This window comes from Streptomyces sp. NPDC039736, from assembly GCF_055596485.1.
Genome location: NZ_JBVIUQ010000004.1, coordinates 109610 through 338644, shown reverse-complemented (window position 1 = coordinate 338644; position 229035 = coordinate 109610). Strand labels below are relative to the sequence as shown.

General features: G+C 71.2%; 198 protein-coding genes, 7 tRNA genes and 4 pseudogenes (2 of these 209 only partly in view). 136 read left to right on the top strand and 73 right to left on the bottom strand.

The window, feature by feature from the left end; all coding sequences use genetic code 11:
* On the bottom strand, nt 1–1110 hold the start of the coding sequence (gene pepN / locus ACZ56L_RS14820; RefSeq protein WP_471064242.1) for an aminopeptidase N. 1458 nt of this gene lie to the left of the window's left edge; only the first 1110 of its 2568 coding nucleotides appear in the window; its start codon is at nt 1108–1110; its stop codon lies off the left edge, out of view.
* A 161-nt stretch (nt 1111–1271) separates the two neighbouring features.
* Between pepN and ACZ56L_RS14815 the strand changes: the two genes are divergently transcribed.
* Entirely contained in the window at nt 1272–1916 is a 645-nt protein-coding gene (locus ACZ56L_RS14815; protein ID WP_345222947.1) for a mycothiol-dependent nitroreductase Rv2466c family protein, read from the top strand.
* Between the two features lie 142 nt (nt 1917–2058).
* Nucleotides 2059–2667, top strand: a complete 609-nt coding sequence (locus ACZ56L_RS14810) for a hypothetical protein (RefSeq protein WP_471064239.1) — start codon at nt 2059–2061, stop codon at nt 2665–2667.
* A 178-nt stretch (nt 2668–2845) separates the two neighbouring features.
* Here the strand turns inward: ACZ56L_RS14810 and ACZ56L_RS14805 are convergent, their stop codons facing one another.
* The 3 genes from ACZ56L_RS14805 to ACZ56L_RS14795 form a co-directional block, all read right to left on the bottom strand.
* A complete protein-coding gene (locus ACZ56L_RS14805) occupies nt 2846–3490 on the bottom strand; it encodes a superoxide dismutase (protein ID WP_345222950.1) in 645 nt (214 codons plus the stop codon).
* 157 nt (nt 3491–3647) lie between these two features.
* Nucleotides 3648–5066 (bottom strand): amino acid permease, encoded by a 1419-nt coding sequence (locus ACZ56L_RS14800; protein ID WP_345222952.1) that lies wholly within the window; start codon nt 5064–5066, stop codon nt 3648–3650.
* 126 nt (nt 5067–5192) lie between these two features.
* Nucleotides 5193–6596 (bottom strand): amino acid permease, encoded by a 1404-nt coding sequence (locus ACZ56L_RS14795; RefSeq protein ID WP_471064237.1) that lies wholly within the window; start codon nt 6594–6596, stop codon nt 5193–5195.
* Nucleotides 6597–6917: 321 nt separating this feature from the next.
* Here ACZ56L_RS14795 and ACZ56L_RS14790 point away from each other — a divergent pair, with 321 nt between their 5' ends.
* Nucleotides 6918–7502, top strand: coding sequence for a biotin transporter BioY (locus ACZ56L_RS14790; protein ID WP_471064235.1), 585 nt, complete (start codon nt 6918–6920; stop codon nt 7500–7502).
* A 140-nt stretch (nt 7503–7642) separates the two neighbouring features.
* Here the strand turns inward: ACZ56L_RS14790 and ACZ56L_RS14785 are convergent, their stop codons facing one another.
* Complete coding sequence (locus ACZ56L_RS14785; RefSeq protein ID WP_471064233.1) at nt 7643–9145, bottom strand: amino acid permease; 1503 nt, start codon at nt 9143–9145, stop codon at nt 7643–7645.
* Nucleotides 9146–9380: 235 nt separating this feature from the next.
* Here ACZ56L_RS14785 and ACZ56L_RS14780 point away from each other — a divergent pair, with 235 nt between their 5' ends.
* Both ACZ56L_RS14780 and ACZ56L_RS14775 read left to right on the top strand, forming a co-directional pair.
* Entirely contained in the window at nt 9381–9869 is a 489-nt protein-coding gene (locus ACZ56L_RS14780) for a ribose-5-phosphate isomerase (protein ID WP_471064231.1), read from the top strand.
* Nucleotides 9870–10113: 244 nt separating this feature from the next.
* The gene (locus tag ACZ56L_RS14775) at nt 10114–10935 is read left to right on the top strand and encodes an Fpg/Nei family DNA glycosylase (RefSeq protein WP_468686156.1); all 822 of its coding nucleotides are present in this window, start codon (nt 10114–10116) and stop codon (nt 10933–10935) included.
* Between the two features lie 24 nt (nt 10936–10959).
* On the opposite strand, the gene ACZ56L_RS14770 is transcribed toward ACZ56L_RS14775, so the two are convergent.
* On the bottom strand, nt 10960–12204 hold the full coding sequence (locus tag ACZ56L_RS14770) for a GNAT family N-acetyltransferase (protein WP_345222963.1): 1245 nt from the start codon (nt 12202–12204) through the stop codon (nt 10960–10962).
* Between the two features lie 106 nt (nt 12205–12310).
* On the opposite strand from ACZ56L_RS14770, the gene ACZ56L_RS14765 reads away from it, so the two are divergent.
* Nucleotides 12311–13453, top strand: coding sequence for a PP2C family protein-serine/threonine phosphatase (locus ACZ56L_RS14765; RefSeq protein WP_401761332.1), 1143 nt, complete (start codon nt 12311–12313; stop codon nt 13451–13453).
* Nucleotides 13454–13510: 57 nt separating this feature from the next.
* Here the strand turns inward: ACZ56L_RS14765 and ACZ56L_RS14760 are convergent, their stop codons facing one another.
* Nucleotides 13511–14710 (bottom strand): cation:proton antiporter, encoded by a 1200-nt coding sequence (locus tag ACZ56L_RS14760; RefSeq protein WP_345222966.1) that lies wholly within the window; start codon nt 14708–14710, stop codon nt 13511–13513.
* Nucleotides 14711–14899: 189 nt separating this feature from the next.
* On the bottom strand, nt 14900–16045 hold the full coding sequence (locus ACZ56L_RS14755; RefSeq protein WP_471064228.1) for an acyltransferase family protein: 1146 nt from the start codon (nt 16043–16045) through the stop codon (nt 14900–14902).
* Nucleotides 16046–16281: 236 nt separating this feature from the next.
* On the opposite strand from ACZ56L_RS14755, the gene ACZ56L_RS14750 reads away from it, so the two are divergent.
* Entirely contained in the window at nt 16282–16476 is a 195-nt protein-coding gene (locus ACZ56L_RS14750) for a hypothetical protein (protein ID WP_345222971.1), read from the top strand.
* Nucleotides 16477–16542: 66 nt separating this feature from the next.
* Here the strand turns inward: ACZ56L_RS14750 and ACZ56L_RS14745 are convergent.
* Nucleotides 16543–16613, bottom strand: a tRNA-Gly gene (locus ACZ56L_RS14745).
* Nucleotides 16614–16755: 142 nt separating this feature from the next.
* Here ACZ56L_RS14745 and ACZ56L_RS14740 point away from each other — a divergent pair.
* From ACZ56L_RS14740 to clpX, 5 genes are all read left to right on the top strand, one after another.
* A tRNA-Pro gene (locus ACZ56L_RS14740) sits at nt 16756–16832 on the top strand.
* Between the two features lie 226 nt (nt 16833–17058).
* The gene (tig, locus tag ACZ56L_RS14735) at nt 17059–18462 is read left to right on the top strand and encodes a trigger factor (RefSeq protein WP_471064226.1); all 1404 of its coding nucleotides are present in this window, start codon (nt 17059–17061) and stop codon (nt 18460–18462) included.
* A 266-nt stretch (nt 18463–18728) separates the two neighbouring features.
* Nucleotides 18729–19346 (top strand): ATP-dependent Clp protease proteolytic subunit, encoded by a 618-nt coding sequence (locus tag ACZ56L_RS14730; RefSeq protein WP_380837040.1) that lies wholly within the window; start codon nt 18729–18731, stop codon nt 19344–19346.
* A gap of 48 nt (nt 19347–19394) precedes the next feature.
* Nucleotides 19395–20075: an ATP-dependent Clp protease proteolytic subunit gene (locus ACZ56L_RS14725; protein ID WP_345226465.1), complete on the top strand. Its 681-nt coding sequence runs from the start codon at nt 19395–19397 to the stop codon at nt 20073–20075.
* A gap of 179 nt (nt 20076–20254) precedes the next feature.
* Nucleotides 20255–21550, top strand: a complete 1296-nt coding sequence (clpX, locus tag ACZ56L_RS14720; RefSeq protein ID WP_345222976.1) for an ATP-dependent Clp protease ATP-binding subunit ClpX — start codon at nt 20255–20257, stop codon at nt 21548–21550.
* 75 nt (nt 21551–21625) lie between these two features.
* Here clpX and ACZ56L_RS14715 read toward each other — a convergent pair whose 3' ends face one another.
* Nucleotides 21626–22582: a hypothetical protein gene (locus tag ACZ56L_RS14715; protein WP_345222978.1), complete on the bottom strand. Its 957-nt coding sequence runs from the start codon at nt 22580–22582 to the stop codon at nt 21626–21628.
* Nucleotides 22583–22720: 138 nt separating this feature from the next.
* On the opposite strand from ACZ56L_RS14715, the gene ACZ56L_RS14710 reads away from it, so the two are divergent.
* Nucleotides 22721–25342: a valine--tRNA ligase gene (locus ACZ56L_RS14710; RefSeq protein ID WP_471064223.1), complete on the top strand. Its 2622-nt coding sequence runs from the start codon at nt 22721–22723 to the stop codon at nt 25340–25342.
* A gap of 206 nt (nt 25343–25548) precedes the next feature.
* Complete coding sequence (locus tag ACZ56L_RS14705) at nt 25549–26715, top strand: sensor histidine kinase (RefSeq protein WP_401761342.1); 1167 nt, start codon at nt 25549–25551, stop codon at nt 26713–26715.
* A gap of 58 nt (nt 26716–26773) precedes the next feature.
* Here the strand turns inward: ACZ56L_RS14705 and ACZ56L_RS14700 are convergent, their stop codons facing one another.
* Nucleotides 26774–27802, bottom strand: a complete 1029-nt coding sequence (locus tag ACZ56L_RS14700) for a rod shape-determining protein (protein ID WP_471064686.1) — start codon at nt 27800–27802, stop codon at nt 26774–26776.
* A 215-nt stretch (nt 27803–28017) separates the two neighbouring features.
* Here ACZ56L_RS14700 and folC point away from each other — a divergent pair, with 215 nt between their 5' ends.
* The 20 genes from folC to ACZ56L_RS14600 all read left to right on the top strand — a co-directional run bounded on the left by folC (nt 28018) and on the right by ACZ56L_RS14600 (nt 55841).
* Entirely contained in the window at nt 28018–29532 is a 1515-nt protein-coding gene (gene folC, locus ACZ56L_RS14695; RefSeq protein ID WP_345222989.1) for a bifunctional tetrahydrofolate synthase/dihydrofolate synthase, read from the top strand.
* A gap of 9 nt (nt 29533–29541) precedes the next feature.
* Nucleotides 29542–29886 carry a DUF4233 domain-containing protein gene (locus ACZ56L_RS14690; RefSeq protein WP_471064220.1) on the top strand — a complete coding sequence of 115 codons (345 nt, stop codon included), beginning with the start codon at nt 29542–29544 and terminating at the stop codon, nt 29884–29886.
* 101 nt (nt 29887–29987) lie between these two features.
* Complete coding sequence (ndk, locus tag ACZ56L_RS14685) at nt 29988–30401, top strand: nucleoside-diphosphate kinase (RefSeq protein WP_345222994.1); 414 nt, start codon at nt 29988–29990, stop codon at nt 30399–30401.
* A gap of 342 nt (nt 30402–30743) precedes the next feature.
* Nucleotides 30744–31763 (top strand): rod shape-determining protein, encoded by a 1020-nt coding sequence (locus ACZ56L_RS14680; RefSeq protein ID WP_345222996.1) that lies wholly within the window; start codon nt 30744–30746, stop codon nt 31761–31763.
* A 145-nt stretch (nt 31764–31908) separates the two neighbouring features.
* Entirely contained in the window at nt 31909–33006 is a 1098-nt protein-coding gene (gene mreC, locus ACZ56L_RS14675) for a rod shape-determining protein MreC (protein WP_468686148.1), read from the top strand.
* Nucleotides 33007–33025: 19 nt separating this feature from the next.
* On the top strand, nt 33026–33691 hold the full coding sequence (gene mreD, locus ACZ56L_RS14670) for a rod shape-determining protein MreD (RefSeq protein WP_345223000.1): 666 nt from the start codon (nt 33026–33028) through the stop codon (nt 33689–33691).
* Nucleotides 33688–35910, top strand: coding sequence for a penicillin-binding protein 2 (gene mrdA, locus ACZ56L_RS14665; protein ID WP_345223002.1), 2223 nt, complete (start codon nt 33688–33690; stop codon nt 35908–35910). The genes mreD and mrdA overlap by 4 nt, the downstream gene beginning before the upstream one ends.
* A 2-nt stretch (nt 35911–35912) precedes the next feature.
* Nucleotides 35913–37115: a rod shape-determining protein RodA gene (gene rodA / locus ACZ56L_RS14660; protein WP_471064216.1), complete on the top strand. Its 1203-nt coding sequence runs from the start codon at nt 35913–35915 to the stop codon at nt 37113–37115.
* A 46-nt stretch (nt 37116–37161) separates the two neighbouring features.
* Nucleotides 37162–38673, top strand: a complete 1512-nt coding sequence (locus tag ACZ56L_RS14655; RefSeq protein ID WP_471064214.1) for a CYTH and CHAD domain-containing protein — start codon at nt 37162–37164, stop codon at nt 38671–38673.
* Nucleotides 38674–38775: 102 nt separating this feature from the next.
* Complete coding sequence (locus tag ACZ56L_RS14650; protein WP_468686145.1) at nt 38776–40701, top strand: TIGR03960 family B12-binding radical SAM protein; 1926 nt, start codon at nt 38776–38778, stop codon at nt 40699–40701.
* Between the two features lie 124 nt (nt 40702–40825).
* The gene (locus ACZ56L_RS14645; protein WP_471064212.1) at nt 40826–42073 is read left to right on the top strand and encodes a hypothetical protein; all 1248 of its coding nucleotides are present in this window, start codon (nt 40826–40828) and stop codon (nt 42071–42073) included.
* Between the two features lie 290 nt (nt 42074–42363).
* Nucleotides 42364–43176 (top strand): TIGR03936 family radical SAM-associated protein, encoded by an 813-nt coding sequence (locus ACZ56L_RS14640; RefSeq protein ID WP_468686143.1) that lies wholly within the window; start codon nt 42364–42366, stop codon nt 43174–43176.
* A gap of 226 nt (nt 43177–43402) precedes the next feature.
* Entirely contained in the window at nt 43403–48061 is a 4659-nt protein-coding gene (locus ACZ56L_RS14635) for an Rne/Rng family ribonuclease (protein WP_471064209.1), read from the top strand.
* A 251-nt stretch (nt 48062–48312) separates the two neighbouring features.
* Nucleotides 48313–49221, top strand: coding sequence for a UTP--glucose-1-phosphate uridylyltransferase GalU (galU, locus tag ACZ56L_RS14630; protein ID WP_401761355.1), 909 nt, complete (start codon nt 48313–48315; stop codon nt 49219–49221).
* 190 nt (nt 49222–49411) lie between these two features.
* Nucleotides 49412–50149 carry a phosphocholine cytidylyltransferase family protein gene (locus ACZ56L_RS14625; RefSeq protein WP_471064207.1) on the top strand — a complete coding sequence of 246 codons (738 nt, stop codon included), beginning with the start codon at nt 49412–49414 and terminating at the stop codon, nt 50147–50149.
* Complete coding sequence (locus tag ACZ56L_RS14620; RefSeq protein WP_471064205.1) at nt 50137–51216, top strand: iron-containing alcohol dehydrogenase family protein; 1080 nt, start codon at nt 50137–50139, stop codon at nt 51214–51216. The genes ACZ56L_RS14625 and ACZ56L_RS14620 overlap by 13 nt, the downstream gene beginning before the upstream one ends.
* Nucleotides 51217–51411: 195 nt before the next feature.
* Nucleotides 51412–51732 carry a 50S ribosomal protein L21 gene (gene rplU, locus ACZ56L_RS14615; RefSeq protein ID WP_189824244.1) on the top strand — a complete coding sequence of 107 codons (321 nt, stop codon included), beginning with the start codon at nt 51412–51414 and terminating at the stop codon, nt 51730–51732.
* Between the two features lie 11 nt (nt 51733–51743).
* Entirely contained in the window at nt 51744–52001 is a 258-nt protein-coding gene (rpmA, locus tag ACZ56L_RS14610) for a 50S ribosomal protein L27 (protein ID WP_018103204.1), read from the top strand.
* 180 nt (nt 52002–52181) lie between these two features.
* Nucleotides 52182–53621, top strand: a complete 1440-nt coding sequence (obgE, locus tag ACZ56L_RS14605; protein WP_345223027.1) for a GTPase ObgE — start codon at nt 52182–52184, stop codon at nt 53619–53621.
* Between the two features lie 615 nt (nt 53622–54236).
* Nucleotides 54237–55841: a glycosyltransferase family 2 protein gene (locus tag ACZ56L_RS14600; RefSeq protein ID WP_471064202.1), complete on the top strand. Its 1605-nt coding sequence runs from the start codon at nt 54237–54239 to the stop codon at nt 55839–55841.
* A 187-nt stretch (nt 55842–56028) separates the two neighbouring features.
* On the opposite strand, the gene ACZ56L_RS14595 is transcribed toward ACZ56L_RS14600, so the two are convergent.
* Together ACZ56L_RS14595 and ACZ56L_RS14590 are read right to left on the bottom strand one after the other, a co-directional pair.
* A complete protein-coding gene (locus ACZ56L_RS14595; protein ID WP_471064200.1) occupies nt 56029–57174 on the bottom strand; it encodes a glycosyltransferase family 4 protein in 1146 nt (381 codons plus the stop codon).
* The gene (locus ACZ56L_RS14590; protein WP_471064198.1) at nt 57171–60029 is read right to left on the bottom strand and encodes a bifunctional glycosyltransferase/CDP-glycerol:glycerophosphate glycerophosphotransferase; all 2859 of its coding nucleotides are present in this window, start codon (nt 60027–60029) and stop codon (nt 57171–57173) included. Before ACZ56L_RS14590 ends, ACZ56L_RS14595 begins: the two co-directional genes overlap by 4 nt.
* A gap of 251 nt (nt 60030–60280) precedes the next feature.
* Here ACZ56L_RS14590 and galE point away from each other — a divergent pair, with 251 nt between their 5' ends.
* The 6 genes from galE (at nt 60281) to ACZ56L_RS14560 (ending at nt 67051) form a co-directional block, all read left to right on the top strand.
* Nucleotides 60281–61255: a UDP-glucose 4-epimerase GalE gene (gene galE, locus ACZ56L_RS14585; RefSeq protein WP_471064196.1), complete on the top strand. Its 975-nt coding sequence runs from the start codon at nt 60281–60283 to the stop codon at nt 61253–61255.
* Nucleotides 61256–61517: 262 nt separating this feature from the next.
* On the top strand, nt 61518–62669 hold the full coding sequence (proB, locus tag ACZ56L_RS14580; RefSeq protein WP_471064194.1) for a glutamate 5-kinase: 1152 nt from the start codon (nt 61518–61520) through the stop codon (nt 62667–62669).
* 171 nt (nt 62670–62840) lie between these two features.
* A complete protein-coding gene (locus ACZ56L_RS14575) occupies nt 62841–63344 on the top strand; it encodes a hypothetical protein (protein WP_345223041.1) in 504 nt (167 codons plus the stop codon).
* Between the two features lie 352 nt (nt 63345–63696).
* The gene (locus tag ACZ56L_RS14570) at nt 63697–64980 is read left to right on the top strand and encodes a glutamate-5-semialdehyde dehydrogenase (RefSeq protein ID WP_471064191.1); all 1284 of its coding nucleotides are present in this window, start codon (nt 63697–63699) and stop codon (nt 64978–64980) included.
* Between the two features lie 135 nt (nt 64981–65115).
* Complete coding sequence (locus ACZ56L_RS14565) at nt 65116–65709, top strand: SCO2584 family spore wall biosynthesis protein (RefSeq protein WP_471064189.1); 594 nt, start codon at nt 65116–65118, stop codon at nt 65707–65709.
* A gap of 166 nt (nt 65710–65875) precedes the next feature.
* Nucleotides 65876–67051 (top strand): SCO2583 family membrane protein, encoded by a 1176-nt coding sequence (locus ACZ56L_RS14560; protein ID WP_471064183.1) that lies wholly within the window; start codon nt 65876–65878, stop codon nt 67049–67051.
* A 2-nt stretch (nt 67052–67053) separates the two neighbouring features.
* Here the strand turns inward: ACZ56L_RS14560 and ACZ56L_RS14555 are convergent, their stop codons facing one another.
* Nucleotides 67054–68157: a M48 family metallopeptidase gene (locus tag ACZ56L_RS14555; protein WP_471064181.1), complete on the bottom strand. Its 1104-nt coding sequence runs from the start codon at nt 68155–68157 to the stop codon at nt 67054–67056.
* Nucleotides 68158–68378: 221 nt separating this feature from the next.
* On the opposite strand from ACZ56L_RS14555, the gene ACZ56L_RS14550 reads away from it, so the two are divergent.
* The 7 genes from ACZ56L_RS14550 to ACZ56L_RS14520 all read left to right on the top strand — a co-directional run bounded on the left by ACZ56L_RS14550 (nt 68379) and on the right by ACZ56L_RS14520 (nt 72809).
* The gene (locus ACZ56L_RS14550) at nt 68379–68546 is read left to right on the top strand and encodes a hypothetical protein (RefSeq protein WP_345223051.1); all 168 of its coding nucleotides are present in this window, start codon (nt 68379–68381) and stop codon (nt 68544–68546) included.
* A gap of 50 nt (nt 68547–68596) precedes the next feature.
* On the top strand, nt 68597–69253 hold the full coding sequence (nadD, locus tag ACZ56L_RS14545) for a nicotinate-nucleotide adenylyltransferase (RefSeq protein ID WP_345223053.1): 657 nt from the start codon (nt 68597–68599) through the stop codon (nt 69251–69253).
* Nucleotides 69254–69294: 41 nt separating this feature from the next.
* The gene (locus ACZ56L_RS14540) at nt 69295–71040 is read left to right on the top strand and encodes a LytR C-terminal domain-containing protein (RefSeq protein ID WP_471064179.1); all 1746 of its coding nucleotides are present in this window, start codon (nt 69295–69297) and stop codon (nt 71038–71040) included.
* A 101-nt stretch (nt 71041–71141) separates the two neighbouring features.
* The gene (gene rsfS, locus ACZ56L_RS14535) at nt 71142–71591 is read left to right on the top strand and encodes a ribosome silencing factor (RefSeq protein ID WP_345223056.1); all 450 of its coding nucleotides are present in this window, start codon (nt 71142–71144) and stop codon (nt 71589–71591) included.
* Nucleotides 71588–72262 (top strand): histidine phosphatase family protein, encoded by a 675-nt coding sequence (locus ACZ56L_RS14530; RefSeq protein WP_471064684.1) that lies wholly within the window; start codon nt 71588–71590, stop codon nt 72260–72262. The genes rsfS and ACZ56L_RS14530 overlap by 4 nt, the downstream gene beginning before the upstream one ends.
* 133 nt (nt 72263–72395) lie before the next feature.
* A tRNA-Ala gene (locus ACZ56L_RS14525) sits at nt 72396–72468 on the top strand.
* A 167-nt stretch (nt 72469–72635) separates the two neighbouring features.
* Nucleotides 72636–72809, top strand: coding sequence for a hypothetical protein (locus tag ACZ56L_RS14520; protein WP_345223059.1), 174 nt, complete (start codon nt 72636–72638; stop codon nt 72807–72809).
* Here the strand turns inward: ACZ56L_RS14520 and ACZ56L_RS14515 are convergent.
* Complete coding sequence (locus tag ACZ56L_RS14515) at nt 72778–74019, bottom strand: glycosyltransferase 87 family protein (RefSeq protein WP_471064176.1); 1242 nt, start codon at nt 74017–74019, stop codon at nt 72778–72780. The two genes, ACZ56L_RS14520 and ACZ56L_RS14515, sit on opposite strands and share 32 nt — an antisense overlap.
* A gap of 233 nt (nt 74020–74252) precedes the next feature.
* Here ACZ56L_RS14515 and ACZ56L_RS14510 point away from each other — a divergent pair.
* Nucleotides 74253–74325: transfer RNA gene (locus ACZ56L_RS14510), tRNA-Ala, on the top strand.
* Between the two features lie 70 nt (nt 74326–74395).
* Here ACZ56L_RS14510 and ACZ56L_RS14505 read toward each other — a convergent pair.
* Complete coding sequence (locus tag ACZ56L_RS14505) at nt 74396–75985, bottom strand: NADH-ubiquinone oxidoreductase-F iron-sulfur binding region domain-containing protein (RefSeq protein ID WP_471064174.1); 1590 nt, start codon at nt 75983–75985, stop codon at nt 74396–74398.
* Entirely contained in the window at nt 75982–76704 is a 723-nt protein-coding gene (locus tag ACZ56L_RS14500) for a hypothetical protein (RefSeq protein ID WP_471064172.1), read from the bottom strand. The genes ACZ56L_RS14505 and ACZ56L_RS14500 overlap by 4 nt, the downstream gene beginning before the upstream one ends.
* Before the next feature lie 495 nt (nt 76705–77199).
* On the opposite strand from ACZ56L_RS14500, the gene leuS reads away from it, so the two are divergent.
* From leuS to ACZ56L_RS14485, 3 genes are all read left to right on the top strand, one after another.
* The gene (leuS, locus tag ACZ56L_RS14495; protein WP_471064170.1) at nt 77200–80085 is read left to right on the top strand and encodes a leucine--tRNA ligase; all 2886 of its coding nucleotides are present in this window, start codon (nt 77200–77202) and stop codon (nt 80083–80085) included.
* 211 nt (nt 80086–80296) lie between these two features.
* On the top strand, nt 80297–81067 hold the full coding sequence (locus ACZ56L_RS14490; protein WP_471064168.1) for a hypothetical protein: 771 nt from the start codon (nt 80297–80299) through the stop codon (nt 81065–81067).
* Between the two features lie 175 nt (nt 81068–81242).
* On the top strand, nt 81243–82088 hold the full coding sequence (locus ACZ56L_RS14485) for a DegV family protein (RefSeq protein ID WP_468686126.1): 846 nt from the start codon (nt 81243–81245) through the stop codon (nt 82086–82088).
* A 186-nt stretch (nt 82089–82274) separates the two neighbouring features.
* Here ACZ56L_RS14485 and ACZ56L_RS14480 read toward each other — a convergent pair whose 3' ends face one another.
* On the bottom strand, nt 82275–82913 hold the full coding sequence (locus ACZ56L_RS14480; protein WP_471064166.1) for a hypothetical protein: 639 nt from the start codon (nt 82911–82913) through the stop codon (nt 82275–82277).
* Here ACZ56L_RS14480 and ACZ56L_RS14475 point away from each other — a divergent pair.
* The 5 genes from ACZ56L_RS14475 to holA all read left to right on the top strand — a co-directional run bounded on the left by ACZ56L_RS14475 (nt 82912) and on the right by holA (nt 88792).
* On the top strand, nt 82912–83589 hold the full coding sequence (locus tag ACZ56L_RS14475; protein WP_471064164.1) for a ComEA family DNA-binding protein: 678 nt from the start codon (nt 82912–82914) through the stop codon (nt 83587–83589). The genes ACZ56L_RS14480 and ACZ56L_RS14475 overlap by 2 nt on opposite strands.
* Nucleotides 83586–86198, top strand: coding sequence for a ComEC/Rec2 family competence protein (locus ACZ56L_RS14470; RefSeq protein WP_471064162.1), 2613 nt, complete (start codon nt 83586–83588; stop codon nt 86196–86198). Before ACZ56L_RS14475 ends, ACZ56L_RS14470 begins: the two co-directional genes overlap by 4 nt.
* Nucleotides 86199–86531: 333 nt before the next feature.
* Nucleotides 86532–87431 (top strand): YceI family protein, encoded by a 900-nt coding sequence (locus ACZ56L_RS14465; protein ID WP_345223076.1) that lies wholly within the window; start codon nt 86532–86534, stop codon nt 87429–87431.
* 71 nt (nt 87432–87502) lie between these two features.
* On the top strand, nt 87503–87748 hold the full coding sequence (locus ACZ56L_RS14460; protein ID WP_401757057.1) for a hypothetical protein: 246 nt from the start codon (nt 87503–87505) through the stop codon (nt 87746–87748).
* A gap of 48 nt (nt 87749–87796) precedes the next feature.
* Nucleotides 87797–88792 (top strand): DNA polymerase III subunit delta, encoded by a 996-nt coding sequence (gene holA, locus ACZ56L_RS14455; RefSeq protein WP_345223079.1) that lies wholly within the window; start codon nt 87797–87799, stop codon nt 88790–88792.
* A gap of 285 nt (nt 88793–89077) precedes the next feature.
* Here the strand turns inward: holA and rpsT are convergent, their stop codons facing one another.
* Nucleotides 89078–89344, bottom strand: coding sequence for a 30S ribosomal protein S20 (gene rpsT, locus ACZ56L_RS14450; protein ID WP_345223083.1), 267 nt, complete (start codon nt 89342–89344; stop codon nt 89078–89080).
* 249 nt (nt 89345–89593) lie between these two features.
* Here rpsT and lepA point away from each other — a divergent pair, with 249 nt between their 5' ends.
* Together lepA and ACZ56L_RS14440 are read left to right on the top strand one after the other, a co-directional pair.
* Nucleotides 89594–91462: a translation elongation factor 4 gene (gene lepA / locus ACZ56L_RS14445; RefSeq protein WP_345223085.1), complete on the top strand. Its 1869-nt coding sequence runs from the start codon at nt 89594–89596 to the stop codon at nt 91460–91462.
* 463 nt (nt 91463–91925) lie between these two features.
* Nucleotides 91926–93815 carry an AMP-dependent synthetase/ligase gene (locus tag ACZ56L_RS14440; protein ID WP_345223087.1) on the top strand — a complete coding sequence of 630 codons (1890 nt, stop codon included), beginning with the start codon at nt 91926–91928 and terminating at the stop codon, nt 93813–93815.
* Between the two features lie 31 nt (nt 93816–93846).
* Here ACZ56L_RS14440 and ACZ56L_RS14435 read toward each other — a convergent pair whose 3' ends face one another.
* Nucleotides 93847–94431 (bottom strand): response regulator, encoded by a 585-nt coding sequence (locus ACZ56L_RS14435; RefSeq protein ID WP_471064158.1) that lies wholly within the window; start codon nt 94429–94431, stop codon nt 93847–93849.
* Nucleotides 94432–94934: 503 nt separating this feature from the next.
* Here ACZ56L_RS14435 and ACZ56L_RS14430 point away from each other — a divergent pair.
* Together ACZ56L_RS14430 and hemW are read left to right on the top strand one after the other, a co-directional pair.
* On the top strand, nt 94935–96881 hold the full coding sequence (locus tag ACZ56L_RS14430; RefSeq protein WP_471064156.1) for a SpoIIE family protein phosphatase: 1947 nt from the start codon (nt 94935–94937) through the stop codon (nt 96879–96881).
* Between the two features lie 53 nt (nt 96882–96934).
* Entirely contained in the window at nt 96935–98167 is a 1233-nt protein-coding gene (gene hemW / locus ACZ56L_RS14425; protein ID WP_471064154.1) for a radical SAM family heme chaperone HemW, read from the top strand.
* A gap of 68 nt (nt 98168–98235) precedes the next feature.
* Here the strand turns inward: hemW and ACZ56L_RS14420 are convergent, their stop codons facing one another.
* Nucleotides 98236–99063 (bottom strand): DUF3097 domain-containing protein, encoded by an 828-nt coding sequence (locus tag ACZ56L_RS14420; protein ID WP_468686118.1) that lies wholly within the window; start codon nt 99061–99063, stop codon nt 98236–98238.
* 34 nt (nt 99064–99097) lie between these two features.
* Nucleotides 99098–99829 (bottom strand): MBL fold metallo-hydrolase, encoded by a 732-nt coding sequence (locus tag ACZ56L_RS14415; protein ID WP_471064151.1) that lies wholly within the window; start codon nt 99827–99829, stop codon nt 99098–99100.
* A 172-nt stretch (nt 99830–100001) separates the two neighbouring features.
* Here ACZ56L_RS14415 and hrcA point away from each other — a divergent pair, with 172 nt between their 5' ends.
* The 9 genes from hrcA (at nt 100002) to ACZ56L_RS14370 (ending at nt 108070) form a co-directional block, all read left to right on the top strand.
* Nucleotides 100002–101018, top strand: a complete 1017-nt coding sequence (gene hrcA / locus ACZ56L_RS14410) for a heat-inducible transcriptional repressor HrcA (RefSeq protein ID WP_189827661.1) — start codon at nt 100002–100004, stop codon at nt 101016–101018.
* On the top strand, nt 101019–102158 hold the full coding sequence (dnaJ, locus tag ACZ56L_RS14405; RefSeq protein WP_401757070.1) for a molecular chaperone DnaJ: 1140 nt from the start codon (nt 101019–101021) through the stop codon (nt 102156–102158). It begins immediately after the preceding gene.
* Nucleotides 102159–102250: 92 nt separating this feature from the next.
* Nucleotides 102251–103348, top strand: coding sequence for a nitronate monooxygenase (locus ACZ56L_RS14400; RefSeq protein ID WP_380837028.1), 1098 nt, complete (start codon nt 102251–102253; stop codon nt 103346–103348).
* Nucleotides 103345–104088, top strand: a complete 744-nt coding sequence (locus ACZ56L_RS14395) for a 16S rRNA (uracil(1498)-N(3))-methyltransferase (RefSeq protein ID WP_345223101.1) — start codon at nt 103345–103347, stop codon at nt 104086–104088. The genes ACZ56L_RS14400 and ACZ56L_RS14395 overlap by 4 nt, the downstream gene beginning before the upstream one ends.
* A gap of 109 nt (nt 104089–104197) precedes the next feature.
* Nucleotides 104198–104590, top strand: a complete 393-nt coding sequence (locus ACZ56L_RS14390; protein WP_471064148.1) for a VOC family protein — start codon at nt 104198–104200, stop codon at nt 104588–104590.
* A gap of 44 nt (nt 104591–104634) precedes the next feature.
* Entirely contained in the window at nt 104635–105297 is a 663-nt protein-coding gene (locus ACZ56L_RS14385; RefSeq protein WP_471064146.1) for a hypothetical protein, read from the top strand.
* 212 nt (nt 105298–105509) lie between these two features.
* A complete protein-coding gene (locus ACZ56L_RS14380) occupies nt 105510–106466 on the top strand; it encodes an ATP-binding protein (protein ID WP_345223107.1) in 957 nt (318 codons plus the stop codon).
* A gap of 333 nt (nt 106467–106799) precedes the next feature.
* Complete coding sequence (locus tag ACZ56L_RS14375; RefSeq protein WP_345223109.1) at nt 106800–107159, top strand: histidine triad nucleotide-binding protein; 360 nt, start codon at nt 106800–106802, stop codon at nt 107157–107159.
* A gap of 5 nt (nt 107160–107164) precedes the next feature.
* Nucleotides 107165–108070 (top strand): ribonuclease Z, encoded by a 906-nt coding sequence (locus ACZ56L_RS14370; protein WP_345223110.1) that lies wholly within the window; start codon nt 107165–107167, stop codon nt 108068–108070.
* A gap of 152 nt (nt 108071–108222) precedes the next feature.
* Here the strand turns inward: ACZ56L_RS14370 and ACZ56L_RS14365 are convergent, their stop codons facing one another.
* Entirely contained in the window at nt 108223–109605 is a 1383-nt protein-coding gene (locus tag ACZ56L_RS14365) for an MFS transporter (protein WP_471064682.1), read from the bottom strand.
* 406 nt (nt 109606–110011) lie between these two features.
* Between ACZ56L_RS14365 and ACZ56L_RS14360 the strand changes: the two genes are divergently transcribed.
* The 5 genes from ACZ56L_RS14360 (at nt 110012) to ACZ56L_RS14340 (ending at nt 114544) form a co-directional block, all read left to right on the top strand.
* Nucleotides 110012–111127 carry a carbohydrate kinase family protein gene (locus ACZ56L_RS14360; RefSeq protein WP_380837026.1) on the top strand — a complete coding sequence of 372 codons (1116 nt, stop codon included), beginning with the start codon at nt 110012–110014 and terminating at the stop codon, nt 111125–111127.
* Nucleotides 111128–111267: 140 nt separating this feature from the next.
* Nucleotides 111268–112332 (top strand): PhoH family protein, encoded by a 1065-nt coding sequence (locus ACZ56L_RS14355; protein ID WP_345223111.1) that lies wholly within the window; start codon nt 111268–111270, stop codon nt 112330–112332.
* A gap of 14 nt (nt 112333–112346) precedes the next feature.
* Nucleotides 112347–112844, top strand: a complete 498-nt coding sequence (gene ybeY / locus ACZ56L_RS14350) for an rRNA maturation RNase YbeY (protein WP_345223112.1) — start codon at nt 112347–112349, stop codon at nt 112842–112844.
* Nucleotides 112841–114130 (top strand): hemolysin family protein, encoded by a 1290-nt coding sequence (locus ACZ56L_RS14345; RefSeq protein WP_345223113.1) that lies wholly within the window; start codon nt 112841–112843, stop codon nt 114128–114130. The genes ybeY and ACZ56L_RS14345 overlap by 4 nt, the downstream gene beginning before the upstream one ends.
* A 57-nt stretch (nt 114131–114187) precedes the next feature.
* A complete protein-coding gene (locus ACZ56L_RS14340) occupies nt 114188–114544 on the top strand; it encodes an MmcQ/YjbR family DNA-binding protein (RefSeq protein WP_345223114.1) in 357 nt (118 codons plus the stop codon).
* 25 nt (nt 114545–114569) lie between these two features.
* Here the strand turns inward: ACZ56L_RS14340 and ACZ56L_RS14335 are convergent, their stop codons facing one another.
* Complete coding sequence (locus ACZ56L_RS14335; RefSeq protein WP_468686115.1) at nt 114570–115976, bottom strand: MFS transporter; 1407 nt, start codon at nt 115974–115976, stop codon at nt 114570–114572.
* 96 nt (nt 115977–116072) lie between these two features.
* Between ACZ56L_RS14335 and ACZ56L_RS14330 the strand changes: the two genes are divergently transcribed.
* The 5 genes and pseudogenes from ACZ56L_RS14330 to era all read left to right on the top strand — a co-directional run bounded on the left by ACZ56L_RS14330 (nt 116073) and on the right by era (nt 120089).
* Entirely contained in the window at nt 116073–116969 is an 897-nt protein-coding gene (locus ACZ56L_RS14330) for a helix-turn-helix transcriptional regulator (protein ID WP_471064141.1), read from the top strand.
* A 98-nt stretch (nt 116970–117067) separates the two neighbouring features.
* Nucleotides 117068–117901: a hypothetical protein gene (locus ACZ56L_RS14325; protein ID WP_471064139.1), complete on the top strand. Its 834-nt coding sequence runs from the start codon at nt 117068–117070 to the stop codon at nt 117899–117901.
* Nucleotides 117902–117987: 86 nt separating this feature from the next.
* On the top strand, nt 117988–118359 hold the full coding sequence (locus tag ACZ56L_RS14320) for a cytidine deaminase (RefSeq protein ID WP_380837023.1): 372 nt from the start codon (nt 117988–117990) through the stop codon (nt 118357–118359).
* A 332-nt stretch (nt 118360–118691) separates the two neighbouring features.
* Nucleotides 118692–119033 (top strand): annotated as a pseudogene (locus tag ACZ56L_RS14315) (transglycosylase family protein); the annotation flags it as partial.
* A 102-nt stretch (nt 119034–119135) separates the two neighbouring features.
* Nucleotides 119136–120089 carry a GTPase Era gene (era, locus tag ACZ56L_RS14310; RefSeq protein ID WP_345223119.1) on the top strand — a complete coding sequence of 318 codons (954 nt, stop codon included), beginning with the start codon at nt 119136–119138 and terminating at the stop codon, nt 120087–120089.
* 115 nt (nt 120090–120204) lie between these two features.
* Here era and ACZ56L_RS14305 read toward each other — a convergent pair whose 3' ends face one another.
* From ACZ56L_RS14305 to ACZ56L_RS14290, 4 genes are all read right to left on the bottom strand, one after another.
* Complete coding sequence (locus ACZ56L_RS14305; RefSeq protein ID WP_471064137.1) at nt 120205–121455, bottom strand: MFS transporter; 1251 nt, start codon at nt 121453–121455, stop codon at nt 120205–120207.
* The gene (locus ACZ56L_RS14300; protein ID WP_345223121.1) at nt 121452–122816 is read right to left on the bottom strand and encodes a GH1 family beta-glucosidase; all 1365 of its coding nucleotides are present in this window, start codon (nt 122814–122816) and stop codon (nt 121452–121454) included. The genes ACZ56L_RS14305 and ACZ56L_RS14300 overlap by 4 nt, the downstream gene beginning before the upstream one ends.
* 58 nt (nt 122817–122874) lie before the next feature.
* The gene (locus tag ACZ56L_RS14295; protein WP_345223122.1) at nt 122875–123147 is read right to left on the bottom strand and encodes a protealysin inhibitor emfourin; all 273 of its coding nucleotides are present in this window, start codon (nt 123145–123147) and stop codon (nt 122875–122877) included.
* Between the two features lie 105 nt (nt 123148–123252).
* On the bottom strand, nt 123253–124329 hold the full coding sequence (locus ACZ56L_RS14290) for a M4 family metallopeptidase (protein WP_471064134.1): 1077 nt from the start codon (nt 124327–124329) through the stop codon (nt 123253–123255).
* 307 nt (nt 124330–124636) lie between these two features.
* Here ACZ56L_RS14290 and leuA point away from each other — a divergent pair, with 307 nt between their 5' ends.
* From leuA to ACZ56L_RS14275, 3 genes are all read left to right on the top strand, one after another.
* Complete coding sequence (gene leuA / locus ACZ56L_RS14285) at nt 124637–126418, top strand: 2-isopropylmalate synthase (RefSeq protein ID WP_468686109.1); 1782 nt, start codon at nt 124637–124639, stop codon at nt 126416–126418.
* Between the two features lie 154 nt (nt 126419–126572).
* Complete coding sequence (locus ACZ56L_RS14280; RefSeq protein WP_401757090.1) at nt 126573–127274, top strand: TerB family tellurite resistance protein; 702 nt, start codon at nt 126573–126575, stop codon at nt 127272–127274.
* A gap of 67 nt (nt 127275–127341) precedes the next feature.
* Nucleotides 127342–128097, top strand: a complete 756-nt coding sequence (locus ACZ56L_RS14275; RefSeq protein WP_471064131.1) for a hypothetical protein — start codon at nt 127342–127344, stop codon at nt 128095–128097.
* Between the two features lie 22 nt (nt 128098–128119).
* On the opposite strand, the gene ACZ56L_RS14270 is transcribed toward ACZ56L_RS14275, so the two are convergent.
* From ACZ56L_RS14270 to ACZ56L_RS14260, 3 genes are all read right to left on the bottom strand, one after another.
* Entirely contained in the window at nt 128120–128431 is a 312-nt protein-coding gene (locus tag ACZ56L_RS14270; protein ID WP_468686107.1) for a hypothetical protein, read from the bottom strand.
* Nucleotides 128428–129093 carry an RNA polymerase sigma factor gene (locus ACZ56L_RS14265; protein ID WP_345223127.1) on the bottom strand — a complete coding sequence of 222 codons (666 nt, stop codon included), beginning with the start codon at nt 129091–129093 and terminating at the stop codon, nt 128428–128430. Before ACZ56L_RS14265 ends, ACZ56L_RS14270 begins: the two co-directional genes overlap by 4 nt.
* Nucleotides 129094–129170: 77 nt before the next feature.
* Entirely contained in the window at nt 129171–129572 is a 402-nt protein-coding gene (locus tag ACZ56L_RS14260) for a hypothetical protein (RefSeq protein WP_471064128.1), read from the bottom strand.
* A gap of 411 nt (nt 129573–129983) precedes the next feature.
* Here ACZ56L_RS14260 and ACZ56L_RS14255 point away from each other — a divergent pair, with 411 nt between their 5' ends.
* From ACZ56L_RS14255 to ACZ56L_RS14245, 3 genes are all read left to right on the top strand, one after another.
* Nucleotides 129984–130172, top strand: a complete 189-nt coding sequence (locus tag ACZ56L_RS14255; RefSeq protein ID WP_345226479.1) for a hypothetical protein — start codon at nt 129984–129986, stop codon at nt 130170–130172.
* Nucleotides 130173–130252: 80 nt separating this feature from the next.
* The gene (gene recO / locus ACZ56L_RS14250; RefSeq protein WP_345223129.1) at nt 130253–131002 is read left to right on the top strand and encodes a DNA repair protein RecO; all 750 of its coding nucleotides are present in this window, start codon (nt 130253–130255) and stop codon (nt 131000–131002) included.
* 62 nt (nt 131003–131064) lie between these two features.
* Entirely contained in the window at nt 131065–131916 is an 852-nt protein-coding gene (locus ACZ56L_RS14245) for an isoprenyl transferase (RefSeq protein WP_345223130.1), read from the top strand.
* 65 nt (nt 131917–131981) lie between these two features.
* On the opposite strand, the gene ACZ56L_RS14240 is transcribed toward ACZ56L_RS14245, so the two are convergent.
* The 5 genes from ACZ56L_RS14240 to ACZ56L_RS14220 form a co-directional block, all read right to left on the bottom strand.
* Entirely contained in the window at nt 131982–132929 is a 948-nt protein-coding gene (locus tag ACZ56L_RS14240; RefSeq protein WP_471064125.1) for a trypsin-like serine peptidase, read from the bottom strand.
* A gap of 173 nt (nt 132930–133102) precedes the next feature.
* The gene (locus ACZ56L_RS14235; protein WP_345223132.1) at nt 133103–133540 is read right to left on the bottom strand and encodes a Fur family transcriptional regulator; all 438 of its coding nucleotides are present in this window, start codon (nt 133538–133540) and stop codon (nt 133103–133105) included.
* 76 nt (nt 133541–133616) lie between these two features.
* Complete coding sequence (locus ACZ56L_RS14230; RefSeq protein WP_345223133.1) at nt 133617–134495, bottom strand: metal ABC transporter permease; 879 nt, start codon at nt 134493–134495, stop codon at nt 133617–133619.
* Entirely contained in the window at nt 134495–135313 is an 819-nt protein-coding gene (locus ACZ56L_RS14225) for a metal ABC transporter ATP-binding protein (protein WP_471064123.1), read from the bottom strand. Before ACZ56L_RS14225 ends, ACZ56L_RS14230 begins: the two co-directional genes overlap by 1 nt.
* Nucleotides 135313–136305 (bottom strand): metal ABC transporter substrate-binding protein, encoded by a 993-nt coding sequence (locus tag ACZ56L_RS14220; protein ID WP_471064121.1) that lies wholly within the window; start codon nt 136303–136305, stop codon nt 135313–135315. The genes ACZ56L_RS14225 and ACZ56L_RS14220 overlap by 1 nt, the downstream gene beginning before the upstream one ends.
* Before the next feature lie 211 nt (nt 136306–136516).
* Between ACZ56L_RS14220 and ACZ56L_RS14215 the strand changes: the two genes are divergently transcribed.
* Nucleotides 136517–137902, top strand: coding sequence for a glycine--tRNA ligase (locus ACZ56L_RS14215; protein WP_345223136.1), 1386 nt, complete (start codon nt 136517–136519; stop codon nt 137900–137902).
* Nucleotides 137903–138307: 405 nt separating this feature from the next.
* On the top strand, nt 138308–138523 hold the full coding sequence (locus ACZ56L_RS14210; protein ID WP_345223137.1) for a DUF6243 family protein: 216 nt from the start codon (nt 138308–138310) through the stop codon (nt 138521–138523).
* 163 nt (nt 138524–138686) lie between these two features.
* Here ACZ56L_RS14210 and ACZ56L_RS14205 read toward each other — a convergent pair whose 3' ends face one another.
* Nucleotides 138687–140153 carry an MFS transporter gene (locus ACZ56L_RS14205; protein WP_471064118.1) on the bottom strand — a complete coding sequence of 489 codons (1467 nt, stop codon included), beginning with the start codon at nt 140151–140153 and terminating at the stop codon, nt 138687–138689.
* 67 nt (nt 140154–140220) lie between these two features.
* On the opposite strand from ACZ56L_RS14205, the gene dusB reads away from it, so the two are divergent.
* From dusB to ACZ56L_RS14190, 3 genes are all read left to right on the top strand, one after another.
* Nucleotides 140221–141348 (top strand): tRNA dihydrouridine synthase DusB, encoded by a 1128-nt coding sequence (gene dusB / locus ACZ56L_RS14200; RefSeq protein ID WP_471064116.1) that lies wholly within the window; start codon nt 140221–140223, stop codon nt 141346–141348.
* Between the two features lie 376 nt (nt 141349–141724).
* Nucleotides 141725–144463: a pyruvate, phosphate dikinase gene (gene ppdK / locus ACZ56L_RS14195; protein ID WP_471064114.1), complete on the top strand. Its 2739-nt coding sequence runs from the start codon at nt 141725–141727 to the stop codon at nt 144461–144463.
* Nucleotides 144464–145481: 1018 nt separating this feature from the next.
* A complete protein-coding gene (locus ACZ56L_RS14190) occupies nt 145482–146411 on the top strand; it encodes an ArsR/SmtB family transcription factor (protein WP_345226484.1) in 930 nt (309 codons plus the stop codon).
* A 121-nt stretch (nt 146412–146532) separates the two neighbouring features.
* On the opposite strand, the gene ACZ56L_RS14185 is transcribed toward ACZ56L_RS14190, so the two are convergent.
* The 3 genes from ACZ56L_RS14185 to ACZ56L_RS14175 are packed head-to-tail and all read right to left on the bottom strand — an operon-like array spanning nt 146533 to nt 149594.
* Nucleotides 146533–147369, bottom strand: coding sequence for a carbohydrate ABC transporter permease (locus ACZ56L_RS14185; protein ID WP_345223140.1), 837 nt, complete (start codon nt 147367–147369; stop codon nt 146533–146535).
* Between the two features lie 6 nt (nt 147370–147375).
* Entirely contained in the window at nt 147376–148314 is a 939-nt protein-coding gene (locus tag ACZ56L_RS14180) for a carbohydrate ABC transporter permease (RefSeq protein ID WP_471064112.1), read from the bottom strand.
* Nucleotides 148311–149594: an ABC transporter substrate-binding protein gene (locus ACZ56L_RS14175; RefSeq protein ID WP_471064110.1), complete on the bottom strand. Its 1284-nt coding sequence runs from the start codon at nt 149592–149594 to the stop codon at nt 148311–148313. The genes ACZ56L_RS14180 and ACZ56L_RS14175 overlap by 4 nt, the downstream gene beginning before the upstream one ends.
* 462 nt (nt 149595–150056) lie before the next feature.
* Between ACZ56L_RS14175 and ACZ56L_RS14170 the strand changes: the two genes are divergently transcribed.
* The 4 genes from ACZ56L_RS14170 (at nt 150057) to ACZ56L_RS14155 (ending at nt 153170) form a co-directional block, all read left to right on the top strand.
* Nucleotides 150057–150470 (top strand): VOC family protein, encoded by a 414-nt coding sequence (locus ACZ56L_RS14170; RefSeq protein WP_345223143.1) that lies wholly within the window; start codon nt 150057–150059, stop codon nt 150468–150470.
* A gap of 99 nt (nt 150471–150569) precedes the next feature.
* The gene (locus ACZ56L_RS14165) at nt 150570–151187 is read left to right on the top strand and encodes a hypothetical protein (RefSeq protein ID WP_471064108.1); all 618 of its coding nucleotides are present in this window, start codon (nt 150570–150572) and stop codon (nt 151185–151187) included.
* Between the two features lie 9 nt (nt 151188–151196).
* Nucleotides 151197–152453, top strand: coding sequence for a sensor histidine kinase (locus tag ACZ56L_RS14160; protein ID WP_468686099.1), 1257 nt, complete (start codon nt 151197–151199; stop codon nt 152451–152453).
* Between the two features lie 72 nt (nt 152454–152525).
* Nucleotides 152526–153170 (top strand): response regulator transcription factor, encoded by a 645-nt coding sequence (locus ACZ56L_RS14155; RefSeq protein ID WP_345223146.1) that lies wholly within the window; start codon nt 152526–152528, stop codon nt 153168–153170.
* A gap of 117 nt (nt 153171–153287) precedes the next feature.
* Here the strand turns inward: ACZ56L_RS14155 and ACZ56L_RS14150 are convergent, their stop codons facing one another.
* Nucleotides 153288–153608, bottom strand: coding sequence for a putative quinol monooxygenase (locus ACZ56L_RS14150; protein WP_401757126.1), 321 nt, complete (start codon nt 153606–153608; stop codon nt 153288–153290).
* 111 nt (nt 153609–153719) lie between these two features.
* On the opposite strand from ACZ56L_RS14150, the gene ACZ56L_RS14145 reads away from it, so the two are divergent.
* Genes ACZ56L_RS14145 through ACZ56L_RS14135 form a run of 3 tightly spaced genes read left to right on the top strand, consistent with a single transcriptional unit; the run spans nt 153720 to nt 156295 of the window.
* Entirely contained in the window at nt 153720–155192 is a 1473-nt protein-coding gene (locus ACZ56L_RS14145) for a ferredoxin reductase family protein (protein ID WP_471064105.1), read from the top strand.
* A gap of 34 nt (nt 155193–155226) precedes the next feature.
* Complete coding sequence (locus ACZ56L_RS14140; RefSeq protein WP_468686097.1) at nt 155227–155475, top strand: hypothetical protein; 249 nt, start codon at nt 155227–155229, stop codon at nt 155473–155475.
* Between the two features lie 37 nt (nt 155476–155512).
* A complete protein-coding gene (locus ACZ56L_RS14135; RefSeq protein ID WP_471064103.1) occupies nt 155513–156295 on the top strand; it encodes a TSUP family transporter in 783 nt (260 codons plus the stop codon).
* Nucleotides 156296–156416: 121 nt separating this feature from the next.
* Here ACZ56L_RS14135 and ACZ56L_RS14130 read toward each other — a convergent pair.
* Both ACZ56L_RS14130 and ACZ56L_RS14125 read right to left on the bottom strand, forming a co-directional pair.
* Nucleotides 156417–157022 (bottom strand): annotated as a pseudogene (locus tag ACZ56L_RS14130) (class F sortase); the annotation flags it as partial.
* Nucleotides 157023–157281: 259 nt separating this feature from the next.
* Nucleotides 157282–158124, bottom strand: coding sequence for a hypothetical protein (locus ACZ56L_RS14125; RefSeq protein ID WP_471064101.1), 843 nt, complete (start codon nt 158122–158124; stop codon nt 157282–157284).
* Nucleotides 158125–159010: 886 nt separating this feature from the next.
* Here ACZ56L_RS14125 and ACZ56L_RS14120 point away from each other — a divergent pair.
* Nucleotides 159011–159601 carry an NADPH-dependent FMN reductase gene (locus ACZ56L_RS14120; RefSeq protein WP_401757134.1) on the top strand — a complete coding sequence of 197 codons (591 nt, stop codon included), beginning with the start codon at nt 159011–159013 and terminating at the stop codon, nt 159599–159601.
* Between the two features lie 169 nt (nt 159602–159770).
* Here ACZ56L_RS14120 and ACZ56L_RS14115 read toward each other — a convergent pair whose 3' ends face one another.
* Nucleotides 159771–161057, bottom strand: coding sequence for a HAMP domain-containing sensor histidine kinase (locus ACZ56L_RS14115; protein ID WP_471064099.1), 1287 nt, complete (start codon nt 161055–161057; stop codon nt 159771–159773).
* Nucleotides 161054–161800, bottom strand: a complete 747-nt coding sequence (locus ACZ56L_RS14110; protein ID WP_471064097.1) for a hypothetical protein — start codon at nt 161798–161800, stop codon at nt 161054–161056. The genes ACZ56L_RS14115 and ACZ56L_RS14110 overlap by 4 nt, the downstream gene beginning before the upstream one ends.
* Before the next feature lie 204 nt (nt 161801–162004).
* On the opposite strand from ACZ56L_RS14110, the gene ACZ56L_RS14105 reads away from it, so the two are divergent.
* Nucleotides 162005–162352 (top strand): I78 family peptidase inhibitor, encoded by a 348-nt coding sequence (locus ACZ56L_RS14105; RefSeq protein WP_471064095.1) that lies wholly within the window; start codon nt 162005–162007, stop codon nt 162350–162352.
* Here the strand turns inward: ACZ56L_RS14105 and ACZ56L_RS14100 are convergent.
* Together ACZ56L_RS14100 and ACZ56L_RS14095 are read right to left on the bottom strand one after the other, a co-directional pair.
* Nucleotides 162339–163193: a glucose 1-dehydrogenase gene (locus tag ACZ56L_RS14100; protein WP_471064093.1), complete on the bottom strand. Its 855-nt coding sequence runs from the start codon at nt 163191–163193 to the stop codon at nt 162339–162341. The genes ACZ56L_RS14105 and ACZ56L_RS14100 overlap by 14 nt on opposite strands.
* Nucleotides 163194–163274: 81 nt before the next feature.
* A complete protein-coding gene (locus ACZ56L_RS14095) occupies nt 163275–164003 on the bottom strand; it encodes a SanA/YdcF family protein (protein WP_471064092.1) in 729 nt (242 codons plus the stop codon).
* A 157-nt stretch (nt 164004–164160) separates the two neighbouring features.
* Here ACZ56L_RS14095 and ACZ56L_RS14090 point away from each other — a divergent pair, with 157 nt between their 5' ends.
* From ACZ56L_RS14090 to ACZ56L_RS14065, 6 genes are all read left to right on the top strand, one after another.
* On the top strand, nt 164161–164328 hold the full coding sequence (locus ACZ56L_RS14090) for a hydrophobic protein (RefSeq protein ID WP_345223159.1): 168 nt from the start codon (nt 164161–164163) through the stop codon (nt 164326–164328).
* Between the two features lie 48 nt (nt 164329–164376).
* A complete protein-coding gene (locus ACZ56L_RS14085) occupies nt 164377–164805 on the top strand; it encodes a GNAT family N-acetyltransferase (protein WP_345223160.1) in 429 nt (142 codons plus the stop codon).
* A gap of 158 nt (nt 164806–164963) precedes the next feature.
* Nucleotides 164964–166247, top strand: a complete 1284-nt coding sequence (locus ACZ56L_RS14080) for a deoxyguanosinetriphosphate triphosphohydrolase (RefSeq protein WP_471064089.1) — start codon at nt 164964–164966, stop codon at nt 166245–166247.
* Nucleotides 166248–166354: 107 nt separating this feature from the next.
* Entirely contained in the window at nt 166355–167635 is a 1281-nt protein-coding gene (locus tag ACZ56L_RS14075; RefSeq protein WP_345223162.1) for an NAD(P)/FAD-dependent oxidoreductase, read from the top strand.
* 42 nt (nt 167636–167677) lie between these two features.
* Nucleotides 167678–169573: a DNA primase gene (gene dnaG / locus ACZ56L_RS14070; protein WP_468686074.1), complete on the top strand. Its 1896-nt coding sequence runs from the start codon at nt 167678–167680 to the stop codon at nt 169571–169573.
* Nucleotides 169574–169682: 109 nt separating this feature from the next.
* On the top strand, nt 169683–170891 hold the full coding sequence (locus ACZ56L_RS14065) for an RNA polymerase sigma factor (RefSeq protein ID WP_468686071.1): 1209 nt from the start codon (nt 169683–169685) through the stop codon (nt 170889–170891).
* 156 nt (nt 170892–171047) lie between these two features.
* Here the strand turns inward: ACZ56L_RS14065 and ACZ56L_RS14060 are convergent, their stop codons facing one another.
* From ACZ56L_RS14060 to ACZ56L_RS14045, 4 genes are all read right to left on the bottom strand, one after another.
* The gene (locus tag ACZ56L_RS14060) at nt 171048–172985 is read right to left on the bottom strand and encodes an ABC transporter ATP-binding protein (protein ID WP_471064086.1); all 1938 of its coding nucleotides are present in this window, start codon (nt 172983–172985) and stop codon (nt 171048–171050) included.
* Nucleotides 172982–174715 carry an ABC transporter ATP-binding protein gene (locus ACZ56L_RS14055; RefSeq protein ID WP_345223166.1) on the bottom strand — a complete coding sequence of 578 codons (1734 nt, stop codon included), beginning with the start codon at nt 174713–174715 and terminating at the stop codon, nt 172982–172984. The genes ACZ56L_RS14060 and ACZ56L_RS14055 overlap by 4 nt, the downstream gene beginning before the upstream one ends.
* 132 nt (nt 174716–174847) lie before the next feature.
* On the bottom strand, nt 174848–176302 hold the full coding sequence (locus ACZ56L_RS14050) for an FGGY family carbohydrate kinase (protein ID WP_345223167.1): 1455 nt from the start codon (nt 176300–176302) through the stop codon (nt 174848–174850).
* Nucleotides 176303–176440: 138 nt separating this feature from the next.
* On the bottom strand, nt 176441–176752 hold the full coding sequence (locus ACZ56L_RS14045) for a YtxH domain-containing protein (protein ID WP_345226486.1): 312 nt from the start codon (nt 176750–176752) through the stop codon (nt 176441–176443).
* A gap of 181 nt (nt 176753–176933) precedes the next feature.
* Here ACZ56L_RS14045 and ACZ56L_RS14040 point away from each other — a divergent pair.
* From ACZ56L_RS14040 to ACZ56L_RS14030, 3 genes are all read left to right on the top strand, one after another.
* Nucleotides 176934–177006 (top strand) — tRNA-Asn (locus tag ACZ56L_RS14040).
* Nucleotides 177007–177011: 5 nt separating this feature from the next.
* A tRNA-Asn gene (locus ACZ56L_RS14035) sits at nt 177012–177084 on the top strand.
* 214 nt (nt 177085–177298) lie between these two features.
* Nucleotides 177299–177372 (top strand) — tRNA-Ile (locus ACZ56L_RS14030).
* A gap of 134 nt (nt 177373–177506) precedes the next feature.
* Here the strand turns inward: ACZ56L_RS14030 and ACZ56L_RS14025 are convergent.
* A pseudogene (locus ACZ56L_RS14025) lies at nt 177507–179012 on the bottom strand (tyrosine-type recombinase/integrase); the annotation flags it as partial.
* Nucleotides 179013–179446: 434 nt separating this feature from the next.
* Here ACZ56L_RS14025 and ACZ56L_RS14020 point away from each other — a divergent pair.
* The 4 genes from ACZ56L_RS14020 to ACZ56L_RS14005 all read left to right on the top strand — a co-directional run bounded on the left by ACZ56L_RS14020 (nt 179447) and on the right by ACZ56L_RS14005 (nt 181403).
* Entirely contained in the window at nt 179447–179692 is a 246-nt protein-coding gene (locus tag ACZ56L_RS14020; protein ID WP_471064083.1) for a helix-turn-helix domain-containing protein, read from the top strand.
* Nucleotides 179689–179925: a hypothetical protein gene (locus tag ACZ56L_RS14015; protein WP_469137547.1), complete on the top strand. Its 237-nt coding sequence runs from the start codon at nt 179689–179691 to the stop codon at nt 179923–179925. Before ACZ56L_RS14020 ends, ACZ56L_RS14015 begins: the two co-directional genes overlap by 4 nt.
* A 122-nt stretch (nt 179926–180047) precedes the next feature.
* Entirely contained in the window at nt 180048–180863 is an 816-nt protein-coding gene (locus tag ACZ56L_RS14010) for a hypothetical protein (protein ID WP_471064081.1), read from the top strand.
* Nucleotides 180864–181403 carry a zinc finger domain-containing protein gene (locus ACZ56L_RS14005; RefSeq protein WP_471064079.1) on the top strand — a complete coding sequence of 180 codons (540 nt, stop codon included), beginning with the start codon at nt 180864–180866 and terminating at the stop codon, nt 181401–181403.
* Nucleotides 181404–181492: 89 nt separating this feature from the next.
* Here the strand turns inward: ACZ56L_RS14005 and ACZ56L_RS14000 are convergent, their stop codons facing one another.
* The 6 genes from ACZ56L_RS14000 to ACZ56L_RS13975 all read right to left on the bottom strand — a co-directional run bounded on the left by ACZ56L_RS14000 (nt 181493) and on the right by ACZ56L_RS13975 (nt 186086).
* Nucleotides 181493–182236, bottom strand: coding sequence for a class I SAM-dependent methyltransferase (locus ACZ56L_RS14000; protein ID WP_471064077.1), 744 nt, complete (start codon nt 182234–182236; stop codon nt 181493–181495).
* A gap of 20 nt (nt 182237–182256) precedes the next feature.
* Entirely contained in the window at nt 182257–183654 is a 1398-nt protein-coding gene (locus ACZ56L_RS13995; RefSeq protein ID WP_471064075.1) for a hypothetical protein, read from the bottom strand.
* On the bottom strand, nt 183654–184424 hold the full coding sequence (locus ACZ56L_RS13990) for a hypothetical protein (RefSeq protein ID WP_471064073.1): 771 nt from the start codon (nt 184422–184424) through the stop codon (nt 183654–183656). Before ACZ56L_RS13990 ends, ACZ56L_RS13995 begins: the two co-directional genes overlap by 1 nt.
* A gap of 39 nt (nt 184425–184463) precedes the next feature.
* Nucleotides 184464–185054, bottom strand: coding sequence for a hypothetical protein (locus tag ACZ56L_RS13985; RefSeq protein ID WP_468961055.1), 591 nt, complete (start codon nt 185052–185054; stop codon nt 184464–184466).
* Nucleotides 185055–185202: 148 nt separating this feature from the next.
* Entirely contained in the window at nt 185203–185502 is a 300-nt protein-coding gene (locus tag ACZ56L_RS13980) for a hypothetical protein (protein ID WP_468961058.1), read from the bottom strand.
* Between the two features lie 74 nt (nt 185503–185576).
* Nucleotides 185577–186086, bottom strand: coding sequence for a nucleoside-diphosphate kinase (locus ACZ56L_RS13975; protein ID WP_471064070.1), 510 nt, complete (start codon nt 186084–186086; stop codon nt 185577–185579).
* 156 nt (nt 186087–186242) lie between these two features.
* Here ACZ56L_RS13975 and ACZ56L_RS13970 point away from each other — a divergent pair, with 156 nt between their 5' ends.
* The 6 genes from ACZ56L_RS13970 to ACZ56L_RS13945 all read left to right on the top strand — a co-directional run bounded on the left by ACZ56L_RS13970 (nt 186243) and on the right by ACZ56L_RS13945 (nt 192549).
* A complete protein-coding gene (locus ACZ56L_RS13970; protein ID WP_471064068.1) occupies nt 186243–186518 on the top strand; it encodes a hypothetical protein in 276 nt (91 codons plus the stop codon).
* 372 nt (nt 186519–186890) lie between these two features.
* Nucleotides 186891–188123 (top strand): helix-turn-helix domain-containing protein, encoded by a 1233-nt coding sequence (locus tag ACZ56L_RS13965; protein ID WP_471064066.1) that lies wholly within the window; start codon nt 186891–186893, stop codon nt 188121–188123.
* A 10-nt stretch (nt 188124–188133) separates the two neighbouring features.
* On the top strand, nt 188134–188616 hold the full coding sequence (locus tag ACZ56L_RS13960; protein WP_471064064.1) for an NUDIX domain-containing protein: 483 nt from the start codon (nt 188134–188136) through the stop codon (nt 188614–188616).
* A 93-nt stretch (nt 188617–188709) separates the two neighbouring features.
* On the top strand, nt 188710–189177 hold the full coding sequence (locus ACZ56L_RS13955) for an NUDIX hydrolase (protein WP_471064062.1): 468 nt from the start codon (nt 188710–188712) through the stop codon (nt 189175–189177).
* Nucleotides 189178–189361: 184 nt separating this feature from the next.
* Nucleotides 189362–191212 carry an AAA family ATPase gene (locus ACZ56L_RS13950; protein ID WP_471064060.1) on the top strand — a complete coding sequence of 617 codons (1851 nt, stop codon included), beginning with the start codon at nt 189362–189364 and terminating at the stop codon, nt 191210–191212.
* Between the two features lie 461 nt (nt 191213–191673).
* Complete coding sequence (locus tag ACZ56L_RS13945; RefSeq protein WP_471064058.1) at nt 191674–192549, top strand: hypothetical protein; 876 nt, start codon at nt 191674–191676, stop codon at nt 192547–192549.
* 62 nt (nt 192550–192611) lie between these two features.
* Here ACZ56L_RS13945 and ACZ56L_RS13940 read toward each other — a convergent pair whose 3' ends face one another.
* The gene (locus ACZ56L_RS13940; RefSeq protein ID WP_471064056.1) at nt 192612–193628 is read right to left on the bottom strand and encodes a DNA-methyltransferase; all 1017 of its coding nucleotides are present in this window, start codon (nt 193626–193628) and stop codon (nt 192612–192614) included.
* A 453-nt stretch (nt 193629–194081) separates the two neighbouring features.
* Complete coding sequence (locus tag ACZ56L_RS13935) at nt 194082–195035, bottom strand: amino acid--tRNA ligase-related protein (RefSeq protein WP_471064054.1); 954 nt, start codon at nt 195033–195035, stop codon at nt 194082–194084.
* 405 nt (nt 195036–195440) lie between these two features.
* Here ACZ56L_RS13935 and ACZ56L_RS13930 point away from each other — a divergent pair, with 405 nt between their 5' ends.
* The 3 genes from ACZ56L_RS13930 to ACZ56L_RS13920 all read left to right on the top strand — a co-directional run bounded on the left by ACZ56L_RS13930 (nt 195441) and on the right by ACZ56L_RS13920 (nt 199431).
* Entirely contained in the window at nt 195441–196469 is a 1029-nt protein-coding gene (locus ACZ56L_RS13930; RefSeq protein WP_471064052.1) for a DUF4231 domain-containing protein, read from the top strand.
* 591 nt (nt 196470–197060) lie between these two features.
* Nucleotides 197061–197978 carry an exonuclease domain-containing protein gene (locus ACZ56L_RS13925; RefSeq protein WP_471064049.1) on the top strand — a complete coding sequence of 306 codons (918 nt, stop codon included), beginning with the start codon at nt 197061–197063 and terminating at the stop codon, nt 197976–197978.
* Between the two features lie 538 nt (nt 197979–198516).
* Nucleotides 198517–199431, top strand: coding sequence for a YceI family protein (locus tag ACZ56L_RS13920; protein ID WP_471064047.1), 915 nt, complete (start codon nt 198517–198519; stop codon nt 199429–199431).
* A 34-nt stretch (nt 199432–199465) separates the two neighbouring features.
* On the opposite strand, the gene ACZ56L_RS13915 is transcribed toward ACZ56L_RS13920, so the two are convergent.
* The 3 genes from ACZ56L_RS13915 to ACZ56L_RS13905 form a co-directional block, all read right to left on the bottom strand.
* A complete protein-coding gene (locus ACZ56L_RS13915; protein WP_471064045.1) occupies nt 199466–199993 on the bottom strand; it encodes a GNAT family N-acetyltransferase in 528 nt (175 codons plus the stop codon).
* 65 nt (nt 199994–200058) lie between these two features.
* Nucleotides 200059–200757 carry a hypothetical protein gene (locus ACZ56L_RS13910; protein WP_471064043.1) on the bottom strand — a complete coding sequence of 233 codons (699 nt, stop codon included), beginning with the start codon at nt 200755–200757 and terminating at the stop codon, nt 200059–200061.
* Nucleotides 200758–200810: 53 nt separating this feature from the next.
* Entirely contained in the window at nt 200811–201317 is a 507-nt protein-coding gene (locus ACZ56L_RS13905; RefSeq protein ID WP_345223171.1) for a DinB family protein, read from the bottom strand.
* A 155-nt stretch (nt 201318–201472) separates the two neighbouring features.
* On the opposite strand from ACZ56L_RS13905, the gene ACZ56L_RS13900 reads away from it, so the two are divergent.
* Nucleotides 201473–202021: a DinB family protein gene (locus ACZ56L_RS13900; protein ID WP_468686057.1), complete on the top strand. Its 549-nt coding sequence runs from the start codon at nt 201473–201475 to the stop codon at nt 202019–202021.
* A 22-nt stretch (nt 202022–202043) separates the two neighbouring features.
* Here ACZ56L_RS13900 and ACZ56L_RS13895 read toward each other — a convergent pair whose 3' ends face one another.
* Nucleotides 202044–202790, bottom strand: coding sequence for a GbsR/MarR family transcriptional regulator (locus ACZ56L_RS13895; RefSeq protein WP_345223173.1), 747 nt, complete (start codon nt 202788–202790; stop codon nt 202044–202046).
* 286 nt (nt 202791–203076) lie between these two features.
* Between ACZ56L_RS13895 and ACZ56L_RS13890 the strand changes: the two genes are divergently transcribed.
* Together ACZ56L_RS13890 and ACZ56L_RS13885 are read left to right on the top strand one after the other, a co-directional pair.
* Nucleotides 203077–203742, top strand: a complete 666-nt coding sequence (locus ACZ56L_RS13890) for a DUF4097 family beta strand repeat-containing protein (protein WP_471064040.1) — start codon at nt 203077–203079, stop codon at nt 203740–203742.
* A 108-nt stretch (nt 203743–203850) separates the two neighbouring features.
* Nucleotides 203851–204957: a serine hydrolase domain-containing protein gene (locus ACZ56L_RS13885; RefSeq protein WP_471064038.1), complete on the top strand. Its 1107-nt coding sequence runs from the start codon at nt 203851–203853 to the stop codon at nt 204955–204957.
* 37 nt (nt 204958–204994) lie between these two features.
* Here ACZ56L_RS13885 and ACZ56L_RS13880 read toward each other — a convergent pair whose 3' ends face one another.
* Entirely contained in the window at nt 204995–205735 is a 741-nt protein-coding gene (locus ACZ56L_RS13880) for a FadR/GntR family transcriptional regulator (RefSeq protein ID WP_471064036.1), read from the bottom strand.
* Nucleotides 205736–205957: 222 nt separating this feature from the next.
* Here ACZ56L_RS13880 and ACZ56L_RS13875 point away from each other — a divergent pair, with 222 nt between their 5' ends.
* The 8 genes from ACZ56L_RS13875 to ACZ56L_RS13840 all read left to right on the top strand — a co-directional run bounded on the left by ACZ56L_RS13875 (nt 205958) and on the right by ACZ56L_RS13840 (nt 214791).
* The gene (locus tag ACZ56L_RS13875) at nt 205958–207067 is read left to right on the top strand and encodes a sugar ABC transporter substrate-binding protein (protein WP_380837015.1); all 1110 of its coding nucleotides are present in this window, start codon (nt 205958–205960) and stop codon (nt 207065–207067) included.
* Nucleotides 207064–208590: a sugar ABC transporter ATP-binding protein gene (locus tag ACZ56L_RS13870; RefSeq protein WP_471064034.1), complete on the top strand. Its 1527-nt coding sequence runs from the start codon at nt 207064–207066 to the stop codon at nt 208588–208590. Before ACZ56L_RS13875 ends, ACZ56L_RS13870 begins: the two co-directional genes overlap by 4 nt.
* On the top strand, nt 208583–209620 hold the full coding sequence (locus ACZ56L_RS13865; protein ID WP_468686043.1) for an ABC transporter permease: 1038 nt from the start codon (nt 208583–208585) through the stop codon (nt 209618–209620). The genes ACZ56L_RS13870 and ACZ56L_RS13865 overlap by 8 nt, the downstream gene beginning before the upstream one ends.
* Nucleotides 209621–209911: 291 nt before the next feature.
* Nucleotides 209912–210766: a fumarylacetoacetate hydrolase family protein gene (locus ACZ56L_RS13860; protein ID WP_471064032.1), complete on the top strand. Its 855-nt coding sequence runs from the start codon at nt 209912–209914 to the stop codon at nt 210764–210766.
* Between the two features lie 12 nt (nt 210767–210778).
* Nucleotides 210779–212137: an L-fuconate dehydratase gene (locus ACZ56L_RS13855; RefSeq protein WP_401757172.1), complete on the top strand. Its 1359-nt coding sequence runs from the start codon at nt 210779–210781 to the stop codon at nt 212135–212137.
* Nucleotides 212134–212889 carry an SDR family NAD(P)-dependent oxidoreductase gene (locus tag ACZ56L_RS13850; protein ID WP_468686036.1) on the top strand — a complete coding sequence of 252 codons (756 nt, stop codon included), beginning with the start codon at nt 212134–212136 and terminating at the stop codon, nt 212887–212889. Before ACZ56L_RS13855 ends, ACZ56L_RS13850 begins: the two co-directional genes overlap by 4 nt.
* Entirely contained in the window at nt 212886–213863 is a 978-nt protein-coding gene (locus ACZ56L_RS13845) for an aldo/keto reductase (RefSeq protein ID WP_345223181.1), read from the top strand. Before ACZ56L_RS13850 ends, ACZ56L_RS13845 begins: the two co-directional genes overlap by 4 nt.
* A gap of 79 nt (nt 213864–213942) precedes the next feature.
* Entirely contained in the window at nt 213943–214791 is an 849-nt protein-coding gene (locus ACZ56L_RS13840) for an amidohydrolase family protein (protein WP_471064029.1), read from the top strand.
* A 178-nt stretch (nt 214792–214969) separates the two neighbouring features.
* Here ACZ56L_RS13840 and ACZ56L_RS13835 read toward each other — a convergent pair whose 3' ends face one another.
* From ACZ56L_RS13835 to ACZ56L_RS13825, 3 genes and pseudogenes are all read right to left on the bottom strand, one after another.
* Nucleotides 214970–216592, bottom strand: coding sequence for a sensor histidine kinase (locus tag ACZ56L_RS13835; RefSeq protein ID WP_471064027.1), 1623 nt, complete (start codon nt 216590–216592; stop codon nt 214970–214972).
* A gap of 311 nt (nt 216593–216903) precedes the next feature.
* Nucleotides 216904–217932, bottom strand: a pseudogene (locus ACZ56L_RS13830) (rod shape-determining protein); the annotation flags it as partial.
* A 138-nt stretch (nt 217933–218070) separates the two neighbouring features.
* A complete protein-coding gene (locus ACZ56L_RS13825; RefSeq protein ID WP_471064025.1) occupies nt 218071–218664 on the bottom strand; it encodes a hypothetical protein in 594 nt (197 codons plus the stop codon).
* Between the two features lie 96 nt (nt 218665–218760).
* Between ACZ56L_RS13825 and ACZ56L_RS13820 the strand changes: the two genes are divergently transcribed.
* Together ACZ56L_RS13820 and ACZ56L_RS13815 are read left to right on the top strand one after the other, a co-directional pair.
* A complete protein-coding gene (locus ACZ56L_RS13820; RefSeq protein WP_471064023.1) occupies nt 218761–219780 on the top strand; it encodes an NADP-dependent oxidoreductase in 1020 nt (339 codons plus the stop codon).
* A gap of 91 nt (nt 219781–219871) precedes the next feature.
* Nucleotides 219872–220300, top strand: coding sequence for an organic hydroperoxide resistance protein (locus ACZ56L_RS13815; protein WP_345223185.1), 429 nt, complete (start codon nt 219872–219874; stop codon nt 220298–220300).
* A gap of 524 nt (nt 220301–220824) precedes the next feature.
* On the opposite strand, the gene ACZ56L_RS13810 is transcribed toward ACZ56L_RS13815, so the two are convergent.
* The 3 genes from ACZ56L_RS13810 to ACZ56L_RS13800 all read right to left on the bottom strand — a co-directional run bounded on the left by ACZ56L_RS13810 (nt 220825) and on the right by ACZ56L_RS13800 (nt 225899).
* Entirely contained in the window at nt 220825–221985 is a 1161-nt protein-coding gene (locus ACZ56L_RS13810; protein ID WP_471064679.1) for a serine hydrolase domain-containing protein, read from the bottom strand.
* Nucleotides 221986–222128: 143 nt separating this feature from the next.
* Nucleotides 222129–224714, bottom strand: coding sequence for a M14 family zinc carboxypeptidase (locus ACZ56L_RS13805; protein ID WP_471064021.1), 2586 nt, complete (start codon nt 224712–224714; stop codon nt 222129–222131).
* Nucleotides 224715–224813: 99 nt separating this feature from the next.
* Nucleotides 224814–225899 carry a hypothetical protein gene (locus tag ACZ56L_RS13800; RefSeq protein WP_471064019.1) on the bottom strand — a complete coding sequence of 362 codons (1086 nt, stop codon included), beginning with the start codon at nt 225897–225899 and terminating at the stop codon, nt 224814–224816.
* Between the two features lie 136 nt (nt 225900–226035).
* Here ACZ56L_RS13800 and ACZ56L_RS13795 point away from each other — a divergent pair, with 136 nt between their 5' ends.
* On the top strand, nt 226036–226782 hold the full coding sequence (locus ACZ56L_RS13795; protein WP_471064017.1) for a DUF4253 domain-containing protein: 747 nt from the start codon (nt 226036–226038) through the stop codon (nt 226780–226782).
* 180 nt (nt 226783–226962) lie between these two features.
* Here ACZ56L_RS13795 and ACZ56L_RS13790 read toward each other — a convergent pair whose 3' ends face one another.
* The gene (locus tag ACZ56L_RS13790; protein WP_471064015.1) at nt 226963–227274 is read right to left on the bottom strand and encodes a GNAT family N-acetyltransferase; all 312 of its coding nucleotides are present in this window, start codon (nt 227272–227274) and stop codon (nt 226963–226965) included.
* Between the two features lie 60 nt (nt 227275–227334).
* Nucleotides 227335–228192 (bottom strand): DUF3626 domain-containing protein, encoded by an 858-nt coding sequence (locus ACZ56L_RS13785; protein ID WP_471064013.1) that lies wholly within the window; start codon nt 228190–228192, stop codon nt 227335–227337.
* A gap of 87 nt (nt 228193–228279) precedes the next feature.
* Here ACZ56L_RS13785 and ACZ56L_RS13780 point away from each other — a divergent pair, with 87 nt between their 5' ends.
* Nucleotides 228280–229035, top strand: partial view of an EI24 domain-containing protein gene (locus ACZ56L_RS13780; protein WP_471064011.1) — the 5' portion only. Its footprint extends 51 nt past the window's final position; the window shows 756 of its 807 coding nt (coding positions 1–756); its start codon is at nt 228280–228282; its stop codon lies beyond the right edge, outside the window.

Genomic DNA, 229035 nt, shown 5'->3' with positions numbered 1-229035 from the left:
GGACGGCAGTTGGTCGGCGCGGTACGCCCACGCCTTGCGGCGGTTGGTGAAGGTGATCCAGCCGTCGGTGAAGCGGGTGGCCTCCACCATCGAGAAGGAGCCCATGAAGTCCGCGAACGACTCCTTCAGCCACAGGTCGTCCCACCACTGCATGGTGACCAGGTCGCCGAACCACATGTGCGCCATCTCGTGCAGGATGACGTTCGCGCGGCCCTCGTACGCCGAGTCCGTGGTCCTCCCGCGGAAGATGAGCTCCTCGCGGAAGGTCACCAGGCCCGGGTTCTCCATCGCGCCCAGGTTGTACTCCGGGACGAAGGCCTGGTCGTACTTCCCGAAGGGGTACGGGAAGTCGAAGTTGTCGTGGAAGAAGTCGAGTCCCTGCTTGGTGACCAGGAAGACGTCGTCCGCGTCGAAGTGCTTCGCGAGCCCCTTGCGGCACATCGCGCCGAGCGGGATCTCCAGCGTCGTGCCGTCGGCCAGGGCGCGCGTGTAGGTGTCGGTGACGCAGTGGTACGGACCGGCCACCACGGCGGTGATGTACGTCGAGATCGGCTTGGTCCCGGCGAACGTCCAGACGCCGTCCACGAGGTCGCCCGCGCCGTTGCTCCACACCGTCCAGCCCTCCGGGGCCCGCACCGAGAAGCGGTAGGGGGCCTTCAGGTCGGGCTGCTCGAAGTTGGCGTACACCCGGCGGGCGTCGGCCGGCTCGTACTGCGTGTAGAGGTAGACCTCGCCGTCCTCCGGGTCGACGAAGCGGTGCATGCCCTCGCCGGTGCGGCTGTAGGCGCAGTCGGCGTCGACCACCAGGACGTTCTCGGCCGCCAGGCCGTCCAGGGCCACCCGGGCGCCGTCGAAGACCTTCGCGGGGTCCAGCCGCGTGCCGTTGAGCGTCACCGCGTTCACCGAAGGGGCGACGAGGTCCGCGAACGTGGAGGCGCCGGGCGTGGCGGCCCGGAAGCGGATCGTCGTCACCGAACGGAATGTGCGCGGCCCTTCCCCCTCGTGGTCGCCGACCGCCGACCGCAGGTCGAGCGCGACCTCGTAACCGTCGACGGACAGCAGCTCTGCCCGCTTCCGGGCTTCGTCGCGGGACAGGTTCTCACCGGGCACGGGCACTCCTTCGTGACACGTCGGACATGGTTCGACGGCTTCTCGAAACAGGTCCGATCCTCCCATGTGCTCCTTACCCGGCGTGCACGGGAATGCGGGCAGTGCCCGCGTGGTTGTGTGGCGCACAGCGCGCGACTCTTGAAACATTCACGAGGAGAGACATGTCCGAGAACGCGAAGACGAACGAGAAGACCACGGCCGACTTCTGGTTCGATCCGCTGTGCCCGTGGGCCTGGATGACCTCGCGCTGGATGCTGGAGGTCGAGAAGGTGCGCCCCGTGCGGGTCCAGTGGCACGTGATGAGCCTGGCCGTGCTCAACGAGGGCCGCGACGACCTGCCGGAGCGGTACCGCGAGGCCATGAAGACGGGCTGGGGCCCGGTGCGCGTCGTCATCGCCGCGCAGCAGCAGCACGGCGAGGAGATCACCGGGGCGCTCTACACCGCGCTCGGCACCCGCATCCACAACGAGGGGCGCGGCATCACCGACGAGGTCGTCGCGGAGGCCCTCGCGGAGGTCGGCCTCCCCGCCGAACTGCTCTCGTACGCCACCTCGGACGCGTACGACAAGGAATTGCGCGCCTCGCACCAGTCGGGCATCTCGCTGGTCGGCGAGGACGTCGGCACGCCCGTCATCGCGGTGCCCGGGGCGGACGGCGAGAAGGTCGCCTTCTTCGGCCCGGTCGTCACGCCCGCCCCGAAGGGCGAGGACGCGGCCCGCCTCTGGGACGGCACCCTGCTGGTCGCCGGGACCCCCGGTTTCTACGAGCTGAAGCGCACCCGCACCCAGGACCCGGTCTTCGACTGACCGCCGCCCCGGCCGTCCCGCGCTCCGGCGGCCACCGCCGCGCGCGGGCGCCTCGCGCCGACACCGGTGCCCGGCGGGGCGTGGGTGCCCCGTGTGCGCCGCCCAGCAGGCGCCACGCGCCCTCCCCGCTTAGCGTCTCTCCATGGAGACAGGCGCGATACACGGCGACAGCCACATAGGCGGCACGGGTACGGCCCACCCCGGGGCCGCCGTCATGGCCGGCGGCCCCGCAGCCGCCCCGTACCTGCCGAACGACAACGCCCCCCATGCCACCCTGCCCGTCCGCCCGACCGACCGGGCGGTGCGGGCAGGGTGCCTCGTCCTCGCCCGCCTCTGGCGGCTGACCGGCCTGCGGAACGCCTCCGGCGCCCTGCGCCACTACCTCGGCGGCACCGGTGAGACGTACCGCATCGACGCCAGCACCCTCGTCGCGCTCCCGCCGATCCGGGCCGCCGTGAACACCCGCCTCATGGAGGCCGAGGCGGGGCGGTGGTCGCACCGCGACACCTGGCACGGCGTCACCGTCACCCCCGCCACCAGCCTGGACTGGTGGCTCGCCGTCCGCGGCGTGCAGTTCCGCGTCGAGCGCCCGAACCCGGACTTCTACCGGGTGGAGTTCCACAAGACCTGGAACTTCGACCGGGGCGAGTCCGCGTTCGGCATCCCCTTCACCCTCTTCGCCCGCCTCCACGAGACGGGCCTGGCCCGGGAGTTCGTCGCCGTCGGCCGCACCGGGTACCTCCCCAGGTGACGCCCGTACCGGCACAGAAGAGCCCCCGCGAGTCATGTCCTCGCGGGGGCTCTTCGTCATTCCACCCGCCCGGTGAAAGTTGAGAAGACGATCACGAGCAGGGTGCTGAGGGGTCCCGCCGCGGGGCTGCGGCACACGGCGGGGCGTCGCGCACCGCGGTCGCGGGGCGCGCCGGACTTCACGGCGTGATGAGCGGCGTCCGGTTCTTCGCGTCGGCGTAGCGCTTCGCGACGTCCTGCCAGTTGACGACGGCCCACATGGCGTCGATGAAGTCGACCTTCTGGTTCTTGTACTGCAGGTAGAAGGCGTGCTCCCAGGCGTCGAAGACCAGGACCGGCACGGAACCCTGGCCGACGTTGCCCTGGTGGTCGTAGACCTGCTCGACGATGAGGCGGCCCGAGACCGGCTCGTACGCCAGGACGCCCCAGCCGGAGCCCTGCGTCGTGGCGGCGGCCTTCGTCAGCTGCGTCTTGAACTTGGCGAAGGAGCCGAAGGACTCGGTGATGGCGTCCGCCAGGTCGCCGACGCCGTCCGCGGCCGTCGGCTCGCCGCCGCCGCTGTCCTTGGGGGAGGCCATGTTGTGCCAGTAGATGCTGTGCAGGATGTGGCCGGACAGGTGGAACGCGAGGCTCTTCTCCAGCCCGTTGATCGCACCCCAGGCGTCCTTGTCGCGGGCCTCTTCGAGCTGCTCCAGGGTGTCGTTGGCACCCTTCACGTACGCCGCGTGGTGCTTGTCGTGGTGCAGCTCGATGATCTGCGGGTTGATCACGGGCTCAAGGGCCGCGTAGTCGTACGGAAGTTCAGGAAGCGTGTAGATGGCCATGTCGTCCGACCCCTCCGATTGCTTATTGCAAGTCTTATGCATCTGCACGCTACCAGCACTTATGTGGGGGAGCAGCTTAGGTCTGCCTCAGTAAAAAGCCCTAGGTCCGCAAGCCGGGGGCTTGCGGACCTAGGGCCGACGAGGGGTGCGCGCGGGTCTAGTCGCGGGCCTTGGCCAGCTTCTGGCGGACGACGCCCACCACGATCAGGAAGAGCGTCAGGCCGCCCGTCCCGGCGAGCTGGAGACGGGTGTCGGGCTGGCGCAGCATCAGGAAGAAGATGACCGCCATCCCCGCCAGCGCCACCCAGGTGAGCACCGGGAACAGCCACATCCGGACGACCAGCTTCTCGGGCGTCTCCCGCTCGGTGCGGCGGCGCAGGATCAGCTGGGAGACCGCGATGAAGATCCAGACCACCAGGATCAGCGCGCCGATCATGTTCAGCAGCCACGGGAAGACCTTGTCCGGGCTGATCCAGCTCAGCGCCACGCACACGAAGCCGAACACCGAGGAGCACAGCACCGCGACCCGCGGCACGCCGCTGGACAGCCTGCCCAGGAAGGCCGGGCCCTGTCCGCGTCGGACCAGCGAGTACGCCATGCGGGACGAGCCGTAGATGTTGGCGTTCATCGCCGACAGCAGCGCCGCCAGCACGATCACGTTCATGATCTGGCCGGCCGCCGGGATGCCCAGGTGGTCGAGGGTGGCGACGTAGGGGCCGATCGCGGCGACCTTCGGGTCGTCCCACGGCACCAGGGTGACCACGACGGCCATCGAGCCGATGTAGAAGACCGCGATGCGCCACATCGCGGTGCGCACCGCCTTGGCGACGCCCTGCACCGGGTGCTCGGACTCGGCGGCGGCGATCGTCACCGTCTCCAGGCCGCCGTACGCGAAGACCGAGGCGAGCAGGCCGATGATCAGGCCCTCGCTGCCGTGGGGGAAGAAACCGCCCTCGCCGGTGAGGTTGGTGAGGCCCGGGGCGCCGGTGTCGCTGCCCGGCAGCACGCCGAAGATGGCCAGCAGGCCGATCACCAGGAACAGCGAGATCGCGCCGACCTTGAGCGCGGCGAACCAGAACTCGAACTCCCCGAAGTTCTTCACCGCCGCCAGGTTCGTGGCCAGGAAGATCACCATGAACAGCGCCACCCAGGCCCACTGTGGGGAGCCCGGGAACCAGCCCTGCATGATCTTCGCCGCGCCGATGCCCTCCAGGCCGACCGCCACGCACAGCAGGAACCAGAACGCCCAGCCCGCCGTGAAGCCCGCCCACGGCCCGATCGCCCGCTCGGCGTGCGCGGAGAACGAGCCCGAACTCGGGTTCGCCGCCGACATCTCGCCCAGCATCCGCATCACCAGCATGACGAGCAGGCCGGATATCGCGTACGCGATCACGATGGAGGGACCCGCGGCGGCGATGCCCGCGCCCGAGCCCACGAAGAGCCCGGCGCCGATCACCCCGCCGAGGGCGATCATGGAGAGGTGGCGCTGCTTGAGGCCATGCCCGAGCGAGGCGTCGGCGTCGGCCGGTGCGGCGGGCGTCCGTGAAGGCGGCGGGGGCGCGGAGGTCCGGGACATGAGCGTGCCCTGTTCACTAGCTGAGACGGGGGAGCGAGCCAAGAGTGGCCCTCAGTCTCGGTACGGCACCGCTCAGAGGGAACCGTCGACCGCTATACGGACACGACGCTCACACACTGTGAAGGTTCAGGCACGCCTCGCGCGCAATTCCCGCACGAGTGACACCAGCAGCACCACCGCTGTCGCGCCCGCCGACCACAGCAACTGCGGCCGGGCCGAGGCGTCCAGCAGCATCAGCACCAGGACGACGGCCATCGCGGCCAGCGCCGCCCACGTCAGATAGGGGAACGCCCACATCCGCAGCGTGAGCCGCTCCGGCATCTCGCGCTCGATGCGCGGACGCAGCTTGAGCTGCGACACCGCGATCAGCCCCCACACGAACAGAAGCACCGCGCCGACCGCGTTGAGCATGTACAGGAACACCGTGTCCGGCCACAGCAGGTTGAGCACCACCGACCCGAACCCGAAGGCCACCGACGCCAGCACCGCCCGCCGCGGCACCCCGCCCGGGGAGACCCGCAGCAGGCCCCGGGGCGCCTCGCCGCGCTCGGCCAGCGAGAAGACCATGCGCGAGGAGCCGTACAGATTGGCGTTCAGCGCCGAGAGCAGCGCCACGAACACCACGATGTTCATGATCGTCCCGGCCGCCGGAATCCCGATCCGGTCGAGCACGGCGACATAGGGACTCAGCCCCGGCGTCATCGAGTCCCACGGCAGCAGCGTCACGACGACCAGCATCGAGCCGACGTAGAAGAACAGGATGCGGAACACCGCGCTGCGCACCGCCCGCCCGACCGCGCGGGCCGGATCGTCGGTCTCCGCGGCGGCGATCGTCACGACCTCCAGGCCCCCGAAGGCGAAGACGACCGCGAGGACGCCCGAGATCACCCCCGACGCCCCGTTCGGGAAGAAGCCGCCGTCCCCGGTCAGGTGCGCCGTGCCGACCGGATCGGTGTCGGGCAGCACGCCGAAGACCGCGAGGGCGCCGAGCGCCAGGAACAGCACGATCGCCCCCACCTTGAGCGCGGCGAACCAGAACTCGAACTCCCCGAAGTTCTTCACCGCCGCCAGGTTGGCGGCCGTGAAGACCACCATGAACACCAGCACCCAGGCCCACTGCGGCACCCCGGGCGCCCAGCCGTTGGCGATCTTCGCCGCACCCGTGGCCTCCACCGCCAGCACCACGACCAGCAGGAACCAGTACAGCCAGCCCACGCTGAACCCGGCCCACCGCCCCAGCGCCCGCTCCGCGTGCACCGAGAACGAGCCCGAGGCCGGCATCGCCGCCGACAGCTCCCCGAGCATCCGCATCACGAGCATCGCGATGGCGCCCGCGATCAGGTACGACAGCACGATGCCGGGACCGGCCACCGCGATGCCCGCGCCCGAGCCCACGAACAGCCCGGCGCCGATCACCCCGCCGAGGCCGAGCATCGTCAGATGGCGCTGCTTGAGCCCTCCGGACAGGGGCTCCTGCGAGCCCTTCGGGTTCTGCGGCTCTTGCGGCTGCTGTACGGCCTGGTCGTGCATGGCGCTCGTGCTCTCGAAGGACCGTGGAGCGGAACTCGACGGCCGTGGGGGCGGAAAGGGGGACGGGACCGCGGGACGGCCACCCGATTTGGCGGGACCCCACAGTGTCCCCTCACCCGGCCCCGCCGCGCAAAAGGGATCTATCTGCTTTCGCCGCCAGTGACGCGCGTCACGCCGCCCCGGGTCGGCTCCTGGCCCTTTGTACGAAGTCCACCAAGCCCCTGTTCGCGGCTTTGTCGGCGCTCTAGGGTGATCGGGCGACGGCCCCCGGGTTAACGTCGCCATGTCCCTGACTGCCCCCCTCTTCACCGCGGAGTCCCGATGAGCACTGCTGCCGTAACCGCCCGCCCCGGCGCGGTCCTTGCCGACCTGCTTCCCGCCACGCGCGTACGCGACCTCGCGCTCGTCGTCGGCGGCGCGGCGCTCACCGGCATCGCCGCCCAGATAGCCGTCCCGGTGCCGGGCTCCCCGGTCCCGGTCACCGGCCAGACCTTCGCCGCGCTCCTGGTCGGCACCGCCTTCGGCGCACGCCGGGGCTTCCTCTCGCTGGCGCTGTACGCGCTGGTGGGCATGGCCGGGGCGCCGGTCTTCCAGGCGGGCACCTCGGGCCCGGGCGGCGCGTCCTTCGGTTACGTCGTCGGGATGCTGCTCGCGGCCACCGCGGTCGGCGCACTGGCCCGGCGCGGCGGCGACCGCTCGGTGCTGCGCACGGCGGGCACCATGGCCGTCGGCTCGGCGGTCATCTACGCCGTCGGCGTCCCGTACCTGATGGCCGCCACCGGCATGGACCTCTCCGCCGCCCTCGCCGCGGGCGTCGTCCCCTTCCTCATCGGTGACGCCCTGAAGGCGGCCCTGGCGATGGGCGCGCTGCCCACCGCGTGGAAGCTCGTGGGCCGCAAGGGCTGAAGTCCGTCGCCCGTACGTCGAAGGGGGCTCCCGGCATCGGCCGGGAGCCCCCTTCTTCCATGGGCGCCCACAAGCTCCCCGTCGCGGCGGCGGACGGTGTCCGAGTGCGCGCCGCCCGCCCGCGCCGGGGCGCTCCGGGACTACGGGCGGGCCACCGGCTTCTCCGCACCGCTCCCAGCGGCCGGCGGCAGGGTGCCGTTGCGCTTCTGCACGACCTCGCGGACCAGCGCGAAACCGACCACCAGCGCGGCGACCAGCAGCGACAGCAGCACCTGGGTGCGGCCCGCGTCGTCGGTGAGCATGTAGACGAGCACGAAGGAGATCATCGCGATCGTCGCCCACGTCAGATACGGGAACAGCCACATCTTCACGACGAGCTTGGACGGGTCCTCGCGCAGGATCATGCCGCGCATCCGCAGTTGCGTGAAACAGATGACCAGCCACACGAAGAGCGCGACCGCGCCGGAGGAGTTCAGCAGGAACTGGAAGACCGTGTCCGGCCACTTGTAGTTGAAGAAGACGGCGACGAAACCGAAGACGACCGACGACAGGATCGCGACCTGCGGCACACCGCTCTTGTTGACGCGCGTGAACGCCTTCGGCGCGTCCTTGCGCCGGCCCAGCGAGTAGGCCATGCGGGAGGCGGTGTAGAGACCGGAGTTCAGGCAGGACAGCACGGCCGTCAGGACGATCACGTTCATGATCTGACCGGCGTGCGGGATGCCGATGGAGTTCAGCGCGGCGACGTACGAGCCGCCCTCGGCGACGATCGACTTGTCGTTCCACGGCAGCAGCGTCAGCACGACGAAGATCGAGCCGAGGTAGAAGATGCCGATGCGCCAGATGACGCTGTTGGTCGCCTTGGTGACGGCGCGCTGCGGGTCCTGGGACTCGCCGGCGGCCAGCGTGACGATCTCGGAGCCCATGAAGGAGAACACGACCATCAGGACACCGGTCAGGATCGCTCCGTACCCCTTGGGGAAGAAGCCTCCGGTGTCGGTGAGGTGCGCGAATCCGGCGCCGGGGTTGTCCGAGCCCGGCAGGACGCCGAAGACGGCCAGCAGGCCGATCACCACGAACGCGCCGATCGCGACGACCTTGATGCCCGCGAACCAGAACTCGAACTCGCCGTACGACGACACCGAAGCGAGGTTGGTGGCCGTCAGCACCAGCATGACGATCAGGGCCCAGCCCCACTGCGGCACCGCCGGTATCCAGCCCTCCAGGATCTTCGCACCGGCCGTCGCCTCGACGGCGAGCACCACGACCCAGAAGAACCAGTAGAGCCAGCCGATCGAGAACCCGGCCCACCGGCCGAGCGCCTGGTCGGCGTAGGCGGAGAACGACCCGGACGAGGGCCGCGCGGCGGCCATCTCGCCGAGCATCCGCATCACGAACACCACCATCACGCCCACCAGGGCGTACGACAGCAGGATCGCCGGGCCCGCCGCGGCGATGCCCGCGCCGGAGCCCACGAAGAGCCCGGCGCCGATGACGCCACCGATCGCGATCATGGACAGATGACGGTTCTTGAGACCGGCCTGGAGGCCGCCGCTGTCACCGGTGGCGGAGGCGGCAGCGGGCACACCGGGGTCGCCGGGCCCTCTGTCCTGCTTCTCCGTCGGGGTCGGGTGCGCACTCATGCACAAACCTCATTCGTTCTTCGGGCACGTCGTCGGGCCGCAGGGTCATGACACTCGGGGCAGACGGTCGGTCTGCCGAGCCCCCGCATTCAAGCCGAGCCGGAAGCGATCCGGAAGACCTGATTCCGGATCGTTGTGTCGGGCAGAAGTCCCGGACGTACGTCCCGAGCCGCGAGGGACCAAGGTCCTTACCCCGATGCGCCCTACCCCGCGCGGCGCATGCCACACTCGACCCATGCGCGTGTACCTCGGTTCCGACCATGCCGGATACGAACTCAAGAACCACCTCGTGGAGTGGCTCACGGCCCACGGCCACGAGCCCGTCGACTGTGGTCCCCACATCTACGACGCCCAGGACGACTACCCGCCGTTCTGCCTCCGCGCCGCCGAGCGGACGGCCGCGGACCCGGACTCCCTCGGCATCGTGATCGGCGGCTCCGGCAACGGGGAGCAGATCGCCGCCAACAAGGTCAAGGGCGTACGGGCCGCCCTTGCCTGGAGCGAGCAGACGGCGGCGCTGGGCCGCGAGCACAACAACGCGAACGTCATCTCCATCGGCGGCCGCATGCACACCGAGGCCGAGGCGACGAAGTTCGTGGAGATCTTCCTCTCCACCCCGTACTCGAACGAGGCCCGCCACAGCCGCCGCATCGACATGCTCTCGACGTACGAGACCACGGGCGTCCTCCCCCCCATCCCCCCGCACCACCCCCACCAGGACTGACCCCCTCACCGAAGCCCCTCGCCCCCTTGGGCCTCCCCCCGTCCCCTTGGGGGGCGGGGCCGCCCCCGGGGGGCGGAACGGGCGGGCAAGGGGGCGGCCCCGCCCGCTCCGGGCCCACCCCGGAACGCCCCCGCCCAGCCCCGCTTGCCGGCCGCCCGCCCCCGCCGAGGCCCCGGCCCGCCCCGCGCCGGCCGTACGCCCCGCGAGGGCCCGCCCACCCCCGCACCCCCTCCGGAGGAGCCCCGTGCCCGAGGGCCACACCATCCACCGCCTCGCGCACGAGTACGCCACCCGCTTCACCCCCCATCCCCGCCTCCGCGCCACCAGCCCCCAGGGCGCCTTCGCCGCCTCCGCCGCCCTCCTCGACGGCCACCGCCTCACCGCCACCGAGGCCCACGGCAAACACCTCTTCCTCGGCTTCGGCCCCCTCGGCTGGGTCCACATCCACCTGGGCCTCTTCGGCAAGGTCGCCTTCGAGGGCGCCCAGGGCCCCGGCGCCAAGCCGGACACCGTACGCCTGCACCTCGCCACCCCCGCCGGCGACGCCCGCGCCGACCTCCGCGGCCCGACCGTCTGCGCCCTCGTCACCGACGCCGAGAAGCAGGCGGTGCACGCCCGGCTCGGCCCCGACCCCCTGCGCGAGGACGCCGACCCCGACCGGGCCCGCGCCCGCGTCCGCGCGTCCCGCACCACGATCGCCGCGCTCCTGATGGACCAGAAGGTCGTTGCCGGCGTCGGCAACGTCTACCGCGCCGAAGTCCTCTTCCGGCACGGCATCGACCCGTACACCCCGGGCAGGGAGATCACCGACGCCCAGTGGGACGCGATCTGGCAGGACCTCGTCGACCTCATGCGGGAGGGCGTGCGCCTCAACCGCATCGACACCGTCCGCCCCGAGCACACCCCCGAGGCGATGGGCCGCCCGCCCCGCAAGGACGACCACGGCGGCGAGGTGTACGTCTACCGGCGCGCCGCGCTGCCCTGCCACCTGTGCGGCGACGAGATCAGCACCGCCGGCCTCGCCGCCCGCAACCTCTTCTGGTGCCCCACCTGCCAGAAGGCCTGACCGCGCACCGCGGCCGGCGCCCCGCTAGAACCCGTGCGGCAGCCACGGCGCCACGTCCGACCCGAACGCCGCCGCGGCCTGCGCCACCGCTCCCTCGCGCAGCTCCCGCACCCGTCCCGCCGCCGCCAGCGCCGCCAGCGAGAACCCGCCCAGATAGGCCGCGCCCAACTCCCGTACCGACAGCGCGACGTCCGCCGGGTCCGTGGTCCGCTCGCACACCGCGCCCTTCGCGTCCCCGGTCAGCCGCCACCGCCCCTCGTTCCACGGGCAGAACGCGTCCTCGACCTCGAAGACCACGTCCACGGCCGTGCGGTAGGTCCGGGCCTCCAGCGCCGCCCCCACGTCCACCAGACGCACGTGCAGCGCGTCCCGCAGCACCAGCGCGCTGCGCCGGGTGTCGGAGACCAGGTGCAGCCAGGTGTCGTCGCAGGGCCGGTTCACGGAGACCAGCTTCGAGGTGAGGTCCAGGTCGAACAGGAACCGCCACAGCGCGGCCGCCGCCTGCGGCGCGCGCGGTCCGACCGCCTCCAGGTCCTCCAGGACCACCACCCCGTCCGCCCCCGCCGCGCTCCACTGCGGCTTCACGCGGAACCGGGCGAAACCCAGCACCGTGCCGTCGGGGTCCTCGGCCAGGACGCACTGGAGCGCCGTCGCCCCCTCCCGGTCCTTCTCCGGGTCCAGCACCTGCAGCCGGTCCCAGCCGGGCTGCCGCGCCATCATCCCGGGCCGGCCGGGTACCGCGGCGGCGTAGATCTCCTCGCACGTCCGGTGGACGTCCGCGTCGGTCACCTGCGCATAACGCAGCCGTACGTCGTCGGTGCCGTCCGGCACCGAGAGCCGCACCCGCGCGGTGTCGATCTCGGCCCGCATCTCGCAGGTGGCCACGCCGTACCCGAACCGGCCGTAGATCACCGGCTCCGACGCCACCAGCACCGCGACGGCCTCGCCGCGCGCCCGCACGTCGTCCAACTGCCGGCGCATCATCGTCGTCAGCACCCCGCGGCGGCGGTGCGTGGCGGCCACGCTCACCATGGTCACCGCGGCGACCGGCAGCGACGCCCCGCCGGGCACCGTCATACGGAAGCTGAAGGCGCCCGCGGTGCCGACGCAGCCCGCGCCGTCCCAGACGCCGATCGTGCGGTCGAACTCGGTCAGGTCGCGGAAGAGCTCCCGCTCCTCCTGGGACTCCGTGACCCCGAAGGCCCTCTCCAGCGACGCGTAGAAGGTGTCCCACTCGGCAGGCGTGAGCACGCGCAGTTCCGTCGTCATGTGCCCATGCCTACCAGCGGCCGCCCCCGCCGAGCCACCCATTTCGAACGCGATGTCATGGGGTCCCCCTGCGGAGCAGCCGTGCGGGTGGATAAGGTCCACGGCAATGGGCGCGGCACGGAGAGTCGATTCGTACACGGCCCGGTGGCGCAAGTCCGCGCACCGGGTCCGCAACGGGCTGCGCCGCTCCGGCGTCGACTACTTCCGCGGCGACGGCTCCGACTGGATCGCCCTCGCCGCCCTGCTGCTCACCGTTCCGGCGATCGCCCTCGGCACGATCCTGATGCCGGTGTGGTGCGCGCCGGCCCTGCTCGTCCTGCCGATCGTGGCGGGCGGGCTGCTGCTGCGCCCGGCGAGCCTGCTGGGCCTGTACGCGGCCGCCGCCACCGCGCTGATCGTCGAGTCCGTCGTCCTCGGCCCCTACACCCAGGGCCCGGCGCGGGTCACTCCCGGCACCGTGCTGACCGTCGCCGCGTGCGGCTTCTTCGGGCTGGTCGTCGCGCAGTTCAGGGCGCGCGTCGGCGTGCCGTGGAGACGCGGCGGCACCATGCTCTTCGACCTGCGCGAACGCATCCGGGTGCAGAGCGCCCTGCCGCAGCTTCCCAAGGGCTGGCACCGGGAGATGGCCCTGCGCCCGGCCGGCGGCCAGTCCTTCTCCGGTGACTTCGTCGTCGCCGCGCGCACCAACGGCGGGCGCACCCTCGAAGTCGTCCTCACCGACGTCTCCGGCAAGGGCATGGACGCGGGCTCCCGCGCCCTGCTGCTCTCGGGGGCCTTCGGCGGCCTCCTCGGCTCGCTGCCGCCGCACGACTTCCTGCCCGCCGCCAACGGATACCTGCTGCGCCAGAACTGGGACGAGGGCTTCGCCACCTCCATCCACCTGGTGCTCGACCTGGAGACGGGCGAGTACGAACTCCTCTCCGCGGGACACCTGCCCGCCCTGCAACTGCACGCGGGCAGCGGCCGCTGGGAGGAGAAGTCGGGGGAGGGGCCCCTGCTGGGCGTCTACGACGGCGCCGAGTTCGACCCCGGCAAGGGCGTGCTGGCCCCCGGCGACGTCCTGATGCTCTTCACGGACGGCCTGGTGGAGGCTCCGGGCCGCGACATCAGCGAGGGCGTCGACCGCCTCACCGGCGAGGCCGACCGCTATGTCGCCGCGGGCTTCGAGGGCGCCGCCTGGCACCTCATCGAAGCGGTCGCCAAGGACGTCAACGACGACCGGGCGCTGCTGCTCCTGTGCCGCGACTGACACCGGCGCCGGCCTCCCCGGCGCCGGTGCCGGGCACTGTCGTACGGCCTGCGGGCATCACCGCGCGGCCGACGGCTCCTTCGTCGGCGACACGTCCGTCACCTGCGGCGGTACGTCCTTGTCCCGGCCCGGCAGGACCTTCGCCAGCCAGTGCGACTGCCCGGCCGCCAGCGGCCCCAGCACGGCCAGCAGCAGCACGTACCCGGCGATGAACGGCGACAGCCGCTCGTCCAGCCCGGCGCCGGCCGCCATCGTGGCGAGGATCAGCGCGAACTCGCCGCGGGCGAGCAGCGTGGTGGAGATGTTCGCGGCCGGCTGGGCCCCGAAACCGTGGATCCTCGCGGCGCTCACCCCTGCGATCACGTTCATGACCAGTGTCACCGCGACGGCCGCCAGCACCGGCCACAGCACGACCGGCAGGTCGCCGGGGTCGATGGACAGCCCGAACGCGAAGAAGAAGATCGCCCCGAACGCGTCCCGCAGCGGGTGCACCAGCTTCATGATCCGCGGCCCGGAGGACGTGCTGCCGAGCATCAGACCGACCATGAACGCGCCGATGGCGTCCGCCACCCCGAACCACTCGGAGACACCCGCCACGAAGACGGCGGCCCCGAGGAAGGAGATGACCAGCAGTTCGTTGTCCTCGGTCCCGATCAGCCTGCCGACGGCCCTCGTGCCGAACCGGGCGGCCAGGGCGAGCAGCAGCAGGAAACCGAAGGCCTTGCCCGCGTCCACGGACGCCGCCGCGAGGCTGTCCGCGCCGGACAGGATGGGCTGGAGGGCGGCCAGGTACAGCGCCAGGAAGATGTCCTCGACGACGATGATGCCGAGGATCGGCTTGGTCTCCGCGTTGCCGATGCGGCGCAGGTCGACCAGGACCTTGGTGACGATCGCCGAGGAGGAGATGCCGAGCACACCGGCCAGGACGAGGGCCTCCGGCGTCCCCCAGCCGAGCGCGAGACCGAAGCCGAGCCCGGCGCCGACGTTCAGGACGAGGTAGGCGGCCCCGGCGAACGCCATTCTGCGCCCGCCCGCCTTGAGGTCGTCCAGGTGGAATTCGAGACCGAGGTAGAAGAGCAGCAGGACCAGGCCCAGCGCGGAGAGCATCTCCAGCTCGTGCGGGTCCTTCAGCAGGACCCAGCCGGGCGTGTGCGGGCCGAGCAGGATCCCGGCCAGGATGAACAGGGGGATGGTCGGCAAACCGATCCGGCCGCCGAGCCGGGCGAGGACAGCGGCGGCGAGGAAGGCGCCGCCCATGGCTATGAGGGTGTCTGCGTGTCCGATGGGACCGTTCCTCCTGTGGCGTCGGGGGATCGTCAGAGGGGTGAGGTCAAGCGCGCGTCAAGAAACCGTCAGTAATTAGTTTACCGAACCTTTTGTGCCGCAAGGAATGCCCCGGGAAGAACACCCCGGCGGCCCGGTCCCCGGACGGCCGCCCGCCCGCCCTCAGCGCACCCCGCCCGCCGCCTTCCGGAACGCCCACCCCAGATCCGGTTCCGTCACCGGCTTCAACGCCCGCCGCACCACCGGAGCGCACAGCACCGTCACCAGTGCCACCGCGCACACCGTCACCACCACTCGCCCCACCGGGGTCTCCAGGTGGTACGTCCGCGCCCACCCCGCGTACTCCGCGTACCGGACCACGAAGCCGTGCAGCAGATACCCGCCGATGGTCCCCGCGCCCAGCGATGTGAACCACATCCGCCGCCGGGGCACCCACGCGAGGAAGCACGCGGTCAGCGCCAGCGCCGCCCCGGACAGCGCGACGGTCGTCAGCACCCCCACCCACCACGGCTGGCCCATCTCCTGCGCCCCGTGGTTGCGGTACACCCAGTCCAGCCGGGTGCGCGGAGCCGCCCAGTACACGACCGCGAACGACACCGGGCACACCACGGCCGCCGCCCACCGCGCCCGCCACCGCTGCACCAGCCGGAAGTGCTCGGGCCGCAGCCGCAGCCCCAGCACGAAGAACGGCAGGAACTGCAGCACCCGCTGCGCCGACAACTGCTGACCGATGTCCGGTACGGCGGCGGCCGCGGCCGCGATCAGCAGGGCGAGCGGAACCGGCCACCGCACCGCCAGGAACAGCGGGGTCAGCAGCCGCCAGAAGAACAGCGCCATCAGGAACCACATCAGGAACCACGGCGACAGCATCCGCACCGGCGCCCGCTCGCCCTCCATGACGCCGAAGAACACCGCGTAGGCCGTCTGGAAGACCGCATACGGAACGACAACGCTCGAAACAAGCCGCATCAGCTTGCGCGGCTTCATGTCGAAGGAGCGCGAGAAGTAGCCGGAGATCAGAACGAACGCCGGCATGTGGAACACGTACACCCACATGTACAGCGCCTCGGTGGTCCGGCTCCCGGAGAGCACGAGGGGCCACGAGTGCCCCATCGCGACCAGCACGATCGCCAGGTACTTGGCGTTGTCGAAATAGGCGTCCCGCCCCTTGCTCCCCTGGTCCCGCCGCTCCCCGGCGGCCTGAGCCGCCGTTCCGCGGCCCCCGTCCTCCGAGGGGGCGAGCCCGGGGACCGCCTCCCGCGACGGCGCAAGAGGGACCCTCTGTCGTGTCTGGGGCGTCGGAGACATCTGAGGCACCCTAGTGCCGCCCGTGACCCGGGACGCCCGTTGACCGCCACCCCCGTGTGTCGCCTACACCACCGCTGCGGCAAGATCACGTCATGATCCGGCCATCGTCCACGGCCGACTGTGCGTCACCCGGCAGTCAGCGGCGGGGTGTTGGTGGCACGATGGCCTAGCGGGGGAAGCACTGGGCCGTGTGTCCCCGGGCCGGCAAGGCGGACCGACCAAGGGTGTGATCAGTTGTGGCCATTTCACTGTCAGTGGTGCTGCTGTTGGCAGTCGTCCTCGTGGTGTTGATACGAGGCGGCTCGCTCAAGGGGGGACCCGCTGTCGTCGCGATACTTTTCGGCTTCTTCCTGGCCTCCACCGGTATGGCAGACGACATCCAGCGCTTCCTCAACTCCATAGCCAGCACCCTCAACTCCATCAACTTCTGAGGCCCGGTGCACGCGAAAAGGCCTCCGGCCCGGCGAGCGAACTCACCGGGCCGGAGGCCGTTGCGGAGCGGGCGACGGGAATCGAACCCGCGTAGCTAGTTTGGAAGACTAGGGCTCTACCATTGAGCTACGCCCGCGCGCACCCCGCGGTCGCCGCGGCGACCGGGGTACGGACAGCACTGTAGCGGGTCGGAGCGCGTCGACGCACACCCCGGGGGGACGAGTCGGCGAAGCGGCCGACGCAGCGCCTCGGGACATGTACCCTACGTGTCGCACCGACGGGGTGTGGCGCAGCTTGGTAGCGCGTCCGCTTTGGGAGCGGAAGGTCGTCGGTTCGAATCCGGCCACCCCGACCAGCACGATCCTGTCTCCACCTGTCTCCACCTGTCTCCGCCTTGTCTCCACCGCCCGCCGCGGGCCGCTCCGGTTCCGGCCGCGGGATCGCATTGTGGGAGCACGTCCGCTTGCCGTTACTATGCAAGCTGCGTGCCCGTGTGTCTGATACCGGGCCCGATGAGCAGGACCGCCCCACTGAAGCGGTTCGGCAGAACCCCAGAAGTCAGCCACCAAGGAGACCGAACCGTGAAGAGCGCCGTGGAGACCCTGAACCCGACCCGGGTTCGGCTCAGCATCGAGGTGCCCTTCGAGGAGCTCAAGGACAGCCTCGACGCGGCGTACAAGAAGATCAACCAGCAGGTCACGGTGAAGGGCTTCCGCAAGGGCAAGATCCCGAACCGAGTCATCGACCAGCGGTTCGGCCGTGGCGCTGTGCTGGAGGAGGCCGTCAACGACGCCCTCCCGAAGTTCTACACCGAGGCCGTCAACGAGGGTGAGCTGAACCCGCTGGGTCAGCCCGAGGTCGACATCACGGAGCTGAAGGACGGCGAGCTGCTGGCCTTCACCGCCGAGGTCGACATCCGCCCGGCGATCGAGATCCCGGACTACTCCGGCATCGAGGTCGAGGTCGACGCCGTCACCGTCTCCGACGAGGACGTCGACAAGGCTGTCGAGGACCTGCGTGGTCGCTTCGCCACCACCAACCCGGTGGAGCGCGCCGCCGAGGACGGCGACGTCGTCACGATCGACCTTCAGGCCAAGGTCGACGGCGAGGTCCTGGAGGACGGCGTGGCCGAGGGTGTCTCGTACACCATCGGCTCCGGCGAGCTCCTCGAAGGCATCGACGACGCCGTCAAGGGCCTGGAGGCCGGGGCCGAGGCCACCTTCACCTCCCAGCTCAAGGGCGGCTCCGCCGAGGGCAAGGACGCCGAGGTCACCGTGAAGGTGTCCGCCGTCGCCGCCCGCGAACTCCCCGAGCTGGACGACGACTTCGCCCAGATGGCGTCGGAGTTCGACACCCTGGAGGAGCTGCGCGCCGACAGCCGCAAGCGCCTCGAGAACATGAAGCAGTACGACCAGGCCACCCAGGCCCAGGAGCGCGTGCTCGACAAGCTCATCGAGCTCGTCGAGGTCCCGATCCCCGAGAAGCTGCTCGAGGACGAGGTCAAGACCCGCAAGCACAACCTGGAGCACCACCAGCTCGGTCAGATGGGCCTCGACCTCGCGAAGTACCTGGAGATCCAGGGCAAGACCGAGGAGGAGTTCGACAAGGAGACCTCCGAGCAGGCCGTCAAGGGCATCAAGACCCAGTTCATCCTCGACGAGCTGGTCAACAAGGAGAAGCTGAACGTCAGCCAGGAGGAGCTCACCGAGCACCTCATGCGCCGCGCGCAGTCCTCCGGCATGTCCCCCGACCAGTTCGCCCAGGCCGTCGTCGAGGGCGGCCAGGTCCCGATGCTGGTCGGCGAGGTCGCCCGCGGCAAGGCCCTCGCGGTCGTCGTCGAGGCCGCCACGGTCAAGGACACCAACGGTGAGCTCGTCGAGCTCGACGACGACGAGGACGAGACGGCCGAGGCCGCCGAGACGGCCGAGGCCGACGTCAAGGACGCCGACGCCGCCGAGGCGAAGGACGCCGCCGAAGCCAAGTAGGCCCCAGCAGCACCCGCGTGACGACGACGGGCCCGGACGCACTCGCTGCGGCCGGGCCCGTCGCCGTACCCGCCCGCCCCCGCCCGCCCGGACCCGTACACCTGAACCCACTACCTTGCGCTCCCAGCGAACAGTTCAGGAAGCGGGATGGCGTTGTCCTACCTGCGCGTTAGGGTCCATGAGTAGGCGGGTTGGGTGGGACACCCGACCCCCCGTACGAAGACGCTGAGACGGCCGGAGCCGTCAGAGACGAGCAGGTGGAATACGTGACGAATCTGATGCCCTACGCCGCCGGCGAGCCGTCCCTCGGTGGAGGCCTCGGCGACCAGGTCTACAGCCGACTTCTGGGCGAGCGCATCATCTTCCTCGGCCAGCAGGTCGACGACGACATCGCCAACAAGATCACGGCGCAGCTGCTCCTCCTGGCCGCCGAGCCGGAGAAGGACATCTACCTCTACATCAACAGCCCTGGCGGTTCGGTCACGGCGGGCATGGCGGTCTACGACACCATGCAGTACATCCCGAACGACGTCGTCACGATCGGCATGGGAATGGCGGCCTCCATGGGCCAGTTCCTGCTGACCGGCGGCGCCCCCGGCAAGCGCTTCGCGCTGCCCAACACCGACATCCTGATGCACCAGGGCTCGGCCGGCATCGGCGGCACGGCCTCGGACATCAAGATCCAGGCCGAGTACCTGCTGCGTACGAAGAAGCGCATGGCGGAGATCACCGCCCGGCACTCCGGCCAGACCGTCGAGACGATCATCCGCGACGGCGACCGCGACCGCTGGTACACGGCCGAGGAGGCCAAGGACTACGGCCTCATCGACGAGATCATCTCCGCTGCTTCGGGTGTTCCGGGCGGCGGCGGCACCGGGGCCTGAGCCCCGCCTGCCACTGCTCCGCAACCTCGCCCCATGAACGCCACCAGGATGGTGAACACCCCCATGAGCAACTTCTCCGCCCCTGCCAACGGCCTGTACACGGGTCCGCAGGTGGACAACCGCTACATCGTTCCCCGCTTCGTCGAGCGCACCTCGCAGGGCGTGCGCGAGTACGACCCGTACGCGAAGCTCTTCGAGGAGCGCGTGATCTTCCTCGGCGTGCAGATCGACGACGCCTCCGCCAACGACGTCATGGCGCAGCTGCTGTGCCTGGAGTCGATGGACCCCGACCGCGACATCTCGATCTACATCAACTCGCCCGGCGGCTCCTTCACGGCGCTCACCGCGATCTACGACACGATGCAGTTCGTGAAGCCCGACATCCAGACGGTCTGCATGGGCCAGGCGGCCTCCGCCGCCGCCGTCCTGCTCGCCGCCGGCACGCCGGGCAAGCGCATGGCGCTGCCCAACGCCCGGGTGCTGATCCACCAGCCGTCCTCGCAGACCGGCCGCGAGCAGCTCTCCGACCTGGAGATCGCGGCCAACGAGATCCTGCGCATGCGGACCCAGCTGGAGGAGCTGCTCGCCAAGCACTCCACCACGCCGATCGAGAAGATCAGCGAGGACATCGAGCGCGACAAGATCCTCACGGCCGAGGACGCCCTGGCGTACGGCCTGGTCGACCAGATCGTCTCGACGCGCAAGAGCACGGCAGCGGCTGCGGCCTGAGTGCCCCTACTGTGAAGTAACGGGTCCTGCCCACCCCTTGGCACCGTCCACACCACGTCCGCGTACGCGTGAACCGTGCCAAGGGGGGCCCGAACGGGGGGTCAGGCAAGGTACCGTCGAAGATTGAGGCACCAGGAGTCGCTGCACCCGGCGGCTCCCAGGCGAAGGGGATTCACCTCGTGGCACGCATCGGTGACGGCGGAGACCTGCTCAAGTGCTCGTTCTGCGGAAAGAGCCAGAAGCAGGTGAAGAAGCTCATCGCAGGTCCCGGTGTGTACATCTGCGACGAGTGCATCGACCTCTGCAACGAGATCATCGAGGAGGAGCTCGCCGAGACGAGCGAGGTCCGCTGGGAGGAACTGCCCAAGCCTCGCGAGATCTACGAGTTCCTGGAGGGGTACGTCGTCGGGCAGGAGCCCGCGAAGAAGGCCCTCTCGGTGGCGGTCTACAACCACTACAAGCGCGTCCAGGCCGGTGAGAACGGCGGCGGCGCGGGTCGCGAGGACGCGATCGAGCTCGCCAAGTCCAACATCCTGCTGCTGGGCCCCACCGGCTCCGGCAAGACGCTGCTCGCGCAGACCCTGGCGCGCATGCTGAACGTCCCGTTCGCCATCGCCGACGCCACCGCCCTCACCGAGGCCGGTTACGTCGGCGAGGACGTCGAGAACATCCTCCTGAAGCTGATCCAGGCGGCCGACTACGACGTCAAGAAGGCCGAGACCGGGATCATCTACATCGACGAGATCGACAAGGTCGCCCGCAAGAGCGAGAACCCGTCGATCACCCGCGACGTCAGCGGCGAGGGCGTGCAGCAGGCACTCCTGAAGATCCTCGAAGGCACCACGGCCTCGGTGCCTCCGCAGGGCGGGCGCAAGCACCCGCACCAGGAGTTCATCCAGATCGACACGACGAACGTGCTGTTCATCGTGGGCGGCGCCTTCTCCGGACTGGAGAAGATCATCGAGTCCCGGGCCGGCGCCAAGGGCATCGGCTTCGGCGCGACGATCCGCTCCAAGCGCGAGATCCAGGCCAGCGACCAGTTCTCGGAGATCATGCCGGAGGACCTGGTGAAGTTCGGGATGATCCCCGAGTTCATCGGCCGCCTCCCCGTGATCACCTCGGTCCACAACCTGGACCGCGAGGCACTCCTGAAGATCCTCATCGAGCCGCGCAACGCCCTGGTCAAGCAGTACCAGCGCCTCTTCGAACTCGACGGCGTCGAGCTGGACTTCGACCTCCCCGCCCTGGAGGCCATCGCCGACCAGGCGATCCTGCGCGGCACGGGCGCGCGCGGCCTGCGCGCGATCATGGAGGAGGTCCTCCAGTCGGTGATGTACGAGGTGCCGTCCCGCAAGGACGTCGCCCGCGTGGTCATCACCGAGGAGGTCGTCCACTCGAACGTGAACCCGACGCTGGTGCCGCGGGAGCCGCGCATCATCGGCAAGAACGACGGGCGGCACGAGAAGTCGGCGTAGGTCTCGTCCTCGTACGTACGAAGGGGCCCGCCCGGTGGAATCCACTGGGCGGGCCCCTTCGCGTACGTACGGCCGCTACTTCTTGACGCGGACCTCATTGCGGAGCTTGGCGACCTGCTCGGCGGTCTCCTCCATGCTCAGCCCCTGCTGCGCCGCCGAGGCGGAGCCCCCGGCGATCGTGCTGTAGTCCGCCCAGACACAGAGGGTGCTGGGGACGAGCGCCCCGGTCTGCTTGTTCTTGCTCTCGGCGGCCTGGCACCGCATGAGCGCGTTGTCGAGCGAGCTCGGGCTCATGTCCTGCGGGCTGCCCAGCAGCTTGACGGTGTCCTTCTTCTCGGCGGCGTTCTTGTCGGAGTCGGCCTTCAGCTTCGCGAAGAAGTTGTCCAGCGCCTTCTCCGGATCCTTGATCGTGCCGTAGGCGCCGTTGAAGTTGACGGTCTTGACCGCCTTCAGCTTTTCGAGCGTGCCGGGGTCCGTCGGGCTCAGCTTGGACGTGTCCACGTCGGAGTAGAGCATGGACACCGGCTGCGGGTCGGCGACACCGGCCGCGGTGTACTCCTCGACGGACTTGCTGTCCTTCGACGTTCCGTCGGTCTTCAGCATCTTCGAGTACGTGCCGCCGAACACCTTCTCCTGCGCGACCAGCTTGTGCGGCCCGTCGTCCGAGATGCCGTTGAAGAACGCGAAGTACGCCCCCGCGCCCGCCGCCGCCAGCACCACCACCGCCAGCCCCACGATCAGGCCCGTCTTCTTCTTCTTCGGCTCCGGGCCACCGGGGTACGGCTGCTGCCCGTACGGGGCCTGCGGCGGCTGGCCGTACGGGGGCTGCTGGCCGTACGGGGGCGGCTGCTGGCCGTAGGGCTGCTGGGGCTGCTGGGGGTACCCGTACCCCTGCGGCGGCGGGGCCTGCTGCGGGTAGCCGTAACCAGGCTGGCCCTGCGGCGGCTGACCGTAGGGGCCGGGCTGGCCGCCGTACGGATTCGGCTGCTGCGGCTGCTGGCCGCCGTACGGGCCGGGCTGGTTGTAGCTCATGTGCCGGGTTCCCCCTCCAGATGCTGATGCGTCGCGGACATCCTCTCGGACGGGTGTGACAACAGGGCTTCCGGGGGCCGCACTGTTACCAAAGAAACGCGTTTCGGAGCGGTGCTCCGGGGCCCTTAAACTGGCCGCGTGACCGAGAACTCTCAGACTCCGCAGCCCGCAGCCACCGACGCATTGCCGACGACCTACACGCCGGCCGCCGTAGAGGGGCCGCTGTACGAGCGCTGGGTAGAACGCGGTTACTTCACCGCCGACGCGAAGAGCGACAAGCCCGCGTACACCGTCGTCATCCCCCCGCCCAACGTCACCGGCTCCCTGCACCTGGGCCACGCCTTCGAGCACACGCTGATCGACGCCCTCACCCGCCGCAAGCGGATGCAGGGCTACGAGACGCTGTGGCAGCCGGGCATGGACCACGCGGGCATCGCCACCCAGAACGTCGTCGAGCGCGAGCTCGCCAAGGACGGCAAGTCCCGTCACGACCTGGGCCGCGAGGCGTTCGTCGAGCGCGTCTGGCAGTGGAAGGAGGAGTCCGGCGGCCAGATCTCCGGCCAGATGCGCCGCCTCGGCGACGGCGTCGCCTGGGACCGCGAGCGCTTCACCATGGACGAGGGCCTCTCCAGGGCCGTCCAGACCGTCTTCAAGAAGATGTACGACGACGGCCTCATCTACCGCGCCGAGCGCATCATCAACTGGTGCCCGCGCTGTCTGACGGCCATCTCCGACATCGAGGTCGACTACCAGGACGACGACGGCGAGCTCGTCTCCATGACGTACGGCGAGGGCGAGGACACCATCGTCGTCGCCACCACCCGCGCCGAGACGATGCTCGGCGACACCGCCGTCGCCGTCCACCCCGACGACGAGCGGTACGCCCGCCTCATCGGCAAGCAGATCAAGCTGCCGCTGACCGACCGCAGCATTCCCGTCGTCGCCGACACGCACGTCGACCCGGAGTTCGGCACGGGCGCCGTCAAGGTCACCCCCGCGCACGACCCGAACGACTTCGCCATCGGCCAGCGCCACGACCTGGAGACCATCCAGGTCCTCGACGAGCGCGGCGTCATCATCACTCCCGGCCCCTTCCAGGGCCTGGACCGCTTCGAGGCGCGCTCCGCGATCGTCGCCGCCCTGCGCGCGGACGGCCGGATCGTCGCCGAGAAGCGCCCGTACGTCCACTCCGTCGGCCACTGCTCCCGCTGCAAGACGACGCTGGAGCCCCGCCTGTCGATGCAGTGGTGGGTCAAGGTCGAGACGCTCGCCAAGGCGGCCGGCGACGCCGTCCGCGACGGCCGCGTCGACATCCACCCCGCCGAGCTGACCCAGCGCTACTTCGACTGGGTCGACAACCTCAACGACTGGTGCATCTCGCGCCAGCTCTGGTGGGGCCACCGCATCCCCGTCTGGCACGGCCCGAACGGCGAGATGGTCTGCGTCGGCCCGGACGACGAGGTGCCCGCAGGCGAGGGCTGGCACCAGGACACCGACGTCCTCGACACCTGGTTCTCCTCCGGACTGTGGCCGTTCTCGACCATGGGTTGGCCGGAGCGGACGGAGTCGCTGGAGAAGTTCTATCCGAACTCCGTCCTGGTCACCGGCTACGACCTGATGTTCTTCTGGGTCGCCCGGATGATGATGTTCGGCCTGTACGCCATGGACGACGTCCCGTTCCGCACCATCGCCTTCCACGGCATGGTCCGTGACGAGAACGGCAAGAAGATGTCGAAGTCCTTCGGCAACGTCGTCAACCCGCTGGACTGGATGGACAAGTACGGCTCCGACGCCGTCCGCTTCACCCTGGCCCGCGGCGCCAACCCGGGCGTCGACGTGCCGATCGGCGAGGACTGGGTCCAGGGGTCCCGCAACTTCGCCAACAAGATCTGGAACGCGACCCGCTTCGCGCTGATGAACGGCGCGACCGTCGAGGGCGAGCTCCCGGCCCCCGAGCGGATGACGGCCACCGACCGCTGGATCCTGTCCCGCCTCAACACGGTCGTCGCCCAGGTCGACGCGCTCTACGACGACTACCAGTTCGCGAAGCTCTCCGACGCCCTGTTCCACTTCGCGTGGGACGAGGTCTTCGACTGGTACGTCGAGCTGTCCAAGACGACGTTCTTCGCCGAGGGCGAGCAGGCCAAGGTCTCCGCGCGGGTCCTGGGCGAGGTCCTGGACGTCACCCTGCGCCTGCTCCACCCGGTCGTCCCCTTCGTCACCGAGACGCTGTGGACGACCCTCACGGGCGGCGAGTCCCTCGTCGTCGCCGACTGGCCGACGGACTCGGGCTTCCGGGACACCGCCGCCGAGCAGGAGATCGAGCTCGTCCAGCAGGTCGTCACCGAGGTCCGCCGGTTCCGCTCCGACCAGGGCCTCCAGCCCGGCCAGAAGGTCCCCGCCCGGCTCACCCTGGACGGCACGGCGCTCGCCCCGCACGAGGCCGCCATCCGCCAGCTCCTGCGCCTCCAGCCGGCCGGCGAGGGCTTCCACGCCACCGCCTCGCTGCCCGTCGCCGGTGCCACGGTCGCCCTGGACCTCTCCGGCACCATCGACGTCGCCGCCGAGCGCAAGCGCCTCACCAAGGACCTGCAGGCCGCCGAGAAGGAGGTCGTCCAGGCCAACGCCAAGCTCGGCAACGAGGCATTCCTCGCGAAGGCCCCCGACAACGTCGTGGGCAAGATCCGCGGCCGCCTGGCCAAGGCCGAGGCCGACATCGCGCGCATCACCGCGCAGATCGAGGCACTGCCGCAGCAGTAGGCGGAGCTCCCGGCGCGCGGTGCGCACGGGGCCGCGCACGTCAGGGAAGAGCCCGGGGGCACCACGCGCAACGCGCGGTGCCCCCGGGCTCTCTCCGTACGCCACACCGCGGAAACGCTCTCCGCCGGCGCCCTTCGCTCCCGGGGTGCCGCAGGTCACGCGGGTAAAGGCGCCAAGGCCGTCGAACCGGGTCGAAAGACCCAGGCATGATGGAGCGTATGCACGACAAGCCCACCGCCTCGCCGGTACACCGGGCCTGGGCGGCGGGCCGGCACTGGCTGGACGCCCGCACCGTCCACCGGCACGCCCTGGACCTGCTGGTCCCGCTGATCTGCTTCGCCCTGATGCTGCTGGACGTCCCCGGCCTCGCCGAGGCGGACAACTCCCTCAACCGCGTCTCCGCCACCCTCGTGCTCGCGCTCGGGGCGGCCTCCCTGCTGCTGCGCCGGCGCTTCCCCTGGATCCCGTACGTCGTCGCGCTCGCGCTGCTGGGCTGGCTGCACGAGCTCACCCTGATGCAGTTCGCCCTCTACAAGATCGGCCGCTACCGGGGGCGGGCCGCCGCCGCCCTGGCGACGCTGGGGTACGTGGGCTTCGCCTATGTGCTGTTCCTGCTCCAGCGGTGGCCCGAGAAGCAGGCCGACACCCTCACGGAGTTCCTCAGCCTCATCGTGCCCATCGGGGTGCTCGCGGCCGGTGTGGGCGTCGCCGCCAACCGGCAGGACCTCGTACGGGAACTGGAGGTCCAGCGGGGGCGCACCGCCGCCCTGCAGGCCGTGCAGCAGGAGCGGCTGTCGGTGGCGCGGGACGTGCACGACTTCGTGGGGCGGGAACTGACGCTGCTCGCGGTACGGGCCGAGGTGCTGGCCGTCCGGGCTAGGGGCGAGGCCCACCAGAAGGACTTCGACGAGCTCTCCGACACCGCCCGCAAGGCGCACCGCATCCTCAACGAGATCATCGTGCAGCGCGCCCGCGAGAACGACGCCACCCCCGGCATCGACGGACTCGCCGTGCTGGCGTCCGAGGGCGAACGGGCGGGCAGCCCGGTGGTCCTGGACATCGACGGCCGGGCGGGCGCCCTGTCGCCGCTGCGGCAGGCCGCCGTCTACCGGGTCGTGCAGGAGTGCCTGACCAACGCGGTCAAGCACGCGCCGGGCCAGGAGGTCCGGGTACGGATCGCCCTCGACGGCGTCCATCTGAGCATCGAGGTGTGCAACGACCTGCCCAGCGCCGTCCCCGCGAAGGAACCCGTCTCCGCCGGCACCGGCACCTTCTCCATGGGGGAGCGGGTGGAGTCCATGGGCGGCACCCTCCGGGCCGGACACCACGACGGGAAGTACCGCGTCCTCGCGACCCTTCCCGCCGGGGTGTGAGTCTTCCCGAGCGACGGACGGACGTCCGGCCCCTCCGCGGGATCGTTCAACAATCCGCCTAGCTGGCCTTCAGGAGTTTCTGGAGGTTGTCGAAGTCCTCCACGCACTTGCCGGACCCGATCGCCACGCAGTCCAGCGGGTTGTCCGCGACGTGCACCGGGATGCCGGTCGCCGCCGCGATCCGCAGGTCCAGGCCCGGCAGCAGGGCGCCACCGCCGGTGAGCACGATCCCGTGCTCCATGATGTCGCCGGACAGTTCGGGCGGGCACTCCTCCAGCGTCGCGCGCACTGCCGCGATGATCGCCTCGACGGGCTCCTCCAGCGCGGCGCGCACCTCGGGCGTCGTGAGGTCGAGCGTCATCGGCAGACCGCCGACCTTCTGCCGCCCGCGGATCGTGAAGGCGCGCATCTCCATCGCCGGGTCCTCCGGCACCGGCCACGCCGAACCGATCGCCACCTTGATGTCCTCGGCGGTGCGCTCGCCGACGAGCAGCTTGTGCTCCTTGCGCACGTAGTCGGTGATCGCGGTGTCCATCCGGTCCCCGCCCACCCGCAGCGACTGCGCGGTCACGATGCCGCCCAGCGAGATCACCGCGACCTCCGTGGTGCCGCCGCCGATGTCCACCACCATCGAACCCCGGGCGTCCGACACCGGAAGGCCGGCGCCTATCGCCGCCGCCATGGGCTCCTCGATGAGGTGCACGGCACGCGCACCGGCCCTGGTGGCCGCGTGCACGATGGCGCGGCGCTCCACCGGCGTCACCCCGCTCGGCACGCACACCACCATGCGCGTGCGGGGGCGGCGCCCCGGCACCGCCTTGCGGACGAAGTGCCGGAGCATCTCCTCGGCCGCCTCGTAGTCGCTGATCACACCGTCGCGCAGGGGACGGATCGCCGTGATGGACCCCGGCGTGCGCCCGATGGTCTCCTTGGCCTCGGTGCCGACGGCCAGCGCCGTCGTCGAACCGGCCTTCACCGCCACCACGGAGGGCTCGTTGAGGACGATGCCGTGCCCCCGCATGTACACCAGGGTGTTCGCCGTACCCAGGTCGATGCCGATGTCCCGGCTGTCCCGCCCGCCGCGGATGCGTGCGGGGGCGGCAGGGGCCTGCGTGGTCTCGTCGCTCACTCGACAACCTCCTGATTCGTGATCTACCAGGGTCACACACCCCTTTGGTAAGGAAGGGATAAAAGGCCCCCGGGGCGGCCGCCCGAAGGCCCCGGGCCCACGGACGCCGGTCACGCTCCGTACCGGGGCGGTCCCTGTGGGACGTTGTCGTACCGCCTCCGTAGACTGGCGGGGTGAGTGACCTCCCCCAGCCAGACGACCAGCCCGACGACCAGGCCTTCGCCGAGATCGTCGCCGCCGAGACCGAGCGCGACCCCGACCTCGCCGTCATCGAGGCGGGCAGCCGCACCCTGCGCACCCACGGCGGCGCCCCCGCCGGCGACACCGTGCCCACCCGCCCCGCCGACCCGGAGGTGGACAAGGCGCTGCGCGAGGTCGAGACCGAACTCGCGAGCCGCTGGGGCGAGACCAAACTCGAACCCTCGGTGACCCGCATCGCGGCCCTCATGGACGTGCTGGGCGAGCCTCAGAAGGCGTACCCCTCGATCCACATCACCGGCACCAACGGCAAGACCAGCACCGCCCGCATGATCGAGGCCCTGTTCGGCGCCTTCGAGCTGCGCACCGGCCGCTACACCAGCCCGCACGTGCAGTCGATCACCGAGCGCATCAGCCTGGACGGCCTCCCGATCAGCGCCGAGCGCTTCGTGGAGACGTACCAGGACGTCAAGCCGTACGTCGAGATGGTCGACGCCGCCCAGGAGTACCGCCTCTCCTTCTTCGAGGTCATGACCGGGATGGCGTACGCGGCCTTCGCCGACGCACCCGTCGACGTCGCCGTCGTCGAGGTCGGCATGGGCGGCACCTGGGACGCCACCAACGTCATCGACGCGGCCGTCGCCGTGGTCACCCCGATCTCCCTGGACCACACCGACCGCCTCGGCGGCACGACCGCCGAGATCGCCGGTGAGAAGTCCGGGATCGTCAAGCAGGACGCCACCGTCGTCCTGGCCCAGCAGCCCGTCGACGCGGCGCAGGTCATGCTGAAGAAGGCCGTGAGCGTGGATGCCACGGTGGCCCGCGAGGGCATGGAGTTCGGCGTCGTGGCCCGCGAGGTGGCGGTCGGCGGCCAACTGGTCACCCTGCGCGGCCTCGGCGGCGAGTACGAGGAGGTCTTCCTCCCGCTGCACGGCGCCCACCAGGCGCACAACGCGGCCGTCGCGCTCGCCGCCGTCGAGGCATTCTTCGGCATCGGCGCCGACCACGCCCGCACCCTGGACATCGACACCATCCGCAAGGCCTTCGCCTCCGTGACCTCCCCGGGCCGCATGGAGGTCGTCCGCCGCAGCCCCACCGTCGTCCTGGACGCCGCGCACAACCCGGCGGGCGCGCGGGCGGCCGCGGAGGCGGTCAGCGAGGCGTTCAGCTTCAGCCGGCTGATCGGCGTCGTCGCCGCCAGCGGCGACAAGGACGTACGGGGCCTCCTGGAGGCCTTCGAGCCGATCTTCGCCGAGGTCGTCGTCACCCGGAACTCCACCCCGCGCTCCATGGACGTCGACGAACTGGCCGCCCTCGCCGTCGAGGTCTTCGGCGAGGAACGCGTCCAGGTCGAACCGCGCCTCGACGACGCCATCGAGGAGGCCATCACCCTCGCCGAGGAGGACGGCGAGTTCTCCGGCGGCGGCGTCCTGGTCACCGGGTCCGTCATCACCGTCGGAGAGGCCCGGCTGCTGCTGGGCAGGAGCTGAGGTCCCGCGATGCGTACGCTCTGTGCCTCCACCCTCGTCGGGGAGTTCTTCGTGATCGGCTTCGCCGGGCTGGTCGCGATGAAGTCCGACGACCTGTCCATGGCCACGGTGTGGACGGTGTGCGGCATCGCGATGCTGCTCTGCGTCCTCCTGTGCGGAATGATCACGCGCCCCGGCGGGCTCCAGCTCGGCTGGGCGCTCCAGGTCGGGCTCGTGGTGAGCGGCTTCTGGGTGCCGGTGATGTTCTTCCTCGGCCTGGTCTTCGGCGGGCTGTGGTGGGCCTCCATCCACTACGGCCGCAAGATCGACGAGGCCAAGGCGCGCTGGGCGGCGCAGGCGGAGGCGGAGGCCTGACCCCCTGGGCCTGACGGTGCGTGACAGGTCCCCCGTTCGGCCCTGTAATCTGCCCACCACCGCATCCGCACCCGCGAGAAACGCACCCAAGGAGCCCGCACGTGACCCAGCGCACCCTCGTCCTTCTCAAGCCCGACGCCGTTCGCCGCGGTCTCATTGGCGAGGTCATCGGCCGCATCGAGCGCAAGGCCGGCTGGACGATCAGCGCGCTGGAGCTGCGCAGCCTGGACCAGGACACCCTGGAGGCGCACTACGGCGAGCACAAGGGCAAGCCCTTCTACGAGCCCCTCGTCGCCTTCATGTCCTCGGGCCCGATCGTCGCTCTCGTCGTCGAGGGCGAGCGCGTCATCGAGGGCGTACGCCAGTTGGCCGGTCCGACCGACCCGATTGCCGCGGCTCCGGGGTCCATTCGGGGTGACTTCGGCACCATCGTCCGCGAGAACCTGATCCACGCCTCGGACTCCGAGGAGTCCGCCGAGCGCGAGCTGAAGCTGTTCTTCCCGGGGCTCGTCTGACCGGAGGAAACGGCGCACTTTCTGACTGAATGTCAGCCGAACAGCGCCGCCCGCCTGGGGCGACCGAAGTAATTCGGTCGCCCTTCGGCATATGCGTCCCGCCGGAGGGAACGCATCCCCCCGACACGGCGTCACCATGGGTGAAGCGGGTACGTGTTCCGCCCACGACGGCGGCCACAATGGCGCAGGGCCCTCGCGCGGTGACCGTACATGCGGCACTACGATGGAAGTCACCGCGCCCGCACCGTCCAGCGCACCACCCGCTTCGCCTACCGATACAAGCCATCGCACGCAGCAATCGGGAAGGCCCGACGCATCCTCATGGGGAAGAAGAGGGAACCAATGTCGTTCATCGGCCGTGATATGGCTGTCGACCTCGGGACCGCCAACACGCTGGTGTACGTCAGGGGTAAGGGCATCGTGCTCAACGAGCCCTCCGTCGTCGCCATCAACACCAACACCGGCGGCATCCTCGCCGTCGGCGCCGAGGCAAAGAAGATGATCGGCCGTACGCCGGGCAACATCGTTGCCGTACGGCCCCTGAAGGACGGCGTGATCGCCGACTTCGAGATCACCGAGCGGATGCTCCGCTACTTCATCCTGAAGATCCACAAGCGCCGTTACCTGGCCCGCCCCCGCGTCGTGGTCTGCGTGCCCTCCGGCATCACCGGAGTCGAGCGCCGCGCCGTCATCGAGGCGTCCACCCAGGCCGGCGCCCGCCAGGTGCACATCATCGAGGAGCCCATGGCCGCCGCCATCGGCTCGGGCCTGCCCGTCCACGAGGCCACCGGCAACATGGTCGTGGACATCGGCGGCGGCACCACCGAGGTCGCCGTCATCTCGCTCGGAGGAATCGTCACGGCGCAGTCGATCCGCGTCGCGGGCGACGAGCTGGACAACGCGATCATCCAGCACATCAAGAAGGAGTACTCCCTCCTCCTCGGTGAGCGGACCGCCGAACAGATCAAGATCACCATCGGTTCGGCGTTCGACCTGGACAAGGACGAGCACACCGAGATCCGCGGCCGCGACCTCGTGTCCGGTCTGCCGAAGACCGTCGTGATCTCCGCGGCCGAGGTCCGCAAGGCCATCGAGGAGCCGGTCAACGCGATCGTCGACGCGGTGAAGACGACGCTCGACAAGTGCCCGCCGGAGCTCTCCGGCGACGTCATGGACCGCGGCATCGTCCTCACCGGTGGCGGCGCCCTGCTGCGCGGCCTCGACGAGCGGCTGCGCCGCGAGACCGGCATGCCGATCCACATCGCGGAGGACCCGCTGGACTCCGTCGCGCTCGGAGCCGGCAAGTGCGTGGAGGAGTTCGAGGCGCTCCAGCAGGTGCTGGACGCCCAGCCCCGCAGGTAACGGCTTGATCCACGGCGTCCGGGGCCACCTGCCGGCCCCGGACACCGCAGAAGAATCCGCCGTACGGGGCCTGTCGTCCCGTGCGGCGGATCGTTGACATACACGCATACGCATTTTCCCGACGAGGAAGGCACGGCCGCCGCACGTGAGGGACACACGAGAGAGCCGGCTGCTCCTGGTGCTGCTGATCGCCGTAGCGTTCGCGCTGATCACGGTGGACATCCGCGGCGGCGAACAGTCACCCGTCGACGGAGCCCGCAAGGCCGCCGCCGCCGTCTTCGGACCGGTGGAGAAGGGCGTCGCCACCGCCGTCGACCCGATCGGCAACGCCATCGGCGCCGTACGCGCGTCGGGCGACGACCACGATCAGCTCAAAGCCCTGGAGCGGGACAACCAGGAACTGAGGCTGCGCCTGGGCAGCGACGACCGCAACCAGAGCCGGGTGCGCCAGCTCGACGGCATGCTGAAGAAGGCGGGCGCGGGACAGTACGGCATCAAGGGCGCCGAAGTCATCGCCATAGGAGCGGCCCAGGGCTTCTCCTGGACCGTCACCATCGACGTCGGCAGCAACGACGGCATCCAGCGCGACATGACCGTCCTCAACGCGGACGGACTCGTCGGCCGCGTCACCACCGTCGGCCCCCACACCTCCACGGTGCTGCTCGCCAACGACACCAAGTTCACCGTCGGCACCCGCATGGAGAAGAGCGACGAACTGGGCTTCGCGACCGGGCAGGGCGACCGCCCGCTCAGCGTCCAGTTCCTCAACGGCAAGGCAAAGGTCAAGCCGGGCGACCGCCTGGTGACGTTCGGCTCGCGCGCCGCGAAGCCCTTCGTGCCGGGAGTCCCGGTCGGCGAGGTGGTCCGCGTCGACCCCTCCGGCGGCGACCTCACCCGTACCGTCTACGTCCGCCCCTACGTCGGCTTCACCAAGCTCGACATCGTCGGCGTCGTCGTGGCCGCCCCGCGCACCGACCCTCGCGACACCGTCCTGCCGGAGAAGCCCACGCCCGCTCCCACCGTCACCGTCACCGTGACACCGAAGCCTCCCGGCGAGAACAATGGCAACGGCAACGCCGAGAACAACGGCAACAACAACGCCGACGGAAACGCCGCCGACAACAACGCCAACAACAATGGCAATGCCAACGACAACGGCAATGCCAACGCCAACAACAACGCGAACAACAACGGCAACGGCAACAACAACGGCGCCGGCGACGGCAACGCCGACGGCCAGTGACCAGGAGCTGAAGAACCTGATGCGCTTCAACCGGATCCTGCTCTCCGCCACCCTGGTGGTCGTCGCCCTGGTCATCCAGGTCACCGTCCTCGCCAGACTCCAGCTCCCCGGCGCCGTCCCCGACCTCACCCTCCTGGTCGTCCTCGCCCTCGCCTTCGTGTACGGACACGTCAGCGGCGCCCTCATCGGCTTCGCCGCGGGCCTCCTCGCCGACCTCGCCCCGCCCGCCGACCACGCCGCCGGGCGCTACGCCCTCGTGCTGTGCGTCATCGGCTACCTCGCGGGCCTCGTCAAGCCCGAGAACGGCAAACTGCGTTCGGCGACCGCCCCCATGCTGGTGGTCGTCGGGGCCGCCCTCGGCTCCACGCTCCTGTACGCCGGAGTCGGCGCTCTCGTCGGCGACAGCGCCGCACGCCACGTCGGCCTCGGCGGACTGCTGTTCACCGCCGCCCTGTACGACCTGCTCCTCGCACCCTTCGTCGTACCCGGCATCATGGCGCTCGCCCGCCGCGCCGAGAACGACCCCCTCACCGAATCCTCCTCCTCCGGCTCCGACGTCTCCTCCGGCTGGCTCGCCGGCGGCACGGGGCTGCGCATCGGCGAGCAGAAGGGCGGCCTGCGGCTGCGCGCCGCCCGCTCCCGCGCCCAGCGTGCCGGACGCATCAAGGGAGTGAAGCGCCTGTGAGCAACATCCCCGAGACCGGGCGCACCGCCCGCGTCACCATCCGCCTCGTCGTTCTGCAGGTCCTCGTCTTCTCCCTGCTGCTCACCCTCGGCGGGCGCCTGTGGTACCTCCAGATCCGCAACGGCCAGGAGTACACCGACGAGGCCAAGAACAACCACGTCCAGCAGGTCGTGCAGCCCGCCGTCCGCGGCTCCATCCTCGACGCCCGCGGCGTCCCCCTGGCCGACAACGAGACCAAACTCGTCGTCTCCGCGTCCCGCACCGAGCTGATGAAGATGAAGGACGACGGCAAGGCCGTCCTCACCCGGCTCGCCGACGTCCTGGACATGCAGCCCAAGGACGTCACCGACAAGGTGCGCCTGTGCGACTCCAAGACGCCCCAGCCCTGCTGGAACGGCTCGCCCTACCAGCCGATCCCGGTCACCAACAAGGCCACCACGCAGCAGGCCCTCCAGATCCGCGAGCGCGCCGAGGACTTCCCCGGCATCACCGCCGAACCCACCGCCGTACGCCGTTACGCCGCCCCCGGCAAGGCCAACACCGCGCAGGTGCTCGGCTACCTCTCGCCCGTCACCGACGCCGAGATCGAGAAGGCCAAGGACAGCGACTCCCCGTACCTGCGCTCCGATCAGGTGGGACGCTCCGGCCTGGAGCGCACGTACGACCGTGAACTGCGCGGCAAGGCCGGTGTCACCCGCTACGAGGTCGACAACCTCGGCCGCGTCATCGGCCGCGCGAAGGCCGACAAGGCCGAGCCCGGCGCGAACGTCGTCACCAGCATCGACGCCCGCGTCCAGGCCGTCGCCGAGTACGAACTCCTCGCCGCCATGAAGGAAGCCCGCAAGGCCCTCGACAAGAACACCGGCACCAACTACAAGGCCGACGCCGGCGCCGTCGTCGTCATGGAGTCCAGGACCGGCCGCGTCGTCGCGATGGCGTCCAACCCCACCTACGACCCCAACGCCTGGGTCGGCGGCATCTCCGGCAAGGACTACGCCGCGCTCACCGGCAAGGACTCCAACTTCCCGCTCCTCAACCGGGCCATCCAGGCGCAGGCCGCCCCCGGCTCCATCTTCAAGGTGATCCCGACGACCGCCGCCGTCAACGCCGGGTACGACTTCAACGGCAGCTACCCCTGCCCCAGCTCGTACTCCATCGGCGGCCAGACCTTCACCAACTACGAGTCCAAGGGCCACGGCAACATCAGCCTCGGCGGCGCCCTCGAAGTCTCCTGCGACACCGTCTACTACGCCCTCGCCCACCAGCAGTGGCAGCGCGACGGCGGCACCAAGCCGAAGAAGGACGCCAAGGACTGGTTCTACAAGACCGCCCACCAGTTCGGCCTCGGCAAGGAGACCGGCATCGACCTGCCCAACGAGGTCCCCGGCCGCGTCCCCGACCGCCAGTGGAAGCAGAAGTTCTGGGCGGCCAACAAGGACGCCTGGTGCAAGCAGGGCAAGAAGGACGGCTCCTTCGTCGAGAAGATCGCCTTCGAGAACTGCATCGACGGCAACCGGATGCGCGCCGGTGACTCCGTCAACTACTCCATCGGACAGGGCGACACCCTCGTCACCCCCATCCAGATGGCGTCCATCTACGCGAGCATCGCCAACGGCGGCACCGTGCACACCCCCTCCGTCGGCAAGGCCGTCATCAGCGCCGACGGCAAGAAGGTCACGGAGATCAAGCCGAAGACGCAGGGCCGGCTCCCGATGAACGCGAGCACCCACAAGCTGATAGACGGCGCCCTCGCGGGAGTCGCCACCCGGGGAACGGCCGCCTGGAGGTTCCAGGGCTGGCCCCAGGACAAGATCCCGATGCACGCCAAGACGGGTACCGCGGAGGTCTACGGCAAGCAGACGACCTCCTGGTTCGCCACGTACACCAAGGACTACTCCGTCGTCATGACGATCTCGCAGGGCGGCACCGGCTCCGGTGCTTCCGGACCCGCCGTGCGCAAGATCTACAACGCGCTGTACGGACTCGACATGGCCGGCAAGTACGACCCGAAGAAGGCGCTTCTGCCGCAGCCGCAGAAGAACCTCCCCACGATCCAGGCGGACGGCTCCATCGACGCACCCGAGATCAAGCCCTACGTCCCCGCGCCCGACGAGCCCGTCGCGCCGGAGGGCGTCGCCGGCCCCCCGCCCGCCAACCCCGGCACCAGGGGCGGCAACCCCGCCGGCCGCGGCGCCGGCGTGCAGAGGGTGGGTGACTGACCATGGCAGGCAGCACCCACGGCTTCTCCGTCCAGCGCTACGCACCCGAGCGCGGCACGCTGGCCAGGCTGACCGCACGCGACTCCGTCCTGCGCCGCCTCGACTGGCCCCTGCTGCTGTCGTCGCTCGCCCTGTCCGGGCTCGGCGCGCTGCTGGTGTGGTCGGCGACCCGCAACCGCGACACCCTCAACCACGGCGACCCGTACTACTTCCTCCTCCGCCACCTCATGAACACCGGCATAGGGGTCGCGCTGATGATCGGCACGATCTGGCTGGGCCACCGCACCCTGCGCGGCGCGGTGCCGATCCTCTACGGGCTCTCGGTGCTCCTCGTGGTCGCCGTGCTCACTCCGCTCGGCGCCACCGTCAACGGCGCCCACGCGTGGATCGTCATCGGCGGCGGCTTCTCCCTCCAGCCGTCCGAGTTCACGAAGATCACGATCATCCTGGGCATGGCGATGATGCTCGCCGCCCGGGTCGACGCCGGCGACCAGGACCATCCCGACCACCGCACCGTGCTCAAGTCGCTGGGCCTGGCGGTCGTCCCGATCCTGATCATCATGCTGATGCCGGACCTCGGCTCGGTCATGGTCATCGCCATGATCATCCTGGGTGTGCTGCTGGCCTCCGGAGCCTCCAACCGGTGGATCTTCGGCCTGGTCGGCGCGGGCGTGCTCGGCGCCGTCCTGGTCGCCGTCCTCGGCCTCCTGGACGAGTACCAGATCAACCGCTTCGCCGCGTTCGCCAACCCCGACCTCGACCCCGCCGGCGTCGGCTACAACACCAACCAGGCGCGCATCGCGATCGGCTCCGGCGGACTCACCGGCACCGGACTCTTCAAGGGCTCCCAGACAACCGGACAGTTCGTCCCCGAACAGCAGACGGACTTCGTCTTCACCGTCGCCGGAGAGGAACTCGGCTTCCTCGGCGCCGGCGCCGTCCTCGTCCTGCTCGGCGTCGTCCTGTGGCGGGCCTGCCGCATCGCCCGGGAGACCACCGAGCTCTACGGCACCATCGTCGCCGCCGGCATCATCGCCTGGTTCGCCTTCCAGTCCTTCGAGAACATCGGCATGACGCTGGGCATCATGCCGGTCGCCGGACTTCCGCTGCCGTTCGTCTCCTACGGAGGCTCGTCCATGTTCGCCGTCTGGGTGGCGATCGGACTCCTGCAGTCCATCCATGTGCAACGGCCCGTCACCGCGTAACAGCGCGCCCCTGTTTGGGACCGGCCGCTGCGTCTAGATTCATGTCATGGCGGACACCAAGCGCGAGATCGAGCGAAAGTACGAAGCCACTCCGACCGACACCGACAGCGAACCCCGGCCGCCCGACTTCACCAAGGTGGCCGGGGTCGCCTCCGTCCAGGACCGGGGCGTCGTTCACCTGGACGCCGTCTACTACGACACAGCCGCCCTGGCACTGGCCGCCCACGGCATCACCCTGCGCCGGCGCACCGGCGGCGAGGACGCAGGCTGGCACCTCAAACTGCCCGTCGCCCCGAACGTACGGGACGAGATCCACGCCCCCCTCACCGACACCGACGACGTGCCGCGCACCCTGTCGGCCCTGGTGCGGGCGCGCACCCTGGGAGAACCCCTGCTGGCGACCGTACGACTGCGGTCCACGCGCCATGTGTGGCACCTGCGGGACGCAGCGGGAGAACTCCTCGCCGAAGCCGGCCTCGACACCGTGACGGCGCAGCGCCTCGACGGCGGCGACGCCCGCACCTCCTTCACGGAGATCGAGATCGAGCTCGCCGACGGCGGCGACCCCGCCTTCCTGGACGCCGTCGACAAGAAACTCCGCAAGGCGGGCGTACGGCCCTCCGCCTCCCCCTCCAAACTGGCGCGCGCCCTCGCCGAGACCGGCGGCGGCCCCGAGCCCCGCGCGGTGCGGGACGACGACAGCGCGGGCGGCCACGTCCTGGCGTACCTCCGCGACCAGATCGAGGCCATGGCCGTCCACGACCCCGCCGTGCGCCGCGACCTCCCCGACTCCGTGCACCAGCTCCGGGTCGCCACCCGGCGCCTGCGCAGCGCGTTCAAGACGTACCGCACCGTCCTCGACCGCACCGTCACCGACCCGCTCGGCGACGAGCTCAAGTGGCTGGCGGCCGAACTCGGTGTCGACCGCGACCAGGAAGTCCTCGCCGACCGCCTCCTCGCCCGGCTGACCGCCCTCCCGCGCACCCTCCTGCTGGGTCCGGTGCGCGGCCGCCTGCGCATCTGGTCCGTCGCCCGCCGCAGCGGCTCCCGCCGCCGCACCCTCGCCGTCCTCGACAGCCGCCGCTACCTGGAGCTCCTGCGCTCCCTGGACGCCTTCCTCGCCGCGCCGCCGCTGCGCCCCGCCGCGGGCCGGGACGCGGCCGCCGTCCTGCACAAGGCCCTGGTCAAGGACCACGCCCGGCTCGCCGACCGCACCGAGCACGCCCTCGCGCTCCCGCCGGGCCCGGAGCGCGACCTCGCCCTCCACGAGGCCCGCAAGGCCGCCAAACGGCTGCGCTACGCCGCGGAGTCGGCCCGCCCGGCACTCGGCAAACCCGCGAACAAGCTCCGCAGGAGGGTCAAGGAGGTGCAGAGCGTGCTCGGCGACCACCAGGACAGCGTGGTCGCCCGCGCCGAGCTGCGGAACCTGGCCGTCCAGGCCCACGCGGCGGGGGAGCCGTCCTTCGTGTGGGGCCTGCTGTACGGCCAGGAGGAGGCCCGCGCCGCGGACCGCGAACGGGAGCTCCCGGAGGCGTGGCGGAGGGTGCCGGGGGTGTGACCCGGCCGGGCCGGGGGGTCCCGCGGGGCCGGACGTGCACCGGCACCCCGTACCCGCGTTAGGCTTGAGGGTCCCCCCTGCCCGCTCATGAGAGACACCGCGATGCCTGTTGAGTCGGTCTTCCCCCGCCTGGAAGCCCTCCTGCCGCACGTGCAGAAGCCCATCCAGTACGTCGGCGGTGAGCTGAACTCCACCGTCAAGCCGTGGGAGAGCGCCGACGTCCGCTGGGCGCTCATGTACCCGGACGCGTACGAGGTCGGACTCCCCAACCAGGGCGTCATGATCCTCTACGAGGTGCTCAACGAGCAGGAGGGCGTCCTCGCCGAGCGCACCTACAGCGTGTGGCCCGACCTCGAAGAACTGATGCGCAAGCACGACGTGCCGCAGTTCACGGTGGACGCCCACCGCCCGGTCAAGGCCTTCGACGTGTTCGGCCTCAGCTTCTCCACGGAGCTGGGCTACACCAACATGCTCACCGCCCTCGACCTGGCCGGCATCCCGCTGAACGCCGCCGACCGCACCCTGGACGACCCGATCGTCCTGGCGGGCGGCCACGCCGCGTTCAACCCGGAGCCGATCGCGGAGTTCATCGACTGCGCGGTCATCGGCGACGGCGAGCAGGCCGTCCTGGACATGACGGCCATCATCCGGACCTGGAAGGCGGAGGGCCGCCCCGGCGGCCGCGAGGAGGTCCTCTTCCGCCTCGCCAGGACCGGCAACGTCTACGTCCCGGCGTTCTACGACGTCGAGTACCTCCCCGACGGCCGTATCGCCCGCGTCGTGCCCAACAGGTCCGGTGTGCCGTGGCGGGTCTCCAAGCACACCGTCATGGACCTCGACGAGTGGCCCTACCCCAAGCAGCCCCTCGTCCCGCTCGCCGAGACCGTCCACGAGCGCATGAGCGTCGAAATCTTCCGCGGCTGCACCCGCGGCTGCCGTTTCTGCCAGGCCGGCATGATCACGCGCCCCGTGCGGGAGCGAAGCATCACCGGCATCGGCGAGATGGTCGAGAAGGGCCTGAAGGCCACCGGCTTCGAAGAAGTCGGTCTCCTCTCGCTCTCCTCCGCGGACCACACCGAGATCGGCGACATCGCCAAGGGCCTCGCCGACAGGTACGAGGAAGACAAGATCGGCCTCTCGCTGCCCTCGACCCGCGTCGACGCGTTCAACGTGGACCTCGCCAACGAGCTGACCCGCAACGGCCGCCGCTCCGGCCTCACCTTCGCCCCCGAGGGCGGCAGCGAGCGCATGCGCAAGGTCATCAACAAGATGGTGTCCGAGGAAGACCTCATCCGCACCGTCTCCACCGCCTACGGCAACGGCTGGCGTCAGGTGAAGCTGTACTTCATGTGCGGCCTGCCGACCGAGACCGACGAGGACGTCCTGCAGATCGGCGACATGGCGGTCAACGTCATCGCCGAGGGCCGCAAGGTCTCCGGGCAGAACGACATCCGCTGCACCGTCTCCATCGGCGGCTTCGTGCCCAAGCCGCACACGCCCTTCCAGTGGGCGCCGCAGCTCAGCGCCGAGGAGACCGACGAGCGCCTCGGCAAGCTCCGCGACAAGATCCGCGGCGACAAGAAGTACGGCCGTTCCATCGGTTTCCGCTACCACGACGGCAAGCCGGGCATCGTCGAGGGCCTGCTCTCGCGCGGCGACCGCCGCATCGGTTCGGTCATCCGCGCCGTCTACGAGGGCGGCGGCCGCTTCGACGGCTGGCGCGAGTACTTCAGCTACGACAGGTGGATGCAGGCGGCCGCCGAGACGCTGCCGGAGTACGGCGTCGACGTCGACTGGTACACCACGCGTGAGCGCACCTACGAAGAGGTGCTGCCCTGGGACCACCTGGACTCCGGTCTCGACAAGGACTGGCTCTGGGAGGACTGGCAGGACGCCCTGGACGAGACCGAGGTCGACGACTGCCGCTGGACCCCGTGCTTCGACTGCGGCGTCTGCCCGCAGATGGACACCAGCATCCAGATCGGCCCGACGGGCAAGAAACTGCTGCCGCTGTCGGTCGTGAAGTAGCCGCAACCGAACCGAGGGGCCCGGCCGGGGAACGCATCCCGGCCGGGCCCTTTTTCCGTCCCGCCGCGAGAGCATCCACAAAGACCGCCGCGGCGTCCTGTACGGAAACGGGGGAGGAACGGCCATGGATCTCGACAAGCGACCACCCGGAACACCGGCGCCGGCCACCGCGGCAGCGCCGCCACCGGCGCCCGCGCCGGTGCGGCAGGAGGGCTGTCTGACGGCCTTCGTGCGGATTCCGGTACGGATCGTGGTGCTGGTCCTCGTCCTGCCCGTACGCGTGGTGTGGGACCTCGTGCGCACCGGCGGCGAACTCCTGCGGCGCACCGTGCTCATCCCGCTCGGGCGCGCCCTGGCCCGGCTCGGACGCACCCTGGTGGTGATTCCCGCCGGGTGGCTGTACGCGGCGGTGCTCACGCCCCTGGGACACGGCCTGAAGCGGCTCGGGCGAGCGGTGTTCGTCACACCGTGGGCGGCGCTCGGGCGGCACGTGGCCGTCCCGCTGGCGCGGTGGCTCCACCGCACCCTGCTGACACCGCTGGGCCACGGGCTGCGAGTGCTCGCGGAGCTGCTGTTCGTCTCCCTGTGGGTGGCGCTGTGGCGTCACGGCGTCGCCGCCCCCGGGCGCTGGGTCCACCAGTGGCTCCTGACGCCGCTGGGGCGCGGGCTGCGGTGGCTGGGGCGGGTGCTGGGCGCCGGGGGAGCGGCGGCGGGACGCGCGCTGTGGACGGCGCTCCGGTTCCTCGTCGCCCGGCTGGTGGTCGTACCGCTGGTCGCACTGTGGACCTGGGTGCTGGAGCCGGCCGGCCGGGCCGTCGGGTGGCTGGCCCGCCACCTCGGCAGCGTGCTCGCCGCCGCCGCGCGCGGACTGTGGACCGCCCTGAAGTGGACCGGCCGCACCCTGGTGGCGGTCCCCGCCGGGTGGCTGTACGGGGCGGTGCTCACCCCGCTCGGCCGGGCCGTCGCGTGGAGCGTGCGGACGCTGCTGGTGCGGCCCGTGCTGTGGCTGGCCCGCGAGGTCGGGGCCGCCCTCGGGGTCTGCTGGCAGGTCGCCGGGTACGTGTCCCGGGCGCTCGGCCGCGCCGCGAAGTGGCTGGCGTGGAACGCGCTGGGCCGCCCCCTCGCCTGGACGTACCGCACCGTCATGACCCCCGTGGGCCGCTGGCTGCGCGACGACGTCTGGCGGCCCGCCGGACGGGCGGCCGCAGAAGCCGGCCGTTCGGCCCGCGAGGCCCTTAGCGCGGCCCGCACCGCCTTCCGCGACACCCGCCGCGACCTCTGGCGCGGCCTCGTCGGCTCCCCGCAGCGCCCCCCGGCCCCGGCGCGCCCGACCGAGGCGTCCGCCCCGCTCCTGGAGAAGCCCCGCCCCTGACCCCCGCGCGGCACGGCCCGCCGACGCCCGCGCGGGACGGTCCGCAGGAGTGGATCACCCCTGCCCCGGGAACCAGCCCGGTCCCCGGCGCGTACTCTGGGTAGTACAAAGACTGCCCCGGCGCAGCACCCCCACCGAGGCCCCCTGCTCCGCAGGGCCGGACCGGAACGGGAGACGCCGCACGGGGACACCCCACAGGCCCGTGGGCGCGCGGAAGACGCGCCGCCCCGCACCGAGGAGAAGAACCACTGGGCAAGCGACAGCCCGAAGGCCCGCCGCCCGCACCGGCGGTGCAGCGCATCCGACTGCGCTACACCAAGCGAGGCCGCCTCCGGTTCACCAGCCACCGAGACTTCCAGCGCGCTTTCGAGCGCGCCCTGCGCCGTGCCGAGGTGCCCATGGCGTACTCGGCGGGCTTCACCCCGCACCCCAAGGTCAGCTATGCCAACGCGGCGCCCACCGGCACCGGCTCCGAGGCCGAGTACCTGGAGATCGCCCTCACCGCGCCCCGCGACCCGCAGACCCTGCGCGGGCTGCTCGACGCGTCGATGCCCGACGGCCTCGACATCGTCGACGCGGTCGAGGCCCGGACCTCCGGCCTCGCCGACCGGCTCACCGCCTCCGTCTGGGAACTGCGGCTGAACGGCGTCACCGGCGAGCAGGCCGCCAAGGCCGTCGAGTCCTTCCTCGCCGCCGGGACCGTCGAGGTCCAGCGCCGCACCAAGAACGGCATGCGCAGCTTCGACGCCCGCGAGGCCGTCGTCGAGATGGCCGCCGTACCGCTCGCCGAGAGCGTGGCCGCCCCGCAGGGTGAGGCAGGCGATAGGCCCCCGGCGGAGCCCTGTGCGATACTGCGGCTGGTAGTGCGGCACATGACACCCGCCGTACGACCCGACGACGTCCTTTCCGGTCTCCACGCTGTGGCCGACCTGGCGCCGCCGGTCCCCGCAGCGGTGACCAGGCTGGCGCAGGGGCTTCTCGACGAGGAGTCCGGAACGGTGACCGACCCGCTCGCGCCCGACCGCGAGGCAGTGCAGGCAGGCTCTACCACAGCCCCCGCAGCCGCCGCCGCGAAGGTGCCTGAAGGTTCCGGTTCCGCGTAAGGACAGTCGCCGCAGCGCAGCCCTGGCACTCGGGAGCCACCTGGGTCGGGCCGCGTAACCAACCGGACTTTCGCCAGGCCGTACGTCTCGTGCATACGGAACCGGCGAGCTAGAGATCAGCTCCCGTGCGGCGCCCGCGCCCCGGACGGTGGCCCCGCACCACGCGAGGGCCGCGGCCGGACCGGATCCAGGCGCGGCGCCCGGGAGCGCGACGGGAGAACCCCGCATGCTTGAGCCGATCGACCCCGCTGAGGCCGACAACACTTCGCCCAGCGACACCCTGCCGCCGCGCCGCAGGCGCCGCGCGGCCTCGCGTCCCGCCGGACCCCCCGGGGGCGGCGCGACCCAGCAGGACCAGCCGGACCCGTCGGATGCCGCCAAGACCGTAGAGGCCGCGGCTTCGGCCATACCGGCCGGAGAGGGTGCCGTGACCGACACCACCAACAACGCTGCCAACGCCGACACCACCGGCACCACCGGCACCACCGGCAACATGGCGAACGCCGGCACCGGCGACAGCGCCGCCCCCGCGCGTCCGCGCCGTCGTGCCGTACGCAAGGCGTCCGCCCCGGCGGGCCCGCCCGCCCAGGCCGCCGAGAAGGCACCGGCAGCCGCCCCGGCCGTCGACGAGGCCCCGGCCGCCGAGGCCGCCGCCGAGGAGGCTCCCGCGCCGCGTACGCGCCGTCGTGCCGTGCGCAAGGCCACCGCCCCGGCGGGCGCCCCGGTCGAGGCCGGCGCCGCCCCCGCCGTCGCCGAGGAGGCCCCCGCCGCTGACGAGGCCCCGGCCGAGGCCGCCGCGCCGCCGCGCCGCCGCGCCACGCGCAAGAGCGGTGCCGCCGCACAGCCCCGGACGGAGCAGAAGCAGGCCGAGCAGCCCCAGGCCGAGGAGACGCCCGCCCCCGTGGCGGAGCCCGCCCCTGTAGCGGAGCCCGCCGCCGAGGAGGCTCCCGCGCCGCGCACGCGCCGTCGTGCCGTGCGCAAGGCCACCGCCCCGGCGGGCGCCCCGGTCGCGGCCGCCCCCGCCGAGGAGATCCCGGCCGCCCAGGAGACGCCGGTCGTGGCCGAGACGCCCGCCCCGGTCGCCGAGACCGCCGCCGAGGAGACGCCCGCGCCCCGCGCCCGCCGTCGTGCCGTGCGCAAGGCCTCCGCCCCCGCGGGCTCGCCCGCGCCGGCCGCCGCCGAGACCCCGGCCGAGCCCGTCGCCGTACCGGAGGAGGCCGCGGCGGAGAAGGCCGTGCCGGAGCAGCAGGAACAGCCCGTCGAGGAGGCACCGACCGCCGAGGAGGCGCCCGCGCCGCGTACGCGCCGCCGTGCCGTGCGCAAGGCCACCGCCCCGGCGGGTGCGCCCGCGCAGGCCGAGGCCCCGGCCGAGCCCGTCGCCGTACCGGAGACCGTGCGGGAAGCCGCGGAGGAGACCCCGCGGGAAGCCGCGAAGGAGACCGTCGAGGACGAGGCGCCGCGAGGCCGCACCCGTCGTCGGGCGAGCCGTCCGGTCGCCACCCCGAAGTTCACCGCCGAACAGACCGCTCCTGCCGCGCCCGCCGCCGAGGAGAAGGCCGAGGAGAACGCGCCGCGTTCGCGCCGTCGTGCCCAGCGGCCCGCCGTCGCCGTCTTCCAGGCGCCGGTCTTCGCCGAGCCCATGTTCCAGACCCCGGAGACCGCCGCCATGGCCGCGGCCTCCGCGCCGGTCGAGGAGCCGGAGCCGGAGGACGCCGAGGAAGAGACCACCGAGGCCGAGGCCGTCGTCGAGGCGCCCGTGCAGGAGGCGGAGCCCGCGCAGTCCGGCAGCCGTCGCCGTCGCCGCCGGCGCGGCGAGAGCGCCCCGGCCGAGCAGCCCCGTACCGAGGTCCGGGAAGCCCCGCAGGACGCAGCCGACGCGGCCGACGAGGACACCGCGCAGGGCCACGAGGCCGACGGCCACGACGAGTCGGACGACCCCGACGACCGTCGCGCCCGCCGCCGCCGTCGCGGTGGCCGTCGCCGCCGCCGGGGCGAGGCCCTGGAGCACGGCGACGTCGAGGACAACGACAACGACAACGAGCGCGACAGCGGCCACAAGCGGCACGAGGACGCCCCCGAGCCGCAGCAGGACGTGGAGCACGCCTCCGACGAGGACGACTCCGACGACCACGACGACGAGCACCAGGCCGGCTCCGCCAGCAGCCGCCGTCGGCGCCGTCGCCGCCGTCGCAGCGGCGACTCCGGGCACGACGAGGTGCAGTCCGGCTCCGACGACCCGGAGCGCACCGTCGTCAAGGTCCGCGAGCCCCGCAAGAAGGAGGCCGAGCGCGAGCCGGGCACCGGCTTCGACGAGGTCCAGTCCATCAAGGGCTCGACCCGTATGGAGGCCAAGAAGCAGCGCCGCCGCGAAGGCCGTGAGCAGGGCCGCCGCCGCGTCCCGATCATCACCGAGGCGGAGTTCCTGGCACGCCGCGAGGCCGTCGAGCGCGTCATGGTCGTCCGCCAGAACGGCGAGCGCACCCAGATCGGCGTCCTCGAGGACGACATCCTCGTCGAGCACTACGTCAACAAGGAGCAGTCGACGTCCTACGTCGGCAACGTCTACCTGGGCAAGGTGCAGAACGTCCTCCCCTCCATGGAGGCCGCGTTCATCGACATCGGCAAGGGCCGCAACGCCGTCCTGTACGCCGGTGAGGTCAACTTCGAGGCGCTGGGCATGGCCCACGGGCCGCGCCGCATCGAGACCGCCCTCAAGTCCGGCCAGTCCGTCCTCGTACAGGTGACGAAGGACCCGATCGGCCACAAGGGCGCACGTCTGACGAGCCAGGTGTCCCTGCCGGGCCGCTACCTCGTGTACGTGCCCGAGGGCTCCATGACCGGCATCAGCCGCAAGCTCCCCGACACCGAGCGGGCGCGGCTGAAGACCATCCTCAAGAAGATCGTCCCCGAGGACGCGGGCGTCATCGTGCGCACCGCCGCCGAGGGCGCCAGCGAGGACGAGCTGCGCCGCGACGTCGAGCGACTGCAGGCGCAGTGGGAGGACATCCAGCAGAAGGCGAAGAGCAACGGCGCGTCCAACGCCCCGACGCTGCTCTACGGCGAGCCGGACATGACCGTCCGCGTCGTCCGCGACATCTTCAACGAGGACTTCTCCAAGGTCATCGTCAGTGGTGACGACGCCTGGCAGACGATTCACGGATACGTCGCCCATGTCGCCCCCGACCTCACGGACCGGCTGTCGAGGTGGACGTCGGAAGTCGACGTCTTCGCGACGTACCGGATCGACGAGCAGCTGATGAAGGCGCTGGACCGCAAGGTCTACCTGCCCAGCGGCGGTTCGCTGGTCATCGACAAGACCGAGGCGATGATCGTCGTCGACGTCAACACGGGCAAGTTCACCGGGCAGGGCGGCAATCTCGAAGAGACCGTCACCAAGAACAACCTGGAGGCGGCCGAGGAGATCGTGCGCCAGCTGCGGCTGCGCGACCTCGGCGGCATCGTCGTCATCGACTTCATCGACATGGTCCTGGAGTCGAACAGGGACCTGGTGCTGCGGCGCCTCCTGGAGTGCCTGGGACGCGACCGCACCAAGCACCAGGTGGCGGAGGTGACCTCGCTCGGCCTCGTGCAGATGACCCGCAAGCGGGTCGGACAGGGCCTTCTGGAGTCCTTCTCGGAGACCTGCGTCCACTGCAACGGGCGCGGCGTCATCGTGCACATGGAGCAGCCGACCGCCCTGGGCGGCGGTGGCGGCTCCAAGCGCTCGAAGAAGCGCGGCAAGGGCGGCAGCGGCTCCGAGCACGCCGACCATGCCGAGCACGTCGAGCACGCCTCCGGTGCCGGTCACTCCGAGCACTCCGCCCCGGACAACGGTTCCGGTCACGGGCACGACCACCACGCGGACGAGCCCCTGGAGGTGGAGACGGAGGCGGAGGTCGCCGCCGAGGTGGCCGCGCCGGTCGCGCTGCCCTCGCCGGACTTCGTACCGGACGAGGAGCTCTACAGCAGCGCCGCGGAGGCCGAGGCCGCCGCGACCCGCGGCCGCGGCCGTCGGCGGGCCTCGCGCAAGGCGTCGGCCCCGGCCGGTGCTCCGCGCGGCAGGACCTCGCCGGCGGACTACATCGAGAACGCGTCGCCGATGAAGGCGAAGGCGGCCGCACCGCAGGCCCCCGAGGCCCCGGCCGCGGAAGAGGCTCCGGTCGCCGAGGAGGCTCCGGTCGTCCAGGAGGCTCCGGTCGCCCAGGAGGTGGCCGAGGAGACCGCCGCGGCGCCGCGCGGGCGTCGCAGGGCGACCCGCAAGGCGTCGGCTCCGGCCGGCGCCCCGAAGGAGACCCCGGCCGACGAGGCGACCGCGGTGGAGCCGGCTGCGGCCGCTCCCGCCCCGGTCGTGGAGGCCCCGGCCGCTCCGGCGGCGGAGGCCGCCGCCGCTCCCGTGGCGGACGCGGCGCCGCCGCGGGCCCGCCGCAGGGCGACCCGGAAGGCCACCGCTCCGGCGGGGTCGCCCGCCGGGTCCACCGAGGCGGCCGTGCTCGTCGTGGACGCCGCGCCGTCGGCGTCCGCCGCGAAGGCGTCCGACGCACCGGTTGCCGAAGCGCCGACGGACGCACCGACGGCGGAAGCATCGGTGACGGACGCACGGGTGACGGACGCAGCGGTGACCGAGGCAGCGGCGTCGGAAGGCGACGAGGCCGCGGCCCCGGCCAAGAAGACGGCACGCAAGACCGCCGCCAAGAAGGCCGCTCCGGCGAAGAAGGCGGCGGCCAAGAAGACCGCCGCCAAGAAGACCGTCGCGAAGAAGACGGCCGCCAAGACCGCCAAGACGGCGACCAAGACGGCCACGAAGACGGCGGCCAAGAAGACTGCGAAGAAGACGGCCGCGGCGGAGCAGACGCTCCCCTCCGTGTCCGCCCCCGCGCAGGACTGACGCTCCACCGGTCCGCCCGCATCCCGGGGCGGCGCCAGCAGTACCAGCAGGGCTCGCAGTACCAGCAGTACTCGCAGTACCCAGCGGAACCGGCCTCGGCCGGAACCGGGTGGCCAGCGCCGATCGGGCGCTGGCCACCCTGGTATCCGGGACCTGTCCGAGATCCGCCCGGGGCCCTGCCCGGCCATCCGATCGGGGCCCGGGGCCGAAGGCCGTGAAATGACCCTGAACAACGGAGAGTTCGAAACCTCATGAGCAACAGCGCCACCCCTCGCCCCATACGCAAGGCCGTCATCCCGGCCGCAGGGCTCGGCACCCGCTTCCTGCCCGCGACCAAGGCCACTCCCAAGGAGATGCTGCCGGTCGTCGACAAGCCCGCGATCCAGTACGTGGTCGAGGAAGCCGCCGGGGCGGGACTCTCCGACGTACTCATGATCACGGGCCGCAACAAGCGCGCCCTCGAGGACCACTTCGACCGCAACTACGAGCTGGAGTCGGCGCTCACCAAGAAGGGCGACGCCGACCGCCTCGCGCGCGTCCAGGAGTCCAGCGACCTCGCGACCATGCACTACGTCCGCCAGGGCGACCCGCGCGGTCTCGGCCACGCGGTGCTGTGCGCGGCCCCGCACGTCGGCGACGAGGCCTTCGCCGTCCTCCTCGGCGACGACCTGATCGACCCCCGCGACCCGCTCCTCGCCCGCATGGTCGAGGTCCAGCAGACGTACGGCGGCAGCGTCGTCGCGCTGATGGAGGTCGACCCGGAGCAGATCCACCTGTACGGCTGCGCGGCCGTCGACGCCACCGCCGAGGGCGACGTCGTCAGGATCAACGGCCTGGTCGAGAAGCCCGCCACCGAGGACGCCCCCAGCAACCTCGCCATCATCGGCCGGTACGTCCTGGACCCGGCCGTCTTCGAGGTGCTGCGCAAGACCGAGCCCGGCCGCGGCGGCGAGATCCAGCTCACCGACGCCCTCCAGACGCTGGCCGCCGACGAGGCGGTCGGCGGCCCCGTGCACGGCGTCGTCTTCAAGGGCCGCCGTTACGACACGGGCGACCGCGGCGACTACCTGAAGGCCATCGTCCGCCTCGCCGCGGAGCGCGCGGACCTCGGCCCGGACTTCAAGACGTGGCTGCGCGGCTACGTCGCGGAGGAGATGTAGTCCTCCTCCGGCAGTCCGCGACGGAGCCACGGCGCCCTCGCGGGACGCCTCTCGGGGCGGTCACCCTCGTACCACCGGGGGAGGCCGCCCCGTACTCTTTGCCCCGCACCACCGCACGACCACTACCGCACGACCGCACGACCCCCGCGCGACCACGCACACCCCGCACGACCGCACGAAGGAGAACCCCATGATCGGCCTGGTACTGGCGGCGGGCGCCGGACGGCGTCTGCGTCCCCACACCGACACGCTGCCCAAGGCGCTCGTGCCCGTCGACGGCGACACCACCGTCCTCGACCTCACCCTGGGGAACTTCGCGAAGGTCGGCCTCACCGAGGTCGCGATCGTCGTCGGCTACCGCAAGGAGGCCGTCTACGCGCGCAAGGAGGAGCTGGAAAAGACGTACGGCGTCACGCTCACGCTCATCGACAACGACAAGGCCGAGGAGTGGAACAACGCCTACTCCCTGTGGTGCGCCCGCGACGTCCTCAAGAACGGTGTCGTCCTCGCCAACGGCGACACCGTCCACCCCGTCTCCGTCGAGGAGACCCTGCTCGCCGCCCGCGGCGACGGCAAGAAGATCATCCTCGCCCTCGACACGGTGAAGAACCTCGCCGACGAGGAGATGAAGGTGATCGTCGACCCCGCCACGGGCGTCAGCCGGATCACCAAGCTGATGGACCCGGCGACCGCCACCGGTGAGTACATCGGCGTCACCCTCATCGAGCGCGAGGCCGCCGACGAACTGGCCGACGCCCTGAAGGCGACCTTCGAGCGGGACCCCGACCTGTACTACGAGGACGGCTACCAGGAGCTCGTCAACCGCGGCATGACGATCGACGTGGCCCCCATCGGCGACGTGCGTTGGGTCGAAATCGACAACCACGACGACCTCGCCAGGGGCCGGGAGATCGCATGCCGGTACTGACCCGGCTGATCCCCTCGCCGGTCGCCGTCGACATCTCCCGCGGAGCCCTCGACGGCCTCGCTGACGTCCTCGCGGACCAGCGGATCTCCGGTTCGGGCGCGCTCGCCGTCGCCATCAGCGGCGGCTCGGGCCTGGCGCTGAAGGAGAGGCTCGCGCCCGTCCTGCCGGACGCCGACTGGTACCCCGTCACCGACGGCACCATCGGCGCGGCCGTGCGGCTCGCCGAGGAGATGAAGGGCCGCAAGCGCTACGACGCGGTCGTCGGCCTCGGCGGCGGGAAGATCATCGACGTCGCCAAGTACGCGGCCGCCCGCATCGGGCTGCCCATGGTCGCCGTCGCGACGAACCTCTCGCACGACGGCCTGTGCTCCCCGGTGTCGATCCTGGACAATGACGACGGACGCGGCTCCTACGGTGTGCCCACGCCCCTCGCGATGCTCATCGACCTCGACGTCATCCGGGACGCCCCGCCCCGTTTCGTACGCTCCGGAATCGGCGACGCCCTCTCCAACATCTCCGCCGTGGCCGACTGGGAACTCTCCCACGAGGTCAACGGGGAGAAGGTCGACGGCCTGGCCGCCGCCATGGCCGGGCAGGCCGGCGAGGCGGTGCTGCGCCACCCCGGCGACATCACCCAGGACGCCTTCCTCACCGTGCTCGCGGAGGCCCTCGTGCTGTCCGGCATCTCCATGTCGATCAGCGGCGACACCCGGCCCTCATCGGGCGCCTGCCACGAGATCAGTCACGCCTTCGACCTGCTGTACCCGCAGCGCTCGGCGCTCCACGGCGAGCAGGTCGGCATCGGCGCGGTCTTCGCGATGCACCTGCGCGGGGCGCACGAGGAGGCCGGTCTCTTCGCGGACGTCCTGCGCAGGCACGCCCTGCCGGTGCTGCCCGGGGACATCGGCTTCACCGTCGAGGAGTTCGTGGCGGCCGTCCGGTACGCGCCGCGGACGCGGCCGGGGCGCTTCACCATCCTGGAGCACCTCGATCTGTCGGAGAACGGCATCAGGGACGCGTACAACTCCTTGGTGAAGGCCGTCGGCGCGTCGGATGGACAGCCGTGACGGCGGGCGTCAGCCCGGTTTGACCCGCCGGTCGGGGCCCCGTAACCTTGACCGTCGGCGTCTTTTTGTGCGCCAAACCCCTGAGCAACCCCCTCCCGGATCACTTCGGTGCCTGCGGGAGAGGCCGCTCGTCCTGTTTCGCGCCGGAAGCGGCTGGCATCAGGGGTCCCGTCTTCGAGTGAAAGTGAGATCCGCGTGTACGCCATCGTGCGCAGCGGTGGTCGCCAGCACAAGGTTGCTGTCGGCGACATCGTTGAGGTTGACAAGATTTCCACTGCCAAGGTTGGCGACGCGGTCGAGCTTTCGACGCTGCTCGTTGTCGACGGTGACTCCGTGACCAGCGACCCGTGGGTCCTGGCCGGGATCAAGGTCACGGCCGAGGTCGTGGACCACCACAAGGGCGAGAAGATCGACATTCTCCGCTACAAGAACAAGACCGGCTACCGCCGTCGCCAGGGTCACCGCCAGCAGTACACGGCGATCAAGGTCACCGGTATCCCCACGGCTGCGAAGTAAGGGACTGAGACATGGCACACAAGAAGGGCGCATCGTCCACTCGGAACGGTCGCGACTCCAACGCTCAGCGGCTCGGCGTCAAGCGCTTCGGCGGCCAGGCCGTCAACGCCGGTGAGATCCTGGTCCGCCAGCGCGGCACCCACTTCCACCCGGGCACGGGCGTCGGTCGCGGTGGCGACGACACGCTGTTCGCTCTCGCCGCCGGTGCGGTCGAGTTCGGTACGCACCGTGGCCGCAAGGTCGTGAACATCGTTCCGATCGCCGGCTGAACAAGCCTGCTTTCCCGAGCACCTCGCAGAGGCGCTCGGTCGAGTGCCTCCACGAGGTGCTCGGAGCGACACACCGCACGTTCCGAGGGCGGACGCTCTTTCCCGGCTACGGGGAAGCGTGTCCGCCCTCGGCGTGTTACGTATGTAGACATTCCGCATTACCTGTACTGGAGGACACCCATGACCACCTTCGTGGACCGCGTCGAACTGCATGTCGCCGCGGGTAACGGAGGCCACGGCTGCGCCTCCGTACACCGTGAGAAGTTCAAGCCGCTCGGCGGCCCGGACGGCGGCAACGGCGGCCGCGGCGGCGACATCATCCTCGTCGTCGACCAGGCCGTGACCACCCTGCTCGACTACCACCACAGCCCGCACCGCAAGGCCACCAACGGCCAGCCCGGCGCCGGTGACAACCGCTCCGGCAAGGACGGCCAGGACCTGATCCTGCCCGTGCCGGACGGCACCGTGGTCCTCGACACGGAGGGCAACGTCCTCGCCGACCTCGTCGGCCACGGCACCACCTACATCGCCGGTGAGGGCGGCCGCGGCGGCCTCGGCAACGCCGCCCTGTCCTCCGCCCGGCGCAAGGCCCCCGGCTTCGCGCTGCTCGGCGAGCCGGGGAAGTCCGCGGACATCGTCCTGGAGCTCAAGACCGTCGCCGACGTGGCCCTGGTGGGCTACCCCAGCGCCGGGAAGTCCTCGCTGATCTCGGTGCTCTCCGCGGCCAAGCCGAAGATCGCGGACTACCCGTTCACCACGCTGGTCCCCAACCTCGGCGTCGTCACCGCGGGCTCCACCGTCTACACCATCGCCGACGTCCCCGGTCTGATCCCCGGCGCCAGCGAGGGGCGGGGCCTGGGCCTGGAGTTCCTGCGGCACGTCGAGCGCTGCTCGGTCCTGGTGCACGTCCTGGACACGGCGACGCTGGAGTCCGACCGCGACCCCATCTCCGACCTCGACGTCATCGAGGAGGAGCTCAAGCTGTACGGCGGCCTGGACGACCGGCCGCGCCTCGTCGTCCTCAACAAGGTCGACATCCCCGACGGCAAGGAACTCGCGGACATGATCCGCCCGGAACTCGAAGCCCGCGGCTACAAGGTCTTCGAAGTGTCCGCCGTGTCCCGGGTGGGCCTGAAGGAACTGTCCTTCGCCCTCGCCCAGGGCATCTCCAAGCTGCGTGCCCGCAAGCCGGTGGAGGAGGCGACCCGCATCGTCATCCGCCCGAAGGCGGTCGACGACAGCGGCTTCAAGGTCGTCAAGGACGAGGTCGAGAACGTCTTCCGGGTGCGCGGCGAGAAGCCCGAGCGCTGGGTGCAGCAGACCGACTTCAACAACGACGAGGCCGTCGGCTACCTCGCCGACCGTCTCTCGCGCCTGGGCGTCGAGACCGAACTGATGAAGGCGGGTGCCCGCGCGGGTGACGCCGTCGCGATCGGCTCCGAGGAGAACGCGGTCGTCTTCGACTGGGAGCCCACCGTCATGGCGGGCGCCGAGATGCTCGGCCGTCGCGGCGAGGACCACCGTCTCGACGCCCCGCGCCCCGCGGCCACCCGCCGCAAGGACCGCGAGGCCGAGCGCGACAATTCGCAGAAGGAATACGACGAGTTCAAGCCTTTCTGACGCATCGTCAGTTATTTGCTCGTCGGCTGTTCCTCCCGTCGGTGTCCGACGGGAGACAGGGGCCCGGCGCCGAGACCTCCCTCTCGGTGCCGGGCTCTTTTCCGTGATCCCGTCCGCCCGCGCCGCCGGGCGCCGGCCGTGCGGGCGGAAGTCCTTGCGGGCACCGGCGTTGCGGCATACCGGATTTCGGCATGCCGTCGAGCCGGGCGACGGTGTGCCGTCACTGCCGAGGTGCGGCAGATACTCTCCGAGTGCATGTTCCACGCCTGCGGTGCGGGGCCGACCCAGGACCGTGTTCTCGGTGAGACGGCCGACGCGCACGCAGGTGTCGGTCGTTCGGCAAGGGGGCTGCCACCGCCGCGTGAAGAGAAGTGGGAACCGACGTTCACTTCAAGGTTGCTTGGGCGAGGGTTTCCGGGGTGGTGCCGTGAGATCTAGTGAAAACCGGCAAAGCGGAATCCCCGACGCAGGGCGTCTACCCTGGAAGACCCCCGTGCGGCCATCGGTTCTGTGACGACGGCTGCACCGGAGTTTGGGGCCCGTTTCCTCCGGGGAGCGGCGCGCGGAGAGTTCCGGTCGGTACGGCCGGTGCGACATCAATGAGGAGCATTCAGGGTGCACCCCGCACAGATCACCGTGGTCGTCATCGTCTTCAACGACGCGGACCGCATCGCCACGGCTGTCGAGTCCGCCCTCGCCCAGGGTGATGCCGTCGGCGAAGTGATCGTCGTCGACGACGCCTCCACCGACGGCACCCGCGAAGCCGTGGAGGCCATCGCCGCCCGACACCCCCGAGTGCGCCCCCTGTACCGGACGCAGAACAGCGGCGGCTGCGGCAGTCCCCGCAACGACGGCATCACCGCGGCGGCCTTCCCCTACGTCATGTTCCTCGACAGTGACGACGTCTACCCGCCGGGCGCCGCCGACGCCCTCCTCGCCGAGGCCGCCCCCGGCATCGACGTCGTCGCCGGAAGCTGCGTACGCCGCGAACTGCCCGAGAACCGCGACACCGTGTGGGCGCCCGCCCTCTACGACACCAGCACCGGCGCCACCCTGCCGGGCACCGTCCTCAAGGGCATCACCGCACACCCCGAATTCCTCGTCGACACCCTCTCCGTGAACAAGCTCTACCGCCGGGACTTCCTTGCCGAGCACGCCGCCGTCTTCCCCGACGGCCCCTTCCACTACGAAGACTTCGTCTTCACGGCGAAGGTGTACGCAGCGGCTCCCCGCATGGCCGTCATCGAAACCCCGGTCTACATCTGGCACGTACGCCGCGCGGACGCGGCACTCTCCATCTCCCTGCGCCGCGCCACCCTCGCCAACTGGGAGCACCGGGTGGAGGCGCACCGCCGCGTGGTCGAAGTGTTCCGCACCGCGGACCTGCCCGACCTCGCGGTCGCCGCCCAGACCAAGTTCCTCGACTATGACCTGCCCATGTACGTACGGGAACTCGCCCAGCGCGCCCCCGACTACCGGGCCGACTGGTGGAAGCACGCCCGCACCTACCTCGCGGACTTCGACCCGGCCGCCTACGAGAGCGCCGAGACGCCGTCCCGCTGGCTGGCCCGCGCCCTGACGGCCTGGCCGCGGCCCGTGGAACTCGACAGGGTCATGGCCCTGGCCGCCCAACCGCCTCGGCTGCTGCCCCCCTCGTACACCAACTCGGCGGGGGAGCCCACGCTGTCCGGCCGGCATCCCGAGGTCGTCCTCGACGGACTCTCCGCACTGCCCACCGAAAAGCTGCCCGTGACCGTCAACGGCACGGTGTCCGTGGGGCACACGCTCGGGTTCACCCTGACGATCCCGGAACTCCACGGCCTGCTCGGACCGTTGGACCCGCAACGGGCCGTCCTGCGCCTGGCCGACCAGCACGACGACCTCCCCGCGAGGATCCGCGAACAGCCCCTGCGCCGCGCCGACGACCGGTGGCAGGCCACCTTCGACGTGACCACCAAGGACCTGGCCGACGCCGCCCGCCTGGTGTCCTGGCGCGTCCAGGCCGACGTGATCTGCAAGGGCGGCGAGCGCATCACCACCGAAGTGCGCGCCGCACACCCCGGCGTGGCCCGCCGCCGGGTCGTCCCGCGACTGGGCCGCCCCCTGCTCGTCCAGATCCACGTGACGCCACGGGGCGCACTGATGGTACGGATCGCCGGAGGGCTGCACGGGGTGCTGGACGTGGCCCGCCACCGTCTCAAGAGGCTGCTGGCACGCTGAACCGCGGTGGGCCGCACCACGGGAAAGCGGGGCCGAACGACGGGAAACGCGACGCAGCACCACGGAAAACGCGACGCCCGCACCCTGAGAAACACGAGAAACACGAGAAAGAGGGGCGTCCCCCGGACGACAGGTCTGGAAAAAGCCCCTCTTCGTACTTCTCCGCGCCCCTCGGATGCCTGAGGAATCAGCGCTCCAGGAACGCGAAGAGCTCCTCCCACCGCCGGGTGATCGACTCCGGCGAGTACCGCTGTACGTTCTCCCGGGCGAGATTGCCCATCCGGTCCCGCAATTCCTGGTCCTGCATCAGCCGCACCAACTGCCGGGCCAGCTCAGGAGTGTTCCCGGGACGCGCCAATAGGCCGTCCACCCCGTCCTGGACGATCTCGTGCACACCCGGCGCGCAGTCGAACGCCACACACGGCACACCGCACGCCATGGCCTCCAGCAGCGCCAGCGGAAAGCCCTCACCGCGCGAGGACTGCGCGAACACCGAAGCGCCGTGCAGCGCACCGACCACGTCCCGGGTCTGACCGGCCCACTCGACCGAACCGTCCAGGCCCAGATCCGTCGCCTGCTTCTTGAGCGACTGCTCAAGCTCGCCCGCACCGTACAGCTTCAGCTTCCAGCCCGGCACCTGCGGAGCCGCCTCCGCCCAGGCGTCGAGCATCATGTCGAGGCCCTTCTGGTGACTGAGCCGGCCGATGCTGACGACCGTCTTCTCCGTACGGGGAGACACCGTTTCGGGCATCATCGGCAGCGGATTCGGCATGAACCCCACATTGTTGAGCCCCTTGACGGCCCACAGATCGGCGTCCTCCTGCGTGAGCAGCAGCAGCCGGTCGACGTTCTTGTAGTGCTTCAGCACACGCCCGTAGCGCGAGGACTGCCGCGAGTACTCGTAGCTCTCGTGGCTCATGCCGATGACCGGGTGCCCGGCCGTGTCGGCCAGCTCGACCCACTCCATCGCCCACACCTGGGTGACGACGATCATCGCGCCCGGTGCGGCCGTGCGGAACATCCGCGACAGCTTCGCGGACGTCTCCCGCATTCCGGCGTCCCGGCGTGCGTTGTGCAGCCGTGCGGCTACGTCGACCTTGCCGCGCAGCCCGCGCACCGGCCTGCGGCCGGGCGGACGCTGCTCGTACAGCGTCACCCGCTGGTACGGAGGGTTCTCCCCGAGATCCATGGCGACGTCGGCGGGCGCGATGCCCACGACGGTGACCCGGTGCCCGCGTTCGGCCAGCAGCGAGGCCATCTGGGTCTGCCAGCGGGCCACGCCGCCGAGTTCGTCGACCTCGTTGCCGACGAAGAAGATGTCGCGTGGAGTCATCGGGAGCGGCCCTTTCCTGCGAAGAAGCGGTCCGCGATCTGCGCGGCCGCGTCACCGTGGTCGTACTCGCCGTACCGGTCCACGAATTCCTTCACCTGCGGACCGTACTGCGCACGCACGCCGTCCAGGTCCTCCAGTACGGAGAACAACTCCGCCTCGGTGCGCGGAACCGGGCCCGGGGTGGTGCCGAGGAGGTCGAAGTATGTGCCGCGGATGTCCTGGGAGTACTCCTCCCAGTCGTACGCGAAGAACACCATCGGCCGTTGCAACAGCGCGAAGTCGAACATCACCGAGGAATAGTCGGTGATCAACGCGTCCGACGCGAGGAGCAGCGGAGTGATGTCCGGTTCCTCCGAGACGTTGACGACCCGGCCCGCCATCGCCGGCGGCAGCGCTACCTGGTTGAGGTAGTGGGTGCGCACCAGCAGGGTGCACTTCTCACCGAAGCGGTCCGCGAACTCCTCCACGGAGAAGGGAAACTCGAACTTCTGCACCTTGCCCTGGACGTTGGCGCGGAACGTCGGCGCGTACAGCACGACCGGCAGCCCAGGACGAATGCCCAGCCGCTCCTTCAGCTCCTTCACCTGCGCACTCTCCACCGTCGCGTCACGCCCCTTCACCAGGGCGTCGTTGCGCGGGTAGCCGGTGCGCAGGAGTTTGGACTCCGGAATCCGGTAGGCGCGCGCCAGAGTGCGCACGTCGTGCTCGGTGCGCACCACGAAGTGGTCGAACCGGTCCAGCGACTTCTGGTACGAGGCCTGTTCCGTCTCCGACATCAGCCGGTAGCCCGGCTCGTCGAAGCCCATGCGCTTCAGCGCGGAGCCGTGCCAGGTCTGGATGTACGTCGTCTCGGGACGCTTGGCCAGCTTCAGCGGGAAACCCTGGTTGTCGACCCAGAACTCGGCCTGCGCGAGCGCCCTCAGGTACTTCCAGGACCAGCGCTTGACCAGTTCCACGTCACCGGGGAAACCGTTCGGCTTCGCGCCCGCGTACGACCAGATCGCGTGGACCGGGGCGCCGCGCCGCTTCAGCTCCTCGTAGAGCGCCCGCGGGCTGTCGCTGTACTGCTTGCCCAAGTGGCTCTCGAAGACCACGGTGCCCTTGCGCACGGGCAGCGCCCTGATCATGCGGTGGTAACCGTCGATCTTGCGGGCGCCGGAGTTGAGCTCCTTGCGCACGCTGCGGGCCTTGCGGTACGTGGTCTTGGCGATCCGCGCCGGGAGGCTGTCCATGTTGTTCTGGATCAGCGCACGGGCCCTCTGGGCGGCCGCGCTGTGCTGCACGATGTGGAACGCCAGGTGACCGCGCCCGGAGACCTCCGCCTCCATGCGGTCGCCCGCCAGGCGCGTCAGCCGCGGCTTGACGCCGATGATGCCGGTGCGCTCGATGTCGGTGTTGCCGACGGTGATCGCGCTCTCGGTCTTCTTCCCGTCGACCAGCAGGTGCAGCCGTACGTTCCACACGTCGTCGACGACGCCGAGCGGGCGCAGCTCCTTCGCCAGCGGCAGAGCGGCCTCCCAGCGCACCCGGTCGCCGTCGACGCGCACACTGCGCACGGGGAAGCGGAACGTCTGCAGGCTGGCTCGGCGGGCCTTGAGCACGACCTCGGCGGACAGCTTCGCCTCCGGCAGGATCTTGCCCAGCGGGTTGACGACCGCCCCGGCGAGCTCCACGACGGTGGGGCGCTCCGTGTAGCGGGTGAGGCTGTTGCGCAGGTCCAGCTTGTCGACCGGCCTGGTGTGGTAGCCGAGGTCGGTGACGTCGAGCAGGGCGCGGGCGTGCGGATCGTCCAGGTGCTCCGCGCACCAGTAGATCCGGCCGTCCTTCTCCACCAGCGGCATCGTCAGCTTGTTCCGGTTGAGGAGCATGTCGATGGCCGGCATCAGGTTGTCCCAGTCCTCCTGCAGCAGGAGGTAGGCGCAGATGGCGTGGGCGGGATGCAGTTCGCTGTACGCCTCGGGGGCGAAGGACTGGACGTACTCCCGGGCCATCCCGGCGAAGGCGTGCCGGTAGTCGTCGTCCAGGAACGGCAGCTCGCGCAAGTAGAGGACCAGGTCGTGCTTCAGGAACTTGATGTCCTTGTGCAGTTTCAGGTCGTCCATCGAACGGGACTTCAGGATTTTGTCGATCCGCCGGTGGATCTCCACCCGGTCCGCGAAATTGTTGATTTCATTTCGGCGATTACTGATCGACTTCTTCTCGGTCTTCTCGACCACGTTCCAGAAGTAGACGGTGTTCGGGATCAAGGTGATCCGGGAGGCGGCCAGGTAAGCCTGCGCGGAAAAAAGCAGGTCCTCGTAGTGAATCCGCTTGGGGAACGTGAGGTTGCTTTCGATCAGAAATTCCCGCCGGTAACACTTGTTGGTCGACAGGGTGTCGAAAACCAGCAGGTCCGGCAGTTCGGCGACGGAGTCCAGCGTGCGCGTGGAATTGTAGAGCCAGCGGTACCACTCGGTCGTCTTGCCGTGCCTGCTGTCGACGTGCACCCGCAGACACAGGCCGGACACCAGGTCGGCGCCGGTGCTCTCGGCGGCCTCCAGCATGTTGCGGCAGGCATTGAGTTCGAGTGTGTCGTCGCTGTCGAGGAACATGACGTAGCGGCCGCGGGCCACCGCGATACCCTGGTTGCGCGGCTCACCGCAGCCGCCGCTGTTCTCCTCCAGTTGGATCGCCCGGACCCGGTCGGGGTGCTCGGCCGCGAGTTTCCTGGCCACGGCATAGGAACCGTCGGTGGAGCAGTCGTCGGCGACGATCACCTCGACGTTGTGCAACGTCTGGTCCAGGACCGACTGCACGGCCGTCGGCAGGCGCTCGGCGTCGTTGTAGACGATGACCACGACACTGATGTCCGGCACGGTCGTCGGGAGGGTGTCCGGCGAGGGAGACGGGCTTGACAAGGCCACCTCTGTCTTCACGTCCTCGGTACGTTTTGATTACTGACCCCTCACAACTGCGGGTATGCGAGGGACGGCCAACTGATGAGTCCTGAGGGATCTTCTCGAAGGATTTCGACAGTCCTCGTCAGGCTAGCCCATGGGTGAAGCCCCTGATCCCATGCCCAGAGATACCCCGATCGGTGAGCAAACGGCCTCTGTATAGTGCCTCTATGACTTGGCTGGTAACGGGTGGCGCGGGATACATCGGTTCACACGTGGTAAAGGCTCTCGCCGACGGCGGGGAAAGCGTTGTGGTGCTGGACGACCTGAGTACGGGATCGGAGGCGAGGATTCCCTCCGGCGTTCCGCTGGAGCGCGGCTCGGTGCTCGACCGCGCGCTCCTGGACGGCGTACTGAACAAGCACCGTGTCACCGGTGTGGTGCATATCGCCGCCAAGAAGCAGGTGGGCGAATCAGTGGAACAGCCCCTGTTCTACTACCGCGAGAACGTGGTCGGTCTGCAGACCGTCCTGGAGGCATCCGCCGCGGCCGGGATCAAGCACTTCGTCTTCTCCTCCTCCGCCGCCGTCTACGGCATGCCCGACGTCGACCTCGTCACCGAGGACACCCCCTGCCTCCCCATGAGCCCCTACGGCGAGACCAAGCTCGCCGGCGAATGGATGGTCCAGGCGGTCGGCCGCGCGCACGGCATGGCCACCGCGTGCATGCGCTACTTCAACGTCGCGGGTGCCGCGACGCCCGAACTCGGCGACCCCGGCGCCTTCAACCTCGTCCCCATGGTCTTCGAGCGCATCGACGCCGGTGAGTCCCCGCTCATCTTCGGCGACGACTACCCGACCCCCGACGGCACCTGCGTCCGCGACTACATCCACGTCGTCGACATCGCCTCCGCGCACGTCGCCGCCGCCCGCAAGCTCGTCGCCGCCCCCGGGACCCACCTGGTGCTCAACATCGGCAAGGGCGAAGGCGTCTCCGTCGCCGAGATGATCGACGTCATCCGCGAGGTCAGCGGCCACGGCGACATCAAGGCCGAGGTCGCCCCGCGCCGCCCGGGAGACCCCGCCCGCGTCGTCGCCGCAGCCGACCGCATCCGCGCCGAACTCGGCTGGGAAGCCGGCCACGATGTACGGGACATGGTCGAGTCGGCCTGGGCCGGCTGGCGCCACCGCCACCCGCAGGGCTGACCACCCGCACGTGCGCCACGTTGACGGCGGGTCCCGGAAACCTCCGGGACCTGCCGCCGGCGCGTCCGGGGGCCGGAACTGCCGAGCACCGCACCACCGCTCTCCCGTACATTGCGGGAAACCCGTCGGCACCGGAGCCCCGGAGCCGGAACGCGGGAGACCGCCGGCCCCGGAGCACGGGAGCCGCGGACAGGGACACGGTGACCGCGCGCGAAAAACCAGCGCGCGGCACGGCGCACGCGAACCAAGGGGATGCAGGCACGTGGCAGGGGCAAGCGGACGACCGGATCAGGACGCCAGGCAGGGCGTCGGCGAGGCACGCAGAGTCGTCGTCAAGGTCGGCTCCTCGTCGCTGACCACCGCCGCGGGCGGCCTCGACGCCGACCGCGTCGATGCCCTCGTCGACGTCCTCGCCACCGCCCGCGGCGACGGCGCCCGCGAGATCGTCCTTGTCTCCTCCGGTGCCATCGCCGCCGGACTCGCCCCCCTCGGCCTCAGGAAACGCCCGAAGGACCTCGCCCGCCAGCAGGCGGCCGCGAGCGTCGGCCAGGGGCTCCTCGTCGCCCGCTACACCGCCTCCTTCGCCCGCTACGGCGTCCGCGTCGGCCAGGTCCTGCTCACCAGCACCGACACCAGCCGCCGCGCCCACTACCGCAACGCCTACCGCACCCTCGACCAGCTCCTGGCGATGGGCGCCCTGCCGGTCGTCAACGAGAACGACACCGTCGCCACGGACGAGATCCGCTTCGGCGACAACGACCGGCTCGCCGCCCTCGTCGCCCACCTCGTCCGCGCCGACCTCCTGGTCCTTCTCTCGGACGTCGACGGTCTGTACGACGGAGATCCGGCCAAGCCGCACACCTCCCGCATCGCCGAAGTCACCGGACCCGACGACATCGCCCACGTCCAGATCGGCAGCGCCGGCAAGGCGGGCGTCGGCACCGGCGGCATGGTCACCAAGGTCGAAGCCGCCCGCATCGCCGCCGCCGCGGGCATCCCCGTCGTCCTCACCTCCGCCACCTACGCCGCCGACGCGCTCGCCGGACGCGACACCGGTACGTACTTCCACCGCACCGGCAGGCGCAGCGCCGACCGCCTCCTGTGGCTCGCGCACGCCTCCACGCCCCAGGGTGCGCTCACCCTCGACGACGGTGCGGTACGGGCCGTGGTCGAGCGGCGTACGTCGCTGCTGCCCGCCGGGATCGCCGCCGTCGAGGGGGAGTTCGGCGCGGGGGACCCCGTGGAACTTCGCGACAGCACAGGCCGAGCCGTCGCCCGTGGACTGGTCAACTTCGACGCGAAGGAACTTCCGCAACTTCTCGGCCGCTCCACCCGCGACCTCGCCAAGGAACTCGGACCCGCGTACGAACGCGAGGTCGTGCACCGCGACGACCTGGTACTGCTCCACGGCTGACAGCTTCGTGAGCAGACGCTCAAAACCCTCGTGGCGTGCACCGGGCGTCCACGAAACGGCCAAAAGTCCAGCCTCCCGGTGGAGACCTTCGGGAAAACCGCCCGCAACCGGCTCCGGACTGGTCAACTTTGTTGCGGGGGTACAGCACACAAACGCATCAGGAGGCCGCCGGTGAGACGAGCGCGCCCGGGGACGCCGCCCCGAGGTACAGCCGAGCGAGCTCTGACGAGCGTCGGGGCGGGCACTGACTTCGACGACGGCGCAGACACCCGCGAGGGCCGGGAGACGGAGACGGACCGGCAGACCCGGCCCGTCCGGCGACAGGACCCCGAGGTGTCACGCCTCTGGTACATCACCCTCAGCGTCTCCGGCGCCGAGACGCCGCTCGCCGAGGTCAGACGCGGCCTCGAACAGCTGGCACACGACCATCCCTTCCTGCTGACCAGCCGCTACGCCGGCGATCACGCGGAGATCCGCTACTGGGAAGAGGCCCGCGATCTGCACGACGCGGCCGCCGTCGCCCTGCGACTGTGGGGCGAACACCGTTCCACGGCGAAACTGCCTCCGTGGGAGATCGTCGGCCTCGAAGTCATCGACCGCCACACCTATCACCAGCGTGTGGCCGAGGGGTACGGACCGCCCCCGGCCGCCCCGGTGGGCGTGCACCCGTACTGATGCGTTCCCGGCTCCCCGGTCCGCCCTGTCGTTGCTGTGGAGCTCCCTCGGGGGCTGAAGCAGCTCGCAGGAGCGGGCCGGGCAGCCCGGTGTGCGCCAAGGAACGGTCCGGGCACATCAGCGGGGCAGCCCGGTGCGCGGTAAGGGAACGGTCCGGGCGTGCCAGAAGCGGGGCCGCTGCGCGCTGGGGGGCGAGCCGGCGAGGGTGCATCAGGGCCTCGGCGCAGCCTCCCCCGAGCCCCTCCCCGCCCTCGGTCGTCGCCTCCCTCGGCCCGCCCCGTCGCGCGTCCCGCCCGTCTCGGACTCCGAAACACCTCCCGGACACCCCGCGGCACGGGATTACGCTGCCCCCATGACCCAGCACCGCGCCCCCGCCGAGCTCTCCCCGGTCCTCACCGCCGCCACCCGCGCCCGTGAGGCCGCGGCGGGGCTCGCCCCGCTCCCGCGCGCCGCGAAGGATGCCGCCCTCCTGGCCGTCGCCGACGCCCTCCTCGCCCGTACCCAGGAGATCGTCGAGGCCAACGCGCGGGACGTAGAGCGCGCCCGTACGGCGGGCACGGCCGAGTCCGTGGTCGACCGGCTCACCCTCACCCCCGAACGGGTGCGCGCGATCGCCTCCGACGTGCGCGACGTGGCGGCCCTGCCCGACCCGGTCGGCGAAGTCGTCCGCGGCTCCACCCTCCCCAACGGCATCGACCTGCGGCAGGTGCGCGTCCCCCTCGGCGTCGTCGGCATCATCTACGAGGCACGCCCCAATGTCACCGTCGACGCCGCCGCCCTCTGCCTGAAGTCCGGCAACGCCGTACTGCTGCGCGGCTCCTCCTCCGCGTACGCCTCCAACACCGCGCTGGTGGGCGCCGTACGGGACGCCCTGGAAGAGGCCGGGCTGCCCGCCGACGCGGTGCAGCTCGTGCCCGGGGAGTCCCGTGACTCCGTACGGGAGCTGATGCGCGCCCGCGGCCTGGTCGACGTGCTCATTCCGCGCGGCGGCGCCTCCCTCATCCGCACCGTCGTCGAGGAGTCCACCGTGCCGGTCATCGAGACCGGCACCGGCAACTGTCACGTCTACGTCGACGCGACCGCCGACCTCGACACCGCGGTCGATGTCCTCATCAACTCCAAGGCGCACCGGGTGAGCGTCTGCAACGCAGCCGAGACGCTCCTGGTGCACCGGGACATCGCCGACGCCTTCCTGCCGCGCGCCCTGGACGCCCTCGCCGACGCCGGTGTGACCGTGCACGCCGACGCCACCGTTCTCGCGCACGCGGAGAGCTCCAAGGCCACCGTCGTACCGGCCGACGAGTCCGACTGGGAAACCGAGTACCTGTCGTACGACATCGCGGCCGCCGTGGTGGACTCCCTGGACGACGCCGTCGCCCACATCCGGCGCTGGTCCTCCGGCCACACCGAGGCCATCGTCACCACCTCGCAGGGCGCGGCCCGCCGCTTCACCCAGCTCGTCGACTCCACGACGGTCACGGTCAACGCCTCCACCCGGTTCACCGACGGCGGCCAGTTCGGCTTCGGCGCGGAAATCGGCATCTCCACCCAGAAGCTGCACGCCCGCGGGCCGATGGGACTTCCGGAGCTGACGTCCACCAAGTACATCGTCACCGGCGACGGTCACATCCGCTGACACCGTTGCGTGCGTTTTCCTCACACTGTCACGTGTGTCCGTCCGCACTGTCGCGCCCGCCCCCGCGTCGTCAACTCTGCTGTCTCCTGTGTCCGTTCTCTGCCCAAAACGACCGTCCGGGTCTACGCTGAACGAGTGCCGGACGACGTGGAGGGCAAGCCGTTCCCGGATGGCTGGGAGCCCGACGACGACCGCGGGGGCGCGGACGAGGACTTCGCCGCCGTGGTGTTCGACGAGGACTTCGTCAAAGCCGCCGAGTTCCATGAACCCAGTGCGGTGGAACGCCTGCTGGCGGCCGCCGAAGCGCGTGCGGAGGCCGATGCCGCCCGCGCCTGGGCCGGCCGGCTGCCGTCCGACGACGACTCGCCGTACGAGATGCGTGACGGGCCCTTCGCCTACGGCGACACGGACGGTTACGACCGTTACGGCAACCCCGCCCATCCCGGCCCCTACGGACCGTACGGCGGCACGCTGCGCCCGTACCGCAACTCCGCGCGCTGGCACCGGCCGGTCGCCTGGGTCCTCGCCGTGCTGATGGGGATCGGGATGGTGGCGTTCGCCTTCGCCGCCGTCTACCGGGGGGCTTCCGGCAGCCGCGACGGGCAGGCGCCCGCGCCCGCATCCACGAGTGGCGTCGACGCCACCCCGCCCGCTGTCCCCGGCAACGCTCCTTCGGCGTCCGCGGAATACACGGCTCCGACCGTTTCCGCGCATCCCCGCACGCCGTGAATCCGCCGGAACCGAAGAACCCCTCGGCAAACCTTCAACACCGTTCGAAATGACGGAACTTCCGGCGAAATTCTGCCGTACCGCGGCGTTTGACTTCGCTTCTCGCGACCTACTCTGAAAGGGAGACTCTCTCCCCACCGCAGGGCTCAGCGCTCAGGGAGAAGCGATGGCAGGCCGATCGGATCCGCCCGAGGGCACCCCGCCCGAGGGCTTACCCAACAGTGGTGATGACGACTACCGGTCCGTCGTGTTCGACGAATCGTTCGTCCGCGCTGCCCGGCTCCAGGAGTACTCCGCGACGGAACGCGTGGGAGACCACGCGCCCGCCGTCAGGACACTCCCGCCCGCACCACCGGCACCGGCCGCCCGCAACGGGCGTACCCAGGTGCTCCTTCTCGTACTGCTCGTCGCGCTCGCCTTCGCCACAGCCGTCTACCTGGGGGTACGCACCCCCGCGCAGCCCCCGTCCGAGCACCGCCCCGACGCCCTGCGTGCCACTGTCGTACCGCTGGCGCCCCTCGGACCCGTACCCGGCGGCAAGCCCGCCGAACTCCTCCTGCACAGTCCCGCCGCCCAGTTCCGCACCGGGGCCGAAGGCATCCAGCTGCCCGTACCCAGAGGCACCCGGCACTTCTCCGAGAGCCAGGTGCAGGCCGCCCTCACCATCGCCAAGGACTACCTGGTGCAGTCCTCCCTCGACCCAGAGGTCCTCACCGGCGGCAAGGACCGTGCGGTGCGTCTGCTGCTCGACCCCGATCAGCACGACCAGTTCGACGCCGCCTTCGACGTCCCGGCCGAGCCCGGCGCCCAGGCCTCGGGCTGGCTGGTCCGCTTCGACCCGCAGAAGGTGGCCCTCGCGGGCGCCCCGCGCGCGAACGGCTTCCTGCGCGCCGTAGAGCTCGGCCCCGACCTCCTTGACGTCACCACCGACCACACCTTCGTCTACCCGCTGCGGCCCGCCGCGGGGAAGGCGGCCGCACGCGCCGACGGGGCATCGCTGTTCACCGTGCGCCGCGAACTGCACTTCCGGTACGACGCCGAGGACCTGCGCCGGCACCGTACGGAGCTCCTCACCGCCTCCGCCTTCGCCGGCCCCCAGGCCTGCGCGGCCCCGGGAGCGGAACGGGCCTGGCAGCCCCTGCTGGCGGGCCTGCGGGCCCCGGAGCCGGGGAAGGCGCACGAGGCCGCCCGTACGGCGCCCACGGCCTCCTCGGGCGCCTCCACGGCCCCCTCGCGGGCTTCGGCACCCGGCATCGACCCGTACGCGACGGGGGCCCGGTCCGGAACGCTGTGCGGCACACTCTCCGCCGCCGCGCAACCGAGCGGGCCCCCGCCGCGCTGACATCAGCCCCCGGAGCCGTTCTCGCCGGAACCGCTCCTGCCGGTTCCCGAGCCGCCGGTGAACTTGTCCCGCAGCTTGCCGCCGAGGTCGCCCGCACCGCCCGCGATGTCGCCGACCAGCTTCATCAGCGGGTCCTTGCTGGTCTTCACGGTGTCCGCGTAGTGGGCCGCGGACTCCTTGATGGAGTCCGTCACCGAGGTGTCCTTGTCCTCGTCCCGGCGCGGGTAGTGGGCGTCCATGATCCGCTGGTAGTCGCGGCTCTCCGACCACTTCTTGAGCTCCGCGGCGCGCACCGTGGTGAACGGGTGCGAACGCGGCAGCACGTTCAGGATCTTCAGGACGGAGTCGCGCAGATCACCGCCGGCCTCGTACTCCTCTGCCTGCTTGAGGAACGCGTCCACGTTCATCTCGTGCAGGTGGTTGCCGCCCGCGATCTTCATCAGCCCGCGCATGGACGCCTGGAGGTCCTGACCGACCAGCAGGCCCGCGCGGTCCGCCGAGAGCTCCGACTTGCGGAACCACTCGCGCAGCGCCGTGATGATCGCCATGATCGCGATGTTGCCCAGCGGAATCCACGCCACCTTCAGCGCCAGACTCGTCAGGAACAGCAGGATCGTCCGGTACACCGAGTGCCCGGACAGCGCGTGCCCCACCTCGTGCCCGACGACCGCCCGCATCTCCTCCTCGTCGAGGAGTTCCACCAGACCCGTCGTCACCACGATGATCGGCTCGTCGAGACCGATGCACATGGCGTTGGGCTTCGGGTCCTGCGTGACGTACATCGCGGGAACCTTCTCCAGGTCCAGGATGTAACAGGCGTCCCGCAGCATCGAATTGAGGTGCGCGAACTGTTCGTCGCCCACCCGCACCGAGTCGGACAGGAACAGGAGCCTGAGACTGCGCTCCGGCAGCAGCCCACTCAGCGCCTTGAACACCGTGTCGAACCCACTCAGCTTGCGCAGCGCCACCAGGGCGGACCGGTCCGCCGGGTGCTCGTACGCCCGCGAGGAGATTCCGGGGAACCTCCGGCGCTGCCGGCCCGGCAGATTCTCGTGCCCGCCGCCGTCCCCGTCGCCCCGCCCGTGCCCGTGATTGCCGTCTGTCATGAATGACCCCTGCTCTCGTACGAGACATGTCCCGTCCCCCGGACGGCCCCAGCCTAGAGGGGCGCGTTCGGAGGCCCTCTCCTGGCTGACGCGGCCCCGCCCGTACCGGTTGCCCGGGGGCCGATATCCGCCCAACGACTGAGTCGGCGTGAGCGTGCCCGCTCCCGCCGCATACGATGTTGCCGAAGTCTCCCCTCCGTCTCCCGATAGGTCCGCCGAAGATGAGCCTCCACCAGACCGCAGCCCAGCTCGTGACCCTCGCCTCCGGCGAAGGCGGCGGGCACGTCGACCAGCACGCCTCGCTCAGCCCCCTCGTCACCGGCGGAGGCGCCTTCATCGCGCTGATGCTGCTGCTGTGGATCACCACCCGCTTCAACCGGGACCGCTGAACCGGGCCGGGGGACCGGGCCGGCCGCACGGGCCAGTAGGGTCTGCACGCATGGGAGAGCAGGTAACGCCTACCGGTCCGGCCGGTGGCAGCAGCGGTGACAGTGCCGTCGGTACGGGTAAGGGCAAGCGCCGCCTCGGCGTCATGGGCGGCACGTTCGACCCGATCCACCACGGCCACCTGGTGGCGGCCAGCGAAGTGGCCGCACTGTTCCACCTCGACGAGGTGGTGTTCGTACCGACCGGACAGCCGTGGCAGAAGAGCCACAAGCTGGTCACCCCCGCCGAGGACCGCTACCTGATGACGGTCATCGCGACCGCGTCCAACCCGCAGTTCTCCGTCAGCCGCATCGACATCGACCGCGGCGGCCCCACGTACACCATCGACACCCTGCGGGACCTGCGCTCCCTCAACGCGGACGCCGACCTGTTCTTCATCACCGGCGCCGACGCCCTCTCGCAGATCCTCACCTGGCGCGACGCGGAGGAGCTCTTCGCCCTCGCGCACTTCATCGGCGTCACCCGCCCCGGACACGACCTGACGTCCGACGGGCTGCCCGAAGGCGGTGTGTCCCTGGTGGAGGTGCCCGCCCTGGCGATCTCCTCGACGGACTGCCGTGCGCGCGTACGCGGCGGAGACCCGGTCTGGTACCTGGTGCCCGACGGTGTGGTCCGCTACATCGACAAGCGCGAGCTGTACCGGGACTGACGGCACACGGCACTGAGCAGCAGCACGGAAATGGGGCACCGGTGAACGACCGCCAGAACCCGTACGACCCATACGCCCAGGACCCCTACACCCCGCCGCAGCCGGAAATCGTCGGCTACGACGCGTACGGGCAGCCGGTGTACCAGCAGACCCCGCAGCAGCAGACCGCACAGTCGCAGATTTCGCAGTCGCAGCAGGGTTACGACCCCTACGCGGCGCAGCAGCAGTCCCAACAGCAGGCGTACGGATACGACCCGTACGCGCAACAGTCCCAGCAGACCGCCGGGTTCGACCCGTACACATCCCAGGCGACGCAGCAACAGATCCCGGAACAGTACGGGTACGAAACCGGACGGCAACAGCAGCAGCCGCCGCAACACCAGTGGATTCCGCACCAGGCGCCGGCCCCGGAGCCCCAGCAGGGTCAGAGGCAGCCCCGGCCCGAGCCTGCGGAGCCGGAGACGGCGCAGCCGGAATCACCGCAGGAGTCGCCGTCGCCCAAGCGTCGCTCCGGCACTCCCGAGTACGCCACGGAACAGTTCTCCTTCGTCGAAGAACCGGACGAGAACTCCGAAGACGTCATCGACTGGCTGAAGTTCACCGAAAGCCGCACCGAACGCCGCGAAGAAGCCAAGCGCCGCGGGCGTTCCCGCGTCGTCGCCCTCGCCGTCGTCCTTGCCCTGGTCGTCGTCGGCGGCGTCGGCTACCTCTGGTACGCGGACAAGCTGCCCGGCATGTCCTCGGAGAAGAGCGGCGGCCCTGCCGCGGCAGGCGCCCAGAAGCGGGATGTGATCGCTCTGCACCTGCACGACGTCAAGGACCGTAACGCCACCTCCACAGTGCTGCTCGTCGACAACACCAGCACCGGACAGGGCACCACCGTGCTGCTTCCCGACGCGCTCACCCTCGCCGACGACAACGGGGTGGCCACCACCCTCGCGAAGTCCGTCGGCGACGACGGAGCCTCCGGGACCCGCGAGTCCCTTGGCACCGCGCTCGGCACCCGCATCGGCGGAACCTGGCGGCTGGACACCCCGTACCTGGAAAACCTCGTCGACCAGGTCAGCACCATCGAGATCGACACCGACATCTCCGTGCCCGACCCGACGAAGAAGGGCGCGGCGCCCCTGGTGAAGCAGGGCAAGCAGCAGACCCTCAGCGGCACCATGGCCGTCGCGTACGCCACCTACCGAGCACCGGGCGAACCCGAGGCCAAACAGCTCGCCCGCTTCGGAGCGGTCATGACCGGCGTCCTGAAGAAGCTCTCCGACGACCCGGACACCGCCCTGATCACCGTGCGGAACCTCGGCATGATCCTCGACCCGTCGCTGCCGGAGAAGTCGCTCGCCACGTCCCTGGCGAAACTCGCCGCGCACGCGAAGAAGGGCGCCTACCGGACGGTGCTGCTCCCAGTGGGATCCGACGGGCGCGTCAGTGCCTCCGACACCGTCGTCAAAACCGTTCTCGGCGGCACCGCCGGCACCCCCGAGCAGGGAGCCGCCGTACAGGTCGGGGTGCGCAACGCCACGGGCAAACCGGCAGCGGTCGAGGCCGCACGGATCGCCCTGGTCAACGGCGGTTACACGTTCGCCGACGGCGGCAAGGAGGCTGTCGCGGCCGCCTCCCGGGTCACCTACGCCGACACCGCGCAGAAGACGACGGCCGAAGAGGTCGCCAAGACCCTCGGGCTGCCGACGGCCGCCGTCAGCAAGGGGAGCACCACACCGAACGCACAGGTCGCCGTCGTCCTCGGCCGGGACTACAAGGTTCCCGACTCACCCAAGTAGGACCAGGCGCCTGCCTGCCCCGCCGGAAAAACACCGGCGGGGCATGTCAGCGTGACGTGAGACCCTTGTGGTAATCACCTACCGCCGACGAAAGCCTGCTAGTGACCGCCACTGACCGTTCCATCGAGCTCATCAACGCCGCCGCCCAGGCGGCCGCCGACCGGCTCGCGCACGACATCATCGCGTACGACGTCAGCGATGTGCTGTCCATCACGGACGCCTTCCTGCTGGCCTCCGCGCCCAACGACCGCCAGGTCAAGTCGATCGTCGACGAGATCGAGGAGAAGCTCAACAAGGAGCTCGGCGCCAAGCCGGTCCGCCGCGAGGGCGACCGCGAGGCCCGCTGGATCCTCCTCGACTACGTCGACATCGTGGTGCACGTCCAGCACAGCGAGGAGCGCGTCTACTACGCGCTGGAGCGCCTGTGGAAGGACTGCCCCGAAATCGCGCTCCCCGAGGACGCGGTGAAGACCCGCGGCAAGGCCGAGGAGCACGCCAAGCTGAACCCGGCCGGCGAGCTGGACGGAGACCTGGACGGAGACGCGTTCTGAACGGCACGGGGGCGCAGCAGCGCGCAGCAGGAAGCAATCGCGGCCGTCGCATCGTCCTGTGGCGGCACGGCCAGACCTCCTGGAACCTGGAACGTCGCTTCCAGGGCAGTACGGACATCGAGCTGACCGACACCGGAGTGGCCCAGGCCCGCCGGGCGGCACGCCTCCTCGCCTCACTGAAGCCGGACGCCATCGTGGCCTCCGACCTCAGCCGGGCCGCGGCCACCGCCGGGGAGCTGGCCGCCCTCACGGGCCTCGACGTCACCCACGACGCGGGCCTGCGCGAGACGTACGCCGGTGCCTGGCAGGGCCTCACGCATGAGGAGATCGTCGCGCGGTACGGCGAGCAGTACGCCGCCTGGAAGCGCGGTGAGCCGGTCCGGCGCGGCGGGGGCGAACTGGAGACCGAGGTCGCCGACCGGGCCGCTCCCGTGGTCCTGGCGCACGCCGACAAGCTGGTCGACGGCGGCACCCTCGTCGTCGTCAGCCACGGCGGGACCATCCGCACCACCATCGGCCGTCTCCTCGGCCTGGAGTCGCACCACTGGGAGGGCCTGGGCGGCCTCTCCAACTGCTGCTGGTCCGTCCTCGGCGAGGGCGCCCGTGGCTGGCGGCTGATGGAGCACAACGCCGGGACCCTTCCGGAACCCGTGCTCGGGGACGACGACTGAGCGGTTCTTCGGCCCTCCCGGCCCCTCCGGGAGCGGCGGCCGACCCGGATTTCACTTTCCGGCAGGTCACAGGCTAGAGTTCTTCTTGTTCGCAGCGCGGAGCGGGAAACACCGCACAGAGTTGAGAACACGCGGGGCTATAGCTCAGTTGGTAGAGCGCCTGCATGGCATGCAGGAGGTCAGGAGTTCAATTCTCCTTAGCTCCACAATCAAGATCCCGTCCCCGGCAGGGGGCGGGATCTTTTGCTGTCCCCCTTGCGTAGCCGTGACAGAATCGACGGCCCAGGGGGCGGCCGCCGAAGGGGAGGGGACGATGGGCGCACACAGGCGAAAGTGTGACTGGTGCGGCAGCGGCACACCGATCGTCCGCGACATGGAACCGGTCAACTCCGAGTACCAGTACTGGTGCGAGGAGTGCGCGCGGGCGCTGATCATAAAAGGCGACCCGATCGAGACGTACCGGGAGCTGGAGGGCGAGCCGATCTACGGTCGGCTGCTGGACGAGCACTGCACCCTCAAGCGCTTCTACTCGTTCGCGCGGGCCTGACGGCTGCCGGACGTTCTTCCCGTGCACCCTGGGAACGACGCCGGCCCGGTCCGTATGCCCTGAGCAGATCCGTGCCGCAAAAGCCCGCGAGGACGAAGGCCAGTCCCACGGCCGGGTAGCCCGCCGACAGCAGGAACTGGCCGAGGTCCTGGTCGAGTTCCGGGCGTCCCTGCCGGCCATGCGGGACGGTCCACAGGGCGTACGAGAAGAAGACCGAGCCCGCCGCCCAGACGCCCGCCGCATACACGCGCCCGCTCCGTACCGCCTGCCCGGCCAGGAACACCACCAGCGGTACGCACCACACCCAGTGGTGCGACCAGGAGATCGGGCTGATCAGCAGGGCCGTCATGGCACAGGTCAGCACCGAACGGGCACCCCTCCCGCGCAGCGCGGCGTCCACCGCCGTGCACAGCCCCATGGCCGTCACGAGGGCGGCGACGGCGACCCACCAGCCCCCGGGGGCGTCCGTGTGCAGGAGACGGGCCATTACCCCGGCCAGGGACTGGTTGGCGGTGTCCTCCGTGTTGCCCACCCGGGTGGACTCGAAGAGCGCCCGCGTCCAGAAGGTGAGGGAGTCCCGGGGCAGCAGCAGTGCCGAGCCCACCGTTGCGGCAAGGAAAGCGCCGACGGCGACCGACGCCTGCCGCAGCCAGGGATCGCCGCGATACGTTCCGGTGTGCCGCCCCCTGACCAGACCTGCCAGCAGCAGGAAGACCACGAAGAGCCCCGGCGTGAGCTTCACCGCCGTCGCGAGCCCGATGCCCACGCCCGCCCAACGGTGCCCCTCCTTGCGCGTCAGGTCCCACAGGACCGCGACCGCGATCGCGAGGTTGATCTGTCCGTACCTCAGCGTCGTCCACACCGGCTCGCACCAGACCGCTGCCGCGGCCACCCACAGGGCCGTCGCGAAACGGTTGCACCCGACGAGTCGCAGGGAGAGGCGCACCAGGGCGACCAGCAGGACCAGATTGCCCAGTGTCCCGAGAATGCGCAGGAGATCGGGGTGCGGCAGCGACAACGGTGTGAACAGCAGTGCCGCGAAGGGCGGATACGTCGTCGGAAGGTTCGCCGCGGTGGCACGCAGCGCGTAGAGATCCCCGCCCGCCAGGACCGTGGCACCCTCCGCGCGGTAGACGATCAGATCGATCATCGAGACCCGGGCGAGGCGCTGTGCGGCCCAGAAGACGGCGAAGGAGATCAGGCAGACCACCCCAGCGACAGCAACCGGATGCCGCGCGACAGCACTGCGTACAGGGGAGGGAGGCACGAACCGGGAGGAACTCACAAAGGGTGACCGTACCGTCACACAAGGGTGCGGCGGAGTGGAGCGCGCGGCCGACGGAAAGGGGCGCGGAAAGGGATTTGGTGATGCGGCGATCCACCGTCTAAAGTTGGCGATGTCGCCGGGGGAGACCACGGAAAACGACACGAAGTGCACAGCACGGGGCTATAGCTCAGTTGGTAGAGCGCCTGCATGGCATGCAGGAGGTCAGGAGTTCAATTCTCCTTAGCTCCACAGTGAAAGAGGCGGCCCGTCCATCGGACGGGCCGCCTCTTTGGCATGCCAGGGTGCGTGGTACGGGCCGTCAACCGCGGCCCTGCTCCAGGAACTTGCGGGGCGTGATGACAGTGCTTTCGGCGCGGGACCGCTCCAGGCGGAGGGCGAGCGCGGGGCACCGGCGCACCGCGCGCCGGGCCCGGTCGTGCAGGTGCAGGGGAACCGAGGTGTCGGCGAAGGCGGGAAAGCCGTCGTGGCCCATGCGAATCAGCTCAGGAACGACATCGGCGCACAGGCCGTGCCCTTGGCACAGTGTCCAGTCGACCTCCAGTTTCTCGCCGCTCGCCGCACCCTCCTGATGGCGCGCTCCATGCCGGACGGGGGCGGGGAGAGGCAGCACGCCGGTGGTGGGGCGCCCGCAACCGCCACCCAGGACATGGGCGGCCAGATCGTCGGTGAAGGCGTGCAGGGCGGACAGCAGGAAACGTACTGAGCCGTCAGGGTGCTTGCAGGCACCCCGACCCTTCGCCGTCTGCGTCACCTCCCGCAATGCCTCCAGTGCGGCCTGGCCGCCGCCGTCCAGCGCGTCGGAGAGTCCGCCGGCCGCAGCGGGCAGCCCGAGCCGGCACGGGCCGCACTGGCCCGCGCTCTCGGCGGCTAGCCAATTCGCCACGCGCAGGGACTCGCCGAGCGGGCAGGTCTCCGTACCGATCGGCAACAGGGCACCCGCTCCCAGGGCCCCGCCGAACGACGCCAGGGACGCCCGGGAGACCGCGGCGTCGTGTGCGGCATGGGCGTCGATCCAACTGCCGTGATAGCCGCCGGTCAGCACGCCCTGGGGGAGCGGCGGAGCGCCTGCCAGCCGCAGGACGTAGCCCAGTGGAACGCCCGAGGGAGCCTCCATCACCACTGGGCGGGCAACGGCACCGGAAACCGTGAGCAGGATGGTCCCTGGCTCATCGGGGGCACCGGTACGGGCGTAACGGTGCGGCCCCAGCCGTGCGGCGACCGCAAGCTGTGCGTACGTTTCGGCATTGGACAGCAGGGTGGGGGCGCCCGACACACCGGACTCGGCGGTGCGTTCACGGCGGCCGGGAGGAAGCGCGGGGCCGCCGTTTACAGCACGGATCACGGCGGACGCCTCGCCGGAGACCATGCGTTCGGGAGTGCGTACGACGCGGGCCCGGATGCCGCGGTTGCGGATGCGACGGTCGGTGAGGCCGCGCTCGTCGAACGCGTCGTGCAGGGACGCCTCGGTGGAGTCACGGGTGACGGCGACGACGAGCAAGCGCGCACCGAGCGCCTCCGCGGCGAGCAGCGCACCGTCCAGGACGAGGTGCGGGGCACGGTTGATGAGCACGGTGTCCTTGCGGCAGGCGGGCTCGCCCTCACTGGCGTTGACGACGACCACGGGCTGCACTCCGCGGCGCACCGCGGACTTCGCGACGGTCCGCAGCTTGCGGGCGAACGGGAATCCGGCACCGCCCCGGCCGAGGAGGCGGACATCCTCGGCGAGAGCGACCAGGCGCTCTCCGGAAACCGGGGCGAGCGGGCCATGCACCTTCAGATGCGTGGCGAGGTTAAGGCGGTCGGCCGTCTCGAAGCCCCTGGTGAGATGCGGGAGACCGACGGTGACGACGTGCGGGACGTCGGGCAGGGGCGTGTTGCGGTCGTTCAACTGTGATCTCCCGTGGGGGTGCGCGCGTGCCGGCGCTGGGACAGGGCGGCACGCGGTGACCTGGCGCGGGGCAGGTGCGGCGTGGACCTTCGCTGCGGCGGCGGGCCCAGGGCGCCGGCGACGATGCACCTCTTGATCCGCTCGGGAAGCAGACGCAGGCCCAGCACCGCCGACACCGCCGCCAGGCACAGGCCGTACAGCACGACGATCCACCCAGCGGCCGGCCGGCCGGTGAACAGGCCGTGCAGTAGGGCAGAGCACCACGCCGGATACGCCAACATGTGCAGCGCCCGCCACCGGCCCGGCAGTACCCGGCCGGGCACCGCGAACGCGCTGCGCAGGGCACCCGTGGTGGCGGCCGAAACCATCAGCAGGCCGGCCAGTGAGCCGAATCCGACGAGCACCGCCGTGGCGGAGGAGCCGCCCGAGAACGGCACCAGGGCCGCCAGCAGTGTGGTGTGGCCGAGCATGACCTTGACCGTGAGATGCAGCAGGAGGAAGCACAGGGAGGCAATGGCAGTGAACCGGTGCACACCCTGGGCCACCAGACGGTGCCGGGGCCGCAGCAGCAGCCGGTCGGTGGCCAGCAGACCCCAGGCGACGGACGCGGTGAGGGCGACGAGGGCCAGTGCACCCGTGGTGAAGTCAAACGCCGCCCGCAGGCCGTCGCCACCGAGGACAGCGACCAGCGGCAGCGACGCCGGCGCCAGGGTGGCCAACAGGCGGGGCGGCGCGCACCGGGGCGGGCGTCGGCTCGGGGAGGGCGGTGCGGCCGCTTTGTGATGCGCACGCGGAGAGAGGTTCATGGGAGAGGACTCCGGAAGCTCGGGAATGTGGTCCCGTGGGGGGAAGCTAGGCGGTCCGGAGCGAGGCACAGGGGGATTTGGTGGTTCCCCGGTGCGCGGAGAAGGCGGGCGGGTACGGTCCGCGCAGCACGTGCTGGGGAGCCGGCCGGGGAGGCGTTCGTACAGGCGCCGGAATCGTGTACTGCTCGGTGGCGGGCGGGCGGCTCGATGCGACGTCCGTGACCCCTGCGGTACCCTGACGCCATGCGTGCCGTACGCCTTCTGCTTAGTGAGCCGCGCTGATCAGTCCCGACCGGTGAAAACACCTGGCCGGCATCGGCGCGGCGTCCCCTCCTGTGCGAGGGGATTTTTCATTTCCGCAGGCAGAGATCCGTAGGCAGAGACGAAATCGATGGAGCTTCGAAAAACATGAGCGAGATGAATGCCGCTGCCGCTGCCGAGACGGCAGCCGCGCACCGCTACACGGCTGCCATGGCCGCCGACATCGAGGCACGCTGGCAGGACTTCTGGGACGAGGAAGGCACCTACGAGGCGCCCAACCCCGGCAACGGAGACCTGTCGGGCGACGCGGAGCTGGCCGCGAAGCCCAAGAAGTTCATCATGGACATGTTCCCGTACCCCTCGGGGGCGGGTCTGCACGTCGGGCACCCGCTGGGCTACATCGCCACCGACGTCTACGCCCGTCACCAGCGGATGACCGGCCACAACGTGCTGCACACGCTGGGCTTCGACGCTTTCGGCCTGCCCGCCGAGCAGTACGCGGTGCAGACCGGCACGCACCCGCGGACCTCCACCGAGGCCAACATGGCCAATATGAAGGACCAGCTGCGCCGTCTGGGGCTGGGGCACGACAAGCGCCGTTCGTTCGCGACGATCGACCCCGAGTACTACAAGTGGACGCAGTGGATCTTCGTCCAGATCTTCAACTCCTGGTACGACGCCGACGCGAAGAAGGCCCGCCCCATCGCCGAGCTGGTCGCCCAGTTCGAGAGCGGTGAGCGTGCCGTTCCCGGGGGCCGCGCCTGGGCGGACATGGACGCCGCCGAGCGTGCCGACCTGCTGAGCGAGTACCGGCTGGCGTACGCCTCCGACGCACCCGTGAACTGGGCGCCGGGCCTGGGCACCGTGCTGGCCAACGAGGAAGTCACCGCCGACGGCCGTTCCGAGCGCGGCAACTTCCCCGTCTTCAAGGCGAAGCTGCGCCAGTGGAACATGCGCATCACCGCCTACTCCGACCGCCTGATCGACGACCTGGACGGTCTGGACTGGCCCGAGGCGATCAAACTGCAGCAGCGCAACTGGATCGGCCGCAGCGAGGGCGCCCGCATCGACTTCGCCGTCGACGGCGCCGCCGACAAGAAGATCACCGTCTTCACCACGCGCCAGGACACCCTGTTCGGCGCCACCTACATGGTGCTGGCACCCGAGCACGACCTGGTTGCGGACATCGTTCCGGACGCCTGGCCCGAGGACGCCCGTGACGCGTGGACCGGCGGGCACGCCACTCCGGCCGAGGCCGTGGCCGCCTACCGCAAGCAGGCTGCCGCCAAGTCCGACGTCGAGCGGCAGGCTGATGCCAAGGTGAAGACCGGCGTCTTCACGGGTGCGTACGCGACCAACCCGGTAAGTGGTGAAAAAGTCCCCGTTTTCATCGCCGACTATGTGCTGGTGGGCTACGGCACCGGCGCGATCATGGCGGTTCCCGCGCACGACACCCGTGACTTCGCGTTCGCGCGCGCCTTCGAGCTGCCGATGCGCTGTGTCGTCGAGCCGACGGACGGGCGTGACGCGGACCCGGCCACATGGGACGACGCCTTCGCCTCTTACGACGGGAAAATCGTCAACTCCGCGGCTGCGGAATCCGTTTCGCTGGACGGCCTGAGCGTCGCCGACGCGAAGGTCTGCATGACCGAGTGGCTGTCCGAGAACGGTTGCGGCGAAGGCACCGTCAACTACCGGCTGCGCGACTGGCTGTTCAGCCGTCAGCGCTACTGGGGCGAGCCCTTCCCGATCGTCTACGACGAGGACGGCATCGCGCACTCGCTGCCCGAGTCGATGCTGCCGCTGGAACTGCCCGAGGTCGAGGACTACTCGCCGCGCACCTTCGACCCCGAGGACGCCGACGCGCAGCCCGAGACGCCGCTGTCGCGCAACCAGGACTGGGTCAACGTCACCCTGGACCTGGGCGACGGCCCGAAGAAGTACCGCCGTGAGACCAACACCATGCCCAACTGGGCCGGCTCCTGCTGGTACGAGCTGCGCTATCTGGACCCGCACAACAGCGACAAGCTGGTCGACCCGGCCGTCGAGCAGTACTGGATGGGTCCGCGTGACGGCATGCCGCACGGTGGCGTCGACCTGTACGTCGGTGGCGCCGAGCACGCCGTGCTGCACCTGCTGTACGCGCGGTTCTGGTCGAAGGTGCTGTTCGACCTGGGGCACGTCTCGTCCTCGGAGCCGTTCCACAAGCTGTACAACCAGGGCATGATCCAGGCATTCGTCTACCGGGACGCACGCGGTATCGCCGTTCCGGCGGCCGAGGTCGAGGAGCGCGACGGCGGGTTTTACTATCAGGGCGAAAAGGTCAGCCGCGTCCTGGGCAAGATGGGCAAGTCCCTGAAGAACGCCGTCACACCGGACGAGATCTCCGCCGAGTACGGAGCCGACACCCTGCGCCTGTACGAGATGGCCATGGGCCCGCTGGACGTGTCGCGCCCCTGGGACACCCGGGCGGTCGTCGGCCAGTACCGACTGCTGCAGCGCCTGTGGCGCAACGTCGTCGACGAGACGACCGGCGAGGTAACCGTCACGGACACCGAACCGGACGAGGACACCCTACGCGCCCTGCACAAGGCGATCGACGGCGTCGGCCAGGACATGGCCGCGATGCGCTTCAACACCGCCATCGCCAAGATCACCGAGCTGAACAACCACCTGACGAAGTCGGGCGGTCCGCTGTCCCGCTCGGTCGCGGAGCGCCTGGTGCTGCTGGTCGCCCCGCTGGCCCCGCACATCGCCGAGGAACTGTGGCGCAAGCTGGGCCACACCGAGTCCGTCGTCCACCAGGACTTCCCCGTCGCGGACCCGGCGTACGTCGTCGACGAGACCGTGACCTGCGTCGTCCAGGTCAAGGGCAAGGTCAAGGCACGCCTGGAGATCTCCCCGTCGATCGGTGACGACGAACTGGAGAAGTTGGCGCTGGCCGACCCCGCGGTCGTCGCTGCCCTGGACGGCGTCGGCGTCCGCAAGGTGATCGTCCGCGCGCCGAAGCTGGTGAACATCGTCCCGGCCTGACACCGGGAGACGGTTCCGGCACATCACCCGGAATCGTAGGAAAGGAGCGGCCGCGAACACCGGCTGAGGGCTTTCCCCTACGGGCAGGTTGGGGGTTCCGATGGAACCTCTTGCCTGCCCTCTCCGTTTACGGTGGAGAAGCCGGTGCACTCGTGGACCGGTGGCCGGGTCGTTCAGTCGGGTTCGTCGCAACCAACTATGGAGGGGCGTCATGGAAGAAGTCGTCATTCTGATCATGGCGCTGCTCTTCTTCGTCTTCCTGGGGCTGGGGGTATACGTCACCGTGAAGGCGGTCGGAGCGGCCCGGCGCGGAGTGGACCGCACGATCACCCAGGCCCGGCGCACCGTCGAGGACACCACGCTGCGGGCCAAGAGCTACGGCCAGCCGGGCATGGGCGGCGAACTGGCCCAGCTGCGGCTGTCGCTGCGTACGTCCATGCGGGCCACCCAGGAGGCGCTGTCCATCGGTGTGGCCTCCGACGCGTCGCTGACGGAGTCCCTGGCGCTGTTCGAGCGGCTCAGTGAGTACGGTCACCAGTTGGACGACGAACTGCGCCGGCTGGAGCGAGACCCCGACAAGGAGCGGGCCGCCGGCAGCATCCCCGAACTGCGGGAACGCACGGAACAGGTCGTTTCCTCGGCCGACTCGCTGCGGTGGGCGGCCCGCGACCGGGCCAGGAAGTTCGCGGACGACGACCTCGCTTCGCTGAGCGAGCAGATCCGCATGGAGTCCGGGGCGCTGCGGCACTGGGCGGCCGTGGAGCCGGAGCCGGGCCAGGAGCAGGACCCGGCCCGGCAGAATGGTGCGACGACCGGGGCCGAGCAGAACTGGCCACGGACCGCCGGCACGGGACCCGGGAAGTCCGAGGAGAGCTCCGGGAGCACCGCGCAGCCCGGTCCGCAGGCGATCACCGGCCGAGACCCGAACGTGCCGACCGCGTATCCCTGGCAGAAGGCTCCCCGTCCGGAGAGCACCACCTGAACCACCCGCCAATGCGTACCGTCTGCGCAGGTCCGCACGGATGACCACCGTCGTGGCAAGAGCGGTGCGCGGCAGTCTGCGTACGGCATGAGGAGCGACAACCGGCCGGGTGCCCGCCGCCGGTGCCGAGGGGCCGGGCTGCCGCCGGGCACCGCCTGCGGGTAACCTCCCGCTCATGTCCCGCCATGTCGCGATCGTCACCGATTCCACGGCCTACCTGCCGCACCCGACGATGGAGCGGCACGGCATCACCGCGGTGCCGCTGACCGTCGTCCTCGGCGACCAGGCGCTCGAAGAGGGAACGGAGATCTCCGCCCGCTCACTCGCCCAGGCCCTCCAGAAGCGTCGCTCGGTGACCACGTCCAGGCCGAGCCCCGAGGTTTTCGCCGCCACCTACCGGGCGGCGGCCGAGGCCGGGGCGACGGGGATCGTCTCGCTGCATCTGCCCGCCGAGCTCTCCGGGACTTACGACGCGGCCGTGCTCGCGGCTCGGGAGGCTCCCGTGCCGGTGCGGGTGGTGGACACCGGGATGGTCGCCATGGCGCTGGGGTTCTGCGCCCTGGCGGCGGCCGAGGTCGCGGAGGCGGGCGGCACGGTCGACGAGGCGGTGGCGGCCGCGGAGAAACGGGCCTCGGGCACCTGTGCGTACTTCTACGTCGACACCCTCGACTACCTGAGGCGCGGCGGCCGGATCGGTGCCGCGCGGGCCCTTCTCGGTTCGGCGCTCGCCGTCAAGCCGCTCCTCTCGCTCGACGACGGGCGGATCGAGATGCTGGAGAAGGTCCGCACGGCCTCCAGAGCGATCGCCCGGCTGGAGGAGATCGCCGTGGAACAGGCCGGCGAGCGGGCCGTGGACATCGCGGTGCACCACCTCGCGGCCCAGGACCGCGCCGACATCCTCGCCCAGCGGCTGCGCGAGCGTGTGCCGGGGCTGGTCGACCTGCATGTCAGCGAGGTCGGCGCCGTCATCGGGGCCCACACGGGACCGGGGCTGCTCGGCGCGGTGGTCTCCCCCCGCTGAGGTTCCCCGAACTCCGAATCCCGAAGAAACCTCCGAAAGGGTGGGCGAGTTTTCCACAACTCGCGGCTTATCCACAGGAATTGACCAAGATCAGCAGTGTTGGGCGGATCGGTCTACCGTCCCGTGCATGGCTCTTCGATCACGCAACGAAACGACAGGACCGGGCCGCGTTCCCGGTCGCCGCACTCACTTCTCCTCCCGTACGCGTCGTACGGGCCCTACGGGTAGCACGGGCCGGACGAGGCTCCGAGGTCCGTCGGCCGTACGTTCCGGCAGGCGCGGGGCGGCTGTCGCCGCCGCGGAGGCCTCCCGGCGCAGGGCGGACGCTCTCCTGGCGCACCCCGTGGCGGTGGTCCGGGCGCTGGGGGCGAGGGCTTTCGCCCCCTTGGCCGTAGCGGGGCCGTCCGGCAGGCCGCCGACCGGGGCCACGACGGCCTCGCCCACCTCGATCGCGCCCGCAGCCGGCCTGTTCTCGGCCAGCCCACCCCCGGCCTCCCCGCTCCCGGCCACCCCGCTCCGGACTTCTCCGCCCCCGACGACTCCGGCCACGACGACTCCGTCCTCGACGATCTCGCCGTCGGCCCTGGCCCGCGCGGCGGTCTCCTCTGTCGCCGCTGCTGCCGCCGCGCTGTCGGTGTCCTCCGCCCCGCCTCCCCAAGCGTCCGTGCTGCCCGCATCCGCCCCGCGCCCGTCCGTCGGCCCCTCCGGCCTCCCGGGTGGAACCGCTCCGCCCGGGACGCGTCCGCGTCGTGCGGGCGGGTTCCAGCGGGCCTGGGCCGCTGCGAAGGAGCGGGTGCCCGTGTGGGTGCAGGTCCGGTGCGGCATGGAACCGCGAACGCTGGGCGCGTTGGCGGCCGTTCTGGTGGTTTCCGCCGGATTCGCCTTCCACCACTTCCTCTCCGGGCGCCCGGAGGCCGTCTACGTCTCGGAGAAAGCCCGGGCGAACGGGACGGCCACCGTGCCCGGGACCGCCGCACCCGGTGCCGCGGTGCACCCGCCGAAGTCCTCGTCGGTTCCCGTGCCGGTTGTGGGCCCGGGGCAGGTGCCGCAGGCCGAGGGGGGCGCGGTCGTGGTCGTCGACGTGAGCGGGAAGGTCAGGAGGCCGGGAGTGCTCCGACTGCCCGCCGGATCGCGGGTCGCCGACGCACTGCGGGCAGCCGGCGGGGTCAAGACCGGCACCAGCACCGAAGGACTCAACCGGGCCCGGGTGCTGGCCGACGGTGAACACGTGCTGGTGGGCGGTCCGGCCCTGCCGCCGCCGCAACCGGGCGGCGGACCAGCGGCGGGCCCGGGGGGCGGCCCGCCCGCCGTGCCGATCAGTCTCAACACCGCGACCGTGGAACAACTTGACACACTGCCGGGGGTCGGCCCGGTGCTGGCCCGGCACATCGTCGACTACCGCACCCAGCACGGCGGATTCCGGTCCGTGGCGGAACTCCGGGAGGTCAACGGAATCGGCGACCGCAGATTCACCGACCTCCAAAAGCTCGTACGGCCATGAACCGCTCCGGCTCCCACGACCCCGCGCGGGCCCAGGGCACCCCTCCCGCCGCCGGTGGCCGGCAGGCCGTGCACGCCGTCTCCGCGCACCGCCTGGGGGACTCGAACCCCTGCCAGGAGGGGCCGACCGACCTGAGGCTGGTGCCGCCGGCGCTGGCGGCCTGGGCGGCCGCCGCGCTGACGGTGGGCGCACCGGCGGCCCGAGCCGTCGTACTCCTCGCGGTGGTCCTGACCGGAGCCGTCGTGGCTGCTCTGTTCATCGTCCGCGTACCGGCGAATCCGGCCGGTCGCCGGACGGCACCCGGGGCCCACGGCGATGAGAGCGCGGCCGGGGCGTCGGCCGCCGACGGGCGGACCCAACGCGTCACGGCCGTCGTCACCGTACTGCTGTGCGCCGCGGCGGCAGCCGCTTCGGCCGCCCTGCACTCCGCCGACCTCCACCGCGGTCCGGTGCCCGAACTGGCCCGCAGGCACGCCGTGGTGGATGCCGAGGTGACGGTCAGCGGCGATCCGCGCAGGACCCGCCCGCGGGTGCGGGGCGACCGGGCGACCCCCGGTGCCGTCGTCCTGGACGCCCAGGTCACCCGGGTCACCGCCGTGGACGGTACGACGACCGCCGTGCGGACCCCGGTGCTCGTCCTCGCACCGGTGCGCGGGCCGACCGCGCGGTGGCTGCGGTTGCTGCCCTCCACCCGGCTGAAGGTGACCGGTGCCCGGATGGCGCCGCCGATGCAGGAGGGCGACAGGATCGCCGCCGTGCTGCGGGTACCGGGTGACGGAGGGCCGCAGATCCTGGCCCCGCCGAACGCCGTGCAGCGGACCGCGGGAACGCTCAGGGCCGGCCTTCGCGAGGCCACCGACGACCTGCCGCAGGACGCGCGGGCACTGCTGCCGGGTCTGGTCGTCGGCGACACCTCCCGGATGGAGCCCGACCTGCACGAAGCCTTCCGGGCGACCGACCTGGTGCACCTGACGGCCGTCTCCGGAAGCAATCTGACCATCGTGCTGGTGCTGCTGATCGGGCCGCCCTCACTCGCCCCGCGCGCCGAGCGACGCGGTCTCGCGCCCCGCCTCGGGCTGTCACTGCGGACCACCGCGCTGTGCGGCGGCGCGTTCACCCTCGCCTTCGTGATCGTGTGCCGCCCGGAGCCCAGCGTCCTGCGGGCCGCCGCCTGCGGGCTGATCACCCTCCTCGCCATCGGCACCGGACGCCGCCGGTCGCTGATCCCCGCACTGGCCGCCGCCGTGCTGCTCCTGATCCTGTACGACCCCTGGCTCGGACGCAGTTACGGGTTCCTCCTCTCCGTGCTGGCCACGGGCGCGCTGCTCACCCTCGGTCCGCGCTGGAGCGCGGGGATGCGGCGGCGCGGAGTGCCGCCCCGGCTCGCCGAAGTGCTGGCGGCGGCCTGTGCGGCGCAGGCGGTGTGCGCCCCGGTGGTGGCGGTGATGGCCGCCCGGGTCAGCCTGGTGGCGATTCCGTGCAACCTCCTCGCGGAGCTCGCGGTCGCGCCCGCCACGGTGCTCGGGTTCGCCGCCCTGGCGGTGGCGCCGGCGGCGATGCCGGTCGCCGAACTGCTCGCCCGTGTCGCCGGGTGGCCCGCCGGGTGGATCGCCGCGGTGGCCAGGACCGGAGCCTCGCTGCCCGGTGCGGAGATCGGGTGGCCCGGCGGCTGGCAGGGCGGTGCCCTGCTGGCCCTGGTGACCGCGGCGGTGGTGCTCGCCCTGCGGCGGGCGCCGCGCCACCCGTGGCTGAGCCTGGCATGTGTGCTGCTCCTGCTGCTGGCGTTGCTGCGTCCGGCGCCGCTCACCGAATTCCTGCACCGGTGGCCGCCGGACGGGTGGCGGTTCGTGCTGTGCGACGTCGGTCAGGGGGACGCCACCGTGCTCGCGGCGGGGGAGGGCGCCGCCGTGGTCGTCGACGCGGGGCCGGATCCGGCGCGGGTGGACAGGTGCCTGCGCGACCTCGGCGTCACGCGTGTTCCCCTGGTGCTGCTCAGCCACTTCCACGCCGACCATGTGAGCGGGCTGCCCGGAGTGCTGCGCGGCCGCGACGTCGGTGCGATCCGTACGACACCGCTGGCGGCGCCGGGGGAGCGGGCCGCGTTCGTCCGGCGGACGGCGGCCCGTGCCGGGGTGCCGGTGACCGCCGTCCGGGCCGGTGAGCGCTACCGCACCGGGCCGCTGGACGCATGGGTGCTGTGGCCGCCACCGCCTCCGGAACCCGTGCCGGCCGAGCCGAACGACGCGAGCGTCACCCTGTTCGTACGGTACGAAGGGCCGCAGGGGGAGCTGACGCTTCTGCTGCCGGGAGATCTCGAACCGGTCGCGCAGCAGGCGCTGTTGCGGTTCCGTCCCGCGCTGCCCGCCGTGGACGTGCTGAAGGTTCCCCACCATGGTTCCGCGCACCAGGACCCCGGGCTGCTGCGCAGGGCGGCACCCCGGCTGGCGCTCGTCCCGGTGGGCCGCGACAACCCGTACGGCCATCCGGCTCCCGTGACCCTGGCCGTGCTTGAGGCGCTGGGCGCGGTGGTGCTGCGCACGGACCGGGACGGCGCGATCGCCGTCACCGGCAGCGGCACGGAGCTGGAGGCGGTGCCGCGGAGGGGCTGATGTCTGCCATACGGGGCGGGTCGGTGTCGTACGGAGTCGTACGGCATCGGGGCCGCCGCCGGAACCCTCGTTCCGGCGGCGGCCGTCTCCGCATCGTCGGGTGGGCCCTCGCACTCCTCCGGGTCACGGGCGGCGAACAGCGCGTCCGACCGAGCGGAGTGCTCAATTCGGACGTCAGGGGCACCAGCCCCCATCTCCGTACCGAGCCTCTCGTTTGCCTCGAACACCCCAGGGGTGATCGAATGCCCTTCCATCAAAGGGTCGCCATTTCCGACGGTTCGTCGTGCTTCGTCGCGTCCCTGCAGCAACGAATCGCACGGGGGTGCGCACACCATGATCTCCCGCTGGCTCGGCCGACGTACGAGCTCCGCAGGCCACGCCAATCCGCTCTCCGGACTCTCCGTCCCCTCCTCCGCCGGCGTCCTCACCTGCCGGGTCCTCGACCCGGTCAACGAGCCCGTGCGGCAGGCCGAATTCGTCGTCACCGACAGTGCCGGGCGCCGCATCGTGGGCGGTGAGACCGACCCGTACGGCACTCTCGTGGCGGCCGTCCCGGCCGGCGAGTACCGACTCGCCGTCACCGCCGAAGGCTTCACTCCCTACCGCGGCAGCGCCACCGTCACCGAGAGCGGGCACTCCGGCCTCGGGGACGTCACGCTCCAGGTCGCCACCCCGCCGCAGCTCCCCGACCCGGGCGAGTGGGAGATCGACCTGATGCACTCCCAGATCAGCTTCTCCGCCCGGCACATCGGCCTGGCACGCATCCGCGGCCGGTTCAACACCTTCGCGGGCGCCGTGCGCATCGGCGAGCGCATGGAGCACTCGGCCATGCACGTCGTCATCGACGCGGCGTCCATCGACACCAACGTCAAGATGCGTGACGACCACCTGCGCTCCAAGGACTTCTTCGACGTCGCGAACTACCCGACGATGGAGTTCTACAGCGACCGTTTCGTGCACCGGGGCGGCAACCGCTGGGCCGTGTCCGGCGCGCTCACCCTGCACGGCGTCAGCCGTACCGTCACCCTCGACAGTCAGTACCTGGGTACGGGCAACGGCATCCAGGGCGAGACCCGTGCCGCCGTGCACTCCACCGCCGAACTGCACCGCGAGGACTTCACCCTCACCTGGCAGACGATGCTCGGCCACGGCATCGCCGCCATCGGCTCCTCCATCGCCGTCGAGCTGGACATCCAGATCATCCCCAAGGGAACGGGCGCCGCACCCTCCTGAACAGGTCATTCGGTAGCCCCGGGCATCCACATCGGTGTCCTCGATCCTGCCGCGTACCGGACAATGGGCACGTGAGCGATGGACGACATGTTTTGGTGCTACCGGACCGGGACGCCGCCGAGGAGGTGGCCCAGGAGCTCCCCGACCGTTTCGGGACGGTGGAGGAGCCGCAGCTCGTGCGGGACGCGCTGGCGGGCGAGGACGACGCCGAGGACGCGCAGTGGCTGGTGGTGGTCGAGGACCCCGAGGAACGCCTCGACCCCGCCGCGCTGGACGCGCTGGCCGCAGCGTACGAAGGGTGGCTGGAAGCCCCGTAGACGGCACCCGGCGGGCACTGTCGGTGCCCCGTGGGATGCTTGACCGCGATGGCCACCAGGAAGAATTCGACCGACGATCCGCTCGCCCCCGTCACCCTCGCCGTGGGGCAGGAGGACCTGCTGCTCGACCGTGCCGTGCAGCAGGTCGTGGCGGCGGCCCGCGCCGCCGACGCCGACACCGACGTGCGCGACCTCACCCCCGACAAGCTGGAGCCCGGCACCCTCGCCGAGCTGACCAGCCCCTCGCTCTTCTCCGAGCGCAAGGTCGTCGTCGTACGCAACGCACAGGACCTCTCCGCCGACACGATCAAGGACGTCAAGGCGTACCTGGGCGCACCCGCCGAGGAGATCACCCTGGTTCTGCTGCACGCCGGCGGCGCCAAGGGCAAGGGCCTGCTCGACGCGGCCCGCAAGGCGGGCGCCCGCGAGGTGGCCTGCCCCAAGACCACCAAGCCGGCCGAGCGTCTGTCGTTCGTACGGTCGGAATTCAAGGCGCTCGGGCGCTCGGCCACGCCCGAGGCCTGCCAGGCGCTCGTCGACTCCGTCGGCAGTGACCTGCGCGAACTCGCCAGCGCCGTGTCCCAGCTGGTCGCGGACGTCGAGGGGACCATCGACGAGGCGATCGTCGGCCGGTACTACACGGGCCGCGCCGAGGCCTCCAGCTTCACCGTCGCCGACCGCGCGGTCGAGGGCCGGGCCGCGGAGGCCCTGGAGGCCCTGCGCTGGTCGCTGTCGACGGGCGTCGCTCCCGTGCTGATCACCAGCGCCCTCGCACAGGCCGTACGGGCCATCGGCAAGCTCGCCTCCGCCCCGCGCGGGGCCCGCCCGGGAGATCTGGCGCGGGACCTGGGCATGCCCCCCTGGAAGATCGACCGGGTGCGCCAGCAGATGCGCGGCTGGTCCGCGGACGGCGTGGCGACGGCCCTGCGCGCGGTCGCCGATGCCGACGCGGGCGTCAAGGGCGGCGGGGACGACCCCGAGTACGCCCTGGAGAAGGCCGTGGTGGCCGTGTCCCGGGCGGCGAGGTCGCGAGGCGGTCGCTGAACGGCTGCCGTAGCCGTCGGCGGGCGCTGGAGGGCGCCGCCAGGAGGGCGCAGCCGCTGCTGACGTTCCACGCGTACGGAGCGACACAGGGAAGGGAAAACACCGGAACCCCGGTCCTCGTCCTGGGGAAGGACGAGGACCGGGGTTCCGGTTCACGCTGTTTCCACCGCGCCCGCGTGGCGAACGCGTTCGGTGCGCGGCGGGGGTGCCGGGTCAGGAGCGGTAGAGAGGGTCCGCTGGGTCCTGACGCCGACGGTGTACTGCAGGTACCTCAGAGACGATTGCTCAGCCCTGCAGGGCGTTCACCTTGGAGGCCAGCGCCGACTTCTTGTTGGCGGCGGCGTTCTTGTGGAGGACACCCTTGCTGGCGGCCTTGTCGAGCGCGCGGCAGGCGTCGCGAACGGCCAGCGTGGCCTTCTCGACGTCACCGGCGACGACGGCCTCACGGGCCTTGCGCACGGCGGTCTTGACCGAGGACTTGACGGCCTTGTTGCGCAGGCGCGCCTTCTCGTTGGTCTTGTTCCGCTTGATCTGGGACTTGATGTTCGCCACGAAAGAGCCTTTACAGGTTCGGTTGAATCTCAATGTGCGCGTCCCGTCACCCACAAGGGTCACGAGACACAGCTGCCCAGGCTACCAGCCGCCCCACGACCGGCCCAAACCGGCCGCAGGCCCCCGCACGTGGGACCATGGGAAGACTTCACAACTTCCGGACCGAGACGAGAACGACGCACGCGCGCGCACGGCGCACACCGCCGCGACGCATCCGCAGTGCCGTCTTCTCAAGAATCAGGACCCTGCGTGCCCGCGACTCCTCTCCACGTGCCCGAGCCGAGCCGTACCGACCCGGCACTGCTCCGAAACTTCTGCATCATCGCGCACATCGACCACGGCAAGTCGACGCTTGCCGACCGGATGCTCCAGCTGACCGGCGTGGTCGACCAGCGGCAGATGCGTGCCCAGTACCTCGACCGCATGGACATCGAGCGCGAGCGCGGCATCACCATCAAGTCCCAGGCGGTACGACTGCCCTGGGCGCCCGGTGAGGGCGAGGGCAAGGGCAAGACCCACATCCTCAACATGATCGACACCCCGGGCCACGTCGACTTCACCTACGAGGTCTCCCGCTCGCTGGCCGCCTGCGAGGGCACGATCCTGCTGGTCGACGCGGCACAGGGCATCGAGGCGCAGACGCTGGCGAACCTCTACCTGGCGATGGAGAACGACCTCGCGATCGTTCCCGTGCTCAACAAGATCGACCTTCCGGCCGCCCAGCCGGAGAAGTTCTCCGAGGAGCTCGCCAACCTCATCGGCTGTCAGCCGGAGGACGTGCTGAAGGTCTCCGCGAAGACCGGCGTCGGCGTGGACGCGCTGCTCGACCGGGTCGTGCGCGACGTGCCGGCCCCGGTCGGCGTCAAGGACGCCCCGGCCCGCGCGATGATCTTCGACTCGGTCTACGACTCGTACCGCGGCGTCGTCACCTACGTCCGTGTCGTCGACGGCCAGCTCAACAAGCGCGAGCGCATCAAGATGATGTCGACCGGCGCCACCCACGAACTCCTGGAGATCGGCGTCTCCTCGCCCGAGATGACGTCCTCCGACGGTCTCGGTGTCGGCGAGGTCGGCTACATCATCACCGGTGTGAAGGACGTCCGGCAGTCCAAGGTCGGTGACACCATCACCTCCCTGAACAAGGGGGCGACCGAGGCGCTCGGCGGCTACAAGGACCCGAAGCCGATGGTCTTCTCCGGTCTGTACCCGCTCGACGGCTCCGAGTACCCGGACCTGCGGGAGGCCCTCGACAAGCTGCAGCTCAACGACGCCGCCCTGGTGTACGAGCCGGAGACCTCCGCGGCGCTCGGCTTCGGTTTCCGCGTCGGCTTCCTGGGCCTGCTGCACCTGGACGTGATCCGCGAGCGCCTGGAGCGCGAGTTCGGCCTCGACCTCATCGCGACCGCGCCGAACGTGGTGTACCGCGTCGTCATGGAGGACCGCAGCGAGCACACGGTCACCAACCCGAGCGAGTTCCCCGAGGGCAAGATCTCGGACGTCTTCGAGCCGGTCGTACGGGCCACCATCCTGGCCCCCAGCGAGTTCATCGGCGCGATCATGGAGCTCTGCCAGACCCGCCGCGGCACGCTCATCGGCATGGACTACCTCTCCGAGGACCGCGTCGAGATCCGCTACACGCTCCCCCTCGCGGAGATCGTCTTCGACTTCTTCGATCAGTTGAAGTCCAAGACCCGCGGTTACGCGTCGCTGGACTACGAGCCGACCGGCGAGCAGTCCGCCGCTCTCGTCAAGGTCGACATCCTGCTGCACGGCGACAAGGTCGACGCCTTCTCCGCCGTCACGCACAAGGACGCCGCCTACGCGTACGGCGTGCGGCTCGTCGCCAAGCTGCGCGAGCTCATCCCCCGCCAGGCCTTCGAGGTGCCCATCCAGGCGGCCATCGGGTCCCGGGTCATCGCCCGCGAGACCATCCGCGCCATCCGCAAGGACGTCCTCGCCAAGTGCTACGGCGGTGACATCTCCCGCAAGCGCAAGCTCCTGGAGAAGCAGAAGGAGGGCAAGAAGCGCATGAAGATGGTCGGCAGTGTCGAGGTGCCGCAGGAGGCCTTCATCGCTGTGCTCTCCAGCGACGACTCTGGCGGCAAGGCCAAGAAGTAACACTTCCGCCGCTCCGCGTGAGAAAGCGCCCGTCCGTTCCACGGACGGGCGCTTTCTGCATTGATGGGCGCGAAAAAAACCTTTACGGACACTTATGTGATTCCCAAAAGGGACCGAGGAAATGTTTGTCGGACGCTTCCGCTTCCGTCCCGGACACCGCAGCGGGGGCCGCCGCGGTTGTCGCCGGTTCCGCGACAGACCCGGGCGGGCCCGCCGATCCGGACACGCCGGTGAGCCGAGAACGCCGCCGACGCGCGTGTCGACGCGGAGGCCGACGCCGTCCCGCCGCCGGCGCCGGGTCGGGCCGGGGTCAAGCCGGCGCCGTGCGGGCCGTTATCAAAAGGAGGGCTCGGAGGCTCTTACGCACCAGGCCCATGCGCTCTAGTCTGATCACTGATCGTTTGTTACTCGCCAGTTAAATACCAGCCAGTCGCGCAGCAATGCCGTGGGCCCGGAGGACGTCGTGAGCGACACACAGACCATGATCGAGAACCGGCCGCCGTCCGTCGCGGCCCTCTTCGTCGAGCGCGTGGCCGCCACGCCCGACACCGAGGCCTACCGGTATCCGGTACCGCCGTCGAGCGGCCGCGGTCCTGACGAGTGGCGCTCGCTGAGCTGGGGGCAGGCCGCCCAGCGGGTGTACGCGATCGGCGCGGGCCTCATCGAGCTGGGCGTCAGGCCCGAGGAGCGTGTCGCCCTCGCCTGCAACACGCGCGTCGAGTGGATCCTCGCCGACCTCGGCGTGATGTGCGCCGGAGCTGCCACCACCACGGTCTATCCCTCCACCAACGCCGAGGAGTCGGCGTACATCCTCGCGGACTCCGAGAGCCGGATCCTGATCGCCGAAGACGCCGCCCAGCTCGCCAAGGCCCGTGAGAAGCGTTCGGAGCTGCCGAATCTGGCGCACGTCGTCGTCGTGAACACCGAGGACGCCACGGCCGTCGACGGCGACCCCGAGGGCTGGGTGCTCTCGCTCGCCGACCTGGAGGCCCGCGGCGCGGCGTACCTGGAGAAGAACCCGGAGGCGGTGAAGGAACGCGTCGCGGCCATCACCGCGGAGCAGCTCGCCACCCTCATCTACACCTCCGGCACCACCGGCCGCCCCAAGGGCGTACGGCTGCCGCACGACTGCTGGTCGTACATGGCGAAGGCGACGATCGCCACCGGTCTGATCACCAAGGACGACGTCCAGTACCTGTGGCTGCCGCTGGCGCACGTCTTCGGCAAGGTGCTGACCTCCGGACAGATCGAGGTAGGGCACGTCACCGCCGTCGACGGCCGCATCGACAAGATCATCGAGAATCTTCCGGTCGTGCAGCCGACGTACATGGCCGCCGTGCCGCGCATTTTCGAGAAGGTCTACAACGGTGTCGCCTCCAAGGCGCGGGCCGGCGGCGGGGCGAAGTACAAGATCTTCCAGTGGGCGGCGGGCGTCGCCCGTGAGTACGCGAAGGTGACGCAGGACAACTTCCGGCGCACCGGGCAGGCCACCGCGCCGTTCGCGCTGAACGCCAAGCACAAGGTCGCCGACACCCTGGTCTACTCGAAGATCCGTGAGGCGTTCGGCGGACGGCTGCGTGCCTGCGTCTCCGGTTCGGCGGCGCTCGCCCCCGACATCGGCTACTTCTTCTCCGGCGCCGGCATCCACATCCTGGAGGGGTACGGGCTCACCGAGTCCAGCGCCGCCAGCTTCGTGAACCCCGGCGAGGCGTACCGCACCGGCACCGTCGGCAAGCCGCTCCCCGGCACCGAGGTCCGCATCGCCGAGGACGGGGAGATCCTGCTGCGCGGCCCCGGCATCATGCAGGGCTACCACGGGCTGCCGGAGAAGACGGCGGAGGTCCTGGAGTCCGACGGCTGGTTCCACACCGGCGACATCGGCGAACTCTCGCCGGACGGCTATCTGCGGATCACCGACCGCAAGAAGGACCTCATCAAGACCTCCGGCGGCAAGTACGTCTCGCCCGCCGAGGTCGAGGGACAGTTCAAGGCGGTCTGCCCGTACGTCTCCAACATCCTGGTGCACGGCGCCGACCGGAACTTCTGCACGGCGCTCATCTCGCTCGACGAGCCGACGATCCTCGCCTGGGCGCAGGAGCAGGGCCTCAAGGCGACGTCGTACGCGGAGGTCGTCGCCGCCCCCGAGACCCGGAATCTCGTCGAGGGGTACGTCAAGGAACTCAACGAGGGTCTGCAGCGCTGGCAGACCATCAAGAAGTTCCGGCTGCTGCCGCGCGACCTGGACGTCGAGAACGGCGAGCTGACACCCAGCCTGAAGCTGAAGCGTCCGGTCGTGGAGCGCGAGTACAAGCACCTGATCGACGAGATGTACGCGGGATCCCGCGAGGTCTGAACCCCGTTCGGCACGGAGATGCGTGGTGGCCCTAAGCGCTGTGGTCGCGACGCATCTCCATCAGGGTCTCCCGCATCCGGGCCACCTGGTTCCGCAGCGGCGACGCGGTGTCCGGGCACTCCTGCTCGACCTGTTCGCCGATCCGCGCCAGCTGTCCGGCGAGGATTTCGAACTGACGGCGCTCCTGGGCGAGCAGCCGCTCCAGCTGACGGTTCTTGCGGTGCAGTTCCAGGAAGACGTTGACCTTGGCACGCAGCACCCACGGGTCGAACGGTTTCGTCAGGAAGTCGGCGGCACCGGTGGCGTAACCCCGGAAGGCGTAACCGGAATCGTTCTCCGCGCCGGTCAGGAAGATGATCGGGACGTCCTTCGTCTGGTCGAGCCGTTTGATGTGGGACGCCGTCTCGAAGCCGTCCATGCCGGGCATGCGTACGTCCAGCAGAACCACGGCGAACTTCTGGCACAGGAGCGCCTTCATCGCCTCCTCGCCGGAACGGGCCCGCACCAGGGGTTCGTTCAGTGCGCCGAGGACCGCCTCCAGCGCGATGAGGTTGTCCTCCATGTCGTCCACGAGCAGGATGCCGGCGCGTTCGGTCCGCGGTGCCTCAGTGGTCATCGTCTACTCGCCTCACAGCGTCGGTGATGGGCCGGCCGGTTCCCGTGGGGCGTCGGCCTGCTTCGGGATCTCGGGGGCCGTCGAACGCGGCGCGGACGCAGGTGACGCGTTTCAGCAGCGGGAGGAGTGCTGGGTCCGGCGGGAGCGCCCGTCTGCGTCTGCGGCAGCCGCACCCCTGAGTCACCGTCCCGCGGAGCGGCTGTCGCGGCGGGCCGGGGGCGCGGGGTGCGGGAGTGCGCCCGGTCCTCACCGGCGTGGCGCACCGCGTGCCCGCCCTCGGCACAGGGGACACCGGCGCTGGTGGCGGCGCGTGTCGGGGCACGGTCGACCGAGCGGGCAACAGCGCGTGGGACTGCACGGGCTTCGTTCATTGCGGCCGACTTCGGTGACTCGGTGCTTATGGGCAGGCTCAGTCTGTCACCCTGTGGTTGTCGTGAGCGGCGCATTACGGCAACCGATCAGCCGTGGGCGGCGCGCTGCGACAAGCGACTCAGGAGCGCATCGTGACATCCATTCCGACGCAGCGGGACGCCGAACCCCCTGCGACAGCCCCGTGGGCCGGGAGGTACGAAATCCAGCCCTACGCCCGCACCAGCCTGCCCGGCAACCCACTCGCCCCGTCCGCCGCCCGGAAGTTCCTGCGCGCTGCGATCGTCGACTGGTCCGGCACCCCCCTGCTGCCGGCCGACGAGAACTTCGCCGGCCGGCTCGCCGACGACGCCTGCCTCGTCGTCAACGAACTCGTCACCAACGCGGTGGTGCACGCCGGCACCACCGTGGAGCTGCTCTGCCGCGTCGAGCCCGCACGCGCCACCGGCGAGGCCGCCGCCCTCGTCATCGAGGTCTCCGACCACCACCCCGCCCGGGTCGTGCGCAACGAACCGCAGCGGCACGACCGCAGCGCCGCCCCCGAGTACGGCAGGGGGCTGCATCTCGTCGCGGGGCTCGCCGAGAGCTGGGGCGTCACCTACCGCACCGGACTCAAGACCGTCTGGGCCGCCCTCCCGCTGGAGGGCTGGCAGCCCTCCCCGGTGGACGGCCCGGCGTTCACGCCCGCCGATCTCACCTCCCCGGCCGCCCACCAGGCCCTCCAGCGGGGGCTGCGGGCCGCGGAGATCCTCGCCCCGCTGCCCCGGCGGCAGGCCCGTGACGAGGACCCCGACTGGATCAACCGGGGCGCCCTGTCGTTCCTTGCCGAGGCCTCCGACCTGCTGGCCGGGCAGTTCGACCAGGACATGGTGGTGGCGCTCGCCGCCCAGCTCCTGGTGCCCCGGCTTGCCGACTGGTGTGCCGTGTGGCTCGACCCGGAGGGCGGCGGACCTTCCGCGGAACCCCGCCTGGCCCGGGTCTGGCACGCGCGCGAGGCGTGCATGGAGGAGCTGCGCACGCTGCTGGAGAAGGAGCCGCCCCGGCTGCCGGACTCGGCGCGCGGCGGCCCGGTCGCGCTTCCCTGGCCCGGCACCGGCGAGGGCTTCTCGGGCGCCGGGGCGGTGCTCGCCTGCCGCATGGTCGTCGGCGGGCGCAGGGTCGGCGTTCTGATGCTCGGCAGGGCGGGAATGCTGCGCATCCCCGACGAGGTCACCGGGCTCATCGAGGACTTCGTCCGCCGTGTCGCCCTCGCCGTGGGAGCCGCCCGCCGCTACACCCAGCAGGCCACCATCTCGCACGTGCTGCAGCGCGCCCTGCTGCCCAGCCAGGTCGCCCAGATCCCCGGGATCACCAGTGCGCTCGTCTACGAGCCGCGCGGCGAGGGCGTCGCGGGGGGCGACTTCTACGACATCTTCCACGCCGCCGACGGACGCTGGTGCTTCGCGCTCGGCGACGTACAGGGCAACGGCCCGGAGGCGGCGGTGGTCACCGGCCTGGTGCGCCCCTGGCTGCGGCTGCTCGCCCGCGAGGGCTACCAGGTGGCGGAGGTGCTGGACCGGCTCAACAGGCTGCTGCTGGACGACGCGACGGAGTCGGCGGACGCCGCCGCCCGGCTGGTCGCCGCCGCCGGGGGACAGGAACTCCCCGACGGGCCGCAGGCACGCTTCCTGTCGATGCTGTACGGAGAGCTGGAGCCGCTGCCGGAGGCCGACGGCGGCGGTGTGCGCTGCACGGTCTCCAGCGCCGGGCATCCGTTGCCGCTGGTGCTGCGACCGGACGGGGAGGTCCGGACGGCCGGCCGGCCCGGAGTGCTGCTCGGCGTCCTCGACGACGCGACGTACGAGAGCGAGACGTTCGTCCTGACACGGGGGGAGACCCTGCTGAGCGTCACCGACGGGGTGACCGAGCGCCGCCGCGGCAGGGCGATGTTCGACGACGGCGAGGGCGTCGCCACGGAGCTCGCCCGGTGCGCGGGACTGTCCGCGCAGGGGGTGGCGGAACGGATCACCAGGGCGGTGCACTCCTTCGCGGACGAGCCGCCCGACGACGACCTCGCGCTGCTGGTGCTGCGCGCCGAGTAGCCCGCCGGGCGGCCGCGGGACGGGAAGGCGCGCGGAGGGCGGACAATGGGGGCATGCCTTCCGTACTGCCTGATGGTGAGCCCATGCCCGAGGACGGGGCGCTGCCTCCCGACGCGCTGCGGAACGCGGGGGAGCGGCCCCTCGGTTTCTACCTGCACGTGCCGTACTGCGCGACCCGCTGCGGCTACTGCGACTTCAACACCTACACGGCGACCGAACTGCGCGGTTCGGGCGGCGCGCTCGCCTCCCGGGACAACTACGCGGCGACGCTGACCGAGGAGGTGCGGCTGGCGCGCAAGGTCCTCGGCGACGACCCGCGCCCGGTGCGCACGGTGTTCGTGGGCGGCGGCACGCCGACCCTGCTGCCCGCCGCCGACCTCGTCACGATGCTGGGGGCGATCCGCGAGGAGTTCGGCCTCGCCGACGACTGCGAGGTCACCACCGAGGCGAACCCGGAGTCGGTGAACCCCGCCTACCTGGCCGAACTGCGCGAGGGCGGCTTCAACCGGGTCTCCTTCGGCATGCAGAGCGCCCGACAGCACGTCCTGAGGATCCTGGACCGCACGCACACCCCCGGACGGCCCGAGGCGTGTGTCGCCGAGGCGCGGGCGGCCGGGTTCGACCACGTCAACCTGGACCTGATCTACGGCACCCCGGGGGAGTCCGACGACGACTGGCAGGCCTCCCTGGACGCGGCGATCGGCGCGGGCCCCGACCACGTGAGCGCGTACGCCCTGATCGTCGAGGAGGGCACCCAGCTCGCCCGGCGCATCCGCCGCGGCGAGGTCCCGATGACCGACGACGACGTGCACGCCGACCGCTACCTGATGACGGAGCGGGCGCTCGCCGCCGCCGGGTACTCCTGGTACGAGGTGTCCAACTGGGCCACCTCCCGGGCGGGCCGCTGCCTGCACAACGAGCTGTACTGGCGCGGCGCCGACTGGTGGGGCGCCGGACCCGGTGCGCACAGCCACGTCGGCGGGGTCCGCTGGTGGAACGTGAAGCACCCCGGCGCCTACGCGCAGGCGCTGGGCGACGGGAAGTCCCCCGGCGCCGGACGCGAGGTGCTCTCCGACGAGGACCGCAGGGTCGAGCGCATCCTCCTGGAACTGCGCCTCGTGGAGGGCTGCGAGCTGTCCCTGCTGAAGCCCGCCGGGCTGGCCGCCGCCGAGAAGGCGGTAAGGGACGGCCTCCTGGACGACGGTCCTTACACCGAGGGCCGCGCGGTCCTCACCCTGCGCGGCAGGCTGCTGGCCGACGCCGTGGTGCGGGACCTCGTGGACTGAGCGGGGGCGCCCCCGGCGCCTGACACACTCCCCGGCACCGGGTGCCGCCCTCAGCGGTCCTGCGGCGCTCAGCCGTCCTCCGGGGCCGTCACGAAGTCGATGAGTTCCTCGACGCGCCCCAGCAGCTCCGGCTGGAGATCCTTGTACGTACGCACCCGCCCCAGGATGTGCTGCCAGGCCGCCCCGGTGTTCTCCGGCCAGCCCAGCGCCCGGCACACGCCCGTCTTCCAGTCCTGGCCGCGCGGAACCCGGGGCCAGCCGGGGATGCCCACCGACGACGGCTTCACGGCCTCCCAGACGTCGATGTACGGGTGCCCGACGACCAGGACGTTCGCGTCCGTCACCCGGGCGGCGATCCGGGACTCCTTCGAGCCCGGCACCAGGTGGTCGACCAGGACGCCCAGCCGGGCGTCCGGGCCCGGGGCGAAGTCGGCCACGATCGCGGGCAGGTCGTCGATGCCCTCCAGGTACTCGACGACGACGCCCTCGACGCGCAGGTCGTCGCCCCACACCCGCTCCACCAGCTCCGCGTCGTGCCGCCCCTCCACGTAGATGCGCCCCGCCCGCGCCACGCGCGCGCGGGCGTTCGCGACGGCGACCGACCCGGAGGCGGTACGGGCGGGACGCACCGGACCGGCACCGGAGGACGGGCGCACCAGCGTCACGGGCGTCCCCTCGTGGAGGAAGCCCGCCGGGGTCATCGGGAACACCCGGTGCTTGCCGAAGCGGTCCTCCAGGGTGACCGTCGGCCCCTGCGCCGTCTTCTCGGTACGGACGACCGCACCGCAGAAGCCCGTCGACACCTCCTCCACCACCAGGTCGTACTCGGCGGCCAGTTCGGGGACGGGCTTCGGCTTCTTCCACGGCGGCGTGAAGTCCGGGCTGTAACTGCGCATGCCGCCGACGCTACGACACCGGCCGCGCGACCGGTCAGCAGACCCCGAAACGGCGCGCCAGCGCGTCCCGTTGCGCCCGTACGAACGCCGCGTCCACCACGGCCCCGTGCCCCGGCACGTACACGGCGTCCTCGCCGCCCAAAGCCAGCAGCCGGTCCAACGCCTCGGGCCACCGCCCGCCGACCGCGTCCCGGCCCGCCTGCGGCTCCCCGGACTCCTCCACCAGGTCCCCGCAGAAGACGACCCCGGGGCCGCCCCGGAGGCCCGGTACGAGGGCCACCAGGTCGTGCCCGCTGTGCGCGGGCCCCAGGTTGGCGAACAGGACACCGCGCCCGCCGCCCAGGTCGAGGGTGCGTTCGTCGGACACCAGGTGCCGCGGGGCGCGCAGCAGCTCCGCGGCCTCGACGGCGGCGTCGTGCGGCACCCCCTGCCGGGCCGCGTCGTCGGCGAGCGCGTCGCGCTGCGTGGTCAGCAGGACGTCCATGCCGGACGCGGCGAAGACCTCGACGCCGGCGAACGCCCCGGTGCCCAGGACGTGGTCGAAGTGCGGGTGGCCGAGAGCGACGTGCGTCACTCTGCGGCCCAGGAGGGCCTCGGCCTGCGTCCGTACCTCCGCGCCCTCCCGCAGCGAGGAGCCCGTGTCGTACAGCAGGGCCCCCCGGGCCCCCGCCACCAGGCCGATCGTGGCGTCCCAGCCGGGCATCCGCCGCCTGCCGACCCCCGGAGCGAGACGTTCCCAGCCTGCCTCTTCCCATCGCATGTCCATACCGTGACGCTAGCGTGAGCAGCCGCCCTTGCCCGGACCGGACCGCGCCGCCGTACACTGACCCGGGGAATCGCTGGCACTCGCACACGGTGAGTGCCAAGCGGGACACCGGGGCACAAGCTCCACATGTCCGATCGGCACCAGGGAACATCACGGCTTGGAGGTGTGCGCGATGCTCAGTGAACGCAGACTTGAAGTGCTGCGCGCCATCGTCCAGGACTACGTCGGCACGGAGGAGCCCGTCGGCTCCAAGGCCCTCACCGAGCGTCACCAGCTCGGGGTCTCCCCGGCCACCGTGCGCAACGACATGGCGGCCCTGGAGGACGAGGGGTTCATCGCCCAGCCGCACACCAGCGCCGGGCGCATCCCCACCGACAAGGGGTACCGGCTGTTCGTCGACCGGCTGGCCGGGGTCAAGCCCCTGTCGACGCCGGAGCGGCGTGCCATCCAGAACTTCCTGGACGCCTCCGTGGACCTGGACGACGTCGTCGCCCGCACCGTGCGGCTGCTCGCGCAGCTGACCCGGCAGGTGGCGGTCGTGCAGTACCCGTCGCTGACGCGTTCCACGGTGCGCCATGTGGAACTTCTCTCACTGGCCCCGGCCCGGCTGATGCTGGTGCTGATCACCGACACCGGCCGCGTCGAGCAGCGGATGATCGACTGCCCGGCGCCGTTCGGCGAGACCTCCCTCGCTGACCTGCGGGCCCGGCTCAACAGCCGGGTCGTGGGCCGCAGGTTCGCCGACGTGCCGCAGTTGGTGCAGGACCTCCCCGAGTCGTTCGAGCCGGAGGACAGGGGAACCGTCTCGACGGTGCTCGCGACTCTCCTTGAGACACTGGTGGAGGAGACCGAGGAACGGCTGATGATCGGCGGCACCGCCAATCTCACCCGCTTCGGCCACGACTTCCCGCTCACCATCCGCCCCGTACTGGAGGCGCTGGAGGAGCAGGTGGTACTGCTGAAGCTGCTCGGCGAGGCCACCGAGTCCGGCATGACGGTGCGCATCGGGCACGAGAACGCCCATGAAGGACTCAGTTCAACGTCCGTGGTCGCAGTCGGCTACGGTTCGGGCGACGAGGCAGTCGCCAAACTAGGCGTGGTCGGACCGACCCGCATGGACTACCCCGGAACGATGGGAGCGGTACGCGCAGTGGCACGTTACGTCGGACAGATCCTGGCGGAGTCGTAAGTGGCCACGGACTACTACGCCGTACTCGGCGTGCGCCGCGACGCTTCCCAGGACGAAATCAAGAAGGCGTTCCGGCGCCTCGCCCGTGAGCTCCACCCGGACGTCAATCCGGACCCGAAGACCCAGGAGCGCTTCAAGGAGATCAACGCCGCCTACGAGGTGTTGTCGGACCCGCAGAAGAAGCAGGTCTACGACCTCGGCGGCGACCCGCTGTCGGCCTCCGGCGGCGGCGGTGCCGCGGGCGGCTTCGGCCAGGGCGGTTTCGGGAACTTCTCCGACATCATGGACGCCTTCTTCGGCACGGCGTCGCAGCGCGGCCCGCGCTCGCGCACCCGCCGCGGCCAGGACGCCATGATCCGCCTGGAGATCGACCTCAATGAGGCGGCCTTCGGCACCACCAAGGAGATCCAGGTCGACACCGCCGTCGTCTGCACCACGTGCAGCGGCGAGGGCGCGGCCCCCGGCACCTCCGCGCAGACCTGCGACATGTGCCGCGGGCGCGGTGAGGTCTCGCAGGTCACCCGGTCCTTCCTCGGCCAGGTCATGACCTCGCGCCCCTGCCCGCAGTGCCAGGGCTTCGGCACGGTCGTGCCGACGCCGTGCCCGGAGTGCGCCGGCGACGGCCGCGTCCGCTCCCGTCGCACCCTGACGGTGAAGATCCCGGCCGGTGTCGACAACGGCACCCGCATCCAGCTCGCGGGCGAGGGCGAGGTCGGCCCCGGCGGCGGCCCCGCCGGCGACCTGTACGTGGAGATCCACGAGCAGCCGCACCCCACCTTCCAGCGGCGCGGCGACGACCTGCACTGCACGGTCACCATCCCGATGACGGCGGGCGCCCTCGGCACCAAGGTGCCGCTGGAGACGCTCGACGGGGTCGAGGAGATCGACATCCGTCCCGGTACGCAGTCGGGCCAGTCGGTGCCGCTGCACGGGCGCGGGGTGACGCACCTGCGCGGCGGCGGGCGCGGTGACCTCATCGTGCACGTCGAGGTGCTGACGCCGTCGAAGCTGGACCCGCAGCAGGAGGACCTGCTGCGCCAGCTCGCGAAGCTGCGCGGCGAGGAACGGCCGCAGGGCCAGTTCCAGCCGGGGCAGCAGGGACTGTTCTCGCGGCTGAAGGACGCCTTCAACGGCCGCTGAGCCGGTGGGTGGCGGAACGGGGCCGGGCCTGGTGGCCCGGCCCCGTTCCTGTTCGATTCGGCGGGTCGGCCGTGTCGTGAAACGATGCGGGCATGTCTGTTGAGACCCGGGTGGTGCCCGCGCTGGGAGAGCTGTGCCGGCGCGGAATCGTGGCCGCGCCCATGGCCGGCGGGGTGTCCCGCCCCGAGCTGGCCGCGGCCGTGTCGGACGCGGGCGGGCTCGGCTTCCTCGCCGCCGGGTACAAGACCGCCGACGGAACGTACGAGGAGATCAAGCAGCTCCGTGCGCTGACCTCGAAGCCGTTCGGCGTCAACCTGTTCATGCCGCAGGCCGCCGCCGATCCGGCGGCCGTCGACCTGTACCGGCAGCAGCTCGCGAGCGAGAGCGCCTGGTACGAGACGCCGATCGCCGAGCAGGACGACCACGGCACCGACGACGGGTACGAGGCCAAGCTGGCGCTCCTGGTCGACGACCCGGTGCCGGTGGTGTCCTTCACCTTCGGCTGCCCCTCCCGGGACGAGCTCGACGCGCTGGCGCACGTCGGGACGTACACGATCGTCACGGTCACCACCCCGGAGGAGGCGCAGGCCGCCGAGTGGGCGGGCGCGGACGCCGTGTGCGTGCAGGGCATCGAGGCCGGCGGCCACCAGGGCACCCACCGGGACGACCCGCAGACCGACGGCAGCGGGGGCCTGGGGCTGCTGTCGCTGGTGACGCAGGTCCGCGAGACCGTGCAGTTGCCGGTGGTCGCCGCGGGAGGGCTGATGCGCGGGGCGCAGATCGCCGCCGTGCGGGCCGCCGGGGCGGACGCGGCGCAGCTCGGCACGGCGTTCCTCGCGTGCCCCGAGTCCGGTGCGCACGCCCTGCACAAGAACGCCCTGAAGAACCCTCTGTTCGTACGGACCGAACTCACCCGCGCGTTCTCCGGCCGGCCCGCGCGCGGGCTGGTGAACCGTTTCATGCGCGAGCACGGGCGGTACGCGCCCTCCGCCTACCCGGAGGTGCACTACCTGACCGCCGGGCTGCGGCAGGCCGCCGCACGGGTGGGGGACGCCCAGGGCATGGCGCTGTGGGCGGGGCAGGGCCACCGGCTGGCGAGGGACCTGCCCGCCGGGCGGCTGGTGCAGGTGCTGTCGGCCGAGGCGGACGCGGCGTGGACGGAGATGGCTTTGAGGAGGTCGACGTCATGACGGCGCCGGTGTTCGTGGTGGAGGACGTGCCCGAGGGCGGCCAGTACGTCCTGGCGGGCCCCGAGGGGCGTCACGCGGTGTCCGTGCGGCGGCTGACGGCGGGGGAGGACGTCGTCCTCGCCGACGGGCGCGGGCGCGGCGCCGAGGCCGTCGTGGTGGCCGCGGAGGGCAAGGACCGGCTCGTCGTGGAGGTCGTCGGGACCGTCGTCGAGGAGGAGCCCCGGCCGCGCATCACCGTCGTGCAGGCGCTCCCCAAGGGCGACCGCGGCGAGCTGGCGGTGGAGACGATGACCGAGACCGGTGTGGACGCCGTCGTGCCGTGGCAGGCGGCGCGCTGCATCACCCAGTGGAAGGGCGAGCGGGGCGCGAAGTCCCTCGCCAAGTGGCGGGCCACCGCGCGGGAGGCCGGGAAGCAGTCGCGCAGGCTCCGCTTCCCGGAGATCGCCGACGCCATGAGCACCAAGCAGGTGGGCGCACTTCTGGCCACCGCCGACTTCGCCGCCGTCCTGCACGAGGACCGCGACGCCGACAGCGCCGCGCTGGCGCTCGCGGAGCTGCCCGCGGAGGGTTCCCTCGTGCTGGTGGTCGGTCCCGAGGGCGGGGTCTCGCCGCAGGAGCTGGAACTGTTCGCGCGGGCGGGGGCGGGAACGTACCGGCTGGGCCGCAGTGTGCTGCGGACGAGCACGGCGGGCACGGCGGCCACCGCGCTGCTGCTGGGACGCACCGGACGGTGGTCCTGACCCCGGCGCCGGAGCCGGGCGCCCGCCCGCGGGCACGGGTGCCGGGGACCGGGCCGCGGCCGTGGCGCGCGGAAGACCACGGATGTCACTCGCACCGAGGGAGAGCGTCATGGAACTCGCACAGGTGAGGCTGCTGGTCACCGACTTCGCCGCCTGTTACCGCTTCTACGGCGAGGTGCTGGGGCTCCGGGCCCAGTCCGGGTTCGTGGACGGGCCGTACGAGAAGTTCTCCCCGTCGACCGGGTCGGCGGGCATCGCGCTCCAGGACCGCGCGGTGATGGCCGGCCTGCTGGGCGAGGTCGCCGGGCAGCCCGCGGGGCACCGGTCGTTCGTGGTGCTGCGGGTGGACGACCTCGACCGGTACTGCGCGGAGATCACCGCGCGCGGTGCGGTGCTGGTGCGCGGGCCGGCGCCGCTGACGGAGCGCATGCGGGCGGCCCACCTGGAGGATCCCGAGGGGAACCTGGTCGAGCTCCAGGAGTGGCTGCTGCTCGGCGGCTGAAACGCGCCTGTCCTTCGCCCCGGGGCGGTGGGAGGCTGCCGGACATGGGGGCACGGAGGCGAGCACGGCACAGGCGCGTCCTCGCGGCGGCGGTCCTCGCCGGTGCGACGGCGGCGGGCGCGGCCGCCTGCGAACCCGGCGGCGAAGGCGGCCCGAGTTCCTTCGCGGTGGCGCTGACCACCGACCGGGCCGGCACGCGTGCGCTGGAGCGCGCCGGCTTCGACGTCGGTTGGCTGACCTGTACGTCCACGGTCGGCGGCGGTGCGCGGGGGAGTGCGCCCCCCTCGGTCCGGCCGTCCCCGGCGACGGCCTCCGGCGTCGCCTCCGTGGCGTGCGAGGGGCAGACCAAGGACGGCGAGGAGATCCGCGTCGCCGGGAGGGTCACCGAGGAGCGCGACGGCCGTTGCGTACGGGGCGACCTGGCCGCCGAGGTCGGCGGGCGCACCGTGTTCCGGGTGAGCGTGCTCGGCGACTGCGGAGCCCGGCCCACCACCCGCCCGCCCACCACCCGCCCGCCCACCTGGAGCCCGCCCCCGGAGCCCACCGTGCGCCCCACCAGGACGGTCACCGCCACCGCCACCCGGCCCGCCCCCGCCCCCTCGCCCGACCCGCCCGCCCCCCGGCCCACCGTCACGGTGACCGTGACCGTCGGCCCCGCCCCCGCGCCGGACCCCGCACCCACGTGCGGTTGTCCCCCCGGCAAGTGAGCACGCGCGACGGGGACGGCGGCGTACGAGCAGGCCCGGCAGGCCCGGCGGACCCGGCAGGCCCGGCGGACCCGGCAGGCCCGGCGGGCCCGGGAGCGGCGCACGAGGCCGCCTCCCGCATACCTACGCGGCGGCGGCCCGCCGAATTAGGTGTACGGATCTCCGGACCGCAGGGGCGCGCGCCCTCTCCGGGCCCGGCCAGAGTGGGTCCCATGCCCCCCGCACACGGCCTTCCCGTCCCCCGGCTCCCCCGCGAGCCGTCCCTCGACGAGCTGCTCGACGTGCTCGCGGACACCCGGCTGGTGACCCTCACCGGTCCCGCCGGGGTCGGCAAGACGCACCTCGCCGCCCGCATCGCCGAGACCGTCACCGACCTCCCCGTGCACCGGGCCGACCTCTCGGACTGCGCGGACAACGCCCTCGTTCCGCAGACCGTCGCCGCGGCGCTCCACGCGGGCACCGCACCCGGCAGCGGCACCGACCCCATGGAGGCGGTGCTGCGGCTGCTGGCGGGACGGCGCGGCCTGCTCGTGCTGGACACCTGCGAGCACGTCCGGGCGGGCTGCGCCTATCTGGTGGGCAGGCTGCACGACGCGTGCCCGGGGCTCCAGATCCTGGTGACCAGCCGCGGCGCGGTCGGCGTGCCCGGTGAGTACCGGGTGCCGCTGCGGCCGCTGTCGCGCGAGCACACCGTGGAACTCCTGCGGGAGAAGGCGGCGGTGCAGGGGGTGGACCTGCCGGTGTTCTGGACCCGGTTGCTCGCCGAGCGCCTCGACGGCGACCCGCTGAGCGTCCTGCTGGCCGCCCGCACCCTGGGGAACAACACCACGCCGCAGCAGCTCTACGGCAGCCTGTGCGAGCCGGGGGCGCGGTTCGGGGTGCTGATACACGGCCCCAAGCAGCCGGCCAGGCACCGCACCCTGTTGCGGGCGATCGCGTGGAGCCACGACCTGTGCGGGCGGGCGGAGCGGCTGCTGTGGGCCAAGTTGTCGGCGTTCACCGGCAACTTCACCGCCCAGCAGGTGGAGACGGTGTTCGCGGACGGCGGCGAACTCGACGCGCTGGTCGAGGCGTCGGTGGTGCTGCCGGAGGAGGACGGCACCTACCGGCTGCCGTTGGCGCACCGGGAGTACGGGCAACTTCTGCTGGCGGGGCTGGGCAGGCCGTAACGCCGCCGCCGGTGCCGTGGACCCGCCAGGGCGCGGGCCGCGCGCGGCCGTCGTGCTCGCGGAGAGGCCGCCGTCGGGCGGGCCGCGTGGTGCGTGTCGTGCGCGGCCGTGAGGCGTACGGGAGGGGTCCTGGCACTTCCGGTACGGCGCGGGGCCCCCGGACGACGGGCGGGGCGTGCCCGGGACGGGGCAGCTTCCGGTGCGGGGCGCCCGGTGCGGGCCGTCCCCCCCGCCGGGCCGCGTCCCGTGCGCGGGCCGTGACGCGGCAGGTCGGGAGCGGGAGCGGGCCGATAGCATGCGCCGTGTCCGATCACCCTCTTCCAGGAGGCCTCCATGCCCGGTGAACCGCAGGCGGACTGCCTGTTCTGCAAGATCGTCGCGAAGGAGATCCCCGCCACCGTGGTCCGCGAGAGCGAGACCACCCTCGCCTTCCGCGACATCAACCCGCAGGCGCCCACGCACGTCCTGGTGATCCCCAAGGCGCACCACCCGGACGCGGCGTCGCTGGCCGCCGCCGATCCGCAGGCAGCCGCCGACGTGCTGCGCGAGGCCGGCGAGGTCGCCTTCGCGGAGGGCGTCGCCGAGAGCGGCCACCGGATCGTCTTCAACACCGGTTCCGGCGCCGGCCAGACCGTCTTCCACGCGCATGCGCACGTCCTGGGCGGGCGCGGCCTCACCTGGCCGCCCGGATAGCCGTCGTGTCCGCCCGCGAACTGGTCGTCCTCGGCACCGCCAGCCAGGTCCCCACCCGCCGCCGCAACCACAACGGCTACCTCCTGCGCTGGGACGCCGAGGGGCTCCTCTTCGACCCCGGCGAGGGCACGCAGCGGCAGATGCTGCGCGCCGGGGTGGCCGCGCACGACATCGACCGCATCTGCGTCACGCACTTCCACGGCGACCACTCCCTGGGCCTCGCCGGGGTGATCCAGCGCATCAACCTCGACCAGGTCCCGCATCCGGTCACCGCGCACTACCCGGCGAGCGGACAGCACTTCTTCGAGCGGCTGCGGTACTCCACCGCCTACCGGGAGAGCGTCGACATCGCCGAGGCCCCCGTGTCGGCCGACGGGGTCGTGGCCGACACGCCCGGGTACACCCTGTCCGCGCACAAGCTGTCGCACCCGGTGGAGAGTTACGGCTACCGGCTGGTCGAGCCGGACGGCCGCCGCATGCTGCCCGAGCGGCTCGCCGCGCACGGCATCGAGGGCCCGGACGTGGGGCGCCTCCAGCGCGACGGCGTGCTGAACGGGGTCACACTCGCCGAGGTGAGCGAGGAACGCCGGGGCCAGCGTTTCGCCTTCGTCATGGACACCCGCCTGTGCGACGGCGTGCATGTGCTCGCCGAGGGCTGCGACATGCTCGTCATCGAGTCGACGTTCCTCGACGAGGACGTGCGCCTGGCCGCCGACCACGGCCACCTGACCGCCGGACAGGCCGCGGGGGCGGCACGGGAGGCAGGCGTACGGCACCTGGTCCTGACGCACTTCTCGCAGCGCTACAGCGATCCGGAGGAGTTCGAGCGCCAGGCCAGGGCAGCGGGTTTCGAAGGGGAACTGACAGTGGCCGACGACCTGATGCGGGTGCCGGTGCCCAAGCGGGTGTAGCGACCGGGGCGAGAGGGTGCCGGTGCCCAAGCGGATGTAGCGACCGGGGCGAGAGGGCGCCGGTGGCGTACGGGACGAGGGCGCGTACCGGGGCGGCAGGGCGCCGGAACTCCCTCGTTCCCGCGCGCCGCTACCGCTGTCCCCGCACGCCGCTACCGCCGCGCCCCGACCCCGCGCGGCTCCCGCTCCCGCCCCCGTGGCGCCCGCACCGTCGCGGTGCGGGCGAACGGCGGGCGCGCCCGCCGGGCGAGCGGCCGCAGCGAGATCTCCGCGACCTCCTGCTCCGCCGCGCCCACCTGCGGCACCTGGCCGGCGGGCGCGCCCGTGGTGCCCGCCAGGACGGCCGCCGGGGCCCCGCCCCTGCGCCGTACCGCACCGGCGACCAGCGGACGGCCGCCGGTGTGCAGCGCCACCAGCGTCATCGGCACCGCCGTCAGCAGCAGGACGCAGCCCAGCACGAGCCCCATGGCAGGGAAGCCCGCCCGCGCCGACAGAACGCTGCCCGCCACCGGACCGCACGCCACGCCCAGCGAGGACGCCGACCCCGCGAACACCGCCCAGCGGCCGCGCGGATCCATCGAGGCGGCCAGCCCGATCAGGTACGACAGCACCACCGGGTAGACCGCGTTCCACAGGATCTCGCCCGCCGCGAAGGAACCGGCACCGGTCGCCGACGCGCTCAGCGCCACGCACAGCGCGATGAACGCCGTACCGGCGCCCACCGGCACCGCACGCCCCAGCCGCGACCCGAGCGCGCCGGCGGCGGTGACGCCGAGCAGTCCGGCGCCCAGGGCCGCCGCGAACACCGCGCCGGCGCTCACCTCGGTGAGACCCGCCTGCACGGTGGCGATGCGGTTGCTGACGCCCCACAGGGCGTTCTGGCACATCGACCAGCACAGCATCGCCGCCGCGAGCACCAGGCCCGCCCCGCGGTGCGGCAGCCGGGTCGCCGCCGCGGCCGCCGCGAGAGGCGACGTCGTGGCGCCCGCCGCCGCGTCCGGCCGGCCCGCCAGACGTCCCGCGGCGGGCCACACCAGCACGGCGATCAGCGCGAGCGCCGCGAACGGCGGCCGGTGCCCGCCGTCCAGGTGCGGCACCGTCAGGTACAGCGCGCCCGCCGTCGCCGACACGCTCAGCAGGCCGAGCACGGACGCCCGGTGCGGGTCGCGCCGGGCCGCCATCCCCGCGGCGGCCACCGCGGTCGCCGTGCCCGAGCCGAAGCCGCCGAGCGCCGCCCCCGCCACCACCGGCACCAGGGAGGACGCCAGGGCCGCGCACCCGTACCCGAGCAGCATCAGCAGCAGCCCCGCGCGGGCCGCCCGGCGCGCCCCGGTCCGCTCCACCCGGGAGGCGAGCGAGAAACCCGCGGTCGCCGAGCACAGCAGCAGGGCGCTGCCCACGAGACCGGCCCCGGCGGGCGTGAGCCCGAGCCCGGAGCCGAGCCGCCCCACCACGGTCGGCAGCAGGTACGCCGCGAGATATCCGGCGGTGAACACGGCGACCAGCGGCCACAAAGAGGCACGACGGCACGGCAGAACGGCGCCAGAGCGCGACGAAACGCGAAAGAGCGACGAGACAGCGCGAAGGCGCGGCAGAACAGCGCGAGAGCGCGAAGACACGGGCATTCCTGAAAGAAGACGTGCGTGATGACAGGACGTCATGACGGCCGACCGGCAAAGGGGGTTGAGCGACCGTCGAGGGACAGGAACGCGGCCCAATTCTTATCAAGCGCGCAGACCGCAGGAAAAGGGAAACCGGTCAGTGAGCTGCGACACATTGTGTTTGCGGTCCGGAGGGCCGGGTACGAGTGGCGCTCTCTCCGCGGTCCAGCGGCTCCGCGGCGTGGGCGCGACGCCCCGCGCACAGAGCCCGCACGGCCCCGCCGGTCGTGCACACTGGCCGCGAAACCGCAGCACACGCACGCACGACGGGGAGCGCACAGTGAGCACGCACATCCACCACGGCGACCAGGATCCCGCCCGGCGGGTCGACCCGCTCGACGGCCTGCGCGACCCCGGCGGACCCGAGTGCGACGTGTTCCTCACCGGCACGGTGTTCCTGGACATCATCTTCACCGGCCTCGACAGCGCCCCCGTGCGCGGCACCGAGTCCTGGGCGCGCGGCATGGGCTCCAGCCCCGGCGGCGTCGCCAACATGGCCACCGCCCTCGCCCGCCTGGGCCTGCACACCTCCCTCGCGGCGGCCTTCGGCGACGACCACTACGGCGAGTACTGCTGGGACGCGCTCGCCGACGGCGAGGGCATCGACCTCGGCATGTCGCGCACCGTCCCCGGCTGGCACTCCCCGGTCACCGTCTCCATGGCGTACGAGGGCGAGCGCACGATGGTCTCGCACGGCCACGAGGCGCCCCCGCCCGGCGGCTCCGCGCCCTTCCCGTCCTGCCCGCCCCGCGCGCGGGCCGCCATCGCGTCCCTGACACCGGGCCGGCGCGAGGAGTGGACCGCCTCCGCCGCCCGGCGCGGTGCGAAGATCTTCGCCGACGTCGGCTGGGACGACACCGGCCGCTGGGACCTGTCCGCGCTCGCCGGCCTGGAGCACTGCGAGGCCTTCCTCCCCAACGCCGAGGAGGCCATGCGCTACACCCGCACCGACTGCCCGCGCCGGGCCGCCCACCGGCTGGCCGAGAAGGTGCCCCTGGCGGTCGTCACCCTGGGGCCGGACGGCGCGTACGCGGTGGACGGGTCGACCGGCGAGAGCGCCGAGGTGCCCGCCATCGCCGTCGAGGCGCTGGACCCGACCGGCGCGGGCGACGTCTTCGTCGCCGGATTCGTCACCGGCACCCTCGCGGACTGGCCGCTCGCCGACCGGCTCGCCTTCGCCGGGCTGACCGCGGCGCTCTCCGTGCAGGAGTTCGGCGGGTCGCTGTCCGCGCCGGGCTGGTCGGAGATCGGCGCGTGGTGGCGGCAGGTGCGCGGATACGAGGCGCAGGACCAGCAGGCGCTGCGTCGGTACGCCTTCCTGGAGGACCTCCTGCCGGAGCGCGCCCGGCCGTGGCCCCTGCGCCGCGCGGTCCCGACGATCGGCTTCCGGGCCTGAAACCGGAACACATCCGTGCGCGTCCGACGGCGAAACCCCCTGGGTGTTGTCAGCGGTGAGTCGTACGCTTGGGGATCCAGAGGTTGTCGAGCAGCGAGAACCCTGCAACGGGAGGTATGCGCAGGCCACAGTGCCGGCCCATGACTCAGACACCCACACGCAAGCCGCAGGCCCGTGCCGAGTTCAAGATTCCCGCCACGCATCCCATGGTGACGGTGCTCGGATCAGGCGACGCCCTGCTGCGCGTGATCGAAGAGGCCTTCCCGGCGGCCGACATCCACGTCCGGGGCAATGAGATCAGCGCTACGGGGGAGACGGCGGAAGTCGCCCTGATCCAGCGACTGTTCGACCAGATGATGCTGGTGCTGCGCACCGGGGCGCCGATGACGGAGGACGCAGTGGAACGCTCGATCGCCATGCTCAGGGCGAACGGCAACGGCAACGGGACGGGCGGGAGCGCCCCCGACGGCGGAGCGGTCACCGAGACGCCCGCCGAGGTGCTCACGCAGAACATCCTCTCCAGCCGCGGCCGCACCATCCGCCCGAAAACGCTCAACCAGAAGCGGTACGTCGACGCCATCGACAGGAACACCGTCGTCTTCGGCATCGGCCCCGCCGGTACGGGCAAGACCTACCTCGCCATGGCGAAGGCGGTCCAGGCGCTCCAGTCCAAGCAGGTCGACCGGATCATCCTGACCCGCCCCGCCGTCGAGGCCGGAGAGCGCCTGGGCTTCCTGCCCGGCACCCTCTTCGACAAGATCGACCCGTATCTGCGCCCGCTCTACGACGCGCTGCACGACATGATGGACCCCGAGACGATCCCGCGCCTGATGGCCGCGGGGACGATCGAGGTGGCCCCGCTGGCGTACATGCGCGGCCGGACGCTCAACAGCGCGTTCGTCGTCCTCGACGAGGCGCAGAACACCAGCACCGAGCAGATGAAGATGTTCCTCACCCGGCTCGGCTTCGACTCGAAGATCGTCATCACCGGTGACGTCACCCAGGTCGACCTGCCCAACGGCACGAAGAGCGGTCTGCGGCAGGTCCAGGACATCCTCGGGGACGTCCCGGACATCCACTTCTCCCGGCTCACGTCGGAGGATGTCGTACGGCACAAGCTCGTCGGCCGTATCGTCGACGCGTACGAGAAGTACGACAGCCGTACCGAAGTCCAGAACGGGCCGGGCGGCCGGACCGGGAAGTAGAGCCACAGCGCACCATGTCGATCGACGTCAACAACGAGTCCGGAACCGAGGTCGACGAGCAGGCGATCCTCGACATCGCCCGCTACGCCCTCACGCGGATGCGCATCCACCCGCTCTCCGAGCTCTCGGTGATCGTCGTGGACGCCGACGCCATGGAGCAGCTGCACATCCAGTGGATGGACCTGCCGGGTCCGACCGATGTCATGTCCTTCCCGATGGACGAACTGCGTCCGCCGGCAAAGGACGACGAGGAGCCCCCGCAGGGGCTCCTCGGTGACATCGTGCTGTGCCCGGAGGTCGCCGAGCAGCAGGGCAAGGACGCCGAGACGGAGCACTCCATGGACGAGGAGCTCCAGCTGCTCACCGTGCACGGCGTGCTGCACCTGCTGGGCTACGACCACGAGGAGCCGGACGAGAAGGCCGAGATGTTCGGCCTGCAGGCGGCCATCGTCGACGGCTGGCGGGCGGAGAAGGGCCTCACCGGTCCCTCCCCGGCGCCGACCGTCTCATGAGTCCGCAACTGATCGTCGGCGCCGTCGCCCTGGTCGTCGTGGCCTGGCTGGCGGCGTGCGCCGAGGCCGGTCTCGCGCGGGTGACGAGCTTCCGTGCGGACGAGGCGGTACGGGCGGGAAAGCGCGGCAGCGCGAAACTGGCGCAGGTGGCCGCCGATCCGACGCGCTATCTGAACGTGGCGCTGTTGGCACGGGTCGCCTGTGAGATGGCGGCCGGTGTTCTCGTCACGTACGGCTTCCTCGAAGTCTTCGACACGACCTGGCAGGCGTTGCTGGTCTCCATCGCGGTGATGGTGCTCGTCTCGTACGTCGCGGTGGGCGTTTCGCCGCGCACGATCGGGCGGCAGCATCCGTTGAACACGGCGACGGCTTCGGCGTACGTGCTGCTGCCGTTGGCCAGGATCATGGGGCCGATCCCGCAACTGCTGATCCTCATCGGCAACGCGCTGACGCCGGGCAAGGGGTTCCGCAAGGGGCCGTTCGCCAGCGAGGCGGAACTGCGTGCGATGGTCGACCTCGCGGAGCAGGAGTCGCTCATCGAGGACGACGAGCGGCGCATGGTCCACTCGGTCTTCGAGCTGGGCGACACCCTGGTGCGCGAGGTCATGGTGCCGCGCACCGACCTGGTGTCGATCGAGCGGTTCAAGACGGTGCGGCAGGCGCTGACGCTGGCACTGCGGTCCGGGTTCTCGCGGATTCCCGTGACGGGGGAGAACGAGGACGACGTCGTCGGCGTCGTCTACCTGAAGGACCTGGTGCGCAAGACGCACATCAACCGCGACGCCGAGTCCGATCTCGTGTCGACGGCGATGCGGCCCGCTGTCTTCGTGCCGGACACGAAGAACGCCGGCGACCTGCTGCGGGAGATGCAGCAGGAACGCAACCACGTGGCGGTGGTGATCGACGAGTACGGCGGCACGGCCGGGATCGTGACCATCGAGGACATCCTGGAGGAGATCGTCGGGGAGATCACCGACGAGTACGACCGCGAGGTCGCGCAGGTCGAGGAGCTCGGCGAGGGGCGCTTCCGGGTGACGGCACGGCTCGACATCGACGATCTCGGGGAGCTCTACGGGCTCGACGAGTTCGACGACGAGGACGTCGAGACGGTCGGCGGGCTGCTGGCCAAGGCGCTGGGCCGGGTGCCCATCGCCGGGGCGTCGGCGACGGTCGACCTGCCGGACGGGCGGCGGGTGAGGCTCACGGCGGAGTCGCCCGCGGGACGGCGGAACAAGATCGTGACGGTGCTGGCCGAGCCGGTGGCGTCCGAGGACGCCAAGGACTGAGGGTCGACGGTGGGGGCGGGGGTGCGGTCGCAGCCGTCGGCTCCGATACTGGAACGTATGACTCCTGCTCAGCTCCGGTCGTTCTGTCTTGAGTTCAACGAGGCTGTGGAGGAGTTTCCGTTCACTCCGGAGACGTCCGTCTTCAAGGTGCTGGGAAAAGTCTTCGCCCTGAGCGCGCTGGCGTCCGAGCCGCTCCGGGTGAACCTGAAGTGCGATCCCGAGATCGCGGTCCGGCTGCGCGGGGAGCACCCGGCGGTCGTTCCCGGCTGGCACATGAACAAGCGGCACTGGAACACCGTCACCCTCGACGGGTCCGTCCCCGACCGTCTCGTGCGCGAGATGATCGAGGACTCGTACGACCTCGTGGTGGCCGGTCTGCCCCGGGCGGTCCGGCTCCGGCTGGACCGGGCGTGACCCCCTCTTCGTCAGGCCGGGCGCCTCAGGCGCGCCTGCGCAGGCCGACGGCCACCAGCAGGGCGGTGGCGATCACCAGCCCGGCGCACAGGGCCAGCACCAGGCGGACGCCCGTGAAGAGGGTGTCCTGGGTGGTGGCGAGGACGCCCAGGAGGGGGATGCCGATCGTCAGCGAGACCTGCTGGGTCGTGGTGACCAGGCCGGTGGCCAGACCCTGTTCGGAGTCGGGGACGCCGGAGGTCGCGGTCAGCCCGTACGACACGATCGCGCCCAGGTGGGCCATGCTCGCCAGCGAGATGAAGACCGTGACGAGCAGGGCGCCCGAGCTCGTGCCGACGGCCAGCAGGCCGCCCATCAGAGCGCCCTGGGCGAGCAGCGAGAGCACCAGCGTGCGGCGGGCGCCGAAGCGGCCCACGACCCTCGGGGTGAGCGTGCCCGCGACGACGGAGAGGACTCCCTGGACGCCGAAGACCAGACCGGTCTGCGAGGCGGACAGATGCAGGATCTCCTGGAGGTACAGGGTCAGGACGAAAACGGCGGTGGTCATCGTCGCGAACGTGACCAGGCCCCCGATGTTCCCCCAGGCGACCGACGGCCGGCGCAGCATGGGCAGCGAGACCAGGGGTTCCCGCGTCCGGGACTCGACGAGGACGAAGGCCGTCAGCAGGACCAGGCCCGCGATCAGGGCGGCGAGCACGTCCGCGCCGCCGAAGCCGCGTTCGGCGGCCGTGGACAGGGCGTAGATCAGGGCGAGCAGTCCGCCGGTGACGGTGATCGCGCCGGGCACGTCCAGGCGCGGGCGCTCGGGGTGGCGGGACTCGGTGAGGACGCCGGGGGCCAGCGGCAGCACGATCAGTGTGAACAGGGCCAGCAGGCCCATCGTGGAGCGCCAGCCGAGGGCGTCGGTCAGGACGCCGCCCAGCACCATGCCCACGGTGAAGCCGAGCGAGAGCAGGGTGCCGCTGATGCCGAGCGCGCGGTCGCGCTGCGGGCCCTCGGGGAAGGTGGTGGTGAGCAGCGACATGCCGGTGGGGACGATCGCCGCCGCGCCGACGCCCTGGAGCGCGCGCCCGGCCAGGAACGACGCCGGGTCCCACGCGAAGGTGGCCAGCAGGGACGCCGTACCGAAGAGCGCGAGGCCGGCGAGGAACAGTTTGCGGCGGCCGAACAGGTCGCCGGTGCGGCCGAAGAGCAGCAGGAAGCCGCCGGACGGCAGCGCGAAGGCCGTCACCGCCCACTGGAGCGCGGACCGGCTCATGCCGAGTTCGGCGCCGAGCGCGGGCAGCGCCACATTGAGTACGGAGAAGTCCAGCGCCACCATGAACTGCGCCGCGCACAGCACGAACAGGACGAGCGCGGCGCGGCCCGTCAGCCGCGCCGACGGCGCCGGACCGGGAGGGGACGGGGGAGCGGTGGATGTGTCGAGTGCCATGCGCCCCACCCTCCGGTTCCCGGAATGCCCGTGGGGAGCGGGAACTTATCCTGTTGGCGCCACCACCAGGCAGCCGGGACCAGGGGGACGCACAGGATGACGACGGCCGCACGGCACGACGCGGGCATGACGATGAAGGAGCACCGGCTCAACGAACTGAGGGAGTTCCTGCGCAGCCGCCGGGCCCGGGTCACCCCCGCGCAGGCGGGACTTCCCGACGGCGGCGCGCGCCGCCGCACACCGGGACTGCGCCGCGAAGAGGTCGCCGTGCTCGCCGGCGTCGGCGTCAGTTGGTACCAGTGGCTGGAGCAGGGGCGCGACATCACCGTTTCTCCGCAGGTGCTGGACTCGGTGGGACGGGTGTTGCGGCTGAGCAGCACGGAACGCCGTCATCTGTACGTCCTCGCCGGGCTCAACCCGCCCGCCCCCGAGGTCGATCCGGGCGACCAGGACATGTGCGGCGGGCTGCGGCGGCTGATCGACGCATGGCTGCCGTATCCGGCGCACATCATGGACGTGTACTGGAACGCCGTGCAGTACAACGACGCGGCGGCCGCCGTCCTCGGCATGCGGCCCGACGTCGTGCAGAACTGCCTGCTCTCGTTCTTCTCCGACCCCGTCTACCGCTCCCGGGCCAAGGACTGGGAGGGCACCGCGAGCCGGGTGGTGGCGCAGTTCCGGTCGGCGTGCTCGGAGTGCCCCGACGACGAGGGGTTCCGGGAGATCGTCGCGCAAGCGAAGGAACTCAGCCCCGTGTTCGCCGAGTTGTGGGAGCGCAGGGACATCGCGCCGGGCGGGCAGACGTTCAAGGACCTGCTGCATCCGCTGGTCGGCGAGCTGAAGCTGGAGAGCACGCAGTTGCGGGTGCCCGCCCGGCCCGACCTGACGATCGTGCTGCACACGCCGAGGCCCGGCACGGGCACGGCGGAGAAGCTGGAGTGGCTGGCGACGCCGGAGGGGCGGCGCGGGGCGATGGGACCGGCGGCGGGCTGAGCCCGTCCGGGCCCCGGCCCCGGGTGCCCGGGTTTGGTGTTCTCTTTACGCGCTGTTTAAGTTCGCGGGAGTAATCGAACACCCTTCTGGAGTACCCCGTGCGCAACCGTCCGCTCCGTCAGGCCAGACCGGCCCGTCCGTTCCTTCTGGTCCCTCCGGCCCGCCCGGCCCGTCCGCTTCGTCTCGCCGCCGCCGGCCTGGCCGCCTCGTCCCTGCTGCTGCTCACCGCGTGCGCCGACGGCAGTGCCGCCGAGGGCAGCGGCACCGGGGGCGGCGCCGAGGCCATGAAGGGGAAGGCCGCGGCCACCCCCGAGCCGCCCGGCCCCATGACGCCGCAGCAGGCCAAGAGCGTCCTGGTGGGGGAGAAGGACCTCGCCGACGGATGGAAGTTCCAGAAGGACGTCCTCGTCGACGTGGGCGACCCCTCGCAGAACGTCCTCGACAAGGCCGAGCCCGCGAAGTGCCACATCCTGGCCGACGTCCTGAACACCGGCCGGCTGCTCACCGACTTCAAGGTCACCCGGCAGGCGGTCTTCTACGACCGCACCGGGTCCAGCGTCATCGCCCAGGACGTCAGCGGCTACGAGCGTCCCGCCGAGGCCGAGCGGGCCATGGGGTCCCTGGCCGCCGCGGCCAAGGGCTGCGCCTCCTTCGGCGCGACGTACGAGGGCCGCAAGGTCGAGGTCACCGTCGCCGACTTCGCGGTGCCCGCACTCGGCGAGCAGAAGGTCTCCTACCGGCTGAAGATCGACGACGCGGAGAAGGAGCAGGTCCTCGACTACGACGTCGTCTCCCTCCGCTCCGGTGCGAACATCTCCACCCTCTTCAACAACTGGGGCGAGGACGGCGAGCGCGGCGAGAAGCCGTTCGACCGCGCCGTCCACCGGGCCGCCGCCGCGCTCGACGGGGTCGCCGCCGGGGCGAAGAAGTAACGGGCGCCCCGGCCCGCCGCCCGCACCACGTGCACCGGACACGCCTCCCGGCCGCCCCTCGCGCGGGGGAGGCCGGGGCGTTTCCTATGCTCGGGGCCATGACCACGCCCGCGCAGGACGCGCCCCTCGACCCCGAGGACCAGAAGCTGATCACCCTCGCCCGCTCCACCCGCGCCCGCAACGGCGTTCCCGAGGGTGCGGCCGTGCGCGACGAGACCGGGCGCACCTATGTCGCCGGAACCGTCGCCCTGGACTCCCTGAAGCTCAGCGCGCTGCGCACCGCCGTCGCGATGGCCGTCGCCAGCGGCGCCTCGTCGCTGGAGGCCGCCGCCGTGGTGACGGCCGCCGGCACCGCAGCCGACGCCGACCTCTCCGCGGTGCGGGACCTGGGCGGAGAGGGCACACCGGTGCTGGTGGCAGCGCCGGACGCGACCGTGCGGGCACGCCTCACCGCCTAGCCCGGCGGCACGGGACACCCCGGGTGTGACACACGGCACAGCGGCGGCGGACGGCGGGTCGGGCGACCCCCGCCCGCCGTCCTGGACACGTGGCTCCCTGGCCCGTGCGGCACCCGCGCCGGGACCTTCGGCCCGGGCCGTTCGTCCCGGTGCCGGGGCGGTGCCGCGGGGGCCGTCCGGCCCCCGTGAACCCCCCCGAAGGACCGTGGAAACGGGCCGCCGGCGCTGGGAGTGTGGAGGAACGCCGCAAGGGGCCGCACCAGGGCCCCGGCGAGAGGCCGTACCCGCCTCTCGGACGCGGCGGTCCACGTCCCCCAGTGTTAGGCCACTACGTGTTCTCCTCCCTGATCCGCTCCACCGTCGCCCGCCGCGTCACCGGTTCCGTCGTCGCCGCGGGAGCGGCGGCGACGATGATCCTCACCGGCTCGGGCAGCGCCTCGGCCGCCTCCGGTGCCAACTGGTCGGCCGTCGCGGCGTGCGAGTCGGGCGGCAACTGGGCCATCAACACCGGCAACGGCTACTCCGGCGGCCTCCAGTTCACCCAGCAGACCTGGGCGGCCTACGGCGGCACCGCGTACGCGCCGAGCGCCCACAAGGCCACCCAGGCCCAGCAGATCGCCGTCGCCGAGAAGGTCCTCGCGGGCCAGGGCGCGGGCGCCTGGGGCTCCTGCGGCGTCAAGGGCGGGCTGGCCTGAGCGCCTGACGCCGTCCGACGCGTGTCCCGAAGGGCCGACCACTGGTCGGCCCTTCGGCGTGCATCGGGGAGAATGGGCCGCATGAGCGCTCGTACCCCTGAAACCCCCGCAGCCGACCCCGCCCCCCACCGGGCCGGCTTCGCCTGCTTCGTGGGCCGCCCCAACGCGGGCAAGTCCACCCTCACGAACGCTCTGGTCGGCAAGAAGGTGGCGATCACCTCCAGCCGCCCGCAGACCACCCGGCACACCGTGCGCGGCATCGTGCACCGGCCGGACGCGCAGCTGATCCTGGTGGACACCCCCGGGCTGCACAAGCCGCGCACGCTCCTCGGCGAGCGGCTCAACGACGTCGTACGGACGACGTGGGCCGAGGTCGACGTCATCGGGTTCTGCGTGCCCGCGGACCAGAAGCTCGGGCCCGGTGACAAGTTCATCGCCAAGGAGCTCGCCGGGATCAGGAAGACGCCGAAGATCGCCATCGTGACCAAGACGGACCTGGTCGACTCCAAGCAGCTCGCGGAACAGCTCATCGCCATCGACCAGCTCGGGCAGGAGCTGGGAATCGCCTGGGCGCAGATCGTGCCGGTGTCGGCGGTCGGCGAGTCGCAGGTGTCGCTGCTGGCGGACCTGATCGCGCCGATGCTGCCGGAGAGCCCGCCGCTGTATCCGGAGGGCGACCTCACGGACGAGCCGGAGATGGTGATGGTCGCGGAGCTGATCCGCGAGGCGGCGCTGGAGGGGGTGCGGGACGAGCTGCCGCACTCGATCGCGGTCGTCGTCGAGGAGATGATCCCGCGGGAGGACCGGCCGAAGGACCGCCCGCTGCTGGACATCCACGCGAACGTCTACATCGAGCGGCCCAGCCAGAAGGGCATCATCATCGGCCCCAAGGGGCAGCGGCTGAAGGACGTCGGGATGAAGTCCCGGAAGCAGATCGAGGCGCTGCTGGGGACGCCGGTGTACCTCGACCTGCACGTGAAGGTCGCGAAGGACTGGCAGCGGGACCCGAAGCAGTTGCGGAAGCTGGGGTTCTAGGCGGTACGGGGCGCCTCCCGGCCCTGGCGGCGGCGTACGACCGGCGCGGCGCTCGCGCCGGGGCGGCGTCCGGGCGGGCCGGGAGCGCGACGCGCGAAGGAGCGGGCGGGGGCGGTCAGGGCACGGCTTTGACGCGGTGGACCAGGAGGGCGCCCAACAGGCCCGTCGCCGCGGCCAGTCCGTACAGGACGCGGTAGCCGCCCAGGTGGAGCACGACGGGCGCCGCGAGGGCCGGGGCCATCGCCTGCGGGAGCGAGTTCGCGATGTTGATCAGGCCGAGGTCCTTGCCCCGGGCGGCCGCGGACGGCAGGACCTGCGTCATCAGGGCGAAGTCCACCGAGGTGAAGACGCCGAAGCCGATGCCCAGCAGGGCCGCCGCGACCAGCGCGCCCGGCCAGGTCTGCCACACCGCCAGCAGCCCCGAGGCCCCCGCCATCAGCACCCCGGCCCCCAGCACGAAGGGCTTCCTGCGGCCCACCCGGTCCGACCACGCCCCGCCCACCACGACCGTGGCGAGGAGGGTGACCCCGTTGACGGCGGTCAGGACCAGCACACCGGTCTCCGGGTCGGCGTACCGCACCCGGTCCCGGAGGTAGTACAGCAAGTACAGCAGCACCACCGAGTTCCCCAGGTTGATCAGGAACCGGGTCAGCCACGCCCACCCCAGGTCCGGATGCCGGCGCGGGCTCAGCCAGAACCCCGCCAGGAACCCCCGCCACCGCAGCGGCTCCCGCTCCGCCGGCGACAGGGCCGGGTCCTTGTGCCGTACGACGAAGGGCAGCACGCCCACCGCGCAGAACACCGCGCACGCCACGTACCCCGCGAGGACGCCGCCCAGCGACGCCAGTCCCGTCCCGGCGACCACGCCCAGCATCTGTGCCGCGCCCAGCCACCCGCCGACCCGCCCGCGCGTGCGGTGCGGCACCTGGTCCGGCACGGACGCGGTCACCGCGGCGAACGCGGCGTTCAGGGCGAGCTGCACCAGGCACCACCCCAGCGTCATCGTCACCGGGTCCGGGGCGAGGGCGAGCAGCACCAGCGCCGCCGCGCCGGTGAGGGAGCCGCCCACGATCCACGGCGTACGGCGTCCGAAGCGGGACGTCGTACGGTCCGACAGCGCGCCGAAGACGGGGTTGGCGACCATCGAGACGACGGCCCCGGCGCCCGTCACCCACGCCAGCAACGACTCCTCGGCCATCCCCGCGCGGGGCGCCAGCCCGGCCGCCTGGAGCGCCAGGAGGACCTGGAGGGGCCCGAACCACCCCACCCAGATCGCCCCGTTGGCGAGCGACAGGGACGCCGTCCACCCCCGGGAGACCTCCGCGGTGGGTTCCGCCCGCGCCGAGCGGGCGGGGAGGGTCGTCACCGCTGTGCCCGCAGCGCGTCCCGCAGCCATCCGAAGGAGGCCTTCGGGGTCCGCTCCAGGGTGTCGAAGTCGACGTGCACGAGCCCGAACCGCTGCGCGTACCCCTCGGCCCACTCCCAGTTGTCCAGCAGCGACCACACGAAGTACCCGCGCACGTCGACGCCCTCGTCCATCGCGTCGTGCAGGGCGCGCAGGTGCCCGTCCAGGAAGCGGATCCGGTCCTGGTCGTCCAGGCCCTCGTAACTGCAGCCGTTCTCGGTGACGACCACGGGCGGCAGCCGGTCCCCGTACCGCTCCTTGAAGCCCACCAGCAGTTCCAGCAGGGCGGGGGGCACCACCGGCCAGTCGAAGGCCGTGCGGGGGAAGCCGTCGACCCGGTGCACGGAGAAGGGCAGCTCCGGCGGGATCGTGATGCCCGCGAAGTCCGCCGGGACGGACGGGTCGGGGGCGCCCACCCTGGTCGGCTGGTAGTAGTTGACGCCGTACCAGTCCAGGGGCTGCGAGATCAGCCGCAGGTCGTCCTCCACCGGGCCCGGCAGCAGCTCGGCGATGCCCTCCGGGTACGTCCCCAGCAGCAGCGGGTCCGCGAACAGGCGGTTGAGCAGCAGGTCGTAGAAGTCGGCCGCCGCGCGGTCCCCGGCCGACTCCGAGGCCGCCCAGGTCGGCCCGTGCGAGTTGGCGATGCCGATGGAGCCCGAGCCGCGGTCGCGCAGCACTTCCACCGCCAGGCCGTGCGCCAGGAGCTGGTGGTGGGCGACCGGCAGGGCGTCGAAGAGCAGCCGCCTGCCCGGCGCGTGCTCGCCCAGCGCGTGCCCCAGCAGCGTGAGTTCGGCGGGCTCGTTGAGCGTGATCCAGCGCCCCACCCGGTCGCCCAGGCGGGCCGCGACCACCTCCGCGTACTCCGCGAACCGGTGCGCGGTGTCCCGTTCCAGCCACCCGCCCGCCCGCTCCAGCGCGAGCGGGGTGTCCCAGTGGAAGAGGGTCGGCACCGGGCGCACCCCCGCCTCGCACAGGGCGTCGACCAGCCGGTCGTAGAAGTCGAGCCCGGCCTTGTTGACGGCGCCCGCCCCCTCCGGCAGCACCCGCGACCAGGAGACCGAGAAGCGGTACGCGCCCACCCCCAGCTCCTTGAGGAGCGCGACGTCCTCGGGGTAACGCCGGTAGTGGTCGCATGCCACGGACGCGTTCGAGCCGTCCTTGATGCGGCCGGGCTCGGCGGCGAAGGCGTCCCAGGAGGACGGCCCGCGCCCGTCGTCGGCCGCCGCCCCCTCGATCTGGTGCGCCGAAGTGGAGACCCCCCACAGGAAGTTGGCGGGGAAGCGGGGCAGCGGACCGGTTGGACCGGGTGGCAGCGTCGTCATGGAGGAGATGCTCCGTACCGCCGGGTAACGCTGTCAACGGTCGTGACGCCGCCCGCCGTTACGCGCCTTCCTTCAGCACCCTCGTGATCAACTCGCGCTGTGCGTCGGAGAGTTGCGGCTCCGCGCAGTGGAAGGTCTGCCCGTCGACGGTGATCTCGTAGCTGAACCCGTCCGGGACCGCCGCCCCCGGCATCCGGAGCCCCCGCCCGGCGGCCGCCGCCTCCCCGGCGAGCGCGTGCCAGGCGTGGGCGTCGGGCCGGCCCGAGGTGTCGACCTCGGCGCGGCGCTCGATCCCGGCGAATCCTCCGGTGCGGACTACCTGAATAAGCATGGGGTCCGTTCTAGTACGGGTACGGGCGCACCGGTAGGGGGCGCCCCGCCGGCACGGCGAAAGGGGCGTCCCGCCTCGGGACGCCCCCACGACCGCCGACGGCGCCTACGGCTTCGCCTTCTTCGGCACCGGCACTCCGACCTGCTCCCACGCCTTCAGCACGGCCAGGGTCTCCGCGCCGTCCCGGAACCGGGCGCGCGACGCCGCCACCGTGGCCTGCGCGAACTCCGCGAAGGTCGGGGTGACGGAGAGCGTTCCGGCGGTCAGGGTGTCGTACCAGATCTGCCCGGCCCGCTCCCACGCCTTGCCGCCGAGCGCGTCGGCCAGCAGGTAGAAGGCGTGGTTGGGGATGCCGGAGTTGATGTGCACCCCGCCGTTGTCGCGGCCGGTGCTGACGTAGTCGTCCATCGTCGCGGGCTGCGGGTCCTTGCCCAGGACGTCGTCGTCGTACGCCGTGCCCGGGGCCTTCATCGAGCGCAGGGCGACGCCCTGGACGCGCTCGGCGAGCAGGCCCGCCCCGATCAGCCAGTCCGCCTCGGCGGCCGTCTGGTCGTTGACGTACTGCTTGACGAGGGAGCCGATGACGTCGGACACGGACTCGTTCAGCGCCCCCGGCTGGCCGAAGTAGCTGAAGTTCGCCGTGTGCTGGGTGACGCCGTGCGCCAGTTCGTGGCCGATGACGTCGACGGGGAGGGTGAAGTCGAGGAAGATCTCGCCGTCGCCGTCGCCGAACACCATCTGCTCGCCGTCCCAGAAGGCGTTGCCGTAGTCGCGGTCGAAGTGCACGGTCGCGTTCAGCGGCATTCCGGCGCCGTCGACGGAATTGCGTCCGAACGCCGAGAGCAGCAGCTCGAACGTGGCGCCGAGGCCGGCGTACGCGCGGTTCACGGTGGCGTCCTTGACGGGCTCCGCGCCCTCCGTCCGGACGGCCTTCCCCGGCAGGTTCCGGGTGTGCTCGGCGTCGTGAACGGTCCGGTGGACCTTGTTGTCGGCGGCTCCCGGCGAGGGCGTGGCCGCCGGTGCGCCGAGGACCGTGGTGAGCCGGCGGTGGGTGCGCTGCCGGGCGTCCGCCTCCAGGGTGCGGCGGGCGGGACCGGCGAGGGCGGGGTCGTCGGCGCGGGCGAGCCGGTCGAGGACGTGGGGCGGCACGATGGTGCAGAAAACGGGATGGATGGCTTCCATGGCGAGCAATGTGGCACTGGGTCATGCCGCTGTCACTACCCGCGACCATGATTCGGTCCATATTTCATTGCTTGGAGTGAAGGATCACAGTTTCCACGACACGCATGCCGGGTCTTGCATACTGATACGGACCGGCGCCCCCGCCGCCCCTCGGTTAGGCTGCGGCACATCATGCGTTTCGGGCTGCTTCTCCTTAGCTGCCGCGGCGAGGGCCTGTAAGTCGTAGGCCGACCCCCTCCCCGCGGGATCTGGTGCTGCGCAGACACGTCGGCCGTCCCCTTGCAGGTGACCCGAGGAGCCCCACGCGATGACCCCCCAGCAGGCCCAGCCGTCCGCGCAGTCCGTCGGCAGCCCCACCCCCGTGACGAACGCCGGGCACTTCCAGCGGCCGTCCGGGATGCCGGTCCACAAGTACGGCCCGTACGACGCCGTGGACATCCCCGACCGCACCTGGCCCGAGGCCCGCATCACCCGGGCCCCCCGCTGGCTCTCCACCGACCTGCGCGACGGCAACCAGGCGCTGATCGACCCCATGTCGCCCGCCCGCAAGCGCGAGATGTTCGACCTGCTGGTCCGCATGGGCTACAAGGAGATCGAGGTCGGCTTCCCGTCCTCGGGCGAGACCGACTTCGCCTTCGTCCGCTCGATCATCGAGGAGGGCGCGATCCCCGAGGACGTGACGATCTCCGTCCTGACCCAGGCGCGCGAGGAGCTGATCGAGCGCACCGTGGAGTCCCTGCGCGGCGCGCACCGCGCCACCGTGCACCTGTACAACGCGACCGCCCCGACCTTCCGCCGCGTGGTCTTCCGCGGCACCAAGGAGCAGGTCAAGCAGATCGCGGTGGACGGCACCCGGCTGGTGATGGAGTACGCGGAGAAGATCCTCGGCCCCGAGACGGTCTTCGGCTATCAGTACAGCCCGGAGATCTTCACCGACACCGAGCTGGACTTCGCCCTGGAGGTCTGCGAGGCGGTCTGCGACGTGTGGGGCCCCGAGGAGGGGCGCGAGATCATCCTCAACCTGCCCGCGACCGTGGAGCGTTCGACGCCGTCCACGCACGCCGACCGCTTCGAGTGGATGTCCCGCCGCCTGACGCGCCGCGAGCACGTCTGCCTGTCGGTGCACCCGCACAACGACCGCGGCACCGCCGTCGCCGCCGCCGAGCTGGCGATCATGGCGGGCGCGGACCGCATCGAGGGCTGCCTGTTCGGCCAGGGCGAGCGCACCGGCAACGTCGACCTGGTGACCCTGGGCATGAACCTCTTCTCCCAGGGCGTCGACCCGCAGATCGACTTCTCGCAGATCGACGAGATCCGCCGCACCAGCGAGTACTGCAACCAGATGGAGGTCCACCCGCGCCACCCCTACGCGGGCGACCTGGTCTACACCGCCTTCTCCGGCTCCCACCAGGACGCCATCAAGAAGGGCTTCGACGCCATGGAGGCCGACGCGGCCGCCGCGGGCAAGAGCGTCGACGACATCGAGTGGGCGGTCCCGTACCTGCCGATCGACCCCAAGGACGTCGGCCGCTCCTACGAGGCGGTCATCCGGGTCAACTCGCAGTCCGGCAAGGGCGGCATCGCGTACGTCCTGAAGAACGACCACAAGCTGGACCTGCCGCGCCGGATGCAGATCGAGTTCTCGAAGATCATCCAGCAGAAGACGGACACCGAGGGCGGCGAGGTCACCCCGAAGGCCATCTGGTCGGTCTTCCGGGACGAGTACCTGCCCAACGCCGAGAACCCGTGGGGCCGCATCCAGGTCCGCTCCGGCCAGACCACCACCGACACCGACGGCGTCGACACCCTGACGGTGGACGCGGTCGTGGACGGCCGGGAGACGGTCCTCACCGGTTCCGGCAACGGTCCGATCTCCGCGTTCTTCGACGCGCTGGCCGCCGTCGGCGTCGACGCCCGGCTGCTGGACTACCAGGAGCACACGATGAGCGAGGGCGCGTCCGCGCAGGCCGCCTCGTACATCGAGTGCGCGATCGACGGCAAGGTCCTGTGGGGCATCGGCATCGACCCGAACACGACGCGGGCCTCCCTGAAGGCAGTTGTCTCCGCCGTGAACCGGGCCGCCCGCTGACCTCGCTCTTTGCACGATGTTTCGGAAGGTCCCGTTCCCGCGCCGCCGGGGGCGGGACCTCCGTTTTTTCCCGGGGTGCTGACGGGGCCCCGCGGATGTGGCTAACATCACGTCCAACCCCGGCAAAGATGCCGAAGCGTTATGGAGGTACGCCGTGCTGCCAGGACGAGGCCGATCGCTCAGTCTGTGGGGCGTGCGCACCACGTGGACCACCGTCGGCGACGGCGAGTTCTTCTGCCCGGGCTGCGGCGGCGACCGCAACTACGCCCGCCGCACCGGCCGGCAGCGCCGCACCGTCCTGGGCGTCCCGCTCGCCGCGCGCGGCACGGTCGGACCCGTCGTGCACTGCGCCTCCTGCGAGGGCGAGTTCGGCCCCGAGGCCCTCGACCACCCCACCACCGTCCGGCTGTCGGCGATGCTCCGCGACGCCGTCCACACGGTCGCGCTCGCCGTCCTCGCCGCCGGCGGCACCTCCTCCCGTACGGTCACGGCCACCGCGGCGGCCACGGTCCGCTCGGCGGGCTTCGAGGACTGTACGGAGGACCAGCTCACCCACCTCGTGGAGGCGCTCTCCGCGGAATCGGGCCGCTACCTCCCCGAGGAGGCGGAGTCCGGGATCGACTGCCCCTACAGCGCCACCCTCGCCATCGAGCTCCACGAGGCCCTGGAACCCCTCGCCCCGCACCTGGCCCCGGCGGGCCGGGAGTCCCTGCTCCTCCAGGGCGCCCGCATCGCGCTGGCCGACGGCCCGTACAACCCGGCGGAGCGGGAGGTCCTGGCGACGGCCGGCGCGGCCCTCCACCTGTGCGCGGCGGACACCGCCCGCCTCCTGGCGGCGGCCCGCACGCCGTCCTGAAGCCCGCCCCTGCGGGCCGGAACCCTCCCGGGAAGCGGCGGCGGGGCGCCTGTGGCACGTTGTGGGGATGGCGCACGAGGAGCAGGCGGAGCAGTCCGGTGAGGAGCGGCGGCACGGGTGGGGCAGCGGGCTCACCCTGACCACGGCCGCGTTCCTCTTCCTGCTGCTGCGGCTGTTCGCCGTGTCCGGCTACCAGTGGCACACCGCCTTCGCCGTCCTGCACACGCTCGACCTCGACGACAGCATCGGCATCCTGCTCGGAACGGTGCTCGCCGACTCCGTCGTGGCCGCCGTGCTGCTCGTCGTCCTGCTGCCCGCGTTCCTCTTCCGGGTGGTCGGCGGTTTCGTGCTGGCTGCCCGGACGCGCGAGGAGGAGCAGCCCGACCGGGGCCCGCGGATCGACATGACCGGGATCGTCGTGCTGGCCATCGTCGTCGCGGGCATGACCGCGTACGTCCTGAGCTTCGGCACCTGGTGGCTGCCGCTGGCGTCGGTGCTGGTCACGGCGGTCATGGTGGGTCTGGGCGTGCTGACCAGGGGCGTGCACGGGCAGGTCGGCGAGGCGTCGCGGTGGGCGGGCCGGCACCTCATGGGGCTGGTGCTGGCCGCCTCGGTCCTCGCGCTGCTGATCAGCGCGGCCGTCGTCCGCACGCCGTGGATGCCCAAGGAGCGCATCGTGGTGAAGGGGCACGGGGAGCCGCTGCGCGGCTATGTGCTGGAGGCCGAGCCCGGGTTCCTGAAGGTCCTGACGGAGGAGGACCGGGAGTTCGTGATCCTCCGGGACGGGGAGGTGGAGTCCCGCGAGGAGATCGTCGAGCACTAGGGCCCGCCTCGACGTCAGGGCCCTAGGGTTCGTGGCTCACCGCCGGAGCCGACTCCGGCAGGGCCGGGGTCGTCGTCGGGCGGGGGGTGTCGACCACGCGCGGCGGTTGCGCGGGCGGCACCGGAGTCGGGTTCACGGGGCTGTGGGGCAGCAGCACGAGCAGGCACACGGCGACCACCGCCGCCGCGCCCACCACCGCGTACGCGATCCCGCGCACCCGGCGCACTCCCCAGGTCCGCCCCTGCGGAACTTCGCCGCGACGCAGCATCGAGTACGTGAGCTGGTCCGCCCGGGCGGCGAGCGCGGCCCGCAGCCTGTCTTCGGTCTGCGTCATGCGGTGGTGTTCTCCAGCTTCTTCTCCAGCGCGTCCAGGGCGCGGCTCGCGGTGGACTTCACCGTGCCACGCGACAGGCCGAGGGCCTGCGCCGTCTGCGCCTCGGTCAGCTCCGACCAGTACCGCAGCACCAGCACCTCGCGCTGGCGCCGGGTCAGTTCGGCCAGCGCCGCCAGGACGTGGCGGTGCTCCTCGGCGAGCAGGAGCCCTTCGTCGACGGGCGGGCCCGCCGCCGGGTGCGGCGGCGTGTACGCGCGTGCCGTGCGCCGTCTGCGCAGCACCGAGCGGGCCGCGTTGAGCACGGCGGTGTGCAGGTACGCCGCGGGGTCCTGGAGCCCGGCCAGCTTCGTCCCGTGGGTGCGGCACACCGCGGCGAACGCGTCCTGCACCACGTCCTCGGCGGTGTGCAGGTCGTCCACCAGGAACAGGGCGAGGCGGACCATGTCGAGGCGGCGGGCCCGGTAGAGGTCGCTGAGGGTGGGCGGCTCGCAGTCGTCGCCGTACGGGGCGCTGCCGTACGGCGTGCCGTCGTACGGCTGGCTCTCGACCGCGCGCAACGGGCGGGCGTCCCGGGGGCGGGATGCCCGTGCCCCGGACACGCGGGCGAGCAGGCGCGACCACCACGGGGGCGCGACGGGGACGGCGTACGCGGCGTACTGCATGGGCCTCGATCCGGTGGTGCGGGCGGCAGGGGGCGGCGGGCGGGCCTGCGTACAGGCCCGCCCGCCGGATGAGGCCGCTACTTCTGCGGCGCGGGCGCGGGCGCGCTGCCCGGCTCCACCACGCGGGGAGCGGCATCGGACTTCCCGGCGGGCGCCGGACGCGTCTTGCCGTCGGCCACGGGGGCGGCGGGCGCCGGACGGGTCTTGCCGTCGGCCACCGGGGCGGCGGGAGCCGGACGGGGCTCGCCGGCGGGCGCCGGGGCGGCCTCCGGGGCGGCGGGCGCCGGGCGGGTCTGGCCGGCGGGCGCCGGGGCGGCCTCCGGGGCGGTCTCCGGAGCGGCCGGGCCGGACTTCGGAGGGGCCGGCGCCGGGGTCGTGTCGGCGACGGCCTGGGCCGCGAAGGCGCCGCCCAGGACGACGGCGACCGAGGCGACGGCGCCGAAGAGGCGGGGGCGGGTCAGCTTCCGGTGCATGGACATGGGTACTCCCGAGTGCGGGGCGCACCGGATGCCGTACGAGATGACGTACGGCGCCCGGAGCACGATCTGGAACATGGGGTGAAGGGCGCCTTCAACCGACCAGACGTGCGGGTACCCGGGAGGTTGCGTCCGGAGTGCGGAAAGTTTTTGCGGGGACGGGCCGCGGACGTCCGCGGCGCGGCCGTCCTCCGGGGGCCGGCCGGGCCGCGCCGCGCCCGTAGCGCGGCAGCCGAAATCCCTCCCGCACGGGAAATTCACGACAATGATGGGGAATCCGCACCCCGGGCGCAGTGCGCCGGGAAGCACCGGAGCAACGGAGGACGTGGTGGAGACAGTGCGCTCGACACGGGGAAGTGCCGGCCTCGTGCCGCCGGGCGCGCGGTGAAGCCGCCGCCTCTCGGCTCGTACGTGATGGACCTCACCAGCGGCCGGGTCGGCCGGGTCGTCGCGGCGGTGGGTTGCCTGCTGCGGCTGACCCCGGCCGGCGGCGGCCGCGACTGGAACGTCGACCAGGGCGAGGTCCGCCCCGCCACGGCCGCCGAGCGGCTCAGCGCGGCCACGGCCTACGTCAACGCCCGCAGCCGCGGCGAGCTGCCGTAGCACCTCCGGCCCCGGCTGCCGCCCGGGCCGGAAGCGCCGCCGTCCCCGGCCCCGCCCCCGCGTACGGGACAATGGGCGTCATGAGTCTGTTCCGTGATGACGGCATCGTCCTGCGCACCCAGAAGCTGGGCGAGGCGGACCGCATCATCACGCTCCTCACCCGCCACCACGGCCGCGTCCGGGCCGTGGCCCGGGGCGTACGCCGCACGAAGTCGAAGTTCGGGGCGCGCCTGGAGCCCTTCTCCCACGTCGACGTGCAGTTCTTCGCCCGCGGCAGCGAGCTGGTCGGCCGCGGCCTGCCGCTGTGCACCCAGGGCGAGATCATCGCCCCCTACGGCAGCGGCATCGTCACCGACTACGGCCGCTACACCGCCGGCACCGCCATGCTGGAGACGGCGGAACGGTTCACCGACCACGAGGGCGAACCCGCGGTGCAGCAGTACCTCCTCCTGGTGGGCGGTCTGCGCACCCTCTCCCGCGCCGAGCACGCCCCGAACCTGATCCTCGACGCCTTCCTGCTGCGCTCCCTCGCCGTCAACGGGTACGCCCCCAGCTTCGACGACTGCGCCAAGTGCGGCATCGACGGACCCAACCGGCTGTTCTCCGTCTCGGCCGGCGGCGTCATATGCGGTGACTGCCGGGTGCCCGGGAGCGTCGTACCCTCTGCGGAGGCTGTCGCTCTGCTGAGCGCGCTGCTCACGGGGGACTGGGCGGCGGCCGACGCGTGCGAGCCCCGGCACGCCCGCGAGGGCAGCGGGCTGGTCTCGGCCTATCTGCACTGGCACCTGGAGCGCGGACTGCGCTCGCTCAGGTACGTGGAGAAGGCGTAGGGCACGCGGCGGGCACAGTCAGTACGGGAAGCACGGGCACATCACAGGGAGAGCTACGAACCATGGCACGACGCGGAATCCTGGGGCGCACCAAGCGCGAGTACAAGATCCCCGAGCCGCACCCGTCCGGCGCGCGCCCCCCGAGGATTCCCGGTGAGCTCGTCCCCGAGCACGTCGCGATCGTCATGGACGGCAACGGCCGCTGGGCCAAGGAGCGCGGCCTGCCCCGCACCGAGGGCCACAAGGTCGGCGAGGGCGTCGTCCTGGACGTCCTCAAGGGCTGCCTGGAGATGGGCGTTAAGAACCTCTCGCTGTACGCCTTCTCCACCGAGAACTGGAAGCGCACCCCCGACGAGGTCCGCTTCCTGATGAACTTCAACCGGGACGTCATCCGCCGCCGCCGCGACGAGATGAACGAGCTCGGCATCCGCATCCGCTGGGTCGGCCGGATGCCCAAGATGTGGAAGTCGGTCGTCCAGGAGCTCCAGGTCGCCCAGGAACAGACCGTCGACAACGACGCGATGACCCTCTACTTCTGCGTGAACTACGGCGGCCGCGCCGAGATCGCGGACGCCGCCCAGGCCGTCGCCCGGGACGTCGCCGCCGGGAAGCTCGACCCGTCGAAGGTCAACGAGAAGACCTTCGCCAAGTACCTGTACTACCCGGACATGCCGGACGTGGACCTCTTCCTGCGTCCCAGCGGCGAGCAGCGCACCTCCAACTACCTGCTCTGGCAGAGCGCGTACGCCGAGTTCGTCTACCAGGACGTGCTGTGGCCGGACTTCGACCGGCGCAACCTCTGGGACGCCTGCTACGAGTACGCGCAGCGCGACCGGCGCTTCGGCGGGGCGGTCCCCAACGAGCAGCAGAACGGCGGCGGTTCCCCGCTCGCGCAGGTTCCCGGACAGGGCTGAGCCGTCACCGGGCCCCGTGCGGGGCGGGGCCCGGTGCGCGCACCCGCCGGGCCCCGCCCGCCCGGTCAGCCCGCCTGGGCCTTGTCGTACGCCGCCTTCACCTCGTTGCCGAAGTACGGGCCGAACATCCGGCCCGGCAGGAAGGTGTAGCCGAAGCTGTTCACCGAGGCCTGGAGGCCGGTGCCGGTGGACTCGTTGAAGGAGTTGAACCACGGGCCGCCGCTGGAGCCGCCGGTCATGTCGCAGGCCAGGCCGTGGTCCTTGGTGAGCAGGAAGTCCTTCGTGGTGTTCCCGGAGCAGTAGACCAGCTTCTTGCCGTCGTACGGGGCGGCCGCCGGGAAGCCGAACGCGTACATCGGCTTGTTGTAGCCGCCGTTGAACTGGACGCCCTGCGCCCCGACCACGTCGGACAGCTTCTGCCCGTTCAGCGGGTTCACCACGGCGAGGCCCACGTCGTAGTTGATGTCCTCGCTCGCCGTCCACTGGTCGGTGGCGGAGAGCTTCGCGGCGGTCCACGTCCCGTACGGGGTGGCGCCGTCATTGTAGGCGGGCACGAACACCCAGTTCGTGTGCCAGGCGCCGTCCATCTTGACGCAGTGTCCCGCCGTGACGACGGTCGACTTGTTCTGGCTGGTGACGGAGTTGCCCGAGCAGGAGGCGGTGCGGCCCTGGTACGTGAAGAACACGCGGCCGGAGGTCTTCACCACCGCCCCGCCGCCGGTCCACGCGCCGCCCTTCTGCGGGAAGGCCCGGGTGCCGGGGACGGAGGTCGCGGGGCCGCCGGCCCTCGCCGGGGAGACCTTGGCGGGGGACACCTTCAGCAGGTCGAGCGGCTTCGCCGCACGCATCCGCTCCGGCGTCCAGAAGTTCCGTACCTGCTGCTCGGCGGTCAGGGCGGCGGGGGCGGCGGGGGAGGGGGCGCCGGATGCGGCGGCGGGGGCCGCGGCGGTGGCGAGCAGACCGCCCACGGCGGCCGCCAGACCGAACAGTGCACTGGGGGGACGACGTCTCACGCTGACTCCTTCTGCGAAGAGGTAAGCGGTGCGGAAACCGGTGTGCGTGAGGAGCGTGCCACGGAAGCTGAACATCTGTCAGGAGTGCGTGCGGCACTCCGTGCGACTTGGCCGAAACACGCCGAACGCCCCAACTCTGCAAGGGAGTTGGGGCGTTCGGCAGACGCGCGGGATCAGGCGGCGGCGCACTCCGCGCAGGTGCCGAAGATCTCCACGGTGTGCGCCACGTTCACATAGCCGTGCTGGGCCGCGACGGACTCGGCCCACGACTCGACCGCCGGGCCCTCGACCTCGACCGCCTTGCCGCACATCCGGCACACCAGATGGTGGTGGTGGTCGCCCGTGGAGCAGCGCCGGTAGACCGACTCGCCCTCACTGGTGCGCAGCACGTCCACCTCGCCGGCGTCGGCCAGCGACTGGAGCGTGCGGTAGACCGTGGTCAGGCCCACCGAGTCGCCCTTGTGCTTGAGCATGTCGTGGAGTTCCTGCGCGCTGCGGAACTCGTCCACCTCGTCCAGCGCCGCCGCCACGGCGGTCCGCTGCCGGGTGGAGCGCCCCTTCACCGGTGCGGTGTTCGTCGTCGCGGTCGCACCGCTCGGCGCCGTCGTCACAGGTGCCTCCTCAGGTTGCCCATTACGCGAGTAGATACGTCGGGCCATTGTGCCAGGAGCGCCGCCGCGCTCCGGCTCAGAGCTTCGCCGCCACGGGCTCGGCCGCGTCGGCCGGTCCCGTCGAGTGTCCCGCGCGGGCCCGGCGTCGTGCCAGCGGTGTGGCCAGAAGTGTCAGTGCGACGAAGGCCACGATGGCCAGCAGCACGATCGTCGCGCCCGGCGGCACGTCGTACTGGTAGGAGGCCACCGTGCCACCCAGCGTCACCGCCGTGCCGATGGCGACCGCCAGCACGAAGGTGACCGCGAAGCTGCGCGAGATCTGCTGCGCGGCCGCCACCGGCACCACCATCAGCGCGCTGACCAGGAGCAGTCCCACGACCCGCATGGCGACCGTCACCGTCACCGCCGCCACCACCGCGACCAGCAGGTTCAGTGCCCGCACCGGCAGCCCGGTGACCCGCGCGAACTCCTCGTCCTGGCTCACCGCGAACAACTGCCGCCGCAGCCCGACCGTCACCGCCACCACGAACGCCGCGAGCAGCACGATCGCCGTCACGTCCTCCTGGGAGACCGTGGAGAGCGAACCGAAGAGGTACGAGGACAGATTGGCGTTGGAACCGGTCGGCGCCAGGTTGATCAGCAGCACACCGCCCGCCATGCCGCCGTAGAACAGCATGGCCAGGGCGATGTCGCCCCGGGTCTTGCCGTACCAGCGGATCAGCTCCATGACCACCGCGCCCGCGACGGCGACGACGGTGGCCGTCCACACGGGGCTGGCCTGCATCAGGAAGCCGAGGCCGACGCCGGTCATCGCGACGTGGCCGATGCCGTCGCCCATCAGGGACTGGCGGCGCTGCACCAGGTAGATGCCGATGGCGGGCGCGGTGACGCCGACCAGGACGGCGGCGATCAGGGCGCGCTGCATGAAGGCGGTGGAGAGGATCTCGGTCAGCATCAGCTCAGCAGTCCCGTCGGTACGGGGGAGGCGGGTGCCGGGGCCGCGTGCGGGTGGCAGTCCTCCTGGGTCAGGTGGTGCGGTTCGTGGCCGGGCAGGGCGTCCCCGGCGGTCACCGGGCCGTCGTACGCCACCAGGCCGTCGCGCAGGACGACCGTGCGGTCGATGAGGGGCTCCAGGGGGCCCAGCTCGTGCAGGACCAGCAGGACGGAGACCCCGGCGGCCACCTGCTCGCGCAGGGTCGCGGCGAGGATCTCCTGGCTGGCCAGGTCGACGCCGGCCATCGGCTCGTCCATGATCAGCAGTTCGGGTTCGCTCGCCAGCGCCCGCGCGATCAGCACCCGCTGGTGCTGCCCGCCGGACAGGGCGCTCACCGAGTCCTTCGCCCGGTCGGCGAGGCCCACCAGGCCGATGGCCCGCTCGACGGCGGCCTTGTCGGCCTTCGACAGCAGCCCGAACCGGGCGCGGGAGAGCCGCCCCGAGGAGACGACCTCGCGGATCGTCGCGGGCACGCCGCCCGCGGCCGTCGTGCGCTGGGGGACGTAACCGACGCGCGCCCACTGCCTGAAGCGCTTCAGCGGCGTGCCGAACAGCTCGACCGAGCCGCCCGTGAGCGGCACCTGCCCGATCACGGACCGCACCGCGGTGGACTTGCCCGAGCCGTTGGCGCCGAGCAGGGCGACGACCTCGCCGCGCTCGACGGCGAGGTCGATGCCGCGCAGCACGGGGCGCGAGCCGAGCACGGCGGTCGCCGCGCTCAGGGATATGACGGAGTCGTTGTGCACGGTTCGTGCCTCCGGGGCCGCTGGGAGTGGCATCACTTGGCGCCGAGCGCCTTCTTCAGCGCTTCGAGGTTGGACTGCATGACCTCGATGTAGGTGGAGCCCTTGGACTTGCCGGGCGTGATGCCCTCCAGCGGGTCCAGGACGTCCGTCTTGAGGCCGGCGTCCGAGGCGAAGGTCTTCGCCGTCCGGTCGCTGATCAGCGTCTCGAAGAAGACCGTGGAGACCTTGTCCTCCTTGGCGATCTTCTGGAGCTGCTTGATGTGGGCCGGGCTCGGGTCCGACTCGGGGGAGACGCCGTTGATGGCCTCCTGCTCCAGGCCGTACCGCTCGGCGAGGTAGCCGAAGGCGGAGTGGGTGGTGATGAAGGTCTTGGTGGAGGTGTTCTTCAGGCCGTTCCGGAACGCCGTGTTCAGGCCGTCCAGCTTCGTGACCAGTGTCGCGCTGTTCTTCTCGTACGTCGCGGCGTTCTTCGGGTCGGCCTTCGCGAGGGACTTCTCCACGCCCTTGGCGATCTCCGCGTACTTCACGGGATCCAGCCAGACGTGCGGGTCGGCGCCGTCCTCGGCGTGGTCGTGGCCGTGGCCCTCGTGCCCGGCCTCCTCGCCGCCGTGCCCGTGGTCGTGCCCGCCGGCCTCGGCGCCGTGCTTCTCCATCTTCGTCAGGGTCGCGGCGTCGACGGTGGCCTTGGCCCCGGACTGCTTCACGGCCTCGTCGACGGCGGGCTGGAGGCCGCCGAGGTAGAGGATCAGGTCCGCTTCGCCGAGCTGGGCGGTCTGCTTGGGGCCCAGCTCCAGGTCGTGCGGTTCGACGCCCGGCTTGGTCAGCGTGGTGACGGAGACCTTGTCGCCGCCTATCTGCTCGGCCAGGTACTGCAGGGGGTAGAACGACGCGGTCACCTTCAGCCCGCCGTCCGCGCCCTTGCCGTCCGCGGCGGAGGAACCCCCTCCGCATGCGGACAGGGTGACCAGTCCGAGAGAGACGGCGGCGGCGGTGGCGGCGGCGGGTATCAGGCGTCGTACGTTCATGACAGTCATTTTCAACAAAAGTGGAAACGATTGTCAATAGTGCGCTTGTCCGCTCTGTCCCCGATACCGATTTGATCCGGGGCCCCCGCACGCCGGTAACCTGAAGCATTCGCCGGGCCGTGCCGGGTCGTGGCCGTGCAGGGGGGCCGCGCGGGGAAGCAGCGCGCACCGGCGGGACCCACACCTTCGTCGTCGTAATGAAGAGAGCACCGTGGCCGCCGACAAGATCGAGACCATCGTCAGCCTGAGCAAGCGCCGTGGCTTCGTTTTCCCGAGCAGTGAGATCTACGGCGGGTCCCGGGCCGCCTGGGACTACGGTCCGCTGGGTGTCGAGCTCAAGGAGAACATCAAGCGCCAGTGGTGGCGCGCGATGGTCATCGCGCGCGAGGACGTGGTCGGCATCGACTCGTCGGTCATCCTGGCCCCCGAGGTGTGGGAGGCGTCCGGCCACGTCGCGACCTTCTCCGACCCGCTCACCGAGTGCACCTCCTGCCACAAGCGCCACCGCGCCGACCACCTGATCGAGGCGTACGAGGCCAAGCACCACGGCCGCGCCCCCGAGAACGGCCTGGCCGACGTCAACTGCCCCAACTGCGGCACCAAGGGCCAGTTCACCGAGCCCAAGCAGTTCTCCGGCATGCTGGAGACGCACCTCGGCCCCACCCAGGACACCGGCTCGAAGGCGTACCTGCGCCCGGAGACCGCGCAGGGCATCTTCACCAACTTCGCCCAGGTGCAGCAGACCGCCCGCAAGAAGCCGCCGTTCGGCATCGCGCAGATGGGCAAGTCCTTCCGGAACGAGATCACTCCGGGCAACTTCATCTTCCGCACGCGCGAGTTCGAGCAGATGGAGATGGAGTTCTTCGTCAAGCCGGGCGAGGACGAGCAGTGGCAGGAGTACTGGATGGAGCAGCGCTGGAACTGGTACCTGGACCTCGGCATCGACCCCGAGAACATCCGCTGGTACGAGCACCCGGCCGAGAAGCTCTCCCACTACTCCAAGCGCACCGCCGACATCGAGTACCGCTTCAACTTCGGCGGCACGGAGTTCTCCGAGCTCGAAGGCGTCGCCAACCGCACCGACTTCGACCTGAAGGCGCACTCCAAGGCCTCCGGCCACGACCTGGTCTACTTCGACCAGGAGGCCAACGAGCGCTGGACGCCGTACGTCATCGAGCCGGCCGCCGGCGTCAACCGCGCGATGCTCGCCTTCATGCTGGACGCCTACCGCGAGGACGAGGCGCCCAACGCCAAGGGCGTCATGGAGAAGCGCGTCGTGATGGGCCTCGACCCGCGCCTGGCCCCGGTCAAGGTCGCGGTGCTCCCGCTCTCCCGCAACCCGCAGCTCTCGCCGAAGGCCAAGGGCCTCGCCGCGGACCTGCGCAAGAACTGGAACATCGAGTTCGACGACGCGGGCGCCATCGGCCGCCGCTACCGCCGCCAGGACGAGATCGGCACGCCGTTCTGCGTGACGGTCGACTTCGACACCCTGGACGACAACGCGGTGACCGTGCGCGAGCGCGACACCATGAAGCAGGAGCGCGTGTCGCTGGACATGATCCAGGAGTACCTGGCGGTCCGCCTCATCGGCTGCTGACCCCCCGGTACGTCTCCTCCTCGTACGTCCCGGAGCCCCCGGCCGCCCGTTGGCGCGGCCGGGGGCTCCGGCGTGCCCGGGCGGCGCACAGGACGGCCAGCGGCAGCTCGGCGCACCCCGCCATGGCGAGGGCGGCGGCGAACTCCGGACCCGGCGCGGAGACGAGCAGGTCGGCACAGGCGTCGGCGGCGAGCAGCAGGGCGGCGGCTGAGCTCCGCCCGGTCGGGGGCGGCGGAAATCTGGTGCGCGGCCCCGTCGGGAGCGGGTACCGTCGTGACCATGTTCTTCCAGACGCCGATTTACGAGTGAGAGCGTGACGGGCCGCCGCTGACGTCCTGCGATGCCGCCGCGCCCGTCCCCCACCGACGAATCCGTAGATCACTTCACATCATTCCGGGAGAACCCGTGACCACCAGCAAGAACATCAACAACCCCGTCGGCCAGGGCGGCGGCCAGCGCAAGCGGCAGTCCCGCGACGAGCGCGCCAACAACGGCCCGCACCGCAACGCCGACCGCGCGTCGGCGGCGGAGAAGAAGGCCGAGCTGCTGGCCAAGATGCGCGAGAAGGCCGCCGGCGGCGGGGACGCGCAGCAGGCGGACGGCGACGCCTCCCAGAGCTGACTCAGCCGCGCGTGGGCCCGGACCGTTCCGACGGTCCGGGCCCACACGTGCGTGGCCCGGCCCCTCGGTGAGCCCGGGAAGAGGGCTCTCAGGGCTGCCGCCCCCGGTGCCGTCGTCGTCCGCCGGGCCGTCCGCGGGAGCGGCGCGAGGCGGGCGGGCAGGTTCACGCGTTGGCGGGCGCGGTCTCCCGGGGCCCCGGCGACGCCAGCCGCTCCGCCGTCCGCAGCGCGGTGCCCTTCGCCCACTTTCCGCTGGTCAGCGCCCCGACCAGGAGGACGGCCAGACCGCAGCCCGCGATGACCCACCATGCCGGGACGGCCGCCTCCACGAAGCTGTCGGCGTACGAGGTCCCGCTGATCCCCGCCGCGATCACCGCCCCGATCACCGCGACCCCCAGCGTGGAGCCGACCTGGCGGCTGGTCGAGGCGACGGCCGCCGCGACCCCGGCCTGGGCGCGCGGCATCCCGGACACCGCCGTGTTGGTGATGGGGGCGTTCACCATGCCGAAGCCGAGGCCGAAGAGCACATAGCCGGTGAACATCAGCACGTTGTCCGTCTCCGCCCGGAAGCCCGCGAACAGCACCGCGCTCGCCGTCATCGCCGTTCCCGCGACCAGCAGCGGGAGACGGGGCCCGCGCGCCCCCACCAGCCGTCCGGACAGCGGTGCGCAGAAGAAGGTCATGGCGGCCATCGGCAGCATGTATAGCCCGGCGTGCAGGGCGGACAGACCGCGCACGTTCTGCAGGTACAGGGTGTTCAGGAAGAGGAACCCGGCCAGCGAGGCGAACGCGCAGACCGCGATCACCGTCGCCCCGCTGAACGGCGCGCTGTGGAAGAACCGCAGGTCGATCAGCGGCTCCGCCCGCCGGGGCTCGTACAGCACCAGCCCGGCCAGGGCCAGTACCGCGGCCCCCGCGAGCGACAGCGTGAGCGGCGAGAGCCAGCCCGCCTCCGGGCCCTCGATGATCGCGTACGTCAGCGAGGCGAGCAGCGCGATCACCAGGAGCTGGCCCACCGGGTCGGCCCGGCGGGCCCTGGAGGCGCGCGACTCGGGGACGTACCGGAACGTCAGCAGCAGGGCCGCGAGGCCGACCGGCAGGTTGACCCAGAAGATCGACCGCCAGCCCACCGAGTCGACCAGCAGTCCGCCGACCAGGGGTCCCGCGGCCATGGAGATGCCGACGACCCCGCCCCAGACGCCGATGGCGCGGGCGCGTTCGCGCGGGTCGGTGAAGGTGTTGGTGATGATCGACATCGCGACCGGGTTGAGCATGGAGCCGCCGATCGCCTGGACCGCCCGGAAGGCGACCAGCGACTCCAGGTTCGGGGCGAGCGAGCACAGCAGCGAGCCGAGGGTGAAGAGCACCAGGCCCGCCATGAACACCTTGCGCCGCCCGACGCGGTCGGCCGTCGACCCGGCGAGCATCAGCAGGGAGGCCAGGACAAGGGTGTAGGCGTCGATGGTCCACTGCATCCCGGCGACGCTCGCATCCAGCTCGCGCTGCATGGCGGGGAGGGCGACGTTGAGCGCCGTGTTGTCGAGGCTGACGATCAGCAGGCTCATGCAGCAGATGCCGAGGATCAGCATCCGGCGGCGGTGCGTCAGCGGGAGGGAGGGGTCGGCGGACATCTTTCGATAGTACGGATAACTAAAGAAACCGCTCGATCGGGTGCGGGGGGTGCGCGACAATGAGTCAATGACCCCGCTCAACATCGGCCCCCATGTCGTGCAGCCGCCCGTGGTCCTCGCACCCATGGCGGGCATCACGAACGCCCCCTTCCGCACCCTCTGCCGTGAGTTCTCCGGCGGGAAGGGCCTGTTCGTGAGCGAGATGATCACGACGCGGGCGCTGGTCGAGCGCAACGAGAAGACGATGCAACTGATCCACTTCGACGCGACGGAGACCCCGCGTTCGATCCAGTTGTACGGAGTGGACCCGGTCACCGTCGGCAAGGCGGTCCGCATGATCGTGGACGAGGACCTCGCCGACCACATCGACCTCAACTTCGGCTGCCCGGTGCCCAAGGTGACCCGCAAGGGCGGCGGCTCGGCGCTCCCGTACAAGCGGCCGCTGCTGCGCGCGATCCTGCACGAGGCCGTGGGCAACGCGGGCGACCTGCCCGTGACGATGAAGATGCGCAAGGGCATCGACGACGACCACATCACCTTCCTGGACGCCGGACGCATCGCCGTCGACGAGGGCGTCACCGCGATCGCCCTGCACGGCCGCACGGCCGCCCAGCACTACGGCGGCACCGCCGACTGGGACGCCATCGCGCGCCTGAAGGAGCACGTGCCGGAGATCCCGGTGCTCGGCAACGGCGACATCTGGTCGGCGGACGACGCGCTGCGGATGGTCCGGGAGACGGGCTGCGACGGCGTGGTCGTGGGGCGCGGCTGCCTGGGGCGGCCGTGGCTGTTCGGCGACCTGGTGGCGGCCTTCGAGGGCCGCGCGGAGCGGGCCGCGCCCACGCTGCGCGAGGTCGCGGTGGTGATGCGGCGGCACGCGGAGCTGCTCGGCGAGTGGATCGGCGACGAGGCACGCGGTGTCATCGACTTCCGGAAGCACGTCGCCTGGTACTTGAAGGGCTTCTCGACGGGCGGCGAGATGCGCAAGAAGCTCGCCGTGTCCTCCTCGCTCGCCGAAATGGACGCTCATCTGAGCGAGCTGGATCTGGACCAGCCGTGGCCCGAGGGGGCCGATGGGCCTCGGGGGCGTACATCCGGAAATGGGCGGGTTGTGCTGCCGGATGGCTGGTTGGAGGACCCGTACGACTGTGCCGGGATCAGTGACGAGGCGGAGCTGGACACGTCCGGAGGGTGAGATCCGGGGTGCTCTGATGAGCGTACGCGCGAGTGATTCTCGCCACGCCTGATGCTGTACTCGCTCAGATGAGCGCTCAGCGGCGGGCTGCATTTTTCAAAGGGTGGCACCCAGTGCCACCCTTTATTTTTTCAATCCCCGGGATCAGACGTGACGGATCGTCGATCCGGACGGGATCTTCTGTGGCTCTGCGTGATCTTGCGTTCAATGCCTGAAGGAATGCGGTACGGGACGCGGGCGGCCGCAGCACTTTCGATCTGCTGGCGGACAGGCGGTTAAAGCCGTATGACGGTTAAGTGGACGTACCCAGACACCTTCGATCTGGGTATGTTCCTCGCCGTCAGGGCAGCCAACGCGTCTTCGAGGAGCCGAGACCGTGTCGGAAAACAAAGAACCCCACGTAGCGAAGTCTTCTTCCGGGCAGAAGTTCGTCTACGACTTCACCGAGGGCAACAAGGACCTCAAGGACCTTCTCGGTGGCAAGGGCGCCAACCTCGCCGAGATGACCAACCTGGGTCTGCCGGTGCCTCCGGGGTTCACGATCACGACCGAGGCCTGCAAGGTCTACCTCGACAGCGGCGACGCTCCCAAGGAGCTGCGCGACGAGGTCAGCGCCCATCTGGACGCCCTTGAGGCGAAGATGGGCAAGAAGCTCGGCCAGGCCGACAACCCGCTCCTCGTCTCGGTCCGCTCCGGCGCGAAGTTCTCCATGCCCGGCATGATGGACACGGTTCTCAACATCGGCCTCTCCGACGCCTCCGTCACCGGCCTGGCACAGCAGGTCGGCGGCGACGAGCGTTTCGCGTGGGACTCCTACCGGCGCCTCATCCAGATGTTCGGCAAGACCGTCCTCGGCGTGGACGGCGAACTCTTCGAGGACGCCCTGGAAGAGGCCAAGGCGGCCAAGAAGGTGAAGGTCGACACCGACCTGGAGGCCGCCGACCTCAAGAAGCTCGTCAAGAAGTTCAAGAAGATCGTCTCCGACGAGGCCGGCCGCGACTTCCCGCAGGACCCGCGTGAGCAGATGGACCTCGCGATCAACGCGGTCTTCGACTCGTGGAACACCGACCGCGCCAAGCTCTACCGCCGTCAGGAGCGCATCCCGGGCGACCTGGGCACCGCGGTCAACGTCTGCTCGATGGTCTTCGGCAACCTCGGCCCGGACTCCGGCACGGGCGTCGCCTTCACCCGCGACCCGGCCTCCGGCCACCAGGGCGTGTACGGCGACTACCTGCAGAACGCGCAGGGCGAGGACGTCGTCGCGGGCATCCGCAACACCGTCCCGCTCGCCGACCTGGAGTCGATCGACAAGGCGTCGTACGACCAGCTCATGCAGATCATGGAGACCCTCGAAACGCACTACAAGGACCTGTGCGACATCGAGTTCACCATCGAGCGCGGCCAGCTCTGGATGCTCCAGACCCGCGTCGGCAAGCGCACGGCGGGCGCGGCCTTCCGCATCGCCACGCAGCTCGTGGACCAGGGCCTCATCGACGAGGCCGAGGCGCTCCAGCGGGTCAACGGCGCGCAGCTCGCGCAACTGATGTTCCCCCGCTTCGACGACAGCGCGAAGACGCGGCTGCTCGGCCGGGGCATCGCCGCCTCGCCGGGTGCGGCGGTCGGCAAGGCGGTCTTCGACTCGTACACGGCCGTCAAGTGGTCGCGCTCGGGCGAGAAGGTCATCCTGATCCGCCGGGAGACCAACCCGGACGACCTGGACGGCATGATCGCCGCCGAGGGCATCCTGACCTCGCGCGGCGGCAAGACCTCGCACGCCGCCGTCGTCGCGCGCGGCATGGGCAAGACCTGTGTCTGCGGCGCCGAGGAGATCGAGGTCGACACCAAGCGCCGCCGCCTCACCGTCGGCGACACGGTGGTCGAGGAGGGCGACGTCGTCTCCATCGACGGCTCCTCCGGCAAGGTCTACCTGGGCGAGGTCCCGGTCGTCCCGTCGCCGGTCGTGGAGTACTTCGAGGGCCGCATGCACGCCGGCGCCGACGACGCCGACGAGCTGGTCGAGGCCGTGCACCGGATCATGGCGTACGCGGACCGCCGCCGCCGGCTGCGGGTGCGCGCCAACGCCGACAACGCCGAGGACGCGTTGCGGGCGCGGCGCTTCGGGGCGCAGGGCATCGGCCTGTGCCGCACCGAGCACATGTTCCTGGGCGAGCGCCGCGAGATGGTCGAGAAGCTGATCCTCGCGGACACCGACAATGAGCGCGAGGAGGCCCTCAAGGGGCTGCTGCCGCTCCAGAAGCAGGACTTCATAGAGCTCTTCGAGGCCATGGACGGCCTGCCGGTCACCGTCCGCCTCCTCGACCCGCCACTGCACGAGTTCCTCCCCGACATCACGGAACTCTCCGTGCGCGTCGCCCTCGCCGAGTCCCGCAAGGACGCCAACGAGAACGACCTGCGGCTGCTCCAGGCCGTGCACCGGCTGCACGAGCAGAACCCGATGCTGGGTCTGCGCGGCGTCCGCCTGGGCCTGGTCATTCCGGGCCTGTTCACCATGCAGGTGCGGGCCATCGCGGAGGCGGCCGCCGAGCGGCGCGAGGCCAAGGGCGACCCGCGTGCGGAGATCATGATTCCGCTGGTGGGCACCGTCCAGGAGCTGGAGATCGTCCGCGAGGAGGCCGAGGCGGTCATCGCGGAGGTCCAGGCGGCCACCGGGACAGACCTCAAGCTGGCGCTGGGCACGATGATCGAGCTGCCGCGCGCCGCCATCACCGCCGGGCAGATCGCCGAGGCGGCGGAGTTCTTCTCCTTCGGCACGAACGACCTGACCCAGACGGTGTGGGGCTTCTCCCGCGACGACGTGGAGGCCTCCTTCTTCACGGCGTACCTGGAGAAGGGCATCTTCGGGGTGTCCCCCTTCGAGACCATCGACAAGGACGGCGTCGGCTCGCTGGTCCGCTCCGCGGTGGAGGCCGGCCGCAAGACCCGTCCCGACCTGAAGCTGGGCGTCTGCGGCGAGCACGGCGGCGACCCGGAGTCCGTCCACTTCTTCCACGAGGTGGGCCTGGACTACGTGTCCTGCTCCCCGTTCCGCATTCCGGTCGCCCGGCTGGAGGCGGGGCGGGCGGCGGCCCAGTCGGCGGGCAGCGACAGCCGCTGACGCGGTTTCCCTTCCTCCGCGAGACCTCCGAGTCCGTCGCCGGGACTGCACCGTCCCACCCTCACCGCCCGGCGGCGGGCTCGGCTCCTCACGAAGCGGCGGCACCCTGTGCGGGGGTGCCGCCGCTTCGGCGTACCGGGCTTCCTGGGGCTGCGCTTCTGGCGCCCCGCCAGGGGCGCGGGGAACTGCGCGACCGGCCACGACGCGTCCGCAGTGAAACGGGGGCAGCCGCGCGGCGAGCGCTTCAGGGAAAGGGGCGGGTCCGGGGCCTCTTCTGCGTGAGCAGAACGGGGCTGAGGCGTTCGGTACGGGGCTGAGCTCTCGGCCTTGGCGGAGGAGCTTGCCCGGCGCAGGCGCTCACGCGAGGGGCGGCACCCGGGCGGGCCGGGAGCGGGAGGGGGCCGCCCCCTTGCCCGCCCGTTCCGCCCCCTTGGGGCGGCCCCGTCGCCCAAGGGAGCGGGGCGAAGCCCAAGGGGCCAGGGGTGGAGCCCAAGGGGCCGGGGGTGGAGAGCGGCTGCGGTGCCCGAGAGGCAGGGTGGCTGCGGCGACCGAGCGGGTGGGGGCGCTGGCGCCCGAAGACGGGGTGGAGTGGGGAGTCGTCCCCGCGGAGCGTGAAGCTTGGTCCTGGTGCGCGAAGGTGGCAGTTGAAAAGTTGACCTTCGCAGTCGGGGGTTCGCCGGGACTTCTCCCGGCGTTTCCCGGGCGGCGGCACCGGGCACGGCCGGCAGATCCCCACCTGCCGACCGCGCCCCGGCGCCTCGGCCGGACACCGATTCCGCCGGCCCCGCGCGTCGCCGTCAAGTACGGCGAAGCCCCCCACGGCCTTCACCGAACCCCTCGGACGTGCGGGGCGGCCGGTGTCCGACGTCGCTCAGCTTCGCCCCTGGCCTTCCGTCGCCGCGAGGCGTTTCAACTGTGGCCGAAAGGCCGTGGTGACGGGGCGTGAGGGCGTGCATACTCGTTCCCTGGGACGGTTGCGGATGCAACCGGTGGGCGAGGGTGGGGAGTTGGGCCGGTGGTGCTGCGCATCCACTTCACGGGGGAGGACCTCGCACGGGTGAGGCTCGCCGCACGGCCGGACGCCCTGTGGGAGACGGTCCTGAGCCTGCACCGGCTGCGGGACCGCCGGGGCGGACGGACGTACGGCGACTGGCGGGACCGGGCCCGCGCCGGGTGGGCGGGCGGCGGGGACGGCCGCCGGCTGCTGCGGGCAGTGGTGCCGCCCCGGGGGTACTTCCCCGACTTCCTCACGCCGGAGGAGGGCGCGGTGGGGTGGGAGGAGGGGCTGGCGGCCGTGCGGGGCACGCCCGACGGGCGGGTCGGAGCGGAACTGGCGGTGCTGGGCGGGGAGGTGGACGTACCGCTCGCCGGGCTGGTGGACGCCCTGGTCGACTACCACCGGGCGGTGGTCGCCCCGATGTGGCCGCATCTGCACGCACGGGTCGAGGCGGACCGGGCGGCGCGGGGGCGGGCGCTGCTCGACGGCGGCGCCGACGCGCTGCTGGCGTCGCTGCCGCCGGGGCTGCGGTGGCACTCGCCCGTGCTGGAGGCGGACTACCCGGTGGAGCGCGAGGTGTATCTCCAGGGGCGGGGGCTGCGGCTCCAGCCGTCCTTCTTCTGCCAGGGGGCGCCGGTGATGCTGTACGACCCGGGGCTGCCGCCCGTGCTGGTGTACCCGGTGGCGCACGCGCCGGGGCCCCCGAGTGAGCGGGCCGGGGCCTCGCTGGGGCGGCTGGTGGGGTCCACGCGGGCGGCGGTGCTGCGGGCCATCGACCACGGGTGCACGACCAGCGAACTGGCCCGGCGGGCGGGGGTGTCCCTGGCGTCGGCGAGCCAGCACGCGGGGGTGCTGCGGGAGGCGGGGCTGGTGGTGACGCTGCGGCACGGCAGCGCGGTGCTCCACTCGCTGACGCCGCTGGGCACGGCGCTCCTGCGGGGCAACGCGTAGGAGCAGCCGTAGCAGCCGTAGCAGCCCGGCCCTCGGCCGCACCGGGGCCCCTCGAACCGCGCTGAAGCCTCTCGGGCCGCCCCGAGCCCCCCGTACTGCCCCGAGCCCCCGCCCCGGGGCGTCAGTCGTCGATGCCCGAGCGTTCCACGCCCGCCACGATCCACCGCTGGAAGAAGAGGAAGACCAGCAGCAGGGGGAGGACCGAGACCGCCGCGGCGACGAAGAGCCCGTGCAGGTTGACCGTCTGGGCGGTGTTCAGGGTGGACAGCGCCACCTGCACCGTCCAGGAGTTCTGGTCCTGGCCGATGACCAGCGGCCACAGGAACGCGTTCCAGGCGCCGATGAAGGTGATGGTGGCGACCGCCGCGAACACGGGCCGCGAGTTGGGGACCACGATCCGCCAGAAGGTGCGCCAGTACCCCAGTCCGTCCACCCGCGCCGCGTCCTCCAGCTCCCTCGGGAAGCCCAGGAAGTACTGCCGGAAGACGAAACACGCGAAGGCCGAGAAGAGGGTGGGGATGATCAGGCCCCGGAGGGAGGAGACCCACCCCAGGGAGGAGACCAGCACGAAGCTGGGCACGAAGGTCACCGCGGCGGGGACCATCAGGGTGCCCAGGATCGCGTAGAAGACGGCGTCGGCGTGACGGTAGGGGATGCGGGCCAGCCCGTATCCGGCGAGCGCCGCGAGCAGCACCGTGCCCAGCGTCGTGGCGACCGCGATCAGCGCCGAGTTGAGCAGCGAGCGGGCGAAGGGGACCGTCGTGTCGGAGAAGACCTCGGCGATGTTGCCCCACTGGAGGGTGGCGGGGAAGAAGGTCCAGTCGGGGGAGGTGATCTCGGCGTCCGTGGACAGGCCGTTGCGGACCAGGAGGTAGAAGGGGATCAGGAAGAGCAGGGCGAGGGCGATCAGCAGCACCACGCGCAGCGCACGGCCCACGCGTACCAGGGCGTCGTTCATGACGGCTCAGTCCTCCTTGCTGCCGAGGCCGAAGAAGCGGGCCTGGAAGACCGTCACCAGCGCGATGATCAGCGCCAGGATGATCGCGCCCGCACTGCCCAGACCCAGGTTCTGCCCCTGCCCGAGGGCCGTGTAGTAGAGGTAGACCAGCGGCGGCCGGGCGTACGGCGGATAGCCGCGCGAGTCCGAGAGCAGGTTGTAGAACTCGTCGAAGGCCTGGAAGGCGTTGATGACCAGCAGCAGGACGACCGCGACCGACGTCGCCCGCAGCAGCGGGAAGGTGATGTTCCGGAAGACCTGCCAGCCCGGACGGGCCCCGTCGACGGCGGCCGCCTCGTACAGCGTGGGGGAGATGCGCTGCAGGCCCGCCAGGAAGAGGATCATGTAGAACCCCGCCTGGAGCCAGAGCCGTACGGTCACGATGACCAGCCAGTACCAGGGCGGCGAGGTCGTCGACAGCCACGCCGTCTGGTCCGCGCCGAACCAGCCGAGCACGGTGTTCGCCAGCCCGAACCGCACCCCGTTGAAGATCGACATCTTCCAGATCAGGGCCGCCACCACGTACGAGCAGGCCGCCGGCAGGAAGAACACCGACCGGAAGAAGGCCTGCGCGAAGCGCAGCCGGTTCACCATCAGCGCCAGCGCCAGCGAGAGCGCGTACGTCGCCGGGACGATGAAGGCGGTGAAGAGGGCGAAGGTGCCGAGGCTGCCGGTGAACGCCTCGTCGCCCAGCATCGCGGTGTAGTTGTCGAGGCCGACGAAGTCCGTGGGCACGACCGTGTTGCGGGCGTCGAAGAAGCTGAGCCAGAGGCTCCAGAGCAGCGGTACGTACGTGAACAGGCCGAGCCCGATCGCGAAGGGGCCGACGAACACCCAGAACCACAGCGTCCGGTTCTGGGCGCCGAGCAGCCGCTCCCGCACGGTCCTTTCCGCGGCCTGCGTCACGAGGTCTTCTTCTGTACGCGCTGAAGCTCCGTGTTCGCCGTGCGGATCACCTTCCTCAGCTCCGTTTCCGGGTTCGCACCGTCCTTGACGATGCGGCTCAGCGCGTCCTGGTAGGCGGTCGCGGACGCCGGGGTCCACAGGAGGGGCTGCGCGTAGGCGTTCTCCGTCGCGTACCTGACCGCGTCGGCCGCCGCCCCCTGCTTCAGCTTGTCCGCCTTGCGGGCGAGCGAGACGCGGGCCGGGATGTGGAAGCCGTAGGAGAGCGCGAAGTCCGTCTGGTACTGCGCCTGTTCGATCCAGAGCCACTTGACGTACGCCTTGGCGGCGGCCTGCTGCTTGCTGCGGGCGTTCACCGCCGCCCCGTACGCCCCGACCGGCACCGACGGCTTTCCGCCGCTGCCGTCCTTCGGGAACGGCAGCACGCCGAAGTCGTCACCGAGCGCCTTCTGCACGGCGGGCAGCGCCCACAGGCCCGACCACTGCATCGCGGTCAGCCCCTGGATGAAGGCGGAGGGGTCCGACCAGTCGGTGGGCGCGCCGAGCAGGAGCGACTTGTCGGCGTACAGTCGGCGCAGCTTGCCGAGCGCGCGGGCGGCGGCCGGGTCGTCGAAACCCACCTTGCCGTCCTCGGTGACCAGGGAGAGCCCGGCCGCGTACAGCGGGGTGCCGCCGACGGCGCCCGCGCCGCCGTCGTTGCCGAGGAAGAGCCCCTTGGTCTTCTCGTCCGTCAACGCGGCCGCCGCGTCCACGAGTTCGTCCAGGGTGCGCGGCGGCCGCACGCCGGCCGCCTCGAGCAGGCTCCTGCGGTAGAAGAGGAGCTGCGTGTCGACGACCTGCGGGACGGACCAGATCTTCCCTTCGTACGTCTTCGGGGCCAGCACGGCGGGATTGAAGTCCCCCCGCACCCCCTCGAACAGGTCGGTGAGGTCGACCACCTGGCCGCCCCGGATCTGGTCCAGCGTCGGCCCGTTGACCTCGAACACGTCCGGTCCGTCGGCGGTCAGCAGGGCCGCCGCGGTCTGCTGGTCGTAGTTGCCGGGCCGCCACTGCACGGTGACCTCGGTCTTCCGGTACGCCGCCGCGTACCGCCGCACGGCCTGCTCGGTGCCGGGCTCCCCGTACTGGTGGTACCACTGGGTGATCCCCGGCCCGCCGCTCGCGTCACCCCCGCCCCCCGAACCGCCGTCCTCGCGGCCGGTGTTGGAGCCGCAGGCGGTGAGGGCGCCGCCGGCGGCGAGCGCGGTGCCGGCGGCGAGGAACGTGCGGCGGCTGATCGACATGACGTGTTTCCCCCAGTGCTTCCCGGTGGTCGGTCGTCGGACCCGGCCATCGTGCGGACGGACCTCCCAACGATCAACCATGCGGGGGGATGACGACCAGTGTGTTGCGCCGGTGTGTCGCTTCGTGAGACGGGAGCGGCGGTGCTTCCGGCCCGTGCCCGCTTCCCGCCGTCGGCGAGCAACTCCCGCAGTACGTCCAGGTGTTCCCGCCGGAGGACTTCGCCGCCGTCACCGCGTCCGCGTCGCCCGGCCCGCAGGGCGTCCGCCGGGACGCGGTCGGCGACGCGCCTGACGTGTTCCGGGGAGGTCTGCGGCTTCACCGGGCCGTCGTTCGAATCCTGTGTCATTTTTCTTCCCCGGGGGCGATGAGTTTCGCGATCACCCCTGGTCTACATCTGTGCAGGGCGACGGCAAGCGGGCCGCGCCCGACGAGCGGGACGACGAGAGACAGGGACGCACACCATGGCGACGTACCAGCAGATGATCTTCCTCAACCTTCCGGTCAAGGACCTGGAGGTGTCGAAGAACTTCTTCGCCAAGCTGGGTTACGGCTTCAACGAGCAGTTCAGCGACGACAGGACCGCCTCCATGGTGGTCAGCGAGACCATCGTCGTGATGCTGCTGACCGAGCCGCGCTTCAAGGAGTTCACGACGAAGCAGATCACGGACACCGCCACCCACACCGAGGCCCTGATCGGCATCAGCGCCGAGAGCCGGGAGAAGGTCGACGAGCTGTGCGACGCGGCGCTGGCGGCGGGCGGCACCGCGGCCAACGAGCCGCAGGACCACGGCTTCATGTACGGCCGCTCCTTCCAGGACCCGGACGGCCACATCTGGGAGGTCGTCTGGATGGACTCGGCGGCGGTCGAGGGCTGAGCGGCCGGGCACGGAGCGGGTGGGGGTTCGGTTTGTCCCACCCCCGGTGTCCGTGCCCGCACGATGGAGGCGCGCGGGCCCTGCCGACAGCATGGAGGCATGGACATCGCCGCGCAGTCGCAGACGAGGGCAGTGAGGGGCCGGAGGTTTCCCGGGTGGCGGGAGATCGGGCGGGAGCCGTTCCGCCCGGAGACCTGGCGGCGGGCGGGGTATCTGGTGCTGGCCGTGCCGGTGAGCGTGCTGTGTGTGCCGCTCGCGGTGGTGGGCGGGCCGGTGGGACGGGTGCAACGCGCGCTGCGGGAGCGGGTGCTGGGGGAGCGCTTCGGCTTCGAGGTGCGGGAGCGCGGCGGCGCGACGGCCGCCGCGGTGTACGTCCTGGCGGCCGTGCCGTTGAGTCTGGCCGGGCTCGTGGTGACGGCGTACTGGTGGGCCGTGGTGGCCCTCAACCTCGGGTATCCGTTGCGGCCCGGCGTCGACCCGACGGACGCCTGGGGCGGGCCCGCCCTGGCCGGGGCGTGGGTCGTGCACGGCATCGGCGGAATCGGATTCCTGCTGCTCGCGCCGTGGGTCGGGAAGGGCTTCACCGCCCTGCAGACGCGGCTCGCCGTCGGGCTGCTCGGGCGGGACGGGCGGGGCCGCGGACGGGCGCTCGGGTTCGCGGCGGGGGTCGTGCTGGTGTGCGGGCTGCTGTCCGTGCCCGTCGTCCATCAGCTGTAGGGGGCTTCGGTGACCGCTGTGACCCGCTCGTTCAAGGCGCTGCTGCACGCGCTGCTCGCCTTCCCCCTGGCCCTCGTCGGCATGCTGCTCGTCGTGGCCGGGCTGCTGGCGGGCGGGGCGCTCTCGGTCACCGCGCTCGGGCCGTGGCTGATCGCCGCGACCCTGCGCGGTGCGGGCGCGCTGGCTTCCGTACAACGCGCCCTGGCGGGGCGGCTGCTGGGGGTACGGGTCGAGGACCCGCCGCCGCTGCCGCCTGTCGGCGGGCCGTTCGCGTGGCGGCGGGCCGTGCTCGCCGACCGGCGGGCCCGGCGGGCGGCCGGGTGGGTGTGCCTGGCACCGCTGCTGGCGCTGCCGGGGCCGGCGGTCGCCGTCGGCGGATACGTGTACGGGCTGCTGTTCCTGCTCCATCCGCTGCTGCGCCACGTCAACCACACCACCGTCCGCACCCCCGACGGCGGGGAGCGGCGGGTCTCGCTGGAGGTGTTCGGCGCGCAACTGGACACCTGGCCGCGGTGGCTCGCCGTGGTGGCGGTGGGGGCGCTGCTGCTCGCCGCCGCCCCGCGGCTCGTACGGCTGGCCCTCCGTCCGTACGAGAGGGTCCTGCGTTCCCTGCTCGGCCCGGGGGCCGCCGACCGGCGCATCCGCGCGCTGGAGGAGACCCGCGCCCGGGCTGTCGAGGACGCGGACGCCACCCTGCGGCGCATCGAACGCGACCTGCACGACGGGACGCAGGCCCGGCTCGTCGGCCTGGGCATGCACCTGACGATGATCAGGGAACTGGTGGCGGGCGGAGCGCCGGACGAGCAGGTGCTCGCGGTCGTCGAGACCGCGCGGAACAACGCGAAACAGGCCGTCGCCGACCTGCGGGTCCTGGTCAAGGGCATCCATCCGCCGGTCCTCGACCAGGGCCTGGACGCCGCCCTGGCCACGCTCGCGGCGGACAGCCCGCTGCGGGTGGAGGTACGGGTGGGGATCGGTGAAAGGCCCTCCCCGGCCGTCGAGTCGATCGCCTACTTCTGCGCAGCGGAACTGCTCGCCAACGCGGCCAAGCACAGCGGGGCGGACGCCGTGGAGATCGAGGCCGTGGGCGACGGAGAGACGCTGAGCGTGGTCGTACGGGACGAGGGGTGCGGTGGCGCGGCCGTCGGGGCGGGCAGCGGGCTGACCGGTCTGCGTGGACGGGTCGGGGCGGTGGACGGGATGCTGCAGTGCGACAGCCCGGCGGGCGGGCCTACGGTGGTGCGCGTCGTACTGCCGTACCGGTGAGTGGCGGTTCGGCCGTGCCCCGCCGGGCCGCGCAAGACGTCCTGCCGTGCCGTTGAGAGGAATCGACCCACCATGCGCGTTGTCGTCGCCGAGGACTCGGCGCTGCTGCGGGACGGACTCGTCCAGCTCCTCGGCATGCGGGGCGTGGCGGTGGTCGCGGCCGTGGGCGACGCGGACGCGCTGCTGGCGGCGGTCGCCGAGCACGCGCCGGACGCGGCGGTCGTCGACGTGCGGATGCCGCCGACGCAGACGGACGAGGGGCTGCGGGCGGCCGTCGAGATCCGGCGGGCGCATCCGGGGACCGGGGTGCTGATCTTCTCGCAGTACGTCGAGACGAAGCACGCGGCCGAGCTGCTGGGGAGCGGCGCCGGGGGAGTCGGCTACCTGCTCAAGGAGCGGGTGGTGGACATCGGGGAGTTCGTCGACGCGCTGCGGCGGGTCGCCGCCGGGGGCACGGCCCTCGACCCGGAGGTCGTCTCGCAGCTCCTCGGCGCGAGCCGGCGCGGCTCGGCGCTGGACGGGCTGACGCCGCGCGAACGGGAGGTGCTGGGACTGATGGCGCAGGGACTCACGAACCAGTCGATCGCGGCACGGTTCGTGGTGTCGGAGCGGGCGGTGGAGAAGCACGTGGCGAACATCTTCGCCAAGCTGGGGCTCGCGGTGGGCGAGGGCGGGCACCGCAGGGTGCTGGCGGTGCTGCGCTATCTGGAGGGGTGAGGAGCGGGCCGGGTACCGGGAGGGGTGAGGAGCGGGCCGGGTGCCGGGAGGGGGGAGAGCGGGTTGGACACCGGGAGGGGTGCGGGGCGGGCTGCCCCGCACCCCTCCCGGCGCCGGTCAGATCCGGAGCTCGCCCATCTCGCTCCAGTCCGTCTGGCCCTCGATCGTCGTGCTGACGATCTGCGGGGTGTGCCGCAGCAGCGGGCGCATGGCCTCCAGGCCGGCCCGGAAGTGGTCGGAGTTCACATGGGCCTCCGCCGCGTCGTCCTGGAAGGCCTCCACCAGGACGTACTCGTTCGGGTCCGCGACACTGCGCGACCAGTCGAACCACAGGTTGCCCGGCTCGGCGCGGGTGGCCGCGGTGAACGCCGCCACGTGCTCCGGCCAGGACTCGACGTACTCGGGCTTTACCGGAAACTTCACCACAATAAAGATCATTGGCCCATTCTAGACCTGCCCTTAATCCCCGTTCAGGCCTCCCTCAAGGCTGCCTTAAGAATCTTCCCGGACCGCCCTGACCAGCCACTACGCCCCTGACCGCGGCCTAGTTTGGCAACCGTGACGACCCAGGCCCCCGCACCGCCCCAGCCGGACGCCTACCCGGCCCTCTCGGCCTACCTCTCCCGGACCGCCCGCCGGGCCGCGCCCCGGACCGCCCGCCGGGCCGCGCCCCGGGCCGCCGCGCCCGGCGCCCCGGCGGCGGAGCCCGTCCGCGTCCCGCGGGTCACGCCCGGCGCCCTGCGCGCCGGCATCCTCACCGGCCTCGGCGCGGTCTGCCTGGCCTGGGGCGTCCAGGCCGTCCCCTCCTTCCGGCTCGACGCGCTGTTCGCCGCCGGGGCGCACCTCAGCGGGCTGCTCGCCGGGTACGGGGTCCTCGTCCTGCTCTTCCTGATGGCCCGCGTCCCCGCCGTCGAGCACGGCGTCGGCGCCGACCGGCTCGCCCGCTGGCACGCGCTGGGCGGACGGTACGTACTGTCGCTGTGCGCGGGCCACGGCCTGCTCGCCCTGTGCGGACACGCCGCCCACACCGGCGCCGACCTCCTCTCCGCCGCCGTCGAACTGCTCGGCTACGCGGGCATCCTCACCGCCGCGCTCGGCACCGTGCTCCTCGCCGTCGTCGGCGTCACCTCCGCACGCGCCGCCCGCACCCGGCTGCCGTACGAGACCTGGCGGGCCCTGCACCTGCTCACCTACCTCGGCGCGGCCCTCGCCTTCGCCCACCAGCTCGTCGGCCCCGACGTGGCCGGCAGCCCGCTCACGCTGTGGCTGTGGGCGATGCTGCACGCGAGCGTGGGCGTGCTGCTGGTCTGGTACCGGGCGGTGGTGCCCGTACGACAGGCCCTGCGGCACGGCCTGCGGGTGCGGGAGGTACGGGACGAGGGGCCGGGCGTGGTGTCCGTGCTCGTCCAGGGCGTCGGGCTCGACGAACTGCGGGCCGAGCCGGGCCAGTTCTTCCGCTGGCGGTTCCTGCACCGGCGGCTGTGGCACACCGCGCTGCCGTTCTCGCTGTCCGCGCCGGTGCGCGACGACGTGCTGCGGATCACCGTGAAGGCGGCCGGCGACCACACCCGGCGGCTGCGCCGGCTGCGCCCCGGCACCCGGGTGCTGGCGACCGGGCCGTTCGGCGCGCTCACCGCGCACCGGCGCACCCGGCGCAAGGTGCTGCTGCTCGCGGGCGGGGTCGGGATCACCCCGATGCGGGCCCTGTTCGAGACGCTGGAGTGCGCGCCGGGGGAACTGACCCTGCTCTACCGGGCGCGCAGCGAGGCGCAGTTGGTACTGCGCGAGGAGCTGGAGGCAATCGCCCGGGCGCGGGGCGCGGGGCTGCGCTTCCTGCTCGGCCCCTCCGACGGCGCGTACGATCCGCTCGCCCCGCAGGCGCTGCGCGCACTGCTCCCCGACCTCGCCGAGCACGACGTGTACCTGTGCGGGCCGCCCGGGATGGCCGATGCGGCGATGGCGTCGCTGCGGCGGGCGGGGGTGCCCGAGAGGCAACTGCACGTCGAGATCTTCCGCTTCTGACGCCCACCGCGTTCCGACCTCCGAGGACTTGGCCATGACCCGTCACCGCAGACCGCTGCCCGTCACCACCGCCGCCGTCGCCCGCCGGGCCCGTACCCGGGTCGCCGTGGCGCTCTTCGGCGTGAGCGCGCTCGCCGCGACCGTACTGGCCGCCGTCGTGGAACCGGCTGCCCCGCCGGCCCCCGACCGGGCGCCGGAGGTGACCGCGGACCGGGGTCCTGCTGTCACCTCGGACCGGGTTCCCGCTGTCACCTCAGGTTTGGCTCAAGTATCCGAGAAGTAAGTGGTGCCCCCGCCTCGTGCTCCGTACTGTCGTGCCCATGCCCGATATCTCGATCACCGCCGTCCTGCTCCTGTGCCTCGCCGCCGCCACAGCCGGGTGGGTGGACGCGGTGGTCGGCGGCGGAGGGCTCCTGCTGATCCCCGCGCTGGTCATGGGCCTGCCGCCCGGCATGGCGGGCACCTTCGCGCTCGGCACCAACAAGGCCGTCGCCATCGTCGGCACCACGGGCGCGGCCGTCACGTACGTCCGCAGGACCCCGATCGACGTGAAGATCGCGCTGAAGGTCGGCGTCGCCGCCGTCGCGGGCTCCATGTCCGGGGCGCTGTTCGCCGCCGGGATCAGCGACGCGCTGCTGCGGCCCATGATCATGGTGGTGCTGGTGGGCGTCGGCACCTTCGTCATCTTCCGGCCCAGCTTCGGCACCGCGCCCGCCACCGGCCCCGCCACCAGGCGGCGCGTCCTCGCCGCGATCCTCCTCGCGGGCTGCGGACTGGGCTTCTACGACGGCCTGTTCGGGCCCGGCACCGGCACCTTCCTGGTACTCGCGCTCACCGCGCTCCTGCACTTCGACATGGTCAACGCCTCCGCCACCGCGAAGATCGTCAACGTCTGCACCAACGCGGGCGCGCTCGTCATGTTCGCCGTCCAGGGGTACGTCCTGTGGCAACTCGCGCTGCTGCTCGCCGCGTTCAACCTCACCGGAGGTCTGATCGGAGCGCGCACTGCCCTGAAGAAGGGCAGCGGGTTCGTGCGGGTGGTGCTGCTGGTGGTGGTGTTCACGCTGGTCGCGAAGCTGGCGTACGACCAGTGGGTGGCGTGAGGTCCGTACGGCTCACGCTCGTACGGCTCACATTCGTGGGGGTGGAGTTCGTACGGCTCACGTTCGTACGGGTGGAGTTCGTACGGGTGACGTGCGTACGGGCGGCGCTCTCGACGACCGTCCGCACCCCCGTGAGGTGGGCGAAGACCACCACGTTCCCCCGGTAGCCCTTGCCCTCGACGAAGCCGCCGCCGCAGGTGATCACTCGCAGCTCGGGCCGGGCGGCCTGCCCGTAGACCTTGCTGTCGGGGAAGGCGGCGGCGTCGTACACCTCGATCGCGTCGATGGTGAAGACGGCGGTACGACCGTCCTCGCGCAGCACCTCGACGGTGTGGCCCCTGCGCAGCGAGCCCAGGCGGTAGAAGACCGCCGGGCCCTCCGCCGTATCGACGTGGCCTGCGACGACGGCGGTGCCAGGGCTGCCGGGCGCGGTGCCGTCCTGGTACCAGCCGGCGATGTTCGGCTGGTCCCGCGGCGGTACGTCGAGGCTTCCGGCGGCGTCCAGGCCCAGGCGCATGACCGGGGTGTCCACGCTGATCCGCGGGATGCGCAGGCGCACCGGCTCGGAGGCCGGGAGCGGGGCGACGGCGGACCCGTCACGTGTGCTGCCGACCCGCTCCGCGGCCGCCCGGCCCGCGTGCTGGGGGGCAAACGCCTCGGCCGCGGAGGGCTGGGGCGGCGGGGCGGCCGGAGAGGCGCCGCCCTGGATCAGCCACACACCGGTCAGGACGGCGAGCGCGAGGGCGGCGCAGTGGGCGCGGAAGCGGACGGCGTCGGCGGGGGAGAGGGCGGGGAGGCGGGGCAGGCGGGGTGGCTGGGGTCGGGGAATCCTTGGCACGGGGGTCCTCCCGCTGGCATACGTGCTGGTGGTGGCCGGTGGGACGGACGTCCCGCGCCCCCGCCCGGGGCTCATGGTGAAGGGCGGGGACACGGGACGGTGGCGGGCGACCGCAGGGGCCCGTGCTTCCGCACGGGCCGCGCGGCCGCTAGTGCGAGCCGCTCGCCCGGCGGCGCAGCAGCCAGGTGCCGCCCACGGCGGACGCGACCAGGACGGCCGCCCCCGCCGCGATCCGGGGGGAGCCGGGGTCGGCCGCGGCGGTGCCGCCGACTCCGGTGCGGACGTGGCCGGTGGGGGCGGTGTGGCTCGGAGAAGGGGCCGTGCCGGCGGTGACCCAGAGCTCGCCCGTCGCGGACCGCTTGCCGTCGGTGCAGGACACGGTGACCGCGTACGCGCCCTTGGCCGTGTCCGACGGGACCGTGAACTGTCCGACCAGCACTTCCCGGTGGGTGCCGGTCGTCATGGTGAAGTCACCGACGCCGAGCGAGGACGCGTCGCCGGTGCCGGGCCTGCCGGGGCCGCAGGCGGTGGTGTTCACGGTGACGACGGTGCCGGGGGAGGCGGTGGCGGGGTGGAACTCCAGCTTCCCGGAGGGCGCGCGGCCCTCGGTGAGGGCGCCGGGGGCGGCGGAGGGGTCGAGTGCGGGGAGTGGGTCGGTGCCGGTGCCGGTGCCGGTGCCGGCGTCGGCGTCCGTGCTGATGTCGGCTTCCGTGCCCGTGTCCGTGCCCAGGCCTGTGTCCGTGCCCATGCCCGTGTCCGTTTCCGCGTCTGTCTCGGTCTCCGGGTCTGTGCCCGCGTCCATGTCCGTGCTCGTGTCCGTGTCCATGTCCGGTGCGGCGGGTGCGGCGGACATTTCGGCGGGGTCGGGGAGGTCGGCCGCCCGAGCCACGCCGCCGGCCGTGCCGCTCAGCGCGAGTCCGGCGACGACGAGCGCGGCGAGGGCCGTTCCGGTCGGCCGGGGGCGGCGGCTGGGGTGGGGCGGGGAGGGCATGGGCCGGCTCCTTCGGGGCGGTGGGGGCGTACGGGTGGGACTTCCGCTGCTTCGAGGTAAGCGGCAGGAGGCCGGGGCCGCCTCCTGAGGGGGGTGTGCTGTGGGGGTCGGAGGTGGGGCTCCTCACCCGTCCGCCGAGCCGTCCGGGCAGGTCAACGGGCTTTCCGGGGCTCAGCCCGACAGGCCCCGCCCGGACCGCCCCGAACGGGTGACGCCTCCTCACTTCCCCCCGGCTCCGGTGCTGCGGACACCATCGCCGCCCCCGCATCCCGCCCCTTCTTTCCCCGAGCCTCCTCGACCTTCCCGCGCCTCCTCGACCTCTCTACGCCTTCTTGGTCTCTATGACCCCCTCGGCCTCTTCGCTCCGACCCTCTTCGCCCCCCGGCCTTCTCCCCCCCCCCGGCCCCCTCGGCCTCCACGGCCCTTCACCCCGTCCCCCTGGGCGTCGCAGCCCCCGCTTCGTCTCCGCCTCCTTGGGCGACGGGGCCGCCCCAAGGGGGCGAGGGGGGTGCCCCCTGCTCGAGCGAAGCCGAGAGCTTGGGGGAGGGCGGGCAAGGGGGCGGCCCCTCCCGCTCCCGGCCCACCCGGGTGTCGCCCCTGCGTGAGCGCCTGTTCCCGGCAAGCTCCTCCGCCGAGGCCGAGACCCCAGCCCCGTACCGGACGCACAGCCCCGCCCGGCTCGGGCAGAGAGGCCCCGGACCCGCCCCTTTCCCTAAAGCGCTCGCCGCGCGGCCAAGGGGAACGGTTCCCGTGCGGGTGAGTGGGTGGCTGGTCGCGCAGTTCCCCGCGCCCCTGAAGGGGCGTCACCTGCCAGCGGGAGATGTGCACGCACGTCGTGGTTGCTCGTGCTTGACCTCAAGTCAACTTGACGTATGAGAGTTCTCGCATGGACACCAACACCACCCCCCTCCGCCTCGCCCTCATCGTCGGCAGCAACCGCGAGGGCCGCTTCGCCCCCGTACTGCGCGACTGGTTCCTCTCCCGGGCCGAGCAGTTCGGCGAGTTCGACGTGGACGTCGTCGACGTCGCCGAGGCCGACCTGCCGACCGCCCTCACCCCCCGTCCCTCCGACACCGTCCAAGCCGAACTCGCCAAGGTGTCCGGCCGGTTGGCCGCCGCCGACGCCTTCGTCGTCCTCACCCCCGAGTACAACCACTCCTACCCCGCCGGTCTCAAGAACCTCATCGACTGGCACGGCCCCGAATGGCACGCCAAACCCGTCGGTTTCGTCTCGTACGGCGGACTCTCCGGCGGCCTGCGCTCCGTCGAGCACCTGCGCCAGGTCTTCGCCGAGCTGCACGCCGTGACCCTGCGCGACACCGTCTCCTTCCACGGCCCGTGGGGACAGTTCGACGCCGACGGCCGGCACCTCGACCCCGAGAGCGCCGACACCGCCGCCAAGGCGATGCTCGGCAAGCTGGGCTGGTGGGCGCACGCCCTCCGCGACGCCAAGGCCGTACGCCCCTTCGCCGCCTGACGGCCGCCCGACCGCCTTCGAGGACCGGCGTCCGCCGTACGCGCCCTCCTCGGCCTGCTCCGGCTGCACCTGCACCCGTGCCGCCGCACCCTCGCCGGGGCGGGCCGCACCGGCGAACAGGGCTCCGGCGATTCCGTACGGCACGCGCAGGGGTGGGCCGTGCTGCGGTTCACCCCTGCGGCGGTGCCTCCGGCAGCGTCACCGTGACCACCGCGCCCCCGTCGTCCGGATGGTTCGCCAGCTCCACCCGGGCCCCGATCGCCCGCGCCTGTCCGAACGCGATCGTCAGGCCGAGGCCGCTGCCCTGACCGCGTTCGGCGGCTCCCGTCAGGAACCGCTGCGGGCCCTCGGCCAGCAGGTGGCGCGGAAAGCCGGGGCCGTGGTCGCGGACCACCACCCGGGGGCCCTCCAGTCGTACCTCCACCGGGTTCTGGCCGTGCTTGCGGGCGTTGACCAGCAGGTTCGTCAGGATCCGCTCCAGGCGGCGGGCGTCGGTGCGCACCTGCGTCCGCCCGTCGTCCCCGGTCAGCTCCACCGCGCAGCCGAGCCGGTCCACCAGGGCGGCCACCAGCCGGCCCAGCGGGTGCACCGCCAGGTCGGGCTCCTCGGCGTGCGAGTCCAGCCGGGCCACCTCCAGGAGGTCCTCGGTCAGGGTGCGCAGGGCGGCCACCCGGTCGCGTACCAGCTCCGTCGGACGGGACGGCGGGAGCAGCTCGGCGGCCGTCTGCAGCCCGGTGAGCGGGGTGCGCAGCTCGTGCGCCACATCGGCGGTGAACCGCTGCTCCGCCTCGATGCGGCGCTGGAGGGAGGCCGCCATGGTGTTGAGCGCGGCGGACAGCTCCGCCACCTCGTCCTTGGTGCCCGGGGGGCCGTCGGGGCAGCTCGCGACACGGGCGTCCAGGTCGCCGTGGCTGATCCGGCGGGCGGTCGCGGCGGCCGTGCGCAGCCTGCGGCTCAGCCGGGACGCCAGCGCCGCCCCGCCCAGCGCGGCCAGCCCCACCACGACCGCGCCCCACACCACCAGGCTGCGGTCCAGGTCGCGGATCTCGGCCCGCTGGGCGCCCAGCGGCAGCCGGACCGACAGGACCTGGTCGCCGATGGGCCGGGCCGCCCACACGCTCGGGGAGGCACCCGACAGGTCCAGATAGGTGTTGCGGGTGCCCGCCCGGGCCCGGGCGCGCAGCGCGGCCGGCAGTTCGGGGGAGTCGAGGGCGGCCCCGGTGTCCTGCGGGTCCACGTGCCCGGTCAGCTCGTACAACTGGCGCACCCGGTACAGCTCGGCGATCGCGGACTCCCTGGCCGTCTCGGCGACCTGCGCGGTACGGGCCTGGTGGATCACCACACCGATGGCCAGCGCCACCAGGGCCGCCCCGGCGGCGGGCAGCGCGGCGATCTTCCAGCGCAGGCTGAGCCCGGCGACGAAGGCCCGCAGGCGGCGGACGGGACGGGGGGTCACGGGGTGGGCTCCCGGGTGGTCCGCGGGGGCGCGACGTCCTGCGGGGTGGGCTGCTCCCTGCCCGGGACGGACTCGGGGACGTCGTCGTCCGTGCGGAAGCTGCGGACCTCGCTGACGGTGATCATCCGGTTGCCGTCCCAGCGGTAGCGGATCGCCTGCTCGCCGCCGTCGGTCGCCGAACCCCGTACGACCAGGTCGACCCCGACGGACTCGACGACCGGGCGTACGCCGCTCGTGTGGAGGATCGGCACGATCCTCGCGTCGCGGACCGTGTACGCGGCCATCACCGTCCGGCCGCTCTCCAGGTCCACCGCGCTGATCAGCTCGGGTGTCCCGTCGCCGGTCAGGTCGTGCAGCACCGCCGGGCGGACGCCCGGCTTGCCCGGCCGGTCGACGGGTTCGCGCCGGGTCAGCCGCGCCATGCGCGGGTCGGCGCGCAGGACGTCCAACTGGTCCATGGCGGCCAGGCCGCCCGGCGGGACGGCGGGGGACTGGGGGAGCGGCTGCGGGGCGGGCTGGAGTTCGGGGTCGGTCACCGCGTCCGAGGGCGACGAGGACTCCGGCGACCAGGCGGGCCACAGGGGCCGCGGCCGGGGCTGGGCGGTGGCGGAGGGCGCGGGCTCCCCGGCGCCGAGGCCGTCGGGGGAGCCGCACCCGGCCAGGAGGGCGGCACAGAGCGCCGTGGCGGCAGCGGCGGGGCCGGCCGGAACGGATCTGCGCGCGGTGCTCGGAGGGCAGGACATGGGTCTACGACCCTATGTACCGAGCATCACAAGAACCGGGACATTCTGTAACAACCATGCGTACGGTCCATCGGCCGCCGCCCGTGCCCGCGTGCGGCGCTCGCCGCGCCGCTTCCGGGGTCCCCGCCCGGGGCGACACGCGATACACCCGAACGGGTGTTGCGGGTTTGGAAGTTGGGTGCGGCCAGTAGCAATGTGCCCCCCATGCACAGCTCCCACCTCAAGACCCTCGTCACGGCAGCAGCCCTCGCGGCGACCTTCTTCGCCCCCGCCGGCGAGTCCCACGCCGCCGGTTCCTGCGCGTGCGGCCCCGCCCAGCCGGCCGTGGCCGTCGCCCCCGACTACGACCGGTGGATCGGCAAGACGCTGGTGCGCGACGGGGACACCGACCCCGCCGGGGTGCCCGCCGACCGCCTCGTCCACGAGCGGGACATCCCGCAGCCGTACCGGATCGTCAAGCCGGGGACCTTCCTGACGCAGGAGTACCGGCCGGACCGCCTCAACGTCCACGTCGACGACGCCGACCGCATCACCCGCGTCACCGTCGGCTGACCGGATTCCCCGTGTCGCTCCGGGTCGACCGGCCCCTGCCCACCGGGCCCTGGCGTCCCGCCGGCCGCTGCGGCACCAGTCCCGCCGTCCAGCCTCCGTCCACCGCCAGCTCCGCCCCCGTCACGTACGCCGCCGCGTCCGACAGCAGGAACGCCACCGCCGAGGCGATCTCCTGGGGCACCCCCACCCGCCCCAGGGGCGTGCCGGGGTACTTGCCCGCACCGACCTCGATGCCCACGTGCGCCGTCATGTCGGTGTACGTCATCCCCGGGTGCACCGAGTTGACCCGGATGCCCGCCTCCGCCAGTTCGACCGCGCCGATCTTCGACAGGCCCCGGACGCCCCACTTGGACGCCCCGTAGCCCGCCGTGCGGGCCATCCCGGTCAGGCCGGCCGCCGACGAGATGTTCACGATCGAGCCGCCGCCCGCCTCCCGCAGGGCCGGCACCACCGTCTTCACGCCGATGAAGACGCCCACCAGGTTGACCTCGACGATCTCGCGGAAGCGGGCCACGTCCGCCTCGGCGAGCAACTCCCCGCCCGATATTCCGGCGTTGTTGACCAGCCCGTCCAGCCGGCCGAACTCCCGCACCGCGAAGGCGACCGCCGCCTCCCAGCCCGGCTCGCTCGTCACGTCGTGCCGGTGGAAGCGGGCCGCGCCGTCGCCGTACTCCCCGTTCAGCTCCTCGACGAGCGCCGTGCCCTCGGCCACGAGGACGTCCGTGACGACCGCCCGGCCGCCGCCCGTCGCCACCGCCCGCGCGGTCGCCGCGCCCAGACCCCGGGCACCTCCGGTGACCAGGACGACCTTCCCGTCCAACTGCCCGCCCGCACCGGTCACGTGGACCCACCGCCTCCGTCTGATCACACAGCACCGACGTATGCCTGTCCGGCACAGTCGTCTCGGACGGCGGTCAGTGTGTCAGCGCCCCGCGGCCCCTGCCAACGCCTCGGTGACCCCCTTTTCCCGCTCACCGAGAAAGCGCGGGTCCGGCCGCAGCGTCGCGTCCAGCAGCGCCTTGCCCGCCGCGAACACCTCGCGGGCGCCGCCGTAGTACCAGGTCGCGTCGTGCGCGTCGTCGACGCCGACCCCGAAGCCGTCCACCCCGGCCGCCTCGCACAGGGCGACGGCGCGCCGTATGTGGAATCCCTGGCTGATCAGGACCGCCCGGTCGACCCCGAAGATCTTCCTGGCCCGCACGCACGAGTCCCAGGTGTCGAAGCCGGCGAAGTCGCTGACGACGTGCTCGTCCGGGACGCCGTGGCGCACCAGATAGCCGCGCATCGCGTCCGGTTCGTCGTACTCCGCACGGCTGTTGTCGCCCGTGACCAGGACGACCTTCACCCTGCCCGTCCGGTACAGCTCCACCGCTGCGTCCAGCCGACGGGCCAGGTACGGGGTCGGCTCGCCCCGCCACAGGCCCGCCCCGAACACCATCGCCACCTCGCGCGCGGGCGCGTCCGCCACCTCGCCGACGCGGTCGGCGGTCGAGGCGTACGTCCAGGTGGAGGGCATCAGGGCCAGCACGCACCCCGCCATCACCGCCTGTACGAGCCGCCGTCTGCCCCGGCGCCCGCGCGGCAGCCGGGGCCACGAACCGCCGACGCTTCTCCACCGCATGGTCTTCCCCCCGTACCGCACTGTCTTCATCTGCCCCTTCTGACGTGTGGACGGGCGGCGGAGTTCCCGTCGGGCGGCCCGGCCCGGCCCGGCCGTCGGTGGCGTAGGGCGGGGCGGCACGCTGTTCGATTGCTCGGCGCATGGGGCGGGCGGCCCGGGGCAGGCGTCCGTGCGGAGGTTGATAGTCATGGTTCCCCTGCTTCTGGTACTTCTGCTCGTCCTGCTCCTGTTCGGCCTCGGTTTCGTGGCCAAGCTCTTCTTCTGGATCGCCATCGCGGTCCTGGTGCTGTGGCTGCTCGGGTTCGTCGCCCGCTCCGGCAGCGGCGGACGTCGCGGCCGCTGGTACCGCTGGTAGTCCGGATATCCGGATGAGGGATCGCGCGCGGGGTCCGATACTGCGCGCATGACCTTTGACGACAGCAGGGCCGTACTGCGGGTCGGCGGCGAGGACCACGACCTCGCCGACCGGCTGGACGCGGAACTCACCGCCTTCAACAGCGAGGCGTCGGGCGCGCCGGTGGAGGAACTGTCCGTGCGCGTCACCGACGCCTCGGACGAACTCATCGGCGGCCTCACCGGTTTCACCTGGGGCGGCCTCGGCTTCGTCCACCTGCTCTGGGTCCGCGACAGCGCCCGGCGCGAGGGCTGGGGCGCCCGGCTCATGCGGGCCGCCGAGGAGGAGATGCGGCGGCGCGGCTGCGACCGGGCGGGCGTCTCGACGTACACCTTCCAGGCCCCCGGCTTCTACCGGCGGCTCGGGTACGAGGAGGCCGCCCGCCTGCCGGGCGTTCCGGGCGGGCACGAGGACGTGTACTTCTTCAAGGAGCTGTAGGGCGTCTGCTTCCTCGAGCGGCACCAGACTTCTTCGAGCGGCGCCAGACCTCCTGGAGCGGCTTAAGGGCTTTCGGGGACCGCCCCGGTCCGCCCGCCGGACCAGGTCGCGGGGCGGCGGGGGATTGACTGTCGGTGCGTGCGGTTACGGTCATCGGTATGGAAAGCACCGCATACGACTCGGCCGCGACGCAGCGCTGGGACGCCGAGCCCGACAAACGGCCCGGCAGAACCGCGTTCCAGCGCGACCGCGCCCGTGTGCTGCACTCCTCGGCACTGCGCCGTCTCGCGGGCAAGACCCAGGTCGTCACCCCCGGTTCCCGCAGCCAGGTGTGGGACTCCAGCCCCCGCACCCGGCTCACCCACTCCCTGGAGTGCGCCCAGGTCGGCCGGGAGCTGGGCGCCGCCCTCGGCTGCGACCCCGACCTCGTCGAAGCGGCCTGCCTCTCCCATGACATGGGCCACCCGCCCTTCGGCCACAACGGCGAACAGGCCCTCAACGACTTCGCCAAGGACTGCGGCGGCTTCGAGGGCAACGCCCAGTCGCTGCGCCTGCTCACCCGCATCGAGCCCAAGCGGTTCGTGCGCTCGCCGCAGAGCGGGGAGCTGGTGAGCGTCGGGCTCAACCTCACCCGGGCCGCGCTGGACGCCGCCACCAAGTACCCCTGGACGCGGGGGAGCCACCCCACCGACCCCGCCTCGGTCAAGTTCGGGGTGTACGAGGACGACCTCCCCGTCTTCCAGTGGGTCCGGGAGGGAGCGCCCGGGCACCGCACGTGTTTCGAGGCGCAGGTCATGGACTGGTCCGACGACGTCGCGTACTCGGTGCACGACTTCGAGGACGGCCTGCACGCGGGCCACGTCGACCCCGGCCTGCTTGACGCCGAACCCGAACGGAACGAGATCTTCCGGGTGGCGCGGGGCCGTTACGTCCCCGCCGACACCGACCCCGCCGAACTGGCCGAGGCGCTCGACCGGCTCATGGAGCAGGAGTGGTGGCCGCACGGCTACGACGGCTCGGCCCTGGCCCAGGCCCGGCTGAAGGACGCCACGAGCCAGCTCATCGGCCGCTTCTGCCTGTCGGCGGAGGGCGCGACCCGCACGGCGTACGGACCCGGCCGCCTCACCCGGTACGGCGCGGAACTGGTCGTACCGCGCGCCACCCGCAACGAGTGCGCGGTCCTCAAGGCGGTCGCCGACCGGTACGTCATGCAGCGCGACGAGCAGGAACGGCTCCGCGCCGACCAGCGCATCGTCATCGCGGAGCTCGCCGAGGCCCTGACCCTGCGCGCGCCCGCCGAGGGCCTGGACCCCCAGTTCCGCGCGCTGTACGACGCCGCCGAGGACGACCGCGCCCGCCAGCGCGTCCTGGTCGACCAGATCTCCTCCCTCACGGACTCCTCCGCCCGCTCCCTGCACGCCCGCCTCACCTCGAACCGGTGAGCGGGCACTCCCCCCGGCACGCCCCGCCCCCGCACCCCACCCCCCTTCCCCCGCACCCCTCCGTGCGGGACGCTCAAGAGCCACGCGCACATTGATGGAGGCACCAAGTGGTCGACGCAGATCAGACCTATCTCATCGTCGGCGGCGGTCTCGCCGGCGCCAAAGCCGCCGAGACCCTGCGCACCGAGGGCTTCACCGGCCGGGTGATCCTGATCGGCGACGAACGCGACCACCCCTACGAACGCCCGCCCCTCTCCAAGGGCCTCCTCACCGGCAAGAGCGACCGCGACGGCGTCTTCGTCCACGACGCCGCCTGGTACGCCGCCCACGACATCGAGCTGCACCTCGGCCAGAGCGTCGTCCACCTCGACCGCGAGGCGAAGACCGTCCGCCTCGGCGACGACAGCACCCTGATCCGGTACGACAAACTCCTCCTCGCCACCGGCTCCGAGCCCCGCCGCCTCGACATCCCCGGCACCGACCTCACCGGCGTCCACCACCTGCGCCGTCTCTCCCACGCCGAGCGCCTGCGCGGGGTCCTGGCCACCCTCGGCCGGGACAACGGCCATCTCGTCATCGCCGGAGCGGGCTGGATCGGGCTGGAGATCGCCGCCGCCGCCCGGGGCTTCGGCGCGGAGGTCACGGTCGTCGAGGCCGAGCCCACCCCCCTGCACTCCGTCCTCGGCCCCGAACTCGGCCAGCTCTTCACCGACCTGCACGCCGAGCACGGCGTCCGCTTCCACTTCGGGGCCCGCCTCACCGAGATCGTCGGCCAGGACGGCCTGGTCCTCGCGGCCCGCACCGACGACGGCGAGGAGCACCCCGCCCACGACGTCCTCGCCGCCATCGGCGCCGCCCCCCGCACCGCCCTCGCCGAGGCCTCCGGGCTCGCCCTCGTCGACCGCGCCCACGGCGGCGGCATCGCCGTCGACGAGCACCACCGCACCAACGACCCCGACGTCTACGCCGCCGGCGACGTCGCCGCCGTCCCCCTGCACCTCCCCGGCACCCCCCTGCACGGCCGGCGCCTGCGCGTCGAGCACTGGGCGAACGCCCTCAACGGCGGCCCCGCCGCCGCCCGCGCCATGCTGGGCCGGGGCACCGCGTACGACCGCGTGCCCTACTTCTTCTCCGACCAGTACGACCTCGGCCTCGAATACTCCGGCTGGGCGCCCCCGGGAACGTACGACCAGGTCGTCGTGCGCGGCGACGCCGGAAAGCGCCAGTTCATCGCCTTCTGGCTGAAGGACCACCGCGTCCTCGCGGGCATGAACGTCAACGTGTGGGACGTCACCGAGTCGATCCAGCGCCTGATCCGGAGCGGTGCGGAGGTCGACCAGCACGCCCTCGCCGATCCGTCCGTACCGCTGGACTCCTTGATCGCGTAGCCGCCGCCGCAGACTGTCCGACCGGCCCCGTACACTTCACGCGTGGCAGGCAGGATCAACGACGACGACGTGAAGGCGGTCCGGGAGGCGCTCCCGATCGACGCCGTCGTGTCCGAATACCTTTCGCTCCGCAACGCGGGCGGCGGCAACCTCAAGGGCCTCTGCCCCTTCCACGACGAGAAGTCCCCGTCCTTCCAGGTCAGCCCCAGCAAGGGTCTCTTCCACTGCTTCGGCTGCCAGGAAGGCGGCGACACGATCGCCTTCGTGATGAAGATCGACCACCTCACCTTCGCGGAGACGGTCGAGCGCCTCGCCGCGCAGGCGGGCATCACCCTGCGGTACGAGGAGGGCGGCTACAACCCCTCCACCCAGCGCGGCGAACGCACCCGCCTGGTCGAGGCCCACAAGGCCGCCGCCGAGTTCTACCTCCAGCAGTTGGAGAGCCCGGAAGCGGAGATCGGCCGCGCGTTCCTCGCCGAACGCGGCTTCGACCAGGCCGCCGCCGCCCACTTCGGCGTCGGCTACAGCCCGGCCGGCTGGGACCACCTCACGCGTTACCTGCGCGGCAAGGGCTTCACCGACAAGGAGCTGCTGCTGTCCGGACTCGCCCAGGAGTCCCGCCGCAGCCCCATCGACCGCTTCCGGGGCCGCCTGATGTGGCCGATCCGCGACATCGGCGGCGAGGTCGTCGGCTTCGGCGCGCGCAAGCTCCGCGACGACGACAACGGGCCCAAGTACCTCAACACCCCCGAGACCCCGATCTACAAGAAGTCCCAGGTCCTGTACGGCATCGACCTGGCCAAGAAGGACATCGCCAAGTCCAGCCGCGCCGTCGTCGTCGAGGGCTACACCGACGTCATGGCCTGCCACCTGGCCGGCGTCACCACCGCCATCGCGACCTGCGGCACGGCCTTCGGCGGCGACCACATCAAGATCCTGCGCCGACTGCTGATGGACAACGGATCGGCCCGCGTCATCTTCACCTTCGACGGCGACGCGGCGGGTCAGAAGGCCGCCCTGCGTGCCTTCGAGGACGACCAGAAGTTCGCCGCCGAGACGTACATCGCGATCGCCCCCGACGGCATGGACCCCTGCGACCTGCGCCTGGCCAAGGGCGACGAGGCCGTCGCCGACCTCACCCAGCCGCGCACCCCGCTCTTCGAGTTCGCGCTGCGGCAGATCATCGCCCGCTACGACCTGGAGACCCCGGCGGGCCGCGCCGCCGCCCTCGACGAGGCCGGCCCCGTCGTCGCCCGCATCAAGAACAGCGCCTCCCAGCACGAGGTCGCCGTCCAGCTCGCGGGCATGCTCGGCATCCTCGACACCCAGTTCGTCGTCAAGCGCATCGCCCAGCTCGCCCGCTGGGCCAAGGACCGCGGCGGCCGCGGTCCCTCCGCGGACCCCCGGCAACGACAGCAGGCCTACGACGCCGGGCCCGCCGCCCCCGCCGTGCGCGGCCCCGCGCTCAACCTGCGCAGCCCCGTCCACCGCACCGAGCGCGAACTCCTCAAGCTCGCCCTCCAGCGCCCCGACCTGGTCTCCCCGGCCTTCGACGCGTACGGCGCCGACGAGTTCACCGCCCCGCCGTACGCGGCCGTCCGGCAGACCATCGAGGAGGCGGGCGGCGTTGAACTCGGCGCGCAGGCCCCCGCCGACTACCTCGCCCGGGTCCGCGAGTGCGCCGTCGACGACCAGGTCAGGGCCATGGTGACCGAGCTCGCGGTGGAGGCCCTGCACGCCAAGACCGTCGACGAGGTCTACGCGGGCGTCCAGCTCGTCCAGGTCCGGCTGCGCGCCGTCGACCGCCGCATCCTGGAGGTCCAGGGCTCGCTGGCCCGCCTCGGCCACCACGGCGACCCCACCGCCGTGCAGAACGAGCTGTGGGTCCTCCAGCAGTACGCCCAGTCCCTGCGCAACCACGGCGCGGCAGCCCTCTAGCTCCCCCGGGTCACCACTCGGTCACGGACCGGACTCAAAAAGTCACCGCACGCCCCTCGCGGCGGCCGTGTGTCGCACCCCACACTGAGTGCGGTGCTTGTGGCCCGTGATGGGCGGCCGCAGTCGTCGGCCGTACGAGGGGCCGTACCCGTGCGTGGCCCGTGCCCCCGGCTCCGCCCCGGCAGCGTTCACCCTGGAGGTCGCCCCCGTGCAGACCCAGACCCTGGCCGATCTGGTCGCGGCCGTACCCGCGCAGAGCCGCGCCGAACGCCCCTTGCGGACGCCCGGGGAAACCGCCGAGGTCCCGGAGCCCGCCGGGGCCGCGCCCACGGAGCGCGAACCGGAGGAACCGGCCGACCTCGAACGGCCCGACGTGCCCGAACGTCCCGCCCGCGCCGACACGTCCGGCCCCTCCTCCGACCTCTTCCGCCAGTACCTGCGCGAGATCGGCCGCATCCCCCTCCTCACCGCGGCCGACGAGGTCGAACTCGCCCGGAGCGTGGAAGCGGGCCTGTTCGCCGAGGAGAAGCTCGCCGGATCGACCGACCTGGACTTCCAACTCACCCTGGACCTGGACACCTTGGTGGTACGGGGCCGGATGGCGAAGCGCCGCCTCATCGAGGCCAACCTCCGCCTGGTCGTCTCGGTGGCGAAACGCTACGTCGGCCGCGGCCTGACCATGCTCGACCTGGTCCAGGAGGGGAACCTGGGCCTGATCCGGGCCGTCGAGAAGTTCGACTACGCACGCGGCTACAAGTTCTCGACGTACGCCACCTGGTGGATCCGCCAGGCCATGTCCCGGGCCCTGGCCGACCAGGCGCGGACGATACGGGTCCCCGTCCACGTCGTCGAACTCATCAACCGCGTCGTGCGCGTCCAGCGCCGCCTGCTCCAGGAGCGGGGGTACGAGCCCACCGCCGAGGAGGTCGCCGCCCAGCTCGACCTGACGCCGGAGCGGGTGGGGGAGGTGCTGCGCCTGGCCCAGGAGCCGGTCTCCCTGCACGCGCCGGTCGGCGAGGAGGACGACGTCGCCCTCGGCGACCTGATCGAGGACGGCGACGCGGCGTCCCCCGTCGAGTCCGCTGCCTTCCTCCTCCTGCGCGAGCACCTGGAAGCCGTCCTCTCCACGCTCGGCGAACGCGAGCGCAAGGTGGTCCAGCTCCGCTACGGCCTCGCGGACGGGCGTCCCCGCACGCTCGAAGAAATCGGCCGGATCTTCGGCGTCACCCGCGAACGCATCCGCCAGATCGAGTCCAAGACCCTGAACAAACTCCGCGACCACGCCTTCGCCGACCAACTCCGCGGCTACCTCGACTGACCCCCGTCCCCTTGGGCGGCGGGGCCGCCCCCCCCGGGGAGGGCGGGCAAGGGGGCGGCCCCTCCCGCTTCCGGTCCACCGGGTGCCGCCCCTGCCCCAGCGCCCGCGCCGGACGCCCGGTCCACTCGGGCCCCGGCCCGCCCCCGTACCGGCGGCCTACTCCACCTCCACCACCGCCCTCGCGAACTGCGCCGCGTACAGCCGCGCGTACGCACCCCCCGCCTCCAGCAGACCCGCATGGCTGCCCTGCTCCACGATCGCCCCGTTCTCCATCACCAGGATCACGTCCGCGTCCCGGATCGTCGACAGCCGGTGCGCGATCACGAACGACGTCCGCCCGTGCGCCAACCGCGCCATCGCCTTCTGGATCAGCACCTCGGTCCGCGTGTCGACCGAGCTCGTCGCCTCGTCGAGGACCAGGATCACCGGGTCCGACAGGAACGCCCGCGCGATCGTGACGAGCTGCTTCTCGCCCGCGCTGACCCCCGACCCCTCGTCGTCGATCACCGTGTCGTACCCGTCCGGCAGCGTCCGCACGAAACGGTCCGCGTGCGCCGCCCGCGCCGCCTCCTCGACCTGCTCCCGCGTCACCGGCCCGGCCGCCCCGTACGCGATGTTGTCCGCGATCGTCCCGCCGAACAGCCAGGTGTCCTGGAGCACCATTCCGACCCCGGACCTCAGCTCCTCCCGGGACATCTTCGCGATGTCCACCCCGTCGACGGCGATCCGGCCACCGGTCACCTCGTAGAAACGCATCAGCAGATTGACCAGCGTGGTCTTGCCCGCGCCCGTCGGCCCGACGATCGCGACCGTCTGGCCGGGGGAGACCCGCAGCGACAGGTCCTCGATCAGCGGCTTGTCCGGCTCGTAGCGGAAGGAGACGTTCTCCAGCTCCACCGCGCCCCGCAACGCGCCGGGACCCGTCACCGGCAGCCCCGGCGCGTCCACCGCGTCCGGCTCCTGCTCCTCCGCGTCCAGCAGCTCGAAGACGCGCTCCGCCGAGGCCACCGCCGACTGCACCAGGTTCGCCATCGACGCCACCTGCGTCAGCGGCATCGAGAACTGCCGCGAGTACTGGATGAAGGCCTGCACATCACCGATCGACAGGGTTCCCGAAGCGACCTTCAGACCGCCGACCACCGCCACCAGCACGTAGTTCAGGTTCGACACGAACATCATCAGCGGCTGCATGATCCCGCTGTTGAACTGCGCCCGGAAGCTCGCCTCGTAGAGCTGCTCGTTCTGCTCGCGGAAACCCTCCGCCGACTCGTGCTGCCGGCCGAAGACCTTCACCAGCGAGTGACCGGTGTACATCTCCTCGATGTGCGCGTTCAGCGTGCCCGTCGTCTTCCACTGCTGCACGAACTGCGGCTGCGACCGCTTGCCGACCTTCGCCGCCACCACCACCGACAGCGGCACCGTGATCAGCGCGACCAGCGCCAGCAGCGGCGAGATCCAGAACATGATGACCAGGACCCCGATCACCGTCAGCACCGAGTTGATGAGCTGGCCCATCGTCTGCTGCATCGTCTGGCCGATGTTGTCGATGTCGTTCGTCGTCCGCGACAGCACCTCACCGCGCTTGGCGCGGTCGAAGTACGACAGCGGCAGGCGCGACAGCTTCGCCTGGACGTCCTGACGCATCCGGTACACGGTCCTGTTGACCGCCCGGTTCACCATCCGCGTCGAGACCAGCATCAGCAGCCCCGCGCCCACGTACACCGCCAGCACGATCAGCAGCACGGTGCCGATCGCCCCGAAGTCGATGCCCTGGCCCGGCGTGAAGTCGACGCCCGACAGCATGTCCGCGAGCCGGCCGTCACCCGCCGCGCGCAGCCCCTCGACGGCCTCTTCCTTGGTCGGGCCCGCGTCCATCGTCCGGCCGACGATTCCCGCGAACAGCAGGTCCGTCGCCGAGCCGAGGATCTTCGGTCCGATCACCGACAGCGTCACGCTGAAGACCAGCGCCACGAACAGCACCCACAGGGTGACCTTCTCCGGTGCCAACTGTCGCAACAGCCGCTTCCCCGACCCGCGGAAGTCCATCGACTTCTCGGCCGGGGGTCCCATCATGCGTCCAGCGGGCCCGCTCATGCCGCCTCGGCCTCCGTCAGCTGGGAGAGCACGATCTCCCGGTAGGTCTCGTTGGTCTCCATCAGCTCGTGGTGCCGTCCGGCGCCCACGACCCGGCCCTCGTCCAGCACGACGATCCGGTCGGCGTCCCGGATGGTCGACACCCGCTGCGCCACGATGATCACCGTCGCCTCCGCGGTCTCCCGCGCCAGCGCTGCCCGCAGGGCCGCGTCCGTCGCGTAGTCCAGGGCGGAGAAGGAATCGTCGAAGAGGTAGATCTCCGGCCGCTGGACGAGCGTCCGGGCGATCGAAAGCCGCTGCCGCTGCCCGCCCGACACATTCGTGCCGCCCTGCGAGACGGGGGCGTACAACCCGTCGTCCAGCCGCTGCACGAAGTCCTTGGCCTGCGCCGTCTCCAGCGCCGCCCACAGTTCTTCGTCCGTGGCGTCGGGATTTCCGTACCGCAGATTGCTCGCGACCGTCCCCGAGAACAGGTACGGCTTCTGCGGAACAAGTGACACCGTCTTCGCGAGCAGCACCGGGTCCAGGGTGCGTACGTCGACGCCGTCGACCAGCACCTCTCCGGCGGTGGCGTCGAACAGCCGCGGGATCAGGCCCAGCAGCGTCGACTTGCCGGAGCCCGTCGAGCCGATGACCGCCGTCGTCTCGCCCGGCCTGGCCCGCAGGGAGATGTTCTCGAGTACGGATTCCTCCGCGCCCGGATAGCTGAACCCGACGCCCCGCAGCTCCAGTTCGCCGTGCCTGCTCAGCTCCACGACCGGCGCGAGCGGCGGCACCACACTGCTGTCCGTCCCCAGCACTTCCTCGATGCGCTCGGCGCAGACCTCCGCGCGCGGCACCATCATGAACATGAAGGTGGCCATCATCACGGACATCACGATCTGCATCAGGTAGGCGAGGAAGGCGGTCAGCGCGCCGATCTCCATCCCGCCGCTGTCGATGCGCTGCGCACCGAACCAGACCACCGCCACGCTCGACACGTTCACGACCGTCATCACGATCGGGAACATCAGCGCCATCAGCTTGCCGGTGGCCAGCGACACCTCGGTCAGGTCCTCGTTGGCCCGCTTGAACCGCTCCTTCTCGAAGTCGTCCTTCACGAAGGCCCGGATGACGCGGTTGCCGGTGATCTGCTCGCGCAGCACCCGGTTCACGGTGTCCAGCTTCTCCTGCACGGACCGGAACAGCGGGCGCATCCTGCGGATGATCAGCGAGACGGCGACGCCCAGCACCGGCACCACCGCGAGCAGCACGCTCGACAGCGGCACGTCCTGACCGAGCGCCATGACGATGCCGCCGACGCACATGATGGGGGCGGCCACCACCAGCGTGAAGCTCATCAGGACCAGCATCTGCACCTGCTGGACGTCGTTCGTCGTGCGGGTGATCAGGGACGGAGCCCCGAACTGCCCGACCTCCCGCGCCGAGAAGCTCTGCACCTTCCCGAACACGGCGGCCCGGATGTCCCGGCCGAGGGCGGCGGCGGTACGGGCCCCGTAGAAGACCGCACCGATGTTGCAGACGACCTGCACGACGCTCACCGCGATCATGAAGGCGCCGAACTGGAGGATGTAACCCGTGTCCCCCTTCACGACGCCCTTGTCGATGATGTCGGCGTTGAGGGTGGGGAGGTAGAGGGCAGCGCTGGTCTGCAAGAGCTGCAGCAGCACCAGCAGGGCTATCGGTTTCCGGTACGGGCCGAGGTGGGCCCGCAGAAGCTTCAGAAGCACGCGCGGTCTTTCGTCGGACGGCGAGGGGGCGGAGGGATCGCCCCCCATCCTGCGCCACCCGCCCCCGGCCCGCCCACGGGTTTACCCCAAACCCCGGTCAAGCATCCCGCCGCCCGGGGCGCGCCCCTGCCGCTATTCGGCCCCGGTCTCGAAGGCCCCCGGGTGGACCTGGTCGCGGGCCGCCTTGAACTGCTGGCGGACGGCGGCGCCCACGGCGACCTCGTCCCCCGGCTCCAGCACCTGCGCCACCGCACCCCGCCAGGCCGGCGGCTCGTCCGGCGACAGCGTCCCCTGCGCGACCCCCAGCGCCCACGCCGCCTGCCGGGCCGCGCCCAGCGCCGCGTACTGCGCCGGAGCCGGCACCACCACCTGCGTACCGAAGATCATCGGTGCCATCGCCTGCACCGCGGGCAGCTCCGCCGCGGCCCCCAGCAGGAACACCCGCCGCACCTGCACGCCCCGCCCCCGCAGCACGTCCATCGCGTCGGCCAGCGAGCACAGCATCCCCTCGAAGGAGGCCCGCGCCACGTGCTCCGGTTTCATCGACTCCCGCCGCAGCCCGAACAGGGTCCCGGCCGTGTGCGGCAGCCACGGCGTCCGCTCGCCCTCCAGATACGGCAGGAGCACCAGGCCCGACGCCCCGGGCGTCGACTTCAACGCCAGCGCGGACAGCTCCTCCAGCCCGCCGCCCTCCACGCCCAGCATCTCCGCCGTCCCGCGCAGCGCCCGTACCGCGTTGGAGGTGTGCACGACCGGCAGGTGCATGCCCGTCGCGTCGGCGAAGGACGTGATCGTCCCGCTGGAGTCGACGAGCGCCTCGTGGTGCACCGCCATCACGGAACCGGAGGCCCCCAGCGAGACCACGGCGTCCCCGACGGCCACCCCGAGCCCGAAGGCCGCGGCCATCGTCTCCCCGGTGCCCGCCGAGATGAGCAGCCCCTCCGGCGTCGTGCCCGCCGCCTCACTGGGCCCGAGCACCTCCGGCAGCGCCACCTGGTGCCCGAGCGCCAGCTCGACCAGGTCGGGGCGGTACGAGCCGGTGGCCGCCGACCAGTAACCCGTCCCCGAAGCGGCCCCCCGGTCCGTGGTCCTGCGGGCCGGCCGGCCCAGCAACTGCCACACCAGCCAGTCGTGCGGCTGCATCACACCGGCGGTCCTGGCGGCGTTCTCCGGTTCGTGCCGGGCCATCCACGCCAGCTTCGCCAGCGGCTGCGGCGACGTCGGAACCGACCCCACCGCCTGGGCCCACGCCTGCCGGCCCCCGTACCCCTCCACCAGGTCCGCCGCGGCGACCTGCGCCCGCTTGTCGTTGCCGAGCAGCGCGGGCCGCACCGGCTGCCCGTTCACGTCCAGCGGTACGAGACCGTGCTGCTGCGCCGACACCCCGATGGCGGCCACGTCGTCCAGCAGCCCGTCCGCGGCGGCCTCGCCCAGCGACAGCAGCCACACCTGCGGATCGGCCTCGGTGGCCCTCTCCTCGATCGGATGGGGGGCGTACCCCTCACGCAGTACGGCGCCCGTGTCCGTGTCGCAGACCACGACGTGTGTGAAACCGGAGGAACTGTCCAACCCCGCGACTATGCCCATGCACATGATTCTGCCGCACCCCGCCGAGGCGGAATGCGGCAGCCGGGAAACCCGCGACGAGGGGGGCGGGGGCGAGACCCGCGACGGGGGAGCCGGCTCGCACCGACACCTCCGCCGCGCCCGCTCCCGCGACGTCGCTCAGGTGTTGCTGGTTCCCCAGTCGTCCTCGCCGCCCTGGGTGCGCTCCCGCAGCGAGCGCACCCGCTGGGCGACCGACTCCGGGACCCGGCCGCTCACCCTGTCGCCCATCTTCTCGGTGACGGTGTGCACGGCCTTGTCCGCGAACTCGCGCCCGGTCTGGGCCGCCGACTCCGCGGTGTTCCGCACGGCCGGGTTCTGGGAGATCCGCCGCGCGGACTTCCTGATCTGCTCGTACCGCTCGCGCCCGGCCCGGGTCCCGAACACGTAACCCAGGGCCAGTCCGGCGACGAACGTGAGCCGGTAGCGCATGGCTGCCACCCTTCTCCTGCAACGGTCTCGGTGTGTGATCCGCCTACCCGTCGTGCCCGCAGATCATCCCGGGGCATACCGATTGGCGGAGCACCCCCCTGCTTGCGCTAATGTATGTCTCGCAGCGGGCGCACGCCCCCGGGAAGACCGGCGGGAGGTGCATTCGGTGCAAGCACAGCAATCCCCTGTAGCTCAATTGGCAGAGCAGCCGGCTGTTAACCGGCAGGTTACTGGTTCGAGTCCAGTCGGGGGAGCGCGGTCCCCTGTAGCTCAATTGGCAGAGCATTCGGCTGTTAACCGGAGGGTTACTGGTTCGAGTCCAGTCGGGGGAGCAGGAAGAGAAGAGGGCCTCTCCGGAGGCCCTCTTTTTCGTGCCTACGACGGCCGCTCCGCCCCTCTTCGTGTGGCATGCGGCACGTTCGGGAACCGTCCGGACGGCAGGGCAGTCCTCATGGTCATGTGTTGCCGGGCATCCGAGGCGGGAGATCGTATGACCGGCTATGCTGCGGCAGACGGCGCGTACATGTGTACGCGCCACGCCGTGTGGGGGCGGTAGCTCAGCCGGTTAGAGCAGCGGACTCATAATCCGTCGGCCGTGGGTTCGAGTCCCACCCGCCCCACCGCAGGCTTGGTCAGCAGAAACGTTCTGACCTGCCAACTTGGTGCCCCGCCCGGTCTTGCCGGGTCGGGGCATCTTGTCGTTTGCCCCCTCGTGCGTGAGCGATGCGTGAGCGGCGGTATCCGAGCCCATTGCCTGCCGAGCGCGCGGGACGACTCGGGCGGCTCCCTCGGCCGCGGCCCTGTCCACCTCGGGCAGCAGACTCGTGTACGTGTCCGAGGTGAGCGTGATCGTGGAGTGCCGCAAGGTCTCCTTGATCGTGTGGAGGTCGCCGCCGCCGGCGTGCGTCAGGGTCGCTGCCACGTGCCGCAGGTCCCGGAGACTGATCGGTGGCAGATCGGTCGTCGCCAGGATCCGCCGGAAGGTCTCGGACACAGTCTCCGGATGCAGCCAGGACCCGTCCTCCTGCGTGAACACCTTCCCGGTGTCCCGCCACGCCGCCCCGAACCTCAGCCGTTCCCGGTTCTGCCGAGCCCGGTGCGCCCTGAGCGCCTCCACGGTGCCACTGTCGAGGGCGATGATCCCCGCACTGCCGTCGGTCTTCGGCGCGGACTCGTACGCCTCCCAGTTGTCCACGACGATCTCCTTGGCCGGCGTCAGCAGCCCCGCCTCCAGATCCACGTCGGTCCACTCCTGCCCGACACCCTCACCGCGTCGCAGCCCGCGGAACGCGATCAGATGGAAGAAGGCATACAGCCGGTCGCCCTCCGCCGCATCGAGGAAGGTCCCGACCTGAGCCGGCGTCCACACCATCACAGGACTGGGCTTCACCCCGGTCTCGCGCCACCGCTGCACCCGCTCCTCGGTCCACAGCTGAGCCTTGGGCCGCTTTCCGGACGCCAGCTCGACGTGCGCGGCCGGGTTGAACGTCAGCAGCTGCTGGGCGATCGCGGCGTTCAGGGCGGCCCTGAGCGTCCTGCGGATGCTCTGCTGGGTCGCAGGCCCGGTGATCTTCCGATAGGCAGGCATGGCGGCCAGCTTGGCCTTCTCCGCATCCAGCCGCGCCCGCTCCGCCGCTGGCGGCCGACTCCCCTTCCCCCACTCACACCGGGCCGCCTGCTCGCGCCGGGCCTGGTTCTCGGCGGCGATCGCTTCGTTCTCGTCCGCGATTGCGCCGAACATCTCCTGTAGGTGCCCGACGTTCAGCCGGTCGAGCCGTACCTGCCCTATGCGGGGCTTGAGGTGCACACGAACGTGGGAGCTGTACCCGCTGGTCGTGGTCCTGCGCGTCTTCTTGCCCGCCAGCCACATGTCCAGCCAGTCGCCCACTGTCAGACGGGACGTGAGCTTCTGCCCGGTCACGAACCGCCGCCGAGTCTCCTCGAGGTCCGGGATCGGCCCCTTCTCGTCCGCGACGAGCTCCAGCAACTCGGCGATGTGCCGCCGCCCCTCCTCGTCGTCGTCCGCGTCCGGCAGCGCCAGCAGAGCCCGTATCCGGTCGAGGTCGGCCTGCGCCGCGACCTTCGTCTCGTAGCCACCCCGGCTGAACGACCGCCGCCGGCCGTCCTCGTGCGGCGGCAGCTCCTGCCGCACCGAGTAGCTACCGTGCCGCCGCTGCTTCAGCTTCGGGCATTTACTGCCGAGCGGCTTCCCCGTCTCGGCATCCCTGCAATGGCAGCGACGGTACGTCGAGCCCTTCATGCACTGTCTCCTTGCTGGCTGTTCTGAGAAATTGACCGACGTAAGGGTGTGGTCGAAGCTACCCCTAACTGACCCTGAATGCCCTCACCTTTCCCTATCTTTCCTTATCTGTCGAGATTCACTGAATTCAATATCGGAGGGGTGGATACCTGGAATGTGCATCGCGCCGCGGCGGCCTTGAGGTCGATAGACATGGCTCTGACCTGCTGGAAGTGCGATCACTGGCTGATCATAGGCAACGACCCGGCAAGGTCAAGTCGCACCGCACTCGCTACGTACGTGGTCGGGAGTGCCGCTCGTGGGGGTGCCCTGGGAGTGCCGATTTTCGGCCTCGCGAACCGTGCGCTTCACTACAGTATTCTTCGCCCACCACCGCGGCCTTTGCTCAATGACCGGAGTTTTGAATTCGGAAAAACATGGGCTACGTTCGGGCCATGATCAATGCCGACGTTCTGAGTATTTCCCGTGTCAGGGAAGAGGCGATATCGGGTGCAGCGCGCCGTACTCGGCTGGCAGCGCGGTTGTCCCTAGCCGAGATCGCAGCCCTCTGCGAGGTCGATCCCTCCACGGTTTGGCGGTGGGAGCAGGGCAAACGCGCGCCACGGGGCGAGCCGGCCCTCAGGTACGCGCAGGTGCTGGGCGATCTGACGGCCCAGGTCGCCGTGGAGGGCAGCCGGTGAGCGGTTCGGCCCTCACCCGCGACGAACTGCTGGCGCTACCACCGGTGATCGACCTCGAGACGGCGGGTCGAGCCTTCGGGCTCAAGCGCAGCACGACCTACGACCTCGCCAAGCGAGGCGAGCTACCGGTTGCCACCCTGCGTCTCGGTAGGGCGCAGCGCGTACTCACCGCCGAACTTCTTGAAGTCCTCGGCATCCAGCCGGACACGGCCACCGCAGCAACCGCTGCATAGACCAGACGGCGGCACGAGGGAGGACTGACCATCACGCCCCGCACCGCCGTACAGGAGACCTGCATGACGAAGCGTACTCACGCTTGCTCACCCGGCCGCCTCTCCTGCCGTCGGAGCGTCCGATGACGCTCGACGCTATGGACTGGGTCTGGAGCCACTCTTCATCCCGGGGCCTCGGCCGCATGGTGCTGTTGGCCATCGCCGACAAGTGTGTGGACGCAAAGTGCACCGCTTACGCCGGGACGACCATGCTCTTGCAGCGCACGAATGCCACCCGCTCGGGCTTGAGGGCAGCCATCGACAACCTGATCGAGATGGGGGAGCTCGCCATCAAGGAGGGCGACAAGGGGCCGCGCGGCGAGACCGTCTACCAGTTGCCGCTCGCGGTGGACCACGTCCGTGGCCAGAATCGGGGGGCCTCTCAGAATCAGGGGCCGCTCACCGGCCCGGGTCGGCAGGAGGCCCGGAGGGGGTCGGCTACAGGCCCGGTGGGGGACCTGTCACAGGTCCCCAGGGGGCCGGTCACAGGCCCCCAGAACGCAGGTAACCAGAAGCAACACAAAGAACAGCAGCCGCGCGTGACCTCTCCCCGTTCCGTGCGAAGCGAACCCGTCCTCCAACTCGCGCTCGCAATGCAAGCGGAGGGCCTGACGATCCACTGGAACCTCAGTCCCAGCGAGCAGCACAACCTCGAAGACCTCATCAAGCACCACGGCACACACACCCTGGTCGAGGTCGTCGCCCGCCGCACTGCCCCCGGAGACGCTCCCAAGTCCGCCCGCTACTGGCTTCAGGCATGGGCTGATCTGGACCAGCGCACCTTCCCTCCAAGCCTGACCACGAACGTCGTCCCACTCACCCCCCGATCGACTCCCAGCGGTCACACCGCCGCCCTCATGGGCGGACTGGCCCTTCTCACCCAGGACGGAGGTGTCTGAATGAATCTGCAAGAAGTGGCCGCGCTGCTCAACCACGCCGGCACGTTCGACAGCCGCCTGCGCCGCCTGATGTCCACGCATCAACAGGCTGCTGAGCTCATCCGGCCGTGGGGCGATGCGCTTGACAGCGTCCCTGCTGTCCTGGAATCGGTCCGTTGGGACGCGGCCCACGCCGTGGACCGCTTCTACGAGCAGCAAGGGAGCGACCGCACCGCGCAGTACCGGTCCATTGAACCGACCGACATCCTCAGGTCCTGGGCCCCCCGCCGCGCCGAGCTTCTCCAGCGACACGTCGACCCAGTCCCGGAAGCCGACCCCGATGACACGGTCGCCTACTTGGCCGAGATCCGGGCCGGCCGCCAAGCCGTTGCTGCCGGCCTCACCCCGCCAGTCGAGCAGCGCCAGCTGACCGGCAGGCAACCGGCCGCGGCAGTCGCGGCACGACTGGCGGCCACGGGCAGCCCGATCCCCGCCGAGGCTCGCCGCGCCCTCGCCCCCTACCGGGCGCTCCAGGCACGCCAGGAAACCTTCGCCGCATAGCCCCCACACCTGGGGCCATGGAACGTTTTCTCCTCTGCCCGTTTCCGCACCGTTGGTGACCAGGTGGCCTGGACTGGCCGAGACGCAGGTCACCTGGTCGCGACGACGTAGACGCTGGCCCATTCGCGCTTCGGGTTGGCCATGGCGGCGTCGAACGGCCACGGCTCGACGGTCTTGAATCCTGCCTCCATTAACAGCTGGCAGAGCTTGTCGAGGTCGTAGGCCCAGAGGTGCGGGGTGTACGTGGGGTCGTCGTCCTGGTCGCGGAAGACGTAGTTGATCAGGTCGAGGTAGGTGTTGATGTCCTCGCGGCAGGTCCGCTTGGCGTACCAGCGGTCGATCATCTCCTCGGCCTGCTCGGGACCGGTGGGGTACCGGCTGAGGACGAACGATGCGTCCGGGACGCCGGTGATGAGCCGGCCACCGGAGGCGAGGACGCGGTGGGCCTCGCGGGCGTACTGCTTGGCGGAGATCGGGTAGTCGATGTGCTCGAGGAAGTGCTCGGAGAACAGCACCTCCACCGTGCTGTCCTGGAGCGGCAGCCCTTCGCGGACGTCCCACAGCAGGTCGGCCGGCGGTACGGCGTCGATGTTGAAGAAGCCGTCGATGCGGTGGGCGCCGCCGCCGACCTGGATGTTCTTGGGGGCCGCGTCGATCCGGCCGCTGGGGAAGGCCCTCTGGCTGACCCTGTGGTACCGGCTGAGCTCGATCTCCTTGGCCGCGGCGCGGAGCGTCCGGGCCAGGCCGTGTGTGGTCGCGGGGTCGGCGAGGAGCGTGGTGATCTGCTCGCCGAGGTGGTCGATGGAGGTGCCGTTCGTGCGGTGGGCGTTCATCGGAGCGGTGTCCTCTCGCATCAGGCGGTGCCAGCGGCCGAGGCGGTCCACTGGTTGTTGCGCATGAGCGTGTACTTGATGTCGACCAGGCGCGGGGCGATGGTCAGGTTGAGCTCCTCGGCGGGCTGGAGGCGGCCGCTGTCGTCCTGCTCAGCTCGCCAGACCCGGTACGCCAGGTCCGGGTACGCGGGGTTAATGCCGATCTCGCCCTTCGGAATGGTCCCGTTGAAGGGCGTGATGATGTCCATGTGGTTCCAGTAGTTCCACGCCTGTAGCGCCTTGTGCTGGTCGAAGTAGAAGTAGAAGTCCGGGTACCGGCCGAAGGTGCGCAGCTCCCGGTGGATGAGGTGGCCGAGGAGTGGCCCGAGCTGGGTGGAGAGGCTGTCGAACTCCCAGCGGGTGCGGTGCCAGGCCTCGGGTACCTGCCCGGGCGTGAAGAGGCGGACCGCGACCAGGTAGCTGATCCGCTCGGTCAGGTAGCTACGGGCGTGGCGCACGTCGAGGCCCGGGTCGATCCGCGCGAGGAGCGCGGCCAGGTCAGCGGGCGACGGCCGGAACTTGGCCAGGTCGAACTTGCCCGCCATATCCGGGAAGGACGCGAACAACATCTCCTTGTAGAGCCAGTTGTCGAACTCGCCGCGCTCGGCCCGCTCACGCGTACCAGGGATGGCGGAGTGCAGCATCAGGTACTCGGCCAGAGCCTCGAAGTACACATAGCCGAGGATCGGCAGGCGGGGGATCGTCTCGTCCAGCAGCCGCAGAAACCTGTCGGACTGGACGGCCGCGCCCTGGTAGGCGACGGCAGCCGCCAGGGCGAGGAAGGCTGTGGAGTTCTTGATCCGGCTGACGATGGTCTCGCGCAGCTGGTGGCGTTCAGTCTTGGAGAGCAGGTACTCCAGGCGGATGTAGATCTGGAGGTGGATCGAGCCGAGGCGGAGGTAGTCCACGCCGGCCAGCCCCCGGTACGCCTGCGACGGGAGAGTCACTTCGAAGATCAGCGGCGTGGGCGTTCGCCCCGAGGCGTTGGCGTTGGCCTTGGCGGCGAAGGCAGGGGCTTCCTTGGTCAGGATGTACTCGCCGAGGTTGTGCATGCGGAAGCCGCGCTCGGTCGCTGTGAGGGGCGCGCAGTAGACGCTGCCGACCAGGCAGCCACCGGAGGGGTAGAGCGTGCCGTGCTCGCTGATCTGCTCCAGGGCGTGCGTGACGTGGAGGAGGTGGAGCTTGCCGTCCCCGCTCAGCGCGCGGAAGAGCGCGTTGTCCCGAAGCAGTCGGCCGTTGGGGGTGTCGACCAAGCGGTCCTCCCACGCCGCGGTCTGGCTCGCGAGCGAATCCTGGACGTCGGCGGGGCTCGGGATGAGCGTGGTGTCGAAGAACGCGTGGGCGTCGGCCCACTGTTCGTAGGCGTCGATGAAGTCCATCAGCTGATCAGCTCCAGTTGTGCCAGCCCGGTGAACACGGCGTCCGCGCTACTCGCCCCCGCCAGCCACGCCGACTCGGAGCGGATGACGAGCTCGAAGGCTGTGGCGCGTAAGTCGTCGAATGCCTCGCAGTGGATCTGGGCGGGGTCAGGCCACCAGGTGAGCTTGGGCAACCGGTAGCGGTCCAGAGCGTCGGCGGCCTTCAGCAGGTCGCTGATCGTCTCGGCGTGGCTGTGGTCGGTGCGGTCGTCCGGGGAGAAATGCTCGTACGGCACGTCGTGGAGGCGGACGGCTGTGCCGGCGGCGGCGATGCGGCTGGGTGTCGGGGTGAGTCCGAGGTGACTCCAGACGGTGTCGGCGTTGTCCGTGAGCCAGATGGCTCCCCGGGCGCCGTGGCCGCGGTCGTCCTTGTCGTGGAGGCGGCGGCAGTCGTGGACCGCCGCGGCCAGGATGAGGGTGGCGGTGTCGTTGCCGCTGAGCCCTGTGGCCTCGGCCAGGAGCGCCGCCAGGGCGGCGGTGCGCATGGCGTGCCGGACTCCGTGGAGGGAGTCATGGCACTTGGGCTCGGCGAGCCAGTCGCGGGGGATGGCCGCGCGGGTCACGATCTCCTGCGAGCTCGGCCGGAGGGTGGGAGGAGGCGGGCCGTCGGGGAAGTCCGGCCGATTGGCGGTGATCCAGCGTACGGTGGCGGGATCGGTGTACTGGTGATGCGGGAGCTGCTTGCGTGCAGCCAGCTCGACCAGACTGTCGGCCGGCGAGGTCGTGCTCATCGGACCCACCTCCTCGTGGTGGTCTACGACAGCGAATGCCTAGCTGGCGGGCGCGGCGACGGTGGCCGCGTCCTTCTCCTTGCGCTCCTGCTCGGCGGCCTCGAAGGCGGCCGTGAAGTCGGCGAGCTCCTCCTCGGTCATCAGGCGGATGCCGAGCTCGTCGGCGACGTTGCGGATGCGGGCGGCGGCCTCCTCCTGTGCCGTGGTCCCCGCGGACTCGTCCAGGAGCACCTCGAACTCGGCGTGGTGGCCCCAGGCCTCGCTCCACTTCACGGCGATCTCGACGCCGCGGAAGCGGAAGTTGTGCCGCTGGTTGAACGCCTGGTGCATGGTGCCCTCGAAGCCGAGGGCGTTGAAGATCCGTACCGCGGCAGGCACGTCCTCGCGCCCGATGGCGATCTCCGTCTCGGGGAAGGCGGAGCCCTGGCCGATCTTGCTGGCCTTGAGCGTGACCTTCGCCGAGCCGGCGGCCACGTTGTCGGTGACCTTCAGCAGCTGGTCCGGGAGCACGTAGAAGAAGATGTTCTTGTCGTCGCAGCCGACGTCTTCGGCCTCCGCAGTGAGGCGGTCGAGGAGCTGGTCGTAGGCGTCCTTGTCGAACCGGGCGCGCATCTCGATCTCGATGGCCACAGGGGCTCCCTTCCGGAATCGGGCATGGGTGATCCGCCCGAGCCAGGCCACGCATGGGGGTGGCTCGGTTGGATGCGATGTGTGGTTGATCAGCGAACGGCGGGGTGCGGTCCGCGGCCGCGTGCCGCACCGCCGCCGTGGTTGTACGTCAGTCGAGGTCGCCGAAGCGGTCGCGTACGACGCCCTCGTGCAGGTAGTTCGGCAGCGGGACCCCGCCGACAGACACCCGCTTGGTGGCGACGTCGCCCTCGGTCTCGTCCGGGAAGCCGGCCAGCAGGGTCAGGCACTGCTTGGCCCACTCACGGGACTTGGCCCAGTCGCCGATGTCACGGCTGCGGGTGGCGAGAGCGAAGGCGGTCTCCGCCGCGGCCCAGAGGTCGGTGGCCAGCTCCTGCTGAAAGACGTTCTCCAGCTCGGCTACGGAGGCGACGCGGGTCGGGTTGCTCATGATGTCTTCTCTCCTACGGTGGTGCCTGGTGGTGTTCAACGCGTCGACAGCCGATAGGTGACATCGGTCCGGGCTCAGTACGTGAAGATCTCCGCGAGGGTGCGGTAGTTGTGGAGCTCGTCCTTGTCGAACCAGAGGTCCACCTCCATGTTGGCCTCCTCCTTGTTGCCCGAGGCGTGCACGAGGTTCGCCACGGCCTTCCCGGAGGCGGCGCTGGCGCCGCGGCTGTAGTGCGAGAAGTCGCCACGGATCGTTCCGGCGGGGGCGTCGTTTGGGTACGTGCTGCCGACGATCTTTCGGACCGTCGCGACGGCGTCGAAGCCCTCCAGGACGAGCGCGATGACCGGACCCTGCTGCATGAAGGTCGCGGTGAGGTTGTAGACCTCCGGGCCGAGCCGCTCCTCCAGGTCGAAGTAGTGGCGCCGGGTGAACTCGGCGTCCATTTGCTTCATCTTGACGCCGACGATCTTCAGAGCCGCGTCCTCGAAGCGGGCGATGATCTTCCCGCCGAAGCCGCGGACCAGAGCGTCGGGCTTGAGGAGGACGAGCGTGCGCTCCACGGTGTTTTCCTGATCCTGGGCCATCGATTCCCTTTCAGCTTTCAGGCAAGCCATATGACGGGCGCTCAGCGCCTCGTCCGCCTGAGGTTACCGGCGGCGAAAGCCCCTTCTGTGCAAGTTAGTTGACAGATAGAAGGGTTATCGGCCAAGTGGCCGAGACTGTCGTCCGACGAAGACCCAGTGCAGCTGTTCCAGGCGGAAAACACACTTCCTGCACGCGTGGATCTCGACCTCGACGTCGCCCACGACGATGGAGCCGATGACGGTCACCTCGACTTCAAGCCGTTCGCAGCGGAAGCAGCTCCCGCTCCCCCACTCGAACCGCTGCCACAGCTGCTGAGGCTTCACGCGGCCGGATCGCCGTGGGCCGGCCTGAGGCCGTCGATCGGCGCCATCCACTCCTTCCCGCCGCCCTCCGGCCGTAGCCAGGCACTGGTAGGTGGCCTCTCGGAGTAGTAGGGCCACGGCTGCACCTCACCCCGGCGGCCGGTGCCAGTGTCGATTACCAGCGCGCGGACCGTGAGCCACTCCGGCAGCGAACTCCAGCCGGCTGCGGCTTCGACGGTCACGGGGCGCTGCGATACGGCTTGGACGGCTCCTTCGGGATCTCGCGGTGCGGGCGTCATGGCTGGGCCATCTCCGATCTCTCTGCCTGAAGAAGACAGGCGGAACGGACGAGCATCATTAGCCAAAGCCAGTCGATGCAGAACGAGTTGTTCGCATCTCCCAGCAGTGTTCTCGGTCTGCTGCGACAGTAGCCAGGGCGCCCGGTGACACCCCGGAAAAACCTTCCGGGGTTCACTTCGGCCACGAGGTGATGATCAGGACATGCGAGGTATGACAGAGAACCTGACCATCGGCGAGCGCGTCGCCTGGTACCGGCGCCGGCGCGGCCTCTCCCAAGAGGTACTGGCCGGCCTTGTCGGCCGCACCACGGACTGGCTGAGCAAAGCGGAGAACAACCGGATCGAGCTCGATCGCCTCTCGGTGATCACCTCACTCGCCGACGCCCTCGACGTCTCCCTCGGAGACCTGCTCGCCGAGCCGGCTCTCATGGAGTGGTCAGCCGACAGCGGCCACCGCACGGTTCCCGCGCTGCGGGAAACGCTCATGGACTACAAGCAGCTCGCCCCTTTACTTGGAGCGGCCAGCGACGAGGAACCACCCGCCGTACAGGACCTCCGCGGCGACGTGGGCGACGTGCTCGATGCCTACCAGGCGTCTCGGTACGGCTTCGCCACCCGACGTCTCCCCCTCGTACTGGCCGATGCCCTCGTCGCGTCCCGCGCCTACAGGGGGCACGAGGCGGAGGAAGCACACGCCCTGCTCGCTCTCGCCTACCACGGGGCGGCCATGGTGCTGGGCAAGGTCGGAGAGTCCGAGCTGGCGTGGATCGCCGCGGACCGCGGTCTGGCAGCAGCGCAGCACAGTGGCCGCAGTGAAGTCACGGGATCGCTCTTCCGAGCGGTCACGCACTGCCTCCTGGCCACCGGACGCTTCACAGCCGCGGTCCAGCTGGTGAACGACGCGGCAGCTGTCATGCAGCCCGAGCTCGGCAACGCCAACGATGAGTACCTCTCGGTGTACGGCACGCTGTTCCTCACAGGCGCGATGGCCGCCGCACGTGCAGAAGACCGGGCGACCACGCAGGCATTCCTCCGCGAGGCAAACGAGGCGGCGCAACGACTCGGCGCCGACGCCAATCACATGTGGACGGCCTTCGGCCCGACCAACGTGGCGATCCACTGCGTGGCCACCGCCGGCGAACTCGGCGACATCCAGATCGCCGCGGACCTGGGCTCACGAATCGACACGACCGGCCTGCCCGTGGAGCGGCGCGTACGGCACAGCCTCGAAGTCGCCAGGGCACTGAGCTCCTGGAACCGCACTGACGAAGCCCTGGCCGTCCTGCTGGAAGCGGAACAGGCGGCCCCCGAGCAGGTCCGCCACCACTACCTGAGCCGAGAACTGGTCATCGGCTGGATACGCGGCACCAGGGGCCGGCCTGCCCATCCCGTCGCAGACCTGGCCCGCAGACTGGGCATCGTCGCGGGCAGCTAGAGTCCGAACCGTGAGCGAGAACGAGCACGAAGCGAAGATGGCCCGCCCCCGCATGGCAGCCGGCGCTCTCTTCTTCGGCGAAGAAGATCGAGTCCTCCTCGTCGAGCCGTCCTACAAGGATTACCGAGACATCCCAGGGGGCTACGTCGAAGAGGGGGAGTCGCCCCGACAAGCTTGTGTGCGTGAGGTCCAGGAGGAACTCGGCATCGCACCGAGCATCGGCCGCCTCCTCGTCGTGGACTGGGCACCAAACCCGGGGGAGGGGGACAAGGTTCTCTACCTCTTCGACGGTGGCCACTTGAGCCCGGACCAGCGCCAGCAGATCGCACTGCAAGCGGACGAGCTCCGTGGCTACGATTTCCACCGCGTCGAACAGGTGCCTGAACTCACGATCCCCCGCCTCGCGCGCCGAATCGAGGCTGGCATCCACGCCCGAATGAATGGCCTAACCGCCTATCTGGAGCACGGAAAGCCACCTGAAACTGGGTCCTGACCACATCCGTGTCCGATGACCACACGCAAGGCTTGGAAGCCGTCTGGGCCGCCGCGTGGCCCTGGACTCCCGACTAGGAGGAGACCGCCGCACATGGGCAGGACTGAGTACTACAACGACCCCACCGCGCCGACGGCGAACACCCTCATCCCCGCGAGCAACCTACTCGTTGTCGACGACAGCGGCGCCATCCTGCTCCAGCGCCGCCGCGACACTGGCCAGTGGGCCTTGCCCGGTGGCGTCCAGGACATCTGTGAGACCGCAGCCCAGTGCGCGGTCCGCGAATGCCTGGAGGAGACCGGCATCGTCGCCGAGATCACCGGCTTTCTCGGCGTCTACACCAACCCGAACCACATCGTCGCCTACACCGACGGCGAGATCCGCCAGCAGTACGAGAACACCTACATCGGCCGACCGGTGGGCGGCACGCCCACAATCAACGACGAGGCCGATGGGGTCCGCTTCATCCAACCCTCGGACCTCGACCAGTACGACATCCACGTCAGCATGCGCCAGCAGATTGGCGACTACCTCGCCGGCACCTACCCCCACCTCGGCTGATCCGTCACCATCCGCTCCGTGCACGTGCCAAGTCCCAGCTGCCCGGCCTCGGCGAGCCACTTGCTGAGCCTGTCGGCTGTCAGCCGAATGCTCCCAAGCCATCGTCATCTGTGCTTCGATGATCGCTTTGGAAGCAAGCGAGCTTGCTCCCCGCTGATGGAACCGGATCAGATCAGGAGTTTGTGTGGCGCAGATCTCAGCCGAGCGTGTGATCCAGGCTGCCGATGCCTTGTCATCGGTGGGCACTTCCAGGGCTGGCTCGGATGTAGCCAAGATGTTGGTCTTGAAGCGCATGGGCCTCGAGCACGAGAAGGCGTTGACCATCAGCAACCAGACCGTGGGGGAGGCCTGCGACGACCTTTTCGGTGTGATTGGTAGAGAGCCGCACAGATGGTACGAACCGCTTAGCGGCGGCTGGAAAAAGGACGCATCAAACGGCGGTTGGCCGGTCGGCAGCCTCAAAACGCAGCTGGAGCGTCCCAACAAGAAGTTGCTGGCGGTCCTTGATATTAGCAAGGATGGGCCTGCTGTTCATATCACGCTAAAGCCGGGCACGGGTGCTGAATGGGCAGAGATTCTCGTTCGACAGCTGAAGGGGAAAAAGCTCCCTCTGGCGGATTCCGTGGTCTGGTTCCTTCGCGATCGGGCAGATTTCCCCGAGGGTGGCGTGGTAGCGGTATCGCACCTCGTTGAGGAGTTTCGAACTGAGTTCAACCTCTCTCTTGAGGAGATGGCTGAGCTCTTTAGCGACATGCCCTTGGAGGTCACAGTTCCCCTCCAGAAGGGCTCCGGTAAACAGGAGTTCGGACTCCTTCTCCCTCCTCCAGTTCCGCCCAAGGAAACGGTTGTAATCAACCCGGCAGAAGTCGATTTGACCTTCACCGAAGGCTACGAGTGGACGCGAGATTACTCAACTCGATCGTTTGCTGGAGCTGATATTCGAGCGATGGTTGAGGTTGTGAAGTCGCTCGCCGACGAGCGCGATCTGATTCTGCCGGCCGAAGATTCCCTGATCGAGCGGTGCGTTGTCGCCCTGCTGTCGGGCAACCTTGTGCTTCAAGGCCCGCCTGGAACTGGCAAAACCACGCTGGCACGTCTTCTCGCCGAAGCTTTTTCGGCAGATACGTTGATTACGACGGCCACTGCTGACTGGACTACATACGAAGTAATAGGCGGACTGCGCCCGACGAATGACGGATCCCTCGAGCCCGTGCTGGGCGTCGTGCCCACGGCGGCACTAGCGTGCGCGAAGAAGATGCGAGAAGCTGAGGAAGCTGGAACATCAAGCGATTCGATGACGACGGCCCGCTGGCTGATCATCGATGAGTTGAACCGGTCAGATATCGACCGCGCTGTCGGCGGCTTGTACACCGTGCTCTCGTCTACCGACGGCGCCCATCTGCGGTCGACGCCCATCGATCTTTGGTTTGAGCAGGAGCCGGCGCGACGTCTTCTCTGGATTCCAGGACGGTTTCGCATCATTGGAACCATGAACGACGTAGACACGTCGTTCGTGAATTCTATCTCGCAAGGACTGACTCGGCGCTTCCAGTTTGTTTATGTTGGTGTTCCTGAGAAGGGACAGGTTGAGGAAGAGATCGATCTCTGTCGACGGCAAGCCGCTTCGTGGCTGGGCAAGCAGTATCCCGAGGTGATTAACGGTGCGCCCGAGGGGCAGGTGAAGGGTGCTATCTCCTCAATTCAGGAAACGATCGTCTGCATTTTCCAATGGCTGCGGTACGGCGAGCAGAATGGGGGCGAGGGACAGGATCTTTCTTGGCCGATTGGCAGCGCCCAAGCAGTCGACCTTTGGAAGGCCGTATTGCTGACCATGGCTGCGATCCCCAATGTCCAGGAGGGTGACCTGCTCAGGGCACTTGATGCGGCGTTCGCCGATCGAATTGTGCCTCAAATGAGCACGCTTCGAGCGTCCCATATCCTGCAGGTGCAGCAGTATTTCGACAGTCAGCAGAAATTGCTTAGCGAAACGCGTCGCGCCATCCGCCACCTGCGCAACACACAATCGGTGCGGTAAACGTGGGCGGTGAAAATCGAGTAGCTGAATCTTGGCAGGCTAGTGGGTATTTCAGTGACGGAGGGCGGATTGCGGCAACGTACGACGCGCTCCCTCTCGTCGGCACGTACTTCTCTCGTGGGCTTCGTGAGAAGCTGACGGAGGCCGAGGGTGGTGTGACGGGAGGAAATTACGGCGCATCGGCCCCAGAAAGTCGAGCTGTTTCTGGGTTGAGGCTCAGGGTCTCGTTGGCTGCCGGCCTGAGCTTGGTCACGATACTTGAGTCGGTTCTCGATCGTCCCAACTTTCGGTACCGCGTAACTCGGCGTGATTCTGTAGGCGCTCTAGCGGGCAGGCTCGACGTCGCAAAATGGGTGACTCGACGGGCCGAAGTGAGGGTCCCACCGGTTTATCCCGTCCTGAGAGTCGAGCGGTCTTCACGTACGCCGGAGAACCTTCTTGCCTGCTACTCGCTTGCTTGGGTGCAGGCTGAGATTGAGGAAGCCCTTATGGCGGCGGCTGCACCAGTCGGCAGCAGAGAATATAAGCAAGCCGATGCTCTTTTGGAACGGCTTGCAGCACTTTCGAGTTCTCTCGAATTCTCGGAGCATCGAGGAGAGATTGCCCGGTTGGGTAGTCGAGAGTGGGCTTTCGGTGTCCTGGAGGATGTGGAAGGTCGACTTGACGCTGGCCATGTAGGGAATCGAGAACCCTACGAACTGTTGGCCTCATGGGTGCGTCGGATCATGTCTGCTTCGCCACCAAGCTTTGACCCGGGTGAGCTGGCGTGGCTTTTCTACGACTCGTCGTTTGACGCGACACTTTTTGAGCTCTGGTCTCTAAAAATGATGGCAGGCGCCATTTCAGAGTTGCTGAGTCAGCCTCTTCCTGAAGTTGAGGCGTTCTCCAAGCTTCCCATATTTTCATGGACTATGGGTGAGACCGATCTGGCTGTGCGCTTTCAGTACGACTTGGCGAAGACAGCAGTTGGATCAGAAGTTGTATGGCAACGTCAGGGCGGGCAACTCGGAGGGCGACCAGACTTCACAGTGGTTGTCGGCGAGAATGTGTTCTACGTCGATCCCAAACTGAGGAAACGCTCTGGAGTGCCGACAGAAGAGATCTACAAGATGCTGGGGTATTTCTCCAACGCCGGACTTGGCGAAGTGGGTCAGGGTGCAATTATCTACTACACGCCACAGCCGATCCCGCAGAAGATCTACGATTTCGTGTCGAAGTCCGGTGGACGCGTACTTGCGATCGGTGTTGACCCCGAGCGACCGGGTGGAAACGCCGCAGGATTTGATGAACTGGCGAAAATGATCCTTGCGGGTGTGTTTTCTGAGCCTGCCTTGTAGGCGAGGAAAGCTGCAGGGCTGGAAGCTCTGGTCAGACCTTCCAGCCCCGCTCGCCTGCCGTATTAACTGTTCGTTTCGCCTTGGCCCGTGAGCTCAGCAAACTTGCTGTCGGTGATCGGGTTGAGATCCACACCCACAGCAGTGCGGCCCATCGCGAAGGCAGTCTTAAGGGTGGTTCCAGTGCCCATGAACGGGTCGAGGACTACGCCGCGCTGAATTGGAGCGTCTTCGGGGCACTGGCAACGCGTCCAGCCCGTCGTCCGCTTCTGGGCGAAGGTGAACTCTCGGAAGTACCCACCGAGGGCCTTCTTTGCTTCTGCGGCCAGGGCTTGAACATCGGCTGCGTTCCGACCAGTTCCTGTTTGTACCTTAAGGGCCTTGCCGGCATCGGACACTCCAGTTGCCTGGATGGCCGCAATGTGCCGCGAGGTAAGTCCAGCCTCTTTGGCGAGTTCCATGGCGCGTCGCGCCTGGGGGCGCGTCGGATCAAGTTGTGCGGTGCGCTCGATGACTCGTTCGCTGGGAGTTCCACACTTGCCACAGACAACCAACGGGCATGCAAGGAGGACTGCGCGGCGGACAATTTCGGTCGGGAAAGGGGCGAGATGACGACTCATGTTCCGCTCGGGATTGATTCGCCAGACGTCTCCGGGATTGGCGCCGTTACCTACGTCGTTTGAGTAGCCGTGGAGGTCGTAGTAGTAGGTTGGGCGCGGGGTCAGGTGGATGATGTATTCGTGTCTGCCAGCAAGGCGATTTCGGGCAGGTTCGGGCATGCCGCCGTCTTTTGCCCAAATGATTCGGTTTCGAACGAGCCAGCCGTCGTCAATGGCGGCAGCCTCGATTCGGCTGGGAATCCCGGCGAGGGAGCGTTTTACGTATGTGTCACCCACATTAAGGAAGACGGAACCGGTAGGGCGAAGGACTCTCCTCCACTCCTTGAGGCATTCCATCATCGCGTCAACGTAGGCCCGAGGAGTGGTCTCTTGCCCAATCTGGCCGGAAACGCCATAGTCTCGCTTCCGGTAGTAGGGAGGTGAGGTGACGATGAGGTCCACCGTGTCATCGCCCAGGGCCACCTTTCTAGCGTCCCCGACCTGCACATCAACGGTGGGTGGCTCGGCTTTCCTGAACTCCGTGGAGTATTCCGCAGGAAGCAGGGGGCTTAGTACCTCGTCAAAGAGTGGAACGTCGATGGCCGTGGGGCCTCCGTGCGCCTCTGCTACGGAATTCAGTGTGCTGCGGTCTCGGCTCGCCCGGACTCCGCTGGGCGGCGTACTTGCCATTGCCTTGAGACCGCCTTTCTGTGTTTCCTGAATTCGAAATTATCAACCCCGTGCTGATGTTGTATCCGCAAAGGGGTTGAGGTGGCTCCCTGGCCGTGTGACTTGTCGAGTATAGAGCCTGACGATTAGCTCGTCGAGTCCCTCTGACCTGCTGATTCGTGACAGAGGGTGGTGAGGGCTCGTCAAGAGAGTATCCACGTCCTGCTTGGTCTGTGAGTCGGAACGATGCTCAGAAGATCGCAGCAGTCAGGGGGTGAGATGGTTCGGTCCGCGGAAGAGGAAGACCGCCTCGCGGATGGAGTCCAGGCCGAGCATGACTATCAGGATCCGACCCAGGCCGCCGCCGAGGCCGCCGTGGGGCGGGCAGCCGAAGCGGAAGATGTTCAGGTAGTCCTGCATCGGCTCGGTGTTCATGCCCTTCTCCTCCGCCTGCTTCAGCAGGGCGTCGGAGCGGTGCTCGCGCTGGGCGCCGGTGGTGACCTCCAGTCCCTTCCACAGCAGGTCGAAGCTGAGCGTCAGGTCCGGCTGGCCCGCGGGGCGCATGTGGTAAAAGGGCCGGATGCTCGCCGGGTAGTGCGTGATGAACACGAAGTCGTGCCCGGTCTGCTCCTTCATGTGCGCGGCGATCCGACGCTCACCGTCCGGGTCCAGGTCCTCCTTCACCCCCTCCGGGTCCCAGCCGCCGGCCCGCAGGACCTCCTGCGCCTCGGCCATCGTGATCCGCGGGAACGGCGTCTCGGGCACTGCCACCTCGACCCCGAAGACCTCGCGGATCCGCTCCCCGTGGACCTCGGCGACCTTGACGATCGCGTGGGCGAGCTTACGGACGTCGAGGAACCGCCAGTCGAGCCGGTGTTCGGGCCCGGTCTGTTCGTCGATCGGCAGCGGCGTCTCCGCCAGGTTCAGCACCTCGACCGACTCGGGGACAAGCTCCAAACCGCCGAGCTTGACCTGGGCCGCGTCCACGACGCGGCCGGTGATCCGGACGGCGGACTCCGCGGTGAGGGACTCGAGGACAGCCTCCAGCGGGCCGCCGTCGCGCTTGTGGGTCACCTGGACCATGCCGGAGTGATCGCGCAGGATCACGAACTGCATCTTGCGCTGCAGCCGGAGTGCGTTCACCCCGCTGGAGACAGAGACGGTCTGGTCGATGTGGCCGCGTAGGCCAGAGGTCAGAACGCGGCTCGCGGTGTGGATCATCGCAGCCCTCCAGGGGCGTCGTCATGATCCCTTGGGAGTGCGGGCGAGAAGAGAACTCGCGGTACCACCGCACTTTCGCCGCCACCCGAGGGCAGTAGCCTCATTCAGCCCTGTGACGGGGGCGAACCGGCGGGGCATTGGGCCAGGCGGCCGTTTCTCCCCGCGCTCGGGAGGGTCTTCACCTCGGGTGCGAGTCCGCCTTCCCAGCTGCCGGCGGCTCTCTCTGCTCGCATGATCCTCGGCTACTCGTCTCCGTCGACGCGTTGCCGAGAGGGTAGGCGCCGCGCTGCTCTGTTACAACGCGTTTCGGGTTTGACGGCATCCATGCCGCTCGGTGGCCCGGTCGGGCGGGTCGATTGATGGCGGCACTTGCGTTCGACTGGAGCCCTTAGGGATCACCTGATCATGGCTCAAACCGCCCACCGGTGTGAGAGCCGCCTGATCGGGTGGGTGCGTTTCGTCCAATTAGATCTTGGCCTGATTTTGCTATGCGTCTTTGGCTGGTGGTCAACTCTTGCTGAACTCTATGGCCCTTCTCTATTCTCGCGAACTTGTGTCGCTGGGAAGTTTGGGGGAGCGGTGACAGCTGGGGTTGAGGGGTCGGGTTCGTTCCTGTCGGAAGAGGATGAGCGGCGTCTGCAGGAGGCTTACCGGAGGCGGGTCAAGGACTTCGATGAGATCGAGGCAGATCTCAAGGCGTCTCGCACCTTCCAGCGCATCTACTGGCTGTGCTTAGCGGGCGCGATCACGCTTGCTGTCCTTCTGGGCTACACGGTCATTGTGGGGCTCTGGCAGACCAAGCCGGTATTTGCTCGTTATGCGGGCCTAGTCGCCGTCACCTGCCTCTGGGTGGCAATGGGCTGGCTGCTCCTGAAGAACCGCAGGAAGATCGTTGACCGTACGGGCGCGCTACGTAACGCGCTCCAGGACCGACAGACGGCGGCAGCCGACCTGCCCCTTGACTCGCCTTCCGGTCTTCGGATCTACCGGGAGGCCTCACTCGACCTCATCGCTCAGTATCGAAAGTCGGCCAACACTAACCGGCGTATCCACAATTTCTTCCAGCTGATCATCATCACGGGATCGATCGTCACTTCGACGCTGACCGCGATGAATGAGGGCAGTAGTCTGGTTCTTCGGATCATCACGTCTGCTCTGAGCGCGCTCGTCGGCATCTCAGCTGGTGTAACGGGGTATTTCAAGTTCCGTGAGCGTGGTTACAACCTTCAGTCGACGGCGGATGAGATCGAGAAGCATTACAACGCATCTCAGTTCATGCTCGATGATTATGCGGGCCATGGAGATGTCCCCCTGCCTGAAGATGAACGTCTTCGGAAGTATGCAGGATTCGTTGAACGGCTGAAGGAAGAGCAGAGGAAGCGCGAACTGCAGCTCGAGCAGTCAAGCTCCTCGAGCGAGGAGCGTGCGGGTTGATCGCGACTGCCGTCAGTGAATGCGGAGCGCGACACCGCCCCCTGCGCAGGTCATGCTCCCGGGGCCGGCTCGTGTCCCGATGCAGAATATGAAGCCACACGTGATCCGTTGGCTGCTGGCGCCGCGTTGGCAGTGGAGGGCCTGGCGCCTCAGGGGTGCGCACGGAGCGTCCCTGTCGAGCACGATGGCCTGGTGCCTCGTCGCTCTCGCTCAGGACCCTGCAAACGTCCCTTTCGTTCGGCGTGTGGCCGCCCAGTACTCGATCGAGATGGGCGGTACGCCAGGGGTAGCTCTCGACTGTTGGACGGTACTGGGCCCGGATGAGCAAGCCAGACGCCGAGCCTGGCTCGACAAGTACGGGGCGACCCCTTTATATCGGTTGGGAGTCCCGGAGGAGATCATCGAATTAGCTGGCCTCCGGGTCGTTGAGTGGAGGCTTCCTCCCGGCCGGGATGCTGCCTCCATCGTCGCCCAGAGCCGCCCGAACTCTGTGGAGAGCTCGGAGGGGGGTGAACCGAATGCGTGATTCCCAGCCATGGGATGGCGATTTCGGCGCTGTTGCACCAATGACTGCCTCATGACACTTGCGTCATGTCTTCATGGGTAGCGATCGACTTTGAGACGGCCAACGAACACAGGGCGAGCCCCTGCTCCGTCGGACTGGCGGCCGTGGATGGCGGACGGGTGGTGGACACCTGGTCGGCCCTCATCCAGCCGCCGGTGGCGCACAGGCACTTCAATCCGTACAACGTGGGCATCCACGGTATCTCTGGCGAGGACGTGGTCGCGGCGCCCGAGTGGGGCCCGGTGTTGCGCGAAATCCTGACCTTCGCTGACGGTCGCCCGCTTGTGGCCCACAACGCCCGGTTCGACATGAGCGTGATCCGAGGCGCATGTGATGCCGAGGGGATCGCCTGGCCTGAGGTTCAGTACAGCTGTTCGCAGGTTGTTGCCCGCCGTACGTGGAAGCTGTTGAGCTATGGGCTCACCTTCTGCATGGATGCTGCCGGCCTTCCCTTCGCTGATCACCACAACGCCGAGGCAGATGCCCGCGCAGCGGCTGAGGTCATGCTCGCCGCGATGCGTGAGGCGGGGGCGGCGTCTCTGGATGAGCTCCTGGCGAAGCACCAGATCCGCTGGGGCTCCATAACCCCCGATGGACGGTGGCGGGGCAGTCAGTACCAGGGTTCGGGCGAGCGGAAGCCCGTGCCCGGGGCGGATCCGAACGCAGATGCGGAGGGGGAGCTGTACGGGCTCACGGTGTGCATCACGGGCACGCTCACGTCGATGAAGAGAGACGCAGCGTTCGCACGGCTCGCCGCGGCTGGTGCACAGCCGGCGGAGAACGTGACCAAGAAGACCAACCTCCTGGTCTCTGCTTCCCAGACCCAGCTCAAGCCTGGCGACACGCTGAGCGGCAAGGCCAAGAAGGCGCAGGCCCTGCTCGAAGCCGGGCAGGAAATCGAGGTCCTGGACGAGGACGAGTTTCTGCGCCGCTTGAGCTCTTGAGAGCTGGTCCCAGCCCCTGGGTGCGTCCCGGCCAAGCCCGACGTACGGACCGGGACTGGCCTCCCCCTTGGAGGTAGACGCGCAGGTCAGGGTGCTCCAGGGATTGACGCGTGCGTGAGCGATGCGTGAGCGGACGGGCTCGGACGGATGGGGTCCGAGCCCGTTCGGGCTCACTCAGCTGGACGGCGAGACGCCGCTGACCAGGCAAGTAAGGACAGGTGGGGGTCAGGGTTGATCTTCCTGGACGGTCCGCTCGGGACTCATAATCCGTCGGCCGTGGGTTCGAGTCCCACCCGCCCCACCACAACGGAATGTCGCAGAAACGATCCGAGCTGCACGGCAGTCGGCGCAGGGCCCCCACCCCAGGTGGGGGCCCTGTGGCGTTCGAGGCCCTGGTGCCCGAGGGCGGGGCCCGGTTCGCCTCGGTGGGAGGGTGACGCGGTTTCGGATGCGAGTTCGATGTATGAGACAACTGAGCGAGCCGTTCCGGTCGGGTGACCGGCGCGGTGGCGGTCGTCTCCAGTGAAAGGTGAACTCCATGGTCCTCTCCCTCCTCCGGCGTGCGCGGGCGAAGTCCGGCGGGGCGGGCGGCGGTGGGCTCGTGCTGCCGGTGCCGCGCGGTGCCGGAACCGTGAGCTGTGAGGTCGTGGACCCGGTCGGGCAGAAGCTCGGCGGGGCGGAGATCACGGTGACGGCGAAGAGCGACGGGCGGGTGGTGGCCAAGGGGACCACCGACCTGTTCGGGCTGTTCACGGCCGCGCTGCCGGCCGGGGAGTACGGGCTGCTGATGACCGCCGAGTCGATGCGGCCCGCGAGCTGGTCGTTCTACATCGAGCCCGGCGAGGCGCTCGGCATGGGGCGCGTCGAGCTGGAGGTGGCGCAGCAGTTGGAGCCGCCGAGCCCCGGCATGTGGCTGATCGACCCGCCGCACACCGCGATCCGCTTCATCGCCCAGCACGTCGGGATGGCGAACGTGCACGGCAGGTTCCAGAAGTTCGAGGGCGGGGTCAGGGTCGCCGAGAACCCCGAGGAGTCCGAGGTACGGGTGCGGATCGAGGCCGCCAGCCTCACCACCGGCAACAAGACCCGCGACACCCACCTGCGCTCCGCCGACTTCCTCGACGTGGAGAACTATCCGTACATCGACTTCGTCAGCGACCGCTTCGTCTACCGGGGCGGCAACGCCTGGTCCGTGCAGGGCGCGCTGACCCTGCACGGGGTGAGCCGGTCGGTGGCGCTCGACACCGTGTACCTGGGGGCCGTCAACGGCGGGTACGGCGAGGAACTGCGCTGCGCCGCCCGCGCCACCGCCGAACTCCACCGCGAGGACTACACCCTGAACTGGCGGAACATGCTCGCCAAGGGGATCGCCGTCGTCGGGCCCACGGTGAAGCTGGAGATGGACATCCAGACGATGTTCCAGGGGCCGGACACCCCGACGCCGCCCGAGTAGGCGAGCGGGCCGCTGTGCGGGGGGCGGTGGGCGGTCATGTCGTGATCCAGTAGCGCTGGGTGCGGCCCAGGGCGGTCGTGCGGGTGTCCTCCAGGACGCCGCCGTTGCGCTCGATGGTGCGGGCCGAGGCGGTGTTGGTGTCCTCGCAGGTGACCAGGACCCGGTCCAGGCCGAGGGTCCGGGCCTCGGGGAGGACCGCCCCGAGGGCCCAGGTGGCCAGGCCGCGCCTGCGGGCGGAGGGGCGGATGCTGTAGCCGACGTGCCCGCCGGCGTCGAGCAGGAAGTCGTTCAGGGTGTGCCGCAGGTCGATGGCGCCCAGGTACGTGTCGCCCTCGGCCACCCACCAGTGCGTGGCCGGCACGCGGCCCTCGTCGAGCTCCGCCGAGGGGTCCGACTGCCGCTTCAGCGTCTCCACCCACGCCGCGAAGACCCCGGGACCGGTGAGGTCTCCGTCCGCCAGGACCACCGCCGCACCGGGCAGGTGAGCGCCGGGGTCCCACTCCTCGCGGGCGTCGAGCCAGGAGGAGTGGAGCCGGGCGGTGGGCGCGATCAGTTCGGGCATGCGGGGGAACGTAACACCGAAGAGACACGTTGAGCAGGGGATTTACGGGGTGGGGCGGGGGACGGCTACGGCTCCGAGTGTGGATGCGGATGCGGCCAGGTCGCCGGGGCCGGGCCGAAGGCGCGGCGGGCGGAGCGCACCGCGAGGGAGGCCATCGCGGCGTTGGCGCCGCCCCCGATGACCGCGCCGATGCCGAAGGGGGCGACGCGGCCGAGCACGATGATGCCCTGCTTGGTGCCGTACTTCGTGACGAAGTTCCGGCCCAGGACCTTGTTGATCTGCTTCAGCGTCTCGGCGGGCACCTTGGCGACGACCTGGCGTCCCCAGTGGGCTCCCGTCCGCCCGGCGGCCTTGTTGATGGTGGCGGAACCGGAGCCGCCGAGCATGACGCCCAGGACGATCGTCCGGCGGCGTTCGATCTCGTCGATGGGGACGCCGTGGACCTCGGCCACCGAGAGCGCGTAGAGGGCGCTCAGTTCGAGCGAGGAGAACACCTCGCCCGCCGACATCGCCAGGGCGATCCCGGTGCCGACGCCGGGGGCGGCGGCGGTTCCGCCCACCGCCGCCCCCGTGCCGGTCAGGGCGCTCACGTACATCCGCTCCAGCGTGCGGATCACCTGCTCCGGGGTGGCGTCGGGGTTCCGCTGGCGGGCCCGGGCGATGTTCTTGTGCACCAGCAGGCTCTGGGCGGCTATGGCCTTGTCCAGGAGGGCGAGGACTCGCCCCGCCGACGGTTCGGGCTCGCTGGGGGCTTCCGTGGTCACGCGGGGACTCCTCGGGTCGTCGCATCACGACGCGTCCAGGCGTGAGGGGCCGCCTAGTTGCCGGTCGTTCCGTCGAGCATTTCGCGCAGGATATCCAAGTGGCCGTTGTGGCGGGCCGTTTCCTCCACGAGGTGGTGGAGGATCCAGCGCAGGTCGACCCGGAGGCCGTCGCGGATGGTTCCCACGGACTTCTGGTCGAGGGGGGTGGCCGCCGCCAACTCGCGGTAGCGCCGGCTCTGTTCGGCGTACTCGGCGAGGAGCTGGGGGAGCGGGAAGCCGACGGCGATGCGCATCTCGCGGTCGGGGTCCTCGTCGGTCATGGGGGCCAGGTCCTCCTCGCCGAGGAGGATCACCTGGAACCAGTAGTACTCGACCCAGCGGAGGTGGTTGATCACCCCGCTGACGGTCATCAGCGGCGAGTTCGGGAGGGGCGCGGTGCGGGCGTTCTCCTCGGAGAGGCCCTCGCACTTGGCGCGGGCGGTGTCGCGGGTGTAGTCGAGGAAGGTGGTGAGCTGGGTGCGTTCGTCCCAGGCGGCAGGTGTGTCGGTGCATCGGGTCATCGGGCGAAGTCTGTCCGGTCCGGGGGCCGGTGTCGACGCCTTTGCGGTCCAGTGGGGGCGGGACAGTGGGACAAGTAGGACCTTTCTTGTCCTACTTCTTGGCTAGGGTCGTGAATGTCGGAGCGCGTCGGGGACCACCGGAAGCAGGCAGTGACATGACCGTGAACGAGTCGAACACCTCCGTCCTCACCGCCCTCGCCGGAGAGCGGGCGGACCTCCTCGCCGCGCTCGCCAAGAACCGGTTCTTCCTGCGGAACACCGCCCGCGGTCTCACCGACGGGCAGGCCGCGGTGCGTACCACCGTGAGCGAGCTGTGTCTGGGCGGGCTGATCAAGCACGTGACCGCCGTCGAGCGGGGCTGGGCCGCCTTCATCGTTGAGGGGGCCGCGGCGATCGAGGACCCGGCCGCCGAGACGGAGCGGGGACGCAAGGAGCGCGAGGACGGATTCCGGATGCTGCCCGGGGAGACCCTGGAGGGGGTGCTCGGCGCGTACGAGGAAGCGGCCCGGGCGACGGACGACCTCGTCCGTACCGTTCCCGACCTGGACAGGACCTGGCCGCTGCCCGAGGCTCCCTGGACCGAGCCGGGGGCGGCGTGGTCGGTGCGCGGCGTGCTGCTGCACATCATCGCGGAGACCGCCCAGCACGCCGGGCACGCGGACATCCTGCGGGAGTCCCTCGACGGCGCGCAGAGCATGGCCTGACCCCGTCGGCGCGGGCGGTCCGTCACGCGTCCCGTGCGGGGGCCGGGGCGGCGACGGACTTGCTGTGCAGGACCTCGCGGGCCTGCTCGGCGGCGCGGGCGCTGGCCTCGGCGACGTAGTCCATGAAGCGTGCGACGTTCTCCAGGCGGGTGGCGGCCGGGGTGCCGGGGCCGAGCACCGCGACGCCCTCGCGTGCCGTCTGCACGACCTGGAGGGTGGCGCGTGCGCTGGCGATCATCGCCTGGTACCAGATGTCGTCGTCGACCGTGTACCGCTCCCGGCGGCCGTCGCCCTTCTCCCGGCGCACCAGGCCCTGGCCGTCCAGGAACGCGATCGCCTTCGAGATCGACGCCGGGCTCACCTGGAGGTGCCGGGCCAGTTCGGCGGCGGTGAGGCTGCCGGAGTCGGTCACCATGAGCGCGGCCATCACCCGGGCCATCATCTGCGGCATCCCGTTGGTCATCTGAACGGTCGTGAACACCTCCTCGTACGCACGCACCGCCTCCGGGTCGCGGCCGTGCGGCAGCGGTGCCGCCGCCGGACCGCGGGTGGCCGGGGCGGCGGGCCTGCGGCGCTGGGTGCGGCGTTCGGTGGCGCGGTGGGCGAGGTCGGCCCGGTAGGAGGCGGGGCCGCCGTTGCGCATGACCTCGCGGGTGACCGTGGAGGTGGGGCGGTCCAGGCGGCGCGCGATCTCCGCGTACGCGAGTCCGTCGGCCAGGCCGAGCGCGATCTGCTGGCGTTCCTGCTGGGTGAGTCGGCCTCCGGGCATCGCGGTCTCCTTGGGGTGGGGGAGGGGTCGTGCGGCGCGTCAAGTTTCGCTTCGGGCACGGCACTTGGTGGCGCAGCATAGCGTTCAGCTTCAGTCCATTGCAATGGAAGCGTGTGGTGTTGTTGCGTTATGCGGCAGGGCGTCGCAACGAAATTGGTCCTCTGAGCTGCAACAACACGGTTCGTACGCAACAGAGTTGTTGCCGGGTCGGTGAAGGCAACGTAGCGTTCAGGTCATCGGAAAGAACGAGCCGGACGCAACTCCGGCCCGAAACAAGGGAATTGACATGCAGGCCTTCGCCACCGCCGCCCCCGTCACCGCCCACCTCGACCTCCCCGTCGGCAGCATCCGCCTCATCGCCGCCGACCGCGCCGACACCACCGTCGACGTCCGCCCCGCCGACCCGGCCAAGAGCCGTGACGTCAAGGCCGCCGAGTCCACCAGCGTCAGTTACGAGAACGGCGTCCTGCGCGTCACCGCCCCCGAGGCCAAGAAGTTCGGCCCCTCCGGCGCGGTCGAGGTCACCGTCCAGCTCCCGGCCGGATCGCACGTCGAGGCGACGACGGCCACCGCCGAGTTCCGCGGCGTCGGCCGGCTGGGCGACGTCACCTACGAGAGCGCCCACGGGCAGGTCAAGCTCGACGAGACCGCCGCTGCCCACCTCTCCCTCCAGGCCGGCGACATCCAGGTGGGCCGCCTCAACGGCGCCGCCCGCCTCAGCACCGCCAAGGGCGACCTGACCGTCGCCGAAGCCGTCCGGGGCGAGGTCGCCCTGCACACCGAACACGGCGACATCACCGTCGGCGCCGCCCGCGGCACGGACGCCACCCTCGACGCGGGCACCGCCTACGGCCGCGTCTCCAACACCCTTCGGAACGCGGGCACTTCGGACGCCGTGCTCACCGTCCGCGCCACCACCTCCCACGGCGACATCACCGCCCGCAGCAACTGACCCGGCCGTGCCCGGCCACCGTCCCGTCCAGCCCGCACCGCCCCGGGGCGGCGGAGTCCCGCCGCCCCGGAAACCCCCGGCACCGCCGCCCCGAAGGAGACCGCCGCCATGTCCGCAACCCCCTCCCGCCCCGAACTCCACAAGGCCGTCGCCTCCATGGTCGAGGCCGGCTTCACCGGTGTGCAGCTCCGCGTCCGCGACGAGCGCGGCGCCTGGTCCGGCACCGGCGGCGTCGCCGAGCTGGGCGGCAGCGAGCCGCCCCCGCTCGACTCCCCAGTCCGCATCGGCAGCAACACCAAGACCTTCGCCGCCACCGTGCTGCTCCAGCTCGTCGGCGAGGGCGGCGTCGGACTCGACACCCCGGCCGCCCAGTACCTCCCCGAGTTCGGTCTCGACCCCCGCATCACCGTCCGCATGCTCCTCCAGCACACCAGCGGCCTCTTCAACCACACCGGCGAGGTCTACCAGGACGGCACGAAGGTCCACGGTATCCCCTGGTCGGGCCGCGAGTGGGTGGAGAACCGGTTCAGGGCCTACTCGCCGCGGGAGCTGGTGCGGTACTCCCTGGAGCGGCCGGTCCGCTTCGAGCCGGGCGCCGACTGGAGCTACGCCAACACCAACTACGTGCTCGTCCGCCTGATCGTCGAGCAGGTCACCGGCCGTACTTTCGCCGAGGAGACCGGGCGGCGGATCCTGGAGCCGCTCGGCCTGACCGGCACCCGCGTCCCCTCGCCCGCACATCCGCAGACCGACCTCGCCGGGCCGCACGGCCACGCCTACCACCGCTACGAGGACGCCGACGGCCGGGAGCGGGTCGTCGACGTCACCCGGCAGGACCCCTCCTGGGTCTCCACCGGCGGCGACATGGTCTCCACCACCCGTGACCTCGACGTCTTCCTCTCCGCGCTCGTCACCGGCGAGCTGCTGCCCGCGCCGCTGCTGGCCGAGATGTACGGGACCCACGAGAAGGTCCCGTACGGACTGGGCGTCTTCGTCCAGCCCACCGGCGACGGCGGCACCGTCATCACCCACAACGGCGGCATCTCGGGCCACGGCGCCCTGATGTACGCCGCCCCCGACGGCAGCCGCACCCTCACCGCCGCGTTCAACTACGTGGACGACCCGGACCTGTCGCTGTCCGCCGCCTTCCAGGAGGTGACGGCGATGCTGGTCGCCGAGGTCTTCGGCCGGGGCGGCACCGGACCGGCGGAGTGAGCCCCCGCTCCCGCACCCGGGGCGAGGCCCCGCGCCCTCACTCCTCCAACTGCCCCCGCAGCCACTCCTCCACCGCGCCCACGTGCGCCGCCGCCGCCGCCCTGGCCGCCTCCGGGTCGCGGTTCACCAGCGCCCGGTAGATCCGCGTGTGCTCCTCCCGGGTGCGGGGGAACGCGTCCGCCTCCTGGCGGCCCCGCCGCACCCTGGCCCGGAAGGTCCGTGACGACAGGCCCTCCACGATCGCGGCCAGCGCCTCGTTGCCCGCCGCCTGCGTGATCGTACGGTGGAACGCCATGTCGGCGGCGAGGAATTCCTCCGGGTCCTCCGCCTCCCGCATGGTGTCCAAGTGCACGGCGAGCTGCGCGAGTTGGGAGGCACTGATACGGGCCGCCGCCAGCGCCGTCGCCGAGGACTCCAGGATCCGGCGCACCTCCAGGAGTTCCGCCAGCCGGGGCTTGGGGGAGATCTCCGCGACCACCCCGAAGGTGTCCAGGAGGTCCCCGGCCTCCAGGTTCGTGACGTAGACGCCGGAACCGTGCCGCGACTCCAGGATGCCGATGACCGTCAGCGCGCGGATCGCCTCGCGCATCGAGCTGCGGGAGATGCCCAGGTGCACGGCCAAATCCCGCTCGGTGGGCAGGCGTTGGCCCGGGGTCAGGTTACCCTCAGTGATCATGGCCTTGATGGCCTCGATCGCCCGCTGGGTGACCGAGCCGCCCTTCGGCGGCGCGGTGTCCGCCTCCGGCTCGGGAACGGTCTCGGGTGGGGTCGTGGCCATGGGGCTCCTCCGGCTTCGACGGTGCTTCGCAAGGGTGGCGGGCGCGGCGCAGTTTATCCAGCCCACTGTGCCCGATCGGCCAAGTCGTCGGACCAATTCGCCAGTTGTTCAGGAAAAATACGCCCAGAGGGGTGTTGGAGCACCTGAAAGGTCTGATAAATATTCGGCGCGCGCACTCCGTTCGTTGGAACGGGATTCGATCAAGAGCCGAGGAGCCGCCAGATGGCCGGCAGCAGGAGCAGGGCAGTGAACAGAGCGAACAGCGGGACGACGAACGGGCCTTCGGCCGCCACCACCCGGACGCGGACGGTACGGGTGGCCGCTCTCGCGGCCTGCGCCGCCCTCGCGCTCAGCGCGTGCGGAAGCACCAAGGGCGCCGGCGCGTCGGGCGCCGGCGGCGAGGGCAAGGTCGGCGTCATCCTGCCCCTGCTGACCTCCCCGTTCTGGCAGTCGTACAACGACTACCTGCCGAAGATGGCGAAGGAGGAGAAGGTCGACGCGCTGAAGTCGGTCAACTCCAACTCCGACCCGGCGCAGCAGATCACCGACATGAACAACCAGCTCAACCAGGGCGTGAAGGGCATCGTCGTCGCCCCGCTCGACAGCGCCGCGATAGCCGCCGGCCTCGACCAGGCCGAGCGCAAGGGCGTCCCCGTGGTCGCCGTCGACGTCGCCCCCGAGAAGGGCAAGGTCGCCATGGTCGTGCGGGCGAACAACGTCGCGTACGGGCAGAAGGCCTGCGAGTTCCTCGGGGAGAAGGTCAAGACCGGCAAGGTCGTCCAGATCATGGGCGATCTGGCCTCGGTCAACGGCCGTGAGCGCTCCGAGGCGTTCCGGGCCTGCGCCAAGAAGAAGTACCCCTCCCTGAAGGTCCTGGAGATCCCGGCCAAGTGGGAGTCCGACGCGGCGGCCGCCCAACTGGACACCGTGCTCAACCAGAACCCCGACGTGAAGGGCATCTACCTGCAGGCGGGCGGCGTCTACCTCGCGCCGACCCTGCAGACCCTGAAGTCGAAGAAGCTCCTCAAGCCGGCCGGCGAGGAGGGGCACATCGCCATCGTCTCCAACGACGGCATCCCGCAGGAGTTCGAGGCCATCCGCAAGGGCGAGATCGACGCCACCGTCTCGCAGCCCGCGGACACCTACGCCAAGTACGGCATGTACTACATCAAGAAGGCGATGGCGGGCGAGACCTTCAAGGAGGGCCCGACCGACCACGGCTCCACGATCGTCCGGCACTGGAACGGCTCCCTGGAGGACCAGCTGCCCGCGCCGCTGGTGACGAAGGAGAACGTCGACGACAAGAAGCTCTGGGGCAACAACGTCAAGTGAGCGCCGTGACCCACTCCGACGCCTCCGACCCGGTACCGCTGGTCGAGGCGTCAGGGATCACCAAGCGGTACGGTCCCACGACCGCTCTGCAGGACGGCCGGCTGACCGTGATGCCGGGCGAGTCGCACGCACTGGTGGGGCGCAACGGTGCGGGCAAGTCCACCCTCGTGACCGTCCTCACCGGGCTCCAGGCCCCGGACGCGGGCACGCTCCGCTTCGACGGGGAGCCCGCTCCGGCGCTCTCCGACCGGGACGCGTGGCGGCGCAAGGTCGCCTGCGTGTACCAGAAGCCGACCGTCGTGCCCGAGCTGTCCGTCGCCGAGAACCTGTTCATCCACCGCCAGCCGACCGGCCCCGGCGGTGTCATCAGGTGGAAGCAACTGCACGCCCAGGCGCGCGAGTTGCTGGACACCTGGGACGTGCGGGTCGATCCCGGCGCGCGGACCGCCGACCTCAGGGTCGAGGACCGGCAGATGGTCGAGATCGCCCGCGCGCTGTCCTTCGGGGCCCGGTTCATCGTCCTCGACGAGCCGACCGCCCAGCTCGACAACAAGGAGATCGAACGGCTCTTCGCCCGGATGCGGACCCTCCAGGAGTCCGGGGTCACCTTCCTGTTCATCTCGCACCACCTCCAGGAGGTGTACGAGGTGTGCCAGGCGGTGACGGTCCTGCGGGACGCCCGCTGGATCACCACCGCCCCGGTCGCCGAACTGCCCCGCACCGCCCTGGTCGAGGCCATGGCGGGCGAGGCCGTGACGGTCGCCCGGGACGCCGCCCGCGCCGAGGTGCCCCGCGACGCCCCGGTGCGGCTGCAGGTCACCGGGCTCGGCTCGGCGGCGTACGAGGACATCGACCTGACCGTCCGCGAGGGCGAGGTCGTGGGCCTCGCCGGGACCAGCGGCAGCGGCAAGATCGAGCTGGCGGAGACCTTCGCCGGGCTGTACCGCCCGGAGCGCGGGATCGCCCGGCTCGACGGCCGGGAGCTGCCGTTCGGGGACGTGCCCGCCGCGCTGGCGGCGGGCGTGGGCTGTGTGCCGCGCGACCGGCACGACCAGGGCCTGGTCTCCGGCATGAGCATCGGCGACAACGCCACGATGAGCGTGCTGGACCGGCTCGGGTCGTACGGGTTCGTCGGTGCGGAGAAGAAGCGCGCGGTCGGCGAGGAGCTGATCGAGCGGCTCGACATCCACGCGGAGGGCCCGCACCAGCCCGTCTCCGACCTGTCCGGCGGCAACGCCCAGAAGGTCGTGATGGCCCGGGCGCTGGCCTCCGATCCCCGGCTCCTCGTCCTCATCAACCCCACGGCGGGTGTGGACGTGAAGTCCAAGGAGTCCCTCCTCGCGCGGATGGACAGCGCCCGCGAGGACGGCACGGCGGTGCTCGTCGTGTCCGACGAAATAGACGATCTGCGGCGCTGCGACCGCGTTCTGGTCCTCTTCCACGGGCGGGTCGTCGCCGACCACGCGGCCGGGTGGAACGACCACGAGCTGATCGCATCCATCGAAGGAGTAGACCGTGGCTGACACGACAGCCTCGAAGGCGGCCGCGCACGCACGGGAGCCGGCGGGCACCCCCGCCGACCGGAAGAAGTCCCTGCTGCTGAACCGGGCGCGCGAACTGGCGCTGCTGCCGGCCCTGCTGGTGCTCGTCCTCTTCGGCGCGCTGACCAACGACACCTTCTTCACCAGCGGCAACATCATCTCCATCCTGGGCGCGTCCGCCGCGCTCGCGATGGTGGTGCTGGCGGAGTCGCTGGTGCTGATCACCGGCAAGTTCGACCTGTCGCTGGAGTCGGTCGTGGGCATCGCGCCCGCGATGGGCGCGCTGCTGGTGCTGCCCGCGGTCAGTGCCGGGTTCGGCACGGAGCTGCCGGCGTTCGTCGGCATCCTGGTGATCCTGGTGGTCGGCGGACTCGTCGGGGCGTTCAACGGCGCGCTCGTCGTGAAGCTGAAGCTGAACGCGTTCATCGTGACGCTGGCCATGCTGATCGTGCTGCGCGGGCTGCTCGTCGGGGCGACCGAGGGCAAGACCCTCTTCGGCATGCCGGACGCCTTCTTCGCCCTGGCCACCTCGACCTTCCTCGGCATCCCGCTGTCGGTGTGGATCGCGGCCCTGTGCTTCGGCGCCGCGGGCTTCGTGCTCAAGTACCACCGGGTGGGCCGGGCGCTGTACGCGATCGGCGGCAACCCGGCGGCGGCGCGCGCGGCGGGCATCCGGGTGGACCGGGTCATGCTCGGGGTGTTCGTCACGGCCGGTGTGCTGGCCGCGCTCGGCGGGCTGATCCAGACCGGGTACGTCGGCGCGATCAACGCCAACCAGGGCCAGAACATGGTCTTCACGGTGATGGCCGCGGCCGTCATCGGCGGGATCAGCCTGGACGGCGGCAAGGGCACGATGTTCGGCGCGCTCACCGGTGTGCTGCTGCTGGGCGTCGTGCAGAACCTGCTCACCCTGGCCCAGGTGCCGTCCTTCTGGATCCAGGCCATCTACGGCGGCATCATCCTGATCGCGCTGATGATCGCCCGGGTGACCACGGGACGCGCCCAGGACTGACCCGGGGCCGGCCCCCGCCCGGGCCCGGGACCGTTCGCGCCCGGGCCCGGGACCACCCGTGCCCGGGTTCGGGACCCGTCCGCCCGCACGGTCCCGGGGGCGGCCCCCGGCCGGAGGACCGTACCGGGACGGACGGCCGCGGTCCCTGGCGGCCGGACGGCCATCCGGTCCCGGGAGGCGGGACGCGGGACGCGTCGCGGGGCAGCCCCGAGGCGTGTCCGCCCCCGTCCCCCCTGCTCGCCCGCACCCCATTCGCCCACTCGCCCACCCCGAACGAGGAGTCCAACCGGCATGAAGTTCCAGCGACTTGGTGAGTGCGGCAGCGAGACGCCCGCCCTCCTCGCCGACGACGGCACCGTCCACGACCTCTCCGGACTCACGTCCGACATCGACGGAGCGTTCCTCGCCTCCGGCGGCGTCGAGCGCGTCCGTGCCGCCCACGCGGCCGGTGAGCTGCCGCTCCTCGCCGGCGCCGCCGGCCTGCGGGTCGGAGCGCCCGTCGCCCGGCCCGGGAAGATCGTCTGCATCGGCCTCAACTACCGCGACCACGCCGAGGAGACCGGGGCCGCCGTCCCGCCCCGGCCCGTCGTCTTCATGAAGGACCCGGGCACCGTGGTCGGCCCGTACGACGAGGTGCTGATCCCGCGCGACTCCACCCGTACCGACTGGGAGGTGGAGCTCGGCGTCGTCATCGGCAGCCGCGCCCGCTACCTGGACGGGCCCCGGGAGGCCCTCGCCTGCATCGCCGGGTACGCGGTCAGCCACGACGTCTCCGAGCGCGAGTTCCAGCTCGACTTCTCCTCGCAGTGGGACCTCGGCAAGTCCTGCGAGACCTTCAACCCGCTCGGCCCCTGGCTCGTCACCGCCGACGAGATCGCCGACCCCCAGGACCTGCGCCTGCGGCTGTCCGTCAACGGCGTCGAGCGCCAGGACGGCCATACCGGCGACATGATCTTCGAAATCGCCGAGATCGTCGCGTACTTGAGCCGCTACATGGTGCTGGAGCCCGGCGACGTCATCAACACCGGCACCCCGGCCGGCGTCGCCCTGGGCCTGCCCGGAAATCCGTATCTGCGCGCCGGCGACTCCGTGGAGCTGTCCATCGACGGCCTCGGCAGCCAGCGCCAGACCTTCGCCCAGGCATGAGAGGCCTTCCTCGTGACCCCAACCACGGCTCGTATCACGGCAGTTGACACGTACGACATCCGTTTTCCCACCTCCCGCGAGCTCGACGGCTCCGACGCGATGAACCCGGACCCCGACTACTCCGCCGCGTATCTGATCCTGCGCACGGACGCCCCCGAGGGCCCCGGCAGGATCGAGGGGCACGGCTTCACCTTCACCATCGGGCGCGGCAACGACGTGCAGGTCGCCGCCATCGAGGCGCTCCGGCCCCATGTGATCGGCCGCTCCGTCGACGAACTCTGCGCCGACCCGGGCAGCCTGGGCCGGGCCCTCGTCGGTGACAGCCAGCTCCGCTGGCTGGGACCCGAGAAGGGGGTGATGCACATGGCGATCGGCGCGGTCGTCAACGCCGTCTGGGACCTCGCCGCCAAACGCGCCGAGAAGCCGCTCTGGAAGCTGCTCGCCGACGCCGACCCCGAGTGGCTCGTGGCGCAGATCGACTTCCGCTACATCGCCGACGTGCTGAGCCCCGCCGACGCCCTGCACCTGCTCCGTGCCGGCAAGCAGGGAGCCGCCGAACGCGAGGCGAAGCTCCGCGAGACCGGCTACCCCGGCTACACCACCTCGCCCGGCTGGCTCGGCTACTCCGACGAGAAGCTGACCCGCCTCGCCCAGGAGGCGGTCGCCGACGGCTTCACCCAGATCAAGCTGAAGGTGGGCGCCGACCTCGCCGACGACGTACGCCGCATGCGCACGGCGCGCGCCGCCGTGGGACCGGACATCCGCATCGCCATCGACGCCAACCAGCGCTGGAACGTCGGCGAGGCCATCGAGTGGACCCGGGCGCTGGGCGACTTCGACCCGTACTGGATCGAGGAGCCCACCAGTCCCGACGACGTCCTCGGCCACGCCGCCGTCCGCGAGGCCGTCGGCCCCGACATCAAGGTCGCGACCGGCGAGCACGTCCAGAACCGCATCATCTTCAAGCAGCTCCTCCAGGCGGGCGCGCTGGACGTCCTCCAGATCGACGCGGCGCGCGTCGGCGGTGTGGGCGAGAACCTGGCGATCCTGCTCCTCGCCGCCAAGTTCGGCGTCCCGGTCTGCCCGCACGCGGGCGGCGTGGGCCTGTGCGAGCTGGTGCAGCACCTGTCGATGTTCGACTACGTCGCGCTCACCGGCACCACCGAGGACCGGGTCATCGAGTACGTCGACCACCTCCACCAGCACTTCACCGACCCGGTCGTGATGCGCCGGGGCCACTACACGGCCCCCACCGCGCCCGGCTTCTCGGCGACCATGCACGCGGAGTCGATCGCCGAGTTCACCTATCCGGACGGCCGGTTCTGGGCCGCCGACCTGGCCGCACAGATCACCGAAGGGGCAGGGGCATGAGCGAGCTGGCAGGGCTGAGGGCGCTGGTCACCGGGGGCGCGTCGGGCATCGGCCTGGCCACCGCCCGGCTGCTGGCGGCACGGGGCGCACAGGTGGCCGTACTGGATCTGGACCCCTCGGGGGCCCGGCCCCCGCTGCTCGGGTTCACGGCGGACGTCGCGGACGACGCCTCGGTACGGTCCGGGGTGGCGGCCGCGCTGGAAGCGCTGGGCGGACTGGACGTCCTGGTCAACAACGCGGGCATCGGGGCCGCCGGAACCGTCGAGGACAACGACGACGAGCAGTGGCACCGGGTGCTGGACGTCAACGTGGTCGGCATGGTCCGGGTGACCCGCGCGGCCCTGCCCGCGCTGCGCGCGTCGGCGCACGCGTCGATCGTCAACACCTGCTCGATCGCCGCCACCGCCGGGCTTCCCCAGCGCGCCCTGTACAGCGCGAGCAAGGGCGCGGTCCTGTCCCTGACCCTCGCGATGGCCGCCGACCACGTCCGGGAGGGGATACGCGTCAACTGCGTCAACCCCGGCACCGCGGACACCCCGTGGGTGGGCCGCCTGCTGGACGCGGCCGACGACCCGGAGGCGGAGCGCGCCGCGCTCAACGCCCGCCAGCCCATGGGCCGCCTGGTCAGCGCTGACGAGGTCGCCGCCGCGGTCGCCTACTTGGCGAGCCCGGCCGCCGGCTCGGTCACCGGCGCCTCGCTGGCCGTGGACGGCGGCATGCAGGGCCTGCGCCTGCGTCCGGAGGGCCGATGAGGACCCTGGGCGGCAGCAAGGTCGCGGTGAGCGCGCTCGGGTTCGGGGCGGCGACCCTCGGCAACCTCTTCCGGGAGGTCTCCGACGAGGACGCGCACGCCGCCGTGGACGCGGCCTGGGCGGCCGGGGTCCGTTACTTCGACACGGCCCCGCACTACGGCCTGGGCCTCTCCGAACGCCGCCTGGGGGAGGCCCTGCGCGGGCGCCCCAGGGACGCGTACACCCTGTCGACGAAGGCCGGCCGCCTCCTGGTGCCGGACGGTGCGGACGGTGCGGGTGGTTCCGGCGGCACGGACGAGGGTTTCGCGGTGGCCGCGGACCGCCGCCGGGTGTGGGACTTCAGCGCGGACGGGGTGCGCAGGTCCATCGAGGACAGCCTGACCCGGCTGGGCCTGGACCGGATCGACGTCGTCTACCTGCACGACGCCGACGAGTGCGGCGACGGCGGCGAACAGGCCCTGCGCGAGGCCTACCCCGCACTGGAGCGGATGCGGGCGGAGGGCACGGTCGGCGCGATCGGCGCGGGCATGAACCAGGTCGCCCCGCTGGAGCGCTACCTCAGGGAGACGGACGCCGACGTGCTGCTGTGCGCCGGCCGGTACAGCCTGCTGGACCAGCGGGCGGGGACGTCGTTGCTGCCGGAGGCGCTGCGGCGCGGCCGGAGCGTGGTGATCGGCGGGGTCTTCAACTCGGGGCTGCTGGCCGATCCGCAGCCGGGGGCGACGTACGACTACAAGGCGGCGTCCGTGGACCTGCTGGGCCGGGCCCTGCGCATCAAGGCCGTCGCGGAGGCCCACGGGGTCCCGCTGCGGGCCGCCGCCCTGAACTTCCCGTTCCGCCACCCGGCGGTGGCGAGCGTGCTGGTGGGGATGCGGTCGGCGGCGGAGGCCGCGGACGCGGCGGCGATGCTGGCCGTCCGGGTGCCGGGGGAGCTGTGGGACGAGCTGCGGGAAGAGGGGCTGCTGACGCTGTGAGCACCGGTGCGGTGGACGGGCGGATCGGACGGGGGGCCGGTGTCGTGAGCGGGCGGACCGGGCGGGAGGTGCCGGTGCGGTGAGCGGGCGGATCGTGGACGCGCACCACCATGTGTGGGACCTGACGGTACGGGACCAGGACTGGATCACCGGTCCCCGGCTGGCGCCCCTGCGGCGCGACTTCCTGATGTCCGACCTGCTGCCGGAGGCCCGGGCGGCGGGCGTGGACGCGACGGTCCTGGTCCAGACGGTCACGGTCGCGGACGAGACCCCGGAGCTGCTGGCGCTGGCCGCCGCGCACGAGCTGATCGCGGGGGTGGTCGGGTGGACCGACCTCACCTCGGACGGCGTGGCCGACGAACTGGCCCGCCTGCGCGCGCTGCCCGGCGGCCCGGCGCTGGTGGGCGTCCGCCACCAGGTCCAGGCGGAGCCCGACCCGCGGTGGCTGCTGCGGGAGGACGTGGGCCGGGGCCTGGCGGCGGTGGCGGCCGCGGGACTGGCGTACGACCTAGTGGTCGTGCCCGGCCAGCTCGCCGCCGCGACGGAGGCCGCGGCGGCGCACCCGGGCCTGACCTTCGTCCTGGACCACCTGGGCAAGCCGCCGATCGCGCGGGGCGGGCCCGAGCCGTGGGCCGCGCTGGTGCGGGAGCTGGCGGCGCTGCCGAACGTGGTGTGCAAGCTGTCGGGGATGGTGGTGGAGGCGGACTGGGACCACTGGCGGACCGACGACCTGCGGCCGTACGCGGAGGTGGTGCTGGACGCCTTCGGTCCGGAGCGGCTGATGTACGGGTCGGACTGGCCGGTGTGCCGCCTGGCCGCCACCTACGCACAAGTGCTGGACGTGGCGCGGGAGTTGACGGCGGACCTGTCGGACGCCGAGCGGACGCAGGTGTTCGGCGGAACGGCGGCCAGGGTGTACGGAGTGTAGCCGCAGCCGGCCCTGCGGCAGCGGCCAGGCGATCTGCGCCGCGTACACCGCCGACCGGATTTCGCGGCGGGGACCCGGCCGTGCGGCGGAGGGCGCGGCGGGAACCCGGCTGTGCGGCGGAGGGTGCGGCGGGGACCCGGCCGCGCGGCGGAGGGTGCGGCGGGAGCGGGGGCGCCGCTCACCGCAGCGGGGCCTGCCAGCTCACCACGGTCTCCGCCCGCCCGCCCTGGCTCTCGCCCGCGTCCGAGCCCTGCCGCTCCCCGGCCTGCCGCTCCCCGTCGTCGCGCACCGTCAGCCGTACACCGTCGCGCCCGTTCGGGAGGTGTGCCGTCGCGTCCACGCGGACCTGCACGGAGGTGACGCCCGCACGCCGGTGCGCGGCGGCCAGTGCCCCGCGCAGGGCCGCGATCAGTTGTTTCGCCACCGGTTCGGGGACCACCGCGTCGACGGCCCCCTCGAAGTGCACGGACGGCGCGAACCCGAGCAGCGCGCCCGCGCCGGCCGTCTCCCGCAGCACCCTGCCCCGTACGGTCGTCGGCGCGTCGGCGGGGGGCTGCTGGAGGGCGAAGATCGCGGTGCGGACCTCCTGGATGGTGGAGTCCAGCTCGTCGACGGCCCGTGCGAGCAGCTCGTCCATGCCGGGGGCCGCGGACGCGGCGTTCGCCGCCCGCCGCCGGGTCGACTCCAGCATCATCTCCGTCGCGAACAGGCGTTGTACGACCAGGTCGTGCAGGTCGCGGGCGATCCGGTCCCGGTCCTCGAAGACCGCCAGGCGCTCCCGGGCCTCGCGTCCGTCGGCCAGCACCATCGCGAGCGCGGCCTGCGAGGCGAACTGGGTGGCGAGCAGCCGCTCGACCGCCGTGTACGGCACGTCGCCGCGGCGGCGGGGCAGGGCGAGCGTCCCGATGAGCCGGCCGCCGCTCTGCAGGGGCAGCAGCATGCTGGGGCCGAAACGGGACCGCACGGCCGTCGTCATCCGGTCGTCCGTCGCCGAGTCCTCCACGAACACCGGCTCGCCGCCCAGGAGTTGGGTGAGCACCGGGCTGCCGGGCTCGATCGCGGTGCCGAGCAGGTCGGCCGCGTCGTCGCCGGGCCCGGTGGCCGCGGCCACGATCTCCATGCCGGCGTCCTCGGTCGGCTGGAGGACGATTCCGGCCGCCGCGCCGGACAGCAGGCGGGCCTTGTCGGCGACGGTCATGAGCGGGTCCTCGGCGCTCCCGCCGTGCAGCAGGGCGGTGGTGACGGCGGCGGCACCCTCGATCCAGTGCTCGCGCAGCCGGGCCGTCTCGTACAGGCGGGCGTTGCCGATGGCGATGCCGGCCTGCGCGGCGAGGACGCGCAGCAGCGAGAGGTCGTCGGGTGTGAAGGGGACGCCGCCCTGCTTCTCGGTCAGGTACAGGTTGCCGAAGACCTGGGCGTCCACCCGGACCGGCACCCCGACGAAGGTGTCCATCGCCGGATGCCCGGCGGGGAAGCCCACCGAGCGGATGTCGGCGCGGACGCTCGGCACGAGCAGCGGGCGCGGTTCCCGGACCAGCACGCCCAGCAGACCGCTGTGCCCGTCCGGCAGCCGTCCGATCCGCTCGCGGGCCGCCGCGTCCAGACCCGCCGTGTACAGGTCGGTGACGCGGGTCCGCTCGGCGTCGAGCACCCCGAGGGCGCCGTACCTCGCCCCGGTGAGCTCCACGGCCGAGTCCACCAGGTGCTGGAGGGTGCCGCGCAGCTCCAGGTCCGTGCCCACGCCGAGCACCGCGTCGAGCAGCCGGGGCAGGCCGGGGGCCGTGCGTCCCTCTCGGTGCATGGCGGTCGGGTTCCTTCGTGCCGGGTATGTGCCGATCTCGTACGACCCTAACCAGGCGGGGCGGCGGGCCGCAGCTTCCGGCGGCGGCGGTCGCGCTGCCCCGCGCCGGTCTTCCCGCGCCCTCTCGCACCCCGTCGGCCGTCACGCGGCCCCTATGTGGCGGGGCCGGCCTCCGGGGGCTGCTGGTCGGCCTGGGCGGCGGCATGGACGGGGGTCTGTTCGGCGGACTGGTCGGGAGACTGCCCGGCGGCCCGCGCCGAGGACTTGCGGGTCCACCTGTGCTCGCCCCCGCGCTCCGTCTTCGGCTGCGTCAGCGGGTCCAGGATCAAAGGCTGGATCCGCCCCTCCAGCATCGCCCCGAGCCCCAGCACCGCACACACGTCCGGCCGCTCCGCGATCTTCACCCGCATGCCCGTCGCGTCCCGCAGCATCTGGTCCAGGCCGGGCAGCAGGGCGCTGCCGCCGACCATCATGATGCCGCTCTCGCCGAGGTCGGCGACCAGGTCCGGCGGGCAGGTCCGCAGGATCTTCCCGATGCCGTCCAGAACGGCGGTCAGCGGGGTGTGGATGGCCCGCTGCACGGCCGCCGTGTCCACGTGCACCGAGCGGGGGAGCCCGGTCACCACGTCCCGCCCGTGGATCTCCGTGGACACCGGACCGCCCGCCGCCAGCCCGCTGGAGCGCAGGGCCAGTTGCAGCGGACGCACCGACTGCGAGGGCAGCATCAGCTCGTGCGCCTGCCGCAGGTGCTGGACGACGGCGTGGTCGATGGCGTTGCCGCCGACGGGGATGCGCTCGGCGCCCACGATCGAGCCGAGCGAGAGCACCGCCACCTGGGTGGTGGCCGCCCCGCACACCATGATCATGGTCGCCCTGGGCTGCTCCACCGGGAGCCCGCAGCCGACGGCCGCCGCGATGAGGGTGTCCACCAGTTCCACGCGGCGGGCCCCGATCCCGGTGAGCGTCTCGACGGCGGCGCGCTGGGCGAGCGGGTCGGCGTCGTGCGGGGTGCAGGCGGCGGCCCGCAGGCCCGGCTTGCGGCGGAGCTGGCGGCGGAGCTTGTCGCCGAGCAGGCTGCGGAGCATCCGCCGGGCCATCTCGATGTCGACGACGGTGCCGCCGGAGACGGGGCGGACGACCCGGATGTAGTCGGGGGTGCGCCCGGTCATCTGTTCCGCGAAGGCGCCGACCGCGATGAGGGCGCCGGTGCGGGTGTTGACGGCGGCGCAGCTCGGTTCGTCGACCACGAGGCCGAGCCCCTTCACGAAGACCCGGGTCCTGGAGGCCCCCAGATCGACGGCGACATGGCAACGGCGCAACTGCTCAAGGCTGACGGTCATAGTCGCATCGTGCGGGGTGCGCGCGGTGGGCGCGCGCTGGGCTGCGCCGCACGGGGTACGGGAACTGACGCCGCGCCAGAATCTTCCGGTACGTCAGGAACTCGGCCCCTCACCCCGCCGACCGCGGGCTCCCGGGGTCTACGGCGTCTCCCGCAGCCCCTGGAAGAGGCCCCAGCAGAACTCCGCCACCCGGGCCGTGCCGTCCGGCAGGGTGAGCGACAGACGGGCCCGGTGGGGGGCGCCGCCGTCGAGCATCCGTACCGGACCGAAGGCCGCGAAGGCCCGGGCCACCTCGTCCACCGTCGCCGACCAGGGCGCCAGGTCGTCGGCCGAGCCCAGCGAGGGCCCCGGCGCGTCCGGCGCCCGCACCAGCCACTCGTTCCACGCCGTCCCGTCCGGCCCCGTGACCACCTCCAGCCGCAGGTCGGGCCAGAGCGGCACCCGCCACTGGTGCGCCTCGCACTCCAGGTCCCCCACCGTGCGCCGCACCACCGCCACAGGCGGTCCCAGCACCGACCGGTAGCGGTTCACCGCCCCGCGCGCCCGGGGCGAGCGGACCATCGCCTGCCAGCGGCGATTGACCTCCCGCATCGCGGTGAGGCTCACTCCCATCGCGATCCGGGCGTCCTCCACCAGCCCCGGCTGGTGGTCGGCCATCCGCCGCAACAAAACGAGCTGGAACTCCCGGGGCCCCAGCGCTCCGCCCGCCCCGCCGGCCGCGACACCCACCATGACCCACCTCACTTACTTGACAATCTCAATCATTGAGGAGCAAGGTTCTTCCAGATACTAAAGTTTCCCCGCGTCGATCCGGAGGCCGCACCCGTCATGACCACTCTCCCCACCACCGGCCGCGCCTGGCACCTCGTACGCCGCCCGAACGGCTGGCCGGTCCCGGAGGACTTCGCGCTCGTCGAGACCCCGGTCACCGAGCCCGCCCCCGGCCGGGTCCTCGTCCGGAACCTCTACCTCTCCGTCGACCCGTACATGCGCGGCCGCATGAACGACGTGAAGTCCTACGTCCCGCCCTTCCGGCTCGACGAGCCGATGACCGGCGGCGCGGTCGGCGAGGTCATCGCCTCGGCGGACGAGCGCTTCGCCGTCGGCGACCACGTCCTGCACGACCTGGGCTGGCGCGAGTACGCGGACCTGAAGGCGGACTACGCCACCAAGGTCTCCGCCGAGCTCGCCCCCCTCTCCACCTACCTCGGCGTCCTCGGCATGCCGGGCCTGACCGCCTACGCGGGACTCTTCGAGGTGGCCTCCTTCAAGGAGGGCGACACCGTCTTCGTCTCCGGCGCGGCGGGCGCGGTCGGCAGCCAGGTGGGCCAGATGGCCAAGCTGCGCGGCGCCAAGCGCGTGGTCGGCTCCGCGGGCTCCGCCGACAAGATCAAGCTCCTCACCGAGGAGTACGGCTTCGACGCCGCCTTCAACTACAAGGACGACGCCCCCGTCGTCGAGCAGCTCCGCGAGACCGCCCCCGAGGGCATCGACGTCTACTTCGACAACGTCGGCGGCGAGCACCTGGAGGCGGCCATCTCCTCCCTCACCGTGCACGGCCGGGCCACCCTGTGCGGTGCGATCTCCGGCTACAACGAGACGGAGCCGGTCCCGGGCCCGCGCAACATGATGGCGATCATCGGCAAGCGCCTGCGGCTCCAGGGCATCCTGGTCGCCGACCACGCCGACCTCCAGCCGAAGTTCGTCGAGGAGGTCTCCGCGTGGATCCGCTCGGGCGAGCTGAAGTACCACGAGACCACCGTCGAGGGCATCGACCACAACGTCGACGCGTTCCTCGGCATGCTGCGCGGCGAGAACACCGGAAAGATGATCGTTTCCCTGGTCTGAGGTCCGGACACACGAACCGATAGAGTCCGCGTACACCGTCACGGCGCGTGGGCGCGAGCCGCTGGCGAACCAAGCAGGAGGATCAACCCGTATGTCCATCCAGAAGATCGACGTCAAGTACACCGCTGTCGCCACCGCGGAGAACGGCCGCGACGGCCGGGTCGCCACGGACGACGGCAAGCTGGACGTAGTGGTCAACCCGCCGAAGGAGATGGGCGGCAGCGGCGCGGGCACCAACCCGGAGCAGCTCTTCGCCGCCGGCTACAGCGCCTGCTTCCAGGGCGCGCTCGGCGTGGTGGCCCGCAAGGAGAAGGTCGACATCACCGGCTCCACCGTCACCGCGAAGGTCGGCATCGGCTCGACCGAGGCGGGCGGCTTCGGCCTGGAGGTCGCGATCTCGGCCTCCATCCCGAACGTGGACGAGGCCACCGCGAAGTCCCTGGTCGAGAAGGCCCACGAGGTCTGCCCGTACTCCAGCGCCACCCGCGGCAACATCAAGGTCGAGCTGTCCGTCGCCTGATGCGCTAGCCGTACGCGAAGAGGGGCCGCACTCCACGGAGTGCGGCCCCTCTTCCGTGCCCTTGCCGGGCGCGACCGGTCCGTGCCCCGCCGGGACGGGGACTGTGCTTGATCTGCGGCTCCGCCGCGTGGGCGCGACCGGGTCCGTGCCCCGCATCAGGGGCGCGGGGCTGTGCACATTTGCGGCTCCGCCGCGTGGGCGCGACCGGGTCCGTGCCCCGCATCAGGGGCGCGGGGAACTGCACGATCAGCCACGACGCATCCGCACGGGAACCGTGCATGCCCCCGCGGGTCCAGGTGAAGGGGCGGGGCCGGGGACACCTCGCGCAAGCGCATCCCCGCCGCACCCACCGGGTAGACCTCAAGCCCCCGGCAAGCCCCCGCAGGACGACCCCGTGACCCGGCACAGAGCCTTCCCCGCAGGGCCCCCGGCCCCGGAGAAAGGCCCCCGGGCCTCGGAGAGAAGCCCCCGGGCCCCCGGAAACAAGCCCCCGGGCCCCCGGAGAGAAGCCTCCCGGGCCCCGCCTACGCGGAAGCCGCCCTCACCACCGCCCTCACCAACCGCACGTTCTCCGCCCCCGCCCCGCCCGGATACGCCACCCGCCTCCGGTTGTACCCGTACGCGATCCGCTGCCGGGGATCGGCGAACGCCACCGCCCCCGCCGCCCCGCTGTGCCCGATCGACCCCTGCCCCAGCACCGGGTACTTGTCCTCGGACATCGCCTGAAACCCCACCGCGAACACCGACCGGCTCGCGGGCCCCCCGACCAGGTCGACCCCGTCGGACTGGATCTGCCCGAACTCGGCCAGCGTCCGCGCCGACAGCAGCGCCCCCCGCTCCACCCCGTCCCCGAGGACCGCCCGGTACATCCCCGCGATGCCGCGCGCCGAGCCGACCCCGCCCGCCGACAGCTGCCCGTTCGCCCGCAGCGCGTAGGAGTTGCCCGCCTCCACCAGGTCCGTCGGCTTCTCGGCGTTCAGGTTGAAGGCGATCCCGCCGAGCGAGTGCGCACCGAACGGGTCGGCGTCGATCTCCGCCTGCTGCGCGGCCGTCGGCATCATCGGCAGCGTGTCCAGCACCCGGTGCGCCTCCGCGTCCGGCAGCCCGACGAAGAAGTCGAGCCCGTACGGCGCCCGCACCCGCTCCTCGTAGATCTCCCGCACCGACCGCCCGGTGACCCGCCGCACGACCTCGTCGGCGAGCGCCCCGACGACGAAGGCGTGGTACCCGACGGCCGTGCCGGGCCGCCAGTACGGCCGCTGCCCGGCGAGCCGCGCCGCGATCGCCCGGTCGTCGGCGAGTTCCTCCGCGGTGAACCCGGTGTCCGCGCCCACCACCCCCGCCCGGTGCGCGAGCAGTTCCCGCAGCGTCAGCCGGTCCTTCCCGTGCACCCCGAACTCCGGCCAGTAGGAGGCGACCTCGCGGTCCAGCTCCAGCACCCCGTCCTGCACCAGCAGCGCCACCACCAGATACACGGCGCCCTTGGTGACGGAGTACACCGGAGTCAGCGAGTCCGCCCCGATTCCCGGGCCGCCCCACAGGTCCACGACCAGTTCGCCGCGCACGTACACGGCGAGCTGGGCGGAGTGGTCCGGCCCCTCGTCGGGGTCGGCGAGGGCGGCCGCGAACTCCTCGCGGACGCCCTCGTAACCTGCGGCGACGGTCCCCTCGACCTCGACCTCGATCCCGCTCATGCGGATCAACCCCCCGATGACAGCGTTCTCTGCCTGCTTCTTCGCTTACTTGCTTGCAGAGAGATCAAGCACCCGCCGCCACGGGCTATTCCGCTGGTGACGACATTGCTCATGCCGCCCGCGCGATACGCCCGTTACGCCCCGGACGTCACATACAGAGCCCGCGCGACCTGCGCGAACTCCCCCTTCGGGTGCGCCCGGAACAACGGCTGCGTACCGAACAGCACCACCCGGCCGCCCTGCGCCGACCTCCCGGAGACGACCGCCGGCTGCCCCGCCGCGTCCTTCGGGCCGCCCGTGCCGTTCTCGTTCGCGCGCCAGTGCCCGGACACGAGCGGGTTCCCGCCCGCCTTCCCGTACGACTGGTCCACCCGCACACCCGTCCCCAGCCCGCTGAACCACAGCGGCGAGAAGACGAAGGTGTGCGCCGGCGCCCCGCCGGTCACCGCGCTGCCGGCCGCGTTGTCGACCCGTACGACACCGTTGGCGTCGCCGTTCCCCGCTACGGCGGTCGCCGCGAGCAGCTTCGCGTCGGCGTTGAACTTCGCCCCGGCGCCGCCGAGTCCGACGACCCCGTGCTCCTTCAGGAACGCGTCGAGCCCGGCCCGCGCCGCCGCGTTCAGCTTCCCGTACGCCAGGTCCGCCGATACGTACAGCGCGTCGACGCCCTTCCAGTCGAACCCGGCGTTGAGCACGCCCGTCGACACCGGCGTCACGTCGAAGCCCATCTCGCGCAGCGCGAACAGCTCACCGGACGACACCGCCGCCGCCACCCGGGTCCGCTCGACCGGCGCGACCCCCTGGGCCCGCGTCGCGTGGAACGCGACCCCGAACCGGTCCGCGAGCCGCACGGCCTGCCGGCGTGCCGAGCCCGGCACGACCGCCGTCCCGTCGGCGGCGCGCCGCACCCGCACGCCGTCGGCCAGCAGCGCGTTGAGGGCGCTGATCTCCTTGGGGTCGTCCAGCCGCAGCCGCAGGTCCCCCGCCGGGGCGACGTATCCGGTCCCGGAGGCGGCGTGCACGGTACGACGCGGAACGTCGACCGTGCCCCCCTTCGCGACCCGGTCCACGCTGGCGCCCCACAGCAGTCCCAGGCTCCACCCGGAGATGTCGTACATCGCGGAGACGTCGGCGCTGATGTCACGCCCGTCGGCGAGGATCACGTTCGCCATCCCCCGCTTCGGCTGCTTCATGTCCACGACGTACGACCCGGCCGGGTAGCTCTTCCCGCCGGCCCGGAAGGCGCGCAGTGCCCGCTCGACCCTGACGTCGTTGGCCACGAGGTGGTCGACGAGCCGCGCCGCCGCGACACCGGACCGCTGCCCCTCCCCGCCCGCCGGGATGACGTACGCGCTCGGGAACTCGGTCGTGTACACGTCCTCCGGGCCGATCCCCGGCACGCCCGGCACGGTCTCCTCCGACACGGGCACCTGTGCGGCGCCCGCCGCACCCCGCCGGAAGGTCTCGATCTGGTCGGCGATGAGAGAACTCCGGTGCGTGGCGGTGTAGTTGACGGCCGCCTTGATGGCCGCACCGGCGATGTCGGTGTTGATCGCCGAGCGCCGCCGCAGCTCGGCGACGGGCCGGCTGTCGTACTCCTCGTTGTTGACCTGGAGCGGAATCTCAATGGTGTGCGTGGCGACCGCACCCTGGAAGGGGAGGTACTGCGGGGTGAAGACGGGCGGCCAGTCGTCCCACCCCTCCTTCTGGTCCCGGAAGGGAATGACGGCCGGATCGACGCCGTCCTTCGCGGGCGTGTATCCGAGCGCGTTGACGGCGGCTTCCATCCCCAGCGCGTTCGCGTACGAGTTCTTCAGGAAGAGGTCGTACTCGTAGTTCTCGCCGTGCGGGGGAGTGGTGGGCTCGATCAGGGTCCCGTTCACGTACCCGTGCAGGTCCAGCATGACGGCGGGCTGCTTGTCGATGGCGATCTGCCGGATGGCACGGGCCTCGGGCTGGGTGGCGGTGATGAAGTCGCGGTTGATGTCGAACCCGTTGGAGTTCGCCCGTGTCCCGGCTATGCGGCCGTCCGGATTGGCCGTGACGTTGAAGTACAGCCGGTTCTCGTCCAGCAGCTTCCGCGTTTTCGCGTCCTTCGCGGAAGCGAGCTCGGAGATGAGCTTCAGGGACGCGTCCGTCCCCTCCCACTCGTTCCCGTGGATGTTGTTGTTGACGAACAACGGCGTCTTGTAGTCCGCCTTGATCTCCCGGTCCTTGGCCGCCTTCGCCGGGGAGTTCTCGATGAGTTCCCGCATCCGCTCCTGCCGCCCGGCCTCCCGCCGGCTCTCCGGGGCGGTGACGGTCACCAGGTACAGGTCGTGCCCGCCGGCCGACTTCCCGGCCAGTTCGACGCTCACCCGGTCGCTCTGCTGCTGGAGCCGGTTCAGCTTCGGGGCGATCGCGTGGTACGGCGTGAGCCCCAGCTTGATCGACTTGTCCGCCGGATCGGCGGCGGGCTCCTTCAGCCGGGTCCGCCGGGGGAACCCGTCGGTCCGCCCGCCGTGCCGGACCCCGGTGTCCCCGAGCGCCCGCTCGGCGGCGCCCGCCCCGGTCCTGGCCGCGGGCCCCCGCAACTCCCGCTCCCGGTCGGTGCGTTCGTGCTTCGGCCCGTCGTCCTTCGGTCCGGGCACGGCCTGGGCGCCGGAGGCGGGGACGATCAGGGCGGCACCCGCGAGGGCGGCGGTGGCGACGAGCACGGGTCTCGGTATGCGTACGGCCATGGATGTGCGTACCTCCGGGAAGGGCGGATGATCGGTACGCAGGGGTCTACCGGCTGAACTCAGGTGACACAAGAGGGTCTTGGGGGCTCCCCCCGGCCCCTAGGAGCGGACGGCGTTCCCGCAGGAGCCGTCCGCGCCCCTCCCGACGACGGGCCCGTTCCGGTCGTACGGGTCCGTGCCCGGCCCCTCGCCGCCGGCGTGCGGGCCGAACTCGGGCGCGAAGTAGCCGGTGGGACGGCGCCCGCAGCCGCCATTGGTCATGTTCACCCGGTAGGACAGCACCGAGAAGGTCCCCGGCTCGGTCCGCACCTTCGCCGGATCGTCCCAACTGGCCACCACCTCGCGGCGGACGACGACCCGCACGACTTCCCGGCTGTCGGCGGTCGCCCGGGTCACGGGATAGACGTACGTGACGTCGCTCCCCACCTCGACCGCCCCGTGCGGGCCCTCCCGGAGGGTCAGCTCCCCCCGCACCTTGACGACGTCGCCGACCAGCCGCACCGTGTCCGCGTCGAACCGGCTGAACAGCAGCAACGGATCGTTCTCCGCGTCCGGCTTCCGGAACGCCTGCCGCAGATAACGCGCCATGTCCGCCTGCTGCGGATTCACGAGCGCGACGGCCTTGTCGGGCCGCTTCCCGCGCAGGGTGTCGGCGTCGAGATTGGTCGCCACCAGGAAATCCCGCGTCTTCGCGAGCGCCTGCTCCACCTGCGCGGCAGTCATCCACCCGGTGGCCTTCGCCCGAGGCACGGAGATCCCGCGCACCCCGTCCTCCCACCGCTCGGCGGGCGACCCCCGGAACGGCTCCTCGACGGTCCCGCGCCGGGACCGGGGCCCGGCACTGGACCCGCCCCCGCTCCCTTCCCCGGCGACGGCCTGCGCGGCGTCCCCGCCGAACCACCCGCCCACACTCCCGGGCACGAGCGCCACCCCCAGCAGTGCCGACGCCCCCACCAGCACCAGCGCATGCCACGCCCTGAACCGGCGGCGCGCCCTGCCAGGCGTGTGCGCCCGCCACGGCACGGCCTGCTGCGGCTGCTCCTGCAACCGCCGCGTCACCATCCGGGCCCGCGCGGAGGGCTCCTTGGGCGCACCCGGCACCCCGTTCACGGAGTCCCGGAGGAACCTCTCCCACTCCTCGTCCGGCACCGAAGACCCGCCGTCCGTACCCGCGCCCGTACCCACCGCTGCTGCTCCCCGCTGCCACGCACTCCCGCTCCGGTTCCCCCCAGGGCGGCCCACGGAATAATCACACAGCCCCCCATCCGTGTCCTCGCCCGCCCGGCACGCTTGTCGGTGCGGCGGGCTACAGTCCGCCCCCATGTTCCCGTTGCCCGAAGGTCTGCCCCCGGGCCGCTTCGTACGCCACGCGGCCACCCCCGTCTGGATCTCGTCCACCCTCCCCGAGAACCCCGAAGCTCTCCGTTCCCTCCCGGGCCTGGTGCCGCTCCTCTGTCACCCCTACGCACTGGGCGGCCCGGTGGAGTTCGCCCACCTGCCGCTTGAGCAGACGCTGGCCGAGGCCTTCACGGAGTACCGCCGCAGACGCCTCCCCTGGTGGACGGCCCCCGGCCCCCGCCCCGCCCCGGACGGCACCGCCCCCCGGCCGCACGACCCGGGCCCGCCCTTCACCACCTGGCCGGGCCTGGCCCCGGGCACACCGCCGGACGGCCCGGCGCGGTACGACGCCGCCGCGCCCCTGCTCGCCACGCTCCTGCACGAGCACGGGCCGCCACTGGACGAAGCCCGCCTGCTCCTGGTGCCCGCCCACCGGGGCAGCGAGGCCCTGGCCCGGCTCGGCTGGGCCGCTGACGTGCCCCTTTCCCTCCTGTGCGCGCTCCTGCGGAGCTGGGAGGACCGCTTCGGGGCCCGCCTGGTGGCGGTCCTGGGCAGCGAGGTGCACATGGCGGTGGAAAGGCCCCCGAGGGACGGAAGGGGCGCCGAGTTGCTGGCCCTGGAACACGTCCTGTCGACCGCGACCAGCGTCGTCGACGACCCGCCCACGCCCTTCTCGCAGTACGCGGCGGAGCTGGTGGGCCGGACGTCGTGGTCCTTCTGGTGGGATTGACCCGCAACGGGCGGGCGGGCGGCCCAGTGCGCTCCGACCTCCTTGCCGACGCCGACGGCCAACGGAGCGACGCCCCACCGCGCGGCCCCGCCGGCCCCGTCTTCGGCGCGCACGCGCCCTGGCACCGCCGTGCCCTCGGCCCCTGCGCACCGGAGTAGGACACATCAGCCCCCGAACGTCCTACTCGTGAGCTCGTACACCCGCACCCGCGCTCCATGCCCCGGCACCACCGTCTCCCGCTGCCACCGCATGCCCAGCCTGCGCATCACGGCTTCCGAAGCGCCGTTCTCGGCCTGACAGACGCTGACGACCCGCTCCAGCCCGACCCGTGAATTCCCCGCTCTCCCGCACCTCCACCGTGAAGATGCCGTGCCCGCGCGCCGCCCACTCGTCCCGCACGACCTCGGGGTCGGCGTTCAGTTCGGTGAGCGCGTCGAGGTCGGCGTCGCGCAGCGGGCGCAACCGCAGCCGTGCGGTGAGCAGTTCGGGCATCCGGGCATCCTGCCACGGGCGCGCGGTCCGGGTCCGGCGCCTCGCACGGGCCGTGCGTCGTCAGGGGTTCCGGGCGGCGCGGGCCGGTTCCCGTCGGCCGAAGCGGGCCAGGCAGTGCCACACCCGCTTCAGGGCCTGCGGGTCGTGGCGGCCCGTGCGTACCGCGTCCCCCACGGCCGCCGGGTCGAGGCGGCCCGAAACGGCGATCCGCGCCCCCAGCTCGACGTACTCCCGGCCCCGGTAGTCCGGGTGCAGCCGCAGCTCCGCCACGGGCAGGGCGAAGCCCGGGTGCCACTCCACCGGGCAGCCCAGCAGCCGGGCCGCCGCCTCCACGTCCGTGCCCCGGAAGCAGGGGTCCAGGACCAGCGCCTCCACGTTCTCGGCGAGCCGGACCGGCCCGTGCACCTGCGCCTCGACGTAGTCGTCCAGCGCGTCCCGGCCCTCCGCGAGGGCGAGTTCGGTCAGGCGCATCCGGGTGGCGACCCCGAAGTCGGTCGGCTCCAGGCAACTGTCCGGGTAGCAGAAAGTCGTCCGGGGAAGGACCCCGGCCCGCAGGCGGAGGTGCGCCGAGCCGAAGCGCGGGGCTGCCCCGTACGCGTCGGCGCGGAAGTCCAGGGCCCCGTACACCGGGCGGGCCTCGGCCGGCGCCGTGTCGTACGCCCCCGCGAAGATCCTGCTCTCCCAGCGCCACCGGTCACCGCCCGGGTGCGCGGTCAGGCCCCCGTTGCTGGTGCCCGTGACGAACTGCGAGCGGTAGACGCCGTCCGCCGCCAGTGCCTGAAGGATCGGTACCCCCCGTGCCCACCGGTCCGGGTGGAAGTTGAGCGTGACGCGCACCGACGCGTCCAGGGGCGCGCCGGACGACAGCGCGGCGACGTGGGCCAGGGCCCGGTCCTGGGGTGACCTGGAGGGGATCATCCGTGCAGTGTGCTGCGCACCGCACGCCGCGCGCACCCCGATTGCCCGCCGCGCCCCCTCCCACCAGCCCACCTCTACAGTGTCTGCGTGAGAGATTTCGGGGCGGGTTTCAAGTACTTGGCCAAGGGCCAGCGGTGGATGACGCGGCACGGGCGGAGCTACGGGCTCGGGCTGCTGCCCGGTCTCGTCACGCTCGTCCTGTACCTCGGCGCGCTCGTCGGTCTCTTCACCTGGTCGGACGACTTCGTCGCCTGGGCCACCCCGTTCGCCGACGGCTGGGGCGAGACCTGGCTGACGCTCTTCCGGGGCGTGCTGCGGGCACTGCTGTTCGCGCTCGCGCTCTTCCTCGCCGTCGTCACCTTCACCGCCGTGACCCTGCTCGTCGGGCAGCCCTTCTACGAGGCCCTGTCCGAGCGCGTCGACAAGTCCCGGTCGCCGGACGGCACCGCGCCCGAGTCCGGGCTGCCGTTCGTGCGCGAGCTGTGGATCTCGGCGCGGGACAGCGTCCGGGTGCTGGTCAGGGTCCTGTGCTACGGCGTCCTGCTGTTCGCCTGCGGGTTCATCCCGGTGGTCGGGCAGACCGTCGTCCCGGTGCTCGGCTTCTGCGTGTCCGGGTTCTTCCTCACCGAGGAGCTGACCGCCGTCGCCCTCCAGCGGCGCGGCATCGAACTGAAGGAACGCCTGCGCCTGCTGCGGAGCCGCCGCTCGATGATCCTCGGGTTCGGTGTGCCGCTCACGCTCGCGTACCTGGTGCCGTTCGTCGCCGTCTTCCTGATGCCGGGCGCCGTCGCCGGAGCCACCCTGATGGCCCGCGACCTCCTCGGCGAGCCCTCCGTGGACGAC

What these genes read in the sequence shown, in the direction of transcription:
- obgE (WP_345223027.1), top strand. Translation starts at nt 52,182, where the DNA reads ATGACCACCTTCGTGGACCGCGTCGAACTGCATGTCGCCGCGGGTAAC.
- dusB (WP_471064116.1), top strand. Translation starts at nt 140,221, where the DNA reads ATGACCCCGCTCAACATCGGCCCCCATGTCGTGCAGCCGCCCGTGGTC.
- ACZ56L_RS14060 (WP_471064086.1), bottom strand. Translation starts at nt 172,985, where the DNA reads ATGAGCGGGCCCGCTGGACGCATGATGGGACCCCCGGCCGAGAAGTCG.
- ACZ56L_RS13890 (WP_471064040.1), top strand. Translation starts at nt 203,077, where the DNA reads ATGCAGGCCTTCGCCACCGCCGCCCCCGTCACCGCCCACCTCGACCTC.
- ACZ56L_RS14260 (WP_471064128.1), bottom strand. Translation starts at nt 129,572, where the DNA reads ATGTCCATGCACCGGAAGCTGACCCGCCCCCGCCTCTTCGGCGCCGTC.
- ACZ56L_RS14435 (WP_471064158.1), bottom strand. Translation starts at nt 94,431, where the DNA reads ATGACCACTGAGGCACCGCGGACCGAACGCGCCGGCATCCTGCTCGTG.
- ACZ56L_RS13925 (WP_471064049.1), top strand. Translation starts at nt 197,061, where the DNA reads ATGTCTTCATGGGTAGCGATCGACTTTGAGACGGCCAACGAACACAGG.
- ACZ56L_RS13805 (WP_471064021.1), bottom strand. Translation starts at nt 224,714, where the DNA reads ATGGCCGTACGCATACCGAGACCCGTGCTCGTCGCCACCGCCGCCCTC.
- ACZ56L_RS13880 (WP_471064036.1), bottom strand. Translation starts at nt 205,735, where the DNA reads ATGGCCACGACCCCACCCGAGACCGTTCCCGAGCCGGAGGCGGACACC.
- ACZ56L_RS14170 (WP_345223143.1), top strand. Translation starts at nt 150,057, where the DNA reads ATGGCGACGTACCAGCAGATGATCTTCCTCAACCTTCCGGTCAAGGAC.
- ACZ56L_RS14810 (WP_471064239.1), top strand. Translation starts at nt 2,059, where the DNA reads ATGGAGACAGGCGCGATACACGGCGACAGCCACATAGGCGGCACGGGT.
- ACZ56L_RS14800 (WP_345222952.1), bottom strand. Translation starts at nt 5,066, where the DNA reads ATGTCCCGGACCTCCGCGCCCCCGCCGCCTTCACGGACGCCCGCCGCA.
- ACZ56L_RS14095 (WP_471064092.1), bottom strand. Translation starts at nt 164,003, where the DNA reads ATGAAGACAGTGCGGTACGGGGGGAAGACCATGCGGTGGAGAAGCGTC.
- ACZ56L_RS14010 (WP_471064081.1), top strand. Translation starts at nt 180,048, where the DNA reads ATGACGCTCGACGCTATGGACTGGGTCTGGAGCCACTCTTCATCCCGG.
- recO (WP_345223129.1), top strand. Translation starts at nt 130,253, where the DNA reads ATGAGTCTGTTCCGTGATGACGGCATCGTCCTGCGCACCCAGAAGCTG.
- ybeY (WP_345223112.1), top strand. Translation starts at nt 112,347, where the DNA reads ATGTCGATCGACGTCAACAACGAGTCCGGAACCGAGGTCGACGAGCAG.
- ACZ56L_RS14555 (WP_471064181.1), bottom strand. Translation starts at nt 68,157, where the DNA reads ATGACAGACGGCAATCACGGGCACGGGCGGGGCGACGGGGACGGCGGC.
- ACZ56L_RS13935 (WP_471064054.1), bottom strand. Translation starts at nt 195,035, where the DNA reads ATGATCCACACCGCGAGCCGCGTTCTGACCTCTGGCCTACGCGGCCAC.
- ACZ56L_RS13995 (WP_471064075.1), bottom strand. Translation starts at nt 183,654, where the DNA reads ATGGACTTCATCGACGCCTACGAACAGTGGGCCGACGCCCACGCGTTC.
- ACZ56L_RS14245 (WP_345223130.1), top strand. Translation starts at nt 131,065, where the DNA reads ATGGCACGACGCGGAATCCTGGGGCGCACCAAGCGCGAGTACAAGATC.
- ACZ56L_RS14105 (WP_471064095.1), top strand. Translation starts at nt 162,005, where the DNA reads ATGCACAGCTCCCACCTCAAGACCCTCGTCACGGCAGCAGCCCTCGCG.
- mreD (WP_345223000.1), top strand. Translation starts at nt 33,026, where the DNA reads ATGCGCTTCAACCGGATCCTGCTCTCCGCCACCCTGGTGGTCGTCGCC.
- rodA (WP_471064216.1), top strand. Translation starts at nt 35,913, where the DNA reads ATGGCAGGCAGCACCCACGGCTTCTCCGTCCAGCGCTACGCACCCGAG.
- era (WP_345223119.1), top strand. Translation starts at nt 119,136, where the DNA reads ATGAGCGCTCGTACCCCTGAAACCCCCGCAGCCGACCCCGCCCCCCAC.
- ACZ56L_RS14725 (WP_345226465.1), top strand. Translation starts at nt 19,395, where the DNA reads ATGGTGAACACCCCCATGAGCAACTTCTCCGCCCCTGCCAACGGCCTG.
- ACZ56L_RS14110 (WP_471064097.1), bottom strand. Translation starts at nt 161,800, where the DNA reads ATGTCCTGCCCTCCGAGCACCGCGCGCAGATCCGTTCCGGCCGGCCCC.
- ACZ56L_RS14265 (WP_345223127.1), bottom strand. Translation starts at nt 129,093, where the DNA reads ATGCAGTACGCCGCGTACGCCGTCCCCGTCGCGCCCCCGTGGTGGTCG.
- holA (WP_345223079.1), top strand. Translation starts at nt 87,797, where the DNA reads ATGGCCACCAGGAAGAATTCGACCGACGATCCGCTCGCCCCCGTCACC.
- ACZ56L_RS14290 (WP_471064134.1), bottom strand. Translation starts at nt 124,329, where the DNA reads ATGGAAGCCATCCATCCCGTTTTCTGCACCATCGTGCCGCCCCACGTC.
- nadD (WP_345223053.1), top strand. Translation starts at nt 68,597, where the DNA reads ATGGGAGAGCAGGTAACGCCTACCGGTCCGGCCGGTGGCAGCAGCGGT.
- ACZ56L_RS14165 (WP_471064108.1), top strand. Translation starts at nt 150,570, where the DNA reads ATGGACATCGCCGCGCAGTCGCAGACGAGGGCAGTGAGGGGCCGGAGG.
- ACZ56L_RS14690 (WP_471064220.1), top strand. Translation starts at nt 29,542, where the DNA reads ATGCGTACGCTCTGTGCCTCCACCCTCGTCGGGGAGTTCTTCGTGATC.
- ACZ56L_RS14020 (WP_471064083.1), top strand. Translation starts at nt 179,447, where the DNA reads ATGATCAATGCCGACGTTCTGAGTATTTCCCGTGTCAGGGAAGAGGCG.
- ACZ56L_RS14140 (WP_468686097.1), top strand. Translation starts at nt 155,227, where the DNA reads ATGACCCGTCACCGCAGACCGCTGCCCGTCACCACCGCCGCCGTCGCC.
- ACZ56L_RS14120 (WP_401757134.1), top strand. Translation starts at nt 159,011, where the DNA reads ATGGACACCAACACCACCCCCCTCCGCCTCGCCCTCATCGTCGGCAGC.
- ACZ56L_RS14085 (WP_345223160.1), top strand. Translation starts at nt 164,377, where the DNA reads ATGACCTTTGACGACAGCAGGGCCGTACTGCGGGTCGGCGGCGAGGAC.
- ACZ56L_RS13825 (WP_471064025.1), bottom strand. Translation starts at nt 218,664, where the DNA reads ATGGTGGGTGTCGCGGCCGGCGGGGCGGGCGGAGCGCTGGGGCCCCGG.
- ACZ56L_RS14125 (WP_471064101.1), bottom strand. Translation starts at nt 158,124, where the DNA reads ATGCCCTCCCCGCCCCACCCCAGCCGCCGCCCCCGGCCGACCGGAACG.
- ACZ56L_RS13905 (WP_345223171.1), bottom strand. Translation starts at nt 201,317, where the DNA reads ATGACCCGATGCACCGACACACCTGCCGCCTGGGACGAACGCACCCAG.
- rpmA (WP_018103204.1), top strand. Translation starts at nt 51,744, where the DNA reads ATGGCACACAAGAAGGGCGCATCGTCCACTCGGAACGGTCGCGACTCC.
- ACZ56L_RS13835 (WP_471064027.1), bottom strand. Translation starts at nt 216,592, where the DNA reads ATGCACCGAGAGGGACGCACGGCCCCCGGCCTGCCCCGGCTGCTCGAC.
- ACZ56L_RS14780 (WP_471064231.1), top strand. Translation starts at nt 9,381, where the DNA reads ATGCGCGTGTACCTCGGTTCCGACCATGCCGGATACGAACTCAAGAAC.
- ACZ56L_RS13875 (WP_380837015.1), top strand. Translation starts at nt 205,958, where the DNA reads ATGGCCGGCAGCAGGAGCAGGGCAGTGAACAGAGCGAACAGCGGGACG.
- ACZ56L_RS14045 (WP_345226486.1), bottom strand. Translation starts at nt 176,752, where the DNA reads ATGCGCTACCGGCTCACGTTCGTCGCCGGACTGGCCCTGGGTTACGTG.
- ACZ56L_RS14080 (WP_471064089.1), top strand. Translation starts at nt 164,964, where the DNA reads ATGGAAAGCACCGCATACGACTCGGCCGCGACGCAGCGCTGGGACGCC.
- ACZ56L_RS14345 (WP_345223113.1), top strand. Translation starts at nt 112,841, where the DNA reads ATGAGTCCGCAACTGATCGTCGGCGCCGTCGCCCTGGTCGTCGTGGCC.
- ACZ56L_RS13790 (WP_471064015.1), bottom strand. Translation starts at nt 227,274, where the DNA reads ATGCCCGAACTGCTCACCGCACGGCTGCGGTTGCGCCCGCTGCGCGAC.
- ACZ56L_RS14185 (WP_345223140.1), bottom strand. Translation starts at nt 147,369, where the DNA reads ATGAACGACGCCCTGGTACGCGTGGGCCGTGCGCTGCGCGTGGTGCTG.
- ACZ56L_RS14635 (WP_471064209.1), top strand. Translation starts at nt 43,403, where the DNA reads ATGCTTGAGCCGATCGACCCCGCTGAGGCCGACAACACTTCGCCCAGC.
- ACZ56L_RS14760 (WP_345222966.1), bottom strand. Translation starts at nt 14,710, where the DNA reads ATGGGCGGCGCCTTCCTCGCCGCCGCTGTCCTCGCCCGGCTCGGCGGC.
- ACZ56L_RS14150 (WP_401757126.1), bottom strand. Translation starts at nt 153,608, where the DNA reads ATGATCTTTATTGTGGTGAAGTTTCCGGTAAAGCCCGAGTACGTCGAG.
- ACZ56L_RS13795 (WP_471064017.1), top strand. Translation starts at nt 226,036, where the DNA reads ATGTTCCCGTTGCCCGAAGGTCTGCCCCCGGGCCGCTTCGTACGCCAC.
- ACZ56L_RS14000 (WP_471064077.1), bottom strand. Translation starts at nt 182,236, where the DNA reads ATGAACGCCCACCGCACGAACGGCACCTCCATCGACCACCTCGGCGAG.
- ACZ56L_RS14230 (WP_345223133.1), bottom strand. Translation starts at nt 134,495, where the DNA reads ATGCTGACCGAGATCCTCTCCACCGCCTTCATGCAGCGCGCCCTGATC.
- leuS (WP_471064170.1), top strand. Translation starts at nt 77,200, where the DNA reads ATGAGCGAGATGAATGCCGCTGCCGCTGCCGAGACGGCAGCCGCGCAC.
- ACZ56L_RS13885 (WP_471064038.1), top strand. Translation starts at nt 203,851, where the DNA reads ATGTCCGCAACCCCCTCCCGCCCCGAACTCCACAAGGCCGTCGCCTCC.
- ACZ56L_RS13965 (WP_471064066.1), top strand. Translation starts at nt 186,891, where the DNA reads ATGCGAGGTATGACAGAGAACCTGACCATCGGCGAGCGCGTCGCCTGG.
- ACZ56L_RS14330 (WP_471064141.1), top strand. Translation starts at nt 116,073, where the DNA reads ATGACGACGGCCGCACGGCACGACGCGGGCATGACGATGAAGGAGCAC.
- ACZ56L_RS14340 (WP_345223114.1), top strand. Translation starts at nt 114,188, where the DNA reads ATGACTCCTGCTCAGCTCCGGTCGTTCTGTCTTGAGTTCAACGAGGCT.
- ACZ56L_RS14270 (WP_468686107.1), bottom strand. Translation starts at nt 128,431, where the DNA reads ATGACGCAGACCGAAGACAGGCTGCGGGCCGCGCTCGCCGCCCGGGCG.
- ACZ56L_RS14755 (WP_471064228.1), bottom strand. Translation starts at nt 16,045, where the DNA reads ATGTCTCCGACGCCCCAGACACGACAGAGGGTCCCTCTTGCGCCGTCG.
- ACZ56L_RS14490 (WP_471064168.1), top strand. Translation starts at nt 80,297, where the DNA reads ATGGAAGAAGTCGTCATTCTGATCATGGCGCTGCTCTTCTTCGTCTTC.
- ACZ56L_RS14135 (WP_471064103.1), top strand. Translation starts at nt 155,513, where the DNA reads ATGCCCGATATCTCGATCACCGCCGTCCTGCTCCTGTGCCTCGCCGCC.
- ACZ56L_RS14155 (WP_345223146.1), top strand. Translation starts at nt 152,526, where the DNA reads ATGCGCGTTGTCGTCGCCGAGGACTCGGCGCTGCTGCGGGACGGACTC.
- ACZ56L_RS14420 (WP_468686118.1), bottom strand. Translation starts at nt 99,063, where the DNA reads ATGCGCAGTTACAGCCCGGACTTCACGCCGCCGTGGAAGAAGCCGAAG.
- ACZ56L_RS14300 (WP_345223121.1), bottom strand. Translation starts at nt 122,816, where the DNA reads ATGACGACGCTGCCACCCGGTCCAACCGGTCCGCTGCCCCGCTTCCCC.
- ACZ56L_RS14705 (WP_401761342.1), top strand. Translation starts at nt 25,549, where the DNA reads ATGATGGAGCGTATGCACGACAAGCCCACCGCCTCGCCGGTACACCGG.
- ACZ56L_RS14400 (WP_380837028.1), top strand. Translation starts at nt 102,251, where the DNA reads ATGTCTGTTGAGACCCGGGTGGTGCCCGCGCTGGGAGAGCTGTGCCGG.
- ACZ56L_RS14805 (WP_345222950.1), bottom strand. Translation starts at nt 3,490, where the DNA reads ATGGCCATCTACACGCTTCCTGAACTTCCGTACGACTACGCGGCCCTT.
- galU (WP_401761355.1), top strand. Translation starts at nt 48,313, where the DNA reads ATGAGCAACAGCGCCACCCCTCGCCCCATACGCAAGGCCGTCATCCCG.
- ACZ56L_RS13980 (WP_468961058.1), bottom strand. Translation starts at nt 185,502, where the DNA reads ATGAGCAACCCGACCCGCGTCGCCTCCGTAGCCGAGCTGGAGAACGTC.
- ACZ56L_RS14220 (WP_471064121.1), bottom strand. Translation starts at nt 136,305, where the DNA reads ATGAACGTACGACGCCTGATACCCGCCGCCGCCACCGCCGCCGCCGTC.
- ACZ56L_RS14275 (WP_471064131.1), top strand. Translation starts at nt 127,342, where the DNA reads ATGGCGCACGAGGAGCAGGCGGAGCAGTCCGGTGAGGAGCGGCGGCAC.
- ACZ56L_RS14320 (WP_380837023.1), top strand. Translation starts at nt 117,988, where the DNA reads ATGCTCGGGGCCATGACCACGCCCGCGCAGGACGCGCCCCTCGACCCC.
- ACZ56L_RS14480 (WP_471064166.1), bottom strand. Translation starts at nt 82,913, where the DNA reads ATGCCGCACCGGACCTGCACCCACACGGGCACCCGCTCCTTCGCAGCG.
- ACZ56L_RS14770 (WP_345222963.1), bottom strand. Translation starts at nt 12,204, where the DNA reads ATGACGACGGAACTGCGCGTGCTCACGCCTGCCGAGTGGGACACCTTC.
- ACZ56L_RS14625 (WP_471064207.1), top strand. Translation starts at nt 49,412, where the DNA reads ATGATCGGCCTGGTACTGGCGGCGGGCGCCGGACGGCGTCTGCGTCCC.
- ACZ56L_RS14295 (WP_345223122.1), bottom strand. Translation starts at nt 123,147, where the DNA reads ATGCTTATTCAGGTAGTCCGCACCGGAGGATTCGCCGGGATCGAGCGC.
- ACZ56L_RS14620 (WP_471064205.1), top strand. Translation starts at nt 50,137, where the DNA reads ATGCCGGTACTGACCCGGCTGATCCCCTCGCCGGTCGCCGTCGACATC.
- ACZ56L_RS13845 (WP_345223181.1), top strand. Translation starts at nt 212,886, where the DNA reads ATGAGGACCCTGGGCGGCAGCAAGGTCGCGGTGAGCGCGCTCGGGTTC.
- ACZ56L_RS13815 (WP_345223185.1), top strand. Translation starts at nt 219,872, where the DNA reads ATGTCCATCCAGAAGATCGACGTCAAGTACACCGCTGTCGCCACCGCG.
- ACZ56L_RS14385 (WP_471064146.1), top strand. Translation starts at nt 104,635, where the DNA reads ATGGGGGCACGGAGGCGAGCACGGCACAGGCGCGTCCTCGCGGCGGCG.
- ACZ56L_RS14050 (WP_345223167.1), bottom strand. Translation starts at nt 176,302, where the DNA reads ATGGGCATAGTCGCGGGGTTGGACAGTTCCTCCGGTTTCACACACGTC.
- hrcA (WP_189827661.1), top strand. Translation starts at nt 100,002, where the DNA reads ATGCTCAGTGAACGCAGACTTGAAGTGCTGCGCGCCATCGTCCAGGAC.
- ACZ56L_RS14175 (WP_471064110.1), bottom strand. Translation starts at nt 149,594, where the DNA reads ATGTCGATCAGCCGCCGCACGTTCCTCGCCGCCGGCACCGCGCTCGCC.
- ACZ56L_RS13975 (WP_471064070.1), bottom strand. Translation starts at nt 186,086, where the DNA reads ATGGCCCAGGATCAGGAAAACACCGTGGAGCGCACGCTCGTCCTCCTC.
- ACZ56L_RS14655 (WP_471064214.1), top strand. Translation starts at nt 37,162, where the DNA reads ATGGCGGACACCAAGCGCGAGATCGAGCGAAAGTACGAAGCCACTCCG.
- ACZ56L_RS14650 (WP_468686145.1), top strand. Translation starts at nt 38,776, where the DNA reads ATGCCTGTTGAGTCGGTCTTCCCCCGCCTGGAAGCCCTCCTGCCGCAC.
- ACZ56L_RS14090 (WP_345223159.1), top strand. Translation starts at nt 164,161, where the DNA reads ATGGTTCCCCTGCTTCTGGTACTTCTGCTCGTCCTGCTCCTGTTCGGC.
- ACZ56L_RS14520 (WP_345223059.1), top strand. Translation starts at nt 72,636, where the DNA reads ATGGAACCGGTCAACTCCGAGTACCAGTACTGGTGCGAGGAGTGCGCG.
- ACZ56L_RS14570 (WP_471064191.1), top strand. Translation starts at nt 63,697, where the DNA reads ATGACCCAGCACCGCGCCCCCGCCGAGCTCTCCCCGGTCCTCACCGCC.
- ACZ56L_RS14065 (WP_468686071.1), top strand. Translation starts at nt 169,683, where the DNA reads ATGGGCGGCCGCAGTCGTCGGCCGTACGAGGGGCCGTACCCGTGCGTG.
- ACZ56L_RS13900 (WP_468686057.1), top strand. Translation starts at nt 201,473, where the DNA reads ATGACCGTGAACGAGTCGAACACCTCCGTCCTCACCGCCCTCGCCGGA.
- ACZ56L_RS14390 (WP_471064148.1), top strand. Translation starts at nt 104,198, where the DNA reads ATGGAACTCGCACAGGTGAGGCTGCTGGTCACCGACTTCGCCGCCTGT.
- ACZ56L_RS13920 (WP_471064047.1), top strand. Translation starts at nt 198,517, where the DNA reads ATGGTCCTCTCCCTCCTCCGGCGTGCGCGGGCGAAGTCCGGCGGGGCG.
- ACZ56L_RS14560 (WP_471064183.1), top strand. Translation starts at nt 65,876, where the DNA reads ATGGCAGGCCGATCGGATCCGCCCGAGGGCACCCCGCCCGAGGGCTTA.
- ACZ56L_RS14475 (WP_471064164.1), top strand. Translation starts at nt 82,912, where the DNA reads ATGGAACCGCGAACGCTGGGCGCGTTGGCGGCCGTTCTGGTGGTTTCC.
- leuA (WP_468686109.1), top strand. Translation starts at nt 124,637, where the DNA reads ATGACCCCCCAGCAGGCCCAGCCGTCCGCGCAGTCCGTCGGCAGCCCC.
- ACZ56L_RS14335 (WP_468686115.1), bottom strand. Translation starts at nt 115,976, where the DNA reads ATGGCACTCGACACATCCACCGCTCCCCCGTCCCCTCCCGGTCCGGCG.
- ACZ56L_RS14375 (WP_345223109.1), top strand. Translation starts at nt 106,800, where the DNA reads ATGCCCGGTGAACCGCAGGCGGACTGCCTGTTCTGCAAGATCGTCGCG.
- ACZ56L_RS14485 (WP_468686126.1), top strand. Translation starts at nt 81,243, where the DNA reads ATGTCCCGCCATGTCGCGATCGTCACCGATTCCACGGCCTACCTGCCG.
- ACZ56L_RS14225 (WP_471064123.1), bottom strand. Translation starts at nt 135,313, where the DNA reads ATGCCACTCCCAGCGGCCCCGGAGGCACGAACCGTGCACAACGACTCC.
- ACZ56L_RS14005 (WP_471064079.1), top strand. Translation starts at nt 180,864, where the DNA reads ATGAATCTGCAAGAAGTGGCCGCGCTGCTCAACCACGCCGGCACGTTC.
- ACZ56L_RS14785 (WP_471064233.1), bottom strand. Translation starts at nt 9,145, where the DNA reads ATGAGTGCGCACCCGACCCCGACGGAGAAGCAGGACAGAGGGCCCGGC.
- ACZ56L_RS14680 (WP_345222996.1), top strand. Translation starts at nt 30,744, where the DNA reads ATGTCGTTCATCGGCCGTGATATGGCTGTCGACCTCGGGACCGCCAAC.
- ACZ56L_RS13930 (WP_471064052.1), top strand. Translation starts at nt 195,441, where the DNA reads ATGGCTCAAACCGCCCACCGGTGTGAGAGCCGCCTGATCGGGTGGGTG.
- ACZ56L_RS14355 (WP_345223111.1), top strand. Translation starts at nt 111,268, where the DNA reads ATGACTCAGACACCCACACGCAAGCCGCAGGCCCGTGCCGAGTTCAAG.
- ACZ56L_RS14470 (WP_471064162.1), top strand. Translation starts at nt 83,586, where the DNA reads ATGAACCGCTCCGGCTCCCACGACCCCGCGCGGGCCCAGGGCACCCCT.
- ACZ56L_RS14645 (WP_471064212.1), top strand. Translation starts at nt 40,826, where the DNA reads ATGGATCTCGACAAGCGACCACCCGGAACACCGGCGCCGGCCACCGCG.
- ACZ56L_RS14715 (WP_345222978.1), bottom strand. Translation starts at nt 22,582, where the DNA reads ATGAGCTACAACCAGCCCGGCCCGTACGGCGGCCAGCAGCCGCAGCAG.
- galE (WP_471064196.1), top strand. Translation starts at nt 60,281, where the DNA reads ATGACTTGGCTGGTAACGGGTGGCGCGGGATACATCGGTTCACACGTG.
- ACZ56L_RS14380 (WP_345223107.1), top strand. Translation starts at nt 105,510, where the DNA reads ATGCCCCCCGCACACGGCCTTCCCGTCCCCCGGCTCCCCCGCGAGCCG.
- ACZ56L_RS13895 (WP_345223173.1), bottom strand. Translation starts at nt 202,790, where the DNA reads ATGCCCGGAGGCCGACTCACCCAGCAGGAACGCCAGCAGATCGCGCTC.
- ACZ56L_RS13955 (WP_471064062.1), top strand. Translation starts at nt 188,710, where the DNA reads ATGGGCAGGACTGAGTACTACAACGACCCCACCGCGCCGACGGCGAAC.
- ACZ56L_RS13915 (WP_471064045.1), bottom strand. Translation starts at nt 199,993, where the DNA reads ATGCCCGAACTGATCGCGCCCACCGCCCGGCTCCACTCCTCCTGGCTC.
- ACZ56L_RS13990 (WP_471064073.1), bottom strand. Translation starts at nt 184,424, where the DNA reads ATGAGCACGACCTCGCCGGCCGACAGTCTGGTCGAGCTGGCTGCACGC.
- ACZ56L_RS13860 (WP_471064032.1), top strand. Translation starts at nt 209,912, where the DNA reads ATGAAGTTCCAGCGACTTGGTGAGTGCGGCAGCGAGACGCCCGCCCTC.
- hemW (WP_471064154.1), top strand. Translation starts at nt 96,935, where the DNA reads ATGCCTTCCGTACTGCCTGATGGTGAGCCCATGCCCGAGGACGGGGCG.
- ACZ56L_RS14205 (WP_471064118.1), bottom strand. Translation starts at nt 140,153, where the DNA reads ATGTCCGCCGACCCCTCCCTCCCGCTGACGCACCGCCGCCGGATGCTG.
- ACZ56L_RS13820 (WP_471064023.1), top strand. Translation starts at nt 218,761, where the DNA reads ATGACCACTCTCCCCACCACCGGCCGCGCCTGGCACCTCGTACGCCGC.
- ACZ56L_RS14795 (WP_471064237.1), bottom strand. Translation starts at nt 6,596, where the DNA reads ATGCACGACCAGGCCGTACAGCAGCCGCAAGAGCCGCAGAACCCGAAG.
- ACZ56L_RS14415 (WP_471064151.1), bottom strand. Translation starts at nt 99,829, where the DNA reads ATGGACATGCGATGGGAAGAGGCAGGCTGGGAACGTCTCGCTCCGGGG.
- ACZ56L_RS14255 (WP_345226479.1), top strand. Translation starts at nt 129,984, where the DNA reads ATGGACCTCACCAGCGGCCGGGTCGGCCGGGTCGTCGCGGCGGTGGGT.
- ACZ56L_RS14790 (WP_471064235.1), top strand. Translation starts at nt 6,918, where the DNA reads ATGAGCACTGCTGCCGTAACCGCCCGCCCCGGCGCGGTCCTTGCCGAC.
- ACZ56L_RS14815 (WP_345222947.1), top strand. Translation starts at nt 1,272, where the DNA reads ATGTCCGAGAACGCGAAGACGAACGAGAAGACCACGGCCGACTTCTGG.
- ACZ56L_RS14395 (WP_345223101.1), top strand. Translation starts at nt 103,345, where the DNA reads ATGACGGCGCCGGTGTTCGTGGTGGAGGACGTGCCCGAGGGCGGCCAG.
- ACZ56L_RS14465 (WP_345223076.1), top strand. Translation starts at nt 86,532, where the DNA reads ATGATCTCCCGCTGGCTCGGCCGACGTACGAGCTCCGCAGGCCACGCC.
- ACZ56L_RS14765 (WP_401761332.1), top strand. Translation starts at nt 12,311, where the DNA reads ATGGGCGCGGCACGGAGAGTCGATTCGTACACGGCCCGGTGGCGCAAG.
- ACZ56L_RS13785 (WP_471064013.1), bottom strand. Translation starts at nt 228,192, where the DNA reads ATGATCCCCTCCAGGTCACCCCAGGACCGGGCCCTGGCCCACGTCGCC.
- ACZ56L_RS14550 (WP_345223051.1), top strand. Translation starts at nt 68,379, where the DNA reads ATGAGCCTCCACCAGACCGCAGCCCAGCTCGTGACCCTCGCCTCCGGC.
- ACZ56L_RS13850 (WP_468686036.1), top strand. Translation starts at nt 212,134, where the DNA reads ATGAGCGAGCTGGCAGGGCTGAGGGCGCTGGTCACCGGGGGCGCGTCG.
- ACZ56L_RS14595 (WP_471064200.1), bottom strand. Translation starts at nt 57,174, where the DNA reads ATGACTCCACGCGACATCTTCTTCGTCGGCAACGAGGTCGACGAACTC.